Source organism: Bradyrhizobium sp. CSS354, from assembly GCF_029051725.1.
Taxonomy (GTDB): domain Bacteria; phylum Pseudomonadota; class Alphaproteobacteria; order Rhizobiales; family Xanthobacteraceae; genus Bradyrhizobium.
This window is the reverse complement of record NZ_JAACFU010000006.1, coordinates 172700-401206: the sequence shown is the minus strand read 5'-3', so window position 1 is coordinate 401206 and position 228507 is coordinate 172700. Positions and strand designations below refer to the sequence as shown.

Below are 228507 nucleotides of genomic sequence, written 5' to 3'. Positions count from 1 at the left end.
GCGTGGCCGGCGCAACCACGCTCACCCTGGAGCTGATGCCAATGGTGTTCTTGATGTGAGTAGAGATCCGGTCGGCATGATCGAGGAGACCCCGGCCGTCCCAACTCTCCGGCCGCGCCTCGGCAATGATGGTCAGCTCGTCCATTCGTCCTTCGCGGGTGAGTTCCAGAATGAAATGCCCGCCGCACCAGTCGGTGGCGAGCAGAACCTCCTCGATCTGGGTCGGGAACAGGTTGACGCCGCGCAGGATGATCATGTCGTCTGAGCGCCCCGTCACCTTCTCCATCCGCCGCATGCCCGGCCGCGCCGTGCCCGGCAACAGGCGCGTGAGATCGCGGGTGCGATAGCGGATCACCGGAAATGCTTCCTTGGTGAGCGAAGTAAAGACCAGTTCGCCCTTTTCCCCGTCGGGCAGCACCGCACCTGTGTCGGGGTCGATCACTTCAGGATAGAAATGGTCTTCCCAGATGTGCAGTCCGTCCTTGCTCTCGATGCATTCCTGGGCGACGCCGGGGCCGATCACTTCGGAGAGGCCATAGATGTCGGTCGCATCCATGTCGAAGGCATCCTCGATCTCGCCGCGCATCGCATTGGTCCAGGGCTCCGCGCCGAAAATGCCGACCTTGAGCGAGCACTGGCGCGGATCGAGCTTCTGGCGCTTGAACTCGTCGAGGATCGCAAGCATGTAGCTCGGCGTCACCGTGATGATGTCGGGCCGGAAATCGTTGATGAGCTGCACCTGCCGCTCGGTCATGCCTCCGGAGATCGGCACCACCGTGCAGCCGAGCTTTTCGGCGCCATAGTGCACCCCTAACCCGCCGGTGAAGAGGCCGTAGCCATAGGCATTGTGGATGATCATGCCGGTGCGACCCCCGGCGGCGCGGATCGAGCGCGCCATCACGTCCGACCATGTGTCGATGTCGCGTTGCGTATAGCCCACCACGATCGGCTTGCCCGTCGTGCCGGAGGACGCATGCACGCGCACCAGTTTTTCACGGGGCACGGCAAACATGTTGAAGGGATAATTGTCGCGCAAATCCGTCTTCACCGTGAACGGGAATTTCGCAAGATCCGAGAGCTCTCGAAATTGCGACGGATGCACGCCGGCCGCATTGAAGGCCTCGCGATAGTGAGCGACGTTGTCGTAGGCGTGCTTCAGCGACCAGGCCAGCCGCTGCACCTGCAGCGCTATGATTTCGTCGCGCGATGCGCGCTCGTGCGCATCCAGCTCGGCCTTATAGGTGTCGCCACCTTCCTTGAGCCTCGTCAGAGCCATCCTCGTTTCCCCGTATCATTGCTTTTCTTTATTGGTCCTGCGCCGGCAGCCAATTGCCGGAAATAACCCGCGAATGCCCGCGGAATTCGGCGATGACTGTATCGCCGGCAGTGACGCGCACGTCATAGATTCCGGAGCGGCCGCCGCGCGTGACCTCGCGCGCTTTTGCGACGAGGCGATCGCCGAGCTTGCCCGGCTTGATGAAAGTGATCTGGCCCTGCGCCGCCACGACGCGGTCGTTATGCGAGTTGCACGCGAAAGCGAAGGCGGAATCGGCCAGCGTGAAGATGAAGCCGCCATGGGCGATGCGCTGGCCGTTGACCATGTCCGGCCGCACATTCATCGCCAGCGTCGCATAGCCCGGCCCGATCTCGACGATCTCCATGCCGAGTCCTTTGGAGGCATCGTCCTCCGCCCACATCGCATCCGCGCAGGCGCGGGCAACATCCTCGGGCGACAAGGAGGCTTTGACGTTCACGCGCTTCTCCCGTCCGATTGTTTGCACACGATGTTCTGCTGCCTGGCTCAAGCTGTCAAACGTGGTCGTAATCGACCACGACCCGCTCCGACGATGGTTTCGCCTGACAGGTCAGGACAAAGCCGGCCTTCAGCTCCCAGGGTTCCAGCGAGTAGTTGATGTCCATCGGCGCCTCACCTTCCACCAGTTTGGCGCGGCAGGTCGAGCACATGCCGCCCTTGCAGGCGAAGGGTAGATCGACGCCGGCGCGCAGTGCGGCATCGAGGATCGCCTCGTCCTCGGCGACCGGCACGTCGCGGCGCTTGCCGTCGATGATCAGCGACGCGATCGCTTTCGGCGGCGCGTCCGGCGCAACGATCTTCTTCGGCCGCGGCTTGCCACCGAATTCGGAGACAAACCGTTCGACGTGGATACGTTCTTCCGCGATGCCGAGATCTCGGCAGGTCGCCTCGATGTCCTCGCTCATGCCAGACGGACCGCAGATGAAGACGTGATCGACGCTTTCCGCCGGTACCAGCGAGCGCAGCAGCACCCTCACCTTGTCGCCGTCGAGCCGGCCGTGCAGGATCGGAATGTCCTGTTCCTCGCCGGAGATGACGTGGAAGATCGAGAGGCGGTCGATGAAACGGTCCTTGAGCTCTTCAAGCGCCTCGAGGAACATGATGTTGTCGGTCGTGCGATTGCCGTAGAACAGGAAGAAGTGGCTATCCGGTTCGCGCGCAAGCGTACCCTTGACGATCGACAGGATCGGCGTGATGCCGGAGCCCGCGGCAAAGCCGACATGGATGCGGCCGGCGCCGGCCGGCGGGATCACGCCGAAGCGTCCCGTGGGCGTCATCACGTCCAGCGCATCGCCGCACTTCAGATCGTCCGCCGCCCAGCTCGAAAACGCGCCACCATCAACCTTCTTGACGGCGATGCGTATCTCGCCGTCGTCGGGGCCGGAGCAGATCGAATAGGAGCGGCGCACTTCCTCGCCATCGAGCATGGTGCGGAGCGTGAGGTATTGGCCGGGCGTGAAGGCGTAGTCGGTCGCTAGCTCCGTCGGGATGGCAAATGTCAGCGATATGGCGTCCGACGCCTCGCGGCGGAGGTCGTTGACGGCCAGGCGATGGAAGCGTGGTGCGGCTGCTGACATGATCAATGACACTTAAAATAATCGAAGGGTTCGCGGCAGGTCCTGCAGCGCCAGAGAGCCTTGCACGAGGTGGAGCCGAATTCGGACAACAACTCGGTATTCGCCGAGCCGCATTGCGGGCACGTAAGAGCCTGCTCGCCGAACAGCGCGCGGCGTGAATTCGAAGCCTGCGGCGGCGCGATGCCGTAGGCGTGAAGCTTCCGGCGGCCCTCTTCGCTCATCCAGTCGGTGGTCCAGGCCGGCGACAGCACGGTGCGGACCTTTGGCGTGCGGAAACCTGCGCGCTCCAGCGCGACCTCGATTTCCAACGCGATCATGTTCATGGCCGGGCAGCCCGAATAGGTCGGGGTGATCGCGACCTCGACGTGATCGCCGTCGAGCACGACATCACGGAGCACGCCGAGATCGGCGATGGTCAAAACCGGGATTTCGGGATCGACCACGCTCGCCGCGGCATCCCAGGCCCGTTGGCGCAGTTCGCTATGGGGCTCCAGCACCGTCACCATGTCTGCCCCGGGAAAGTGCGCTGCATCGACTGCAGCTCGGACAGAAGATGGCCAAGATGCTCGCTGTGCCGCCCGGAACGACCGCCTTGCTGCATCCAGCCGGTCTGCGGCAACTCGAGCGTGGCTTCACTGACGACACCCGAGAGCGTCGTCAGCCAGCGACCGCGCAAGCTTCCGGGATCGACGGCGATATCGGCATGGATCAGGGCGCGCTCGCCTTCATCGACGGCAAACATCTCACCGGTGAAGGCCCAGAGATGATCGATCGCGGCCTGCGCGCGGGCGTGGCTCTCATCCGTACCATCGCCCAGCCGGATGATCCACTCCGAGGCATGGCGAAGGTGATAGGCGCTCTCCTTCTCCGACTTGGCGGCAATCGCAGCGAGCGTCGTATCGCGCGAGATCATCATGGCGCGCCAGTAGAGATCGGCGAAGGCGGAATAGAAGAACTGCCGCACCAGCGTCTGGGCAAAGTCGCCGTTCGGCTGCTCGAGGAGCAGCAGATTGCGATACTGCCGGACATCGCGAAGGTAGGCGAGCTTGTCTTCGTCGTTGTCCTTGCCTTCGGCTTTGGCTGCGTAGGTGTAGAGTTCGCGGGCTTGGCCGATGAGGTCGAGCGCGATGTTGGAGAGCGCCATGTCCTCTTCCAGCATTGGCGCATGTCCGCACCATTCCGACAGCCTGTGTCCAAGGATCAGTGCGTCGTCGGCGCGGCGCAATGCGTAGAGCACCAGCGGCGTCTCTGAGACCTGGATGTTCGCGGCGGGCATCACATGTGCCCCACTTCGTCTGGCACTTCGTAAAACGTCGGATGCCGGTAGATCTTCGATTCCGCCGGCTCGAACATCATGCCCTTGTCCGCGGGATCGCTTGCGGTGATCGCCGTCGACGGCACGACCCAGATCGAAAGACCCTCGCCGCGACGGGTGTAGATATCGCGGGCGGCCTGCAAGGCCATCGTGGCGTCGCTCGCATGCAGCGAGCCGACATGCTTGTGCGCGAGTCCGTTACGGCTGCGAATAAAGACTTCCCACAGCGGCGTGTTCGGCGTGGCCATCGTGATTTCCCTAGTCTGCCGCTTGTGCAATTCGACGCTGCGCGCGCTTTGCGGCGTAGGCCTCGGCCGCCTCGCGTACCCAGGCGCCTTCGTCATGCGCCTTGCGGCGCGCAGCCATCCGGTCACGGTTGCACGGGCCGTTGCCGGCGAGCACCTGCTTGAACTCGGTCCAGTCGATCTCGCTGTAACGCCAGTGCCCGTCCGCATCCTGGATCATGCCGGGATCAGGAATGGTGAGGCCGAGATATTGCGCCTGCGGCACGGTGGCATCGACGAACTTCTGGCGCAGCTCGTCATTGGAGAAGCGCTTGATCTTCCATTTCGTCGAGGTGTCGCTGTGCTGGCTGGTGGCATCGGGCGGGCCGAACATCATCAGCACCGGCCACCACCACCTGTTCAAGGCATCCTGCGCCATCGCCTTCTGCTCGTCCGAGCCGCGGCACAGCGTCAGCATGATTTCATAGCCCTGGCGCTGGTGGAACGACTCCTCCTTGCAGACGCGGATCATCGCGCGCGCGTAAGGACCGTAGGAGCAGCGACACAGCGGGATCTGGTTCATGATCGCGGCGCCGTCGACCAGCCAGCCAACGGTGCCGATGTCGGCCCAGGTCAGCGTCGGGTAGTTGAAGATCGAGGAATATTTTGCCTTGCCCGCGAGCATGGCGTCGACCAGCTCTTCGCGCGAAGTGCCGAGCGTCTCGGCCGCGGCATAGAGATAAAGGCCGTGGCCGCACTCGTCCTGCACCTTGGCGAGCAGCGCGGCCTTGCGACGCAAGGACGACGCACGCGTGATCCAGTTGCCTTCGGGCAGCATGCCGACGATTTCGGAATGAGCGTGCTGGGAAATCTGGCGGGTCAGCGTCTTGCGATAGGCCGCCGGCATCCAGTCGTTCGGCTCGATGCGCTCTTCGGCATCGATGCGCGCCTGGAAATGCGCAGCTTTGGCCGCGTCCTCAAGACCGCGATCATCGGTCTCGGTCGTGTTCAGCGCCTGGGTATACATGCGCGTCCTCCCATTTTATTGAGAGGGAATATATAACAAGAATTATCTCATGCAAGATATTTCTGTAACATAATGATCAAGCCGCGAATCGCCTTTCCAGCAGCTTCCGCGCCGGCAGCAATGGCCCCTTCTCATTCGTTCCATGGCCATCAAGCCATTGTTCCGATGGGGCAAGCAGCGCGCGATAGATGTCGCCGCACAGAGCGCGGGCGGCCTTGCCCGGCCAGTTCGCCGGAAGCAGGCTTTCGGGCAGCAGCGGATCGCGCAGCACGACGCGGCGGTAATGGTGGATCAGGAGGATGCGCGCCGTGAAGGCGTCGGCCTCGGACAGCTCCGTGCCGCGCGCGATCGCGGTGCGCAGCGGCTCGAAGGTCTTCATGAACTTGAGGTAGGCGTCGGCGGTGCGGTCCAGCGGCCAGCTCGCACTGAGCAAGCGCCGACCACTGTCATCCTCGGCCGAGACTTCCAGACGGATGGCCCCCGCAGCTTCGGCCGGCACTGGCACGCCTGACGGGGCGACCCACACGCCCGGCAGCGGGCTGCCGAAGCCGGCATTGCGCAGCGCCTCGCGCGAGGCGTCGCGATCCTCGCCATTGCCGATCAGCAGCAGCTCGAAGCGGCCGGTCCAGTCGGACGGAGGCGGATCGTAGATATGGCGCGTCGCGGCCTCGAAGATCTGGCGGCCCTTGTCGGCTAAGCGGTAGAAACTATTGCGGCCGACCTTTTCGCGCGTCAGCCAGCCATCGGCGGCAAGCCGCGACATCGCGGTACGTACCACGCCGCTGTCGATGTCCAGGCTCTCGAAGAATTTCAGCAGCGTGCCGAGCCATACCGAACCGCCACGCGGCACGATGGCATCGCCGAACACGGTGATGACGATAGAGCCGGTGCGCGACGGCTCGCGCTTGAGCTGCTCGATGATGCGGGACAACGGATGCGCCATGCGCGAGGCATAGCGCGTTTGGTGCGGGCGCGACAATGGACGGGTGCGACGGTCTTCTCCCTCGCCCCGTTCTTACGAGGAGAGGGTCGGGGTGAAGAAAAGCCCTACCGATGAGGATCGGGATAGACCACGCTGCGCCAGCCGCGGCGGTCGAAGGGCCGCCACTGGCCTTCCTTCTGCGCGAGGCGGTCGGCGACGGCATAGACCGCAGCCGGGTGATGGCCCATGCCGCAATGGCTGCTCTCGATCTCGATGCTCTCGGTCTGCGCGCCCGACTTCTCCATGCAGCCCTGCCAGGCGCAGACGCCGTCGGTGCGGCTGAAGATCGCCGTGGTCGGCACCGGCGGCGGGACGGCGAGGTCGCCGCCGAACTGCGGATCGACCTCGTCGGACTTCCGGCCGCTCGCCCATTCATAGACGCGCCAGGCATTGGTCGAATGCGGATTGCCGGCAAAGGGGCTGCCGAGCGTGATCACCTGGCGTACGCGGTCGGGCATCATCTTGGCGAGCTGGCGCGCATAGAGACCGCCGAGGCTCCAGCCGACCAGGCTGATCTTGCGGCCGTGCCTGTCGCTGAGCTCCTGAACCAGATCCACCATCGCGTGCTGCACGCCTTCGCGCAGGCCATAGTTGCGGCCTTGGCGCCAGCCGCTCACCGCATAGCCCTTGCCGGACAGAAAGGTGCGCAGTGCACGCGTGGACCCGTCGGAGGCCACGAGGCCCGGCAGAACCAGCACCGGATGCCCATCGCCGCGCGGCGCAAGGCTGAGCAGCGGCAGCGCGCCGAGGAATGCGCCGAACTCGTGGATCGCTCGCCCTTCCAGGAACATCAGGGTACGAGATGGCGGGCTCAGCGTCTGGGCAGTAGCGGTCATCAATGGTCCCCTTGGGAAAATGGCTGAAAAGGCCACCGGGCACGTGCCGGCAAACGGGTATGGACTTCCAACACGCCGGCTTCTTGATCGTTCCGCAACGCAACATGAATCAGCTAGGCAGCGGGTTCCCGGCATTCAAGCGGGAGACACCTCGGGCCACAATAGGCCCGCGCGTAAATGCTGACGTCCGTGACGCAAAAGTCACAACAATCGAAGCAGGAATTCTACGGAGTACAGCGCAAGGCCTGCGAGCCCGCCGATCAGCGAGCCGTTGAAGCGGATGTACTGCAGGTCTCGGCCGATGTTGATTTCGATCAGCGAAATCAGCTGCGCCATATCCCACGATTTGACCTGGTCGGAGATGAAGGTCGAAACGCCGCTCTTCTGATCCGCGACGAAACTGCGCAGCACCGCTACCAGGCCCTTGTTGATCTCGCCGCGCAGCTCGGCATCGCCGGCGAGCGCTTCGCCCGCCGCGACACACATTCCGGCGAGATGATGCTGCAGCACCTGCGTCTCGCCGCTTGCGCTACGCTCGATGAAGGAGCGCGTGTTGGCCCAGACGGTGCGGGCGAGATCGGCAAGCTCGGGACGCGCGAGCAGATCGCGCTTCAAGCCGTCGATGCGGTCGATATAGGCCTGATCGGCGCCGAGCCGGTCGACGAAGCTCAGCACCATGCGATCGAACTCGCCGCGAAAAGGATGTTTGGGATCGCTGCGCACTTCATTGAAGAACGCGGTGGCGGAGGCCACGATCTTGTTCACCAGAAATTTGTCGGCCCGATAGAGCCTGAGCAAGGTCGGCAATTCCGCGCGCACCTTCTCGCGGATCATCGCCATCGTCTCGGTCTGGTTCAGCGTCTCGTGCATCACGCGCAGAAGATCGTCGAACAGGATCTGATGCCGCCCTTCCGCGACGAAACCGCGCAACGTGCCGGCCGCGAGCGGCGCCAGGTCGATCGCCTGAAGCTGCGAGGACATGCGGCGGATGATGAAGGTCATCAGACCGGAGCTCTCGGTGGCGGAGACAGCCTCCGGCAGCAGGCGCAGCGCAAAGCGCGCGAGGTCATCGCTGCGCTTGCGATCGCGCAGCCAGTCGGCGACGAAGGAGCCGAAATCGATCTCCTTCAGCTTGGCCTCGACGGGAGCAGCCTCGAGGAAATGCACCTGGATGAATTCGCCGAGCTTGTCGGCGATACGGGCCTGGTTGCTCTGGATGATCGCGGTGTGCGGGATCGGCAGGCCGAGCGGACGCTTGAACAGCGCCACCACCGCGTACCAGTCGGCGAGCCCGCCGATGGTCGCGGCTTCCGCGAAGGCCGCGATGAATCCGAACACGGGATGCACGGGCAGCAGCCATTTCGCAACGACGAACAGGACAAGCGTCGAGCCCAGCACTAGCGTCGCCAGCGCTTTCACGCGGCGAAGCTCGGCTGCGCGTTCGGCGTCGCCTGGGGTGTCGAAGGAGAAAGTTGCGGGTGGAGTCATCACAGCATCACCCTATCCGTCATTGCGAGCGAAGCGAAGCAATCCAGAGTCTTTCGAAGGAGGCAGACTGGATTGCTTCGCGGAGCCTGTCATCGGGCCGCGCTTCGCGCGGACCCGTTGGCTCGCAATGACGGCTGCGGCGCAAAAACAAGGCCCGCCGAAGCGGGCCTCAAATTCAGTTTCTCGTCTCAGGCAGATCAGGCGGTCTTGTTGTAGACCTTGGCAAAATTGTCCTGAGCGGACTTCGCACCGTTTGCGGCGAGCTTGCCGAAATAGTCGGTGGTCGCCTTGGCGCGCGAGACGAACGCTTCGCCGCGGGCGCGGAGCAGGCCGGACTGGATCTCGACAGCTTCGCTGAACGACTTGGCGGACGCGAGCTTGTCGATGCCCGCGAAGAATGCCTCGGCGTCCTCGTAGATCGCCTGCTGGATGTTGCGGCTGATCTTGCCGGCTTCGGTGACGGACTCGGTCACCGCGTTTTCGACGGCGGCGGTCACGCGCTCGGAGCCAGCGAACACCTCGGCAGCACGGTCCTTGGCGGTATTGGCGGACTTCTTGACGAACTCGCGGGCGGCCTCGGGAACTTCCAGGTTCTGGATGTTCTTGAACGCGTCCTTGAAGCCTTCGAAAGCGGTATTGGTTTCGGTGGTCATTGGGGTCTCTCCATCCTCATTGGGTTGAGCTATGGGCTCACCCCGTCCGGTTTCGGCCCGGGGCACGGCTTATATGGCATAGTTAATTGTGCGATGCAATATTTATATTGCAGTGCGATATCACGAAACCGTGAAAAGCCTTAATGTAGGGCAATTTGGCGCCTCCCTGACCATTCGGGTTCCCGAACACCCGTCCAGTGGTTCTCAAAGCTGGACGGCGCCCGGCAGCCCATAGGCCTCCATCTGGGCTTGAACCTGCGCGATGTTGTGCCCGAGCACGACGATGTCGTGGGTCTTGCCATCGACGTCCCGGACGTGGTCGCGCAGCAGCGCCTCGGCCTTGAAGCCGAGGCTCTCGAACAGCGTGATCGCCGCCTGCTGATCGACCGTCATCTGGACCGAGAGCTTCTCGAGGCCGGCGCCAAGCGCGAGTGCGAAGGTCTCCTGTGACAGCGTCCGTCCCACCCCCTTTCCGCGCACGTCGAGCGAAACCACCATCCGGATCTCGCCGACATGGGGCGACCAGGAGTGCGGATCGCGCACCAGCGTACCGCAGCCGACGACCGTGCCGCCCCTGACCGCGAGCAGGCTCGTGATCGCGCCGCGCTCGATCTCCTTGACCCAGGCGGAGAGCACCTTCGGCTCGCTGATGTTGCGCGGCAGGAACAACAGGTCGTGGGTCGGCAGGCCCTTGCCGAAGGCGAGCACCGCGGCTTCGTCCACGGGCGACATCAGGCGGATCTCGATATCGCCGGCGTCCGTCTTGATATGACGCGGATAGGAACGCTGCTCACTCATGTCGATCTCTTCCCCAGCCAGGAATCCAGTTTCGGCCATAGCCGCTTCACCGCATTGGCGCCGGCGACCAGCGAGACGTGACCGCCCTTCAGCATCACCTCCTCCTTGTCCTCCGATCCAATCTTGGCGATCAGGTGCTTTGCCGCCTCATACGGCACGATGTGGTCGTGTTCGGCGACCGCATGCAGGAACGGCACCTTGATGTCCTCGAGCTTCGCCGCACGGCCGCCGACCGACATGGTGTCGTTGAACAGCTTGTTGTCCCACATCAGGTCCTTGGTGATGGTGCGGAAATACTCGCCGGCCAGCGGCAGCGTGTCGGTCGCCCAGCGGTCTAACATCCGGTAGGATTTGACGAACTCGTCGTTCCAGATGTTTTCCCAGAGCTGAATCTGGCTGACGGTGCGCGAGGCCGGGCGCAGCATCTCGAACGACGACAGGATCATCTCGGGCGGCACGTTGCCGACGCTGTCGACGAGGCGATCGACGTCGAAATAGCGACGGTCAGAGAAGTTCGAGAACAGCTTCATCTCGCGAAAGTCGATCGGCGTGGTGAAGCAGATCAGATTCTTCATGGGCCCGTCTCTGTGGATCGAGCCGTAGAGCAGCGACAGCACGCCGCCGAAGCAATAGCCGATGACGGAGACGTCCTGTTCGCCGGAATCCTGCTGCACGCGGCGGATGCAGTCCGGGATGAAGTCGAGGACATAGTCCTCCATGCGGAGGCTCTTCTCCTCCGGCCGTGGCGCGCTCCAGTCGAGCATGTAGACGTCGTAGCCGCGCTTCAAGAGGAACTCGATGAAGCTCTGGCCGGGCACGAGGTCGAGAATGTAACCGCGATTGGTGGTCGCCATCACGATCAAGATCGGAATTCGATAGATCTCGTCGGACATCGGCCGATAATGGTAGAGGCTCATCGTGCCGCGCGAATGCAGCACGTCCTTAGGCGTCGAGCCCAGCATGGGACCGGACGTCGAGAAATATTCGACGCCCTTGATGCTGCGCTGGATGGCGCGCTGCACCTCGGACTGGATGCGCTCCGGGATCCCTGCGAAATCTAATCCGGCGGGTGCATTCATGCCTGCTCTCCGCCTTCAGATGGCGGCCGCTTGGTGCGCGGCGGGCGCAATGCGGTGTCGGGGCCCTGAGAAATGCCGGAACTTGCCGCCATCTGGCTCAGCATCGATTTGATCTCACCGATCTGTCCTTCGATGGATTGTAACCGTTCCGCAAGGCCGGTGACCTGGTCCCGACTCGGCAGATTCATGGAGACCAGATATTTCTCCATGAGCTCGCCGAGCTGCTTCTGAGCACCTGCAGCAACGCCGCCGGCCCGGTTCACGGCTTGCGAAAACTCGGGCGACGACATGGCCTGGTTGGCGAAGGAGTTGAACCCCTTTTCCATCTCGCCAACCATTTTTTGCCACACGGCAATGGGGTCGTTGCTCTTGTCGGTCATCGGCGTCCTCCTGAAATCGAGAGCTTCGATGCCCTTCCCTTTTTTCGCCATACCACACCGTTGCGCGGTGCCGGTCAACCGGCAAGCAGCGGGTTCGGTGTCGCGAACGCGGCTTCATTGCGAGGGGAAACCGTGCGATACAGCATCAATCAAAAGCCGAGGGAACGCACCCGTGAATGCCTATCAGCCGCCGCAAACCGTCCGCGCCAACGGCATCGACATCTGTTACGAGATTTTCGGCAACGACAACGCCGAGCCGCTGCTGCTGATCATGGGGTTGGGCGCCCAGATGATCCACTGGGATGATGCGTTCTGCGAGCAGCTCGCCGCGCACGGCTTTCGCGTCATCCGGTTCGACAATCGCGACATCGGCAAGTCGAGCCATCTCACAGGCGGCAAGCGTCTGACGCCGCTCGAGCTGTTGAAGCTCCGCTTCCTCAGGATTCCCGTGGCCGCAACCTACAAGCTGATCGACATGGCGAAAGACACTGTCGGGCTGATGGACGCACTCGGCATCAAGTCGGCGCATCTGGTCGGGGCGTCCATGGGCGGCATGATTGCGCAAGAAGTGACGTTGTCGTTTCCCGAGCGCGTGCGCTCACTGACATCGATCATGTCGACGACCGGCAATCCGCGCGTGCCGCCCCCGACACGTGAGGCCGCCGCGATGCTGATGGCGCCGCCGCCGCGCAGCAAGGAGGAGTTCATCGTCCGCTACGGCCAGACCTGGAACGTGTTGCGGGCCGGGTCCTTTCCGGAAGAAGAGGCGCTTGATCCCGGTCGTGCCGAACGCGTGTTCGCGCGCGGGCTCAATCCGGCCGGCGTCGGCCGGCAGCTCCGTGCGGTGCTCGCCTCAGGCAGCCGCAAGGAGCGACTGCATGGCGTCAAGACGCCGACACTCGTCATCCATGGCACCGTCGATCCGCTGGTCCGTCCCGAGGGCGGCAGGGATACGGCAGAGTCAATTCCGGGCGCCAAGCTGATGATGATCGACGGCATGGGCCATGCGCTGCCGATGCGCTTCTGGCCGGAGATCATCGGCGCCATCGCCAAGCATGCAAATGAAGCGGCAGCGCAGGCGGCCTAGACCGGCGCAGAAGGTCTCCTCGCGGTGACCATGTGAGCTGCCGGTTACTCTCTTAACGCGAGCCGGTGCGAAAGCTATACAGGTCTTCCTTCAACGGGCAGGAAGAGGCTGCAGCCTCTCGGAGTTCACATGCATCACATCGTCCGGTCAGCCGCGATCGTCGCTGCTTCAGTCATCACGCTGTCCCTCGCCAGCGGCGCCGCGATGGCGGGTAGCGCGCAAGAGGAAGCCAATCGCAAAACTGTCCTTGCCTTCTACGAAAAGGGGCTCAACCAAAAGGATGCCGATGCAGCCCTCGCCTATGTCGGCGACCGCTATGTCCAGCACAATCCAAACGCGGCCGATGGTCCAGACGGTTTCCGAAAGTTCATCGGCTTCCTCCGCGATAAATTCCCGAACTCGCATAGCGAGATCAAGCGCAGCTTCGTGGATGGCGACTACGTCATCCTGCACGTTCACGCGGTCCGCGAGCCCGGCAGCAGGGGCAACGCGATCATCGACATCTTCAAGCTGGAGAACGGCAAGGTCGTCGAACACTGGGACGTCGTTCAACCGATCCCGGAAAATCCAGCGAACAACAACACGATGTTCTGACGGATTGAACTGGTGTCTGCGCAGACGGCCTAACTCTTCCTGGCCAACCAGATCACGTGACGCGCGCCACCGCCTCTTCCGGTGGCGCGAATGTTGACTTCATTGACGTCGAAGCCGGCGCTTGCGAGCCGCTTGGTGAAGGCCGGGTTGGGTCCCGAGGACCAGACAGCGAGCACGCCCCCCGGCCGCAGCGCCGTCTTCGCAGCCTTCAATCCGCTCGCATCGTAGAGCGCATCATTGCCCTTCCGGGTCAGCCCCTCCGGCCCGTTGTCGACGTCGAGGAGAATGGCGTCGAAGGCCGACCGCTGCGTGCGGATGATTTCGCCGACGTCGCTTTCCCGGATGCTCACCCTGACATCATCAAGGCTGTCGCCGAACACCTGCGCCATCGGGCCCCGCGCCCAGGCGACTACCGCCGGCACGAGTTCGCAGACCACGATCTTGGCCTTGCTTCCGAGCACGGTGAGCGCCGCACGCAGAGTAAAACCCATGCCCAGGCCGCCGATGAGGACAACAGGCTTTGCGACCGTCTCGATCTGCTTCGCCGCCAGCGTGGCGAGCGCGGCTTCCGAGCCTGACAGGCGGTTGTTCATCAGCTCGTTGGTGCCGAGCTTGATGGAGAACTCCTTGCCTCGCCGCATCAGGCGAAGCTCTTCATCGGAGCCGGGGATTTTCGCGGTATCGATCTTTTCCCAGGGAATCATGCAAGAGCTTTAGCATGTCCCGGCCGCCGGCCTACCCTCCCGCCCACACGTCCAGCACATAGCGGTTCTTGGCGCCCATCTCCTCGATCCAGCGGGCGGCCGTGGCGGCATCGCTGCCGCTCTTCTCGCGATGGATCGCGACCAGCGCCGCCTTCACGTCGGGCTCCATCTTGCTGCCGTCGCCACAGACATAGACGATCGCGCCCCGCTCGATCAGCGGCCAGACCTTGTCCTTCTGCGCGGCGAGGGCGTGCTGCACATAGGTCTTCGCCCCCTCCGCGCGCGAGAACGCCGTGAACAGCTCGGTGATGCCGCTCGCCGCCAGCGCCTTCAGCTCGTCCGCGTAGAGAAAATCCTGATCGGGATGCCGGCAGCCGAAAAACAGCATGGCCGGACCGAGCGCGGCGCCCTTGGCCTTGCGCGCGGCGCGCTCCTGGAGGAAGCCGCGGAACGGCGCCAATCCCGTGCCCGGGCCGATCATGACGATCGGCACGGACGGATCGTCCGGAAGGCGGAAGCCGGCCTTGGTCTCACGCACGGTTGCATGGATCACGTCCCCCGCGCGCCGATTGGCGAGATAGTTCGAGCAGATACCCTTGTAGGTGCCGCGGCCGGAGGCGGCCGGTCCTTCAACCACGCCGACCGTGACGCTGCAACGAACCGGGTCGACCGACGGTGAAGACGAGATCGAATAATAACGCGGCGCCAGCAGCGAGAGCATTTCCAGATAGACGTGGAACGGCAATTCGCAGGCCGGATATTCGAGCAGCAGATCGAACACCGATTTCCGCCTGGCCAGAATCTCGCTGCGATAGCGCTCGAGTGTTTCAGGCTCCTCGCCCAGGAAGGCCAGCAGCTTCGGCTTGGTCACCGGGCAGCGGGTGTGCTCGGCCATGAGCTGGATCTGCTTCCGCGTCGCCACTTGCTGGAGCTCGACGAACTCGCTGAGCAGACGGCCGACCGACACGGCATCGCCGACTGGCAATTGCGCACGGCGGCCTTCGGCAACCTGAAGCCTGATCTGGTCGGCCGGCAGGAAGCCAAAGCGACGGGCGACCGAATCCACCAGCGTCGGATCGTTGCGCGGAACCACGCTCAGATGATCACCGACGCGGTAATTGATGTTGGACGGCAGTTGCACCTCGATGTGGCGCGTCGAACGCTCTGACGGATTGGATCCGGCCTTGTTCTGAAGCTCGTCGTTGACCAGCACCTTCATGGCCACCGCGCCGCCCTGGGCGACGATGGTGTTGACGGCCGTTACCGCGACCGGCTCGATCGCGTAAAGCGGATCGTCCTCCGCGGTACGGGTGAAATTCCAGTCGATGCCGAATTCCTTGGTCGCGACCTGGGCGGCCGCCGGGAACCATTTCTGAAACTGACCGTCGAGATCGCTGCGCGCATCGCCTTCGCCGCGCGGATAGACCGCGCGCGCACCATGCGCCGATAACTGTTCATCGATGAAGCGCGGCACCGATTGATAGGTCGCGGCCCAGTCGCTGTTGCCGCAGCCGAACACGGCGTATCGCACATTAACAAACGCATCCTTCGGCAGCTCGTCGCCGAGCCATTTGACAAATTGCGTCGCATTGTCCGGCGGCGCCCCGTTATAGGAGGCGCAGATGATCAGCACGCCGCCCTCCCGCGGCAGCTTGCCGACGTAATCGTCGAGCGGCCCCAGATGCACGGCAAAGCCGTTGATCTCGGCAAGGTCGGCCATGCGCGTCGCGAGCTCCTCGGCGGTGCCGAGATTGGAGCCGTAGAGTACCAGCATCGGCGTGTTGTGGCCGGGACGCGCGGTGGTTTGGCGCGGCGCCCTCGGCGCCGACGACACCGCCACAGGTCCGCCATATGCACCGCGCTCGCGATCGGCGCGCGGACGGACCTTGATCTTGAAGCCTTCCGGCTTCATCGTCAGCGTTTCCTTCAGATGCATCTGGTAGCGCTGGTGGTCGATCAGCTTGAAGCGCTGGAGGATCATGCCGAGCGCGAGCGCAGCCTCGTGCATGGCGAAGCCGCGGCCGATGCAGGCGCGCTGGCCGTTGCCGAACGGCTTCCAGGCATTGATCGGCCGTTTGGCTTCCGCCTCCCGGCTGAAATTCTCCGGATCGAACGCGTCCGGGTTCGGACCCCAGACCGAGGGATCACGATGCAGCGCGGTCACCAGGATGGTCGTGAACGTGCCTTTCCTGAGCTTGTACTTGCCGCCGCCGATGGTCTCGTCGTTCAGCGGCGAGATGCCATAGGCCGGCGCCGGCGGCCATAGCCGCAGCGCCTCCTTCAAGATCTGCGTGATGTAGGTGAGCTGCGTGACCTGTTGATAGGTCGGACGCACGTCGACATTGGGACCGAGGACGCGATCGACCTCGTCATAGGCTTTCTTGAGAATGTCGGGGTGCTTGAGCAGCGCATAGAGCGTGCAGGACAACAGGCCGCTGGTGGTCTCGTGGCCGGCGATCAGGAACGTGTTGATCTGATAGCGGATGTTGACGTCGTCGAGCTGCTCGCCGGTCGAACGATCGACGCCCGTCATCATCGCCGCGAGCATATCCTTCTTGTCGTCGGCCGCCTCGCCTCCCTTGCGGCGCTCCGCAATGATCTCGTCGACCATCTTGTTCATGAAGTCGACGTCTTCAGCCATGGTCTTGCGCCGCTTCTGCATCCAGAGCTGCTCGAACGGCAGGCCGCGCGTCATCATGATCGTTTCGAGCGAGCGCACCAGCGACTCGACGAAAGGATGGTAGTCGCGCCGGTAGAACGAATTGAAGCGATAGTCGAAGCCGCACAGTCCGATCGTATCCAGCGTCAGCGCCGTCATGTCGTGGACGACGTCGATCTCGTCGTCGGCGTTGAGCCGTTCCCATTTGCCGACGAGCTGCTCGGCAATGTCGACCATGCTCGGGTGATAGGACTGCATGGCGCGGTTGCCGAAGGGCTGGAGCAGGATGTTGTGCGCCTTGCTCCAGTTCGGCTCCCTGGTATCGGCCGTGAACAGGCCGTCGCCGCCGACCGCGCGCACCCGCCGCAGTGCACCGCGCACCGTCTTGTCGAAACGCTTCTCGTCCGACAGCTCGTCGACGAGGTCGTGGCCCGAGACGACCACGATCGGCGAACCCATCATGTCGAGCCAGAAGATCGGTCCCAGCTCCTTGGCGAGCCGGGTCAGATGCTGCACCGGTGCGGCCGAATCCAGCGACAGCATGTTGCCGACCACCGGCTTGGTCGGCGGCTGCGGGATCGGATCCAGTCGATTCTTGGATGACATCGAAATGTAGTCCCCCTGCTTCAATGTCGTCATTGCGAGCGAAGCGAAGCAATCCAGAAATATGTCCGCGGAGGCAGCCTGGATTGCTTCGTCGCTTCGCTCGTCGCATGACGAGTTCGCAATGATCAGCTAGCCAAACCGCCTTCTACGCCATTCGATCAGCTTGGCGCTGACGTCTTCCGGCTTCTCCTGCTGCGTCCAATGGCCGCTGTCCTTCACCAGATATTTCTCCAGATCAGATATCAGCGTCTCCATGCCGTCGGCCGCCGACGGCGGCAGCACGGCGTCGTTCTCGGCCATGATCATCAATGACGGCACATGCACGTGATGGTCCAGGCCTTTCGCGCGCTCCCAATTGCGGGTGAAGTTGCGATACCAGTTGATGCCGCCGGTGAAGCCGGTTTTCGTGAACGTATCGACGAACACCTTCTTCTCGTCGACCGACAGGATCGGTGCACGCGGATCGTGCTTTGCATCATAGGCCGCGATCATCTGCGGGAACGCGAGATTGGTCTTTGACGAGGCGCCGACACCAGCGATCGGCGGCTCCTCCGGTTTCGCCGCCGGCCGCGCCAGCGGCTTGCGCATGAACGCGTCGAACGTCTGCTCGACGCGGCTGCCGAAGATCCTGTCTGGCTCACGCGCGGGATCCTGGAATTGGACGATATACATCTGATCGCCGAAGCGTTGGCGGAACAGCGCGATCGGATCGATCGGCGCGCGGTCCCAATGCGGCGTGTTGACGCCGACCACACCGGCGACGCGCGAAGGATGCCGTAGCGGCATCTGCCAGACGACGAATCCGCCCCAGTCGTGGCCGACGAAGATCGCCTTGTCGACCCCGAGATGATCGAGCAGTCCGACCAGATCGCCGGTCAAATGCTCCATGTCGTAGTCCTCGACCGGTTCGGGCCGGTCGCTCGCGCCGTAGCCGCGCTGGTCCGGCGCAATCACGCGGATGCCGGCCTCGCTCAGCGCCTTGATCTGGTGGCGCCAGGAAAATGCGAGTTCAGGCCAGCCATGGCACAGCACGATCGGCGGCTTGTCCGTGACCGGGCCCGCTTCGTAGTAGCCCATGCGGATTCCGTTCGTCTGCGCGAACTTGAGCGGCGGCATTTCAATCATCGACACATTCCTACTCCGCGGCGCCCCTGATGTCGGCCGACGGCGGCGCATAGGCCGCCTCCAGCGCGGCGAATTCTTCCGGCAGCATGTCGCACATCACCTGTACGTGCGGAATGATGTTGGCGCCGACGATGAAGCCGAAATCGAGCTGGTCGCGATAGCTCTGCACGGTGATGTTGAGCGCCTGCCCGTGCGTCGAGATCGACACCGGGAAGATGTGCAACAGCTCCGCGCCCGCGGCGTAAAGCGTCTGCCGCGGCCCCGGCACGTTGGACACCGTGATGTTCGCAGCCGGCGGCAGCACATCCGACAAATCGGAGCGGCTGTAGAGCAGCGCCATGATCTGCACGACGATCGGCGCGCCCAGCATCGAGATATTGGATATCTGCGGCATCAGTGCCCGGAGCGGATGCGACATCTCCTTGGACTTGGTCGATTGCGCGATAATGGCTTCCAGGCGTGCCTTGGGATCGTCGATGTTGGTTGCGATCGAACAGATCATGCCGAACACCTGGTTGTTGGCCTCGGTGTTGCCCTCCTCGCGCAGCGAGATCGGCACGGCGGCGGTCAGGGACTTCGCCGGCAGCATTCCGTGTTGCTGGAGGTAGCGCCGGACCACGCCAGAGGCGAGCGCCAGCACGACGTCGTTGAGCTTGCCGCCGGCCTGCTTGGCCAGCGCCTTGGATCGCGACAGCGAGATCGAGACCCCGGCGAAGCTGCGCTCGGACGAGATCGATTTGTTGAGCATGGTCGGCGGCGACACCATGCTGGCGAGGCTCTCGCGCGATTTGGGATCGGATATCTTGCCGAGCACGTCCGAGACGCTCTTGACCATGGTCGGGATGTTGCCGGCAAAGCGCACCGCACTCTCGATCTGGTACATCGCATTGTCGAACAGGATCGAACCGATGTCGCTCTTGCCGGTGCGCGGCAGTTGCAGGTTCTTGGCGGCCGCCGATGCATCGAGCGGCTGGGTGAAGAGCTGCTGGTAGGAATCGACCAGGTTCGCAGCGATGTCGCGCGGCTCCTGCGCGGGCTTCGCTCCCGCGGTCGGCGGATCGACCTTCCGCGGGATCGGCGAGATATCGTAGATCATGTTGGTCAGCGCCGCACCGGCGCCGCCGTCGATGGCGGCATGATGCATCTTCGAATAAAGCCCGACCTCGTTGTCCTTCATGCCCTCGAACACGTAGAACTCCCAAAGCGGGCGGGCTCGGTTCAAGAGCTTGGCGTGCATCCAGCCCACGATGCGTTCGAGCGTGGCGCGGTCGCGCGGCTGCGGCAGGCTGGCGCGAAAGATGTGACGGTCGATGTCGAACTGATCGTCCTCGACCCAGGAGGGATGATCGATGTCGAGCGGCGCCTTCTCCAGCCGCGCCTTGAGGATCGGCGCGATGTGCAGGCGCGAGACGATCATCGCCTTGAAATCTTCGAAGAAGTCGCCCTTGTAGTCGTCCGGCAGGCGAAAGATCGCCATGCTCCCGACATGCATCGGCATTTCCGGCGTTTCCAGATAGAGAAACGACGCGTCCAGCGACGACAGCTTTTTACCGTCAGCCATAGTTCCCTCCCGAGTATTTGACGGGCGCCTTAGGCGGCGCTTCTCGTCAGGCCGATACTGCCTGTTCCGGCGGGGCATATGCAATGGCAAACGGCCCTGCCCGGTCAAATGGCCAGAACTCCCCCTCCGGTTGCGCAAGGCGGTCTGCCACGGCCCACAGCGCTGCGGGATTCACCCCAAGCCCGATATGGCTCGCCAGGTGCACTTCGATGTTCTCGGCACGGTCGGAGGGACGCAGCAGGCAGGTCCGCCAGTTCACGATGCCGTCCGCGCGCGAATAGATCGACGTCGCCGGCACCGGAAGATCGCCAGCGATCGCCGCGCGCAGCTCGGCGAAATCCTCGACACGCTCGCCGGACATCATCTCGTAGAGCCGCGTCGCATTGGTCGCCCGTACGTCATTGGCAAAAGGGCTGCCGAGCGTGATGACGTTGCGGACCATGTCGGGCGCCTGCAGCGCGAGATCGCGCGCATAGACGCCGCCGAGACTCCATCCGACCAGGCTGACCTTGCGTCCGCTCGCAGCATGGATTTCGGCGAGACGGGCGCGCAACGAATCCCGCATCCGTCCGAACCCGCCGAAATTACGGCCCATCCGCCAGGCATGTGCCTCATAGCCGAGCTCGCTGAGATAGCGCCGCATCGGCGCCATCGAGAGGTCGCTGGCGAGGAAGCCAGGCAGCGCCAGCACCGGATGGCCATCGCCTTTGGGCGCCCGCATCAGGACCGGCGACAGCAGCAGGCTGGCGTTGAGTTCGAGCAACCCACGGGATTCGGCAAGCAGCAAAGCAAGGCCCGGCGGACGAAGCCGGCCGGAGGTCTGCGGCCCGTCCGGACCGGGCGGCATTATTTCTTCTTATCGCCGCTGCGCGTGCCGCCGAGACCGGCCATGGTGACGAACATGTCCTGAAACCGCTCGGCAAGCTTTGGATCGAAGGTGAACCAGCTCTGGATCAGCGATTCCGGCGAGACCTTGTCGATGTTGCTCAAGACCTGCTGCTGCAGCTTGTCCATCACCGCCGTCTGCATCGGTGCCAGATCGGGCAATCCGATGAACTGGCGGGCTTCGAGGGGGGTGCAGTCGATTTCGATATTAACTTTCATGTCCCCTCCAGATGAGATTCGAGCGGCCTGCTGCAGTATCGCCGCGAGACGGTGTGCAACGCAAGCGACCTGAGGGCGGTGGCGGCCTCCGGCTTCCTCGATCGGCGGATATGGTCAATCAAAATTGCCCGCCCGCGCCCATCCATCCCTCAATGCCGGTCACCATTGCTGCACAGCGGTGCAACTTGGCGCGTTCCTTGCTGGAATGGCGCTTGCACGGGTCGAGAAGTCTGGGCAACATGGATTGGGACGCCCGCCGAACAATCAAAAATCACGGCGCGGCAGAGTTGAGAGGGTCAAGAATGTCAGTCGGTCGAACTCTGTTTGCGGCGACGCTCGCCGGTATGCTTGCGTTGACGATGTCGCCGGCGTCGAGCCAGACGCTGCGCTATGCCAACCAGGGCGACCTGAAGTCGCTTGATCCCTACTCCCTGAACGAGTCCACCACCCACGCCCATCTCGGTCACGTCTATCAGGGCCTCACCGCCCGCGACAAGGACCTCAAGATCATTCCGGCGCTGGCGGAGAGCTGGGAAACTCCGGAGCCGACCCGCTGGCGCTTCCATTTGCGCAAGGGCGTAAAATTCCACAACGGCGACCCCTTCACCGCCGACGACGTGCTGTTCTCCGCCGATCGCGTTCGAAACAAAAACTCGAACATGCAGACCCGCCTGGCGCCCAACGTCAAGGTCGTCAAGGTCGACGACTACACGGTCGACTTCGTGCTGCCTTCGCCCAATCCCATCCTGCATTCGGCATGGGACGTCTGGTACATCATGGACAAGAAGTGGGCCGAGGAGAACAAGGCGGTCGAGCCGACGCCGGTGTCAGCGACCTCGCCGAGCTACGCTTCGCTGCACGAAAACGGTACCGGTCCCTTCATCATCGAGAGCCATCAGCCCGGCGTGAAGACCGTGTTCAAGGCGAACCCCAATTATTGGGGCAAGATGGAAGGCAACCTGAAGGAGATCATCTTCACCCCGATCGCCTCCGACGCCACCCGAGTCGCTGCGCTGCTTTCGGGCGAGGTCGACGTGATCGAGCCGGTGCCGATTCAGGACATCTCCCGTGTCGATGCGAGCCCGAATGCCCAGGTGCTGAAGGCGCCGGAGCTACGCACCATCTTCATCGGATTCGACACGGTCCGCGATGAGTTGCTCTACTCCAACATCAAGGGCAAGAACCCGTTCAAGGACGTCAAGGTGCGGGAGGCCTTCTACAAGGCGATCGATATCGAGCTGATCAAGACGCGCGTGATGCGGGGACTGTCGACACCGTCGGCACTGATGATCGCGCCCGAACTGTTCGCACTGTCCAAGGAGTTCACGCGTCCCAAATTCGATCCTGACGGCGCCAAGAAGCTCCTGACCGAGGCCGGCTACCCCGACGGCTTCGAGGTCACCATGGATTGCCCGAACGACCGCTACGTCAATGACGCAGCGATTTGCCAGGCTGTGGTCGGCATGCTTGCGCGCATCGGCGTCAAGATCAACCTCCTGGCACAACCCAAGGCGCAGTACTTCGCCAAGGTTCTGAAGCAGGGTGGCTACCAGACCTCTTTCTTTATGCTGGGCTGGACGCCGAGCACGATGGACTCCCACAATGTGCTGAACGACATCATGGGGTGCCGTGACGACGCGAAATCCTCGCGGGGCGAAGCCAATCTTGGCGGCTATTGCAACAAGGAATTCGACGCCATCACCGACAAGGTGCTGGTCGAAACCGACACCGCCAAACGCAATCAGCTGATCAAGCAGGCGTATGAGATCAGCATCAAGGACTGGGCCTATATTCCGCTGCACCAGCAGGCGCTGGCCTGGGGCGTATCGAAAAAGGTCAACCTGCCGCAGCGCGCCGACAATCTGGTCATGTTCCACTGGGCGACCAAGAAGGAATAGCGTCAGTCGAATACGAGGTCCCGGCAGCGTCAGGCTTCCGGGACCTTTCCTTTTTCGGCTGACACAGACGTCCGCCAGACGCACACTCAAGGAAAGTGGAAGGCATGCTCGCTTTCACTCTTCGCCGGGCCGTTCAGGCCATCGGCGTCATGTTCGCCGTCGGCATCATCGCGTTCTCGATGTTCCGCTTCGCCGGCGACCCCATCAATCAGATCGTCTCGCTTGATACGCCGGCGGCCGAACGCGCCGCCGTGCGCAAGTCGCTGGGCCTCGATGATCCCGTGCCGGTGCAGTTCGTGCGCTATTTCGCCGATGCCGCGCAATTCAAGTTCGGCGTCTCCTATCAGTTCCGGCAGCCGGTCTCGACGCTGTTGATGGAGCGTATGCCCGCCACGCTGGAACTTGCGATCTGCGCGACCGTCTTTGCAATGGTGTCCGGCATCCTGATGGGCGTCTATTCGGCGCTCAGGCGCGACACCCTGCTCGCCAAATTATTCCAGGCGGTTTCGCTGATCGGCATCTCGCTGCCGACTTTCCTGATCGGCATCCTTCTGATCTATCTGTTCGCGGTGACATTGGGCTGGTTGCCGTCGTTCGGCCGCGGCGAGGTCGTCAAGCTCGGCTGGTGGACCACGGGCCTGCTCACATTGTCGGGCCTGAAGGCGCTGATCATGCCCTCGATCACGCTCGGGCTGTTCCAGATGACACTGATCATGCGGCTGGTGCGCGCGGAGATGCTGGAAGTGCTTCGGACCGACTATATCCGCTTTGCCCGCGCCCGCGGGCTGACGACCCGTGCCATTCATTTCGGGCACGCGCTGAAGAACACGCTGATTCCCGTGATCACGGTGGCGGGCCTGCAGTTTGGCTCGGTTATTGCATTTTCGATCATCACCGAAACTGTGTTCCAATGGCCCGGCATGGGACTTCTGTTCGTGCAGGCCGTGCAAAATGTCGATATCCCGATTATGGCCGCCTACCTGCTGATGGTCTCGCTGATTTTCGTCACCATCAATCTGGTGGTGGACATTCTCTACACCGTCGTCGATCCGCGCCTGCGCGCGACCGTCGGCCGCGCCACATAAGGCAGCCTGCATGTCCGAAGTGGTCGCCTCCAATCCCGACAAGCCGAGCACGCTGCCGACGCATGCCGCCCGTAGCTGGTTCAGCCGCGCACTCGACAGCGACATCTTCTATTCGTTTCGCCGATCCAAACTGACCATGGTGGCGGCAGCCATTACCGTGCTGTTCTTCCTGCTCGCGATCTTTGCCTCCGCGCTTGCGGTGCAGGACCCGTTCGATCCGGCACAGCTCCAATTGATGAATTCCAGGATCTCACCGCTCTGGACCGCCGAGGGCCAGAGCCCGTTCCTGCTCGGCACCGACGAGCAGGGCCGCGACGTGTTCTCCGCCATTCTCTACGGGCTGCGGATCTCGCTCGCCGTCGGCGTGGCCGGCGTGATCTTCGCTGGCGCGCTCGGCATCGCGCTTGGCCTGATCGCCGGCTATTTCGGCGGCGCGGTGGACGGCGTGATCATGCGGATCGCCGACGTGCAACTCACTTTCCCCGCCATCCTGATCGCGCTGCTGGTCAACGGCATCGCGAAATCCATCCTCGGCAACCGGCTGGATGCAACCAGCATGCTGGTCGTGCTGGTGATCTCGATCGGCCTGAGTTTCTGGGTGGGGTATGCGCGGACGGTACGCGGCTCCGTGATGGTCGAGAAGAACAAGGATTACGTGGCTGCCGCGCAACTGATCGGCCTTCCCGCGCCAAAGATCATGTTCCGCCATGTGCTGCCAAACACGATGGGCCCGATCCTGGTCATCGCCACGATCAACCTCGCGCTCGCCATCATCACCGAGGCGACGCTGTCCTTCCTCGGCGTCGGCCTGCCCGACACAATGCCCTCGCTCGGCACGTTGATCCGCATCGGCAACAACTACCTGTTCGCGGGCGAATGGTGGATCGTGGCCTTCCCTGGTATCGCGCTCGCCAGTTTGATCCTGTCGATCAACCTGCTCGGCGACTGGCTGCGCGACGCGCTCAACCCGAAGCTCCGATGAGCAGAACTTCGATGACCAAAATTTCGACGAGAGCGTCTCGCTCATGACCGACCCCATTCTCTCCGTGCGTAATCTTCAGGTCGAATTCGCCTCCCGTCGCGGCACGCTGCGCGCAATCGACGGCGTCTCCTTCGACATCGCCAAGGGCGAGGTCCTCGGCGTGGTCGGCGAATCCGGCGCCGGCAAGTCGGTCACGGGTCTGGCCGTGATCGGCCTGATCGATCCGCCCGGCCGCATCGCCGGCGGCGAGATTCGTCTTGCGGGCCTTCGCATCGACAATTTACCGCCGGAGGAGATGCGTCGTATCCGGGGAAAACGGATCGGCATGATCTTCCAGGATCCGCTCACCTCGCTCAATCCGCTCTATCGCGTCGGCGACCAGCTCATCGAGACGATCAGAACCCATCTGAACCTGTCCGAGACCGCCGCCCGTCGCCGCGCCATCGATCTGCTCGCCGAGGTCGGCATTCCCGCGCCCGAAAAGCGCATCGACGGCTATCCGCACGAATTCTCCGGTGGCATGCGCCAGCGCGTGGTGATTGCGCTCGCGATCTGCGCCGAACCCGAGCTGATCATCGCGGACGAGCCGACCACCGCGCTCGACGTCTCCGTACAGGCGCAAATCATCTCGCTCATCAAGCGACTCGGACGCGACCACGGCACCGCCGTGATGCTGGTGACGCACGACATGGGCGTCATCGCGGAGGCATCCGACCGTGTGGCGGTGATGTATGCCGGCCGCGTCGCCGAGATCGGTCCGGTGCAGGACGTCGTCAGGAACCCGCTGCACCCTTATGCCAAGGGCCTGATGGGCGCGATCCCGACCCTTGCCGGCGACGACAAGCGTCTGGTACAGATCCCCGGCTCCATGCCGCGCCTGTCGGCGATCCCGCGTGGCTGTTCGTTCAATCCGCGCTGCGCATTCGCCTTCGACCGATGCCGCGTGGAGAGACCGGAGCCGCTGCCGCGCGGCACGCAATCCGTCGCCTGCCACCTCTATGACAGCGTGCCGGCGGAGAGCGCGGCATGAGCACTTCCTTCGTCCAGGCCACAAATCTGCGGCGCGTCTTCGACGTCTCGAAACCCTGGCTCAACCGCGTCCTCGAGGGCGGCCATCTCGAATACCTCAAAGCTGTCGACGGCGTCACCTTCGACATCAGGAAGGGCGAGACTTTCGCGCTGGTCGGCGAGTCCGGCTCGGGCAAGACCACGGTGGCGCGGATGGTCGTCGGCCTGCTGCCGCCGAGCTCCGGCGACGTGCTGATCGACGGCGTCTCGATGACCGACCCACGGCAGGCACCGGCACGCCGAAAGCTACGCCGCCGCATCCAGATGATCTTTCAGGATCCCTATGCGAGCCTGAACCCACGCTTCCGGGTCGACGCCATCATCTCCGAGCCGATCCGTGCTTTCGACCTGATCGAGGGCGAGCGCGACATCCAGGCGCGCGTCGGAGAGCTTCTCACCCTGGTCGGCCTGCATCCCGACGACAGGTTGAAATTTCCGCACGAATTCTCGGGCGGCCAGCGTCAGCGCATCGCGATCGCGCGCGCGCTCGCCTCCGACGCAGAGTTCATCGTCTGCGACGAGCCAACCTCCGCGCTCGACGTCTCCGTGCAGGCGCAGATCCTGAACCTGATGCGCGACCTCCAGGACAAGTTCGGCCTGACCTACATGTTCATCAGCCACAACCTCGCCGTGGTCCGCCACATGGCGACCCGCGTCGGCGTGATGTATCTCGGCCGCATCGTCGAGATCGCGGAAGGACGCGAGCTGTTTGCCCGGCCGCGCATGCCCTACACCAAGATGCTGCTCGGCGCCGTGCCCGATCTTGCCATGAGCGGCCGCCAGCGCATTCCGGTCAAGGGCGAGATCCCGAACCCGATCAATCCGCCGCCCGGGTGCGCCTTCAATCCGCGCTGCCCGCTGGCATTCGATCTCTGCCGCAAGGAAGCACCTGAATTGATCGACGGCGTCGCCTGCCACGCAGTCAACACCGCGCCGGTACCGGCATGACGCGCGCGTGCCATGCAGCCTGCGCATTTGGCGGCGGCCTGGCCCTGTGATCAATTGCGCGCGCCGCAAATGAGGTAGTCCATGGCCAGCATCGTCAATCCCGATCCCTTCACGACACGCCCCGAGATCGAGGGCACCTTCGGGGTCGTCGCGACCACGCACTGGATCGCGACCGCTATCGGCATGGCTATCCTGGAAAAGGGCGGCAACGCCTTTGACGCCGGCGTCGCCACCGCTTTCACGCTCCAGGTGGTCGAGCCGCATCTGAACGGCCCCGGCGGCGACGTTCCGATCATCGTGCACGACGTGAAGTGCGGCCGCACCGAGGTGATCTGCGGCCAAGGTCCCGCCCCGGCCCGCGCCACCATCGCGCATTACAAGAACGAAGGCCTCGACATGGTGCCCGGCACCGGCCTGCTCGCGGCCTGCGTCCCCGGCACCTTCGAGTCCTGGATGATGCTGCTGCGTGACTACGGCACGATGCGCCTGCGCGACGTGCTGGAGCCCGCGATCTCCTATGCGCGCGACGGCTATCCGCTGGTCGAGCGCGCCTGCGCCACGATCCAGACCGTCGAGCAATTATTCCGCAAGCACTGGCCGACGTCAGCCGCCGTCTATCTCCCGAACGGCGAAGTGCCAAAGCCCGGCACGCTCTTCACCAACAAGACACTTGCAGCGACCTACGCACGAATCCTGAGCGAGGCCGAAAGCGGCGGCGGCGGCCGCGACGCCGAGATCGAGCGCGCACGCAAGGCGTGGTCGCAGGGCTTCGTCGCGGAAGCCATCGACAAATTCTGCCGGACGCAGGAGGTGATGGACGTCAGCGGTTCGCCGCATCGCGGTGTGCTGTCGGCCGATGACATGGCGCGCTGGCAGCCGACGGTCGAGGCCCCGCTCACCTACGATTATGGCCGCTACACTGTCTGCAAGGCAGGGGTCTGGAGCCAGGGACCGGTGACGCTGCAGCAGCTCGCGCTGCTGAAGGGTTTTGCGCTCGATGGGCTCGACCCGACCGGGCCGGAATTCATCCATCTCCAGATCGAATGCGCCAAGCTCGCCTTCGCCGACCGCGAAAAATTCTACGGCGACCCTGAGTTCAGCGAGATCCCGATCGGAACGCTGCTGTCGGATGCCTACAACAACGAGCGCCGCAAGCTCGTCACCGACAAGGCTTCGCTCGATCTCCGGCCTGGTGCGGTCGAGGGCTTCGGCGGCGTCGTCAAGTTGCGCCGCGCCGAAGGCCAACGCGAGGCCGTCGGCGCGCTCGGCGCCGGCGAACCAACCGTGGGGCGCTTCGGCGAGGTGCGCGGCGACACCGTGCATTTCGACATCATCGACAAGGCTGGCAACATGGTGTCGTCGACGCCGTCGGGAGGCTGGCTGCAATCCTCACCTGTCATTCCCGAGCTGGGTTTCTGCCTCGGCAGCCGCGCACAAATGTTCGATTTGGAGGAGAATCAACCGAGCTCGCTCGCGCCGGGCAAGCGGCCGCGCACCACGCTGTCCCCAACCATGGCATTGCGCGACGGCGAGCCTTATCTCGCCTGGGGCTCGCCCGGCGGCGACCAGCAGGATCAATGGATCACGCAGTTTTTCCTGCGGCACGTCCATTGCAACCTCAATCTCCAGGAGGCGATTGACGCCCCGGCCTGGCACTCCGAGCATTTCCCGATCTCGTTCTGGCCTCGAACCGCGCGCCCCGGCGTGCTCGTGGTCGAGAACCGTGTGCCGAAAGCGACGATCGACAATCTTCGCGAACGCGGACATATCGTCGAGGTCGGACCGGACTGGTCGGAAGGCCGCCTCACCGCGGCCTCGCGCGTCGGACCGCGCCGCCGCGCCGCCGCCAATCCGCGCGGCATGCAGGGCTACGCCGCAGGGCGCTAAAGGCAACACATGACCTGGTCGATCATCGCGCGCGATTCCGCTACCGGCCAGTTCGGCATCGCTGTTGCCACGCGCTTCTTCGCCGTCGGCGCGCGTGTCCCCTACATTGCGGCGGGCCTTGGTGCTATTGCGACGCAGGCCTTCGTCAACCCCTATTACGGCATCGACGGCCTCAAGCTGCTGCGTGAGGGTCTCAACGCCCACGACGTGCTTGCCGCCCTGCTCGCGACCGACGATGGCCGCGAGAGCCGCCAGATCCACATCATGGACGCCAGCGGCGCGATTGCCGCGCATACCGGGCGCGACTGCGTCGATTGGTGCGGGCACATTGCGGGCAGCGGCTTCTCGATCGCGGGCAACATGCTCGCGGGCGCCGATGTGCTCGACGAGACCACAAAAACCTATATCGCCAATGACAGCCTGCCCTTCCCACGCCGCCTGCTCGTCGCGATGCGCGGGGGCGAAGCCGCCGGCGGCGACAAGCGCGGCAAGCAGTCCGCCGCGCTCCTGATCCACGGCGAGGAGGAATGGCCGGCGCTGGACATCCGCGCCGACGATCATCCCGATCCGCTCGGCGAGCTCGAGCGGCTCGAACGCGTCAGCCAGGAGCTCTGGGTCCACTTCCGCGCCTCCATGCCGACGCGGCAGAACCCGGCCGGCAACACCGATCGCAGCGTCATCGACGCCAGCATTGCCGCAGCGCGCGCAAAACGATCATGAACCCGAGCCCCCTCATCGAGATCAGCGAACTGCGTATTCGTTTTCACGGCGACGACGGCCGCATCACCCACGCGGTCGACGGCGTCGATCTCAGCGTCGCCAATGGCGCGACGCTCGGCCTCGTCGGCGAATCCGGCTGCGGCAAGAGCGTGACGTCGCTGGCGATCATGGGCCTGCTGCCGAAACAGAGCGCGGAAATCTCCGGCGCGATCCGCTTCGACGGTTTCGACCTGCTCAAGACGTCGGACCAGACGCTGCGCGACCTCCGCGGCAACCGGCTCGCGATGATCTTTCAGGAGCCGATGACCTCGCTCAATCCGAGCTTCACCATCGGCGATCAGATCGTCGAGACGATTCTGCGCCACCGCGGCGGCTCGCGCAGGAGTGCGCGCGAGCGGACGATCGATCTGCTGCGTCGCGTCCACATCCCCTCGCCCGAGCGGCGGATCGACGAATATCCGCACAAGCTCTCCGGCGGCATGCGCCAGCGCGTCATGATCGCGATGGCGCTCGCCTGCGACCCGCGGCTGCTGATCGCGGACGAGCCGACCACCGCGCTCGATGTCACCCTTCAGGCCCAGATCCTGGAGCTGATGCGCGAGTTGAAGGCGGCGAGCGGCGCGGCCATCATCCTGATCACCCACGATCTCGGTGTCGTCGCCGAAGTCTGCGACGAGGTCGCGGTGATGTATGCTGGCGAGATCGTCGAGCGCGCGGCGGTGGACGAGCTGTTCTCGGCGCCGCAGCATCCCTACACCGTCGGCCTGCTCGGCTCGATCCCGCGGCTCGACCATCGCGCCGAACAGCTTGCCACGATCGAGGGCATGGTCCCGAACATGGCGCAGCCGCCCGCGGGATGCCGCTTCGCCGCACGCTGCCCTTTCGTGCTGGACGCCTGCACCAAGGCGCCGCCGCCGCTGGTCGAAGTCAGTCCCGGCCACCTCTCGCGCTGCATCCGCGCGCCGCTCGAACGTCTGGTGTCGTGATGGCGCTCCTCGAGGTCGATGGCCTGGTCAAGCATTTCGTCGCCGAGCGTTCGCTGTTCGGCCGGGCGCTGGCGCATGTCAAAGCCGTCGATGGCGTTTCCTTCTCGCTCGACGCCGGCAAGACGCTGGCGCTGGTCGGCGAATCCGGTTGCGGCAAATCCACCGTCAGCCGCCTCGTGCTGCGGCTGATCGAGCCGGATGCAGGCACGATCCGTTTCGAAGGCCGCGATCTGCTCGCCTTCGACGCCGGCGCGCTGCGCGCCTTTCGCCGCGAGGCCCAGATCATCTTTCAGGATCCCTACGCCTCGCTCAATCCGCGCATGACCGTCGGCCAGATCCTGACCGAGCCGCTGGCGCTGCACAATCTGGTGCCGCCCGCCCGACGGCGCGAACGCGTCGAGGAGATTCTGCGGCTGGTCGGGCTGGAGCCGCGGCTGGCGCGGCGTTACCCGCACGAGTTCTCCGGCGGCCAGCGTCAGCGCATCGCCATCGCCCGCGCCCTCGCGGTCGAGCCGAAACTGATCATCTGCGATGAGCCGGTCTCGGCGCTCGACGTCTCGATCCGCTCGCAGATCCTCAATCTGCTGCGCGAGCTCCAGCACCGGCTTGGGCTGGCCTACATTTTCGTCTCGCACGACCTCGCGGTGGTCAAGCACATCGCCGACCACGTGGCGGTGATGAATCTCGGCCAGATCGTCGAAACGGCGGCCGCGGACGCACTGTTCGCCGCGCCCCGCCATCCCTATAGCCGGGCGCTGTTGTCGGCGATCCCCGTGCCTAAACCGCGGGCAAAGCGCAGCCGGATTGTGCTGCAGGGAGAGATTCCCAGCGCGCTCAATCCGCCGCCGGGATGCCGCTTCCACACCCGCTGCCCCTACGTCGTCGACCGTTGCCGCAGCGAAATGCCTCAGCTCGTGCGGGATGGCATCGGACATGCAACGGCATGCCACCGAACGTCGGAACTGCCGTCGTCCGAGGCAATCGTCCCGACGGACGGCGGCTTCTCCCCGGTTCTCGAAAAATTGGTCGCCGCCTTCAGCGGCGGCCCGGAAGCAGTCCGCGGCAGCGGGGTTAGTTCATTGGGAACGAACCCGGCATAGCCGTAAAACAGAGGTTGAGAGCGATGAGTCCTATGCGTTTGGCACTCCTGGCGTCGGCATTGCTGACGTCGCTCATAGGCGCGGCCCAAGCCCAGGCCCAGGCCCAGACCACGCTTCGCATCGGCATCGCCGAGGATCCTGACATCCTCGATCCCAGCATCGGCCGCACCTATGTCGGCCGCATCGTGTTCTCCGCCTTCTGCGACAAGCTGTTCGACATCGACGAGAAGCTCAACATCGTGCCGCAGCTCGCGCTGTCTCATGAGACCTCGGCCGACGGCAAGGAGATGACGGTCAAGCTGCGGCCCAACGTGAAATTCCACGATGGCGAGCCGCTCGACGCGGAAGCGGCAAAGTTCTCGATCGAGCGTCACATGACGCTGCCGGGTTCGTTCCGCAAGTCCGAGCTTGCCAGCGTCGACCACGTCGAGGTCGTCGATCCCCTGACCATCAAGCTGGTACTCAAGACGCCTTACTCCCCGCTGATCGCCCAGCTGACCGACCGTTCCGGCATGATGGTGTCGCCGAAGGCCGCCAAGGAGGCCGGCGACAAGTTCGGCCTGCATCCGGTCTGCGCCGGTCCCTACAAATTCGTCGAGCGCGTGCAGCAGGACCGCATGGTGTTCGAGAGATTCGCCGACTACTGGAACAAGGACAACATCCATATCGACCGCGTCGTGTTCCTGCCGATCGTGGACGCCACGGTGCGCCTCGCCAACCTGAAGTCCGGTGGGCTCGATCTGATCGAGCGCGTGCTCGCCACCGACATCAAGGACGTGCGCGCGGATTCGCGGCTCGTGCTGTCGACGGCACCGGAGCTCGGCTATCTCGGCCTCACGGTCAATATTGGCAACGACAAGAGCAAGGGGCCGCTGAGCCAATCGGCGAAGGTCCGCCAGGCGCTCGATCTGTCGATCGATCGCGAGGCCCTCAACCAGGTCGTCTTCAACGGCGAGTTCACGCCGGGCAATCAATGGGTCAGCCCCACCCATCCCTACTACCAGAAAGCGTTTCCGGTTCGTGGCCGCGACATCGCGAAGGCCAAGGCGCTTCTGAAGGAAGCCGGCGTCACTTCGCCAGTGACAGTCGACTACATGATTCCCAAAGGCGCGGAGAATGAAGCCGTTGCCCAAGTCGTCCAGTCGATGGCCGCGGAAGCGGGCTTCGATATCAAGATCCGCGCGGTCGAATTCGCGACCACCTTCAAGCAGGCCCAGGCCGGCGAGTTCCAGATCTTCCAGATTAACTGGAGCGGCCGCATCGACCCAGACGGCAACTCCTATATCTTCATGCGCAGCAAGGCACCGCAGAACGATGGCGTCTATTCGAATCCGGAGACCGATAAGCTGCTGGAAGAAGGAAGGCTGACCGCCAATGTCGCGGAGCGCAAAGCGATCTACGAAAAGATGGCCAAGATCCTGCTCGACGATTTGCCGATCATCTACATCTACCACCGCACGCTTCTGATTGCGCACACGACCAGGCTCCAGGGTTATAGGCAGATGCCCGACGGGCTGGTGCGCGTGGTCGGGCTGAAGTTCAAGTGAGCACGGCGTCGCCTGACATGCGGCCGGCGCCATGCTGAATTTCCTCGCCCGCCGCATTGCGCAGATCGTGCCGACACTTTTCTTCGTGTCGGTGCTGATCTTCTCGCTGCAGCAATTGTTGCCGGGCGATCCGGCCCTGGTGATGGCCGGCGAGGAGCGCGATCCCGCCGTGATCGAGCAGATCCGCCAGCAATACCGGCTCGATCAGCCGATCCCCGTGCAGTACGTCTACTGGCTCAAGGGAGTCCTGACCGGCAATTTCGGAGAGTCGCTGCGCAACAAGATGCCGGTGCGCGAGCTGATCGCGCAGAAGCTGCCGGTGACGCTCCAGCTCGGCTCGATGGCAATGTTGATCGCGCTCCTGATTGGCATTCCCGCCGGCATCGTCTCCGCCGTGAAAAAGGGCACCGTCTGGGACTATGGCGCCAATTTATTCGCGCTGTGGGGCATCTCGACGCCGAATTTCTGGCTCGGCATCATGCTCATCTTCCTGTTCTCGATCGAACTCGGCTGGCTGCCGGCGTCCGGTTACGTACCGCTGACCGAGAACTGGCGTGCGAGCCTCGCCGCCACCATCATGCCGGCCTTCGTGCTCGGCAACGCGATTTCCGCGGTCCTGATGCGGCACACCCGGAGCGCCATGCTCCAGGTGCTGGAAAGCGACTACGTCCGCACCGCACGCGCCAAGGGATTGTCCGAACGCTCGGTCATCCTCAAGCACGCCATGCGCAACGCACTCACGCCGATCATCACGCTCGGCGCGCTCGAGCTCGGCACGCTGTTGTCGGGGGCGGTTCTGACCGAGCAGATCTTCTCCATTCCCGGCTTCGGCAAACTGATCGTGGATGCCGTGTTCAACCGCGACTACGCGGTGGTACAGGGCGTCGTGCTGGTGACGGCGACGGTCTACATCGCGCTGAACCTGGTTGCCGATGTCGCCTACATCCTCGTCAATCCGCGGCTGCGGGGCTAGACCATGACCGATGCCGCCCTGCCCGCCGCTCCCATCGCGCAAGCTGACGAGCTGGACAGCCCGGCGCGGCGCGCCCGGCGGCGCCTCTTCAAACGCAAGGCCGCAGTGTTCGGGCTTGTCATGGTCACGTTGTTCGTCGGCCTCGCGCTGCTCGCGCCGCTCGTCATGCCCTACGATCCCGTCGCGACGAGCTGGAGCCTGGTCCGGAAGCCGCCCACTGCGGCGCACTGGTTCGGCACCGACGAGCTCGGTCGCGACATTCTGAGCCGCGTCGTCTACGGCGCGCGCGCGTCGCTGCTCGCGGGCCTCATCTCGGTCGCGATCGCGCTGGGCGTTGGCGTTCCGCTCGGCCTGCTCGCCGGCTATCGCGGCGGCTTCGTCGATGCGCTGATCAGCCGGATGACCGACGCGATGCTGGCCTGCCCATTCCTGATCCTGGCGATCGCGCTCGCCGCATTCCTCGGTCCGAGCCTCGGCAACGCCATGATCGCGATCGGCATCTCGGCAACCCCGATCTTCATCCGCCTGACCCGCGGCCAGGTGTTGAACGTCAAGGCCGAGGACTATGTCGAGGCGGCGCGCGCACTCGGCAATCCGCCGTGGCGGATCGCGTTCTCACACATCCTGCCGAACATCCTGCCGGCGCTGCTGGTGCAGGCGACGCTGTCGATTGCGGCCGCCATCATCGCCGAAGCTGCGCTGTCCTTCCTTGGCCTGGGCCAGCAGCCGCCGGCGCCATCCTGGGGCAGCATGCTCAACGCAGCGCAGCGCTTCCTGACCCAGGCGCCCTGGATGGCGCTCTGGCCGGGCCTTGCGATGTTCCTCGTGGTGCTGTCGCTGAACCTGCTCGGCGACGGCCTGCGCGACGCGCTCGATCCGCGCCAGCGCTAGATCACGAACTCGCGCATCACGCGGCGGCAATCCATCTCGTATTCGAGATCGACCACCGGCGGCCGGGCATAGTGCCAGGTCAGGCCGGACCGTAACGCCCCGCGGCGGACCAGCTCGTCGACCAGTGCGTGGTGGAAGTCGTGCACGGAATACGCCTGCACGCCGGTCGTGTCCTTCCAGCCGAAGCCGAAGGCCGTCATCCTGTTTTCCATCTGCGATGTCGTCGTATAGCGCACCTTCTCGCGAAGGCCTTCCGGGCTGAGGTCGCGGTAGCGCACGGTGCGCTCGACATAGGTCCCACTGCCCTCGCGCGCCTCGGCGCCGCCGGCGATCACGAAGCTCGGCATCTTCGAGCCTGTCGGCCGCGTGAAGGAGAACGCATAGAACGACGGCTCGGCCGGCGGGTCGATCTCTGGACAGACATTGCTGCGCGCCACCGGATTGGTAGTGCCATCGAAGATGTCCCATTCGGACAGCGTCTTCACATAGTGCAGGTTGAACGCGCGAAAGCCTTCCTCGCTGAAGGCCGCGGGCGAGCGCAGCTCGCAGGCGCAGAACGCCGTCAGCGGCCGTCCCGCCTCCTGAATATACTTCGCGGCAAGCGCAAACCCTTCCGCGAGCGGCACCAGGCGGTCGAAGCGGACGCGCTCGATCTCGTAGCCGTCGTCCGCGGCCGCACCGGCCGAATACTGGAATACGGACGGAATGAAGCGGTAATTGCCGGCGGAGAATTCACCAATCATATCGGATTCCTATTCCAGTTGCATGCGAATGCCCTTGGCGCCATTAAGCAGGCGCTTCAGGTGAAAGCCGGCCAGCGTATCGTCGGCATGCATGCCGACCAGCGCGGCGAAGGCCGGCATGGCCGCGGCATCACCGGCCGCCATCTTGGCAAAAGCCTCGGAATACAGCGCCGTTTCCGGCGCAGCGAATTGGGCCGGCGTCAGCGGCTCGAACGCGCGCAACGGTTCGCTGCGTCCACGCAGCATCAGCTCCCCGACGGAACGACCCCGAAATTTCTCAGCCGCCTCGGCGATGCCGGCACTGACGCAAATCCGCGTGCCCAGATGCTTGTTCGCGGTTTCCAGTCGCGCCGCGATGTTGATGGAGTCGCCATACGCGGTGTAGTCGAAAAACCGGTTGCCGCCGAAATTTCCGACCAGCGCCGGCCCGGCGTGAATGCCGATGCGGGTGGTACCGAAATTCACGCCTCTCACCTTCCAGCGCGCGGAAAAATCCTCCGCCCAAGCGTCGAGATCGTGCGCACAGGCGACCGCGCGCGTCGCATAGTCCGGCTGATCCCCGGGCGCGTTGAAGAGCACCTGGATTGCATCGCCGATGATCTTGGCAACCGTCCCCTCATGCGCGAAGACGATCTCTGTCATCCCGCCGACATACTCGTTGAGAAGCGCGCCCAGCGTCTCCGGCGGCGCACTCTCGACCAGCGAGGTAAAGCCGGTAATATCAGTGAAAATGGTCGCGATATCGCGCCACTGTACTTCGATCCCCCTGCCTTCGCTCCCTGCCGCGAGACGCTTGGCGAGCTCGGGCGAGAAATGACGCGAGAGCGCGGCGTGAGCGCGCTCGGCTTCCGCCTGGCGGCCTCGCACCTCTCGCAGCATTTCGATGTGGCGGATAGTCTTCTGGATCGTCATCTCCAGGTCGGCGAAATCGATTGGTTTGGTCAGGAAGTCGAACGCACCGCGGTTCATTGCAGTGCGGATATTGCTCATGTCGCCATAGGCCGACACGATGATGGTGGACTTCTTGTCTTCGGCTTCCTGGAGCTTCGCCAGCAGCGACAACCCGTCCATCCTGGGCATGTTGATGTCGGAAACTACCATGTCGACATGCGGGTTCTGCTCGAGCGATTGCAGCGCTTCGAGGCCGTCGCGCGCGAACATGATCGTTACCGACCCATCGCGAATCTGCCTACGGAATTTTTGCAGGACCAACGCCTCGAGATCCGGCTCGTCGTCGACGAAGAGGATGGTCGCGGTCATGCGGCTTGCTCGAGCCTCGTGTCGATTTCCTGCCGCAGCAGCGCGAAATCGATCGGCTTGGTCAGAAGCCCGACTGCGCCACGCTCGATCGCCTTCCGACGCGTCTCGGCATCTCCATAGGCGGTGATCATGATGACGGGAACGTCAGGATGCGCATCACGTACCTTCGGCAGCATGTCGAGCCCGCTCATGCCGGGCATGTTGATGTCGGACAGAATCAGGATCAACGAGGGATCGCGAACCTCGGCGGCGAGCTTCAGCGCATCGGGCGCGGACGGCGCGAATTCCATCTGGAAGCGGCCGGTGCGCAAATCGCGCCGGAACTGCTGCCGGAACAGCGCCTCGACGTCGGGCTCGTCATCGACGACCAGAATATAAACGTTCAAGTCTTGCCTCCGGAAGTGTCGCCCGCCGCCATCATGCGCGGCAGGGTGATGATGAATTCGGTGAACACACCGGGCTCGGTGTTCACGTCGATGGTGCCGCCGTGCTGATTCACCACGATGTCATGGCTCATGGAAAGGCCGAGCCCGGTGCCCTCGCCGGCCGGCTTGGTGGTGAAGAAGGGATTGAACATCTTCTCCCTCACCTCCGACGGGATCCCGGTGCCATTGTCGCGAATACGGATCTCGAGCTTGTCGCCGAGAGTTTTGGTTGCCGCGCGCAACGTGGGCTCGAAGGCGTCTGCGGCGCTCTCCTTGCGCTTGACGGTGGCGTAGAAGCCGTTCGAGATCAGATTGAGGAAGACGCGCGTGATTTCCTGCGGATAAACATCGACCATGCCCGCGGCGGGGTCGAAGCCGCGCTCGATTGTGACGTTGAAGCCGGGCCTTTCGACACGTGCGCCGTGATAGGCGAGATTAAGGCTCTCCTCCAGGATCGCGTTGATATCGCTGGGGCGATGCTCGCCGGAGCCCTCGCGCGAATGCAGCAGCATGTTCCTGACGATAGAATCGGCGCGCTTGCCGTGCTGCACCACCTTTTCGAGGTTGCTCCTGAGCATGCCGGTCAGCTCGTCGACCTCCTCCTTTGTCTTGCCGTCGAGCGAGGCCCCTTGCAGCGCTTCGTTGAGCTCGTCGATCAGCTCCGTCGACACCGCCGAGAAATTGTTGACGAAATTGAGCGGGTTCTTGATCTCGTGCGCGATCCCCGCCGTGAGCTGGCCGAGGGACGCGAGCTTCTCGGTCTGGATCAGGCGGTCCTGCGCAGTGCGAAGATCGTCGAGGGATTGCCGGAGTTCTGCGGTCCGCTGCTCCACCTTGTTCTCGAGGTCTGCATACGATTCCTGCAGGCGCTCGCCCATGTGGTTGAACTGGTCTGCGAGACCCTCGAGCTCGTCACCGGTTCTGATCGAGATGCGCTGGGAGAAATCGCCGCTGCCGATGCGCTCGGCGCCGCTCCGCAGCGCCTGGATCGGCCCGACCATGCGGCGCGCGAGGAATATCCCGGCGAGCACCGCGAAGATCGACGCCGCGAGCAGCACGAATGCGAGCCGTTCCAACGCGGCATAGAGCGCCGCATAGGCCTCCTCGACCGGGAGCTCGACGAACATGGTCCAGTGCAGCGGCGCGATCGGGGCCGATGCGGTCAGCACCTTCTGTCCCTGGAGATTGCGCGCTTCGGAAAGCGCGTCGAGCGTGGCGCTGCCTCCGGCAAGCGCGGCGCGCACCTGGGTGAGACCAGACATGTCGGTGTTGCGCAGGACCAGGCTGATATCGGGGTGCGCGATCAGGCGTCCTTCCGGGCCGACCACGTAGGCGTGTCCGTGCTCGCCGACCTTGATCTGGGACACAACGTCCCAGATCAGCTTGAGATTGACCTCCGCGATACTGACGCCGGCATCCTTGCGCGACCCGGCCTGGGCCAGGGTCATGTACGGCTCGGACTCCCTGCGAAAATAGACCGGACCGTAAAAGACCTTGTGCGCGACCGCCTCGGTGAACTTCGGATCGTCCGACAGATCGATGCCGCTGTCGATCGCGTCCATGGCGAGCCGCGAGACCCGCAGCCGCTCCCTGCCGGTCGCATCGACCTGGGCGAGCTCGGTGACCGCGGGGACTTGGCGCAGCAGCCGCAGCGCATCGAACCGGCGCTGCTCGATCGAGCCCGCCGACCACGGCAGCTGCGTGGTCCAGCCGAGCTGGCTCTCGATCTCCTTGACGAACTGACCGATCTTGGCCGCGGCCGCCTCCGCCTGTTCATGCTGAACCCGGATCAGAGCGGACTTGTGCTCGCGATAATAGAAGAAGACCTCGAACAGCCCGTTCGCCAGCAGCGCGATCGCGACGACAGCCACGAACAGCGCGACATATTTGGTGAAGAGCCGGCTCTTGATCCCCTGCCCTGGCGTCGTGCCGGACGCGACGGCAACCGGCGCCGCGCTTGGCAGCGTCCTGGCTTGCGGGGTGTCGGGGTGGAGGGAAAGGCTCATCCCGCCGAACCTAGCAAGAAGACCGGACCTTGTCTCTCGCGAGCGGGAAAGGCTAGCCGACGCGCCGGAGGCAATAGAAAAGGGCGGCAGCGGATTGGCCGCTGCCGCCCTCGGGTTCCTTGATTTGCGGCCTCAGGTCGGCCGGAGCGCCTTGGAGCCGAGGTCCAGATCGTTGACCTGCTTGTTCCGCTCGGAATCGGCCGCCGCGCGATGGTCGGTCGCCAGCACCACATAGACCGCCGGCAGCACGAACAGCGTGAACAACGTGCCGATCGACATTCCGGCGACAACCACCAGACCGATCGAGAAGCGGCTGGCCGCGCCTGCGCCGGTCGCGGTCAGGAGCGGGATCAGGCCCGTCACCATCGCTGCCGTGGTCATCAGGATCGGTCTCAGACGAATGCGAGCCGACATTTCGATGGCGGAGCGGCGATCGAGCCGCTCGTTGATCTGGAGCTCGTTGGCGAACTCCACCATCAGGATGCCGTGCTTGGTGATCAGGCCCACCAAGGTCAGCAGACCGACCTGAGTGTAGATGTTCATGGTCGCCACGCCGAAGAATAGCGGGATCAGCGCGCCAACGATCGCCATTGGCACCGAGATCATGATCACCAGCGGATCGCGCAAGCTCTCGAACTGCGCCGCCAGCACCAGGAAGATGATGATCAACGCGAAGCCGAAGGTGATCGCGAGCTGGTTGCCTTCCTGCACATATTGCCTGCTGTCAGCCAGATAATCATGGCTGAAACCTTGCGGCAGGTTTTTGGCCTCGCTCTCGAGGAAGTCGACCGCCGCACCCACGGTCACGCCGGGCATCGGCACCGCCGAGAAGGTCGCCGAATTGAGCTGATTGTAATGTGTCAGCGAATTCGGCTCGGTCTTGGTCTCGATCGACACCACCGTCGAGAGCGGAAGCTGCTGGCCGGTGTTGGTGGTCACATAGTAGCCGGCAAGAGATTCCGGCGAGAGCCGCTGGCCGCGCGGCACCTGCGGGATGACCTGATAGGATCGGCCTTCGAGGTTGAAGCGGTTGATGTAGTTGCCGCCGAGCAGCACCGCCAGCGAGCTGCCGAGGTTCTGCATGCTGATGCCGAGATCCTGCGCCTTGGTGCGGTTGATCGTCACCTTCACGTTGGGCTGGTTGTAGGCGAGATCGCTGTCGGAAACGATGAACATTCCGCTCTTGCGGGCCGCAGCCTTCAGCTTCTCCATCTGCTCATAGACAGTCTGGAAACTGGCGGTGGAGTTGATCACCATCTGCACCGGGAGGCCGCCTGGGCCGCCTGGCAGCGGCGGCAGGTTGAATGCGAACGCCTGCACGCCCTCGATCTTGGAAAGCTCGGCCTGCACCAGCGACTTCAGCTGGATCGACGAACGCTTGCGCTCCTCCCACGGCTTCAGCAGCATGCCGGCGATACCGCCCTGCGGGCCGTTGATGCCGTTCAGCACGAAGCGCAGATCGGTCTCGGGGAATTTCTGGAATTCCTTGTCGAGCTTCTCGCCGTAAAAGTCGACGTAGTCGATGTTGGCGTATTTCGGCGCCTTGGTCACCGCGAACACGATGCCCTGGTCTTCCTCAGGCGCCAGCTCCTTCGACGTGTGCATGTAGAGGAAGCCGACGAGCCCGAGGATGGTTACCGCAAACAGGCCGGTGATGGCCTTGTAGTCGAGCGAGCGGTCGAGCCTGCGCCCGTACCAACGCGTCAGTGCGCCAAACACCTTGTTGACGAGCTTGGCGAAGCGACCCTCTTCTGTGTTCTTCAGCAGCACCGAGCACATCATCGGCGACAGCGTCAGCGCGATCACGCCGGACACGATCACCGAGCCCGCAAGCGTGAAGGCGAATTCGCGGAACAGCGAGCCGGTCAGGCCGCCGAGGAAACCGATCGGCGCGTACACGGCCGCGAGCGTGATGGTCATCGAGACGACGGGACCCACGATTTCGCGCGCGCCTTCCAGCGACGCCTGGACCGGCGTTTTCCCTTCCTCCAGATGACGATGGATGTTTTCCACCACGACGATGGCGTCGTCGACCACGAGGCCGATCGCGAGCACCATCGCGAGCAGGGTCAAGAGGTTGAAGCTGAAGCCCAGCGCCAGCATCAGCGTGCAGACGCCGATCATCGACAGCGGGATGGTGACGACGGGAATGATGACCGAACGGAACGACGCCAGGAACAGGAAGATCACCACGATCACGATGATCACGGCTTCACCCAGCGTCTTCTCGACCTCGTCGATCGAGGATTGGATGAACTTGGTCGAATCGTAGGCGACCTTCATCTTCATCGACGGCGGCAGATTGCGCTCCAACTCGGGGAATAGCGCCCGCACGCCCTTGACCAGCGTCAGCGGGTTGCCCTGCGGCGTTGCCTGCACACCGATAAAGATCGCGTGCTCGCCGTTGAAGGCGACGCTCGCGTCCGTGCTCTGGGCCGCAAGCTCGACGGTGGCGATGTCCTCCATCCGCACGAAGCCGCCGTCCTTGGCCTTGACGATCATCTTCTTGAACTGGTTGACGTCGGTCAGGCCGGTATTCGTCGAGACGTTCGAGACGATGAGATAGCCCTTGGTCTGTCCCGCCGCGGACTGGAAGTTGTTGGCGGTGATCGCGGTCGCAACATCCGCAGGCGACACGTTGCGGCCCGCCATCTTCAGGGGATCAAGCCACAACCGCATCGCAAAGGTCTGGCCGCCGAGAATGTCGGCGGAGGCCACGCCATCGACGGTCGACAGCACCGGTTGCACAACGCGCGTCAGATAGTCTGAGATCGCCGAGCCCGACAGCTCTTCGGACGAGAATCCGAGATACATCACGGCCGTGGTCTGGCCCGTGGTCTTGGTGACGATAGGGTCGTTGGATTCCTTCGGGATCAAATATTTGACCGAGTTCGTCTTGGCCAGAACCTCGGTCAGCGCCTGGTTCGGATCGAAATTCAGCTTGATGTAGACCTGGATCGTCGAAGTGCCGAGCACCGAGGACGAGGTGATGTAATCGACGCCTTCGGCGGAAGCGACCGCCTGCTCGATCGGGGTGGTGATGAAGCCCTGGATCAGGTCCGCGGACGCGCCCGGATAGACGGTCGTGATGTTGATGACCGTGTTCGACAGCTTCGGATATTGCCGAATCGGCAGCGTCGTCGCCGCGCGCAGGCCGATCAGCAGGATCAGCAGGCTGACGACGACCGACAGGACCGGGCGTTTGATGAAAATATCAGTAAAGCGCATCGCGGCGATCTCGATTTCTTTGACTTGCAAAGCGCATGACCCGGCCGTGCCGGATCATGCTGCAACGTGTACGATGTCAGTAGCGCGGCGGCTGCGCCGGGATCTGCGGAGCCGGGTCGGTCGAAATCGACACCGCCGCGCCCGATTGCAGCTTGAGCTGGCCGACGGCGACGACCTTATCGCCCGGCTTCACGCCCTTGACGATTTCGACGCGGCCTTCGACCCGGTTGCCGGTCTGCACGAAAGTGCGCACCGCGCTCAGGCTGGTCTTGCCGTCAGCTTCCTTCTTCTCGGTGATCACGAACACCGAGTCGCCGTAGAGCGTGTAGTCGACCGCTGTCTCCGGCACGGTGACCACGGCCGGCTTGTCCGGCAGCACCACCGTCGTGGTCACGAACATGCCGGGCTTCAGGATCTTCTCCGGATTGGAGATGGTCGCCTGCACGCGGATGTTGCGAGTGTCGGCCGAGATCTGCGGCTCGATCGTGGTGATCTTGGCGTCGAAGGTGCGGCCGGGATAGGCATCGACCTTCAGCCGGACTGGCTGACCGACCTTGAGATTGCCCGAGTCCTTTTCCGTCACCGTGAAGTTGGCCCACAGTTCCGACAGATCCGTCAGCGAGACGATGGCCGTGCCGGCGGTCAGATACTGGCCGACCTCGACCTTGCGGACGCCAAGATCGCCGGAGAACGGCGCGCGGACCAGCTTCTGCGAGATCAACGCTTCGGTCTTGGCGATACCCGCCAGCGCCTGATCGTACGCGGCCTGCGCGGTGTCGACGGTTGCCTGCGGGCCGAACTGGCGCGACGCCAGTTGCTTGGCGCGGTCGAGCGACAGCTGTGCGACGGTGGACTGCGCCTTGTAATTGGCAAGGTCGCCCTGCTCCGGTGCATCGAACATCTGCACCAGCGGCGTGCCGGCCTCGACATGCGTACCCGGCTCGAACTTGATCTCGGTGACGCGGCCGTTGACGTCGGCGCTGACGTCGACCTGGTGCACGGCGGACAGCCCGCCGACGGCGGTCAACAGATTCGGCACCACCTCGGACTTCGCCTCGGCGGCGCTGACCGCGACCGGCGGCGGCTTGTTGTTGGCGAAGAACTGCTTGATCATCTGGCCGCGGAAAAAATTGAACCAGACAAGGCCACCGACGAGCACGGCCAGAAGCGTGCCGACGATGATGAACCAGAGCACCGGCCGGACCGGACGCTTGGGAGCCTTGTTGTCGATGGGTTCGCCCGAAATCTTGTGTTCGGTGACGATGTTCATGTCATGCACTCTCTGCAATCGCCGTCTTGTCCGCACACGCGGCCTGATCGCGGCCCAAATGCGCAGCAATTGCGGCGTCGTTAAGTCCGATACCCCTCAGGAGAAACTCACAGAGCTGCCGCTCGAGGTCGTTCGCCTTGCCGTAAGCGAGACACGGCGTGGCCGGCAGCCTGGTCAGCGCAGCCGTCATCACAGTGTGATGCGCAAACCAGAACAGGTTGAGCGGTTCGCCGTTGTATGGCCGCGCGTCCCTCGCGGCAACCGCACGCTCGAGCGAGGCGACGAAGGCCGCCCCGATCAGCGTCTCGATCTTGGCATATAGCAAACGCGCGAATTCGCCATCATCCAAATGGCTCGTGGCCATCAATCGCAGCCGCTGGGCCTCTTCCTGGTCGGGCCCGTCGGCGATGTGCATGAAATGCCCGACCATGCCGCGGATCACTTCGACCAACGTAGCAGTCGACGGCTCGCGTTCGAGCAGCTCCATGAGCGCCGGGTCCGCCTCGCATTCGTCACTGAGAATTTCGGCGTAAAGCGCGGCCTTGGACGGGAAATGCTTGAACAGCAGCGCCTCGGAAATGGCAGCGGCGGCCGCCACGCTCTTGGTCGTGGTGCCGGTATAGCCGTGTCGGGCAAAGCAACGCTTTGCGGCGCCGAGGATCAATTGACGCCTCAGGTCGCTCGTCATACGCAATGAGCTCATGCTAGTGAGTAAGCACTCACCCACGCAAAAGTCAAGCACTATGCTGCATCGCAACCTGAGTGCGTTGTAATTTCAGTGGAAATTCGCCGCGCCCACACGGCCTCCGTGCAGGACGGAGGCGCCGGAAGGATCGCCTAGATCGGCTGGAAGCCGAGGTCGCCGCGAATCCGGTTGAGAATGTAAGTCCCATCCCGGCTCGGCAAAATCCGCTCCAGATTGGTGCTGTCGATCTTCACATTTGCAAGGCGCGGCCCGGCCGTGACGTCGTGGACGGCTTTGGCGAAGGCCTCGACCTCGGCCATGGTCGTGACAGACCGGCTATCCCCGATGCCGCAGGCCCGGGCGACGCCGACGAGGTCGGCAGCGACGGAGGTGTGGCTGGTCTGGCCGCCGGTCTCGCCATAGGCCTCGTTGTCGAGCACCGCGATCGAGAGGTTGGACGGCTTCTGGAGGCCGATGGTGGCAAGGCTGCCCAGGCCCATCAGCATCTCGCCGTCGCCGGTGATGACCAGCACCGGCAATTTCGGCTGCGCCAGGGCAAGCCCGAGGCCGATCATCGCCGCCCCGCCCATGCCGCCCCAGAGATAGAAATTCCGGGCATGGTCGCCGGCCGCGCACATATCGTTAGTGGAGGCGCCGAGGCCGCCGATCGCAACCACATCCTTGCGGTCCGCGAGAAGCGTGGTCACCACCTGACGCCGGTCGAGGAGATTGGCTTTGCTCATTTAGTGAAAACCTTGGCGCCGATCAGGCGCTGCGACAGCAGGACGGCGGTGGGCGTGAGCGCGTTATAGGCCTGCGCGGCCGCCGCCTCGAGCACGGCCGGCACCTCGGCTGCGGTCGAAGCGCGCAGCACCTTGACTCCCGAGAGTTCGAATACGCCCTGCGTGGTCGATCCCATCGGCACCTGCCACGGATTGAACTCGCCCCACTCACCACGCATGGTCACCAGCGTGAGGAAGGGAAAGCGCAGGATCGGGATCAGCGACAGCATGTTGATGCAATTGCCGACCCCGCTCGACTGCATCAACAGCACGCCTCGCTGCCCGCCGGCCCAGGCGCCCGCCAGCAGCGCTACGCCCTCCTCCTCCGTCGTCAGCGAAATGCCACGCATCGTCGACGAGGCCAGCACGCGCTGGATCAGCCTCGAATGGCCGGCGTCGGGCACGTAGGGCACCTGCCGGACGTCGAAGCGTTGCAAGGTCGCGAAAATATCGTCGGGCCAATGAGTGCTGGACTCGGCGGCCGTGTCGGCAGCGTCAGCGCGGGCGTGCATTTTCCTGTCCGGTCGGCTTGCAAATCACGATTCGACTGTAGACGGTGAACCGAGCCGCTCAAAAGAGCGAATACAGCATATCGGACTCAACCGGCGAGTATGGCGGCATGAACGCAAGTGCGAACGAACTGGCGGCCAGTTTCGATCTGGAGAAGCTGACGCCGGAATTCTACGACGATCCCTACCCGACCTATCGTGCACTGCGGGAGAACGAGCCGCTCAAGCGCCTGCGCAACGGCACCGTGTTCCTGACCCGCTATGACGATCTCGTCACGACCTACAAGAACACAAAATCGTTCAGCTCGGACAAGAAGCGCGAGTTCGCGCCGAAATACGGCGACACCCCGCTCTACGAGCACCACACCACGAGCCTCGTCTTCAACGACCCGCCGGCCCATACGCGCGTGCGGCGCCTGATCATGGGCGCGCTGTCGCCGCGCGCGATCGCGGGGATGGAGCCTGATATCATCAAGCTCGTCGACGGCCTGCTCGACGCCATCGCCGCCAAAGGTGATTGCGAGCTGATCGAGGACTTCGCCGCATCGATCCCCATCGAGGTGATCGGCAATCTGCTCGACGTGCCCCATGACGAGCGCGCGCCGCTGCGCGACTGGTCGCTCGCAATCCTCGGTGCCCTCGAACCGGTGGTGTCGCCTGAAGTCGCCGCCCGCGGCAACAGGGCCGTGACGGATTTTCTCGCCTATCTCGAAACGCTGGTCGCACGCCGACGAGCGAAGCCCGGCAACCCCGAACGCGACGTGCTGACGCGCCTGATCCAGGGCGAGGACAACGGCGAGCGGCTGACCGAGAAGGAGCTGCTGCACAACTGCATCTTCCTGCTCAATGCCGGCCACGAGACCACCACCAACCTGATCGGCAACGGCCTCGTAGCGCTCGACCGGAATCCGGATCAGAAGCGGCGGCTGATCGACCACCCCGAGCTGATCAAGACTGCGGTCGAAGAGATGCTGCGCTACGAGAGCTCGAACCAGCTCGGCAACCGCATGACCACGGAGCGGGTCGAACTCGGCGGCGTCATGCTCGATGCCGGCACGTCGATCACGCTGTGCATCGGCGCTGCCAACCGCGATCCCGCGCAGTTTCCGGACCCCGAGAGATTCGACATCGCGCGCACGCCGAACCGGCATCTCGCCTTCGCCACCGGCGCGCATCAATGCGCCGGCATGGCGCTGGCGCGGCTGGAAGGCGCCATCGCGGTCTCACGCTTCTTGGCGCGCTTCCCGAACTATGCCGTAAGCGGACGCCCGGTGCGGGGCGGACGGGTGCGGTTCCGCGGCTTTCTGAGCGTGCCTTGCGCGATCGGCTGAGGCCTCACAACAAAAAAACGCGAAAACAACCCCATGCACAGTAGAAGGTTACCGGCGCGGCATGCCCCGGTGATCCCGCGTAACCATTTGACGTCTCAGGCCATCGGCGCCGCTGCGCGCAACAAATTCCGGAAGGCCTAAACCACCGTCTTGTGCCGCGCGATGCAGGTTTGCAGCACCTCATCCATCGGTTTGCTCCACCAGTCGTTGGAGAAGATTTCGATCTCCGAATAGCCGGCAAAGCCCTGCGCCTCGACCGCTGCACGCACGGATTTGATATCGATCACGCCATCGCCCATCATGCCGCGGTCGTTGAGAATGTCCTTGGTCGGCACCAGCCAGTCGCATACATGGAAGGCGAGCAGGCGATCCTGCCCGGCGCGCGCGATCTGCCCCATCAGCTCCGGATCCCACCAGATGTGATAGACGTCGAGCGCGACGCCGAGCATGCCGCTGCGATCACGATCGAGCCGGTCGCAGATGTCGAGCGCCTGCTTCGCCGTGTTGACGCAGGCACGGTCCGCCGCATAGGCCGGATGCAGCGGCTCGATCGCCAGCGGCAGCTTGGCCTGTTTGGCATAATCGAGCATATCAGCGAGCGCTTCCTCGACCTGCGTCCGCGCGCCCGCGATGTCCTTCGACGCTTCGCTGCCCGGCCGCGAATATTGCGGCAAGCCGCCGACGACGAGCACAATGCAGGGTGCCCCCAGCGCCTTGGCTTCGTCCACACAGCGCCGGTTGTCGTCACGCACCTCGCCCCGCCGCGATGCATCCGACGTGAACATGCCGCCGCGGCAGTAGCCCGATAGATCGAGGCCGGCCTCGCGCACCGCGCGGGCGGCGCGGTCGAGGCCGACGGCTGCGACCTGGTCGCGCCAGGGGTCGATGGCACGGATGCCGTGCCTGGCACAGGCGTCGATGATTTCGACGAGGTCACCCCGCTTGCGGATCGTCGCCGTGTTCAGCGACAGCCAGCGATGATCGGACGAGAAATCACGCATCAGGATTCGATTCCGTGCGTTGAGAGCACCGCCTTCATCCGCCGCGTCGCCAACTCCGGATTGGCGAGCAGCCCGGCCTTGTCGGCCAGCCGGAACAGCTCGGCCAGATGCAGCATCGAGCGCGTGCTCTCCTGCCCGCCGACCATGGTGAAATGGTCCTGGTGGCCGTTGAGATAGGCCATGAACACAACGCCGGTCTTATAGAACCGCGTGGGCGCCTTGAAGATGTGCCGCGACAGCGGCACCGTCGGCCCCAGTACGTCGTGGAAGCCGGCTTCGTCACCCGCTGCCAGCCGCGATAAGGCGTAGGACGCCGCCGGCGCGATCGCATCGAAGATGCCGAGCAGCGCGTGCGAAAAGCCCTGTTCGTCGCCGGCGATCAGCTCCGCATAATTAAAATCGTCGCCGGTGTACATCTTGATACGCTTGTCGAGCCGCCTGCGCATGTCGATCTCGCGTTGCTTGTCCAGCAGCGAAACCTTGACACCGTCGACCTTGGCGGCGTTGCCGTTGATGATGGCGACCGCAATATCCATCGCCTTGTCGAGATCGCTGGTGCCCCAATATCCCGTCAGCGCCGGATCGAACATGTCGCCAAGCCAGTGGATGATCACGGGCTCGCGAACCTGCGACAGCACGCGGTCATAGACCTTTGCGTAATCGTCGGCGTTGCGGCCCAGCTTCGCCAACGCGCGCGACGCCATCAAAATGATGCGGCCACCGACCTTCTCGACCGCCGATATCTGCTCCTCATAGGCGCGGATCACGTCGTCGAGATTCCTGGCGTCCTCGACCGCGAGATGGTCCGTGCCTGCTCCGGAAAACACCAGCGCGTTGCGTCGCTTGGCCGCGTCGACCGAGCGCGTGATCAGCTCCAGCGAGGTCGGCCAGTCCAGCCCCATGCCGCGCTGCGCGGTGTCCATGGCTTCGGCGACACCGAGGCCGAGATCCCAGACGTGCTCGCGGAAGGCGATGGTCTTGTCCCAGTCGACGGCAGCGGACAGCCACGGGTCGTTGTCGGCGAAGGGATCGGTCACGGTGTGAACGGCCGAGAACGCGATGCGGTTCAGCGGGCCCTCGAGCTTTGCAGGAAAGGTGCGCGATGCAGCAAGCCGGTAGGTCTCGATCGAACGATCGGCCTTCGGCAGCTTGAGCGACAGAGACGACGTTGATGGGACGGGCTTGGGCTGGACGGGCTTGTTCATGATTTCAGACCTCTTCCCGTCATTGCGAGGAGCGAAGCGACGAAGCAATCCAGACTCTCGCCGCGGAGGCATTCTGGATTGCTTCGCTTCGCTCGCAATGACGGCTCAATAACATCGACACTTATCCAATAGACCTCAGACCTTGATCGGGGCGACGTCGATCCAGCGCCGCTCCTTCCAGCTCTTCAGCGCGCATTCGGCGAGCTGCACGCCCTTGACGCCTTCGAGCAGCGTGAACTTGTAGGGCGCATCCTCGTAGACGTGGCGGATGAACATCTCCCACTGCTCTTTGAAGCCGTTGTCGTAGCTGACGTTGTCTGGCAGCTTCTGCCAGTCGCCGTAGAAATCGTGCAGCCGCTTCTCGTCGGGATTCCACACCGGCCGGGGCGTCGCCTGCCGCGCCTGGATCATGCAGTCGGAAAGGCCTGCGACGGCCGAGCCGAGCGTGCCGTCGACCTGGAAGGTGACGAGATCGTCGCGATAGACGCGCGTCACCCAGGACATGTTGATGTGGGCGATGGCGCCGCCCTTGAGCTGGAACGTCGCATAGGCGGAGTCGTCGGCGGTCGCCTTGTACTTCTTGCCCTGCTCGTCGAAACGCTCGGGAATGTCGGTGTTGCCGATGCAGCTCACGCTCTCGACCTCGCCAAAGAGATTGTCGAGCACGTAGCGCCAGTGGCAAACCATGTCGAGAATGATGCCGCCGCCGTCCTCGTCGCGGTAATTCCATGACGGCCGCTGCGCCTCCTGCCAGCCGCCCTCGAACACCCAATAGCCGAACTCGCCGCGCACCGAGAGAATGCGGCCGAAGAAGCCGGAGTCGCGCAGGAAGGCAATCTTCTTCAGGCCGGGCAGGAACAGCTTGTCCTGCACCGTGCCGTGCTTGACGCCCTTGGAATTGGCGAGCTTGACGACCTCGAGCGCCTCCTCGAAATTGGTCGCGATCGGCTTCTCGCAATAGACGTGCTTGCCGGCATTGATCGCCTGGGTCAGCAGCCCGGGGCGCGCCTGCGTCGTCGCTGCGTCGAAGAACATGGTGTCGTTCTTGTCGGCGAGCGCGGCGTCTAGATCGGTGGTCCAGCGCGTGATGTTGTAGCGCTTGGCGAGCCCCTCCACCTTCTCGGCGCTGCGGCCGACCAGGATCGGATCGGGCATCACGCGGTCGCCGTTCTTCAAGCGGACGCCGCCCTGCTCCCGGATCGCGACGATCGAGCGGATCAGATGCTGGTTGAGGCCCATGCGGCCGGTGACGCCGTTCATGATGAGGCCGAGGCGTTGGGTGGTCATGCCGATTGCTCCTGAAGTGATTTTGGCTGTTCGAGCGAGCGCAGCGCCGACCAGTCCGGATGGACCGACGTCGCAAAGCCCGTTGTGTGAAGCGATCCCGTCAGGAGATCGCCGTTGTGAATGTTGAGGCGGACGCCCTGCCCGGCATCGGCATAGAGATCGGGGTGCGCGGCCGCGAACGCCTGGGCCTCCGCGGCGGGCGTGTCACCGAAGCCATCGACATAATGGTGGCCGTTGCGCTCGGCATGAGTGATGCCGATGAAGGCGCCGAGCGCGAGATCCTGCTGCACGGCAAGCCCGGCCTGGCAGGTCAGGTCCTCGCCGGTGACGAAGAACTTCTCGCCGCCCGCGCTCCATTTCGCCGCGCGCGTCGCGTTGACGATGGATTTGTAAAGCCCTTTGCAGGATTTCGAGGAGATGCCGTGATAGCCGAGCGCGCGTGCCGCGGGAAACGCGTCGTAGGAATCGTCGGCTTCGTCGATTATGAAGCCGCGCGCCGCGAGCGAGCCGAGCGGCGACTGCCTCGTGACATCGCGCGGCATCGGCTGCTCGACATAGAGCAGCCTGGATGAAATCGACCGCAGCGCGGGGTCATGGTCGAGCCGGTCCATCAGTTCCTGCAACGCCGCGAGATCGGCATATTGCTCGTTGGCATCGAGCGTCACCTCGTAGTCATGCTCCAGCGCATCGAGTTCCTTGCCAATGCGCGCCAGCCGCGCTGCATCGGCGACGGGATCACCCGACAGCTTCAGCTTGAAATATCTTGCACCGGAGTTCTCGTGGGCATCTGCAACTCCGCCCTCGCCCTCAACGGTGTCGTGGAGGCCGACGGTATGCCTGACGGCAACACGCGACAGCGGCTTCCGGCCGGATAGAAAAATCGTGAGATCGGTTTCCTTCAGGTCGGGCGAAAGCCGCGCATCGATGCCGGCGATGTTGCCGGCCATGCCGTCGAAAAAATTGGTCTCGGCGGCGCGGAGCAGCGCGTCGAGGATCGCCTTGTCGATTTCCGCGGGGCCGTAAGTCGCGGCAAGCGCCGGAATGTTCTTTTTCGCACAAGTTGCGACCTGGGCGCCGATGCAGGAGGCATGCAGATCGAATGCCCTCAAAAATCCGGTTCGCGCAAGATAAAGCCCCCGTGCGATCTCCAGCGAGCGGCGCAAATCATCGACGGTCTGGACCGGCGAAAGCTCCGGCCGCTTGTCGAACCATTTTGGCACCAGCAGCTCGGCGCTGGCGCCGACCGCCGATCCCCTGCCCTCGACCTCGATCTCGACCCGCACGTAGAGCTGCGGCGTCGCGTTGATCGTGATCGCGCCGAAGCGGAACGGCCGCGCGAAATGCACGGGTCGTTCGAAGAAGGTGATGTCTCGCAACTTCAGGCGCACCGGCATGGTCCTAGGACGGTCGTCATGCCCGGGCTTGTCCCGGGCATGCACGTTCTCTCTCGCGCGGGGCAAGGCGTGGATGGCCGGGACAAGCCCGGCCATGACGCTCCGGAATTCAGAGCTGATCCCATCGTCCCTAATCCAGCGCCCCTTGGGAAAAGAAATGCTTGCGGATGCGCTGCACCAGCTCGGTGAAAACAGGATCGGCCATCACGTCGAGCGAACGGGGGCGCGGCAGCGGCACGTCGTAGATCGCGGCGACCGCGCCGGGCCGCTCGGTCATGACCAGCACGCGGTCGGCGAGGAACACGGCCTCGGGGATCGAATGCGTGATCAGCAGAACCGTCTTCCGGGTTTCGCGCTGGATCCGCATCAGCTCGACATTCATGCGCTCGCGCGTCAGCGCATCGAGCGCGCCGAACGGCTCGTCCATCAGCATGATCCGGGGATCATGCACCAGGGCGCGGCAGATCGAGGCGCGCTGCTGCATGCCGCCGGAGAGCTGCCACGGCAGCTTCTTCTCGAATCCTTCGAGCCCGACCATCTTCAACAGCGCCTTGGCACGGTCGAGATATGTCTGGCGCGGCAGCCGCTTCATGTCGATCGGCAGCATCACGTTGGACAGGATGTTACGCCACGGCAGCAGCAGCGCGTTCTGGAACACGATGCCGACATTGCCGTGCGGCGCCGTCACCTTCTCGCCCTCGACCAGGATCTCGCCCGTCGTCGGCGGCAGCAGTCCCGAGATCAGCTTGAGCAGCGTGGACTTGCCGCAGCCGGATGGGCCGACCACGACGAAGAACTCGCCGTCGTTGATATGGAAGTCGAGCGGCCGCAATGACGGCACATCGCCGTCGCGCGTCCGATAGGTCTTCGACACGCCGGACAGTTTGATGCCCGACGCATCGCCGGCAGCCCGGTCGCTCACCAGTCTCAGATGCGCGGCTGGCTGCAGGGTTTCACTCATGTTCGCCGCAGCTTTCACGAGCCGCTCTTCGGCAGATAGTCGTTGGTGTAGAACGCCTTCGGGTTCTCCTTGGCCTTGGCATCCAGCCCGCCATATTCGACCATCAGGTTGACCGTATCAGTCATGTTCTGATCGGTGACCTGGAACGGCCGCTTGGTCTTGGTCTCCGCGGTGCGGTAGAGCGGAATGGTCAGCTCAAAACCCTGCGTCAGCGTATCGATCTTGCCGCCCTTCGGGTTGGCATCCAGGATCGACTGCGCTGCCGCCTTCGGCTCCTTCTCGGCAGCCTCGACCGCCTTGGTCGTCGCCGACATGAAGCGGCGGACGAGGTCGGCATTGGCTTTCACATAATCAGTGTTGGCGATGATGCCGGAGGAAACCATGTTGATGCCGTAGTCGGCGAACTTGATCGGGTAGACGTCCTTGCCGGTGGCGTCCTTGATCTTCATCGACTGGTCCATGACGTAGCCGAGCAAGAGATCGGCCTGGCCGTTGATGACCGCGTTGAGCTTGGTCTGGCCATCGCCGGCAACGGTCTGGAAGTCGCTCTCCTTGAGACCGGTCTTCTTCAGGAACAGCGGCCAGATCTGCGTCATGGAATCGGCCGGCGTGATCGCGACCGTCTTGCCCTTGATATCCTCGGGCTTCCTGATGTTCTTGTCGGCAAAACCCATCGCGGACATCGGGCTGGTCTGGAGCAGCACGCCGGTCGCAACCACCGGCGCGCCCTTGATCGCGGCGCGCATCATGGTGGGCACGTCGACATAGCCGAAATCGGCGGTCTTGGCGGCCACCGCCTGCGTGGTCGCCGCCGAGCCGCGGCCTTCCTGGATCTCGAGGTCGATGCCCTCGGCCGCGTAGATGCCCTTGGCCTTGCCGTAATAGAACGGCGCGTGCTCGCCATAGACATACCAGTTGAGCATCAGCACGACCTTGTCGGCCGCTTGCGCCGGCATGGCCGCAAACACCATCAGCGCCGCCGAGACAGCTCCTATCCATCGCTTCATCATCACTCTCCCTTGTCGCTGTTGCGTCGGCCGTTTGGCGGCCGCTCGTTGCTTTGGTTGTTGTTAAGAGGCGAAAATCACGTCCTCGCGCTGGCTGACATGCCAGGGAATGACCAGCTTCTCGATCCGGTCCACGATCCAGAACAGGATGACGCCGAGCAGCGCGAGGATCACGAGCGCTGCGAACATCGTCGGCAGGTCGAAGGTTCCGATTGAGCGTTGCATCACATAGCCGATGCCGGAATTGGAGCCGACGAACTCGCCGACGACGGCGCCGACCACGGCGAGCGTCACCGACACTTTGAGGCCGGAGAAGATGGCTGGTAGCGCATGCGGCAGGTTCACCGCACAAAACACCTGGAAGCGGCTGCCCTGCATGGCTCGGGCGAGATCGACCATATCCGGATCGACCGACTTGAAGCCCTGCACGGCGGAGACCACCACCGGAAAGAAGCCGAGCAGAAACGCCGAGATCACCTTGGGAATGATGCCGAAGCCGAACCACACCACGAACAGCGGCGCGATCGCAATCTTCGGCACGGATTGCGAGAACACCAGCAGCGGATAGACGTAGCTCTCTACTGTCTTGGAGCCCGCAATCAGCATCGCGATGGGGATACCAAAAAGCGCCGAGAGCGCGAAGCCGCAGACGGTCGCATAGGTCGTCGGCCAGGACTGGCGCAGCAGTTCCGGCCAATCGGTACGCAGCACCGCAATGACATCGCCCGGCGACGGGATCTGGTAGGCGGGAATCTTGAACAGCCGGATCGCGAGATCCCAGGCCACGACGATGAACACCAGGAACAAAAACGGCCGGATCCAGGCCGCGTTCAGCATCTTGGACACCGCACTCTGCGGCTTCAGCTCAGCCACGTCTCACTCCCGGCAGTCTTGTTCGTTGCCGAGAAATTAACCCGTTGGGTAAATACTGTCCAGCGGTTTTCCTGCGACGTTTTGTGCGGGGTTCCGGCTGGATTGAAGACCGGGCCCCCAGTGTCGTCCTGGCGAAAGCCAGGACCCATAACCACAGGGTCAAGTTTGGCGAAGGCTGGTCGTTCGGGACTGGCACCAGGCGAGATTGATAAATCACGCGGTATGGGTCCTGGCTTTCGCCAGGACGACGATGGAGAGATTATCCCGCCTCAACAGTTGTCATCGCGCGAAACGAAGCGACAGCCTTAAACCGCCTGAGCCACCACGACGCGCGACTTCGGCGCCTTCGCCGCATCTAGCAACGCTGCGGAGCGCCCCGTCAGCGCTGCCAGCACGAGGCCGACCATGTGGTCCAGCCGCTCGTCCTTGGCGTCCTTGGCCAGCAAATCGCGACCGAAGATCACGCTGAGCGTCGCCGAGTTCGAGAGATAGAAGAAGCAGAGTCCCGCGATCGAGATGTAGAGCTGGACAGGATCGACCGCGACCTTGAAGTCGCCGCCGGAGACACCGCGCCGCACCACGGTGCCGATCATCTCGACGAAGGGCGAGTGCATCGACTTGACCTTGGTCGAGCGCTTCAGGTGCTTTGCGCGCGCGAGATTCTCGGTCTGGAGCAACGACAGGAATTCGGGATTGCGCAGGAAGTAATTCCAGGTGAACTCGATCAGGCGGCGGATCGCTTCGGGCGGGTCGAGATGCTCGAGATCGAGCCCGCGCTCCTCGCTGCGGATCTTGTCGTAGGCGCCTTCGAGCACCGCGAGATAGAGCTCATCCTTGTTGCCGACGTGATAATAGAGCATCCGCTTGTTGGCGCCGGCGTTGGCCGCAATCCGGTCGACGCGCGCGCCGGCAAGCCCATGGGCAGAGAATTCCTGCTTGGCGGCTTCGAGAATGCGCAGCCGCATCCCCTCGGGATCGCGCTGCCATTTCAGAGTTCGCTTTGCCTTCGCCAAACCGGTTGCTCGCTGGGTGATGTCAGGACAGATGTAACACGCGCGCGGCCCGCCGCATAGTTTCGTCATTGCGAGCCAACGGGTCCGCGCAGAGCGCGGCCCGATGACAGGCTCCGCGAGGCAATCCAGACTGCCACCACGGAGACAGTCTGGATTGCTTTCGTCGCAAGAGCTCCTCGCAAGGACGCTGGGAGAGACTGAACTTCACTCCACCGGCTTCGGCGAGCGCTCCAGCAGGACCGTCTGGATGCCGCAGGTGCCGTTCCTGACCGTCATGATCCGCGTGCCCGGCTTGCGGCCGTTGCGCACTTCGCTGACCTCGAGACCGGCGGCGATCAGGCGCGCGCGCGTGGCGTCGATGTCGGTCACCCGCCAGCTGAGGCCCCAGAGGCGGTCATGCAGGGAATCGCCGCCCGCGACGGGGCGGCGCACCACCTCAACGACGAGATCGCCGCAGCGGAAGAACATCAGCTGGCCCCAATCCTGGTGCGAGCGGTCGAGCGCCAGATCGAGCCCGAGCCGCGCACCATAGAGCGCGGCGGCGCGATCGGAATCCTCGGTGGTGATCACGACGTGGTCGAGTGCATCGATCGGCCCGATATCGGTCGCCGGCGAGAGCGGACGCTCATCAGCCAGTTCGAGGAAGAACATGCGCACGCCGCGCGTGAGCTCCGTCGCGGCGCGCGTCCGCTTCCAGTGCAGGATCGCGCCGCTCTCCGCGTCGCTGCTTTCGACCTCCGCAACCGGATCCGGCTTGAGCGCCACCCGCTCCAGCCGTCGGTGCATCCTGCTCATGTCCGCGACACGAAAGCACAGGCTGGCGAGCACGCCTTCCTGGTCGCCGAGCAGCGCGCGCATGCGGTCGGCGGTCACGCTGAAGCCGTTCGGCGCCATCAATTCGATCGTCATGTTCGCAAGAGTGAACAGCACCCGGTCGGCGCCCTCGCCCGAGTTCTGCCAGGCCGGCGCGCGCCCGAGCAGCGTCTGATAGGCCGCCCTGGCCGCACCGATATCCCTGACCAGTGCGACGACGTGATCGAGGCCGGTGATCATGTTTCCCCCTGTTGATGGCCCGGAACCGTGGACCGAGAGACGGCGTTTGTCCGGACTTGGCATTGCCCGGTGATGGTCGTATTCCGGCCGCATGCCGACCTCAAGCGCTTCGAGCGGCGGTTTTGCGAATAATTTCAGCGGTCCCTCGGCGGAACCGGTGTTACAGTAAGCGCGCCGGCCGGGACCACAAAGCGCATCACGGACAAGCAATGCAGGCTCTCTTCATCGGACAGACCTATATCGACGTCGTCTTCATCACCGACCACATGCCGAGCGGCGACGAGAAGCACGTGGCCTCCGACTACGCGGTTTCCTTTGGCGGCAATGCGGTGACCGCGGCGTTCTGCTGCGCCAAGCTCGGCATCGTGCCCGATCTCATCGCCACCGCGGCCAATGACTGGCTCGGCCGCATGTTCATGGACATGTGCGCGAAATACGCGATCTCGCTGCATGGACGGAAGGTCAACCAGTCCTCGCTGTCCTTCATCATGCCAAAGGACGGCAAGCGCGCCATCGTCCGCTGCCGCGACGACGACCACATCCATCCATTCCCGATGCTCAATCTCGGCGGCTGCCGCGCGCTGCATGTCGACGGCCATCAGCCCGATGCCGCGATCCACTACGCAAAAGTCTGCCGCGAGGCCGGCATTCTGACCTCGCTCGACGGCGGCGGCCTGCGTACCAACACGCATGAGCTATTGGAATTCATCGACGTCGCCATCGTCGCCGAGCGCCTGTGCGAGCAGATGGATCTGACGCCTGAAAAGATGCTCGATTACCTTAAGAGCCGCGGCTGCAAGATCGGCGGCATCACCATGGGCGAAAAGGGCCTGCTCTGGTACGACGAGACCGGAACGGTGCAGGTGATGCCGGCGATGCCGATTCCGCGCGAGCGCGTGATCGACACCAACGGCGCCGGCGACGTCTTCCACGGCGCCTATGTCTATTCCTATCTCGCCCATCCCGGTAAAAGCTGGCGCGAGCATTTTGATTTTGCCCGCGCAGCCTCGACCTTCAAGATACAGCGTCTTGGCAACGAAGCCGGCCTGCCGACGCTTGTCGACATCGCCAAGGTCAGGCACGAGTTCGAGGTCAGGGTCTAGCGTTCGCCGAGGTCTCTCATGGGGCGCGTCTTCGTCGCCGGCAGCATCAACATGGATGTGGTGGCGACAGCCGATCGCCATCCGAAGATCGGCGAGACCGTCGCCGGCAAGCAGGTGCTGTATTTTCCGGGTGGCAAGGGCGCCAACCAGGCGGTCGCGGCGTCACGACTTGGCGCGCGGACCACGCTGATCGGCCGGCTGGGCAAGGATTCGTTCGGCGGTGAGCTGAGGACGTTCCTCGGCGCGCAAGGCATCGATCTCGGCTCCATCCGCGAGACGGCCGAGGCGCACACCGGCACGGCCATCATCACGGTGGCGGAGGCCGACAACACCATCGTCGTCATTCCCGGCAGCAATGCGCTGGTCGGCATCGACGATATCGCGGCCGTTCCGCTGGCGAAGGGCGATGTCGCGGTCAGCCAATTCGAGATCCCGCGGCCGACGATCGCCGCGTTCTTCCGGCGGGCTCGCGACGCGGGCGCCACGACGTTGCTCAATCCGGCCCCGGCACAAAACATGTCGAGCGAATTGCTCGCGCTGGTCGACATCCTCGTGCTGAACGAGACCGAGCTCGGCCTCCTGGCCGGCGTGGAGTTGTCCGACAGTGACGCGGCTGCCCGGATCCTCGACGTCGCGCGAAAACTTCAGATGCGCGAGGACCAGACCATCTGCGTGACCATTGGCAAGCGCGGCGTGCTCGCGCTCGTCGGACGCGAGGAGATTGCGGTGCAAGGCCGCGTGGTGAAGGCGATCGACACCACAGGCGCAGGCGATTGTTTTGTGGGAGCGCTCGCGGCGCAACTCGCCGACGGCGTCGACTTGCGCGCCGCACTCGCGTTCGCCAATGCCGCCGCCTCGATCTCCGTGCAGCGCATGGGCGCGGGGCCGTCGATGCCGACGGCCGGGGAAGTCGTCGCGGTCCTCAACGCCGGCTGATCACGCCAGCGCGCCCTTCAGGTCGAAACTTTCGTCGGCGGCCTGCGCCGGCGTGATCGAGCGATCCAGGCCGAACAGGCGGCGGCCGAACATGTGGTCGCCGGCACGGTTGATGGATTCGATGCCGAGCAGAGTGTCGCCCTTGTAGCAGAACGCCGAGAACGCCTTCTTGGCGGGGTCGCCGCGCAGCACGACGCGATCGTAGCCGGTGGTAAGGCCCGCGATCTGGAGCTTATCCTCGCCCTGGTCGCTCCAGAACCAGGGATGGCTGTCATAGGCCTTGCGGTCGCCGGTCAGGCGCGCCGCGAGGCAGCGCGCGTGATCGGTGGCATTCTGCACCGATTCCAGGCGCTGCGATCCGCCAAAGCGCGGACTCTTGAACAGCGCACAATCGCCGATCGCCGAGATATCAGGATCGGCCGTCGCGAGATATTCGTCGACGATGATACCGGCCGCGACCGGCAGCCCCGCCTCCGCCGCGAGCTCGATGTTCGGCAGCACGCCGACGCCGACCACGACGAGATCGGCCGGCAGATGCCTTCCGTCGCTCAGGGAGACGCCGGTGACCTTGCCGTCTTCCGCCTCGATGGACGTTGCCTGTACGCCGAGGTGAATGCGGATGCCGGCCTCGCGATGCCGCGCCTGAAAATACTCCGAGACCTCCGCCGTCACCGCGCGCGCCATCACGCGCGGGGCGAGTTCGAGCACGTCGACCTCGAGGCCCTTGATGCGCGCGGTGGACGCGAATTCGAGGCCGATGAAGCCGGCGCCGATCACCACCACCCGCGTCTTCGACGGGATGATCTTTCGCAGCGCCTCGCTCTCGTCGAGGATCCGCAAATACTTCACGTCGGAAAGGTTCGCGTTGGGCAGATCGAGCAGCCGGTTGCGCGCGCCGGTCGCCAGCACGAGGTGGCCGTAGGGCAGCGTCCCGCCCGAGGCGAGCAGCACCTTGCGCCCCGCGCGGTCGATCGACACGGCGCGGCCCGCGACCAGCTCGATGGTCTGGTCCTGGTAGAATTTCTCCGGCCGGAACATCAGGCTCTCCGGCCCGGACGAGCCCTTGATGTAGGCCTTGGACAGCGGCGGCCGCTGATAGGGCAGATGCGCCTCGTCATTGACCAGACTGATAGGAGCGGAAAATCCCGCCTGACGCAGCGATGCCGCGGCCTGGTAGCCGCCATGGCCGGCACCGATAATGACCACCGGACCATCCGTCATTGGACAGCCCATTTCCGCAAGACACGAGCGTCACCCATGTCGTCTCCTCTCTCGCTGATTTTGGCTTGCTTGCCCAGGAGGAGCCGGCGCTCGTGTCCGTCCCTTTGGCGAAGGCGGGCCCATTTGAGCCTATCGTTCCGGCTTGCGCAAGAGCACCAGGCGGGGATTGTCACCCCTCGCCTTCTGCGATTTAGTTCGAGCTCAGACCTCATGCCGGGGATTTTCCAATGACCGCTCCCGTCTCCCGACCCGACGATCCCGCTTTGCTGCGGATCGACGGCCCGATCGCGACCATCACGCTGAACCGGCCCGCCGCGTTCAATTCGATCAACCTCGCGATTGCGCAAAGGCTCGAACAGATCGCGGCTTACATCGAGGGCGCCGACGACGTCAGGGTCGTGGTCCTCGAAGGCGAAGGCCGCGCCTTCTCGGCTGGCGGCGATCTGCAGACGATCGGTGCGGCGGCTGAAGCCAATACGGTGACGCCTGTCGTCGGCGAGCTGTTGAAGCACTATCATGCCTTCATCGAGATCATCCGGCGTATGCCGAAGATCTCGCTGTCCAGCGTACACGGCTCGGCGGCTGGCGCAGGCATGGGTCTCGCCTTCGTCACCGATCTCTGCATCGCTGCGGAGGATGCCAAATTCACACCGGCCTATGCCAAGATCGGCGTGTCGCCGGATGGCGGATCCACGGTCGGCATCGTCAACACGGTCGGCTCCCGCCGTGCGCTCCAGATTTTCCTGGCCGAGGACAATTTCACCGCGCAGCAGGCCCATGAATGGGGCTTGGTTGCGAAGATCGTTCCCGCCGCCGAGCTGAAGGCGGCAACGCGAATTCTCGCCGAGCGGCTGGCGCAGAACCCGATCGCCGCGATTGCCGGCACCAAGTCGCTGGTCTACCAGGCCGCCACGACGCCGGTGAAGCAGCAGCTTGACGCGGAGGAGCACAAGATCATCATGGCGATGAACACGGAGGAGTTTCGCACCGCCGTCAAGAAATTCACCAGCAAGGGCAAGTAGCGTTCCCTCCAGCAGGCTTACTGCGGACAGATGTACCCCGTGCCCGCGGGCGACTTGAAGCAGCCGACCGATTCGGGGAGCACTTGCCGCGGCAGCCACAGCACCACGCTCGGGAAGTAGATCGCGAACGCGATCGTCCCGAGGAACACCAGATAGATCGGCAACGCGGCGCGTAGCGCCTTTGCGAAACTGACGCCGACGAATTTCGAGGCCATCAGCAGCACCAAGCCGTAAGGCGGCGTGATCAGGCCGAAGGCGAGCGTGGCGATCAGCACCACGCCCATATGCACGGCGTTGATGTCGCCGGCTTCCGTCAGCGTGTTGACCAGCGGCATGAAGATGATGATCGTCGGCACCGGCTCGATGAAATCGCCGACCACGGTGAACAGCAGCACCATCAGCAGCATGATCAGATGCGGATCGTTGCCGGCGAGCGACGTGATGACTTCGGCGATGTAGCTTGCACCGCGCAAATAGGCGAGCATCCAGCCGAACGCATTGGCGGCGCCGATCGTGATCAGCGGCAGCGAGAAGATCAGGCCTGCAAGGCAGAAATCGTAGGGAATCTTCCTGATGTGCCCGCGATTAAGCGCGGGGATCACGACCACGACAATCCAGACCACGGCAACGACGCCGGCTTCCGTCGGCGTGAACCAGCCGGTCAGAATGCCCCCTAACAGGATCACCGGGATCATCAGCGGTAGCGCCGCATCGCCGGCCGCGAACATCACCTGGCGCAGCGGCGCGCGCGGCTTGCGCAGGCCCGAGGGGCCGAAGAAATAGCAGTAGATCATCAACCCGAAGCCGATCATCAGGCCCGGCACGACGCCTGCCATGAACAGGCCGGCGATCGAGACGTTGCCGACCGCGCCATAGACCACCGCGGTGATGCTCGGCGGCACCAGCGCCGCAATCGTCGAGGCGGAAGCGATGATCGCGGCGATGAAGGCCGGCTCGTAGCCCTCGCGCTTCATCGGGCCGCCCAGGGCGCGGCTCATCACGGCGACATCGGCGGTGGTCGAACCCGACATTTCCGAGAAGAACATGCTGAAGACGACCACGACCTGCGACAGGCCACCTCTGATGTGGCCAACGAGGGACACCGAGAGATTGGCTATTCGAACCACCACATTGGCCGAGCTCATGAGCTCGCCGACCAGCAGGAAGAACGGGATCGCCAGCAGTGCCTCGGAATCGACGCCGTCAAACACCTTCTGGATGATTGCGGCGAGCGAGACGTCCGACAGCAGCGCGCCGATGAAGACGCCGGCCATCAGCGAGAACGGCACGGGCACGCCGAGATAGCCGAACGACAGGAAGCAGACCGTCATCAACGCCAGAACAATGGGTGCGCTCACGGCTGCGCCCTCATCTGTACGTCGGTGATGACAGGAGCCCCATCGTCCTCCTCCGGCGGCTCGGGATGGTCAAAGCCGTTGCGCAGACCGTTGACGAGCTGCTCGATGGTGAACAGGCCGACCAGCACGCCCGACAGCGGGATGATCGCGTAGAGCGAGGCGATCGGCGTGCCCGACGGCAGGCGAAAACTGCCGAAGCCGCGGAGATAGTTCTGATAGCCGTACAAGATCAGGCAGAATGCGACGCCGAGTACCACGATCCGGATGATGATCTCGACGATCAGACGCGGCGTGCCGTGCATCGCCTCGGAGATCGCGGTGAGATAGAGATGGTCGTTGCGCCGGGTCGCGGCCGCCGTCCCGACGAAGATGGCGTAGACGAACAACGTCGAGGTCACTTCCTGGAGCCACAACCAGGGATGGCCGATGGTGCGGGTGACGATGTCGGCGGTCACCGACAGCGAGAAGCCGAAGCAGAGCACGCCGCAGAGGATCATCAGCGCAAGCTCGAGCCAGTCAAGCCCGCGCCATTTGAGGTGACGTTGGCGCTGCACCAGCAGTTTGTCGGCGATGGTCATTAATGTCGTCCCGGCGAAGGCCGGGACCCATAGCCCCAGCTGCGTGTGGTCAAACCAAGCTGGCGGCTATCCTGCCCCAAGCTTCGCCGCGGCGTATGGGTCCCGGCTTTCGCCGGGACGACTCGTGGAGGCACGGACATTCCCGGGGGGCCTAATTAATCGAGCGGATCAAATCCTTGATCTTCTCGGCGTGCGGGCCGAGCTCCTTGGCGAGCTTGTCGAGATAGGGGTCGGCGACCGCCGTGAAGGTCTTCTTGTCGACGTTGTCGACGATCTTCACGCCCATCTTCTTCAGCTTCTCTGCCGCGGTGCGTTCGAGGTCGAAGGCCTTCTGCGGCTCCTTGGAGCCGACTTCGTTCCCCGCCGCCTGCACCCAGCCTTTCTGCTCGGCCGACAGGCTCTGCCAGAGCTTGTCGGAGATGAACACCAGCGCGTTGTTGGCCTCGTGCTCGGTGATGTTCAGGACCGGCGCGACCTCGTAGTGCTTATTGACGAGATAGACGTTGATGCTGTTCTCGGCGACGTCGACGACGCCGGTCTGCAAGCTCGTGTAGACGCTGCCGAACGGCATGTGCACGGTCTGGGCGCCGTAGGCCGGGAACATGGTGTCCTCGGTCGCGGTCGCCTGCACCCTGATCTTCAGGCCCTTGATGTCGCCGACATTGTGGATCTCCTTCTTGGAGTACATGTGGCGCACGCCCTGCGAGCCGGTCGCGATCACATGCAGGCCCTGCGTGGTCTCGTCGATCATGGTCTTGAGCGCCTCGAACACCTTTGGATCGGCCAGACCCTTGACCACGTGGTTCTCGTCGCGGAACAGGAAGTGCAACGACATCACGCCTGCTTGCGGCGAAATCGTCGCGGTGTTCGCCGAGGAGATGATCGCAAATTCGACGTCGCCCGCTTTCACGAGCTGGAGTACCTGCGGCTCCTGTCCGAGCTGCGCGCCCGGATATTGATCGATGATCATGGTGCCTTTGCTCAATTCCTTGAGCTTTTCGGCAAAGAGGTCGCCCGCGATGGAATAGCCGGTGTTGCGCGGCTGGTCGTAGGCAAAGCGATAATGCTTCACCTCCTGCGCCGATGCGCCCGTGACGAACAGGATCGCGGCCGTTGCCGCCAGCCCAAGCATGGATCGTGCAATCATCGTTTCCCCCTGTTTTAACGCCCGCCGCTTATGCGGTCTGGGCTACGCTTCCGGGTGATTGGTCACCCTCTCTTAGTTTTCTGCTCAGTCTTCTTCCCAGTTCTCTGCATGAAATCGAAATCGCAGCCCTCGTCGGCCTGCATGATGGTCTCGTTGAACAGCCAGGCATAGCCGCGCCGCGCCTCGTCCGGCGCAGCCGCGGGTTTCAATGCCGTACGCCGCCGTTCCAGCTCGGAAGCATCGACGAGAAGCTCGATGCTGCGCTGGGCGACGTCGAGCCGGATCATGTCGCCGTTCATCACCAGCGCCAGCGGCCCGCCGACGGCGGATTCCGGCGTGATGTGCAAAACGATGGTGCCGAACGCGGTGCCGCTCATGCGCGCATCCGAGATGCGCACCATGTCCTTGGTGCCGCCACGTGCGAGCTTTTTCGGGATCGGCAGATAGCCCGCCTCGGGCATGCCGGGCGCGCCCTTCGGCCCGGCATTGCGCAGCACCAGCACATCGTCGGCGGTGACGTCGAGATCGGGATCGTCAACCCGGAGCGTCATGTCCTCGACGGATTCGAACACCACCGCACGGCCCGTGTGTTGCAGCAGCTTTGGGCTCGCGGCGGATTGCTTGATGACCGCGCCGCGCGGAGCGAGGTTACCGTGCAGGACGGCGAGGCCGCCTTCCTTCTTGATCGGATTGTCGCGCGGGCGGATCGCGTCCTGGCCGGGCACGTCTTCCGCATTCGCCGCGACATCGCGCAGGCTCTCGCCCGTGATCGTCTTCGCATCGAGATCGATGAGATCGCCCAGCTGCGCCAGCAGTTTCGGCACGCCGCCAGCGTGATGGAAATGCTCCATGTAATGCTCGCCGGACGGCTTGAGATCGATCAGCACCGGCACCTCGCGGCCGATCTGGTCGAACACCCCGAGGTCGAGCCGGTGCGGCGAGCGATGTGCCATCGCGGTCAAATGAATCAGGCCGTTGGTCGAGCCGCCGATCGCCTGGAGCACGACCTGGGCATTTCTAAAAGATGCCGGCGTCAGCAATTCGCTCGGCTTCGGACCCTTGGTCTTGGCCATCTCGGCGGCCACCCTGCCGCTCGCTTCGGCAAGCCGAAAGCGTTCCGCATGCGGCGCGGGGATCGTCGCGCTCATCGGCAGCGACAGGCCCATGGCCTCGATCATGCAGGCCATGGTCGAGGCGGTACCCATCACCATGCAGGTGCCGACCGACGGCGCGAGACGGCCGTTGACCGCCTCGATCTCGACATCATCCATTTCGCCAGCGCGATACTTGCCCCAGAGACGGCGGCAATCGGTGCAGGCGCCGAGCACCTCGCCCTTGTGATGACCAACCACCATGGGGCCAACGGGAATGACCACCGTCGGCAGGTCGGCGCTGATTGCGGCCATCACCTGCGCCGGCAGCGTCTTGTCGCAGCCGCCGATCACGATCACCGAATCCATCGGCTGCGCGCGGATCATCTCCTCGGTATCCATCGCCATCAGATTGCGCAGATACATCGAGGTCGGATGCGCAAAGCTCTCCGCGATCGAGATCGTCGGGAACACGAACGGCATCGCGCCCGACAGCATCACGCCGCGCTTGGCGGCCTCGATGATCTGCGGGACGTTGCCGTGGCAAGGATTGTAGTCGCTGTAGGTGTTGGTGATACCGACGATCGGGCGCTCCAGCGCGTCATCGGAATAGCCCATGGCCTTGATGAACGCCTTGCGCAGGAACAGTGAGAAGCCGGCATCGCCATAGCTCGTCAGCCCTTTGCGCAACCCACTCGTCATCACACCACTCCCATGACCGGGTCATTGTCGTACATCCTGCCCCTTGATTGTCAATAAGGCAGACGCCAAACCTGCCATTTTCCGGACCGCCGCACTGGTAAAATGACCAGATTATTGACAATCCGAGCCTTCCCTGCTCCACAGGACGGACCGGCCAAGCGCCGGAAGGCCGAGGGCATGTCCGACACTCACACCGCAGACGCCATCACGATCCGGCGCGACGATCCGGACGACATCGTCGCGCGGCTCGAGGAGGACATCATCTTCGGCCGCCTCGCGCCCGGCGCGCGCCTGACCGAGGACGCGCTGATGTCGGCTTACGGCACCTCGCGGCACTTCGTGCGCCAGGCGCTGGTGGATGCGGAGCGCCGCGGCATCGTCCGCCGCGAGAAGAATGTCGGCGCCACCGTGCGTTTCTATTCGGCCGAAGAGGTGCGGCAGATCTACGAGGTGCGTGAGATGCTGACGCGACAGGCGGCGCTGATGATCCCCCTGCCCGCACAGCAAGGCCTGATCGACGAGCTCTCCGCGTTGCAACGGCAATATTGCGCGAGAGCGGATTTGCAGGACCTGCGCGGCATTCACGAAGCCAACGACGCCTTCCACCTCGCGCTGTTCTCAGCCTGCGGCAATCCCTATCTGGTGCGCTCGCTCCAGGACTACATGAACCTCACGCTGCCGATGCGCGCCAAGAACCTCGCCGACCGAGACGGCCTCGCGCAATCACGGCGCCAGCACGAGTTGATGATCGAGCTGTTGAAAGGCCGCGACAGCTGGGCGCTGGCGCAGCTCTGTGTCGACCATATGCGATTCAGCAAGATGGACTATCTGGCAAGGATCGCCGGTGAGGCTGAGCGCTAGCGCTCTTGTCCATCCGCCCGTGGCGGGTCAAGACGCGCGTTCAGTACCGCCTCAGCAGGCCGCGCTCCACGCCGGTATCGCCATAGGCAGCGCAGGCGCCTTTCGGGTCTCTGATCAGGTCCGCCCGGACACGCCTGAACGCTTTGACGGCCGCGTCGGACACCTCCAGGCGGAATTTGCCGGGATCGGAGGTCTCGCCATCGCGGGCCTTGATGGCCGCAGCATAGGCGTCGATCATCGCCATCGCGGCATCCGTGCTGCCGAGAAGTCGGGCGCCGAGCTGGACACTGCCGGCACCATTGACCTCGTAGCCAGTGCATCGTTGTTCGAGCACCGCGGACGCGGTGACAAGCTGGTCGAGAAACGTCGCCTCGGCGTCGCTGAGCATCGCGGCTCGCGCCGGGCCCGACATGATCAGCGTGAGCAGTACGACGGCTCGCAATTTGATTTTCATTGTCCTGACTCGCGCTGCCGCAATCGAACCGTAATCGAGGCACCGGTTGCCGAAATGCGATCGCGCTGATCGAGAAGCAAATGCCGAAGGCAAGGTTGACCTAGATCAATGGGCAGGGTGGCCAAGCCAAAGCTCAGCCCTTGCATGCGCTCGTTCTCAGTGAACCGAGGCACCGCGTCGAGATTGCCATCAAAACCTTTTGTCAACCCATCGAAATAGTGCGCCGTCGGAAATAGATAGGACCGGCGCCCAGCGGCGAATCGCACGTTCTTCCCCTATCCCCTCCCGACTGAAATGCCATGACCGAACAAACCCTCACCGAGCCGATCGTCGAGCCGCAGGAGCGATCCCGCGGCTTTTCGCGCTACCAGGCGATCCTCGTTGCGCTGCTGGCGCTGGTCCAGTTCACGATCATCATCGATTTCATGATCATGTCGCCGCTCGGCGCCATCATGATGCCGGCGCTCGATATATCGGCCGCTCAGTTTGGGGTGGCGGTCTCGGCCTATGCGTTCAGCGCGGGAATTTCCGGCATCCTGGCGGCCGGGTTTGCCGACCGGTTCGATCGCAAGCGGCTACTGTTGTTCTTCTATGCCGGCTTTACCCTTGGCACGGCGCTGTGCGCGATCGCGCCCAACTATCATCTGTTGCTGCTGGGGCGGATCGTGACCGGCCTGTTCGGCGGCGTGATCGGTTCGGTCGTGCTCGCCATCGTGACCGATCTGTTTACGCTGCAATTGCGCGGCCGCGTCATGGGTTTCGTGCAGACCGCCTTCGCCGCGAGCCAGGTGCTGGGCATCCCGGCGGGTCTTTTCCTCGCCAACCAGTGGAACTGGCACGTCGCGTTCGGCGCACTGGTCGGCCTGTCGGTGATCGGGATGGCCGCCGTGATGTTCCTGATGAAGCCGGTGAACGGCCATCTCGGGCTGAAGCAGGATAGAAATCCGTTCCGGCATCTGATCGCGACTGTCTCGCAGCCGCGTTATTGGATGGCGTTTTCGGTAACGACCCTGCTGGCGACCGGCGGCTACATGCTGATGCCGTTCGGCAGCGCCTACACCGTGCACAATCTCGGCATCGATACCGTGCATCTGCCGACGATCTATCTCGTCTCCGGCCTGTTCAGCATTGTCATCGGCCCGCTGGTGGGACGCGCGAGCGATGCCTTCGGCAAATACCCCACCTTCGTCTTCGGTAGCGCCATGTCCATCGTCATGGTGCTGATCTACACCCATCTCGGCGAGGTGAGCCTGACGGTCGCGATCCTGGTCAACGTCCTGATGTTCGTCGGCATCTTCTCCCGCATGATTCCGTCGCAGGCGCTGATTTCCGCAATCCCCGAGCCGGCGCAACGCGGCTCCTTCAGCGCGGTCGGCACGTCGCTGCAACAGCTCTCCGGCGGGCTCGGCTCCGTGCTCGCCGCCGCGCTCATCGCGCAGGACCCCGACGGTACGCTGCGGCATTTCGACCGGCTGGGATACGTCGTCGTGACGACGGCCGTGATTTCCCTGATCCTGATGTACTTCGTACAGAGGCCCATCGCGGCCCAGGCCGGCAAGCGCGTTGTCTAGGGCGTCGATTTCGACGCCCTAGATTTGCGAATGCGCTTCTACCGCTTATTCCAATCGATGATGCGACTTGTGTCGCCGTCGAACTCGTTGCTGCAGAACGCGCCGCCCTGATAGTAATCGCCGACCGGATCGGGCTTCAGCTTGGCCTGCTCCGCCATCGCATACGCCACGTGGTCCTCGGAGCGCCCCGTCGGGCGGTAGCCGAACTCGTAGGCGCGGTGGTTGTCCCACCAGGCACGCTCGTTCAGGGACACGCCGTAGAACACCTCGAAATGAATGTCGGGATGCTCGAGCCCGATCTGGCAGAGCTGCACCAGATCTTCCGGCTTGAGCCAGATCGAGATCCGGCGAAGGTCCAGCGGCACGTCGCCGAAATTGCCAATGCGAAGGCAAGTCACCTTGAGCCCATGCTTGTCGGCATAGAGCGCGCCGACCGCTTCGCCGAACACCTTGCTGACGCCATAGCGGCCGTCGGGGCGCGGGGTCACGTCGGTGCCGATCTTGTGGTGGCGGGGATAGAATCCGACGGCATGGTTCGAGGAGGCGAACACCACGCGCTTGACGCCCTTGCGGTACGCGGCCTCGAACAGATTGTAGCCGCCGATGATGTTGGCCTGGAGGATGTCGTTCCAGGGACCTTCGACCGAATAGCCGCCGAAATGGATGATGCCGTCGACGCCCTCGCAGATCGCCTCGCACTGCGCCAAGTCAGAGAGGTCCGCCGCCTTGAATTGCTCGTTGGGGCCGAGATCGGCCGGCGGGCGGATGTCGCTGAGCAGCAGGTCCGGATAGATCGGCGGCAACAGTTGTCGCAAACGCGTTCCAATCCCGCCCGAAGCTCCCGTCATCAAAATGCGCGGCATGTCTGTCCTCGTATGTAGCGACCGATTTGCGGCCGTAGATATCTGATGCTAGCAGACTTGGACAGAGGGAACGCAACAACGAGAATTGCACATGAACGATGCATCGTCCCAGAACCAAGGATCGCAGCAAGGCTGGCGGCCGGCGACCTATTACCCCGATCCAGCGATCCGCGCCCTCGACCCCCGCTTCGAAAAATACTGGCTGAAACTCTCGGCGGTGGAGCGGCTGACGACCGGCCTGCGCTGGGCCGAGGGTCCGGTGTGGTTCGGCGACGGGCGCTATCTCCTGTGCAGCGACATCCCCAACCAGCGCATTGTCAAATGGGAAGAGGAGACCGGCGCCGTCAGCGTGTTCCGCAAACCGTCCAATTTCGCCAACGGCAACACCAGGGATCGCCAAGGCCGGCTCGTCACCTGCGAGCATGGCGGGCGCCGCGTGACCCGCACCGAATACGACGGCGAGATCACCGTGCTGATGGACTCGTTCGGCGGCAAGAAGCTCAATTCGCCGAACGATGTCGTGGTGAAGTCCGACGGCGCGGTCTGGTTCACCGATCCCACCTTCGGCCTGCTCGGCAATTACGAGGGCTACAAGGCCGAGCCCGAGATCGAGCCGAACGTCTACCGGCTCGATCCCGCGACCGGCAAGGCGACCACCGTTGCCGAAGGCGTGCTCGGGCCGAACGGGCTGTGCTTCTCGCCGGACGAGAAAATCCTCTACGTCGTGGAATCACGCGGCGTGCCGAACCGCAAGATCCTCGCCTATGACGTCTCGGCGGACGGCACCACGATCTCGAACAAGCGAGTCTTCATCGACGCGGGCCCGGGCACGCCGGACGGCATGCGCTGCGACATCGACGGGAATCTCTGGTGCGGCTGGGGCATGGGCGATCCCGAGCTCGACGGGGTCGTGGTGTTCGCGCCCGACGGCCTCATGATCGGCCGCATCGCGCTGCCCGAGCGCTGCGCCAATCTCTGCTTCGGCGGCGTCAAGCGCAACCGCCTGTTCATGGCCGCGAGCCAGTCGATCTACGCGTTGTATGTGAACACGCAGGGCGCGGCGGGAGGATAGTTTCGCCGCCGTCACGCCTCTCGTCATTGCGAGCGAAGCGAAGCAATCCAGAATCTTTCCGCGGAGGCAGCCTGGATTGCTTCGTCGCTACGCTCCTCGCAATGACGAAAGATAGAACAAAAACGCCGGAGCGGTTTCCCGCTCCGGCGTCATGTTTACCAAGGCGCTAAAACCTACGCCGCGTTGAAGCCCGCAACCGCCTTCACTTCGAGGAAATCCTCGAGGCCGTACTTGCCCCACTCGCGGCCGTTGCCGGACTGCTTGTAGCCGCCGAACGGCGCAGAGCGGTCGTTGGGCACGCCCTGCAGATTGACGTTGCCGGCGCGGATCTGACGACCGACGCGCTTGGCGTCCTCGACGGACGCACCGGTGACGTAGCCGGCAAGCCCATAGGGCGTGTCGTTGGCGATGTGCACGGCCTCGGCTTCGTCCTTGGCGCCGATGATGGTCAGCACCGGTCCGAAGATCTCTTCACGCGCAATCGTCATGTCGGGGGTGACATCGGCGAAGATGGTCGGGCGGACATAGAAGCCCTTGTTGACGCCCTCGGGCAGGCCCGGGCCGCCCGACACGAGCGTTGCGCCCTCGTCGATGCCCTTCTTGATCAGGCCCTGGATCTTGTCCCACTGGCCGCGGTTGACCACGGGACCGATGGTGGTGCCTTCGGCGCGCGGATCGCCCGCCTTGGTCTTGTCGGCGACAGCCTTCGCGATCGCGGCGACTTCCTTCATCTTCGAGGCCGGCACGATCATGCGCGAGGGCGCGTTGCAGGACTGGCCGGAGTTGTTGAACATGTGCATGACGCCACCGGTCACCGCCTTCGTGAGGTCGGCGCCTTCGAGGATGACGTTCGGCGACTTGCCACCGAGCTCCTGGCTGACGCGCTTCACGGTCGGTGCCGCACGCTTGGCCACGTCGATACCGGCGCGGGTCGAGCCGGTGAACGAGATCATGTCGATGTCGGGATGCTCGCTCATGGCAGCGCCGACCTCGGGGCCGAGACCGTTGACGAGGTTGAACACGCCCTTCGGCACGCCGGCTTCATGGAGGATTTCCGCGAAGATCAGCGCCGAGGTCGGGGTGAACTCCGACGGCTTCAGGATCATGGTGCAGCCGGCGGCGAGCGCGGGCGCGACCTTGCAGGCGATCTGGTTGAGCGGCCAGTTCCAGGGCGTGATCATGCCGACCACACCAACCGGCTCACGCAGCACCATGGCGGTGCCGACCGGTTCCTCGAAATGATAGTTCTTGAGCACGTCGAGCGTGGTCATGAGGTGACCAAGGCCGGCGCCGGCCTGGAGCTTTTCGGCCATCGGCAGCGGCGCGCCCATCTCGTCGGAGACGGCGGCACCGATCTCCTTGAGACGGCCCTTGTAGATCTCGATGACTTTGGTGAGCAGCGCGACGCGCTCGTCACGGCTGGTCTGGGAGAACGTCACGAACGCGCGCTTGGCAGCGGCGACGGCTTTGTCAACGTCGGCCTTGGAGCCCAGCGCAACCTCGTACATCGCCTCTTCCGTCGCCGGATTGACCACGGCGGTGGACTTCTTGACGGCGGGATCGACCCAGGCGCCGTCGATGTAGAATTGCATGCGATTGACCATAGTGAACCTCTTCTTGGGGGCTTGGGGGGCGTTTCGGCAGGCATCCTTGCACGAAAGCGCCGGCAATTGAACCCGCCATATGCGGGGCCAGCATTGCGGCGGACGGAGGTTATATGAGCCGATGGCGGGAGCGAGGCAAGGTGGCCGTGGACGTCGTCTTGGCGAAAGCCAGGACCCATTACCACAGGGGCCAGTTAAGTTTGCTCTGCGTCTACCGCCTGCCGCCTGCAACAACTGCCGCGGCGTATGGGTCCTGGCCCCCCGTGCGCAATTGCGCACTAGGCCAGGACGACGACCGAGAACTAAACAGCCATCTTCCGATGCAGCACCGGCGCGCCGGTGGTGAGGCTTTCGGCCGCATCGATGATGGCGTTGGCGTCGATGCCGTGGTGGCGGTAGAGGTCGGCGATCGTGCCGGTCTGCCCGAACTGCTCGACGCCGAGCGCCTCGACGCGATGGCCGCGGACGCTGCCGAGCCAGCCGAGCGCCGCCGGATGGCCGTCGATCACGGTCACGATGCCGCAGTCGCGCGGCAGCGGCGCGAGCAGTCTTTCGATGTGGCTGAGATGCTGCACGCCTCTACGATCACGGCGCAATTTCCGTGCGGCGGTCCACCCCGCATGCAGACGATCCGCGGATGTGATCGCGAGCAGCCCGATGTCGCGCCGGCTCTCGCCGATGAAGCCGGTCGCCTCGATCGCTTCCGGCGCAACGGCGCCGGTATAGGCGATGACGGCTTCGGCGTTGGGGCCCGGCTTGCGCAGCCAATAGGCGCCGTCGGTAATGCCCTGTGCGAGCTCGGGCGTCATGATCCGCTGCGCCTGCTCGATGCTGCGCGTCGAGAGCCGCAAATAGACCGAGCCGCCCTCGCCCGGATCGCGCTGCATGTGGTTGAATCCCCACCCCATGATCACGGCGAGCTCGTCGACGAAGGCCGGCTCGAACGAGGCAAGGCCGTCCTGCGCCATGCCGATCAGAGGCGTTGCGATCGACTGATGCGCGCCGCCTTCGGGCGCCAGCGTGATCCCTGATGGGGTCGCCGCCACCATGAAGCGCGCATCCTGGTAGCAGGCATAGTTCAGCGCATCGAGACCGCGCTCGATGAAGGGATCGTAGAGCGTACCGACCGGCAGCAGCCGCTCGCCGTTGATCTGGTGCGACAGGCCGAGCGCCGAGAGCATGATGAACAGGTTCATCTCGGCGATGCCGAGTTCGAGATGCTGGCCCTTGGGCGAGAAGTCCCAGTTGAAGGTGGATGGAATTTTCTCGCTGCGGAATAAGTCCGCCTTCTCGCCGCGCGCGAACAGGCCGCGCCGGTTCACCCACGGACCGAGATTGGTCGAGACGGTGACGTCAGGCGACGTTGTCACGATGCGCCTGGCAAGCTCGCTGTCGCCGCGCGCGATCTCGTTCAGCACCAGCCCAAAACCCTGCTGGGTCGACATCTGCGGCGCCGGCTTGAAGGCGAGCTGCGACGGCACCTCGATCACAGGCGCGGTGAGCCGGCGGCCGTCCTGGTTGAACGGCACGCGCGCGAGGAAGGCGTCGAGCTCGGCGGCACTTTGCGCGAGGCCCTCGTATCTGTCCCATTCGTGTCCGGGCCGGATGTTCTGGCTGTCGCGATATTTCTCCATCTGCGCGACCGTCATCAGGCCGGCGTGATTGTCCTTGTGGCCCTGGAACGGCAGGCCGACGCCCTTGATGGTGTAGGCGATGAAGCAGACCGGACGATCGTGATCGATGGATTCGAAGGCGTCCAGCATGCTCGCCATGTCGTGGCCGCCGAGGTTCGACATCAGCGCGAGCAGCTCCTCGTCGCTGCGCTTGTCGATCAGCTTGGTGATGGGGCCCTGATCGCCGATCTCGTCATGAAGATGTTTTCGGAAGGCCGCGCCGCCCTGGAAACACAAGGCGGCGTAGAGCGCGTTCGGGCAATTGTCGATCCAACGCTTCAACGCCTCGCCGCCAGCTTCCGCAAAGGCCTCGCGCATCAGGCGACCGTACTTCACGATCACCACGTCCCAGCCGAAATTGCGGAACACGGTCTCGAACTTCTCCCAGAGGCCTTCGCGGACGACGGCGTCCAGCGACTGCCTGTTGTAGTCGACCACCCACCAGGTGTTGCGCAGGCCGTGCTTCCAGCCCTCCGCCAGCGCCTCGAAAATGTTGCCCTCGTCCATCTCGGCGTCGCCGACCAGCGCGATCATCCGACCCTCGCGGCGATCCTTCATCCAGCCATGCGCCTTGACGTAGTCCTGCACCAGCGAGGCGAACAGCGTCTGCGCGACGCCGAGGCCGACCGAGCCGGTGGAGAAATCGACGTCGTCGACGTCCTTGGTGCGCGAGGGATAGGACTGCGCGCCTTTGAAGCCACGAAAATTCTCCAGCTTCTCGCGGCTCTGCCGGCCGAACAGATACTGGATGGCGTGGAACACCGGGCTCGCATGCGGCTTCACCGCGACGCGATCTTCGGGTTTCAGGACGTGGAAATACAGCGCCGACATGATGGTGGCGAGCGAGGCCGACGAGGCCTGATGTCCGCCGACCTTGAGGCCGTCCGCATTCGAGCGGATGTGATTGGCGTGATGGATGGTCCATGACGACAGCCACAGCGCCTTACGGGCGAGCGCGGTCAATGTGTCGAGGCGGGCGGTATCAACGGGCATGGCAATGCTCCCGGAAAACAGGTGCCCGATGATACCCCTGCGGGAAGCGCCAAACTTCTCAATTTTTCGCGCAATACCAGCCAATATTGGGATACCTTACCAATCAGCCGCCAAAAACGACAGGTTCATCCCAATGGCCGATCTCGACGCCATCGACCGAAAAATCCTCGCTCTGCTCCAGACCGACAGCCGGCTGACCATGCAGGAACTCGCCGATAAGGTCGGGCTGTCGGTGTCGCCCTGCCATCGCCGGGTCAAGCTTTTGGAGGAACGCGGCGTCATCTCGCGCTACATCGCGACCGTCGACCAGAAGGCGCTGGGGCTGCATGTCAGCGTCTTCATCTCGATCAAGCTGGCGCGGCAGAAGGAGGAGGATCTCAACCGCTTCGCACGGGCGATCTCGAAATGGGACGAGGTGCTGGAATGCTATTTGATGACCGGCAACCGCGACTATCTCTTGCGCGTGGTCGCGGCCGACCTCGCCTCCTATGAGACTTTCCTGAAGACCAAGCTGACCCGGCTCGACGGCATCGCCTCGATCGAATCGAGCTTCGCACTGAGCCAGGTGAAGTATTCGATCGCGCTGCCGGTGTAAGGCATCATCGCCACGGCTGCACGATGATCTTGGTGTGGGCTTCAGGATTGGCGAGATCGGCGAAAGCCTTTGCGACGCCGTCGATGCCGACCTCGGCGGTTACCATCGCCGCCGCATCCACCTGCCCTTCCGCGATCAGGCGCAATGAGGCTGCGAATTCGTCCGGCGTATAGCCGAGCACATACTGCACGTTGAGCTCCTTCATGATGCCGAGCATGGGCTCGCTTGTGTCGGTCTCCATGCAGACGCCGACCACGACGATCCTCGCATCGCGCGGCGCGCCTTCGAACACCTGCTGCAACAGACCGGGCACGCCGACGCATTCGAAGATGATCGCGGGCTTCAGCGCGGGCAGCATCGCCTGCAACGGCGGGCGCGCCGCCTTCTCCGCATCCGACATCTGCGCATGCTCGGCCCAGGTCGCATAGGGCTGCGACACCCTGGGATCCACGACGATATCGGCACCGAGTTTTGCCGCAAGCGCGCGCCGCGCCGGCGAATAGTCGGCGGCGACGATCGGATGCAGGCCTTTGAGCTTCAGCGCCGCAATCACCGCGAGGCCGACCGGGCCGCAGCCGATCACGAGCGGCACCTCGCCGCCTCGGATGTTGGCCTTGGCGACCGCATGAACGCCGACCGCGAGCGGTTCGGTGAGCGCGGCATGCTCCGGCGCGAGACCGTTGGGCACCTCGAGCAGCAGCGCTTCGCTCAGCAGCATCGCCTCGGCGTAGCCGCCGACATTGTCGTTGGAATTGCCGATGCCCTCGATGCCTTGCGGCGTCACCAGCGCCGGCAGCGAGCAGACGCGCGTGCCCGGCTTGAGCTTGCGCGCAGTCCCCGGGCCGAAGTCGACGATCTCGCAGCAGAACTCGTGGCCGAACACGACGTCGCGGGCGAGGTCCATCGGCTTGCGCCCGGTCTTCCGCGCCATCTCCACCATGCGATGGGCGTGCTGGCGCGCGTGCAGGTCAGAACCGCAGATGCCGCAGGCGAGCGTCTTGACCAGGACTTGGCCGGGGCCGGGCTTTGGCTCGGCCATCCGATCGACAACAATCTCACCGTTCCTGAAAATCGCAGCGCGCATCCGGCTCCTCCCGTCTTGTTGGAGCCGTTGATAGCACGAAGCGGACGCGCGAACTTGCGTCAGGGGTTCGGGGAACGCTCTTCCATGATCAGGAGCTGGGCGCGGCGGATGCGCTCGCGATGGGCGATGTAGAGGCCGCTGGCGACGATGAAGGCCGCGCCGGTGACGGTCCAGATATCCGGCACTTCGCCGAACAGGAAGAAGCCGAGAATGCTGACCCACAGCAGTTGCGTATACGAGAACGGCGCCAGCACCGAGGCATCGCCGTAGCGATAGGCCAGGACGATGATCCACTGGCCGACGGTGGAGGCGACGCCGATCACGATGCCGAGCCCGATCGCGGTCCAGGTCGGCGTGACCCAGATGAACGGTACCATCAGAGAGAGGATCGCAACGCCTGTCAGCGCCGAATAGGCCATCGTGGTGAGGACGGCTTCACGCCCGCTCATCATGCGCGTCAGAATCAGCGCCGCGGCCCAGCAAAACGCCGAGACGATCGGGAAGAACGCGGCGGCGTGAAACGCGCTGGAGCCCGGGCGCAGGATGATCAGCACGCCGGTCAGACCGATCGCGGTCGCGATCCAGCGGCGCATACCGACCTTCTCGCTCAGGAAGACGATCGAGAGCGCGGTGACGAACAGCGGCGAGACGAAGCCGGTCGCGGACGCTTCTGCGATCGGCAGGAAGCTCAGGCCGGTGATGAAGAACAGCGAAGAGCCGAGCAATGCCGCGCCGCGCATCAACTGCAGGCCGAGGCGCTCGGTGCGCATGGCATGAAGCGGCGAGCCCGGCAGCATCACCGGCGTGAACATCAGCGCGAATGTCACGAAGCGAATCCAGGTGATCTCGATCGACGGCAGGCTCGACGAGAGATATTTCGCGGTGACATCGGAGCAACCGAGAAAGATCGTCGACAGCAGCACCAGCGCGATGCCCTTGAAGGGATGATCGACGCGCGCCGGCGCGCGGCGCGCCTGCGGCTTCTTTTCCGGCATGGACATGGGAATACTGTCGAGCCTTGCGGCTGCGGCGGGCGGCGTGGTCACGGCTGGAACCTAGAAATGCGAATCGGGAATGATCGTAAAAAACGATAATTGCGCCGCTTTCACAACTTCCGAAAACAGGATGCCGATATGCGCTCACGTCCGCGCGCGTCAAGACTCCATTAATAATAGGCGTTTGTGCACTACAGCATGGGCAGGCCGCGCGGCTTCGGACCGCGCGGAAACGCCGCATCGAGCGCCGCAATCTCGTCTTTCGTCAGCACGAGATCGCCGGCCGCGGCGTTTTCGCCGGCATGTTCCGCGGACGAGGCCTTCGGGATCGTGAACACCGTAGTCGCACGGGTGAGGAAGCTCAGCGCGACCTGACGCGGCGTCGCGCGACGCGCCTCAGCGATGCGCGCCAGCACCGCGCCGCCCTTGCTGTTGCTCGCGGGGAAATCGTCGTGGCCGAACGGCGAATAGGCGACCACGGCGACACCATGCTGTTCGCACCACGGGATCACCGCGTGCTCGATCGCGCGTTCCTTCAGATGATAGAGCACCTGATTGCAGGCGATGCGGCCTTCGCCGGCGGCGTCGAGCATCTCGTCGAGATCATCGGCATCGAAATTGGAGACGCCCCAGGATTTGATCTTGCCGGCCTTCACCAGTTCCTCGAACGCGGCGACGGTGTCCTCCAGCGGATACGAGCCGCGCCAGTGCAGCAGATAGCAATCGAGCCGATCAGTCTTCAGCCGCTTCAGCGAGCGCTCACAGGCGGTGATGGTTCCGCGGCGCGAGGCGTTGCTCGGCAGCACCTTTGACACGAGGAACACCTCGTCGCGTCGGCCCGCGATCGCATCGGCGATGACGAGCTCGGCATCGCCATACATCTCGGCGGTGTCGATGTGGGTCATGCCGAGATCGAGCCCGCGCTGCAGCGCCGCGACCGCGCGCTTGCGATCTCCGTGGTCGAGATACCAGGTGCCCTGCCCGATGACGGAGACGCTGGCGCCCGTTTTGCCCAAGGGTTTCGTGTTCATATTTGCTCCCGATACCGCTCGCTCGCTCAGGCAACCGCCATCGAGCTCAAGAGTTCAATACGCCGATGTCAGCGACCAATACGCTACCGGTTGCAGACTCCGTGATGTAGAGCCGATCTTTGTCCGCGCCTCCAATTGCGACATTGGTGCAATTCGGCCCTGCACACGACTTGACCCGCGCAACCAATTCGCCGTTGGGCGCGAACACGAAGACATGGCCGAGCGAGGCGTGACCGACGAACAGCCGGCCCTTGGCATCCATGGTCATGCCATCCGGGCCGCTGGTGCCGAACAGCGAGCAGAAGCGGCCGACCTTCGACACGCTGCCGTCCTTCATGAACGGCAACCGCCACACCGCGTTGTCGCGCGTCATCGCGACGAACAGCACGGTCTCGGTTGGATCGAGCACCAGACCATTCGGGCTGATACCGGTGTTAACAAGGCAATCGAGCCGGCCGCTTGGCGTCAGGCGATAGACGCGGCCGCTGGGGTCATGCAGGCCGGTCTGACCCTGGTCGGTGAAATAGATGTCGCCGTTGGAAGCGAGATGCAGGTCGTTGCAGCCGCGGAATGATTCCGAATTGCGTGCCGTCAGCACCGGCGCCATGCGCCCTGCCTTGGCGTCGAACTCCATGATGCCGTGCCTGTAGTCGGCGACCAGGATACGGCCGTCGGCCGCGATCTTCAGTCCGTTCGGCCAGCCCTCATATTCAATCGCCAGCGACCACTCGCCATCAGGCGCGATGCGGAAGATGCGGCCGAAGGGAATGTCGACGATGTAGAGATTGCCATCACTGTCGAATGACGGCCCTTCGATAAAGGAGTCCGTCGGCACACCCGGCCGGTTGGCGTCGGCCCAATCGGTGCGCTCGCCCTTGCGGCGGAATTTGTCTGGCATGGCGGAGAAGAGCCTGGTCTCGATCAGGCGCGGGGGCGTTTCCAGGTACATCATTGTTGTTTTGTCGTTGTTGATGGGAGAGCGCGGCACCATAGGGCACAATGGGACGTGCGTCGATTGGGCCGAGGCATAGCGCCCCGGCCTCGCTGTCATTCCCGCGACCCGGCTACGCCAAGGCTTCGCCGGGGTTGAGGTCCAGGGGCGCCGAAGCTTGAGCGTAGGCGTCAAGCGGGGAATCCAGTACGCCGTGGCCTCTCCGCTGGATCACAGGCGTCTCGGCGTACTGGATCGCCCGGTCATGCCGGGCGATGACGGCGGAGTATGCGGCGACGACCGAGAAAGTCGCGCCTACCCCGCCGCGCCAGCGAGCTTGGCCTGCTTTGCCGGTGCCAACTCCGTCGTCGCGATCAGGCGCTTCAGCTCGGGGATGCAGGAGCCGCAATTGGTGCCGGCCCTGAGCTTTGCGCCGATCTCGGCGGCTGTGCGCGCGCCTGCGGCGATGGTGTCGCAGATGGTGCCGCGGCCGACGCCGAAGCAGGCGCAGACGACAGGCCCGGTCGAGGCGGCGCCTTCGCTCGATTTGCCGGACAACAGCATGCGCCGCTGCTCGTCGGTGACATGGTCGGCCACGAACAGGCTCTTCACCACCTCCCAGTCGCCGGCATCATGCGCGGGGCCGACGAACAGACAGGTCTCGATGCGATCGCCATCAAACGAAGCCGCGCGGTAAACGCCGCCGAAGTCGCGATAGTCGGCGACGTCCTCGCCCGCAACGCCACCGAGCCAGGCCGGCCAGCGCGACAGGTCGGCATTGTCGGCGAAGAGATAGCCGAAGCCGCCGGCAACAGTGACGCGGGTCCACATCAGGTTCGGCGGCAGCTCCAGCTGCTTGCGCGACAACGCAAAGCCGCGGAAGACGTATTCATAAGGCGAAATCGCCGCCGGTGTCGCCTTGGACTCCGGCTGCCCCGAGAACGGATCGGTGAACGGTGCGACCAGCGCCCCGACGCGACCGTGCGAGGCGTTCATCGCACTCCAGTGGATCGGCGCGAACAGCGTGCCGCGCTGCTGGCGCTCACTGACGACGACCTTGAGGGTGCACTGGCCGTAGTCGGTGGTGATGCGGGCATAGCCGTCATGGACGATGTTGTATTTGTTGGCGTCATCGGGATGAATCTCGACGAACGGCTCAGGCACATGTGCGCCGAGCCGCTGGCTGAGGCCCGTGCGCGTCATGGTGTGCCACTGGTCGCGGATCCGCCCGGTGTTGAGCCGCAGCGGCCGCGATGGTCCGATCTCGCCACGCAGCGCCGGCACTTCCGGCGCGACGAAGCGGCCCTTGCCGTCGTTGGTGAAGAAGCCGCCGGCCGCGAAGAAGCGCTCGCCGGGCGCCCCGCCTTCACGTGCGGGCCACTGCACGGGCTTCAGGGCGTCGAAGGCGTCGTCGGAGAGCGAGGTCAGCGCGCCGATATCGAAGTCGCGGCTACCATCGTTCTCGAACGCCGAGAGCGCGGCGTGCTCGCGAAAGATGTCGGCTGCGGATTTGTAATTAAAACTGTCGCCGAAGCCGAGGCGTTTTGCGGTTTCGCTCAGGATCCACCAGTCCGGCCGCGCCTCGCCGGGCGCCGGCAGGAACGAGCGCTGGCGCGAGATGCGGCGCTCGGAATTGGTCACGGTGCCCGACTTCTCGCCCCAGGCGAGCGCGGGCAGCAGCACGTGCGGGCCGGCATCGACCGTGTCGTTGGAGAGCACATTCTCGGAGACCACGAACAGCTCGAGCTTCTTCAGCGCCTCGCGCACGAAATCCGCATCGGGCAGCGACACTGCGGGGTTGGTGCCCATCACCCACAGCGCCTTGACCTCGCCGCGATTGATGGCTTCGAACAGCTGCACCGCCTTCAACCCGTCATGGGTGGCAATGCGCGGCGCCTTCCAGAACCGCCTGACACGATCGATGTCCGGCGGCGTGAAGTTCATATGTGCGGCGAGCTGGTTAGCGAGGCCGCCGACCTCTCGGCCGCCCATCGCGTTGGGCTGGCCGGTGAGCGAGAACGGCGAAGCGCCGAGCTTGCCGATGCGTCCCGTGGCGAGATGGCAGTTCAGGATCGCATTGACCTTGTCGGTGCCCTGCGCCGACTGATTGACACCTTGCGAGTACAGCGTGACGACCCGGGGCGTGTCACGGAACATCTTGAAGAAGGTGGCAACGTCCTGCTCGGAAAGGCCCGTGGCGAGTGCGGTCGCGGTGACGCCGCCGGCGATGCTGCGTGCGCGCGCCAGCGCGTCGTCGAAGCCCGACGTGTTTTGCGCGACGTAGTCCTGATCCAAAGCACCATTGTCGGCAAGGTGAACGAACAGGCCGGAGAACAGCGCCGTGTCGGTGCCGGGCTTGAGGCCCAGGAACAGATCGACGTCGGTCGCGGTGTCGGTGCGGCGCGGATCGATCACGATCATGCGCGCGCCGCGCTCCCCACGGTTCTTCAACATGCGCTGGAACAGCACCGGATGGCACCAGGCGGCATTCGAGCCGACGAACACCAGAAGATCGGCCTGGTCGAGATCCTCGTAGCAACCGGGCACGGTGTCGGCGCCGAAGGCGCGGCGGTGACCGGCGACCGAGGACGACATGCAAAGCCGCGAATTGGTGTCGACATTCGCCGTCCCGACAAAGCCCTTCATCAGCTTGTTGGCGACGTAATAGTCCTCGGTCAGGAGCTGGCCGGAGAGATAGAATGCGACCGCGTCGGCGCCGTCGCGCGCGACGATGTGCTGCATCCGGTGGGCGACGTGATCGAGCGCATCGCTCCAGGCGACTCGTTCGAGCACGCCCTTGCAGCGGATCATCGGATAGAGCAGCCGGCTTTCCAGCCCGATGGTCTCGCCCAGCGCCGAGCCCTTGGAGCACAGCCGGCCGAAATTGGCTGGATGATCGGGATCGCCCGCGATCGCCGCGCCGCCCTTGCCGTCTGGCGTCGCCAGCACGCCGCAGCCGACGCCGCAATACGGACAGGTCGTCTTGGTGGCGCGGAGCGTGGGATCGATCGCCGTCATATCAAGCCGCCTCTATCAAGCCGCTTTGGAGGGACGCGCGACTGCGCGGCCGAACATCATGTCGGCGCGGATCGCCGCCACCTTTTCGCGGTTGCGGATCAGTTCGAGATACCAGAGCGCATCGACGGTATCGCCGATCAGCAGGGCACCGGTGAGCCGGCCCTCGGCGATGACGAGCTTCTTGTAAGTACCGCGCCTGCGGTCTGACAGCACGAGGCTCTCGCTGCCCTCCCCGCCCATGAAGTCGCCGGCGGAGAAGACGCTGACCCCCGACACTTTCAGATTGGTCGAGACCACGCTGCCCTGGTAGGCCGCGGGACGGCCGGAGAGATGCCGCGCCAGCACGCGCGCCTGCTCGTAGGCAGGTTCGACCAGGCCGTAGCAGGTGCCGCGATGCTCGGCGCATTCGCCGAGCGCGTAGATGTCGGGTGAAGCCGTCTGCATCTCGTCGTTGACGACGATGCCGCGGTTGACTGCGATGCCGGCGTCCTTTGCGAGCGCAATGTTGGGCCTGATGCCAGCGGCGAAGATCACGGCATCGGCCTCGATGCGGCTGCCGTCGGCAAGCTCGACCGCTTCGACATGGCCCCCGCCGAGGATGCGGGCTGTGGATGCATTGAGCAGGATGCGAATGCCCTTGCGCTCGACCAATGTCTTGAGCAGGTCGGCGGCCGGCGCATCGAGCTGGCGCTCCATCAGCCGGTCCATCAGGTGCAGCAGCGTCACGGGCGCTCCGGCCTTGGCGAGGCCGTACGCCGCTTCGAGACCAAGCAGACCACCGCCGACCACGACGACGCGCTTCCTGGCGGCCGCGAGCGTCAGCAGCAGGTCGACGTCTCGGGTGTCGCGGAAGGTGTGCACGCCCACGAGATCGGCGCCCGGTACGTTGAGCCGCAGCGGCGTCGAGCCGACGGCGAGCACGAGCTTGGAATATTCCATGCTCTCTTCGCCTTCGATCTTGAGCTCGCGTCGGCCGGTGTCGATCTCGGTGACGCGATAGCCGTAGCGCACCGTGACGCCGCGATGGCGCCACCAGTCGGCAGGCCGGAGCTCGATCTCGTGCGAGCCGGTCTCGCCCGCCAGCACCGAAGAGAGCAGAACGCGATTGTAAGCGAGCCGCGGCTCTTCGCCGATCACAGCGACGGCGTAGCGGCCGAGCGAGGTCTCGGCGAGTTCGTCGACCAGACGCGCGGCCGCCATACCGTTACCCACGATGACCAGCGGTTCACTCACAACGCATCTCCTATTCGGCGGCCTGCGGCTGTGCGCCGTAGGCCTCGGAAATCATGTAGCCGGACAACACGCCATAGGCGTCGATCCAGGCGGTCGCGAGTTCGGGCGTCCAGGCCTCGCCGAGCCCCTTCTCTAGGGTCCACAGCAAGGTCGCGCCGACCACGGGGTAGTGCTCGGCCTTGGCGCCGTATGCGACGTGACGCTTTGCAAGCGCCGAGGCCGCGGGAAGAATCGAGTCCAGGTTCGACAGACCGCCGACGACGGCGGCGAGCATGCCCATCAGCTTCTTGCGCTGCTCGGTCATGTCCTCGGGAAACATCGCGCGCACGGATGGCGCCACCTCGAACAGGCGATCGTAGAACAGCACCGCGGCCTGCGCGGAAATCGGCGCGACCTTGGCAAAGCTCTGTTGGACGAGGGTGATCTGTTCTGGCGTCATGATGTTCTCCTGCCTGTTGGGTTTGCCTTGGTGCGCGCCATTGCGAACCAGGTTCATTGTCAAACTGTCGGGCAATGCTTCTTCCCGCGTACGGGGAGAAGCGAGATTCGTACCAAGTCTCTATCCTTTGAGCATGATCTTGCCGGAAAACCGCTGCACACTTTTCCGGATCATGCTCTACACCCTTGCTCCGGCGAGGCTTGACGCGCCTTCGCCCTGCGGGCTGCGACGCAGATAGAACCACCAGGTCAGCGCGAGGCAGGAGGCGTAGAAGCCGAGATAGATCGCGAGCGCGAGCTGCGGCCCGCCGGTCAGCGCGATCGACTTGCCGAACCCGGTCGGGATCAGATAGCCGCCGACAGCGCCGACCGCGCCGATGAAGCCGACCGCAGCACCGCTCTCGATGCTCGCCGTCTTCAAGGCGACCGCGCGCTCCGCATCGCCCTTGCCGCGCACCCTGAACAAATTCTGCTCGCGGAAGATCGAGGGGATCATGCGGTAGGTCGAACCGTTGCCGATTCCCGTCGTCACGAACAGGACCAGGAACATCGACAGGAAGCCGATGAAATCCTTGTGTCCGACGAAATAGAGCACGCCGATCGTCGCGCCTGCCATCACGATGAAATTCCAGAACGTGATGACCGAGCCGCCGATCCTGTCGGCAAGCCAGCCGCCGAGCGGCCGCGACAGCGAACCGACCAGCGGTCCCAGGAACGCGATCGCAATGGTGACTTGCGGGAACTGGGTCTTGATCAAGAGCGGAAATGCAGCCGAGTAGCCGATGAAGGAGCCGAACGTGCCGATATAGAGATACGCCATGATCCAGGTGTGTTTGCGCTTGACCACGGCGAGCTGGTTCCTGATCGACGACTTGGCCGTGGTCAGGTTATTCATGAAGAACACTGCGCCGAACACCGCGATCGCGATCGGCAGCACCCACATCAGGCCGGCGTTTTGCAGGAAAACACCGTCAACAGGAGTTGCCTGGAACAGGTTGATGACGGCGAGCGTCATCAGGATCGGGGTCAACAGCTGCACGCTGGAGACGCCGATATTGCCGCCGGCCGCATTCAGTCCGAGCGCCCACCCCTTCATCCGGTCGGGGAAGAAGAACGAAATATTGGTCATGCTGGAAGCAAAATTTCCACCGCCGAGACCAGCGGTCGAGGCAATCAGCAGCATCAGCCAGAACGGCGTGTCCGGCTGGCCGACGAAATAGGCGAGCGAGAGCGTCGGAATGAACAGGATCGCCGCACTGAAGATGGTCCAGTTGCGACCGCCGAAGGTCGTCACCGCGAAGGTGTAGGGAAAGCGCATCAACGCGCCGATCAGCCCGGGCACCGCGACGAGCTGGAATAGCTGGTCGGTGGTGTAGTGGAAGCCCGCCTGCGGCAGCTTGGTGGTGACGATGCTCCAGATCAGCCAGACCGAGAAGCCGATATGTTCGGCCACGATCGACCAGATCAGGTTGCGTCGCGCGATAGTCTTGCCAGTCGCATTCCAGAACGCCTCATCTTCGGGGCGCCAGTCTGAAATCCAAGTCCGACTCTTGGTCATTGCAGAATCCCTTCCAGGCTCACCGCTGCGTCGTTGCAGGCTCAGCCTCCGGCCACGGAGGCGCGCTCCGAGGCTTCACCCCCGGTGGCGAGTTACGATGCTGATTGATGATGTTGAGGGACGTCGTCGTTGGCGTCGCGATTGGTGTTTCAATTTCCGTGCCAACTGCGCGCATTCCGGAAACGCAGGAAATTCAGAAGCTTGTTCGAAGTGCTCCGAATTTTCGCAGCACTATTTCGCACGCAAATTTTGCGATTCGCTCAATCCCTGTGCGCCGCACAAGGATTGAGCTTGATGATTCAAAATTAGGCGTTGCGTTAGCCGCCTGTCGGTGGCGCGTTTACGCGGCTTCGACGAAGCGATGACGCTCGTAGAGGAATTCGAGCACGCGCTGCCGGCACTTCAGATAAGTGGTGTTGGTCGCGAGCTCGAGCCGCTTGCGAGGACGCGCCAGCGGCACCTCCAGCACCTCGCCGATGCGCGCGCTCGGGCCGTTCGTCATCATGACGATGCGGTCGGACAACAGCACCGCCTCGTCGACGTCATGGGTGATCATCAAAATAGTGTTGCCGAGCTTCTGATGCAGCGCCATCACCGAATCCTGCAAATGCGCGCGGGTCAGTGCGTCGAGCGCGCCGAAAGGCTCGTCGAGCAGCAACACTTTCGGCTCCATGGCAAGCGCGCGGGCAATGCCGACGCGCTGCTTCATGCCGCCGGAGATTTCCGAAGGCCGCTTGTCTTTGGCATGGGCCATCTGCACGAGGTTGAGATTGTGCATGACCCAGGCGTCGCGTTCGGCGCGCTTCTTGGTTTTGGCAAAGACCTTGTCGACGCCGAGCCGGACGTTCTCGTACACGGTCAGCCACGGCAGCAGACTGTGGTTCTGGAACACCACCGCGCGGTCGGGTCCCGGCGAGTTCACCTCGCGGTTCTCCAGCAGCACGCCGCCGGTGGTGGCGTTGGTCAGGCCTGCGATGATGTTGAGCAGGGTCGACTTCCCGCAACCGGAATGGCCGATGATCGAGACGTATTCGCCCTTCTCGATGGTGAGATTGATATCCTTCAGCACCTCCGTGGAGGCCGCGCCGCGCGTAAAGATCTTGTCGATGTGGTCGAGCTTCAGATAAGCGGTCATGTGCTTCCCTTCAGTTCAGCGCGGTGCCGCGGGTGACGATCTTGCCGGCGCCCGCGATCAGGCGGTCGAGCACGAAGCCGATGATGCCGACATAAAACAGTGCCAGGATGATCTCGCTGATATGCGAGGAATTCCAGGCGTCCCAGATGAAGAAGCCGATGCCGACGCCGCCGATCAGCATTTCCGCGGCGACGATCGCAAGCCAGGACAGCCCGATGCCGATGCGAAGCCCCGTGAAGATGTAGGGCGCGGCCGCCGGGATCATGATCTTGGCGAAGAATTCGAGCGGGTTGAGCTGCACCACCGCGGCGACGTTGCGGTAGTCCTGCGGGATGTTGCGGACGCCGACCGCGGTGTTGATGATGATCGGCCAAATCGAGGTGATGAAGATCACGAAGATCGCCGACGGCTGGCCGTCGCGGAACGCGGCGAGCGACAGCGGCAGCCAGGCCAGCGGCGGGATCGTGCGCAAGACCTGGAACAGCGGATCGAGCCCGCGCATCGCCCAGACCGATTGCCCGACCAGCACGCCAAGCGCGATGCCGGCAATCGCCGAGAGCGAATAGCCGAAGGCGACGCGCTGGAGGCTGGCGGAGAGGTGCCAGAACAGCCCCTTGTCGATGCCGCCGTGATCGAAGAACGGATCGAGGATCAGCTCCTTGGTATCCTTGAAGACCTTCGACGGCGGCGGCAGTGCCGAGCCGGCGCGACGGCAGACCAGCTCCCACACCAGAAGCAAGAGCGCGATCACGACCAGCGGCGGGATGACGCGCACGGCGGTCTCCCGCGCCATCCGCGCGTAAGTCTCCGAACGCGGCGGTCGCTTCGGTGTCATCGCGACGACCGGCGCGGCAGCGCTCGCGGGCTTCGCCGTCTCAACCTCGATCTTCGTGGCGGGCATGTTCATCGCAATATCTCTCCGGCTGCAAAAGGCGATGCGGCCGCCCGGAGGCGGCCGCTAGCTCCATCAGACTTCGACGCGCTTGATCGCGAGCGACTTCAGATAGGCAGCCGGATTTTCCGGATCGAACACCTTGCCGTCGAAGAACGTCTCCTTGCCGCGCGAGGTGGAGGTCGGGATCTCCGCGCTTGCGATGCCGAGCGTCTTGGCCGCGTCGCGCCACATGTCTTCGCGGTTGACCTTGGCAATCAGCGCCTTGGTGTCGAAATTCGCCTCGTACTTGCCCCAGCGAATGTCCTCGGTGAGGAACCAGAGGTCGTGGCTCTGGAACGGATAGGAGGCGAAGTCGCGCCAGTACTTCATGATGTGCGGCGAATTCTCGACCACCTTGCCGGGAAGGCCGTAGTCGAACTTGCCGGCGGTGCGGTCGAGCACGTCTTCGACAGGGCAGTTCATCCACTGCCGCTTGCCCATGATGGCGGCAAGCTCGGCCTTGTTCTCGGCCTTGTCGGACCACTGCTGCGCTTCCATCACCGCCATCAGCAGCGCCTTGGCGGCCTTCGGATATTTGTCGACGAAGGCGGCGCGCATGCCGAAGGATTTTTCCGGGTGCTTGTTCCAGAGCTCGCCGGTCGTGATCGCGGTGTAGCCGATGTTCTGGTGGATCAGCTGCAGGTTCCAGGGCTCGCCGACGCAGAAGCAGTCCATCGTGCCGACCTTCATGTTGGCCACCATCTGCGCCGGCGGCACCACGATGGTCTCGATGTCCTTGTCCGGATCGATGCCGCCGGCGGCAAGCCAATAGCGGATCCAGAGGTCATGCGTGCCGCCGGGGAAGGTCATCGCGGCCTTCACGGCCTTGCCCGAGGCCTTCTTCTTCTCCAGCGCCGCCTTGAAGGGCGTGGCGTCGACGCCGAGCTTCAGGTCGGCATATTCACTGGCAACGGAGATGCACTGGCTGTCGAGATTGAGCCGCGCCAGGATGTACATCGGCGTCGGCTGGTTGTTCTGCGTCACCTTGCCGGCCGAGATCAGATACGGCATCGGGGTCAGGATATGCGCGCCGTCGATGCCGTTGCCTTCGGAGCCGAGCACGAGATTGTCGCGCGTGGTGCCCCAGGAGGCCTGCTTCTGCACGTCGGTGTCAGGCATGCCGTATTTGGCGAACAGGCCCTTGTCCTTGGCGACGAACAAGGGACCGGCATCGCTCAGCGCGATGAAGCCGAGCTTGGCGCCCTTGACCTCCGGGCCGGCGTCCTGCGCGAAGGCGCCGGCGGGGAAATTCAGTTTTACGGCGGCCAGGAGTGCGGCGGTCGAGCCAGCGGCCTTCAACAATTGACGGCGGCTAAGGCCAGTGTCCGACGGCCGGCGGGTGCGCTTGGTCATAGGCGGTATCGTCCTTTGCGTCGTTGCAGAATGATTGTGTCAGTGCACACGAGCAGCCCGTCCGTCCGGCGACGCCTGAAGCAGCGCATGCGAACGCGCGACGGGGAGACCCCCGTCTGGTGGCGTCGGCAATTCGGATGAGAAGTCTCGCGGGACGGCTTCAATGGCGTCGGCCTGGAACTATTCAAGCTTCATGCCAAGCGCCACAGCGCAGAAAACGACCCAACATCAGTGTGTTAGGAACGATGCGCCAGTCTGTCGCAGGCCTATTCCGCTCGCGAAATTTGCGGCTTGCCCAACAATTGTGCGACGCACAACAGTTGTGCAGCAGCTCAAGGAAAAGGCCGCGCCACGCGCAAAAGCCGGGCCAGCCAAAGCTCTATCAGATTGATATTGCTTGCATTTCAAGAGTCCAACACACGGCACGCAACTTGCATTCCGGTTTGGGTCAACGAAGACTGCGGCTTGCCGCACTGATGCAGGCGCTGGCGGCTGCATCCCGGAAGCTCAACTGCTTCGCGGCCCTCCTCGACTCGGTCGTCGTGACGCAATCCCAAGGCTTCCAAATCCCCCGGCCCACGCGCGGCAGACACCCCGCACGGCCAATAACTTTCAGCGGCGCACTCAGGGCGTCTCGATCTCTCTTACGAAGCAAAAGGAACATCGATGTCGTATCTCGCGCCTTCGGAATTCGTCACCAAGATGGTGGATGCGGGCGAGTCCAAAGTCTTCATGTCCACCCGGGATACCATCATCCGGGCCTATATGGCCGGCGCTATCCTGGCGCTGGCGGCATGGTTCGCCGTCACGATCAACGTGAACACGGGGCAGCCGCTGGTCGGCGCGCTGCTGTTCCCGGTCGGCTTTGTCATGCTGTATCTGCTGGGGTTCGACCTCCTGACCGGCGTGTTCGTGCTCTCCCCGCTCGCCCTGATCGACAAGCGCCCCGGCGTCACCTTCGGCGGCGTGCTGCGCAACTGGGGCCTCGTATTCGTCGGCAACTTCGCCGGCGCCTTCACCGTGGCCTTCATGATGGCCTTCGTCACGACCTTCGGCTTCACGCAAGATCCCGACAAGGTCGGTGCAGCCATCGGCAATATCGGCGAAGGCCGAACGCTGGGCTACGCCGCGCATGGTGCCGCCGGTATGGCGACGCTGTTCCTGCGCGGAATGCTCTGCAACTGGATGGTCTCGACCGGCGTCGTCGGCGCCATGATCTCGACCTCGGTCCCCGGCAAGGTCATCGCGATGTGGATGCCGATCCTGGTGTTCTTCTACATGGTGTTCGAGCATTCCGTCGTGAACATGTTCCTGTTCCCCTCCGGCCTGATGCTGCACGCGAAGTTCTCGATCATGGACTATTTGATCTGGAACGAGATCCCGACCGTGCTCGGCAACCTCGTCGGCGGCCTCGCCTTCACCGGCATGACCCTCTACGCCACGCACGTCATGACCAAGCCGAAGCGCCAGGCCGGCAAGGCCACGTCGCCCCGCGTCGCGGCCTGATACGTCTCGACAGGAGAGCCTCGCCCGATCAGGGTGAGGCTCCCCTTTGCCGGTGATGACGATGACCCGCGGACTTCAGATCTCGGTCGGCCAGCATTCCGACAAGGGTCGCAAGCCCATCAACCAGGATTTTCACGGCATCCTCGTTCCGGACGAGCCGATGCTCAGCCTGAAGGGCATTGCGGCCGTCCTCGCCGACGGCATCTCCAGCAGCACGGTGAGCCAGATCGCCAGCGAGTCGGCGGTTAAGAGCTTCCTGATGGACTATTACTGCACCTCGGAATCCTGGACGGTGAAGACGTCCGCCCGCCGCGTGCTGGATGCGACCAATTCCTGGCTGCACGCGCAGACGCGCAAGAGCCAATATGCCTACGACCGCGACAAGGGTTATGTCTGCACGCTGAGCGCCATGGTCATCAAGGCGACCACTGCGCACATCTTCCACGTCGGCGACTGTCGCATCTACCGCGTGGCGGGTAAGGCGCTCGAGCAGCTGACCGATGATCACCGGATCATCGTGTCCTCGGAGCAGACCTATCTCGGCCGTGCGCTCGGCATCAATCCGCAGCTCGAGATCGACTACCAGAGTTTCGAGATCGAGACTGGCGACACTTTCCTGCTGGCGACCGACGGCGCCTATGAATTCGTCGACGCGCGTTTCGTCACGAACGCGCTCAGCGAGCATGCAGCCGAGCTCGACGGGGTGGCGAAGGCGATCGTCGAGGAAGCCTACCGGCGCGGTAGCGACGACAACATCACGGTCCAGATCCTCCGCATCGATGCGGTGCCGCAGCGCGAGCCGGCCGGCATCTTCAACCAGACCTCCCAGCTGCCGCTTCCCCCGCTGCCGGAGCCGCGGGCCATCTTCGACGGCTACAGGATCGTCCGCGAAATCCACGCCAGCAGCCGCAGTCACATCTACCTTGCCGTCGACGCGGTGACCGAGGAGCCGGTCGCGCTGAAGCTGCCGTCGATCGATTTGCGCGACAATGCCGCCTATCTGAAGCGCTTCCTGATGGAAGAGTGGATCGCGCGCCGGATCGACAGCCCGCATGTGCTCAAACCGCTGTCACAGTCGAAACGGCGTAGCTATCTCTACGTCGCGACCGAATTCGTCGAAGGTCAGACCTTGCGGCAGTGGATGACGGACAATCCGCGCCCCGATCTCGAAACCGTCCGCGGACTGGTCGAGCAGATCGCCGCCGGCCTGCGCGCCTTCCACCGCATGGAAATGCTGCATCAGGACCTCAGGCCCGACAACATCCTGATCGACAAGACCGGCACCGCAAAGATCATCGACTTCGGATCGGTCAAGGTGGCGGGCGTCGCGGAGGCCGCCCCGCAGGATGAGACCGGCGAAATTCTGGGAACAGTCCAGTACACGGCGCCGGAATATTTTCTTGGGCAAGGCGGCACGCCGCGCTCCGACATGTTTTCACTCGCCGTGATCTGCTACCAGATGCTGACGGGAAAGCTTCCCTATGGCACCCAAATCGCCAGGATCCGGCGCAAGGCGGACGTGCGGAGGCTCAAATATCGCCCGGCCGACGACGACAGCAACGTGCCTGCCTGGGTCGACGGCGCGCTCAGACGTGCGCTCCATCCGGATCCCTACAAGCGGCACGAGGATCTGTCTGAATTCGTCTTCGAGCTTCGCACGCCCAATCCGGCCTATCTCGACACGCGGATCACGCCGCTCTTGGAGCGCAGCCCGCTGATGTTCTGGAAATTGACCACGGCGGCGCTCGCCTGCGTCGTCGTGGTCCTGCTTGCGATGTTGCACGCGCGCTGATCAAGCCACGCAAGGGTCACCACGTGATGAGCGGAGACTGATGCAGCCAGGTATCGGCGCGCACCTGATCGAGCACGAATGTCGCAACGTCTCCGCGCGCAATGCTGCCGCCATGGAAGCCCGAAAGATCTGTCAGCGCCCGGACCGAGCCGCGGCCGGGCTTATTGTTCAGGATCGAGGGGCGAACCAGGACCCAGTCCAGCCCGCTGTCTCTGACGATCGCTTCCTGCCGGTTCTTGTCGGCGTACACCTTCTTCAGGAGAAGCGGAAAGATCACATTGTCGGCGACAAAGCCGCCATGCCCGGCACTGTCGCCGGCGCCCATTCCCGTGATGCAAACCAGCCGCGAGACCTGCTCGGCCTTCATCGCGCTCACGAGCGCGCGCGTCGCGGTCGAGAGAAGCGTCACCTCGCGGAACGGGCTTACCGGCGTACCCAGCGCACTGACCACGGCATCACGGCCTTTGAGGGCTTCGCGCAGGGCTCTTTCATCGCGGGCGTCTCCGACGATGAGCTTCGCCCCCGTGATGTCACTCGCTTTGCCGGCGGACCGGACCAGCACGGTGACGTCGTAGCCTCGCGCCACCGCCTGGTTGACGATCAGGCGACCGGTGGCACCGGTCGCTCCAAGCACCAATATCTTCGTTGCGCCTTCCGGATCCGCCGGAGAAGTGGCGGTTGAAGAGATCATGATAGCATTCCTCGTTGTCGTGATGGGGACGTGCCGTGCCGTCAGGCAGAGGCCGCGATCTCGAAGACGAAGTCGCGATAGGAGCGCAGGGGGCGGCCCAGCAGCGCGGTCAGCCGCTCGGCGTCTCCGGCCTCGGGGATCATTCCCTCGGTGAGGAAACGCTCGCTCATCAGCCGCATGTCGTAAGCCATCCAGCTTGGCATGAACTGCCTGAGGTTCTTCTCGAAGCCGGCGGTATCGTCACCGGGATAGGCGATCGTGCGGCCCAGCACCTCCGACCAGGCGGCGGCGGCTTTCGCACCGGTCAGCGTATCAGGACCGACCAGATTGATGCGCGTGAGCGGAAGCGGTGTTGCGGCGCGCTCACGACGGATGAGCTCGAGGGCCGCGATCTCGCCGATGTCGCGTGCATCGATCATGGCGAGCCCCCTGCTCCCGATCGGCATCGGATAGATGCCGTATCCGGTCACCACGTCCTTGATCGTAACATCGTTGTTCATGAAGTACGCCGGGCGCAGGATGGTGGCGTTGAAGCCCATCTGCTCGATCATCCGCTCGACGCCGAACTTGCCGGCAAAGTGCGGGACGTTGACGTAACGATCGCTGTGAATCACCGAGAGGTAGACGACCCGCCCGACGCCGGCCTCGCGGGCCAGGTTGAGCGCGATCAGCGCTTGCGTGAATTCATCCGGCACCACCGCGTTGAGCAGGAACAGGGTCGAGACGCCCTTGAACGCGCTGCGGAGCGAGTCGACGTCGAGCAGGTCGCCCTGCACGACGGTGACGCCTGCCGGGAGGTTTGCCTTGGCAGGATCGCGGGCGAGAGCGCGGACATCGGCACCGCGCTTGACGAGCTGTTCGACGACTTGGCGGCCGATGGTGCCGGTTGCGCCAGTAACGAGGATGGTCATGGGGATCACTCCGGGTTGGGTCAGAAGACATCCGGGAAATTAGTGATCCACAAACGAACCGATAGCCGCTATATCTGGACAGACCGTCTCGCTGGTGGAACGATGGACCTGCTCGCACTCGCCGATTTCAATCTTGTCGCCCGGCACGGCGGGTTCGGACGGGCCGCACGGGCCGCCGGACGCCCGAAAGCCACCCTGTCCCGGCGGGTCGCCGAGCTCGAAGCGGCCCTCGACCTCCGTCTGTTCGAACGGGGAGCGCGCGCCTTGAAACTCACCCAGGAGGGACGCGCCCTTTACGAGCGGACAGGGGCCTTGCTCACCGAACTCGACGAGACGGCAACAGCGATCGCGTCGGGTGGGGACAGGCCGCGGGGGCGCTTGCGGATCAGCGCGCCTTTGCTGTTCTCGCAGACTGCAATGGGAAACCTCGCGGCCGGGTTCGCGCTCAAATATCCGGAGATCCGTCTTGAGGTCACGACGGAAGATCGCTCCGTCGACATGGTGGAGGAAGGGTATGATCTGGTGATCCGGGTCAATCCCGATCCGGATGACAGCCTGGTCGGACGAATCTTTCTGCGCGATCGGCTGGTGGTCGTGGCGAGCCCGGACCTGAAACGACCGCGGGGCAATCTCGCTGTGCCGGCAGTCATGCGCGGACCGGGCGACCGGAAAACAAGCTGGGACGTGACGGTGCCAGGCGGACAATCGCGCATCGCGATTGATCCGGTCCTTCGCCTGGCATCGCTCATCATGGTGCGCGACGCTGTCCGGGCCGGCGTCGGCGCCGCGCGCCTTCCGGTGTCACTGGTCAGTCACGACCTCGCTGCCGGCACGCTGGTGCTTTGGGGCGACATCGAGGGACCGGAGATCGCGTTGTGGACACTCTATCCTTCACGCCGGCTCCTAAGCGCGCGCGTATCCGCCTTCCTCGACTTCATGAAGGAAGCCTTTCCAACGGGGGCACCTGACGAACTGGCGGCCTTTATCGGGCGCTGACCCGTCCGCGATCTCTCAGGCCGGCTCCGCCGCCTTCACTCCGAGCGGTTTCGGCGCCATGCCGCCGCCGGGCTTGAGGTGGAATTCGTAGGTCATCAGGTGCCACTGCCCGTTCGCCTTGGTGCCGTTGGGCATCTCCGGGTCGCTGCGCGGTTCGACCTTGGCGACGAGGTCGTCCTTGACGCCGAACACCACGTCGGAATCCAGATATTTGTCGCCGTCCATGAAGACGTGGGTGATCAGCGGCTCGTAGCCCTTGGCATTGACCAGGAAGTGCACATGCGCCGGGCGCATCGGGTGGCGGTTGGTCTGCACGATCATCTCGCCGACTGGACCGTCGGTCGGGATCGGGTAGCTGCACGGCAAGATGGTGCGGAAGAAGAAGCGGCCATCGCTATCGGTGATGAAGCGCGCCCGTGCCGAGGCGCCGACCTCGTCATAGTTCGGCTTCTGCGAGTCGTAGAAGCCGTCATCGTCGGCATGCCAGACGTCGACGGGGACATTCGCGAGCGGCTTGCCCTTGAGATCGGTGACACGGCTCTGCACGAACATCCGTTCGCCGGTTTGATTGTTCGGTGAGATGTCGGTGCCGTGCGCCGTCACCTTGTGCTCGCCGACATAGAACGGCCCGAGCACGGTGGTCTGGGTGGCGCCCTCGCGCTCGCGGTGGTTGACCGCGTCGACCAGCATGGAAATGCCGAGCACGTCGGAGAGGAGGATGAATTCCTGGCGGGTGTCCGTGCATTTCTGGCCGGTGCGGGTCAGGAAATCGACGGCGTATTCCCACTCCTCGAAGGTGAGGCCGGTCTTGCTCACGTAATCGTGCAGCGACTTCACCAATTCCTGGAGCAGGAATTTCGCGCGGGGGTTTGGCGTATTGTCGAAACTCCGGACGACGGCTTCGGTGAGTTCGGTCTCGTTGAACTGGGTCATGGTGCGTTTGCCTGCGTTTTTCATTCGCCCGTCGGGGATCTTTTGGGCTGCTTGGAGGCGTTCCAAGGTGAAGCCTACACCAAACAACCGGCCGGCGTTAAGCGCGACCGGCTTGGAATGAGACCGCCATTTCGGCTATCAACGTCGGACAAAACTGCCCGGAGGAACTGATGCTCGCCCCCACCCCCGCCTCGCCCGAATCCGTCGGCATGTCCAAGGCCGCGCTCGACCGCGTCGATGCGCATCTGAAGAGCCGGTACATCGATGCCGGTCGCTTCCCGGGCACGCATCTCCTGGTCTATCGCCGTGGCAAGATCGCCCACAGCTCGGTGCAGGGTTTTGCCGACGTCGAGCGCAAGCTGCCGGTCAAGGACGACACCATCTACCGCATCTATTCCATGACCAAGCCGCTCACCAGCGTCGCCTTCATGATGCTGGTCGAGCAAGGCCTCGTCGCGATCGATGAGCCGGTCGCCAAGTACATTCCGGAATGGAAGGATCTCGGCGTGTTCGTCGCCGGCACCGCGCCGGCCTTCCTGACCCGTCCGCCCTCGCGGCCGATGCTGATCGTCGACCTCCTGCGCCACACCTCCGGGCTGACTTACGGCTTCCAGCAGCGCTCGAACGTCGATGCCGCCTACCGCGCTGAAAAGATCGGCGAGGTCGAGAAGTCAGGCACGCTGCAGACCATGATCGAGAGCCTCGCGAAAATCCCGCTGGAGTTCTCGCCGGGCGAGGCCTGGAACTACTCGGTTTCGACCGACGTGCTCGGCTACCTCATTGGCAAGATCTCCGGCATCCCCTTCGAGCAGTTCCTGAAGCAACGCATCCTCGATCCACTCGGCATGACCGACACTGATTTCCACGTGCCGGCTTCCAAGGCCCACCGGTTCGCCGCCTGTTACTCGGCCGACCCGGGTGGCGGCATGACCTTCCATGCCGGCCAGCGGCGCGAGGGACTGACATTGCAGGACGACCCCACGACGAGCTCGTTCCTGTCGCCGCCGTCCTTGATCTCGGGAGGCGGCGGGCTGTGCTCGACGATGGCCGACTATCTCACCTTCTGCCGTGCGCTTCTCAACGGCGGCGAGCTCGGCGGCGTCAGGTTGATCGGGCCGAAGACGCTGGCGCTGATGACGACCAACCACATTCCGGGCGGCCGCTCTCTCCCCGAGGTGTCGCGCTCGCTGTTCTCCGAAGCGACCTATAACGGCATCGGCTTCGGCCTCGGCTTCGCCGTGACCATGCGCCCGGCCGAAACGCTGGTCGCCGGCAGCCCCGGTGAATACAATTGGGGTGGCGCGGCCACGACGTCGTTCTGGATCGATCCGGCCGAGGAGCTGATCACCATCTTCATGACGCAGGTGCTGCCATCCAGCGCCTACCCGCTTCGGCGCGAGCTGCGCAGCATGGTCTACGCCGCGATCACCGAGAGCAATCTCTAGGCAAATGCCCTGATCCCGCGGCGTCAGAGCCGCGGGATCACGCCCCGCTCATTTCAACATCTCCGGCACGATCAGACGCGGCAGGAACAGCGACACGCTTGGCCAGACGATGACTGCCGCCAGCACGAGCAGCATCGGAATCAGCATGATCACCGTGTCCTTCAGGGCATAGCGCAGCCGTACGCCAGCGATCGAACAGGCGATCATCAGACATAAGCCATAGGGTGGGGTCACCAGCCCGAAGGCGAGCGATATGATGGAAATGATCGCGAACTGGACGGGATGGAGGTCTACGGACCTGGCGAGCGGCTCCAGCACAGTGCCGACGATGATGATCGCCGGAATAGCGTCGAGGAAACAGCCCACCACCAGAAAGCAGAGCGCGATGAAGAAGCCGGCCCCGATCGCGCCCATGCCCCAGGTCGAGACGTTGGCCAGCAGCTCCTGCGGAATCTTGTAGTAGGCCAGCAGCCAGCCGAACGCGCTTGCGGTGCCCACGCAGAACAGCGCGACGCCTGCCAGACGCCCGGTGTCGAGCAACGCCTTGTAGAGTTCGCGCGCGCCGGTTTCACGGTAGAAGAACGTCGACAGCGCAACGGAATAGAGCACCGCGACGCAGGCGGACTCCGTTGCGGTGAACCATCCGAGCAGAATGCCGCCGACAATGATGAACGGCGTCATCAGCGCCGGTATCGACCGCCAGATGGCGCAGCGCATCTCGACCCAGCTTGCTTTCGGATAGGTCGGATAACCGCGACGCGTCGCGTAGACATGCACGGTCGCCATCTGCGCGCCCGCGATCAGCAGACCCGGTACGATGCCGGCCAGGTACATCGCGGCGATCGAGGTCGAGATCAGCCCGCCCCAGACGATCATCAGGATCGAGGGCGGGATGATGACGGCGAGCACCGCCGAGACCGCGGTGATGGCGATGGAGAACGAGAGGTCGTAGCCCTCCTTGGTCTGGGCATCGATGAAGATCTTGGACTGGCTCGCCGCGTCCGCGGTGGAGGAGCCGGAGATGCCGGCAAAGAACACCGACAGCACGACGTTGATCTGCGCCAGCGACCCCGGCCAGTGCCCGACCATCGAGCGGGACAGCGCCACCAGCCGGTCGGTGATGCCGCCGATGCTCATCAAATTGGCGGTGAGCAGGAAGAACGGCACCGCCAGCAGGATGAATGAATTATAGGCGTTGAAGGTTTCCTGCGCGAGCGTCATCAGCGACAGATGCGGCTCGATCAGCAGGATCGGCACGCAGGCAAGGCCAAGCGCGAAGGCAACCGGTACGCGTATGATGAGCAGGCCAACGAAAGTACCGAACAGGACCATCGCGGCCTGTCCGGCAGAAAGAACATTGCCGCTCATTGATTTGCCCCAACCAGAATCCGCATCTCGTCGACAATCTGTTCACCGGCGAACACGATCCAGGTCACGCCGGCAACCGGCCAGGCGACGTGGATCAGCCAAAGCGGCAGATCGGCCAGCTCCGACGTTCTGTTCCAGGCAAAACGGGTAAACTCGAGTCCGGCGGATACGAACACCAGCGCCAGCGCCAGCACGCCGAGTCGCGCAAGAATCCGCACCATGGCCTCGCTTCGGCGTGACAGATTAGGCCAGACGTCGACTTCAAAATGCTGCGACTCTCTGATGCCGACCATCGCACCGATCATGATTGTCCAGATGAACATGAACCGCGCCATCTCCTCGGTCCAGATGTAGGACGGAATCAGTGGCGTGTAGCGCGAGATGATCTGCAACGTGACCGGAATGACCAGAATGCCGACCGAGGCGGCGAGCAGAATTTCCAGCAGTTTTGCATAGGCCGCCGTTGCTCGGCGCCATGGCGACGGGTTCGGCGGCATCGATATTTCAGTCATCATGTCTCCGGGGGATCACAATCACGCAATGGGGCAAGCCGTCCGGCTTGCCCCGACGTCCTGTCACGTGGGCGGCGACAGTTCTCAGACGACGTTGATCTTCTCGAAAATGCCTTCCGCGCCGATTTCCTTGGCGTAGGTGGCCATCACGGGATCGGCGAGCTTCTTCATGGCGTCCCGCTCTTCGAAAGGAACGCGCTTGAGCTTGCCGGCCTTCTCGAGCGTGTCGAGCTTGACGACCTCTTCGCTCGACTCCAGTTGCCGGCCGTAGTCGCCGGCCTCCTTGCCGGCCTTCATGATCGCGTCCTGCAACTCCTTCGGCAGGGTCTTCAATGTCTTCACCGAGAAACAGATCGGCCGGATCGACACGGCGTGCTGGGTCAGGTTGAGATGCGGGGCCACTTCGTAGAACTTCATCGCCTCGACGCCCGCCGCCTCGTTCTCGCCGGCCGATATCACGCCGTTCTGGATCGCGTTGTAGATCTCGTTATAGGCGATCACCGTCGGGCTCATGCCCACGGCGGCAAAGGTCTTCGACCAGATCGGCGCGCCTTGTACGCGCACCTTGAGGCTCTTGAGGTCGGCCAGGTTCTTGAGCGGCTTGTTGGCGAAAATGTTGCGGATGCCACCGCCGGAATAGCCGATCAGAACGACCTCGGCCTTGGCCGCGACTTCGTCGGCGATCGGCGCCAGGATATTGGCTTCGACGACCTTGTTCATGTGTTCGATGCCCTTGAACACGAAGGGCGCATCGATGAACGGGGCCGCCTTGGCGAAGGTCGACATGTGAGCCGGCGAGACGATGCCGTAATCGACGGCTTTGCCCTGCGACATGTACTCGAAATACTGCTTTTCGAGGCCGAGCGAGGAATTCCTGTGCAGCGTGAAGTTGACGGGCTTGCCGTAGTACTTCTTCACCAGCTCTTCGAACCGGAGCAGTGCCCGGTTGAAGGCGTGGTCGTCGTTGAACTGGACCGCGCCGTTCAGCGTGATCGGCGACTGCGCCCGGATGATCGACGGCATGCCAATCGCAGCCGCCGCAGTGGTCGCGCCGATCCCAGCGAGAAATGATCTTCGCTTCATCGTCTCCCCTCCTTTTGATGCTCCGGCCCTGTCGCCGGGCCGTGAGCGCAGCCGGTATGCGGCTTGCGAGTGGGAAGCGTATGAAAAACGTCGGCGCGACGGAAGTCATTTCGTGTGCGCGGGAGGTCCTCTTCGTCGCAGGGCCACCACTTTTCGCGAACTGTTGCACTGCAACTTGCGTCCAGCCGATGCCTTGGGAGGCTGAGGGGCGGCCTCCTCCGCAGACAGATGGCTTGCGGACCTGTGCGCTGCACGCACAGACCCGCTCGCCTTCCAGTGCGCTTTAATGCAAATGGCCGATCAGATAGATGCCGCCGCCGAGCACCAGCACGGCCGGCACGGCCCACAGAGTCAGAACTGGCATTTGTCATCCTCCTCAGTTCGACGTGCAGACCTTGACGGTCTTCATGCCGCTTTCAGCCTCGGTGCGCGACTTGTAGATCGTGCCTGACGGGCTGACGACGGTCATGGACGTGTCCGTCGGCTTCTTGTCGACGATCGTGCACTTCTTGGTCTTGACGTCCTGCACGACGTAGAACTCGTCGGCCGCGAACGCCGGCAGGGATATTGCCGCAACCATCAGTGCTGCAGTGGCAATTTTTAGCTTCATCTGTAGTCCTCCTCCAGAGCCCGAGCCGTTTCGCCCGGTCATCTACAAACGGGAAAAACCGGCAATTAGTTCCAGGGGCCGGGAACGCCGTCCGCGATGAGGGGTTGTTGCGGCGCATCTTCAAACGAGGAGAACGAGATGAAGAAGTTGTTCCTGCTTTCCGCCGCGGCGGCTCTGATTTCGACCGGTGCTTTCGCGCAATCCACCGTCGTGACCACGACCGGGACCGGCCATGCGGCAGCCGTTCAGATCGAGCCGCAGTACCGAACCAAGATCAAATCCTACGTCACCGAGCACCGTATCCGTCCGGTGACGACGAAGGAAAAGATCGTTGTCGGTGCGGCGGTGCCGAGCGACGTCGAGCTCGAGGCCGTTCCGGCCGACTGGGGCCCGTCCCTCACGAAATATCGCTACGTCTACTCCGGCGAACGCGTGATGCTCGTCGATCCCGGCTCGCGCACGGTCGTTCAGGAAATTGATTGATCCAGGTGTCGGGCGGCTGCCTTGAAGGCGGCCGCCCTCTCCGGGAGTTGAAGTTATGAAATCGCATCGTGAGGCCCGGATCGCCGGGCTCAGCCTGGCGGCCGTCTACGCCATGTGTCTACTACTGACCGCAGTCAGCATGAGCTGAGGCGCAGGCATCCCGACTGCGCTGTAAGTGTCGCCTCTAGACGGTTCGTCCAGCTGCGCAAAAAAATATGGCGCAGCGCAAATCCCGCCCCTATGGTCTCCCAAAATCATAAATCCGGCGCTCGCCTGCGCTGGAACCGGGACGCCTGCGTTTGTCAAAGCTCACTTTGCCGGTCCGGCTCGCTCTTCTGGTCACGGGAACGATGTTGCCGCTGATCGTCTTCGCGGTCGGTATTGCCGTCTACAATTACAAGCAGGACCGCAACGACGCGACCCGCCGCGTGCTGGAGAACGTGCGCAGCATGCGCCTCGTGCTGGACTCCGAGGTGCAGCGGATGACCGGCGGCCTGCAGGTGCTTGCGCTGACGAATTCGCTGCGCAATGACGACTTCCAGAATTTCCGCCGCATCGCGCTCGGCTTCGTCGATCAGTACGGCAAGGGCGGCCTCGTGTTGATTTCCGATCGCAAGGGCCGGCTGTTGTGTTCCTCCGCGACCGAGGACACCGCGAGCCTGCCGCCACGCGGTCATCTCGAGGTCATCGAGAAGGTGTTTGCGACCAGATCGCCGCAATATTCCGACCTGTTCACCGGCGCGATCAACGGCCGGCAGGTTCTTACGGTCGAGGTTCCGGTGCTCCGCGACGGCGAAGTGATCTACGACCTCTGCTTCAGCCCGCCCGTCAGCATCTTTCAGGACCTGGTCGAGAAGCAACGGCCCGACCGGGATTGGACGGTTTCCCTGCTCGACACCAAGGCCTTCGTATTCGCGCGCACGCCGAATCCGACGGAGACGTTCGGCAAACGGGCTACGGGCACACTGTATGAGAGTATGTTGCGCACGCCGGAAGCCGCACTCTCGACGGTTTCGCTCGACGGTGTTGCGTTGTCCACCGTCTATACGGGGTCACGGCTGACCGGCTGGACCATCGTGGCCGGCGTCGCCGAGAGCTCGCTGATCGCGCCGCTCTGGCGCAACATCGCGATCACCAGCCTGATCGGCGGCATCCTGCTGCTGACCGGCCTGACCTTCGCGGTCAGGATGGCAACCACGATCGCGCGCGGCGAGATGCTGCACAATCTCCTGATCGACGAGCTCAACCATCGCGTCAAGAACACGCTCGCCTTGATGCAGGCGATCGCAGTGCAGACTTTCCGCAGCGCCAGCCGGGACGAGCGGACGAAATTCGAGGGTCGGCTGGGCGCGCTGGCCGAAGCGCACAATTTGCTGAGCCAGGAGAAATGGGCGGGCTCCGAGCTGCGGGAGGTGATCACCCGCGCGCTACAGCCGTTCCTGCTGAACAATCCAGAGCGCATCCGCATGACTGGCCCCCCGGTGCCGCTGTCGCCGCGGCTCGCCGTGGTGCTGTCGATGATCGTGCACGAGATCGCCACCAATGCCGCGAAATACGGTGCGCTGTCCAACGAGACCGGCCGGGTGACGCTGGGGTGGGAGGTCCTTGCCGAGGCGCCAAAGCCGCGGCTGCGCCTGATCTGGACCGAGATCGGCGGACCGACGGTGACAGCGCCGGTGCAGCGCGGCTTCGGCTCACGCCTGATCGAGCGCAGTGCGCGCGACCAGCTCGGCGGCGAGGCAACGGTCGACTTCCTGCCCCGCGGCGTGGTCTGCACGGTGATTTGCACGCTGGACGAGGCGCGATGAACGGAGACATCGGCGATGAAGATTGCAAGCATTCACACGCACATCCTCGAAGCAAAGCTGTCGCAGCCCTTTGCCTATTCGCGCGCCTGGTACGACACACGCACCGCGATGCTTGTCGAGATCGAGACCGATAACGGCCTTGTCGGCTGGGGTGAATGCTATGGTCCGGCACGCATCACGGCGGCGGTGGTGCAAAGTATCGCGCCGTGGCTGATCGGCGAAGATCCGTTGCGCACGGACGTGCTGTGGCAGATGGTTTACGCGCGCTTGCGCGATCACGGCCAGAAGGGCGTCGTGATCCAGGGGATGAGCGGTATCGACATCGCGCTCTGGGACATCAAGGGCAAGCATTTTGGCGTACCCGTGCATCAGCTTCTTGGCGGCGCCGCGCGCAAGCAGGTTTCGGCCTATGCGACCGGTCTCTACCGACGCAGGTCAGGCGATCCGCTGACCTATCTGCCGGAGGAAGCGGCGGGTTATGCCGCCGAGGGATTCCGCGCCGTGAAGCTGAAAGTCGGTTTCGGCATCGCGGAGGATGCCGCGGTCACCCGCGCGGTGCGCGAAGCGATCGGCCCCGATGTCGCGCTGATGGTCGATGCGAACCACGCCTATGACGCGGTCGCGGCGATCCGGCTCGGCCGCCTGATCGAGCGCCATGACATCGGATGGTTTGAGGAGCCGGTGCCGCCGGAGGACCTCGCGGGCTATCGCGCAGTGAAATCCGCGCTCACGATTCCGGTCGCCGGCGGCGAGTGCGAATTCACGCGCTTCGGCTTTCGCGAGCTGTTCGTCTCGCACGCGCTTGACATCGCCCAGCCCGACACCTGCGCGGCAGGTGGATTGAGTGAATGCAAAAAGATTGCCGACATGAGCGAGGCGTTCGGCATCCGCTACAATCCGCACGTCTGGGGCACCGGCATCGCGATCGCCGCCTCGCTCCAGCTCCTCGCCGTGCTGCCCTCGCACACGCCGACTTCGCTGTCACCGCTCGAGCCGATGCTTGAATTCGACCGCACCGAACATCCGATCCGGCAGGCCATTTTGAAGGAGCCGATCGAGCACGCGAAGGGCATCGTGCGAGTCCCGGACGGCCCGGGACTTGGCATCGAGATCGATCGCGGGGCGTTTGCGCGATTTGCGGCGAATTAACGCATGGACTTGCCTCGCCGGCGCCGAACTGGGCCGCCTCGCGGCCCAGTTCGTGTGTCCGCCGGATCGCCAAACCTCTAGACGGTCGAGATGCCGTCGATCGGGCTGATGTCCCCGACAAAGCGCAGCAGGTCGGCCATCGTGAATTCGCCCGGCACTTTTGATGGAAGTGTTGGCTTCCAGCTCTTGCCCTTGAGCCAAAGGTACGATTGATGATCGCCATGGACGAGGCCGACAAAAACCTCGGCAAGAAGCGTCGCTCCAACCGGTCCGAGCCTTTCGCCGCCGCCCCGCTGCTCCGCCTCCTTGAGGATGTAGTACCAGAGCGGGGTGTGTTCGTGCAGACCATGCGTCTTCGCTACCGCACCGTCGGTCCCCTTCGAGATTTCGGCCGGCGTCAGAGGATTTTTGATTTTCATGGCCTTGGCGATGTCCTGCCCGGACGGCAATCCCAACAGCACCCCGCGCTTGAGATTTCGGAACGGCAGGCTGCTGCCGTCACCAGGCAAGGTGTGGAGTTGCGGCACGACAAAGGGGTCGATCTTGCGAGACGGATTGAATGCAACACCTGGCGGATTGGACGGCAGAATCTCGTGGAAGCGGCGCCAGTCAATAATCCAGTTGCTTGAGAGCACCGGAAGCGGGAGCGGCGGTTGAATCGGATTGGGCGCGAGATCTCCGATGATTCCTCCCGAAAGCCCTGTAAACTTGAACAGCAGATCGAGCGTCGCAGGAACGACGCCGCCAGGCGTGAAGATTCTGTTGTGGCTATAGACCTCGCGGACCATGCTGTGGCCGAGACGGTAGACCGCGGCGGAAAACTCAACAGGCATGTAGGGTGTCTTCTTGAAGCGGTAGAAGCGCCGTCCCTGCTCGAGGATCTTCGCCACCATGCCTTTTTCGGTGATCCGCTCCACAAAATCGTGCAAGACCATCCATTGATAGTGCCAGGTGACCATCCGGCGCGCTTCTTCGAAGATCTCGCCCTGCGGCTTGCCTGACGCAACGAGCTGATCGCAGACCTTGTTGTGAAACTTCAGCATCGCAAGGTGAGTTTGCGCAACCAGCAGATTCTCGTCATTGCGATGGTCGCCGATCAGGGCAAACCCTTCGGGACTGCGCGGAAGGTCGTTACGATGATCTCCCGTGATGTTACCGGCACCGACGTTGACGGTTTTGCCGATCAGCAGCTTGGGACCCGGGCTCTTGCCATTGTCGCTCGCCGAATTGCGCGCGTACAAATGGCGACTTCCGTCCGGTCCCAGACCGTAGACGCTGTCGAGATCGAGCGCCGGTGTACGAAAATTCTCGACGGCCGTTGGATCGGCCTCCTTGTCGCCAAAGGAGGTCAGATCCAGTGTGATGTCATGATCGATGAATTGCCCGAGATAGGTAAAGCCGGCAGGTACGTTGGCACTGTTTCCCGTGGGATCGCCTGGGGTGGGATCCTTCATCGCATCGGCGAGTGCATGGAGCGGACCGTCGTCGACGGCCAGCGGTTCGAGAGTCGGAAACATCCGACCAAACATGCCCGGATCTTCGTGTCCGGAAAGCGTATCCAGAAATTGCCGCGTCGGGTGACGTCCGGCTTTGCCATGACCGGGTTGAACGTTGACTTCGGTTCCCATCGATTGCTCCTGCGCAAAATGCTGTGAGGAAGAGGGGCGCCGGGATTGTCGATTGGTCAAAAATTCTCGTTTCAGTATACGCTTTTGAAATTTGCCCCTCTGGGTGCAGTAGAATGAAATATTACCTCAGATTGCATCCGAAGTGTGTCCTTGCGGGCGAGGCGTTTTGCCCCACCCGGACCCGCTCAGTTGATCGCCTAGCGCTTCGCGGCGAACCGCGCCCAGATCTCGGCGTCGGTGTAGAAGTCGACGCCGCCATCCAGATCTCTCACGAGCCACTCGCCGAGATAAACAATTTGAGCGCCGCTGCGCCGCTCGTGCCGGAGCTCGAACTTTCCTTCGGCATCCCTTTGGAGCGAGCAGGTTGACTGGACCCAATTCGGCCACTCCGGCAACGGTTGACCTACAAATTGCCAAGCAACCAAAGCGACGTTGTTCGACAAGGATTCTAAGAGCAGTGTCTTGGTCACGAGATCTCCACCATGCGGTTTCCGCTCCTCCAACGTCTCGGGATGGAAAAGGTTTGATTTCGTTGGGCTCCGCAGTGCGAGCATGGCCGGAGGTCCTCAACGGTTCCTTTCAGGTTTCATCCGTGAAAACCCGGTCTCCCGCTGGTGCCTCCGCTGCGCCCTAACCGAACGTCTGCAACGCCGGAAACGTCTCCAGCAGCCAGATGCTCACATTCGAGACCGCGCCGGTGAGAAATCCAATGCCGGTGATCACCATCAGGACGCCCATGGCGCGCTCGACATTGACGAGATGGCCCTTCATGCGCGCGAACAGGGTGGAAAACTGCTCGATCATCAGGGCGGCGATCAGGAAGGGAATGCCGAGGCCGGCCGAATAGACCGCGAGCAGGCCGGCGCCCTTCGTCACCGTCGCTTCGGCCGCGGCGACCGAGAGGATCGCGGCGAGGATCGGGCCGATGCAGGGCGTCCAGCCGAAGGCAAAGGCGAGCCCCATCACATAAGCGCCCCAGAGGCCGACGGGCTTGGGCGCGGTCAAGCGTCCCTCGCGCATCAACAGACCGATTCGCGTCAGGCCCAGGAAGTGCAGGCCCATGACGATGATGACGATGCCGGCGAGGATCGAGAGTTCGGCCGACCAGGCGCGGATCAGCCCGCCGATCAGCGAGGCGCTGGCGCCGAGCGCCACGAACACCGTGGAGAAGCCGAGCACGAACAGGAGCGCCGACATCATGATCGCGCGTTTGGAGACTGATGCGGGCTCGTCGCTTTCGACATGCTCGATCGTCGCGCCCGTCAAATAGATCAGGTAGGGCGGGACCAGCGGCAGGACGCAAGGGGAGAGGAAGCTGACGAGGCCGGCAATCAGCGCCGCCGGGATCGAAACATTTTGCATGATGCAGTCGGAGCCATCTCAGGCGCCGATGCGGCGCGCGGGGAATGCGCGCGGCCCGGAGCCGAACCGGCTCTGGTGTAGCCGATGCCAGCGAATGCGCAACTGAGGCGCTCAAAACCAGGGCTCCTCCCGATGCCGTCTGTGATCACAGATGCGGCATCGGGACACGCACAAATCTCGCCAAAAAGCGAGGCTCGGCGGCGCGGCTACTTCACCACGCGGAGCAGCGGACGCCGGGGCTGGTCCTGCGTCTGCTTGGAGGGGGGCTGCGGTTCGCTGGTCGCGCTCCGCAACATTTCGTCGCACAGTGCCTTGAGATCGGCACTGTCAATTCCTTTGAGTTTCATCCGCACGTCCAGGATGACAATGGACAGCAGCTCGGCCGACTCGCGGCTGTTGCTCTCGTTGAGCACCCGGCGGCACTCTTCGAGCGTTTCCAGCACCGACTGCAATTGTTCGTCTGAATGCGACACCGGCGTTCTTTCCGCTAATTCGGCCTGTGAGACGTGGTTGTGACGACCGCTTTGGCCCCCATGGAGCGTCGAGGATAACACGAGGCCACTGCGCCCCCGAACATGATTTCAGTGTGTTTCTGCCTTGAAACCGCGGTTCCGGCGCGTGCCGCTTCGCCCCGCCGGCCGTCGTCGAAGCGCTCAGTCGTCGAACGCTCGATGGTAAAACACTCGGTGGTAAAACGCTCGGTGGTAAAACGCTTGGCGTACTGCAATTGATCCATCTCGGAAGGCGTCACCGGCTCGCGCGCAAGGACGTTCATTGCGGACAGCGCCGACGATCCCGCAGCCATGTCACGGCTCACAACGGAACTCACGCCACACCCCTCATACGGGCGATGGTTTGCCCGATTTCCAGCCCTTGTTCCCAGTCCTGGCAGCACCAGAATACCACTGCGGCGCAGTAAGGATGACGTTCAAAACTCGTCGTTCCCCAACCCGCCGTGGTTGTGGTTTGCCCAAGATTCTGCCAGTTTAGCGACCCGAAGGGACTTGTATGCACTCCTTGGCGGAAAGGGGCGTTCCACTGGAGGAACGCCCAAAGACAAACATCAGCGGCCTGTCGGACTGGGATGCGGCGCGCATTTTCCTGGAAGTCGTCCGATGCGGAAGTTTCCGCTCGGCGGCCGAGCGCCTGTCGCTGTCGATCAACGCCGTCCGCCGCCGGATCGATGATTTCGAACGCCAGACCGGCACCACCCTGTTCACCCGCGACGTCCACGGCACCCGTCTGACCGACGAAGGCGCGCTGGTGGTCTCCGCCGTCGAGAAAATGGAGGCGGCTGCCTTCGACGTGCTGCGCACCAGCGATTCGACAGCGAACGCCCTGTCCGGCGAAGTCCGCGTCGCAGTCACCGAGGGACTTGGCACATTCTGGCTCGCCCCGCGACTGGTCGAATTCCAGCAGGCCTATCCGAAGATCCTGGTCGACCTGCACTGCGCGATGCGCTCGGCCGACGTCTCCCGCCACGAGGCCGACGTCGCCATTCACCTGTCGCGGCCTTCCGCGCTCGACGTCAAGCTGGTGCGGCTCGGCCGCATGCATCTGATGTTCTGGGCCTCCGAGAAATACATTTCAAAACATGGCGCGCCGCGCTCGGCGATGGAGTTGATCAAGCACCGCCTGGTGCTGCAGTTCGCCGACCAGCTCGACGCCAAGCAAACTTTCGAGAGCTTCTTCCCCGGCGTTCCGGAGCGTGACCTTCTGGTCATGAAGACCAACGTCTCGAGCGCCAATTACTGGGCGGTCGCGAATGGCGCCGGAATCGGCGTATTCCCGAGCTACGCCGTTGCGCTTGGCGGGAAGTTGATTCCACTGGAGATCGAGCTGAACAGATCGCTGGATATCTGGTTGTCCTACCACCCTGGTAGCGGCCGGATTCCGCGCGTGCGGCACATGATTGACTGGCTGATCGAAGCCTTCAATCCGGCGCGTTTCCCGTGGTTTAAGGAAGAGTTCGTGCACCCGCATGAATTCAAGGACGAGTATATGGGCGAACCCCTGACCCAGCTCTTCGGGGGGTTTTCAACCGAAGACCGATGAGAAAAAAGATGAAGACAGCGGCGAAGAGAATGAAGCAGCGCAGTGCCGGCAAGCCGGACATTGAGCTGGGCAAGCGGATCCGTCTGCGGCGCGTCGAGATGAAGGTCTCGCAGGCCGAGCTCGGCGAGAAGCTCGGCGTCAGTTTCCAGCAGGTCCAGAAGTACGAGAAGGGCGTCAATCGCGTCGGCGCAGCTCGGCTTCAGCAGATCGCCACCGCCCTCGATGTGCCCGTGACCTTCTTCTATGACGGCGACAACAAGGCGCGCGAAGTCGAGAGCCTGCTCTTCCTGGACTCGGCCTTCAGCCTCCGCCTGCTGCGCGCCTATAGCAAGATCAAGGACCAGACGGTGCAGCGTCAGCTCGTCTCGCTGATGGAATCGATCGCAGCGAACGAAGCCTGAGCCGATCGGCGCCCGCGCCTTTCCGCCCGATGTTCAATCCGCCGCGTCACGGGGCGCGGCTGGATTGGACGAGACCCGGACGAGATCTATCCGGCCCGCGTGCTTGCGCGGACTTCTCGGGGCGGCATGACCGCCCCTTTTTGTTGACCATTTTTCCCGCCGTCGCCCGCAGTTTGCGCGAACCCATTCCGGCCCTGTCGCGACCCAATCCAGACACCGCCGTCCGACGTGCGGAGCTCGCGATGCGCCGTGCTTAAGGGAGCCGCAACTGGGAGGCGCTAGCCTCCCGCCGATTTCTCGAATCAGCGCGACGACCGGGAATTGCCGATGCGAGCGCCCATCCGGGCCTCGTTCTCATGGGGAAGATGGGACACATGTCGAAACGCCATGCGATGATCATTGCCGTCGGCATGCTTGCGAGCGCCTCCGCGCTTGCTCAGACCGAGACCATTGGACAGGCTGGGCCCAAGCCGGCGACTGCGGCTGGCACGGTGCCGGCCACCGCCAATCCGGCCCACGCAGCCGCACCGAAAACTGCCGCGCCGGCGTCCGCTTCGACGGCAGAGAGCCGCTCGGCCGCCGCGCTCGCGCTGACCCACGAGCCGACCTATGACGAGGGCTCCGCCCAGCGCATCAAGGATGCAGCGCTGAGCTATTCTGATCTCGCCGTGCGCGGCGGCTGGCCGGCGATCCCGGCAGACGCCAAATTCGCGCCCGGCGTCCAGGGCGCCCATGACGATCTCCTGCGCAAGCGGCTGATCGTCTCCGGCGATCTTGCCGCCGACAAGGCGAGCGGCGCCTTCGACCAGGATCTCGCCGACGCCGTGAAACGCTTCCAGGCCCGCCACGGCCTCGCGCCGACCGGAACGATGACGCCCCGCACGATCGCGGCGATGAACGTGCCGGTGCAGAAGCGCATCCGACAGCTGGAGGCTTCGCTGCAGCGGCTCGAGAACATGAATTTCGGCTTCGGCCAGCGCTATGTCGTCGTCAACATCCCCGCCGCCTTCGCCGAAGCGATCGAGAACGACGTCGTGGTGAGGCGCTATCGCGTGATCGTCGGCAAGACCGAAAAGCCCTCGCCGACGCTGACGACCCAGATCAGCAGCGTCGTTCTCAATCCGACCTGGACGGTGCCCGCCTCGATCGCCAAGACCGAGATCTCCGCGCATATGCGTAAGGACCCCACCTATCTGTCGCGCATGCACATGGAGGTGCTCGACGCCCACGACAATCCGATCGACCCAAATTCGGTCGACTGGTCGGGCACGCATACGCCGAATTTCACCGTGCGCCAGCACAACGGCACGTTCAACGCGCTCGGCGCGGTCAAGATCGACATGCCGAATTCCTATTCGGTCTACATGCACGACACCAACCAGCGCAATCTGTTCAGCGACGATTACCGCTTCGATTCTCATGGCTGCTCGCGCGTCGACAATGTGCGCGATCTCGCCGCCTGGCTCTTGAAGGACCAGCCGAAATGGAGCCGCGCCGCGATCGACGCGGGCATCGCCAGCGGCCAGCATCTCGAGGTCGCTATGGCGAAGAAAGTGCCGGTGGCCTGGATCTACCTCACGGCGTGGATGACCAAAGACCAGACCGTCCAGTTCCGCAACGACGTCTATCACCAGGACGAGCAGCTGCTGGAGGCCACCGCCGAAGAGGCGGCATTCTTCAGCAGTGCCGGCAGCCATCCGTTAACGGCGCACATGACGAGATAGACCGCGCCATGCAATCGCGGCACAGGCGGCTGCAAAGCCACCTCCGTTGCCGCGGTTGACGCTGGCCTCGCCCCGGCCGAACATTGCGCCTCGCCAACGAAAGCGAGCGCGATGTCCGACATATCAAGCACGACCGAAATTCCCTACGCCGACGGCAAGATCCTCAAGCACACAGCCGGTGGCGTCGGCGTGATCACCTTCAACAATCCCGACAAGCGCAACGCGATGTCGCTGGAGATGTGGGAGGGATTTGGCGAGGCGCTGACAGCCTTGCGCGACAACGCTGCCGTGCGGGTCGTGATCCTGCGCGGCGCCGGTGGCAAGGCCTTCGTGTCGGGCGCCGACATCAGCCAGTTCGAGAAGACGCGCCACAACGCAGCTGCCTCCGAGGAATACGCAAAACGCAGCGCCGTCCAGCGCGCGCTGCTTGCCGATTATCCCAAGCCGACGATTGCCTGTATCCAGGGCTTCTGTCTGGGCGGCGGCATGCAGGTGGCGATGCTCGCCGACATCCGCATCGCCTCCCATGGAAGCCAGTTCGGCATTCCCGCGGCGAAACTCGGTATCGCCTACGGTTATGATGGCTTGAAGCACCTGGTGTCGCTGGTCGGACCGTCCTGGGCCCGGCTCCTGATGTACACGGGCATGCGCATCGATTCCACCGAAGCGCTGCGCATCGGGCTGGTCGAGCGCGTGGTTCCGGAGGATCAGCTCTGGGGCGAGACCATGGGCATCGCCGAGACGATCTCGCAAAATGCGCCGCTCGCGATCAAGGCCGCCAAGCTCACCATCGCGCAAGTGCTAAAGGATGAAAGCGCGCGCGACATGGAGGCGATCAGGGCGGTCGGCAACGCCTGCATGGACAGTGGCGATTTTCGCGAGGGCCGGCAGGCCTTCATGGAAAAGCGCAAGCCGCAGTTCCAGGGACGGTGACTCCGTCGTCAGCGAGCAAAATGAAACAATCCAGAGTGCCTCTGTCTGCTCGTCCCCTGGCTCGTCGCAGTGACGGCAGGCAACGTGAACATGCATTCAGGAAGATTAAATTCCCACGCCCCTGCAACACCATAGCAACCAGCTGATTTGCCGGAAGTTCTCTCGCCATCAAACGAGGGAGATTGCGATGAAACTCAAATTTGCTGTTGTTGGTCTGGCCGCCCTGGGCGGCGCCGCGCTCGCATCAGGACAGGCACTCGCGGCAATGCCGAACGGCATTCCGCAGGCTGACCGTATCGCGAGCGGCCCGGCAGCCGAAGTCGATCAGGTTCGTTGGGTGTGTAACCCGTGGGGCCGCTGCTTCTGGCGTCCGAATTATTACGGCGCCTACGGCTATTACGGCGGCCCGCGACGCTTCTACGGCGGGCGTCCCTGGGGCTGGGGCGGCCACCGCCACTGGCGTCGCTGGTGAACCACGAGGGGCCGAGAGGCCCCTCTTCTTCGACTACAGAGCCCCGAGCACCGCCTTCGTGATGTCGGCGGTGCCGTTGCTGCCGCCGAACTCCATCGGCTTGAGGCCGCCGGCGTAGATCTCATCAACGGCGCGCTCAATTTGCTCGCCGGCCTCGGCCGCACCCTCGACGCCGTGCTTGTCGGCGAGCCAGTCCAGCATCATTGCAGCCGACAGGATCATCCCGGTGGGATTGGCCTTGCCCTGCCCCATGATGTCGGGCGCGGTGCCGTGGCACGGCTGGAACACGGCATATTTGTCCCCGATGTCGGCCGACGGCGCCATGCCGAGGCCGCCGATCAGGCTCGCGGTGATGTCGGAGACGATGTCGCCGAACATGTTCTCCATCACCATCACGTCGAAGTCCCAGGGGCGCTTCACCAGCATCGCCGAGCAGGCATCGACATAGAGCCGATCGGTCTTCACCTCCGGATGACGCTTGGCGATCTCGTCGAAAATGCCGCGGAAGAACGCAAAGGCCTTGAACACGTTCGCCTTGTCGACGCAAGCCAGCATCCCCGGCTTGCCGCGCGCCTTGCGCCGCTCGGCGAGGCGAAACGAGAACTCGAACAGGCGCTCGGACGTCTTGCGCGTGATCACCATGGTTTCGCGCGCGTCCTCGTGGGTGACGACGCCCTTGCCCATCGAGGCGAACAGGCCCTCGGTGGACTCCCTGATCACGACGAGATCGATTCCACGCTGGTCGGCGCCGACGATCGGGCTCGGCACGCCCGGAATGAGCCGCGCCGGGCGCACACCGGCATAGAGATCGAAGATGAAGCGCAGCTCGATCTGCGGCGCGATCTCAGTGTTATCAGGATAGCGCACCGACGGCAGGCCGCATGCGCCGAGCAGGATCGCGTCCGCCTCCTCGCACAGCTTGATCGTGGTGTCGGGCATCGATTTGCCGGTGGCAAGATAGTTGGTGGCACCCGCCGGCGCCTCGGTGAAGCGGAAGCTCAGGCCGGATTTCGTCTCGATCTTGCGCAGGACTTCGATGGCCGGCGCCATGACTTCGGGACCGATGCCGTCACCGGCGAGCACGGCAATGTGGAAGGCGTTATTTGCGGACATGGGAAGCCTCAGGAGGAGCGAGCTAAGTCGTCATTGCGAGTGAAGCGAAGCAATCCAGAACTGCATCTGCGGAGACAATCTGGATTGCTTCGTCGCTTCGCTCCTCGCAATGACGGAGGATGGAGCGTTGGTTACGGCGTCAGCACCGTGCGGCCGACCACCGCGCCCTGCTGCAACTGCACCAGCGCGTCGTTGGCCTTGGCGAGCGGCTGCCGCGTCACGGGAATCGGCGCTATGTTCTTCGCTCGCACGAGGTCGAGCAGCTCCTGCGTCTCGCGTAGATTGCCGACGTAGCTGCCCTGGATCGTCACCGCCTTGATCGGAATCAGCGGCAGCGCCCAGGTCGCCCCGCCGCCGAACAGGCCGACGATGACGAGCTTGCCGCCCTTGGTCAGGCAGTCGAAGCCGAGTTGCGTGGTGGCGGCGTTGCCGACGAGATCGAGCACGGCGCGGATGGGACCACCGGCTTTCTTCGCAAGCTGCTCCAGCGCGTCGGGCGCCTTGGGATCGACGGTCGCGAGCGCGCCGGCCTTCTCCGCAGCTTCGCGTTTCTTCGCGTCGATATCGACCATGATCGCGCCCTTGCCGCCCATCGCCTTCAGCAGCGACAGTGCCATCAGGCCGAGTCCGCCGGCGCCGAACATCACAATTGGCGTGTCGAAGTGCTGCTCGAGCTTCTTCAGCGCGCTGTAGGTCGTGACGCCCGAGCAGGCGTAGGGCGCAGCCGACGCGGGATCGAGGCCTCTAAGATTGAGCAGATAGCGCGGGTGCGGCACCAGCATGTGGTCGGAATAGCCACCGTCGCAATAGACGCCGAGCGAGCGTGGCGTCAGGCACATGTTCTCGTCGCCGCCGAGACAGGTCGCGCATTTGCCGCAACCGATCCAGGGATAGACCAGCCCGACATCGCCGATCTTCACATCGCCCTGGTCCGACGACTTCACGTCCGGGCCGAAGGCAAGGACCTCGCCGACGGTCTCGTGCCCCATGGTCAGCGGCAGGTTGATGCCGCGGTCCTTCAGCGACAGCGGCTTGCGACCGTGGCCGAGATCGTAGCCGCCTTCCCAGATGTGGAGGTCGCTGTGGCAGACGCCGGCGGCCTTGACCTTGATCAGCACCTGCGTGCCGGACGGCTGCGGCGTCGCCTCGTCGAACTCCTGCAGCGGTGCCTTGAAATCGGCGACCTTGAAACTTTTCATCGGTGTCCTCCCGGATACTTTTCTTGTCGCCGCCACCATCGCATGGGCGGCAGAACGAGACAAACTCGGACCTGTCTAGTTTAGGCCGACGAATGATGGCAAGCCGACCACACGCAAAGCCGCATTGCTTGCTGCACGAAGCTGTCCGTCAGCTTTGCGCGGCTGTTTTGCCTGACGGAATTGGTCCATCGTCGGGGAGCCCGATCTCCGCGCGCAGCCGGTCCGTGTGCTCGCCAAGCACGGCCATCGTCTTGCCCGGTGCCGTGTCGGCACCGGTCATCCGGAACGGCAGATTGAGGACCTGGAACGAGCCGCCTCCGTCTTCTACAGACGAGAGCGCCTCACGATGCGCGAGTTGCGGATCGGCCAGCGCCTCGGACACGGTGCGGTAGGCCGAAGCCGGCACGCCCGCCGCACCTAGCGCGACAAGACAGGCCTCGGTCGAGAGCTGCCGCGACCAGGCCTCGACACCGTCCATCAAGTCGGCCCAATGGTCGCGACGCGCGGCGTAGGTGGCGAAGCGCGGATCGGAGATCCATTCGGGGCGGCCGATCACCCCCATCAGTCCCTGAAACGTCTTCTCGCTGGCAACCGTGATCATGACATAACCGCTCGCGGTCTCAGTCGGCCCAAACATCGGGCGCGGCGGCGGCTTCACGGTGAACTGCGAGTTCTGCAACTCGATCACCGTCAGCGTCAGCATCGATTCGAGCATGGAAACGTCGATGTGCTGGCCGAGCCCGGTGACCGTTCGCTGGTAGAGCGCCGACGCGATCGCGCCGAACCCGTAGGTGCCGGTGACGACGTCGGCATGGTAGATGCCGCAATAATCCGGGCGGCTGCGGCCGGGCTGGTAGGCGAGATGCGCCATGTCGTACCCGGAGGCTGCATGGATCACCGGCGCATAGGCCGGCAGTTCGGCCGACGGGCCGCTCTGGCCGTAGCCGGAGATCGAGCAGTAGATCAGCTTCGGGTTGATGGCGCGCATTCTGTCGTAGTCGAGCCGCAGCCGGTGCATCACGCCGGGGCGGAAGTTCTCGACCAGGATGTCGGCGGTCGCGGCCAGCCGGCGGACCGCCTCCTTGCCGTCCTCGGACTTGAGGTCGAGCACGACGCTCTTCTTGCCGACATTGAGCTGGCCGAACACGGTGCTGCAGCCCTTGCGCAGCGGCGGCCGGGTCCGCATCGTCTCGCCGCCGTCGGTCTCGATCTTGATGACCTCGGCGCCCATGTCGGCGAGCATGCGCGCACAGTGGGGACCGGCGATGGTGGTCGAAAAATCCAGGACCCTGAGGCCGGCAAAGGCCTTTGTCGTCGTCCCCTCATGCTTATCTGATAGCTGCATGCCTGCTTGCGCCCTCGGGTCACTAGGAACTTATCGAAGTTCTCTGTTGTTGGTGCGCCGACCCTAGAGGGCGGCGCCTGAGTAGGAAAGTCTTTACCGAAGAGACACGTCTCACGGGCGGGCTTGGGAAATCCGGGGCAACTGGACCCTTTCTTGCATAGCAGCAATCGGGCTCCGGCAGAGGGCAGCAGTTCTTGAGGGTCTTGTTCGTTACAACGGAGATGGACGACTTTGTCCGCGTTGGCGGACTCGGAGCCGTTTCCGCTGCACTCCCCCGAGCCCTTCGTCCCTTCGCCGACATCCGGGTCATGCTGCCCGGCTATCGCGACATCATCGAACAACTCACGCATATTCAGATCGTTGGCCGCTGTCCGGCGTTCGCGGAGATGCCGGCCTGCTCGCTCGGCCGCGCCGCGACCAAGGACGGCCTGCCGGTCTATGTGCTGCTGTGCTCGCAACTTTACGACCGGCCCGGCAACCCCTATGGCGACGAGTCCGGGCGCGACTGGCCCGACAACGACATCCGTTTCGCGCGCTTTGCCTCGGCCGCCGCTGAGCTCGCGATGGGCACGCTGGACAAGGATTGGGCAGCAGACCTGATCCATGCCAATGACTGGCAGGCTTCGCTCGTGCCGGCCTACCTGGCCTGGCGCGGCTCCAAGCTGCCGTCGATCCTGACCATTCACAACCTCGCCTATCAGGGCCTCTTCCCGAAGGACTCGCTGCGGCGGATCGGCGCACCGGAGAGCTCCTTCCACATCGACGGCGTCGAGTTCTACGACCAGCTCTCCTTCCTCAAGGCCGGGCTGGTCTACGCCTCGCATCTCACCACCGTCAGCGGCACCTATGCGCGGGAGATCACCACGGATGAATTCGGCTGCGGGCTCGAAGGCCTGCTTCGAGTCCGCTCCGACGCGGCCGAGCTCACCGGCATCCTCAACGGCATCGACGAGAGCTGGGACCCCCGCTCCTGCGCTCAGCTTGCCCAGCAGTTCGGCGCCGGCGACTGGATCGGCAAGAAGGCCAACGCGGACTATGTTCGCAAGCAGTTCGGGCTTGCGGTGTCGCGCGGCCCGATGTTCGGCATCGTCGCCCGGCTGGTGCACCAGAAGGGTATCGACCTCGTGCTGGCGGCAGCCGACGAGATCGTCGATGCCGGCGGGCAGATCGTGGTCACCGGCTCCGGCGAGCCGGCGCTCGAACAGGCGCTGATCGACGCGCATCGCCGACGCCCTGACGCGATCGGGGTCGTGATCGGCTTCAACGACGCCCAGGCGCGCCGCATCTTCGCCGGCAGCGACTTCACATTGATGCCGTCGCGCTTCGAGCCCTGCGGGCTCAGCCAGATGTACGCCCAGCGCTTCGGCTCGCTGCCGATCGGCCATCAGACCGGCGGCCTCGCCGAGACCATTACCGACGGCGAAACCGGCTTCCTGTTCTCAAAACCTTCGCACGAATCCTTCCTCGGGGGCGTCCGCCGCGCGTTCTCCGCCTTCATGGCGCAGGACCAGCTCGACACCATGCGTCGCAGTGCGATGGGACGCTCGTTCTCCTGGAGCATCCCGGCCGGCAGCTACAACGCACTGTACCGGAAGTTGGCGGCGGTGTGAGAAGCGGGGTGTTTCCTCGTCATTGCGAGCGTAGCGAAGCAATCCAGACTGTTTCCATGGCAGCAGCCTGGATTGCTTCGTCGCAAGGGCTCCTCGCAATGACAGTGGTTTGTGGCAGCCGCGGAGGACTTCACCCCTTCCCGCGCTGATCCATTTGCGACCGTCCGATCCAGACTCTGTTGAGGCACCGTGTCATCCAGTCCGGCTGCGGCTCGCCGCGCAACCGCGCTTGCGCTTCCTGGTAGGGACCGACATAGCGCAACCGGTCTGGCAATTTGGGGTAGACGCGCCGTATCCATCGGAGCGCATTTTCGGCTGCCCTCTCATCGCGCTCATCAAGTTCGAACCGAAACCCAACACGCAGGCGTTCCGGCAGCAGGCTTGCCGTGAGCGCGCGATACCAGCGCGGCGGACGCAACCACGGGCGCGCGCCACCAAAGATCTGCGCGGCGATCTCGCGCGCGGCCGGGCTGGCGGTCAGCGTGTCTGACTGCGCCATCGCCGCCGTATAGGCCGCAAAGTCAGCCCAGTCCGCCGCCAGATCATCGCCGGTCAATCCGAACAACGCGCCGAACGTCCGACTCTCGGTCCAATAGCGTTCGCGATTCTCCGCCGAGAGCGGCGGCAAAACCAGATCATGCGCCATCAGCGCGGTCTCGACCAGCGTGGCATGAACCCAGCGCAGCGACGGGATGTCGTTGGCACAGTAGCGCGAGCCTGCCGCGAACGGACCGACAGTCTCCGGCATCTCGCCGACGATCATGCTGTGGCGCCGGTGCAATTGCCGCGACGACAACAGCGCGCGGTCAAGCGAGCCGAACACCATGGCAAAGACAATATCGAAGGTGCGATGGAAGCGGCCAATCGGATCAGCCAAGGTTTTCGAATGCTCGGCGATGGCGGCGGCGACCCAGGGATGCGCGAGTTGAAGGAGCAGCGCCCGCCCCGCGCCGAGGAAGATCACGGCCTCGCGGTCGATCTGCCAGGTCACCGTATCAGGACCGAACACGCCGGCAACCGGTCCCGCCATATCAGCACGGACGTGATCAAGCGCCAGTTCCAGATCGCTTCCCGACACCACTTACATGGCCTTTCAGCTGCGGACGAAGATCGACGATCCGCAAGGCCTGTGGCATTTCGATGATGGCGGACGATCGCTTGCGGCCCTACTCCGCCGCCATCGGCATCTCGTCCATATGCTCGTGCAGCACCACGCCGGCAAGCGGATCGAATTCGCCGATCCACGGTTTTCGCGCGAGCACCGACCTCGTGTGGGCATAGCCGGCATGCCAGCGCCGCGTGATCCCCGACGGGCTGAAGTCGATATCCTTGGTGTGGGTCTCGCGATCGAGTTGCGGCGCCAGCAGCCGCACGACATGCATACGGGTCGGACAGCCGTAGCTCATCAGCTCCCTCACCGCGGCATCGCCGCGCTCGCTCTCAGGCAGGCGTTCCGCAAGCTGGTTGATGACATGGCGCAGGCGATGGGCCTGCTGCTGGCGTTCGATCTGGCTCGCGATCCGACTCGAATACATCACATCCTTGTGCCGGTTCAGCACCTCCGCCATCGTGGTCGGCTCGGCGCCGACGGGATTCCACAGATGCACGGAGAAGATCAGCGAATTCTTGCGCGGATTGTCGTCGAACACCGCTTCCGTCGGCGTATTCGAGAGGATGCCTCCGTCCCAATAGAGTTCGCCATCGATCCGCACTGCCGGGAATGCCGGGGGCAATGCGCCCGAAGCCATGACATGCTTCACCGTCAGCTCACCGTCGCGGCTGTCGAAATAGCGCATCTGGCTGGTGCCGACATGCGCCGCACCCACCGTCAGCCGCGGCGCGCAGCGATTGGCCAGATCGAAATCGACCAGCTCGCGCAGCGTCTCCTCGAGAGGCCCAGTGGAATAGAATCCGGCGTGATCGGCGCCGAGCGGATAGGAATCGCCGGCATGCGCCAGCGGATTGGGCCGGAAGAACCCTGGAATGCCGTGGGTCACGGCCGACCAATAGGCAAGCTTCTCGTTGAAGCCGGGAAATGAGGTGGGCCACTCCCAGACCGGCTTCTGTTCCATCCGCTTCCAGAACTCCCTCAAGCGCGCGAGCCGGTGCTCCGGCGCATTACCCGCAATAAGACTGGCATTGATGGCACCGATCGAGGTGCCGATGATCCAGTCCGGCTCGATGCCGGCCTCGTGCAGCGCCTGGTAGACGCCCGCCTGGTAGGAGCCTAACGCACCGCCGCCTTGAAGCACGAGGACGACCTGCCCGGGCAGGTCCTTGCGCTGAATGTTATTCTGCGTGCCGTTCATGGTTCGCTCCTGATCAGCCTGCACTGCTCCGAGATTCGCTGCCGGCCGCGACTTGTTACGCCGGCTCATGTTAATGCGCGGTCCAGCCGCCGTCGACCGGCAGCGCGACGCCGGTGATCGAAACCGCCGCGTCAGTCGAGAGGAATACCGCGAGCGCGCCGAGCTCCTCGACCGTGGCAAAGCGCTTGTTGGGCTGTTGGGCCAGCAGCACGTCGCGGATCACCTGGTCGCGCGAGATTCCGTGCGCCTTGGCCTGCCCATCGATCTGCGCCTCGACCAGGGGCGTATAGACGTAGCCGGGACAGATCGCGTTGCAGGTAATGCCCTCTTCTGCCGTCTCCAGCGCGGTCACCTTGGTGAGCCCGACGATGCCGTGCTTGGCGGCGACGTAGGCCGCCTTGAACGGCGAGCCGACGAGACCATGAGCGGAAGCAATGTTGATAATCCGGCCGAACCCGTTCTGTCGCATTGCGGGCAGCGCGAGCCGCGTGGTGTGGAAGGCCGACGACAGATTGATCGCGAGGATCTGGTCCCATTTCTCGACCGGAAACTGCTCCAGCGGCGCAACGTGCTGGATACCGGCATTATTGATCAAGATATCCAGGCGGCCGGCCTGCGCAACCGTCGCCGCGATCATCTCGGCGATCGAATTCGGCCTGGTCATGTCGGCCGGCGAAAATCTTGCTTTGACGCCGAACTCCGCCGCGATCTGCTCGGGCGTCCTGTCGAGCTCGGCCGCCACACCAAGGCCGTTCAGCACGATGTCGGCGCCGGCCGCGGCAAGTGCCCGCGCGATACCGAGGCCGATGCCACTGGTTGAGCCCGTGACCAGCGCAACCTTGCCCGCGAGCGCCCGGGCGGCGGACGTCTGCGGCTTGACGGACATACTCACTGGCAAAATCCTCCGACATGACGACTGCCCGTGCGCTATTGCGGCCGGGATGTCATTCCCCGCCCCGATCGGCTAGATTCCGGCTGGTCTTGCCAGGAGCCGATCCATGGAAATGCACCAGGTCCGCTATTTCCTCGCGGTGGCGCAGCTCTTGAACTTCACGCGTGCCGCCGAGGACTGCAACGTGACGCAGCCTTCGCTGACCCGCGCGATCAAGCAGCTCGAGGCCGAGCTCGGCGGCGATCTGTTTCGCCGCGAACGGCCCGCAGCGCAATTGACCGAGCTTGGCCAGCGCATGCATCCGCTGCTGAAGCAGTGTTTTGATGCAGCCACCGGCGCACGCTCGCTGGCCTCCTCGTTCCGCAGCGGCGAAATCGGCGCGCTCCGCGTCGCCCTGACGCATTCAATTGATCTTTCGCTCCTCATCCCGCATCTCAACCAGATCAAACGGCAGTTCAACCGGCTCGAATTCCGCTTCCTGCGCGGCTCGAGTCGTGAAGTGGCCGACTTGCTGAAGAAGGGCGAGGCCGAGCTTGGAATTGCCGCTGACATCGACGAGGCCTGGGAGCGGCTCGATGTCTGGCCGCTGTTCACCGAAAGCTTCGAGCTCGTGGTCAGCGACGGACACCGCCTGGCCGGCCGCAGCAGCATCGAACTGGACGATTTGCGCGCAGAGCAGCTGTTGAGCCGGACGTTCTGCGAGCACTCCCGCAGCATCTCCGCAAGCCTGCGCGAGCACGGCATCGCGGTCGAACAGGGTCACGAGATCTCGAACGAGCGCGATTTGATCGAGCTGGTCGAGGCAGACATCGGCGTCGCCATGGTGCCGCACACCTCGCCCGTTCCGGAGACGCTGACGCGCGCTGCGGTCGCCGGGCTGGACGCCCGTCGCACCGTCAGCCTCTACGGGGTGGCCGGCCGACAGCGCACGGCAGTGGCCAATGCCGTGATGCGCATGCTGCGCGGTGCGGATTGGCGGGAGATTGCAGGCTAGCAGCCACGCTCGCTGCTAACCCTTTTTGGCCTCCCTGCTCGCGCCTTCCAGCGCTTCAAGCAGATCATCGATCTCCATTCGCTTGCGGAAATCCGGATCGACGAAGCGCGCTTTCACGAGACCGTCGCGACCGACGACAAACACGGCCGGGATCGGCAGCATCCAGCCATCATTGCCGTGGAATTTCGCCATGTCCTGGTAGGACAACAGGCTCTGGATCTCGGCACCGAGCCAGATCGCGAGATTGAGCGACAACGCATAGCCGTTGTCGAGGTCGGTCAGGATCGGAAATGGCGCATCAGATTCCGCTTTGAGCTGCTGGGTGTATTCCTGCGTCTCCGGCATGACCGCGACGATGCGCGCGCCCATGGACTCGATGCGATCCAGCGCCTGGACCACCGCACGGACATTGAGCCGACAATAAGGGCACCAATGGCCGCGGAAAAACATCACGGCGACAGGGCCGCTCTCCAACAATGAGGACAGCGCGACGAGACGCCCGCTCTCGTCCGGCAACATGAACGGCGGCATCGCCTCGCCCGGGCGCGGCGCGGTCTCGCCGCCGCCGTTTCCATTCAATCTGATCACCAGATGATCGACGGCCTCGCCATAGGCCGGGAACACGTCGCGGCTGGCGTCGGCATAGGCGCGGAGCTGCTCGTTCAGCGTGCCATCCATGTCACGGCAGCGCTGGAAGGCGAGTTTGAGCCGCTCGGCATCGGCCGACGAGAGAGAGGTCATCTTGCGCTCCAGCGTTCAGAGGACGAATATTAGGTGCCCGATCCGGCCGCCCGCAAGGGGCGGACGTCATGCGCGCGCGATCAGTTCACGTAGAAATTGCCGGTCGGATCCAGCCGCCCGAGGTGGAATACAGCGATCCGTTGTCCATGAAGAAGACGGTGTTGTCGGGGACCTTCTTGGCGCCCTTCATCATGGCCTCGTGGTTCTTCTCCGCCGGCGCCATGGCCATCGCCGACATCTTGCCGGGTCCGCCATACATGTAGGCCATGCCGGCCTTGAAGTCCCATGTCGCCCCCGAGAAGGCCGATGTGGCGATGACCGCGAACGCAGCCGTGGCAATCAAAGTCTTGGACAATTTCGTCATGAGAGGCTCCTCCGGATTGGCGTGAACGCCCGCCAATTGGGCGCCCTGCCATCCAACGCCAATCGCGCGGGAAGCGGAAATGCCGATCCCCAATCGGTTCGATAGCGAGCGCGTATCGGGGCCGATAGCGCCGGTCTATCGCAGCGAGAGCGAAAGAGCATTTCAGAACGAGCGCCCTCTCGACGAAAGTCCCGACACAGCCGGCGACCGTTGCGGTTGCGGCCAACACAGGAGACGTCCCGATGTTCAAGCATCACACATTGTCGCGCGCGGTCTGGCCCGGCCTTGCCATCCTCGGCGTATTGACACTCTCGGCACAGCCAGTCTTCGCCGGCGAATGCCCGGCCGACAAGATCAAGCCAAACGCGCACCAGATGGTCGATTACAAGCCGGTCGGCGTCACCGACGTCACGCTCGGCGCCATCGACCTCGGCAAGCAGCCGGCACACATTGAAGGCCGCGAGCTGCGCTTCCGCAAGCTCACCATCGAGCCCGGCGGCATCGTGCCCTGGCACAGCCATGACGACCGCCCTGCTTTGATCTTCGTGCAGCAAGGCGAGATCGTCGAACACGCTTCCAACTGTGTCGATCCGATCGTGCACAAGGCCGGCGACATCCGCCCGGAGGTATCCGGCACCTCGCATTGGTGGAAGAACCTCGGCAACGAAACGGTCATCCTCTACGTCGGCGACGTCCGCAAGGACCCGCGCGACCACAACATGTAACGGGCGCCCCGGCCCCAGCCTGATCGTTGCCGATGTGGCACCCGGATCCTCATGCCGCCAGCATGCCGGGCGCCACATCTTTCACAGGAGACGCGACGCCATGACCGATCTTTCCGCGCCGATCAAGCCGAGCGCGATGGCAACGGATGAGCATTCCGCGCGACCCATACTCCGCACGCTCGTCATTGGATTGATCGCATTCCTGACCGTCGTCGATCTCTTCGCGACACAGGCAATCCTGCCCTCGCTGACGCGCCACTACGGCGTCACGCCAGCGGCGATGAGCTTGGCCGTCAACGCCAGCACGTTCGGCATGGCCGTCGCAGGTCTCGTCGTCGGCTTTCTCAGCCCGCACATCGACAGGCGGACCGGCATCCTGCTCAGCCTGACCCTGCTCGCGATTCCGACGAGCCTGCTGGCGACTGCGCCCAATCTTGCCGTCTTCACGGGCCTGCGGGTGGCACAGGGCCTCTGCATGGCATCCGCCTTCGCGTTGACGTTGGCTCATCTCGGCGAGCAATGCAGCGCAACGGATTCCGGCGGCGCCTTTGCCGCTTACATCACGGGAAACGTCGCCAGTAATCTCGTGGGCCGTCTGGTCTCGGCCGCGATCGCCGATAGCCTTGGCCTGGCATGGAATTTCTACTTCTTCGCAGCCCTCAATCTGGCCGGCGCCGCATTGGTCTATTTCACCATTGCGCGCGTACAGCCGATGCGTGCAACGACGCCGACGGCATCAGCGTTTGCCGCGACGATCGCGCAGTGGCGGGATCCACGGCTGCGAGCCGCCTATGGCATCGGCTTCTGCATCCTGTTCGCATTCATCGGCACCTTCACATTCGTCAATTTCGTTCTGGTTCGACCACCGCTGTCGCTGGGCATGATGGACCTCGGCCTCGTTTACTTCGTCTTCCTGCCGTCGGTGGTCACGACGCTGCTGGCGGGCAGAGTGGCATCGCGCCTCGGAACGCGTCCGACGATCTGGGGCTCGCTGGCCATCGCCGGGATCGGCCTGCCGTTGATGCTGGCCGCACACCTCGGCGCGGTCCTCGCCGGGATGGTTCTGGTCGGCATCGGCACCTTTTCCGCGCAAGCCGCTGCGACAGGATTCGTAGGACAGGCTGCGGGTGAAAACCGTGGCATCGCCAGCGGCACCTATCTCGCCTGCTATTTCTGCGGCGGGCTCATCGGCACCGCCGTCCTCGGCCGGCTGTTCGACGCGTATGGATGGCATGTCTGCGTGGCCGGGGTGGGTCTGGCGCTCGCGGTCGCGGCCCTGCTGACGCTCGCCTTGAAGCGCTAGCGCTTGGCCGGTGCCTCCTGCGGCGGCTCGTCGTCGGCGATGGCGCGCCAGGCGGCGCCGTCAAGATCGTCGTACTGGCCGCTCCGGAGCGACCAGAGGAAGGCGGCGAGACCGGCGAGACCGAGCATCAGCGCCAGCGGCACCAGGATGACCAGGATTTCCATCACACGATCTCCCGCGAGGCGCCGCGCGCACGCAGCGAATTCAGCATCACCAGAATCGACGATCCGCTCATGGCGGCAGCCGCGATCAGGGGTGTCACGACGCCGCTGATCGCGACCGGCACTGCGAGGACATTGTAGCCGATCGCAAGCCAGAGATTTTGCCGCATCAAGCGCAACGCCTTGCGTGAAGCGTCGATGGCGGCGACGACCGGGGCCAGCGGCCGGCCGAGGAAGACGAGATCGGCGGTCGCCTGGCTCAGATGCGCGGCCGAGATCGGCGACATCGAGACGTGGGCCGCCGCCAGCGACGGCGCATCGTTCATGCCGTCGCCGACCATCAGGACCTTCATGCCCCGCTGCTTCAAGACCTCGATCCGCGCGATCTTGTCGGCCGGCGTCACCCCGGCCCGCCATTCGGAGATGCTCAGCGCATGGGCCGCGGCGATCACCGCCGGTTCACGGTCGCCGGAGAGAATCTCGATGCCGATATTGCGCGCCTTGAGCGCCGCGATCACAGCCTGCGCATCGGGACGGAGGCCCTGGCGCACAGAGAGGATGAATCTTTCGCTGCCCTTGCTGAAAGCCACGACGGAAGCTTCGGGATCGAGATTTGTCACGTCGGAAACCAGCGTCTCGGCGCCGCAGAAGGACGGACGGCCGAGGCGAATCTCGATGCCATCGACCACAGCGCGCACGCCCTGGCCGGCCTCCTCGATCGCGCCGACGATCGGCGATGTGGCGTCGGAGGCCTGCGCGACCGCGGCGGCGACCGGATGATGGCTCGACAGCGCGAGCCGCCCGGCAAGCTCGAAGACATCAGCAGGGATATCGGCCGCATTCATCACTTCGAGATCGGGCAGCGTCAGCGTGCCGGTCTTGTCGAAGATGACGTGATCAGCTTCCGCGAGACGCTCGATGGCATCGCCGGAATTCAGCAGGACACCCGCCTTGAACATCGCGCCCGAGGCCACCGTCTGCACCGTCGGGATGGCGAGCCCGAGCGCGCAGGGACAGGTGATGATCAGCACCGCGACGCCGGTCACGATCGCATCATGCCAGCCGGCGCCCGCAATGACCCAGCCGAGGATAGTGATGAGCGCGGTGGCATGCACCACGGGCGCATAGAGTCGCGAGGCGCGGTCTGCGAGCCGCATGTAGCGCGAGCGCGCCTGCAGCGCATTGTCGAGCAGCCGCGTGATCTCGGCGAGCAGCGTCGCCTCGGAGGCCGCCGAGACCCGCACCCGCAAGCTGCCCGAGATGTTCATCGATCCCGCATAGACCGGCGTGCCCTGCTCGGCCGTGACATAGAGCGTCTCGCCGGTGATCAGGCTCTGGTCGATCTCGGAACGGCCCTCGATCACGGTGCCGTCGACCGCGCAGCGCTCGCCGGGTCGCAGCAGGACGATGTCGCCGGGATAGATCGCGGCCACCGGCACTTGAGATATCTCGCCAGGCCCGACGAACTTCGCCGCGGTCTCCGCCTTGAGCGCGGCGAGATTGCCCGCGACCGCGCGGGTCCGCCGCCGCATGTTCTGGTCGAGGAAGCGGCCGACCAGGAGGAAAGTGAGCAGCATGATCGCCGCGTCGAAATAGGCGTGCTCGGCGTGGTTGATGGTCTCGACCACGGACATGCCCAGCGCCAGCGTCACGCCGATCGAGATCGGCACGTCCATGTTGGTGGTCCTGGCCGACAGCGCGCGCCAGGCCGAGCGGAAGAACGGCTGGCCGGCATAGGCCGCCGCCGGCAGCGCGATCAGCGCCGACAGCCAGTGGAAGAAATCGCGCTGCTCCGGCAGCATGTCCGAGACGTTGCCGGACCACACCGGGATCGACAGCATCATCACGTTCATGGTGGCGAATGCGGCGATGCCGAGGCAGCGCAGCAGGAAGCGCGATTCGGCGACCTCGGTCGCTTCCGCGCTCTCGGTCTCGTAAGGATAGGCTTTGTAGCCGAGCTCTTCGAGGCGATCGATGAAGCGGGCCGGATCGAGCGTGCCCGCCTTCCATTCCAGCGCAACGCGCCGGTCGGTGAGGTTCACGCGGGCCAGCGTGACGTCCGGAATCGCGGACAGACCGCGCTCGATCTTGGCCATGCAGCCGGCACAGTGAACGCCCTCGACCGCGAGGTCGATGTGCTGGACGCCCTCGCCCGCAGTCCGGACGTAATGCGAAAAATCCCGCGAGACGTGCATGGCAAATCCTTCAGTTCAGGATCACGCGGTTGCGCGACATGAACACGCGCGTTCCCCGCGCCTCGCCCTCGATCACCAGGTCCCACTGGCCCGGCGCGACCGATGCGGCATTGCCGCGATAGAGGCCGATGCCGATCTCCGAGAGCTCGACGGCGAGATCGGCGCGCTTGTCGGTCGGCCGCTCCAGGCGGCCGCCGAATTTCAGTCCCGCGATCGGTTGGCCGCTCGCGTCGCGCGCCTCGACCTGAAGCACGGCGCCGCCATCCGTGCGGCGCTCGACATGGGCGTTGACCTTCCATTTGCGCGCGGCCTGGTCCTGCGCCGCCGAAATTTCGCGATCATAGGTGAGCCCAGCGGCATAGGGGCTGTCGGCGTCCGTCCCGGGCAGCGTCGCGATCGCGAGCTTCATCATGGTCACGTTGACGCCGATCACGACGCCGAAGAAGGCGACCAGCATCAGAAACACCTTGGTTCCGGTCAGCGGCTTGGTTGCCATGGCGAACTCCTGATCCTAGGGCGCGACGAAATTGTCGGTGGCGCTGGCGGCTTCGCCGAGGCCGATATCGGTGACGTGAAAGCGAATCGGGATCGACTTTTCCGGATTGCCCTCCACCGGCGCGGTCACGAGCACCCGCAGCTCGCTGGTGGAGTCGCGCGGAACCACGATCATCGGCCGGTCCTGCGTCACTGAATCGATCCCAATGACATGGATCGTAGCATTCACCGGACCGGTAGCGTCGATCGCAATGACGCGGTCGTAACCGCTCTTGTTGAGCAGACGCACCGTGTAGGCGTTGCGGATCGAGCCGTCGCTGAGCCTGACCGCGACCGGGTTGCGGTCGTGCAGCACGTTGACGTCGAGCAGGCTGCGGGTCGCCAGCGTATAGACCATGATGCCGCCGACGGCCGCGATGATCGCGCTGTAGGCGACGGTGCGAGCCCGGACGATACGGTAGATCGGCGCCTTGCCTTCCTGGCGGCGCTGGATGTTGACGTCGTTGTCATAGCCGATCAGCCGCTTCGGCCGGCCGATCTTCGTCATCACGTTGTCGCAGGCGTCGATGCAGAGCCCGCATTGGATGCATTCGAGCTGCGGTCCATTGCGGATGTCGATGCCGGTCGGGCACACGGCAACGCATTGATAGCAGTCGACGCAATCGCCGACTTGCTCGCCGAGCGCGCGCAGCTCGGCCGCCTTCTTCACCGACGTACGCTTCTCGCCCCGATCGTAACGATAGGTGACGTTGAGCGCCCATTCGTCGGTGAGCGCGGCCTGGATCCGCGGCCACGGGCACATATAGGTGCAGACCTGCTCGCGCATGAAGCCGGCGAGCACATAGGTCGTAGCAGTCAGGATGCCGATCCAGATATAGGCGATCATCGGCGCCTGGAAGGTGACGAGTTCCCTAACCAGCGTCGGTGCGTCGTTGAAATAGAGCACCCAGGCGCCGCCGGTCCACCACCCGATCAGCAGCCAGATCGAATGCTTGAGCACGATCTCAGAGATACGCTCCAGCTTCATCGGATCCGACGATTTGTCCTTCTTCATCCGCTCGCGCCGGTCGCCCTCGATCAGACGCTCGACCGCATAGAACAGGTCGGTCCACACTGTCTGCGGACAGAGATAGCCGCACCAGATGCGGCCGCCGACCGAGTTCATCAGGAACAGCGCCACCGCGGCGACGATCAGCAGGCCGGTGAAGTAGTAGACTTCCTGCGGCCACAGCTCGATGAAGAAGAAATAGAAGCGGCTGTTGGGAAGATCGATCAGCACCGCCTGGCTCGGGGCACCGAGGCCGCGGTTCCAGCGCACGAACGGCAGGAAGTAGTAAACCCCGAGGCAGAACGCCATCAGGCCCCATTTGATCCGGCGGAAGGTGCCGGAGATGCTCTGGGGATAGACTTTCTTCTGGGCCACATAGAGCGGCCCGTTGTCATCGTCTAATGGGAGGGCTTTTGGGTTCACGGGCCTGTTCATCGCCTGCAGCTTTTCGAGAGGTGCGATTGAACCTAAACCCGACGCCGCCGCGTCAGTTGATCCAGCGCAAGCGGGGGCACTTTTGTTCGCCCCCGTTTGCTGCCGGTTGGCTATTTTCCGCCGCCCAGCGAGTGGACGTAAACTGCCATCGCCTTGATGGTGGCGGGATCGAGCCGTCCCTCCCAGGCCGGCATCACGCCAGCGCGGCCCTGGCTGATGGTCTCGATCAGCGACGCCTCGTCCGAACCATAGAGCCAGATCTTGTCGGTCAGGTTGGGGGCGCCCATCTCCGGGTTGCCCTTGCCGCCGTCGCCATGGCAGGCGACGCAATTCTCCGCGAAGATCTTCTCGCCCTTGGCCGCGTCATAGCCCTTGCGGGTCGGAAGGCCCGACAATGCACGGACATAGTTGGCGGCCGTGACGATCTCGTCCGGCTTCAGCACGCCGTCCTTGCCGAATGCGAGCATCTGGCCTTCATGCGTCTTGGCGTGCCCGGAACGTGCGCCGAACTGGATGGTCTGCATGATCTGGTCGAGCGATCCGCCCCACAGCCAGTCGTCGTCGTTCAGGTTCGGATAGCCCTTGGCACCGGCGCCGCCTGAGCCGTGACATGGCGCGCAATTGTCGCCGAACACGGTCTTGCCCTTGGCGCGCGCGAGCGCCAGCAGCGCCGGGTCCTTCTCGATGTCGGCGAGCGAGGCCGCGCCCAGCGCAACCATCTTGGCTCCGCGGATCTTCTCGAGGTTGGCGAGCTCGACCGCGACGTCGGCGCGCGTCGAGTAGCCGAACAGGCCCGTGGTATTGCCCGAGATCAGCGGCCAGGCCGGATACACGATCCAGTAGCCGATCGCCCAGACGATGGTGAGGTAGAACGTGATTACCCACCAGCGCGGCAGCGGCGTGTTGAGCTCCTTGATGCCGTCCCACTCGTGTCCGGTCGTGGTCCTCCCGGAGACGGGATCGATGTCGCTATGATGATCGGTCATGATCTCTTACTCCTCCCGCAACGGCAGGTGTGCCGCTTCGTCGAAAGCTGCCTTGTTACGGGGCCAGAATGCGTAGGCGATGATCGCGAGAAAGATCGCGACGAACACCGGCGTCCAGATCGTGGTCACGAGACCGGACGCGAGATTGTCGAGTGTCAGGATGGCTTTCATCGTGGGGGCCTTCTCAGCGAAGATTGGCTTTCTCGTTGTAGATCTTGAAGTCGACCAGCGTGCCGAGCATCTGGAGATAGGCGATCAGCGCGTCCATCTCGGTCGGCGTGCCGGTCTTGCCGTCGAAGTTGCGCACCACGGCCTTGGCGTAGCGCTTGGTGAAAGCGTCGGAGCCGGCATTGTCAGGATCGGCCTGGGCCTTCATGTCATCGCCCGCGTTGGCGATCTGGTCGTCGGTGTAGGGCGTGCCGACGGTCCGCAGCGTGCGCATGTGGTCGGCGATCGTGTCCGGATCGACCTCGGTCTTGCTGAGGAACGGATAGCCGGGCATCACCGACTGCGGCACGATTGCGCGCGGGTTGGTCAGATGGGTGACGTGCCAGTCGTCGGAATATTTGGCGCCGACGCGGGCAAGATCGGGACCGGTGCGCTTCGAGCCCCACTGGAACGGATGGTCGTACATGCTCTCGGCGGCCAGCGAGAAATGACCGTAGCGCTCGACCTCGTCGCGCAAGGGGCGGATCATCTGCGAATGGCAGAGATAGCAGCCTTCGCGGATGTAGACGTTGCGCCCGGCGAGCTCCAGCGGCGTATACGGCCTGATCCCGTCGACCGCCTCGATCGTGCTCTTGAGGTAGAACAGCGGGGTGATCTCGACGAGACCGCCGATGGCGATCACCAGCAGGATGCCGACGATCAGGATGATCGAGTTCTTTTCGAAGATTTGGTGGCGTGTCCAGAACGACATGGAAAACTCCTCATTCCGCCGGCTGAAGAGCGACGGGCATCTGGACTTCCTGTTCGCCGACGCGAACCGTCATCCAGAGATTATAGGCCATGATCAGCGCGCCGATCAGGAACAGCCCGCCGCCGGCAGCGCGGATGATGTAGAAGGGATGCATCGCCTCGACGGTCTCGATGAAGGAATATTCGAGGAAGCCGAGCGAGGTGTAGGCGCGCCACATCAGGCCCTGGAGGATGCCGGACACCCACATCGCCGAGATGTAGAGGACGATGCCGAGCGTCGCGATCCAGAAGTGCCAGTTGACGAGCTTGAGGCTGTAGAGGCCCTTGCGATTCCAGATCCAGGGTACCAGGCAGTAGAGCGCGCCAAAGGAGACGAAACCGACCCAGCCGAGCGCGCCGGAGTGCACGTGGCCGATGGTCCAGTCGGTGTAGTGGCTAAGCGAGTTGACCACCTTGATCGACATCATCGGGCCTTCGAAGGTCGACATGCCGTAGAATGCGACGGAGACGACGAGCATGCGCAGCACGGGATCGGTGCGCAGCTTGTCCCAGGCGCCCGACAGCGTCATCAGGCCGTTGATCATGCCGCCCCAGGACGGCATCCACAGCATGATCGAGAAGGTCATGCCGAGCGTCTGGGTCCAGTCCGGCAGCGCCGTGTAGTGCAGATGGTGCGGGCCGGCCCAGATGTAGAGGAAGATCAGCGCCCAGAAGTGGATGATCGAGAGGCGGTAGGAGTAGATCGGCCGCTCGGCGCGCTTCGGAATGAAGTAGTACATGATGGCGAGGAAGCCGGCAGTGAGGAAGAAGCCGACCGCGTTGTGGCCATACCACCACTGGAACATGGCGTCCTGGATGCCGCCCCAGGCGATGTAGGACTTCGAGCCGAACACCGAAACCGGCAGCGCCGGGTTGTTGCCGAGATGCAGAACCGCAATCGTCACGATGAAGGCGAGATAGAACCAGTTCGCGACGAAGATGTGCGGCTCCTTGCGCTTGATGATCGTGGCAAGGAAGACCAGCAGATAGGTGACCCAGACGATGGTCAGCCACAGGTCGGAGTACCATTCCGGCTCGGCATATTCCTTCGACTGGGTGACGCCGAGCAGATAGCCGGTGCCGGCGATCAGGATGAAGAAGTTGTAGCCGACGACGACGAACCAGGGCGCGAGATCGCCGGCAAGGCGAACGCGGCAGCTCTTCTGGACGACGTAGAAGGAGGTCGCGATCAGGACGTTGCCGCCGAAGGCGAAAATCACCGCGGACGTGTGCAGCGGACGCAGGCGGCCAAAGCTGGTCCAGGGCAGATCGAAGTTCAGCGCCGGCCACGCCAGTTGCGAGGCGATGATGAGGCCGACGAGAAAGCCGGCAATGCCCCAGAACATCGCCATGACGGAGGAGAACTTGATCGGCCCCATGTTGTAATTGGGCCGGCCATTGATCTCCGCAGGCGGCAGCGCCGCCGGCCGGTCGAGGTAGCGATTGATGATGCAGAAGACCGCGGCCAGGCTCGCCGCCGCGCTCAGCGCGGCGTGGAAGGCAAAAGGCGCATCGAGCGCCTTGGCCGAGGCAATCACGCAGAGGAAGGCGGTGACCGCGAACACGACAGCCAGGCCGCTTTCACCTGACGTCATGGACTTGGAGATGGAGGGCTGGCTCATGCGGATTCTCTCTGAAAGAACACAGGGCCAGAAACCACATTCACCCTCGCGGGGAATTGATTGAAATCAAGCTATGTGGATTTCTGTTAATGTGGGTCATGCGGCGCCAGTTGCAGTGCCCTCTCCCCTTGCGGGAGAGGGCAGCGAGGAGGGCGCGGCAATCTCATTTGGGTGAGGGGTTGGCGCCGCATCAAAAGTTTTTCCGCGGATAGAACCCCTCATCCGGCGCTTCGCGCCACCTTCTCCCGCAAGGGGAGAAGGGAAGAAAAAGAATCTTCCGTAAAATCACGCAGCCGCCTTCTCACTCCCGTGCCGTCGCCTTGAGCGCCGCGATGACGTCCTCGCGAGCGACGATTCCGACCAGCTTCTGCGCGCCATTGAGCACGATGATGCTCCTGATGCGGTGCTCGACCATGATCTGGAGCACGCGCGTCAGCCGCGTGTCGGGGCTGACATAGATAAAGTCGGGCGTCATGACGTCGCCGATTTTACGGCTCATCAGGTCGTGATAGCGCGGCAGCATCTGGCTCGGCGTGAAGGCGAAGCACTTCAGGATGTCGAACTTGGTGACGATGCCGACGACCTGCCCGTCGTCCTCGACGGGATAGGAATTGAAATCGTCGCGTTCGAACATCTCGCTGAGCGCGAGCAGGTCGAGGTCGCGCCTCACCGTCTTGACGTCGTGCGTCATGTGGCCGTCGACGGTCTGTTCAAGGAATCTGTACACGGCGCGTCCTCTTTGATTCGTCTCCAGGTCAGTGCGACAGCAGCACGCAGCGGGCAGATTGAGTGACCAGATATTGGGTGACGCCGCCGAGGATCAGTTCGCGGAAGCGCGAATGGCCGTAGGCACCGGCGACGATCAGGCTGGCGCCGACATCGCCGGCAATTTTCTCCAGTTGCCCGGCGACGGTTTCGTTCCGGGCCGCTTCGGAAACGCGCGCGATCGCGGTCACGCCATGACGGGCAAGCCACGCCGTCACGTCGGTCACGCCAGCGACCGCGGCAGGGCGGTCGTCGTCGCCTTCGGGAATTGCGAGGACGGTGACATCCCTGGCCTTGCGCAGTATCGGCAGCGCATCGGCCAGCGCCCGCCGGGCTTCCGGCGTATCCTTCCACGCCACCAGGACGCTGCGCAGATCGAGCCAGTTGACCCCGTCAGGCACGACCAGGATCGGCCGGCCGGCTTGCATCACCAGATCCTTTGGGCTCGCGAGCGCGAAGGCGTCGGAAAAGGCCGGGCTCTGCCCGCCGGTGACGACGATGTCGGCGCAACGCGCCTGGGCGAACGTAAAGCGCGCCGGGAAATCCATGGCGCTGCGCCATTCCACATGCCCGCCGCGATTCCTGATCGCGGCGCGGAATTGCGCCTCGAGCTCGCCCAGACGTCGCTTGACCGAGGCTTCTCCCTCATCGATCAATCCCTGCGCTGCGGCGCCATCGCTGAAATAGAGCGGCGGGGCGAACTGCGCCGCAGCAACGCCGATGATGGACGCTTCAAATCGTTCGGCAAGCTCGCCCGCGACCTGAAGACGCGCCTTGTTGGGCTGATCGAGCGCCAGGCTGACCATCACGGTCGCGTATGTCATCGGGATTCTCCGGGCAATGAGCTGCTATCCGATCGTAAGCCCGCCGCCGCCTGGCAGGATGAGATAGATCAAACCTTGGACCACCGCGCCGGAGGGGAATCTGCCAATGGTATAAGACATCGGAACTTGCCTCCGGCCCCTCCTTGGGTACATTGCCGACGGTAACGCTGTGCGGTTCCCCGCATCAGAATGGGAGTGATCGTTTGGCGCCGACCCGTGTGATTCATCCGCAAGATGACGGCCGGGGCGAACATTTCCGCGTTCGAATCGAAGGATTTGGCGTCGGGACCTGGGATCTCGATCTCAACACACTGGAATTGGAGTGGTCGGAGACGGCCAGAATCCTGTTCGGGATCGAACCTGACCAAACGGTGAGTTACACGCTGTTCCTGTCCCGACTGGAGCCGAACGACCGCGGGCGGATCGAGAGTGCGATCCGACACGTCTCCGAACGGGGCGGCAGCTTCGACGTGTCGTTCAAGGTCGCGAGCGCGTCGGGCAGAGCGCAGTGGATCCGCGCCCGCGCGGGCCTGATTCGGGACGAAGCCGGCGCCGCCCGACATCTCAGCGGCATCTTTCTCGATGTCGACGAGGAGAAGCAGGTCGAGGAGGCCCTTCGCACCCGCGAGAATCACCTCCGCTCGATCCTGCAGACAATTCCCGACGCCATGATCGTCATCGACGGCCACGGCATCATCCAGCTGTTCAGCTCGGCGGCCGAGCGCCTGTTCGGCTGGGCCGAGCCGGAGGTGATCGGCCAGAACGTGCGCATCCTGATGCCGGAGCCCGACAGCTCCCGTCACGACGGCTACATCGCGCGCTACCGCACCACCAGCGACCCGCACATCATCGGCATCGGCCGCATCGTGACCGGAAAGCGTCGCGACAGCACGACCTTCCCGATGCACCTGTCGATCGGCGAGATGCAGTCGGGCGGCGAGCCCTATTTCACCGGTTTCGTCCGCGATCTTACCGAGCATCAGAAAACCCAGGCGCGGCTCCAGGAGCTGCAGTCCGAGCTCGTCCACGTCTCGCGGTTGAGCGCGATGGGCGAAATGGCGTCCGCGCTCGCTCACGAACTCAACCAGCCGCTGGCAGCGATCAGCAACTACATGAAGGGGTCGCGGCGGCTGCTCGCCGGAAGCCAGGATCCGAATACGCCGAAGATCGAGAGCGCGCTGGACCGCGCCGCCGAGCAGGCGCTGCGCGCCGGCCAGATCATCCGCCGCTTGCGCGACTTTGTCTCCCGCGGCGAATCCGAGAAAAGGGTCGAGAGCCTGTCCAAGCTGATCGAGGAGGCTGGCGCGCTCGGGCTCGCCGGCGCGCGCGAGCAGAACGTACAGCTCCGTTTCGGCCTCAATCCAAATGCCGATCTCGTGCTCGCCGACCGGGTGCAAATCCAGCAGGTGCTGGTCAACCTCTTCCGCAACGCGCTGGAAGCGATGGCGCAGTCGCCACGGCGCGAGCTCGTCGTCACCAACACCCGCGTCGCCGACGACATGATCGAGATCGAGGTCTCCGATACCGGCTCCGGCTTCCAGGACGACGTCATGCCAAACCTGTTTCAGACTTTTTTCACCACCAAGGACACCGGCATGGGGGTGGGACTGTCCATCAGCCGCTCGATCGTCGAGGCTCACGGCGGCCGGATGTGGGCCGAGAGCAACGCATCGGGTGGGGCGACATTCCGCTTCACGTTGCCGGCAGCCGACGAGAACTGATCCATGACGACCAAGGGAATCATCTACGTCATTGACGACGACGAGGCGATGCGGGATTCGCTGAATTTCCTGCTGGATTCAGCCGGCTTCGGCGTCACACTGTTCGACAACGCGCAGAGTTTTCTCGACGCCCTGCCCGGCCTCGCCTTCGGCTGCGTCGTCTCCGATGTGCGGATGCCCGGCATCGATGGGATCGAGCTTCTCAAGCGCCTGAAGGCGCAGCGCAGCCGGTTTCCAATCCTGATCATGACCGGCCATGGCGACGTGCCGCTCGCGGTCGAGGCGATGAAACTCGGTGCCATGGATTTCCTGGAAAAGCCGTTCGAAGATGACCGCCTCATCGCCATGATCGAATCCGCGATCCGCGAGGGCGAGCCGGCGGCCAGGAACGAGGCCATGGCCCAGGACGTCGCCGCTCGCGTCGCTTCCCTGAGCCCCAGGGAACGCCAGGTCATGGAAGGGCTGATCGCGGGCCTATCCAACAAGCTGATCGCCCGCGAGTACGACATCAGCCCGCGCACCATCGAGGTCTACCGGGCCAATGTGATGACCAAGATGCAGGCCAACAGCCTGTCGGAACTGGTGCGGCTGGCCATGCGGGCCGGAATGCTCAACGATTGAAGTCACCAGGATTGAGGCAAGTCAAAACCGGTCGCTCGCCCTGTGCTACCAGATCGGAATGATTGCGATCAGCTCCCATCCTGAGCGGCTCCCGATGTCGTCACCCGCAAAGCCAAGCATCTATGTGGTCGACGACGATGCCGCTGTGCTCGGCTCGCTGAGGTTTTTGCTGGAAACCGACGGTTTTGCCGTGCGGACCTTCAGGAACGCCACGGCGCTGCTCAATGCGGCGAGCCCGTCCGGTGCAGACTGTTACGTGATCGACTACAAAATGCCCGACATCAACGGCATCGAGCTGGCCGGGCGACTGCGCCAGTCCGAGGGCGATACCCCGGTGATCCTGATCACCGGCTATCCCGACCCGAATATCTCGGCCCGGGCGGCGGCCGCAGGCGTAAATGAAGTGATTCTGAAGCCGCTTCTGGACGAAAACCTGGTCAAGCGCATTCGCCACGCCATCCAGAACCGGGTCCATAGCTGACCTACGGGATTCTACGTAAGGCAACCTCCTTAAGATATCTCGCGAAATTTTCGAGGCACCCGATACCGCGTACCAAAGCGTCATCACAACGGAGATGGCGCAGATGCTGACCCAGACCTTCAACACCCCGGCGATTACCACCCAGATCGGTGGCAAGATCGCACCCGCCCATCCCGTCTCAGACCAGTTCGGCGCGATTGCCGGCCATGTCGGCCTCGTTGCCACTGAGTTCTCCTACCGCAAGGAAGAGGAGATCTATGGTGAGGACGAGCCGGCCGAGTATGTCTATCAGGTCGTCACCGGCGCGGTGCGCAGCTACAAGCTTCTCTCCGACGGCCGCCGCCAGATCGGCTCCTTCCACCTTCCCGGCGACGTATTCGGCCTCGAATCCGGCACCACCCACCGCCTTGCTGCTGAAGCTATCATCGACACCACGGTGCGCCTCGTGAAGCGCGCGAGCCTCGAGAAGGCCGCAGCCACCGACGTCCAGGTCGCCCGCAAGCTCTGGGCCATGACCGCTGGCGAGCTTCGCCACGCCGAAGACCACATGCTGCTGCTGGGCCGCAAGACCGCGATGGAGCGCGTCGCAACCTTCCTGCTCGAAATGGACCGCCGCCTCGCGGTTGCCGGCATGATGGCGCTGCCGATGTGCCGCCGCGACATCGGCGACTATCTCGGTCTCACGCTCGAGACCGTCTCGCGCGCGCTGTCGCAGCTTCATGCCCAGGGCATTCTCGGCTTCTCGGGCGCCCGCCAGATCGTGCTGCGCAACCGGGCACGCCTGCACAATCTCGACGCCTGATCTCCCCTCTTCCACCCGCTCATGGCCGGCTGAATTAGCCGGCCATTTCTTTTGCTGCGATCATGCCCTTGCGCCGCGTCTCCGGCATCACAAGCAGAATAAGCAGAAGTCCCGTCGCGGCGACGCCAGATAGCCCCATGAACGCCGTGGCATTGCCGAACTTGTCGCTGACATAGCCGCCAAGCGCGGTGCTCAGCGACGCGCCGATGCCCATCGCCGTGCCGACGATGCCCTGCGCGAGGTTGAAATGGCCGCTGCCGAAGGCGACGTCGGCCACGATCAGCGGGATCATCACCGCGAACACCGCCGCGGTGAGACCGTCGAACACCTGCACCAGCACCAGCAGATACGGATCGCGCACGGTCGCGAACAGCAGACCGCGAATCGTCAGCGCCGCGAATCCGATCAGCAGCAGCGGCCTGCGGCCCCACGCTTGCGCCTTGCGCCCGACGCTCGGCGACAGCAGCGCCACGATCGCCTGCGGCACGACGATGCAAAAAGCGACGAGCACCGTCGCCCACTCGCTCGATCGCGCCGTCACCGCGCTTGCCATCAGCGGCATCATCGAGGCGTTCGCGAGCTGCAACAAGAGCACGCTGAGCGCAAAGACAATGAGCGGCCGCTGCCGGATCAGATGCCAGATATTGGTGTCGCCGCGTTCCTTCGCCTCGCGCGGCATCTCGCCGTGACAGCGGGCGATGTCGACCTCATGCTCCCGGATGCGAGAGAGTGCGATCAAAGTCGGAATCGCGAGCAGAAAGGTGACCAGGAATACCGAGCGGCTCGACAGCAGATAGCCGGCCGTTCCCATCACCGCAGCCGCAACGCCGTTGCCAAGCGAAGCGAAGCGCGCGTTCCGGCCGAGACGCTCGCCTATCGCGAGCGGGCCGACCAGACCGAGGCTGATCGCCGCGATCGCCGGTCCGAGCACGCAGCTTGCTGCCGCGTGCAAGGTGGCCGCAGCCACCACCACGGGGAAGATCGGCATTGCCGCATAGGCAAGCGCGCAGCAGCCGATGGTGGCGATCGCGAGGCCTGCGACCAGCCGCTCGGATTTCGCGGCATCGATGATGGCGCCGCCCGGCATCTGGCCGATCAGGGCAACGATGCCGCCGATCGACAGCACGAGGCCGATCTCGACCTGGGTCCATTTCTGGGTCGTCAGATAAACTGCGATGAACGGCCCGAATCCGGTCTGCACGTCGGCGAGGAAGAAGATGAACCAGTCGAGGCCGCGCAGGCTCTGGCGCGACGGCGCCGGGATGCCGGCAGGCGACGGCACCGAGAATTTGTCCTGCTCAACGCGGCCCTCGCGATCCGCATGATTCGGCTTTCTCGACAACAGCACCGGCGGCCATTCCTCCCCGCGCCTCACTGAACAGCTTGCAGTGGCTGCAGGCTGCCGGACGCGCCGAGCACCACCATCGGCGTGTCCTCCTTGTATTCCGGCGCGGCTGCGACCTGTGCCTTGGTCAATTCCAGCGTGATGCTGTCCTTCTTGTTGACGATCTTGCCGAACCGCATCGCGTTCCAGTCCACCACGATCTTGCGGCTGCCGACGCCGAGGAAGCCGCCGAAATCGATCACGGCAGCGCGCACGTGCCCACTCCGATCGACGATGACGTCGACGATGCGGCCCATGTCCTCGTTCGCCGCGCTGAGCACGTCACGTCCAAGCACACCGTGCGCGTCGCTCGCGCCGATGATCGTGACCGACGGCGGTGGCGCGGCATTCTTTGGCGTGACGGGGACGGATGACGCCGGCGGCTGCACCGTCGGCGGTGCATTCGCTTCAGTCGCGGGTGCGGGCGCCTGCTCCGCGGCGCGTGACACGGCGAGCGTCATCCCGACGACCATAACGACGCCCAGGGCCAACCATCCGGCGGTACGCATGCACCCTCCTCCTGGCGCGCCGCTAGCGCGCCAGCACGATCGAGACTTGAATCTGGCCACGCGTGCGCAGCACCTCCAGCGCCACGTCGTCGCCATGGCGGCTGACGCGCAGGTCCACGCTGGACTCGCCCAGACGCAGATCGCGCAAGATCACCTCGTGCAGAAACGCCGGCAGATGCGGATTGCGCAGCCGGATCTCACCGCGCGCCACGTCGAACTCAATGCCCAGCGCCGCCTCCAGCAGCGTGAACGCCGTGGCGCTGGCCCAGGCCTGCGGCGCGCAGGCGACCGGATAGAGCGTCGGTCCGCGCCGCTTCTCGCGCCGGAAACCGCAGAACAATTCGGGCAACCGGCGCAGGTCCATGTAGGTCGCGGCGTCGAACAGTCCCTTGAAGACATGCGCGACCGAATGCTTGAGCCCGTAGCGCGCGAGCCCGAGCGCGATCAGCGCATTGTCGTGCGGCCAGATCGACCCGTCATGATAGGACATCGGGTTGTATCGCACCTCGCCGACAGCGACGGTGCGGATGCCCCACCCCGAAAAGAAATGCGGCCGCATCAAATCGGCGGCGACGAGCCGCGCGCGATCCTCGCGGATCATGCCGCTGAACAGGATCTGGCCGGCGTTCGAGGTCCGCACCTTGCACGGCCGCTTCTTGCCGTCGAGCGCAAGCGCATAGGTGCCGAGCTCCTCGCACCAGAACGCGGCCTCGAAACGCTCGGCCAGCGTCTTGGCCTCGGCCTCGAGCTTCCTGGCGAGATCAGGCTTGCCGAGCCGAAGCGCGCAACGCGCGGCGAGCCGCTTGGCGGCAAAGACGTAACCTTGCACCTCGGCGAGCGCGAGATTGCCTTCCGCAAGCTGGCCATCGGCATGGAAGATCGCGTCGTAGGAATCCTTCCAGCCCTGGTTGGCGAGGCCCTTTTCCGTGGCGCGCTGATATTCGACGAAGCCGTCCTTGTCGGGATCACCGGGGCCGTCGATCCAGGCCAACCCCGCTTCGATGGCCGGCCACAGCTCTGTCAAGGTCTTCTCGTCGCCGGTGCGCTCGAAATAGCTTCCTGCCAGCAGGACGAACAAGGCCGTGGAATCGACGCTGCCGTAATATTGCGCGAACGGGACCTCGCGCAGCGCCGCCATCTCGCCGCCGCGCATCTCATGCAGAATCTTGCCGGGCGCGGCATCGGCGAGCGGATCGACCGCTTTGGCCTGGAAATGGGCGAGCCGCCGCAGCACGCCCTTGGCGATCCGCGGATCGACCCACAGCATCTGCAGCGCGGTGATCAGCCCGTCGCGGCCGAACGTCGTCGAGTACCAGGGAATCCCCGCATAGGGATAGCGGCCCTGCGGCGTCTCCGTCATCAGCATGTTGAGGTCGGCCATGGCCTGGCACAGCACCTCGTTGAAGATGTTGTTGGAGGTCTCGATGCTGGCGGCCCCCATCGTCGATCGGCGCATCTCGCGGCGGTGGGCGAGCAGGCTTCTGAAAAAGCGCGCCGGCTTCTCCGCGATCGGCCGATTGCAGGACACGGCCACGAACAGGGATTTCGACTCATGCGGGTCGAGTTCGAGCTGCCAGGTCGCGGCATTCACCGACAACTTCGTCGGGCGCGGATCGAAATGCAGGCTGGTGGAGCGCTCGGCGTCATCGAGACCGCGGTAGTCGAACAGCACGTCGGTCGGTCCCAACAGCCGGCTCGAGCCGATTCCGCGGCGCGGGCGCCGCTCGCCGCGGACTTCGAACAGATCGGCGAAGTCGTTGTCGAACAGCAGTGTCAGCGCGAAGCTGGCCGGGCGGTCGCCGTGGTTTTGCACGCCGATGCGCTGATAGGCGGTGCCGCGCCACAGGAAGATCGTGCGCACGATGTGCAGCAGGTCCTTTTGCAGCACGAGGCTGCCCTGCCGGTAGATGTCCGGATTGGTGAGATCGACGGTCAGGGCCGAATTGTCGTCGCGCAGGTTCGAGCCCAGCAGCAGCGGCTGGAGATCGTCGAGCACGAGCTCGAGCCTGGCAAGATAGCGCGTGTCGTGATGGAACAGGCCATCGGGCCCGCCGGCCGACGCGCCGATGTCGCCATGGCTGTCGAGCACGATAAAGGTGTCGTCGTGCTTGAGCGAACGCCGCGGCCGCGCCGACGGTCCCGTCATCGGAATATAGAAAGGCTGTTCCGCGACCTGGTCCACGGTCCGCGTCACGGAGACGAATTGGGTAACGGCTTCAGCCGACATCAGCAGCTCCCCTGCGCTTGTTTCGACACGCAACCGACTCGAACGCGACTGTTGGTTTACGCGGCGGCTTGGGCGAGCCGGCTCATTTCCTGCGTGACCAGCTCACGATAGGGCCCGTGGCCCTGCATCAGACGCTCGGGCGACCCGTCCTCGATGATCTTACCACCCCTCAACACGACCACGCGATCGAAATTGCGCAGGGTCGCGAGACGATGGGCGATCGCGATGACCGTGCGGCCGCGCATCAGCCGCGACAACGCCTCGCGGATCGCCTCTTCGGATTCGCTGTCGAGCGCGGCGGTCGCCTCGTCCAGCAGCAGGATCGGCGCGTCCTTCAGGAAGGCGCGCGCGATCGCGATGCGCTGGCGCTGACCGCCGGACATCTTGACGCCGCGGTCGCCGACCATGGTGTCGAGACCACCAGGCAGGCTTTCGACGAAATCGCAGCGCGCCGCAATCGCCGCACGCAGCACCTCGTCGTCGGTCGCGTTCGGGCGACCATAGCGGATGTTTTCGCGAATCGAGCGGTGGAACAGCGAGATGTCCTGCGGCACGACAGAGATCGCCTCGCGCAGGCTCAGCTGCGTCACCTTGGAAATGTCCTGACCGTCGATGGTGATGCTGCCCTCGTCGGTATCGTAGAAGCGCTGCAGCAGCGTGAACAGCGTCGACTTGCCGCCGCCGGACTGGCCGACCAAGCCGACTCGCTGGCCGGGTTGCAGGCGCAGGCTGAAGCGCTCGAAGATCTTCGCAGCCCCGGGATAGCCGAAAGTGACATTGTTGAACGCGATCGCGGCGCCGCTCTTCACCAGTGGCTCGGCCTCGGGGTGGTCGCGCAATTCATGCGGCACCAGCAGCGTGGCGATCGCCTCGGTCAGCCGCGCAACGTGCTGGGTGACGTCGACCAGCGCCACCGCGAGATCGCGCGTCGCGTTCAGAATGGAGAGACCGAGGGTGCAGACCAGCACGACGTCACCCGTGGTCGCCCTGCCATCCTGCCAGAGCATGATCGCCCAGGCCATCAGGGCGATCGTGAGCACGACAGTGACGCCGGCATGAATAAGCCGCAGCTTCTCCAGATAGCGCAGGCTGCGGCCGCGCGCGGTGAGCTCCCGGTTCACGGTCGCGTCGAACCGCTCATGCTCGTGCCCGATGCCGCAGAAGGCGCGCACCAGCGGCATGTTGCTGATGACGTCGATCATCTCGCCGTCGACGACGGCGGCCTTGTCGGCGAAGTCGTCATGCAGCGGCTTTCCCGCGGCGGCGAGGCGGAACATCGCAAGCACCATACCGCCGGCAATCACCATGAGGCCGAGTGCCATGTAAGGGCTGACGGTTCCAATCAGCGCGATTGCCGCAACGGTTGCGATGCACGGCGGCAACACATTCCACACAAACATGTTTTCGACCGTGAACACCGCATTCGACGTCGCCGTGATGCGGCTCGTCAGCATGCCGGGCATGCGATCGGAGAAGTAGCTCGGCGCGTGGCCGGTCAGATGACGAAATATGTCACGGCGTAAATCACCCGTGACACGGACGAAGGTGAAGCTGGCCGTCCAGCTCGCGATCCGCCAAAGGAAATTGTCGGCGGCGATCAGCGTCATGAGGAAAATGAATGCCAGCCATACGTTCCCACCATGCGAAGCGCCGGCAGACAAGCTGTCGACGAGGGACTTGACGCCATACTGCGTGCCTACGGAGCAGGCAACTGCCGCCACCACAGCGGTCAGGATCACGAGATGCGACGCAAGGCGACGCCGAAGATAGCGCAAAACAAAGGCAAACGGCCGGTGCGCGTATCCAGAAAGATGATCCATGTGACTATCGACCCCGTCGTGATGATTCAAACTTTTGTTGTTAGCCGACTGAACATCGGCCACTTGCCTCGGTTCCCGGGCACACTCATCACGACATGCGGATGCGGGCGTTCTGCGAAGATGTGATGGCAGCATCGCGACGAGCATCCGACGTGTCGAATAAGTAACGTTCTGAAGAAGGAACTTCGCAAGTGCGGGAACGTTCCCTTGACTGGCGTGCCGGTGCTGAACAGGCGGGGGCTTTCTACAATCATGATCGCACAGAGGAGATGGTGAGATGCGCATCGCGCAGGTAGCTCCGTTGACGGAGGCTGTTCCACCCAAGCTGTATGGCGGCACCGAGCGGGTGGTGCATTGGTTGACGGAAGAGCTGGTGGCCCTTGGGCACGATGTGACGCTGTTCGCGAGCGGCGACTCGCAAACCTCGGCAAAGCTGGATGCGCTGTGGCCGCGGGCACTCCGTCTCGACGGTTCCGTGCGCGATCCCAATGCGCTGCATATGGTGATGCTGGAGCGGGTGCGGCAGAAATGTGACGACGAGGAGTTCGACTTCCTCCACTTCCACCTCGATTATTATCCGTGGTCGCTGTTCTACCGGCAGCCGACACCGTTCCTGACCACGCTGCACGGCCGGCTCGACCTGCCGGAGCATCAACCGGTCTTCAACACCTTCTCGAAGGTCCCCGTCATCTCGATCTCGAACGCGCAGCGCCGGCCGGTGCCGCAGGCAAACTGGGTGAGGACGATTCACCACGGCCTGCCGGAGAACCTGCTGACGCCGAAGCCGGCGAAACAGGAATATCTCGCCGTGCTCGGCCGCATCGCGCCGGAAAAGGGCGTCGACCGCGCCATCAAGATCGCGACGCATTGCGGCATTCCGCTCAAGATCGCCGCCAAGGTCGATCGGGCCGACCAGGATTACTATGACGAGCTGATCCGGCCGATGATCGAGAACAATCCGCTGGTGGAATTCATCGGCGAGATCAGCGATCACGAGAAGTCGGACTTCCTGAGCGGCGCACTTGGCCTCTTGTTGCCGATCGACTGGCCCGAGCCGTTTGGCCTGGTGATGATCGAAGCCATGGCCTGCGGCACGCCGGTCATCGCCTTCAACCGCGGCTCGGTGCCCGAGATCATCGACGATGGCCTCACTGGCTTCGTCGTCGAGGACGTCCTCAGCGCGGCCGGCGTCGTCGGTCGCCTGCCGCAACTCGACCGCTCCCTCATCCGCAAGCAGTTCGAGACGCGCTTCACGGCGCGGCGCATGGCGCTGGATTATCTCGCGGCCTATCGCAGCCTCGGCGAGGAACAGGCGCCGCGGATCAAGCTGGTGAGCAGCGCGGAGTAGCCACTGTCATGCCCCGCGCAGGCGGGCATCCAGTACGCCGCGGCAGCAGTTTGCTGACGCAACTCCCGCCGCGGCGTACTGGATCGTCCGGTCAAGCCGGACGATGACCGTGAGAGGGCGGTGGCGGCTATCTATCTCACCACCGCCCGCTTCGGCTCGACGATCTCGAACATGCGCGGGAATTCGTCCATCAGGCCCATCAGCTCGGCGAGGCGCATCGGGTTGCCGGCGAACTTGACCTTGCCGGCAGCCACTGCCTCCGGGAAGCTGGTCAGTTTTGCGATCACCTCATCGAGCGTCGACCGCGCGAGCGTGAAGCTGGCATCTGCATTGTCCGCCTGCATGACCGCTGTGTAGGTGAGCGCGCAGTTCTCCAGATTGAGCACGAAGGTCTCGCCGGTGTCGGAAAAGCTCCAGTTCAGCACGATGTGCTTTCCTTCCGCCTTCGGTCCATTGAGGCGGATGCCGAGCACGTCCCAGAGCTGTGAGGTGCGCAACGCCGCCAGCGTCTCGCGCGGCATCGGCGGGCGTGCCGGCACCTTCGGCATGCCCTGGCGCAATTCCTGCGCGCCGAACAGATAGGCATTGCGCCAGGTCGCGCTTTCAGCGGCGTAGCCGAGCTGCTCCAGCGTATCCGCCAGCAACGCACGCGCCGCCTGATTGTCCGGCTCGGCAAAGACGAGATGGCCGAGCGCCTGCGCCACGAAGCGGAATTCGCCCTTTTCGAAATCGACCCGCGCCCGCGCGAGGATGGCGCCGGCGCCACCCATGTACTCGACATATTTCTTGCCCGACTCCACCGGCGGCAGCGGGTCGAGATTGACCGGATTGGCGTCGTACCAGCCCAGATACTTTTGATAGATCGCCTTCACATTGTGCCGGATGTGGCCGTAATAGCCGCGGCCGTGCCAGGCGCCCTCCAGGCTCCTGGGCAGCTGGATCGTTTCGGCGATCTCGGCCGCGGTGAGGCCATGATTCATCAGGCGGATGGTCTGGTCATGCGCGAATTTATAGAGATCGCGCTGCTGCCGGATCATGGTGCCGATGCGTTCGCGTCCCCACACCGGCCAGTGATGCTGGCCGCACATCGCCTCCGCCTTGCCGTCCCAGAGCTGCAGGGCCTCGCCCAGATATTTCGACCAGGCCAGCGCGTCGCGCACGTCGGCGCCGCGGAACGGTAGCAGATTGTGGAAATTGTGGGTGCAGTTCTCGGCCAGGTTCAACAGCTTGTAACGCGGGATGAAGAAATGCATCTCCGCCGGCGCTTCGCTGTTCGGCGCCATCTGGAATTCGAACTCGACGCCGTCGATCACGCGCCGGTCGCCGGTCGCCATGATCAAATCGGTCGGCCGCAGCAGCGCAACTGATCCTGCCGCCATCGACTTGCCGAGGCCGCAATCGACCTGCCCGCGCGCACCCTTGGCGAGGAGCGGCCCGAACTGGTACTGCGCCCGGCGCAGCATCGCAGGTCCCGCGATGATGTTCTCGGAGACGGCATGCTCCATGAACAAGTTCGGCGCGATGATCGGCACGCGGCCGGTCGCGAGTGCATTCTCCTCCAGCACGCCGCGCGCGCCGCCCCAATGGTCGGTGTGGGTATGGGTGAAGATCACGGCCGCGACCGGTCGCTGGCCGCGATGCTTGTAGTAGAGATCGAGCGCGGCGCGCGCGCCCTCGATCGAGGTCAGGGTGTCGACGACGATGACGCCACTATCGCCTTCGATCAGCGTCATGTTGGCGATGTCGAGCCCACGCACCTGGTAGATTCCGGGCACGACCTCGAACAGGCCGTGCTGCATGTTGAGCCGCGACTGGCGCCACAGGCTCGGATTGACCGTGGCCGGCGCCTGCTCGGCGGCGAGAAAGCCGTAGGGCTCGAGGCTCCAGACCGTCCGCCCTTGCGGATTTGTGATCTCCGCGTTCTCGATGGTGCCGAGAAAGCCGCGCGCGGCGTCGTCGAAATCCCGCGTGTCGGAAAACGGCAACGCTTTCAACATCGCCTTTTGCTGCGCGATGACGGACGGGGTTGCGCCCTTCGGCTCGTTGCTGGACGTGTCCATCATCTCGATCTCCTTCCCGCCTGTCGCGCGGCATCTAACCGCATCTCGCGGCCGATTGCCATGGCGGGAGGAGGCAGCAATGCGTAGCCCCGCGCCCACAGGTGGAGAGAAGCAGCGTGTTCGCAGTTACATCCCCAGCAGCCTCGGCAACCACAGCGACAGGCCCGGCCAATATGTCACGACCACGAGGAATGCCAGCATGGTCAGGAGCCATGGCCACACCGCGACCGTGAGCTCGGTGATGCCCATCTTGGCAATGCCCGAGGCGACGTAGAGATTGAGGCCGACCGGCGGATGGCAGAGCCCGACCTCCATGTTGACCGTCATCAGGATGCCGAAATGGATCGGATCGATGCCGAGCTTGATCGCAACCGGAAACAGGATTGGCGCCATGATCAGGATGATCGAGGACGGCTCCATCACGTTGCCCGCCACCAGCAGCAGGAGATTGACGAGGAGCAAGAATCCAATCCAGCCGAGGCCCTGGTCGATCATCCATTGCGCCAGCGCTTGCGGCACGTTCTCGTAGGTCATCAGGAACGAGAACAAGACTGCGTTGGTGATGATGTAGAGCAGCATCGCCGAAAGATTTGCCGACGACAGCAGCACGCGCGGCACGTCTCGCAGCTTCAGATCCTTGTAGATGAACACTGCGACGATGAAGGCGTACACCGCACTGACGGCAGCGGCTTCGGTCGGTGTGAACAGGCCACTGTAGATGCCGCCGATCACGATCACGATCAGCAGGATACCCCAGATCGACTTGCGGAACGCATCGAAGCGTTCGTAGAAGGTTGCTTTCGGCATCCTCGGATAGTCGTTACGCCAGGCCCGATAGAACGTCGTGGCGCCGAGCAGCATGGCGAGCACGAGCCCCGGCACGATGCCGGCGATGAACAGCTTGCCGACGGAGGTGTTGGTAGAGACGGCAAAAAGCACCATCGGAATCGAGGGTGGAATGAGAATTCCCAGCGAGCCCGAGGTCGTGATTACGCCCGCCCCGAACCTCTTCGGGAATCCCTGCGCGACCATCGCGGGCAGGATCACCGATCCGATCGCCACCACGGTGGCTGGCGACGAGCCGGAAATCGCGGCGAACAGCGCGCAGGCGACCACGCCCGAGAGCGCGAGGCCGCCGTACCAATGCCCGACCAGCGAAGTCGCGAACGCGATCATCCGGCGTGCCACGCCGCCATGGGTCAGGAAGTTGCCGGCAAGGATGAAGAACGGGATCGCCATGATCTCGAAGCTCTCGATGCCGGTGAACAGCTTCAGCGCCACCGATTCCGTTCGCACGTCGGTCAGCGTGAACATGAAGCTGAGCACGGTCAGGCCGAGCGCGATCGAGATCGGCATGCCTGTGAGCATCAACGACAGCAGAAGGCCGAAAACCACGGCGACACGCAGGCCCTGCGGCAGCGTGATCACGTGCGCGGAGTGGGCGAAGCACACGGCCACGATCAGGACCGGCAACAACATCAGGACCCAGCCGAGCGGGCTGCGTTCGTCGCGGATGACCTGACTGCGCGTGACCGGAGCCGGATGGACCGGGTCAACTTCCACGCCCTCGACGCCGGCCACGTCGTGATGCGGCAGCTCGCCGGTGTGATAGAACGACCAGGCAACCTGCAGGAAGCGGAAGCACATCAGCCCAGAGCCGAGCGGGATGGTGAGATACACCAGCCACATCGGCGCTTCGAGATCGTTGGATTGCTGGCCAGTCTGCCACATCTGGCCGACGAACGCGGCCCCGAAATAGCAAACGATCGCGGTGAAAAGGGCGCCGCACATCAGGCCGAACGTGATGACGCGGCGGCGCGATCCGCCGGGGAGGACATTGACCAGGACGTCGACGCCGACATGGATGCCGGTGCGAACCCCGTAGGCCGCACCGAACTTCGCCATCCAGATGAACATGTAGATGCAGAGTTCCTGCGCCCAGGACAGGTCGAGAGCGGCAAGCCAGACGAACGCGGCTCGCGCGGGGACGGACAGGAAGGCCAGGTTGCGCGCCTCTGCCCATTTGGCGATGTCGATAGACAGTCCGGCGCCATATCGGTGCAGCACGGCAACGAAGATGAGCGACGTCGCGGCCGCGATCATCGTCGCGATCAGCCATTCCTCGATATGATTGAGCACACGATTCAATGCACGCAGCAATTTGGTCCCCTCAGCTTGGCTCATCATTCAAGAGCAACGGCCGGGAGTGCGATCACTCCCGACCGTTCATGGTTGTTCTCAAAGCGCGCCGGCGTCAGTTCATCTTGACGTCGAGTTCCTTGGCGACGAGATCGAGCACTTCCTGCCCGACCCGCCCCTTTGCCCATTTGTAGGTCGGCTGCATTGCTTCCTGCCACGCCTTGCGATCGGCGTCAGTCAGATAATGCAGCGTGGTCTTGCCCGTCTTCTTGATCTCGGCCAGCGCATCCTCGTTTTCCTGGTGCGCGATCTGGTTGGTGTAGTCGGTCGCCTCGTTCATCGCCTTCTCGAGCTGGGCGCGGATATCGGGCGGCAGGCCGGACCAGAATTTCGAATTGACGATGACGGCATATTGCAGGTGCGCGTGATAGGACACGGTGATGTCCTTCTGCACCTCGTAAAACTTCTGCGTCAGGTAGTTGGACGCGGTGTTCTCGCAGCCGTCGACCACGCCCGTCTGCAAGGCCTGGTAGACTTCGGAAAACGCCATGATCTGGGGGATCGAGCCCACGATCCGCAGATATTGGTCGGCGACCTTCGATCCGGAGATGCGGAATTTGAGCCCCTGGAAATCGGTCGGCTTCATCAGGGCACGGTTGGCGGAGAGCATGTGGAAGCCGTTGTCCCAATAAGCGAGCCCGGTGATGCCCTTGGTCTCGAGCTTCTCGAACAGCCACTTGCCAATCTTGCCCTTCATCGCGTTGGAATAGGTCTGGTCGTCCTTGAACAGCCAGGGCAGGTCGAGCGCCTCGAATTCCTTGATACCGAGCGGTGCGAACTTGGCGGTCGAGGGCGCGAGCATCTGCACCGAGCCGAGCTGCAGCGCCTCGATCTCCTCCTTGTCCTTGTACAGCGTGGAGTTCGGGTAGATTTCAATCTTGACCTTGCCGTCGGTGTACTTCTCCGCGAGCTCCTTGAACTTCAGCGCGCCCTTGCCCTTGGGAGTGTCGTTGGCGACGACGTGGCTGAATTTGATGACGATGGGGCTCTGGGCCTGGGCCAAGACGGGTGACAAGACAGGAGACAAGGCAGGCGCCACGAAAAGTGCTGCGGCGGCGACCGCAAGAAGCAGCTTGCGCATGAAGGTACCTCCCAACAACCTCTAAAACCGGGTCTTTTTTGTTTTCCGGTTTCAGTAGTGGCAGCAATCCGCGACCCGAACAACTAGACCTAAGCCCAATTTGCCGCAGCCAAGCTATCTTGCGCAACCCGGCACCCGCTGCCGTTCCCGGAAGCGAGCGCTTATGTCGCATTGCGGCAGTGCGATCAGCCGCTGCGCTGGGCGACCATGAACAGACGCCGGAACGGAAACAGCGTCTGTCCCGCGGCGTTCTTCGGATAGGCTTTCGCGACCCGCATCCCATAGGCGGCTTCGAACGCGGCCTTCTCGTCGCCCTGCAAGATGTCGAGATAGCGCGTCAGCCAGGTGCCCTTGGTCCACTCCTTCACGGGATTCTCGCCTTCCAGCACCTGCAGATATTCCGTCTCCCAGATGTCGATATTGGCAGACATCGGAGCAAGAAGACCGTGATAATAGGCCGGCCCCTCGACCGGCGGCGGCGTGACGAGATGCTCCACCTTGGACCGCCAGGGACCGTCCAGCGCGGTCTCGCCGATCAGCACATGCGAGGGCGCCAGAAAGTTGCGCGGCATCTGCACAGCAAGCATTCCGCCGGGCGTTACCTTCTCCATGATAGATGGAAACAGTGCCGCATGATTGGGCAGCCAGTGCAGCGCGGCATTGGAATAGACCACGTCATATTGTTTCGTCGGGCGCCAGTGGCCGAGGTCCTCGTGGGACCATTCCACGTCCGGCGCCGCCTTGCGGCCGGCGGCAACCATCTCGGCCGAGCCCTCGACACCGGTCACCGTCGCGTCCGGCCAACGCTCCTTAATCAGCTTGGTGACGTTGCCGGCGCCGGCGCCGAGATCGGCGACCGCACGCGGGGCGAAATCCGGAATCCGCATCAACAGATCGATGGCGGGCCGAAGCCGGTGACCGGAGAACTTTAGATATTGCTGCGGGTCCCAGACCATTGCCGACGCCTTTTCTTTTTCGTGTTTCCTTCACCGTTGCTCTTGGTTACCACTGCTCGTCCCGCTCAGGCAATTCGCAAGCCGGGCGGACGGGGCAGGAAACGAACAGCAAGAAGCGAAAAGCTAACAAGAGAGCGTGTGACCATGGACCTCGGGCTCAAATCGAAAACCGCCGTCGTCACCGGAGCGAGCGTCGGCATTGGCCGCGCCATCGCCAAGGGCTTGGCTGCCGAAGGCGTGCGCGTCGTCGGCGTGGCACGGCGCACCGACCTGCTCGCCGAGCTGGTGACGGAAGTCGGCTCCGGCCTGATCACCCCGTTCGAGCAGGACGTGATGGCCAAGGACGCGGCGGAGAACATTTCGGCCTTCGCCGTGAGCGAGCTCGGCCATGTCGACATTCTCATCAACAATGCCGGCGGCAGTCGCCCGCTGCCGGTCGATGCGCCCGACAGCCAATGGGACGAGGCGATCGCGCTGAATTTCACCAGCTACCGCCGCATCGCGCATGCGCTGCTGCCGCAGATGATCGAACGCAAATGGGGCCGCATCGTCAACATCACCGGCAAGTCCGAACCCGAAGGCCTCAACGCTGCCTTTGCCGCCAAAGCCGCCGTGCACGCCTGGGCCAAGGGCCTGTCGCGCGAGATCGGCCAGCACGGCATCACCATCAACTGCATCCCGCCCGGCCGCATCATGAGCGAACAGATCCGCCGCAACTACGCGCCTGATTATCGCGAGCGGTTCGCGGAAGAAGAGATTCCCGTCGGCTATTGGGGCGAGCCGGAAGACCTCGCCGCGCTCGCGGTGTTTCTGGCGTCACCCGTGGCGCGGTACATCACGGGCACGGTGATCCCGGTGGATGGGGGGTTGCGGAGGTATCAGTTTTAGGGGCGTGCGCTCAGCCTCTCGCCCTTTCTAACTGACAAGCGATCGGAGGGATGAAAGTGCACGGGTACGCATCCCGCCCTCCCTTTCAAGGAACCATGGGCCTGATCCCTACGTTGCTCCAGCGTCACTGGAGGAAAATTCATGTCCAAGAAATCACTCGCCGAAATCGCGAATGAAATGGCCGGCATCGACATTGCCATTCTTTCGACCCACACCGAGAATGGCGAGATCGCCAACCGTCCCATGAGCAACAATGGGGACGTCGCCTATGACGGCACGTCGTACTACTTCAGCTATGAAAAGGCTCGGGCCGTATCGGATATTCAACGCAATCCGAAAGTAGCGCTCGGATATTCATCAGAAGCGGGCCTTCTTTCGCAGGGGATCTACGTTGCCGTTGAAGGCACTGCCGAACTGATCCGGGATAAGAAGACTTTCCAACAGCATTGGACGAGTGATCTCGACAAGTGGTTCGATGAGGGCGTCGATACGCCAGGCATCGTGCTGATCAAGGTGAAAGCCAACCGCGTAACCTATTGGAAGGGGCGTGAAGAGGGAGAGGTCGAGCTCGACTAGGTGATCGTGCGGCGATTTTTGCAGTGGTTCTTCCGCAACCGCGAAACCGGTGCCATCACGATCGCTCAGTGGCCCAACCTTGTACTGTGGATCGTGATCGTTGCCGGCGTGCTGCTTTGGATCTGGCCTTCCGCGGGCAAAGTCAGCGTCGGTTTGACAATCGTGGTAAAGGGCGGGCTCATCATCTGGGCCGCCGACGAGATTGTCCGCGGCGTGAACCCCTGGCGGCGCTGTCTCGGTATTACCGTGATCGCCTATGAGTTCTTGACTCTTCTGCTGTGAAGCCGTGCCAGTTTCTTGAGGCGGCGGAATAGCCGGCTCACAAACGTAGGAGCGGACTTCGCCGAGCCATGCGCGGCCTGCGCATGGCGTGGCTGTTACCGACATTGAGCGAGCCGCCGAGGCCGAGGCTGCTGCAGAGATCGCCGCTGTTATTCGATCACGTCGTCCGCGCGCACCAGCAACGACGAGGTATCTCCACGCCGAGCGCCTTTGCGGTCTTGTGGTTGATGACGGTCTTGAACTGCGTCGGCTGCTCGATGGGAATCTCCGCGGGGCTGGCACCCTTCAATATCTTGTCGACGAAAACAGCGGCGTGGCGGAACATTGCGGTGAAATCGACACCGTAACCCATCAGGGCCGCCCCCCCGGGAGGCGACGATGGGTGCGGCAACCGATGGCACGCGGCACTTGTCCACAATCGCGGCCACCATGGACGTGTTGGTGACAAACGCGTTTGCGTCCGTGATCACGAGGCCGTCCATAGAATTAGAACCGACGAGTGACAGCGCGCTTTCGAGATCGCCGGGGACGTCGACCTCGATAGGTAGTAGCTCCATCTTCAATGCCTGCGCTGCGTTCCTCATGGTGCTCATGATAGCGTTGTTCAGTGGATTTCCTCGCTGCATGAGCCCCCCTACGCGTCTGGTCGAGGGAGCCAAGCCTGCGAGGATCTCCAAGCGCTTTGCAGCTAGTTCCGTCAGGAAAAAGGTCTGTCCCGTGATGTTGCCGCCAGGATGAGCCATGCTGGCTGCAAGCCCTATGGTCACCAGATCGGGGCCCACGATCATCACGGTCGGAATTCTTGTCGTTGCGTTGTGAGCGGCAAGAATCCCGGGAAATGTGGCTGTGACGAGAACGTCAACATCAAGAGCGACGAGTTCATTCGCAAGCGCCGGCAGCCTGCCGTCGTCGCCACCGGTGTCGCGATATTCGACATGAACGTTCATGCCGTTAACCCAACCGAGATCGCTGAGCCCCTTGATGAATGCGTCGACTTCCAGATTCCGCGGTGGAGGGAGGAGAAGGCCAATTCGGGGCACTCGCTTTGCTTGCTGTGCTCGCGCTGCCAGAGGCAACGCAGACGCCACAGCAACCAAAGTCAGGAATTCTCGTCATTTCATTACCAATCCAATCTCATACACCCCGGCTGAGAACAGCCATTGTTCTACGTTGGTCCAAGCGAACTGATGACCGGGTCGGGTCAGAGGCGGAAGTCTGCACCGGAGGCGATGACTTCTGCTCGAGCCAGACTCCGGACCTGCCGATGCCCTACGCCAACCGACGATAAGGGCCAACGAGCGACGTCATCCCCCGCAGCAGCGGCTCGGATCATGGCGAGAGCGACGCCACGTAGGCAGCCAGCGCGATCATGTCGTTTTGCGACAGCTTTTCGACAGTCTGTTGCATCAGGGAGCTTGCGCTTGCCACGCGCCCCCCGCTTTGGAATTCATGCAGCTGGCGCACGATGTAGGTCGGCGAGCGCCCGGCAATTGGCGGAATATCACCGACGCCTTTCAACTCCGGACCGTGGCAGCTACCGCAGGCAACGGTGATTCCCGATCCACCCGTCTTGGCGAGTGTTTCTCCCCTCGCCAGGCTTCCAACCGGCACATAGGCTGTGAAGCTCGCCCGGGAGTCTCGAAGCTCGAACTGATCCACATCGTCCGGTACCTCGACGATGCGCGGGCCGAGGATTTCGGAGCCGCCCTCCGGGCTTTTGACGTAGAACAAGCGGGATGGCCCTGTCTTTGGAATGCTTTCGCTTTCGACGACCTTGATGATCTGCTTGGGCTTCTGCGCAGAGAAATACGCTGCCGCAGCGCGCGCCTCGGCGTCGGTCATGGCTTTGACTGACGCCATCATCAATTGTGTGGCAGGCCTCTCCGGTCCCGACATCTTTCGCGCGCCGCTTTTGAAATCAGCGAGCTGCTGAACGAGATAGCTCTCCGGCAGGCCCGCGAGACTCGCATTTTCAGGACCGCCGGTGCCCTCGACGCGATGGCAGGATCCGCAAGCGCGGACATCCGGCTTTCGTCCGTTGGCAACGATCTCCGGCATGGCTGGATGGTCATCCGGATGCCAATCGGGCGCAAAGAAAAGGTCGCGCGCCTGCTTCCAGCTGAATGCGGCACTACTGCCGGCGAGTTGATTGGGCTTGTCGTCAGCCGGGGGCACCTTGACGGTCGGGTCCCACAAGAACGCCCAAGCCGGAAGCCCATTCTGCGCCAAGGCGGCAGTCGCTGTGAGGATCACGGTTGCCCACAAAATCGGCACAGACATCTTCATGGCAATACACCTCTGCAAATGCATCGAGTAAATTCAGCGATAAAAGAAAAAAAATTTAGCACTTTGAAAGCGGAATGCCGGAGCTGCACGCCTAGATCTGCTTCACCACAGGAAGCGCACATCGCTCCTTCATCGGAAGCACCCGATGGTCTTTTGCCGATCGGTGCAATCCTGGCATCCTGCCAGTGTTTTGCCCGACGCGTCAACGTCAGGGCCGCCGCGAATGTCATCGCTGCGCGTTTCGGAAATCCCTTATTAATCAAGGGGCCTTCTACTGTGCATGGGGTTGTTTTCGCGTTTTTTGCTTTGAGCCCTTAAAAAAAAACATGCACATGACCACTCACCCGGCCTGCAAGATCTCCGCGATCGCCGCCCCCGCCGCGATCGTGCCGAGCTTGCCGCCGACGTCGCGCGTCGCCCTGCCCTCGCCGATCGCTTTCGCCACCGCCGCCTCGATCGCACGTGCGGCTTCCTCGTACCGCACCGCGCCGCTGTTCTCGCCGTGCCATCCGAGCAGCAGGGCCGTCGACAGGATCAGGGAGACCGGATTGGCAACGTCCTGGCCTGCGATGTCGGGCGCCGAGCCGTGCGCGGCCTGCGCCATGGCGTGGCTGTGACCGACATTGAGCGAGCCGCCGAGGCCGAGGCTGCCGGAGAGCTCGGCGGTGAGATCGGACAGGATATCGCCGAACATGTTGGTGGCGACGATGACGTCGAAGCGGTCGGGGTTGCGCACCACATGCGCCATCATGGCGTCGACGAGGATGTCGTCGACGGCGAGGCCAGGATAGTCTTTCGCCGCCGCGCGGCAGATCTCGAGGAACATGCCGTCGCCGAGCTTGAGCACATTGGCCTTGTGCACGATGGTGAGATGCTTGCGCCGCTTCATCGCCAGCCGGCACGCCGCATGCGCGATGCGCTCGCAGCAATGACGCGTGATCCGACGCAGCGAGATCACGACATCCGATGTGACCAGCATCTCGCCATTGCCCTGCTCCATGTTGCGGTCGGCGTAAAACCCTTCCGTGTTCTCGCGCACCACGACGAGGTCGAAACCGCCAACCCGGCCGGACAGCCCCGCATAGGTGCGTGCGGGTCTGACATTGGCGTAGAGATCGAGGTTCTTGCGAAAATGCCGCGAGGGATTGATCTCGCCATGGGCCTCGTCCTTGAAGTCGAAGGTCGCGGTCGGCCCGAGGATCAGCCCGTCGGCGGCGCGGACGATCTCCAGCAGCTCGGGACGCACCGTCGTACCAAATTGCTTGAGACTCGCATGGCCGACTGCGTGCTCCTCCAGTCGCAGATTGAGCTGGAAGCGTTCGGAGGCCGCGCGCAGCACGCCTGATGTCGCGGTCGTGATCTCGGGCCCGATGCCGTCACCGGGCAAAACGACGATGTGCATGGCGCTCCCCTGACATTGCATCAGTTCGCGTGATCATACGCCGGCGCCCGGAATCATCGCCCAGCCTTCGCGCATACACTGCATGCAAGCATATGCCTGTGGAAGGCGGCCGCGCCGTAGTACATGCCAAGTCCCTTGGAGCCGGCCGCCGGAGCAACGCGCGAACGAAATGACAATCACGTTACCCGCCGGCGCGCGCGAGCCCGACCACACCATTTCCGATGGCCTTCCGGCCGCACAGCGGCGGTGGGCCATTGCCGCGATCTTCACCGCGCTGGCGATGGCCTCGCTCGACACCGCGATCGCCAACATCGCGCTGCCCGCCATTGCCGGCGACCTGCATGTCAGCCCGGAGCAATCGGTCTGGGTGGTCAACGTCTACCAGATCGCGCTGGTGGCGACGCTGCTGCCGTTGGGGGCGCTCGGCGAGATCGTCGGGCACCAGCGCATCTATCTCGGTGGCCTGATCCTGTTCACCATCGCCTCGCTGTTCTGCGCGGTGGCCTGGTCGCTGGAGAGCCTGCTGGTTGCGCGCACGCTGCAAGGGCTGGGTGCGAGCGGCATCATGAGCGTCAACACGGCGCTGGTACGTTTCGTCTATCCTGGCCGGATGCTCGGCCGCGGCTTCGGCCACAATGCGCTGGTGGTCGCGACCGCCTTCACCTTCGGTCCCTCGATCGCCTCCGCCATCCTCGCGGTCGGCCCGTGGCCATGGCTGTTCGCCGTCAACATCCCGTTCGGTCTCGTCGCGATCGGCATCGGATTTGCGATGCTGCCAAAGACGCCGCGCGCCGATCACGGCTTTGACTTTCTCGGCGCGGCCCTCGCATCGGCCTGTCTCGGCTTGTTCATCACGGGCATCGGCAGTGCTGCGCATAATCTCTCACCGGTGGTCGTGGGCATCGAGCTGGTCACGGCCTTGGTGCTCGGCTTCATCCTGACGCGCCGCCACGCCGACCATCCGGCGCCGATGCTGCCGATCGACCTGTTCAGTCGACCGATGTTCGCGCTGTCGGCGGCGACCGCGGTGTGCTCGTTCGCGGTGCAGGGCCTCGCCTTCGTCTCGCTGCCGTTCTATTTCGAGGACGTGCTGGGGCGTTCGCAGGTCGAGACCGGCTTCTTCATGACGCCGTGGCCGCTGGTGGTTGGCATCATGGCGCCTATCGCCGGACGCCTCTCTGACCGGCATGCAGTAGGGTTACTGGGCGGCATCGGGCTCGTGCTGCTCGGCCTTGGCATGGCGCTGCTCGCGATGCTGCCGGCCAATCCTGCGATTCCCGACATCATCTGGCGGATGGTGATCTGCGGTATGGGGTTCGGCTTCTTCCAGGCGCCGAACATGAAGGCGGTGATGTCGAGCGCGCCGCCACATCGCAGCGGCAGCGCCTCGGGCATCGTCGCCACCGCGCGCCTGACGGGGCAGACGATGGGGGCGGCGCTCGCCGCCCTCTGCTTCTCGCTGGCCGGTCACGATGGCGCAGTCGTGGCATTGGCACTTGGCGCGGGCTTTGCCGCGCTCGGCAGTGTGATGAGCTTTTTGCGGCTGGCGGTGAAGTAGACCGTCAGGCCAGATGTCGGGCCGCCGGCACCTCGACAGCCGCGACCGGAATGACGGTCTCCTCGTCGAGTGCGGCGAGACGCTCATCGATGGCAGCGATGACCTTGCGCGAGAACGGCCCGAGATGCGCATAGGCCGCGATCATCTGCACGGCAATCCGCGCCGATGTGGTGTCGCGCTTGGCGCAGTTCATGAAGGTCTGCCACAGCGGACCGCGCGCCTCGGGAAGGGCTGTGACCACCTTGTGCACCGTTTCCATCGCGCCGATCCGGGCGCGGATATCGCCTTCCGCGAGCTCCTGGCGCTGGCGAGAGCGGTCGAGCAGCGTCATCAGACGGTCGATGCGCCTTGCATAGGCCTCCGGGCTGTAGATGTGCTCCAGCACGCGCTTGTAGTCCGTCAGGATGTCGCGCAGCGGGCGCACCGGATCGAAGTTGATCCCGGCGGTGCACTGATCGGCGCCGATGGTCGGCGCCAAATCGTGGCCCGGATGCAACCGGCCTTCGCGCTCCAGGCGGCGCGTCAGCTGCGTGTTCGGCAAGGCATAGAGCAGGCCGACCATGCTGACCGGGATCGCCGCCTCTTCGATGAAGTCGATCATGGCATCCGCCATCGAGAGCTTCTCATTGTCGAAGCCGACGATGAAACCCGCGGTGACGAGCATGCCCGCGGCGTAGATCTTGTGGATGCTCTCGGCGATGTTGCGCCGCGTGTTCTGCTTCTTCCGCATCGCGACAAGCGTCGCCGGATCCGGACTTTCAATGCCGACGAAGATGGCGAAGAAATTCGCCTGGCCCATCAGGTCCAATAGCTCGGGATCGTCGGCCAGATTGACCGAGGCTTCCGTCGACAATTCGAAGGGATAGCCGTGAGCACGCTGCCATTCGGCAAGCTGCGGCAGGAACAGCCGCAGCGACTTCTTGTTGCCGATGAAGTTGTCGTCGACGAAGTCGAGATGGCCGCGGTAGCCCATGGCGTAGAGCCTGTCGAGCTCGACCAGCATTTGCTCATTCGTCTTGGTTCGCGGCACCCGGCCATAGAGCTCGATGATGTCGCAGAATTCGCAGGTGAACGGGCAGCCGCGGGAATACTGCACGCCGAGATAAAGGTAGTCCTCGAACTTCAGCAGGTCGAAACGCGGCACCGGCGTCTTGGTGACGTCGGCCTGGAATTTCGGCGCGATGAAGACGCCGGATCGTGCGCCACTGTCCCAGGCCGCGACGAATTCGTGGAGAACGCTTTCGGCCTCGCCGAGCACCTGGAAGTCGGCCCTCTCATAGATGTGGGGGCTCGAGGTGGGATCGGGACCGCCGACGACCACCGGCTTGCCCGCGGCACGGCAAATTTCGATCAGGCGCAGCGTGTCGGCCTGCTGCGGCATCATTCCGCCGGTGAAGACGACGTCGGCCCAGGAAAGATCCTCTTCGCTGAAGGATTCCGTGTTGCAATCGATCAGCCGGACCGTCCAGCTCTCGGGCAACATCGCGGCAACCGTGATCAGCCCCAAAGGGGCCGCGGGCCGCTTCACGCCCAACACTTTGCAGGATTCGCCAAAGCTCCAGAAGGACTCTGCCGAGAACAGCGGATAGAGCATCAGGACTTTGCAAGGCTGCGGTACGTTCATGGAACCTCTTTTTGGCTGATTCCACTGTAGCAGAGCATCGTCGACTTGCACCCCGGCAAAAGGGACAAACTGTCGCTCTCGGTTCCAGGGGCGCGACGGCGCGGGAGCCGGTAGACGTCGCCCCAACCCGTGCCGCGAGCCGCCCAGGGGGGAATCTCCGGCGGTTACCCCTCGGACTATTGATTTGAACCTTTCCAATTTGCCGGACACATTGCGCCCCTGCGTCCAATCGGTGGATTGGGCCAATCAGGGGACTGCGATGGCAAACCTAACAATCAACGGAAAAACCTTCACGCTCGACGTCGAGCCGGACACGCCGCTGCTGTGGGCAATCCGCGAGAATGCCGGCCTGACCGGCACGAAATACGGCTGCGGCATTGCACAATGCGGCGCCTGCACCGTTCACATCGACGGCGTCGCCACCCGCTCCTGCGGCGTTTCGGTCAGCGAGGCCGCAGGCAAGAAGATCACGACCATCGAAGGGCTCGCCTCCGGCAACGCACTGCACAAGGTGCAGGAAGCCTGGATTGCCCAGGATGTTCCGCAATGCGGCTATTGCCAGAGCGGCATGATCATGGCGGTCGCGGCGCTGCTGAGCGAGAAGCCGAAGCCGACCGACGCCGACATCGACGAGGCCATCACCAATATCTGCCGCTGCGGCACCTTCCAGCAGGTGCGCGAAGCGATCCACACGATCGCAAGCGCGTAAGGAGCCGCCACATGAACAAGCATGTCTCTCCCAGGATGAACCGCCGTGCCTTCGTCATCGGCACCGCCGCGGTCGGCGCGGGTCTCGCAATCGGCCTCGATATCCCCTTCGGTGGCCCCGCCGTGGTCCGCGCCGCCGACGGCTCCCCCGAGATCGGCGCCTGGGTCGTGGTCAGGCCCGACGACACCGTCGTCATCCGCATCGCCCGCTCCGAAATGGGCCAGGGCTCGCTGACCGGCCTCGCCCAGCTCGTCGCCGAGGAACTCGAATGCGACTGGTCGAAGGTCTCGACCGAATATCCGACACCGGGCCAGAGCGTCGCCCGCAAGCGCGTCTGGGGCGATTTCTCGACCGGCGGCAGCCGCGGCATCCGCTCTTCGCAAGACTATGTCCGCAAGGGCGGTGCCACCGCACGCGTGATGCTGATCCAGGCCGCCGCCGAGGCGTGGAAAGTGCCGGCGTCCGAATGCACCGCCGCCAACAGCGTCATCACCCACACGCCGTCCGGCAAGACCACGACCTACGGCAAGGTCGCCGAGGCCGCGGCCAAGCTTGCGCCGCCGGCCGACGTCAAGCTGAAGGATCCCAAGGACTGGAAGCTGATCGGCAAGGGCGTGAAGCGGCTGGACACCGCCGAGAAGACCACCGGCGCCATGATCTACGGCATCGACGTCAAGCTGCCGGGCATGCTGAACGCCGCGATCAAGGATTGCCCGGTGTTCGGCGGCAAGCTGAAGAGCTATGACGAAGCCAAGATCACCGGCATGAAGGGCGTCAAGAAGGTCGTCAAGGTCGGCGATACCGCGGTCGCGGTCGTTGCCGACACCTGGTGGCAGGCCAAGACCGCGCTGGAGGCGCTGCCGATCGTCTGGGACGAGGGCGACAACGCCAAGGTCTCCAGCGAGTCGATCGCGAAATGGCTGACCGAGGGTCTCGACAACGCGCAGCCGGCCTATGTCGGCAACAAGAACGGCGACGCGAAGGCGGCGATTGCCGGTGCCGCCAAGAAGATCGAGGCGGTCTACAGCTATCCCTACCAGAACCACGCCACCATGGAGCCGATGAACGCCACGGCGGTCTACACGGCGGAGAAGTGCGAGGTCTGGTGCGGCACGCAGAATGGCGAGGCGGCCTTCGCGGCCACCTTGGAAGCGTCGGGCCTGCCGGCGGAGAAGTGCGACGTGCACAAGGTGATGCCGGGCGGCGGCTTCGGCCGGCGCGGCCAGACCGACTATGTCCGTCAGGCCGTCCTGATCGCCAAGCAGATGCCGGGCACGCCGATCAAGCTGTTATGGTCGCGCGAAGAGGACATGGCGCACGGCAGATATCACCCGATCACCCAGTGCAAGATGACCGGCGCATTCGATGCCGACAACAATCTGGTCGCGCTGCACTACCGCCTGTCCGGGCAATCGATCCTGTTCTCGCTCCGCCCGGAAGCGCTGCAGAACGGCATGGATCCGGCCGCATTCCAGGGCGTCGCCCAGTCCGGCGAAGCCGCGTTCGGTTACTCCGTGCCAAACCTCCTGGTCGAGCATGCGATGCGCAACCCGCATGTTCCGCCGGGCTTCTGGCGCGGCGTCAACGTCAATCACAACGCGATCTACATGGAATGCTTCATGGACGAACTGGCCCAGGCCGCAGGCCAGGACCCGCTCGAATTCCGCCGCAAGCTGATGGGCAATCACCCCAAGCATCTGGCGGTGCTCAACGCCGTGGCCGAGAAGATCGGCTGGAGCACCCCGGCGCCGAAGGGCATCTATCGCGGCATCGCGCAGGTGATGGGCTATGGCAGCTATGTCGCCGGCGCCGCCGAAATCTCGGTGACCGACGGCAACAAGATCAAGGTGCATCGTATCGTCGCCTCCACCGATCCCGGCTACGTCGTCAATCCGGCGCAGGTGGAGCGGCAGATCGCGGGGTCCTTTGTCTATGGCCTCTCCGCGCTGTTCTACGGCGGCTGCACCGTCAAGGACGGCAAGATCGAGCAGACCAACTTCGATACCTACAATTCGATGCGCATCAACGAGATGCCGAAGGTCGAATCGGTGATGGTGCCGAGCGGCGGGTTCTGGGGCGGCGTCGGCGAGCCGACCATCGGCGTCGCGGCGCCGGCGGTGCTCAATGCGTACTTCGCCGCGACGGGCAAGCGCATCCGTTCGGTGCCGTTGCGCGACCAGAACATCACCTTCGCCTGAGAAACGCCGCGGCGGCCGTAACGGTCGCCGCGGCACACTTCCCGGACAAGACTCATGAATGCGTCGGTGACACGGCGGGATGCCCTCCTTGGCATCGCCGCCGCGGCCACATCATTCGCCGTCCCTTCGATCCTGCGGGCGCAATCGGCGGGCCGCGTCGTCGTGGTCGGCGGCGGCTTTGGCGGCGCGGCGTGCGCCCGCGCGCTGAAGCGCGCGCAGGTAAACTTGCAAGTCATCCTGATCGAACCCAATGCGGTCTTCACCTCCTGCCCGTTCAGCAACGAGGTGATTGCCGGCCTGCGCGAGATCGAAGCGCAGCAGTTTGGCTATGACAACATCGCCGCCGAGGGCGTCACCGTGATCAGCCAGGCCGTAACCACAATCGAGCCGCAGCTCCGCAGCGTCGTGACGGCCGATGGCGTTGCGCTGCCCTATGATCGTCTCGTGCTGTCTCCCGGCATCGACTTCCATTTCGAGACCCTGCCCGGCTATGACGATGTGGCATCAGAAAAGATGCCGCATGCCTGGAAGGCCGGCGCGCAGACGCTGCTGCTGCGCCGGCAGCTGGAGGCCATGCCGGACGGCGGCACTGTCGCCATTGCGATCCCCGCCAATCCCTCGCGCTGTCCGCCGGCGCCTTACGAGCGCGCCAGCCTGATCGCGCATTACTTGAAAACGAACAAGCCGCGCTCGAAAGTCTTGATCCTAGATGCCAAGGACAATTTCTCCCAGCAGCGGCTGTTCGAGAGCGCGTGGAAGGAGCTTTACGGGGACATGATCGAACGCATCGGGCTGTCGCAAGGCGGCCGCGTGACCTCGGTCGAGCCTGCGACCAGGACCATCGTCACCGAATTCGGTAACTACACGCCTGATGTCGCCAACGTCATCCCGCCGCAGCGTGCCGGACACATCGCTGAGGTCGCGGGCGCTGCGGATGCGACCGGCTGGTGCCCAATCGATCCCGTCACCTTCGAATCGAAACTTGTCCAGAACATCCACGTCATCGGCGACGCCTGCCTCGGCGGGGGCATTCCCAAATCGGCATCCGCGGCAAGCGCACAGGGCAAGGCCTGTGCTGCCGCGATCGCGAACCTCCTTGCCGGCCGCGCACCAGAAACGCAGCGACTGACAGGCGTCTGCTACAACATCGTCGCACCCGGCTACGGCTTTTCACTCGCGGGCAATTACCAGCCCAAGGGCGACATCTTCGCCGAGGTCGAGGGCGGCGCGACCAGCCCGGTCGATGCGCCGCGCGAATTGCGCGCCCGCGAGGCGGCTGAAGCCGAGCGCTGGTTTCAAACCATCACGGCGGACACCTTTGGCTAGAACATCGGTCCATATCGCAGCGCTGATCGCCGCCAGTGTCGCCTTCGCCTGCCATGCGGGAGCCGAGGAGCTCCTGCCCTACAACATCGCCGGCGACGGCATTGCGGAATCGCTCACCGGCGCGCCCGGCGATGCCGCGCGCGGACGCGCGCTCGTGCTCGCGCGCACCACCACCTGCATCCTCTGCCATTCCGGTCCCTTCCCGGAGACCCGGTTCCAGGGCGACCTCGCGCCTGACCTCTCGGGTGCAGGGAACCGCTGGACGGTGAGCCAGTTGCGGCTTCGACTGATCGATGCAGCGCGCTTCAACCCTGAAACCATCATGCCATCCTATTATCGCAACGGCCACCTCGTGCGGGTCGGGCGCAATTTCGCCGGCAAACCGATCTTGTCCGCCGCCGAGATCGAGGACATCGTGGCTTTTCTTGCAACGCTTCGGGACTAGGACTGTTCATGCCGACCACGCGACGACAATTCCTAAATCTCGCCGGAAGCGCGACGGTCGCCGGGACGATCCCGATCGTCACGCTGCGGCCGATCGAGGCGACACCGGCGATGCTCAGCGCCGCGATCCGCAACGTCGTCGGCGAAGCACCTGTCCGCACCGGCAAGGTGAAGCTCGACATTCCGCCGCTGGTCGAGAACGGCAACACGGTGCCGCTGACCGTGAGCGTCGCGAGCCCGATGACGGCGGCCGACTACGTCAAGAGCATACACGTCTTCAACGAGAAGAACCCGCAGCCGAACATCGGCAACTTCCATCTCGGCCCCTCCTCTGGCCGCGCCCAGGTCTCGACCCGGATCCGGCTCGCCGACACCCAGAAGGTGGTGGCGATCGCGCGTCTTTCCGACGACACGTTCTGGCAGGTCACGACCGAAATCGTCGTGACGCTGGCCGCCTGCACCGAGGAGATGAATTGATGGCCGCGCTCATCAACGTTCCGGCGAAAGCCAGGCGCGGCGAAATCATCGAGATCCGCACCTTGACCTCGCACATCATGGAGACCGGCTTCCGCCATACCGCGGACGGCGCGCTGGTGCCGCGCGACATCATCACGAGCTTTACGTGCCGCTACAACGGCACCGAGATTTTTCGCGCCGATCTCTTTCCGGCGATCGCGGCCAATCCCTATCTGTCGTTCTTCACGGTCGCGAAGGAGAGCGGCAAGTTCGAGTTCGAATGGATCGGCGACAACGGCTATTCGTCCAGTGCATCGGCGTCGATCACGGTCGAATGAGTTTTTGGCGCGCGATAGCGGTCGCGGCGCTCCTCGCCACCGGCCCTGCCCTGCTCGCCGGCGAGATTCCGCCGGACGCCCGCCGCTCCGGCTATTCGTTCATGGGGCCCGACACGCGCGCGATGCAGGATGACGACAGCTCAAATCCCGGCATGCTGTTCGTGCTCGACGGCGAGGCGTTGTGGACGAAGAGGACCGGCAGCGCCGATAAAGCCTGTGCGGATTGCCATGGCGATGCACGCGGCAGCATGAAAGGCGTCGCCGCACGCTATCCGGCCTTCGACAAGGCGCTGGCGCGCCCGGTCACGCTCGACCAACGCATCAATTTGTGCCGCAGCAATCATCAGCAGGCAACGCCGCTCCCCTACGAGAGCCGCGATTTACTGGCGCTGTCCGCCTTCGTCGCGCACCAATCGCGCGGCATCGCGATCACGGCCGGCGACGATCCGCAACTGAAGCCATTCGTCGAACAGGGCCGCGACCTCTTCATGCAGCGCGAGGGCCAGCTCAACCTTGCCTGCACTAATTGCCACGACGACAATTTCAACAAGCGACTTGCCGGCGCGCCGATCACGCAGGGACAGCCGACCGGCTATCCGCTTTATCGGCTGGAATGGCAGACGCTGGGATCGCTGGAGCGCCGGCTACGCAGTTGCATGACGGGTGTGCGCGCCCAGGCCTATGATTTCGGCGCGCCCGAGCTGGTCGCGCTCGAACTCTATCTGATGTCGCGGGCGCATGGCCTGACGATGGAGACGCCGGCCGTGCGCCCCTGAATTCCACAGATTAGGGCTAGGCAGGCGCAGAACGGCCGCTAGTATCCGCCCAAATTGAGTCACAGGGAGGGACCTAAAGTGGTCAACCACAAAATCTCGCGTCGTACGCTTTTGACCGGCACTGCCGCAGCTGGCGCGCTCAGCCTGACGGGATTGCCGGCGCGCGCCGAGGTGAACTGGAAGAAATACGCCGGGACCAAGCTTGAGGTGATCCTCGCCAAGGGGCCCCGCGGCGACAACCTGCAAAAATACGTCAAGGAGTTCACCGAGCTCACCGGCATCCAGGTTGAAGCGGAGCAGATTCCCGAGCAGCAGCAGCGCCAGAAGGTGGTGATCGAGTTCACCTCGGGCCGTCCGAGCTTCGACGTCGTCCATCTCAGCTATCACGTGCAGAAGCGGCAGTTCGAGAAGGCCGGCTGGCTCGCCGACTTGACGCCCTTCATGAAAGACCCGGCGCTCACCGCTCCCGATCTCGTCGAGAGCGACTTCTCGGCCGCGGGCCTGCAATACGCCAGGAACGACAAGGGCCAGATGCTGTCGTTGCCGTGGTCGGTCGATTATTTCATCCTCTATTACAACAAGGAGCTGTTCGCGAAGAAGGGCGTCGCCGTCCCCAAGACCCTCGACGAGATGGCTGCGGCCGCCGAGAAGCTCACCGATGCCAAGGAAGGCATCTACGGCTTTGTCGGGCGGGGCTTGCGCAACGCCAACATGGCGATGTGGAGCAACTTCTTCCTCAACTATGGCGGTGAATTCCTCGACGCCAAGGGCAACATCCTGACCGACGGTCCGGAAGCCATTGCCGCGACCAAGCTGTATCAGACGCTCCTGACGAAATCGGCACCTCCAGGCGTCGCCGGCTTCAACTGGATGGAGTCGATGGCCTCGTTCACGCAAGGCCGCTCCGCGATGTGGATCGATGGCGTCGGCTGGGCGCCGCCGCTGGAAGATCCGGCCGCCTCGCGCGTTGTCGGCAAGGTCGGCTACACCGTCGTACCCGCCGGCCCCAAGGGACAATATTCCTCGACCTATGGCGACGGCATCGGCATCGCCGCTGCGAGCAAGAACAAGGAAGCCGCTTATCTGCTCTGCCAATGGGTGGTCTCGAAAACCCAGGGAGCGCGGCTGCTACAGGCCGGCGGCGGCGTGCCGTTCCGCAACTCCATCCTTGGCGATCCCGAGGTCCAGAAGGGCGTCAAGACCAAGGAGTGGCTGCAGTCGGTGATCGATTCTGGCAAGATCAGCAAGCTGGGCCTGCCCGTCGTGATTCCGGTCGCCGAATTCCGCGACATCGTCGGCGCCGCGGTCACTGCGACCTTGTCCGGCGCCGATCCTGCCGCCGAGCTGAAGAAGGCCAACGATCAGTACCGGCCGATCCTGGAGCGTAGCGAAAAGGCGTGAGTGGGTTGACACAATCGACTCCGGGCGCGGCACAGTCTGATGCCGCGCCGGAGAAGGAGTTGCGGCCGCCGTCCTACTGGCCGTTCGTGGTGCCGGCGCTGGTCGTCGTGATCGCGATCATCATCTTTCCGTGGGTCTTCACGATTTGGATGAGCCTGAACGAGTGGAAGGTCGGCTCGTCGACCACCTTCGTTGGATTCTCCAATTATCTGCGGCTGACGAGCGATCCCCGCTTCATCGAGGCGATCGAACATACACTGGTCTACACCATACTGTCCGTGCTGCTGCCGCTCGTGCTCGGCACGTTTGCGGCCGTGGTGTTTCACCAGAAATTCCCCGGCCGCGGCTTTCTGCGCGGCGTTTTCATCATGCCGATGATGGCGACGCCGGTGGCGATCGCGCTGGTCTGGACCATGATGTTCCACCCGCAGCTCGGCGTGCTGAACTATCTGCTGTCACTGGTTGGGATCCCAGCGCAGCTCTGGGTATTCCATCCCGCGACCGTCATTCCCTCGCTGGTGCTGGTCGAGACCTGGCAGTGGACGCCGCTGGTCATGCTGATCGTGCTCGGCGGCCTCGCTGCGATCCCAACCGAGCCTTATGAAAGTGCACAGATCGATGGCGCCAGCATCTGGCAGGTGTTCCGCTACATCACCCTGCCGCTAATCACGCCGTTCCTGTTCATCGCCGGCATGATCCGCATGATCGACGCCGTGAAGAGCTTCGACATCATTTTCGCGATCACCCAGGGCGGACCGGGATCGGCGTCGGAGACGATCAACATCTATCTCTACAGCGTCGCCTTCTCCTATTACGACCTCGGCTACGGCTCGGCGATCGCGGTCGTGTTCTTCCTGCTGATCGTTCTGCTTGCGGCGGTGATGCTCTACGCGCGCCAGCGGATGCTGTGGACCGAGATCGCGAGCGACACATGACTCCAAGGCAAATCATCGGCAAGATCGGCCTGTGGTTTTCGGTGTTCGTCATCGTGTCCCCGGCAATCCTGTTCTTCCTCTGGATGCTGTCGGTGTCGCTCAAATTCGAGATCGACAATGCCGCCTATCCGCCGGTGTTCATTCCCGAGCATGTCGCCTGGAAAAACTATGCCGACGTGCTCGCTTCCAACCGCTTCCTGACCTATTTCATCAACAGCCTAATCGTGACCGGCAGCGCGACGTTGCTTGCGCTACTCGTCGGTGTCCCCGCCGGCTACGGCATCGCCCGGATGGCCGCGCACAAATCTGCGATCGTGATCCTGATCGCCCGCATCACGCCGGGCCTGTCCTATCTGATCCCGCTGTTTCTCATGTTCCAGTGGCTGGGGCTGCTCGGCACGCTGGTGCCGCAGATCATCATCCACCTCGTGGTCACGGTGCCGATCGTGATCTGGATCATGATCGGCTATTTCGAGACGACGCCGATGGAGCTGGAAGAAGCAGCCCTCATCGACGGCGCTACGCGCTGGCAGGTCTTTCGCCATGTCGCGCTGCCGATCGCCAAGCCCGGCATCGCGGTCGCCTTCATCCTGGCCGTGATCTTCTCCTGGAACAATTTTGTGTTCGGCATCGTGTTGGCCGGACGCGAGACACGGACCCTGCCGGTCGCTGTCTACAACATGATCTCGTTCGACCAGTTGAGCTGGGGGCCGCTCGCGGCCGCCGCTCTGATCGTCACCCTCCCGGTGCTGCTGCTCACGGTGTTCGCCCAGCGACAGATCGTCGCCGGGCTCACCGCTGGTGCCGTCAAGGGCGGGTAGCTACTCCGCCGGTGCCGCATGCATGTCCGCATGCGGCATGTAGGGCTCGCTCGCGCCGAGCTTGCTGGCCGCGAACAGACCGGCGGCCATCACGGCATAGGCGAACGCGACCGCGGGCGTGACGCCAAAGCCGCCACCGATGCCGACGGCCTCGCCGTGCATGAAGCCGAAGTAGGTCAGGACCGCACCAACCAGCGCAAACGCCGAGGCCTTCTCGAAGTCACGCTCGATGATGAAGACGCCGATCGCACCCAGGATCAGGCCGCCGAGGATGGAGCCGCCGCCCATCACTTCGAGTCCGTGATAGAACACGCCCTGCTGCGGCAGCGCGGCGATCGCGGCAGCCTTGACCGCGTCGGCCTTGTCGGCGGCCATTCCGCCGACGCTCGCAGCCGCGTTCATGGTCGAGCCCAGCATCGTGTCGATCTGGAGCTTGGCCCACGCCGCCAGATGCGGGGTCAGCGCCAGCACGATCGCGGGCGCGTGCTTGACCGGCGTGGTCTGGAACGCCTGCGCGCCAATGAGCATGCCGATATAGAGCAGGATCGGCGAGATCGCGACCACCGGCACAAGCGCCAGCAGCACCGAGATGATGCCGAACCAGGCCAGCACGACCACCATGATGCCGGTCGCGGCCGAGTAACCGATGCGCCCGCCCATCGCCTTCCAGCCGGGATGGCCGATATAGACGGCGTTGATGAAGGGATTTCCCATCAGGCAGCCGATCAGGCTGACGACGCCATCGGCGGTGAGCACGCGCGTGGTTGGATATTCGTCGCCGGCCGCTTCCGCGCTCTCGACATTGTCCATGGCCTCGACCAGATCATAGATGCCGAACGGAATGGCGGTGACCAGGATGATTCCGAGGAATTCGAAACCGGAGAAGACATAGCCTACCGCCGGGATCGGCACCGAGAAGCCGAAGTTTGCGAAGGCATCGCCGACGCCCTTGACACTCAGCCCGCCGAGACCGAGGCCGAACAGGTTCGAACCCCAGGCGATGACCATGCCGACCGCGATCGCAACGAGGCCGGCGGGAATACCGCGCCAATATTTCACGCCACCGAACCAGCTCACCAGGATGATGGCGAAGCAGACCAGGCCGATCTGTGGCGTCATGTACATTTCGAGCGCCGGCCGCATCGAGATGAAGGTGACGGAGACGCCGGCGAGCGTGCCAAGCAGCGCCGCGCGCGGCGTGATCTTTCGAATGAACGGTGCGATGAAGCCGCCGATCATCAGGATGAAGCTCTGGAAGAACACCCAGACCAGGCCCGCCGACCAGCCCTTGAGCGGATCGCCGGTCTTGATCGTGATCGGCAGCATGATCACGAAGGTGACAATGAACATGTGCGGCACGCTGACGCCCGAAGGCAGCGCACAGACGTCGTTGCGGCCGGTCTTCTGCGCCAGCCGATAGGCGAGGTATGCGTAGTAGAAGGTGGAGAGACACATCATCAACCCGAGCGCGGGCAGGATACGGCCGAACACGAGACTGTCAGGCATCTTCAACACGAAGCGCAACAGGCCCGTGAGCACCAGCATGTTGACGAGGATGTTGGTGCCGAAGCCGAAAAACGCGTTCCAGTCGCCCGGTGTCCATAGTGCCGGCTTGAACTCGGAGGTGCCGGCCGTCCCCGTCGTGCCTGTGCTCATCGTGATGCCCCTACGCTGATGTGGAAATCTTCATCGCCTCCAGAACCGCGGCTGAGCTTGCGACCCAGCCGAAGATGCCGCCCTGGGCCTTGATCATCTTCAGGCCCATCTCGTGAAACTCAGGAAAGTAGGAGGCGCAGCCGTCCGAGATGACGACGCAGCGATAGCCGCGGTCGTTGGCCTCGCGCACGGTGGTGTTGACGCACACTTCGGTGGTGACGCCGCACACCAGCAGATTCTCGATGCCGTATTTCTCCAGCACGTCGGTGAGCTCGGTGGCGTAGAACGCGCCCTTGCCGGGCTTGTCGATCACGATCTCGCTGTCGAGCGGATAGAGCTCCGGGATGATGTCGTGGCCGGCCTCGCCGCGAATGAGAATGCGTCCCATCGGACCGGGGTCGCCGATGCGCAAGGATGGCGCGCCGCGCTCGACTTTCGCCGGCGGCGCGTCGGAGAGATCGGGCAGATGGCCCTCGCGCGTGTGGATCACCAGCATGCCGGTATCCCGCGCGGCCTTCAGCACCGCACCGATCGGCTTCACCGCGCGCGCGAGCTGGCTGACGTCGTTGCCGAGGGTCTCGCCGAAGCCGCCGGGCTCCATGAAGTCGCGCTGCATGTCGATGATGAGAAGCGCAGTGGCGGGCCAGTCGAGCTTGACCGGCTCCGGCTCGGCGCTGATGACACCCAGTGTCGGCTTGGTTGAGTTCAACATGACTCAAGGCCCCCGCGAGAACTCTCTGTTCAGGAGTTCTGCAAGCGCCATGCCATTGTGTACAATTGGAGTTGAGCCGACGTCGCAGGAAAATTTGCTGCGCTCTCAGAACGTTATTGGAAAAGCCGGGGTCTGCTTATTCGCTGTGCGGCGGCTTTGCGACGTGCATTTGCCCAAAGGATGAGCGCTCTCCGTCGTCATTCCGGGGCGACGCGTAAGCGTCGAACCCGGAATCCATCGGGCAGCTAAACACGTGGTGAAATGGATTCCGGGCTCGCGCTAAGCGCGCCCCGGAGTGACGGACGTGGCGTCAGCAACCGCTCCATACAGCCGCCGATACTCCTCCCCGAGGCGCGCAAGAGGCCTTCAGCGTCGCCATGTAAAGCGACCTTCTGGTCTTGAGGATCACGGGGTCGACCAGCGGCTTGAGTTCGCGAAGACGTCTGTCGAGGGCTGTCGGCGCACCAACGATATCGGCCGTGTCGCGCAATACCTCTGCGTGGAGTATCTGGCGCGGGTGACGCCATGGCCCGATCAGCGCCTCGACCGTCTCCATGATCTCGGTATTGAACGCGCTTGCAGCCATCGTGTTCTCCGCGAGCAAGCCATGACCAGCAGGAGCGCCACGGATGCGGTGAGCGATATTGACTTCGTCTGCGCATGCCTTTGACTGTCACAATTCGCGTCGCGCAGCCGCTCCTTCCTCCCGCAGCGCAAACCCCAAGTCGAATAAGAGCCGAAACAAAAGACGAGGACTTCTGAAATGACGCTGATGCAGGTCGAGCTGGACGACAAATACCGGCTCGAATCGAAGCGGATCTTCCTGTCCGGCACGCAGGCCCTGGTCCGGTTGCCCATGTTGCAGCGCGAACGCGACCGGCTTCAGGGCCTCAACACCGGCGGTTTCATTTCGGGCTATCGCGGTTCCCCGCTCGGCATGTACGACCACGCGCTGTGGCGCGCGAAGTCACACCTCCAGCAGCACGACATCGCCTTCATCCCCGGTCTGAACGAGGACCTTGCGGCGACCGCCGTCTGGGGCAGCCAGCAGGTCGGCCTGTTTCCCGGCGCCAAGGTCGATGGCGTGTTCGGCATCTGGTACGGCAAGGGGCCCGGCGTCGATCGCTCGGTCGACGCGCTCAAGCATGCGAATGCCGCCGGCACCTCGCTCAACGGCGGCGTGCTCGCGCTTGCCGGCGACGACCACGGCTGCCAATCCTCCACCCTGGCGCACCAGAGCGAGCAGGTATTCGCGGCGGCGCTGATCCCTGTCATCAATCCGGCGACGCTCCAGGACTATCTCGATCTCGGCCTCTACGGCTTTGCGCTGTCGCGCTTCTCCGGCTGCTGGGTCGGCTTCAAGGCGATCAGCGAGACGGTGGAGAGTTCGGCCTCGATCTACAGCGATCCCGAACGCATCCAGATCAAGCTCCCCGACGATTTCGAGATGCCGCCCGGCGGCCTCAACATCCGCTGGCCCGATCCGCCGCTGGACGCGGAGAGGCGCCTGTTCGGCCCGAAGATGGCGGCGGTGCAGGCCTTCGCGCGCGCCAACCAGCTCGATCGCATTGTGCTCGACTCCAGGCCGGCACGGCTCGGCATCGTCGCGACCGGCAAGGCTTATCTCGATCTGCGGCAGGCGCTCGCAGACTTGGGCATCACCGACAAGGACGCGCAGGATTTGGGCTTGCGCATCTACAAGGTCGCACTGACCTGGCCGCTGGAGGAAAGCGGAGCCAAGCGCTTCGCCGAAGGACTTCAGGACGTGCTGGTCGTCGAGGAGAAGCGCGGCTTCATCGAAGACCAGCTGATGCGCATCCTCTACAATATCGATGCGTCCAGGCGCCCAACCGTTACCGGCAAACGCGACGAGCGCGGCGCGCCGCTATTGCCGAGCGAGGGCGAACTGACGCCGACCCTCGTTGCATCCGCGCTGGTGGCGCGGCTGCGCAAGCTCGGTCACCACAGCCCTGTGCTTGAGCAGCGCCTCGCGCGGCTCGAGGCGTTCGACACTCCTGTTCCGGCCTCCGCGCAAATCAAGCTCGCGCGCACGCCGTTCTTCTGCTCGGGTTGCCCGCACAACACCTCGACGCGCGTGCCCGAAGGAAGCCGCGCCATGGCCGGCATCGGTTGCCACGGCATGGCCCTGAGCATGCCGACCCGCCGTACCGATCTGATCTCGCATATGGGCGCCGAGGGCGTGAACTGGATCGGACAAGCGCCCTTCACCACCGAGCAGCACATCTTCCAGAACCTCGGCGACGGCACCTACACCCATTCCGGACTGCTTGCCCTTCGCGCGGCATCGGCCGCCGGCATCAGCATCACCTACAAGATCCTCTACAACGACGCCGTCGCGATGACCGGCGGTCAGCCGGCCGAGGGCGCCTTCAACGTCGCCCAGATCGCGCATCAGGTCTGGGCCGAGGGCGTCAAGCGCCTCGCGATCGTCTCCGACGATCCCACCAAATACCCTGACACCAACTACTTCCCGCAAGGCGCGACCGTCCATCACCGCCGCGAGCTCGACGCCGTTCAGCGCGAGCTGCGCGACATCAAGGGCCTTACGGTCATCGTCTACGACCAGACCTGCGCCGCGGAAAAGCGCCGCCGCCGCAAGCGTGGGCTGTATCCGGATCCCGCCAAGCGCGCCTTCATCAACGAGCTGGTCTGCGAAGGCTGCGGCGACTGCTCGCAAGCGTCCAACTGCGTCTCGGTGCAGCCGCTGGAGACCGAGTTCGGCCGCAAGCGCCAGATCGACCAATCAAACTGCAACAAGGACTTCTCCTGCGTCGAGGGTTTTTGCCCGAGCTTCGTCACCGTGCATGGCGGCACGCTCAAGCGGATCAAGACCTCGGCGGTGGATTCAGGCCAGTTGTTTGCCGACCTGCCGCTGCCCCCCGCGCGTGAGCTGGACGCCCCCTACAACATCCTCGTCACCGGCATCGGCGGCACCGGTGTCATCACCATCGGCGCGCTGCTCGGCATGGCCGCCCATGTCGACGGCCGCGGCTGCTCGGCGCTGGATTTCACCGGCCTGTCGCAGAAGAACGGCGCTGTGATGAGCCATGTCCGTATCGCCGCGAAGCCGGAAGACATCTCCGCGGTCCGGATCACCACCGGCGGCGCCGACGTCATCCTCGGCTGCGACATGATCGTCTCGGCAGGTCCCTCCGCGCTCAGCCGCGCCGAGCGCGGAACGACGAAAGCGTATATCAACGCCGACCTGCAGCCGACTGCAAGCTTCGTGCAAAACCCCGATCTCGATTTCGAGATGGGCGCGATGCAGACGGTGCTGCGCGATGCCGTCGGCGACAAGAACCTCGACATCATCGACGCCACCGGTATTGCCTCCGCGCTGATGGGCGATTCGATTGCGACAAATCCCTTCATGCTCGGCTTTGCCTTCCAGAAGGGCGCGATCCCGCTATCGCTGGACGCGCTGCTCCGCGCCATCGAGATCAACGGCGCCGCGATCGAAATGAACAAGCTGGCCTTCACCTGGGGACGCCTCGCCGCCCACGACATGTCGCGGGTGCGCAGCGTGTTGCAATTCCTGAGCCGGGCCGCCGCGCCGACGAAGTCGCTCGACGACATCATCGCGACGCGCGCGGAGTTTCTGACCAGCTATCAGGACAAGGACTACGCCGACCGTTACCTCGCCGCCGTCGCCAAGGTGCGCAAGGCGGAAGCAGCTGCCTCGCCCGCGTCCACGGAGCTGGCCGAGGCCGTCGCGAAAAATCTGTTCAAGCTGATGTCCTACAAGGACGAGTACGAGGTCGCGCGGCTCTATACCGATGGCAGCTTCTCCAAGAAGGTCTCGGAGAAATTCGACGGCGACTTCAAGCTGAAGTTCTATCTGGCCCCGCCGATCTTCGCCCAACGCGACAAGACCACCGGACATCTCCAGAAGAAGGAATTCGGCGGCTGGATGATCCACGCCTTCCGCGTGCTCGCCAGGCTGAAATTCCTGCGCGGCGGCGCGTTCGATCCGTTCGGCCGTACCGAGGAGCGTCGGACCGAGCGGAAGCTGGTCGCGGATTATCTCGGCATGATCGATCAGCGGATCTCCGGGCTGAAGGCGGAGCAGATCCCGCTGCTGACGAGGCTCGCACGGCTGCCGGAGACGATCCGCGGCTTCGGGCATATCAAGGCGGCCAACATCAAGCTGGCGGCGGCGGAGAAGGCGCGGCTGGAAGCGGAACTGGAGAACAGCCGGTTTGCAGCGGCAGCGGAGTAGCTGTCGGAGGTGCAAGCTCTCTCCGCGTCATTGCGAGGAGCCCTTGCGACGAAGCAATCCAGAATTTTCCGCAGAGACAGTCTGGATTGCTTCGCTGCGCTCGCAATGACGGGGATGCAGGGGGACCCGATCAGACGGATGCCTTCGCGGCGCCGAGTGTCGTCGCCAAACTCCCCTCGGCCAGATGCCTTCCTGCGATGTACCCGAATGTCAGTGCCGGCCCTAACGCGATCCCCGGCCCGGGACAATTGCCGTTCATGATCGAGCCCATGTCGTTGCCACAGGCGTAGAGCCCCGCAACCGGCGTGCCGTCCTCGCGCAACACGCGCGCCTGGGCATCCACCTTCATGCCGATCGCCGTGCCGAGATCCGCCGGATAAATCCGCATCGCAAAGAACGGCGCGCAGAGGATGGGCGCGACGCAGGGGTTCGGCTTGTGGCTGATATCACCGAGATGTCGCTGATAGATGGTGCTGCCGCGACCGAATTCCGGATCACCGCCCTCCTTCGCATCGGAATTGTAGCTCGCGATCGTCGCCGCGAGTGTAGACGGCTTGATGCCGATCTTCGCTGCGAGCTGCGCGATATCAGCGGCCTCGACCAACTCGCCGCTTGCCGTGTAGCGCCGGATATTGCGCGTGAACGGCTTGATGCGGCCGAGGCCGTAGCTCCACAGGCACTGGCGGTCGCAGATCAGATAGAACGGCCGGTCCGGTTCGCCGTCCCCATCGCGCAGCATCGCGAGCACGAACTCATGGTAGGAAAGCGCCTCGTTGACGAAGCGCCGGCCGGCCGCATTGACCGCGATCACGCCGGGCTTGGCGCGGTCGGTCACAATGTGCGGGAAAACGCCACGACTTCCATCAGCGCGCCGGAACAGCGAGGCCGGAACCCAATAGGCCGGGCTCGTCGCATCCGCATTGAGCGCTGCGCCGGTTGCAGTTGCAAGGCGGAGCCCGTCGCCCGTAGCGGACGTGTGGGTCGCCGAGATGAATCCGGCCGCGGGTGGGAAGAAGCGTTTGCGCAAGGTCGCGTCGTGCGAAAAGCCGCCGGTCGCCAGCACCACACCGCGTCGCGCGGCAATCAGCCGATCGCGTGCGCCATGACGGATGACCACGCCGCCGACGCGCTCGCCCTGCATCGACAAATCCTCGACGTCCGCGCTGAAGAGGATCTCGATCTGCCGGGCCAGCAGCGAGGCATACAGCCGTGCGGCGAGCGCATTGCCGAGATACAACGTCGTGCCGCGCGGGCTGCGCAGCCGTTGCCACGCATACTCCGAAACCAGCCGCGCCGCACGAACAGTCGAGCGCAGCGATCTTCCGGCCCGGCGCAGATGCGGAATGTCGAGGCGGTTGACCATCATTGCGCCGAACCGCGTGAACTCCGGCAGCGGCGCGCGCAGTCGCGCGAAATGCGCGCCCAGCCGCGTGCCGTCGAAGACGACCGGCTCGAGCACGCGCCCGCCCGGCGTCGCGCCCAATCGCTCCGGATAATAGTCCGGACAGGCCTTCACCGGCTGGAGGCGCACTTGCGTGTTGGCTTCGAGATAGGCGACCGCCTCCGGTCCGCGCGCGAGGAAAGCGGCTCGCAGGCCCGCATTGGCGGGCTTGGGCACCGTGTTCGACAAATATTGCACGGCGTCCGTGACGCTATCGAACAGCCCCGCCTCTTTCATCTTGGCATTGGCGGGGATCCAGACCATGCCGTCGGACCATGCGGTGGTGCCGCCGACGAAAGCGGTCTTCTCGATCACCAGCACGCGCAGGCCTTCAGCGGCGGCGACGGCCGCGGCCGTCATGCCACCGGCGCCGGCGCCGACGACGATGACATCGTAGGTCTCATGCGCCGGCATCATGCGGCGGGGTTCCCAAAGCGAGGCATGACACCGTCATACCTCGCCTGGGCGCCCACGCGCTAGCGCGCCGGCTTGCGCTCGACCGGGTCGATATCGATCGCCCGCAGGCGGCCGAGCCGCAGCACGTCCATGGCCAGCCGCCGGCCGATCCGGTCGCGGTCGAGCACGCGGATCAGATCGTCCACGCCGTTGATCTCGACGCCATCGAGGCTGATCACGACATCGCCGGACAACAGGCCCGCCTTCGCCGCCGGTCCGTCCGGCTCGATCTGCGCCAGCAGCGCGCCCATCTTGTTCTCGACGCCGGCCAGCACCGCGTGTCGCCGCGGGATCGGCGCGGTCTGGCCGGCCACGCCGATATAGGCGCGGCGGACATAGCCGTGGCGGATGATCTCCGACAGCACGAATTGCGCGGTGTTGCTGGCGACCGCAAAGCAGATCCCTTGCGCGCCATTGATGATCGCCGTGTTGATGCCGATCACCTCGGCATTCGACGATACCAGCGGGCCGCCGGAATTGCCGGGGTTGAGCGCAGCATCGGTCTGGATCACGTCCTCGATGGTACGGCCGCTGACCGAGCGGATCGAGCGCCCGAGCGCCGAGACCACGCCGGCGGTGACGGTCGATTCAAAGCCGAGCGGATTGCCGATCGCGATCACGAGCTGGCCGCGCCGCAAGGTCTTGGAATTGCCGAGCGCCGCATAGGGCAAGTCCCGCACACCGTTGGCGCGCAGCAGCGCAAGGTCAGTATCGGGATCGACGCCGAGCACCCGGGCGTCGCCGACATGGCCCTCGACGTCGCGCAGCCGGATCTCCTTTGAGGAGCCGACCACGTGGCTGTTGGTGAGCACGAGCCCGTCCGGCGAGATCACGATGCCCGAGCCGAGCCCGCCGCGCTCGCGGCCGTTCGGCACCTTCGGTCCGGTCTCGACGCGCACGACGGCAGGACCGACGCGGTCGGTCACGTCGATCACGGCATTGGAATAGGCGTCCAGCAGGGCCCGGTCATTGTCCGGGACAGCCGCCGCCGTTCGCGATGACGGTGCGTCATCGACGATCTCTGAAGTTAAATCCAACATGGCAAGAGTCCTTGAGGCTCACACAGATGGTGGCCTGCTCCGTGAGGCGCAAGGGACCCGTCCGGGGCGCAAGGCTGGACTGCCCAGGTGGTTAGGGCGCCCGTCGCAGCGTGCCTGCCCTTGCCTTGACCGGATCGAGCAGCGACCAGTCTCCCTCCGGGAGCACATAGCCCTTCGGAAATGGCGCGCGCAGTTCGAGACCGAGCGAGCGCAGCACCCGATCGTCGCGGTAATAGCATTGCAGCACCACGCGAACGAGCGTGGCCGCAGCCGCACCGCCGGAACTGCGAAACTCCTGCGCCACCGCATCGCGCCGGGCAGCATCGAGCTCGGCGAACGGTCGGCCCGCGAGCCGCGCCAGATGGTCCAGCGCCGCCGCCACCAATTTGGCGTCACGCCCGAGCGTCGCCAGCATGTCGGCCTGGATCGCGGGATCGTCGGCGCCCGGCACCTTGTACTCGTCGCTGGCGGGAACGATCATCGCGGCGATGGTGCGGAGGTCGTCGCGCTGGGCGCGTGTCAGTTGATTGTCTGCGGACATCTCGGCCTCAATCGAACAAATTGGAGAGGCGCTGCTTCATCTGGTCGGCGATGTAGAGCGCGAGGGCCTGGATGGTGGACGTCGGGTTCACGCCGCCCGAGGTGACGAAGATGCTGCCGTCGACGATGAACAGGTTCTTCACGTCGTGCGAGCGGCCCCATTCGTTGACGACGGAGCGTTCCGGGTCGGTGCCCATGCGTGCCGTGCCGAGCAAGTGCCAGCCGCCCCACGGGATCGGCGAGTTGACGCAGATGTCGCTCGCCCCCGCGGTCTCGAGAATCTCCCGCCCGCGCGCCAGCGCATGCTCCATCATCTTCCGGCTGTTCTCGCTGATCGTGTAGTCGATCCTCGGCGCGGGAATGCCGTGGCCGTCCTTCAAGACCGGATCGAGCGTGACCCGGTTATGCTCCTCTGGCAGGTCCTCGCAGATCGCGGAAAACCCGAGCCGGTGGCCGTTGAGCTTGCGGAAGATGCGGTGATGATCGGCGCCCCACGGCAGGATCCCCTTCTGCTCGCTGACGACAGCCTCGAACACCGGCCCGGCGCCGCGCACGAACTGGACGCCGTAGCCGCGCACGAAGCCGCGCGACAGGTCCGTGTCATACCATTCCTTGCTCCATAGGCAGGTCGGCGGCGCGCGGTTGCTGTCGGTCGGCTCCTTCACATAGCCGTAGATCTGCGCATAGGGATGGAACATCAGGTTCTTGCCGACGAGGCCGGACGAATTGGCAAGCCCGTTCGGAAAGCGGTTCGACGCTGAGTTCAGCAGCAGCCGCGGCGTGCCGACGCCATTGCAGGCGATGATGACGACATGCGCCGGCTGGAACTGCTCGACGCCGTCCTTGTCGTAATAGACCACGCCGCTGGCCATGCCGTTCTCGTCGGTGGTGATCTCGCGCACCCGGCAGTGCGTACGCAGTTCGACGCCGGCGCGGACCGCATGCGGCCAATAGGTGATGTCGGTCGAGGACTTCGCACCCTGCGCGCAGGCCGGCGTGCAATGGCCGAGATTGATGCAGCGCGCGCGGCCCTCGTAGTCCATGGTCGCGACCGTCGTATCCGACGGCCACCAGTGCCAGCCGAGCTTGTTCATGGCCTTGCCGATGATCGCACCCGACAATCCCATCGGCTGTGGCGGCATCGGCGGATGCGTCAGCGGCGAGAGCGGGTCACCCGAGAGGCCGGACGTGCCCATCATCCGGTCGTTCTCTTCGAAGAACGGGGTCAGCGCGTCGTAGTCGATCGGCCAGTCTTCAGCGACGCCGTCGAGCGTCCTCACCTTGAAATCGGAAGGATGCAACCGCGGCCAGTGCGCGGTGTACATCACCGTCGAGCCGCCGACCGCATTGTAGTTGACGACCTTGATCGGCGAATTGTCGTCGTTGATCGGATAGTCCTCGGGTCGGCCGCGGACGTTGGGGCTGGACGACCACTCGGCGTAGAACTTGGCCTCCCAGTCCCGGCCCGTGCTGGGATATTCCGCCGGGTTCATCCAGCCGCCCTGCTCCAGGCAGAGAATATGCATTTTGGTCTCGGCCAGCGACCACGCCACCGCCGCTCCTGAAGCGCCGGCGCCGATGATCAGGACGTCCACGGGGTCTTTCATCGCGAAATTTCCCTCCCTTCGCCGCTTCCCGGGCGATTCGGCCTCCGCTCCGCAAGGCCGACGAACGATAGGATCAGAGCTACGGCCGAGTAAAGCCACGAGGCCGGAATGTCGCACTTCGCGGGGCGCAGACCATTGGTATCGCCACATCCGGATGCTAGGAACAAGGCGCACGAGCCATCGATAGCGAGACCTTATGTCCTTCCGAAAATCCTTTGCCAGCGCCCGCGCTTTTGCGCTCGTCTCCTTTCTTGCCCTGTCCGGAATTCTGGGCACCTCCGGCCCCGCCTCCGCGCTGACCGCGGCCGCGACGGTCCGCGACGGCAACGCCATCCAGCTCGGCGACGTCACCTACCGCCTCGACGGCGTCGATGCGCCCGAACTGGACCAGGTCTGCATCGACGATCACGCCGATCCCTGGACTTGCGGCATCGAGGCCCGCGACCAGCTCGCCAAGCTGATCGGCAAGCGATCGGTGCGTTGCGACGATGTCGGCCCCGAAAAGAGTTTTGGCAAACGACACCGCGCGATTTGCACGGCCGAGGGCGACAAGACCAGCTTGAACGAGCAGCTGGTCAAGCTCGGCTATGCCATTGCCCGCGAGCCGGTCAAGGCGAACGTCAAGTCGGCCGCGGCCGACGCGAAATCAACCTCGGCCGGAATCTGGAAGGGGTGCTTTGTTGCACCGCAGGAATTCCGCACCGGCAAGAAGGACGGCGCGCTCCTGGGCGCCGCCTGCCGCGCCGATCGCGACAAGGAGATTCGCGCGGTGTTGTTTCCCGAGGATCTGACGATGCCGCCGAGCTGTGGCATCAAGGGCAAGCTTGCGGTGCGCGCGCGCGTCACCGGCAATATCGGCATCTATCATTTGCGGGGCTGCCCGAGCTACCCCGCGACCACCAAGCCGGACCGCTGGTTCTGCTCGGAGGACGACGCCCAGGCTGCGGGCTTCCGCAAGGCCTACAATTGCCGACGGCCGAAATAATCAAGCCCATCACGCAGCCGTGAGCGGCAGCCGGAGACAGTATTCATCCGGAATTGAACTCTATCGGGAGTTGCTGCATTTGTAAGCGTACGCAAGCGCTTTGCGCGAGCGTTTCCTTGGCGGCAATCCGGCTCCGGCCCGATTGCTTTGCTCGGGCGTTTCCTCCCTAGACTTGGGCCGCTTGTCACAACAAGCGGCTCTTCTTTTTTGTGCGCTCCTAGCGGCGCATCGGCATGATCTGATCCATGGCCGGCATGTTCGCATTCAGATGCGCCATGATCCAGACGGTGCCGCCGACCACCAGGAACACGACCAGCAGCCCGAAAGCCAGCGCCAGCACGTTATTGGTGTTGTCGGGGCCGGTGGTGATGTGCAGGAAGAACACGAGGTGCACACCCATCTGCGCGATCGCCAGGACGATCAGCGCGACGGGAATGGAAGGCTGCCAGACCAGATCGGTGCCGGCGATGAAGAACGAGGTCGCCGTGAGCAGCAGCGCAAGCACGAGGCCGACCACATAGCCGAGGATCCTGGTGCCGACACTGTGTTGTTCTTCCTCGCCCGGCGCGAGGTCGTGTTCGGCCCGCATATGTGCCTGATCACTCATACGCCACTCCCAAGCAAATAGACGACGGAGAAGACTCCGACCCAGACGATGTCAAGCGCATGCCAGAACAACGCAAAGCACATCATCCGGCGCAGCACGTCGGCACGAAAACCCTTTGCGAAGACCTGGGCCATCATGGTGAGGAGCCACAAGATGCCGGCAGAAACGTGCAGGCCGTGGCAGCCGACGAGGGAGAAGAAGGCAGTCAGGAACGCGCTGCGCGATGGGCCATAGCCTCGCGCCACGAGATCGGCGAACTCGCGAAACTCAATGACCAGGAAGATGAGGCCGAGCAAACACGTCACCGCCATTCCAAGATAGAACCAGAACCGGTTGCGCACATCGGCCGCGATGCTGGCCATGCCACAGGTGAAGCTCGACAGCAGCAGACAGACCGTCTCGATCGCAACGTTTCGCTGCTCGAATATCTCCGAACCCTTCGGGCCGCCGGCGGTCTGATCAGCCAGCACCGCATAGGCTGCAAAGAAGCAGGAGAACATGACGATGTCGGAGAGCAGGAAGATCCAGAAGCCATAGGCGGTCACGATGCGCTTCGGCGCCGGGCCGGGATGCTCGATGACGAGCCCGATGTGATGGGGATCGGCGTGTGCACGGCCGGCGGTCGCGGTCATTGACATCAGACTGTCCCCGCCATGCTGACAAGATTGCGCCGCTCCTCGAGATTGACGCGGTCTATTGCAGCGACTTCGTCGGCCGGAATGACGTATTCGTCATGGTCGCGCCAGGCGAACACGACGAAGGTCGCGAACGCTCCGATGCCGCCCAAAATCACCATCCACCAGATGTGCCAGATCAGCGCAAAGCCCATGACGGTGGCGAAGAACGCGCAGACGAACCCGGTCGGCGAGTTCCTGGGCATCTCGATGTCCTGATACTCGGGCGTATCATGATCGAGCGATTGCTGCTTGGCATGAGCCTTCATGTCCCAATAGGCATCCTCGCCGCGCACATCGGGATTGAAAGCGAAGTTGAAAACCGGAGGCGGCGACGACGTCGCCCATTCCAGCGAGCGGCCGTCCCAGGGATCGCCGGTGCGGTCCCGCAGGGCCTCGCGGTTGCGGATGCTGACCACGATCTGCACGATCTGGCAGATCACGCCAATCGTCAGCACGGCCATGCCGACGGCTGCAACCAGCATCCAGGGCCGCCACGCCGCGACGTCATAGTGCTGCATGCGCCGTGTCATGCCCAGCATGCCGGCGACGTAGAGCGGGATGAAGGTGACGTAGAAGCCGAGGAAAGTGAACCAGAACGCGAGCTTGCCCCAGCGGTCGTTGAGGCGAAAGCCGAACGCTTTCGGGAACCAGTACTCGAAACCGGCGAAGGCGCCGAACAGCACGCCGCCGATGATGACGTTGTGGAAGTGCGCGACCAGAAACATGCTGTTGTGGAGGATGAAATCGGCCGGCGGCACCGCGACCAGCACGCCCGTCAATCCGCCGATGATGAAGGTGACCATGAAGCCTATCGACCACAGCATCGGCGTCTCGAAGCGGATGCGGCCGCCATACATCGTGAACAGCCAGTTGTAGATCTTCACCCCGGTCGGAATCGCGATGATCATGCTGGCGATGCCGAAGATGGCGTTGACGTCGGGGCCCGCGCCCATCGTGAAGAAGTGATGCAGCCAGACCATGAAGGAGATGACGCAGATCGCCATGGTCGCCAGCACCATCGAGCGATAGCCGAATAGCGCCTTGCCCGAGAAGGTCGAGACCACCTCGGAGAAGATGCCGAAGGCCGGCAGCACCAGGATGTAAACCTCGGGATGCCCCCAGGCCCAGATCAGGTTCATGAACATCATGACATTGCCGCCGGCCTCGTTGGTGAAGAAGTGGAAGCCGAGATAGCGGTCGAGCAGCAGCATCGCGAGGGTGGCGGTCAGAATCGGGAAGGCCGCAACGATGAGGAGGTTCGAAGCCAGCGTGGTCCAGCAGAACATCGGCATGCGCAGATAGTTCATGCCCTTGGTGCGCAGCTTCAGCACCGTCGTCACGAGATTGATGCCGGCCACCAGCGTGCCGACGCCGGAGATCTGCAGCGACCACGCGTAATAGTCGACACCGACACCCGGCGAGTAGGACAGCTCCGACAGCGGCGGAAACGCGAGCCAGCCGGTGCGGGCGAACTCGCCGATCACGAGCGAGAGATTGACCAGCAGCGCACCGGTCGCGGTCAGCCAGAAGCCGACCGAATTGAGCGTCGGGAAAGCGACATCTCGCACGCCAAGCTGGAGCGGTACGATGAGATTCATCAGCCCGATGACGAACGGCATCGCCACGAAGAAGATCATGATGGTGCCGTGCGCGGAGAATATCTGGTTGTAGTGCTCCGGCGGCAGATAGCCCTGGGACTGATAGGCGACCGCCTGCTGGATCCGCATCATGATGGCGTCGCTGCCGCCACGCAGCAGCATCACCGACGCCAGCAGGATGTACATCACGCCGATCCGCTTGTGGTCGACGCTTGTGATCCATTCGTGCCAGAGATAGGGCAGATGCCCCTTCACCACGACCCAGGCCAGCACGGCGAGAATCCCGACCAACACCACGCCGCCTGCGATCAGCGGTATCGGCTGGTCGAACGGAATGGCCGACCAATCGAGCTTACCGAGCATCATGGCCTCCACTGTGCGACCGGCCTGCTTCGGATGCGAGCTCCGGACCCGGTCCTGGCGGAATGTGCTGGGTCGCGATCAGGTCGAACAGCCGGGGATCGTCGAGCCGGTAGGTCGGCCTGCCCTTTTCGATGCCCTGCTGCATCAACTTCTTGTAGCTGTCCTCATTGAGGACAGCATCGCTCTTCGCCGTGGTCGCGACCCATTCCGGAAAGGCGAGCGGCGAGACCACGTTGACGTCGAACATCATGTCCGGAAACCCGTCGCCGGAGAAATGCGCCGACAGGCCCTGCAGCTTGCCTTCGTTGTCGGCGCGCAGGTTCAGCTTCGTCACCATGCCGTTCATGGTGTAGATCATGCTGCCGAGTTGCGGGATGAAGAACGTGTTCATCACGCTCGACGACGTCAGCTGGAAATTCAGTTCGGCGCCGGCCGGCACCGTCAGCGTATTGACGGTGGCAATGCGCTGGTCCGGATAGATGAACAGCCATTTCCAGTCGAGCGAGACGGCCTGAATGCGGACCGGGCTGCCGGTGCCGGGCACCGGCGCTGCGGGATCGAGCTGGTGCGAGCCGATCCAGGCGACGCCACCGAGCAGGATCACGGTGAGCGCGGGGATCGCCCACACCACCATCTCCACCCGCCCGGAATAAACGAAGTCGGGCTGAAATTTTGCTTTGGGATTGGAGGCGCGAAACCAGAACGCGAAGGCCAGGATGGCGATGATGGTCGGTACCACGATCGCGAGCATGATGAAGACGGAATCGACCAGGATGGTGCTGTTGGCCGCAGCCACAGGCCCTTGTGGATCGAGCAGATTCATCGGCAAGCCACTGGCGGTTGGGAAGCCCCGGGACAGAGCCTAGCGTGGGAAAGGCTCCGCAACAAACGCGATCGTGCGAGGTCGGTTCCTGCGCAGCAGCAAGCCATTGGCGTGCATGTGCTTTCGCGCTGACGACGCAGCCATGCATGTTCGGCGGGACAGAGTGCATCCGATGCGACCATCAGGCGGCATGATCGGCCTTTGACCGCTGACAGCCCGTGCTATCGTAATGGAAAAGCAGGGAGAAAAACGTCATGCGTCTGAACGACAAGGTCGCCATCGTGGTCGGGGCCGGGCAAAGCCCCGGCGAAGGCATGGGCAACGGCCGCGCCACTGCGCTGACCTTCGCGCGCGAGGGCGCCAAGGTGTTGTGCGTCGATCATCATCTGGAATCGGCGCAGGAAACCGTCAGCCTGATCGCCGAGAAAAACGGCACCGCCGCGGCGTTCAAGGCCGACGTGACCAAGATCGCCGATATCAAGGCGATGGTCGCGGAGGCGCAAGCGCGCTGGGGCCGGATCGACGTGCTGCACAACAATGTCGGCGTCAGCCTGGCCGGCGGCGACGCCGAGCTGCTGCAAATCACCGAGGAGGCCTTCGACCGCGTCGTCGCCATCAATCTGAAGAGCTGCATTTGGGCGGCGAAAGAGGTGATCCCGATCATGCGCGCGCAAGGAAGCGGCGCGATCATCAACATCTCCTCGATGGCGGCGATCACCACCTATCCCTACGTCGCTTACAAGGCGACGAAATCCGCGATGATCGCCTTCACCGAACAGCTCGCCTACCAGAACGCCGAATACGGCATCTGCGCCAACGTGATCCTGCCGGGCCTGATGAACACGCCGATGGCTGTCGACACCCGCGCCCGCGAATGGCACAAGACCCGCGCCGAAGTTGAAGCCGAACGCGACAGCAAGGTGCCGCTGCGCAAGAAGATGGGCACGGGTTGGGACGTCGCGAATGCCGCGCTGTTCCTGGCATCGGACGAGGCGAATTTCATCACCGGTGTGACGTTGCCGGTGGATGGCGGAGCGAGCGTGCGGAGGGGGTAGACATCTCAAGCACGCTGCTCTTCCTTCTCCCCTTGCGGGAGAAGGTGGCGCGAAGCGCCGGATGAGGGGTTTCTCTCCGCACACGCATAGAGGAGTTCTCCGATAGAACCCCTCACCCGTCTCGCCGCTGCGCGGCGAGCCACCCTCTCCCGCAAGGGGCGAGGGTGCACCTTCATCGTGGCACGCCTGTCACCCGCCAGATCGTGCCGTTGCCATCCTCCGACACCAGCAGCGATCCATCCTTCGCCACCGCAACTCCGACCGGCCGCCCCCACACCTCGGTGTCGCTGACCACGAATCCCGTGACGAAATCCTCGTACTCGCCGGTCGGCTTGCCGTCCTTCATCCGGATCCGGATCACCTTGTAGCCGGTGCGCTTCGACCTGTTCCAGGAGCCGTGCTCGGCCGCGAAAGCATCGCCCTGGTATTCGGATGGAAACTGCGTGCCCTGATAAAAAGTCATGCCGAGCGAGGCCGAGTGCGGCTGCACCAACACGTCCGGCACAGTCACCTTGTCCTTGAGGTCCGGCCGCGCGCCGGCGTGGCGGGGGTCTTCGTTGCCGCCGATATAGAACCACGGCCAACCGTAGAACGCGCCTTCCTTCACGCTCGTGACGTAGTCAGGCACAAGATCGTCGCCGAGGCCGTCGCGCTCGTTGGTCGAGCACCAGGGCAGCGCGGTCTGCGGCTGGATCGCAAGACCGACGCAGTTGCGGATGCCGGTGGCGTAGATCTTCCGCTCCTTGCCCTCGGGTGTAAAGGCGAGCACGGTGGCGCGTTCGGTCTCGCTCGCCCAGGTCGCACCGAGCGGTTGCGCTTTCGACCAGGCTTCCACGCCACCCGGCGGCGAGCCCATGCCCTCGGCGACATTGCTGAGCGAGCCGACCGATACCAGCATGCGCTTGTTGTCCGGCGTGAACACGATGTCGCGGGTGGAATGACCGCCGTCATGCGGCAGGCTTGCGACGACCGTCTCAGCCTTGCCACGCGCCTTGAGATCGCCGGCCTGATAGGGAAAGCGGACGACGCTGTCGGTGTTGGCGACGTAGACCCACTGCGGATTGTCGCCGTTCGGGAAAAAGGCGATGCCGAACGGCTGCCGCAGTCCGGCAGCGAACACCTCGTTGGTCGCGACCTTGCCGCCTTCGCCGGCGCGCAACACGCGGACGTTGCCCGCGCGCGTCTCGGCGACGAAGACATCGCCGTTCGGCGCCACGCGCACGATGCGCGGGGCGCGCAGCCCCTCGGCGAACAGCTCGATCTTGAAGCCGGTCGGCACCTGAAGCGCTCCCTCCGGCGGGCGCGGCACCACGCGCGACGAACTCGCAACCGACCGCGAGGCCCCGGGCCTGACCAGATCCTGCGGTCGGATCAGCCTGACCGTGCCGGGCTTGTCGGCCTGCCAATCGCCGTAGGCGTCCTTACCTTGCAGCACCGGCTCCGCCTGTGCGCAGGTCGCGACAGCAACCAGCCACCCCGCGGACATCGCCACGAACGAAATCCTGTTCTTCACGTCGTTTCCTCCCGGCCGTTACGTCTGGCGCATCAACGCCGATCGACACGCAAACGTTCTGCGACAGGTCAAATGCCTGCCGAATCCCACGTCAGCTTATGCCCGCACGATGTGCATCAGCCGCAGCCCATCGTACTGGAAAATGCGGCTGATCGGTGCGACACATTGTAAGGGCGGGACCGCCGGTCGCGGTCATCAAGCTGCGGCATTGGTGTCGCATCTGTTGGGGTGATCATGTGGGGATCCATCATATCGGAATGGGCGAGCCTGCTGCTCCGCTGGCTGCACGTGGTCGCCGCGATCGCCTGGATCGGCAGTTCCTTCTATTTCATCGCCCTCGATCTCAGCCTTAAGCCCAGGAGCGATCTGCCGGACGGCGTGCAGGGCGAGGCCTGGCAGGTCCATGGCGGCGGGTTCTACCGGATCATGAAATATCTGGTCGCGCCCGCCCAGATGCCGGATGAGCTGACCTGGTTCAAATGGGAGGCCTACACCACCTGGCTGTCCGGCTTCGCGCTGATGGTGGTGGTATATTATCTCGAGGCCGATCTGTTCCTGGTCGACAAGTCGATCCTCGACCTCACGCCATTCCAGGCCGGCTTGTTCAGCCTCTGCAGCCTCGCACTGGCATGGCTGCTCTATGAAGGCGCCTGCCGCACCGGGCTGGCGCAGCGCGAACTGCCCTTCGCCATCGGCGGCTATCTGTTCCTGATCGCACTGACCTATGCTTTCACCCACGTGCTGAGCGGCCGCGGCGCGTTCAACCAGATCGGGGCAATCATCGGCACCATCATGGTCGCCAACGTCTTCACGCTGATCATCCCGAACCAGAAGAAGATCGTAGCCAGCCTTCTCGCAGGGCAGGCGCCCGATCCAAAGCTCGGCAAGACCAGCAAGGAGCGCTCGGTCCACAACAACTATCTGACGCTGCCTGTCGTCGTGCTGATGATCAGCAACCACTATCCCCTGCTCTACGCCACCCGCTTCAACTGGATCATCGTCGCCATCATCCTGGCGCTCGGCCCCGTGATCCGCCACTTCTTCAACGAGGGGCATGCCGGGCGCAAATCGCCGTGGTGGGTGTGGGGCATCGCAGCGGCGGGCGTGATCGCAATTCTCTTCCTCTCCGCGGCCGGCCCGCGCGAAGTCAAGACAAGCGCGCTGTCGGCGCAGCCGACGCTTGCCAATGTCGAGGAGATCGTGATGTCCCGCTGCAGCATGTGCCACGCGGCAGAGCCGGTCTGGGCCGGCATCGTGACCGCGCCGAAGAGCATCTTGCTCGACGCGCCCGAGCACATCCATCGCAACATCCGCCTGATCGGCCGCGTCGCCGCCTGGTCCAATGCGATGCCGCCCGGCAACATCACCGAGATGACCAACGAGGAGCGCGCCATCCTCGCCGCCTATATCGAGCAGGCGCGCTGACGCCATCGCGCGTCGATATCGCCTTTCGCGGAATGAAATTTCCGCATGTCCCGCCGATTTGAAAATGACTTGGCCGCCTATCCGGCGTAGACAGGACTTGCGGTCGCCGACGGCGGTCCAGTCAGCTTGCATTCGGGGAAAGAACAGTGGCTCTCAAGAACGTCATCGGTATCGACCACGCCGTGGTCATGGTTCAGGACCTCGACAAAGCCGCCGAAAATTACCGGCAGCTCGGCTTCACCATCTCGCCGCGCGGCACCCACAGCGCGCATATGGGCACCGGCAACTACACCATCATGTTCGACCCGGATTATATGGAGCTGCTCGGCGTGCTCGCGGCGACCGAGCACAACGCGCCGGCGCGTGCCTTCCTCGACAAGCGCGGCGAAGGCATCGAGCGCATCGCCTTCACCGCGGTCGACTCCACCGCCGGCGCGGAGGAAATCCGCGCACGTGGCCTGGAGCCGATCGGCCCGACCGATTTCGAAAGGCCCGTGACGCTGCCTGATGGCACGATCTCGGCGGCGAAATTCCGCACCTTCATGTGGCCGACCGCGGAAGCCCCCGGCGGCGTGCGCATTTTCGCCTGCCAGCACAAGACGCGCGAGACGGTGTGGATTCCCGAGCTGATGAAGCACGCCAATGCGGCCAAGCGCATCAAGCAGACATTGATCGCGACGCCCGAGCCCGCGAAGGAAGCCGGGCATCTGGGACGGCTGATCGACCGCGAGCCAAAGGCTGATGCCGACGGCGCAGTGACCGTGGCGTCCGGTGGCAATCGTGCCGATTTCGTTTACTTGACGCTGGAGCAACTCGGCAAACGCTATCCCGGGGTGCCGCTCGCGGGTCTTTCCGAACGCGGTGGCGCTGCCCTGGTGCTCGTGAGTGGCGATCTTGCGGCCACCGAGAAGGCGCTTGGTTCGGCAGCGGTGCGCAGCGGGTCTGCGATCTGCGTGCCGCCGGCCAAGGCGAACGGTACCCTGCTCGCCTTTGTTGCCGGCTGATTTGAACTAATTCTTTAACAAGCGTTTACCGGGCCGCCCTAGGCTTCTGGGTTACCCGCGCCTTCAGGGGCCAAGCGCATGTTCAAAGAGAAATCGCCGATCGCCTATGACGCGCCGGCCGAACTGAAGAAGTGGCCGTCGCTCAAAGGCGAGAGGCAGAAGGATCGAGGTCCGCCCTATCTCGTCTACAACGGCACGCTCGCCGACTGCGTCCGCGAGCTCATGGGCAAGCCGATCAAGGGCATCTCGCTCTACGATATCATGACGAGGCCGCAAGCAGCGTTCGATCAGACCGTGCTGTCGCCCGGCGATGCCGCCGAGATCGCGATGCGCAAGGACTTTCCCAAAGACTAATTCGAGGCGCGCCTGCCGCCGGACTTCCCCTGCTGCCTGGACGAGGAGTCCGTCGGCGCATCCAGGAAGACCACCGGCGTGCCGCGCTTGACGTGTTCGCCCAGCGCGCGCACGTCCCAATTGGTCAGCCTGACGCAGCCATGCGAGGCGGACTTGCTGACCCTGTCGGGCTCGGCCGTTCCGTGGATGCCGTAACCCTGCGCGGACAAGCCGATCCAGTATGCTCCCACCGGATTGTTCGGGCCCGGCTGAACATCGAACGGCTGTTTCGATTTGACGCTTTTGAACTTGTAGTCAGGGTTGTAGTGATAGACCGGATTCTCGTGGGTGCTGGTGACCTTGAGCGTACCGCTCGGCGTCGGACGATCCGGACTTCCGATCGACGCGGGAAAGAATGCAATCAGGGTGCCGCCCCCGTCGAGTGCTTTCAACGTGCCGTTCTTCTTGTCGACGTCGAGCCGCGCGATCTGCGGCAGCTCTCGCCGCGCCGGAACGTTTGCAACGACGATGGTCTCTCCGACCTTGTCGAAGGCCTTGTCCGGGTTGAGCGCCCTGAGCAGATCGGCGCTCATGTGGAATTTCTCGGCAAGGCCTTCGAGCGGACTGATGTAGCTCAGCGCCTTCAGCGGCTTCATGTCGTCGAGCTTGCCGGGCAGCTCCTTCAGAAACGGGCCCTTCACATCCGCGGCCGTGATCTTGTATTCGACGAGGACAGGGCCTTCGCTCGCGGCATTCAACTTGTCCCAAAGCTCCGGTACGATCGTTTTGTCGGATGCAACGCCGTTCTGCTCGGCGAATGCCTTGAGCGCCTTCTGCGCATTCTCGCCGAGCTTGCCGTCGATCTCCCCGGGCGAGAACCGCGCACGGTCGAGCAGAATTTGAAGCTTCACGATCGCGGCGTTGAGCTTGTCGCTGGCAATTTGCTTTGCGGGACGCGAAGCATCGTTCACCGCTGCTGCATCGAGATTGCCCGCAAGCACCGGAGAAATCACCGACAGCGAAATCACCGCGCCAAGCATCCACCGCATCATCTCGCTCGTCCAATTCGCAATGCCCGCAAAATCGCGGAGAGAAGTGTTTCCCGGCGGGAACACCGTAGTAACACCTGCGGAACCTGCGAGACCGCAGCTTTGCCGCAATCGCAGGGTTAAGAACTCCTTATCGCCGGCGCACCGCTGGCCGTTCACCCACAGTTCGAGGTTGCTCCAGCAATGCGATTTGTCGTCGCGGCTTGCGCCGCGTTCATGATTCTGATGTGCGACTTCGATCCGTCGGCGTCCCGCCAAACATCAGCTTTCGACCGTGCCGTTCTTCAAAACACTCAGGCCTCGCCACTTGTTCCCGTGGTCGAGCTGTTCCTTGCAAGCGTGCAGGCCCTCGAGCTCGCCAATGCACGCGCGTCCCATGAGGAGACACCCGAGCCGCCGCGCGCGGTTGAACCCGTCGCGCAGGCGCCGGCTTCGCCGACGGAGCGCTTCTGCCACGCGCTCCGTGGAGCCGCCGAAGCCAGCGGCATTCCGGTGCCGTTCTTCGCGCGCCTGATCTGGCAGGAGAGCCGCTTCAAGTCGAACGAAGTGAGCCAGGCCGGCGCGCAAGGCGTCGCACAGTTCATGCCGGAAACGGCAGCGGAGGTCGGGCTGGATGATCCGTTCGATGCGATGAAGGCGCTGCCGGCGTCGGCGAAATTCCTGCGCAAGCTGCGCGACGATTTCGGCAATCTCGGCCTTGCCGCGGCTGCCTACAATGCAGGTCCCGGCCGGATCCAGAAATGGCTCGCCAAAGAGAGCGAGCTGCCGCGTGAGACACGCGACTATGTCCGCATCATCACCGGCACCAAGCCCGAGGACTGGACCGAGCGCGCGGAAGCCCTCGCGATCCGGATCGACCTGCCGCGCGAGGCGCCCTGCGAGGGCATCGGCAGCCTGTCCAAGACGAAAGATGTCGCCTGGGTTCCGGTGAACCTGACGCCCTCTGTCACGACCATCATTCGCAAGGCCGAGCAGCTGGCGGCGCGATTGACGACCAATCGTGCACGCAAGCGGCTCGCGTCCCTGATCCGAAAGAGCACCCAAGGCAAGGCACGCAGCATGATCGCCGCGCGCGCGGCGGGAAAGAGCGCTAAGGCCCGCGCCATCCGTTTTGCGGCGCGCGAGCGATCTTCCGGCTGATGCGCAAATCCGGAAGCTGCGCGATGGAGCGGCTTCCGGTGGTCCGCGATCTAGTCGATACGATGGGTTTCGCTTCCGCTCTACCCATCCGCCGAACTACGAACGCGACGAGGTAGACGAGGTATAAGTCAAAAAGATCAGCGCGCCGATGCCAAGCATGGCTGCCATGAACAGCAGCACCGCCGGCAGTCCCGCGACCGACGCCACCGCGCCGGTGATCGACTGCATCAGCGCCGCGCCGAGGAAGAAGGCGAGGTTGATCGCCGCGAGCGCCTTGCCTGCCACTTGTGCGTCGACCAGCTGCCGCGACATGCCGAACAGCAGCGGCTGCGCCGAGGTCGCCAGGCCAATGAGCACGAACAGCACGAGGTCGTATGGCGGCGGCATCACGGGAAGGCCGAGCAGCATCGAGACGGCATAGTGCGGCGCCCCTAACGCCATCAGCGCCAGCAGCAATGCGCCGGCCAGGTGCGTTCCCGCCACCAGCGCGCGGCGGCGGCCGATCCCGCGGTCGATCATGCCGATGACAAGCGGACCTGCGATCATCGCCAGCGTGAACGCGCCGAGCTGGTTGCCGGCCTCGACCCGCGACAATCCCTTGACCTGCATCAGCCACGGCCCGCCCCACAGGCCGCGTAGCACCAGCGAGGTCGCAAGCGACACCAGCGCCAGCGCGATCAGGCCGCGCAAAGGCCGCGACAGTCCGAGCCTGAGCACCTCGATCATCTGCGACAGCGGCGAGGATTCGTCCTTGTGCTCGGCCGGCTGGCTCGGCACCAGCAGGAACACCGCGAGCGCCACGGCGACGCCGCCGAGCGCCGAGATCCAGAACCCGGCGCGCCAGCCGTAGGTGTCGACCACGAAGGCGAGCGGGCTCGACGACAACAGCATGCCGATATTGCCGATCGAGAGGATCGCGCCCGACCACAGCCCGAACCGCGCGGCCGACAATTGCTTGGCCGCCAAGGTCATCGGGCACATCAGCATGCCGGAGGTGGCGACGCCCAGCAGCACCTGTCCCACCGCGAAGCTTTCGGGTCCCGTCGCGAACGCGGACGCGATGGCGCCGACCACGGTTCCCGCGAGCAGGCTCAGCGACACCGGCCGCACGCCAAAGCGGTCCATCGCCGCACCGACCGGGATCTGCGCGGCCGCAAACGCGAATGGATAGACCGAGGTAAGGCTCGCCAGCGCCTGTGGCTCGATGCCGAAATCCGCCGCCATCAGATCGAGGCTGACCGCCGGAATGGTGCGCAGCAAGGTCGAGAGCATGTGCCCGCAGGCGAGCGCGAGCAACGCAAGGATCAGCGCGCGGGTGGCTCCCGCGTCGTTGGTGGCGGCGGTGGTCATGGGCGTTGCGTCCCGGCAAGGTTTCGGGTGGGGTTACATGATTGGCGGGTGCATGCCAACATCGGAACGCCATGCCCGCAATGTCATGGACGCACAAGGCAAGAGGCATCATGTATCTCGGCATCGACCTCGGCACCTCTGCCGTCAAAATCGTTCTGGTCGACGACGCGCAGCGCGTGGTGGCGAGCCGCAGCCGGTCGCTGACGGTCTCTTCGCCACGTCCCGGCCATTGCGAGCAGGACCCGGCGCAGTGGATCGAAGCTACATTCGCGACGCTGGACGCGCTGAAGGCGGATCACGCGCGCGAACTGGCCGAGGTCGAGGGCATCGGCCTGTCCGGCCAGATGCACGGCGCGACGCTGCTCGATGCCGGTCACACGCCGTTGCGGCCCTGCATTCTCTGGAATGACGGACGGTCCTTTGCGGAATGCGCCGAGCTGGAGCGGCGCTGGCCCGCGTTGCGGACGACAACAGGCAACAAGGCGATGCAGGGATTCACGGCGCCAAAACTGCTGTGGGTTGTCAGGCACGAGCCGGAGATCTTCGCGGCGACAAAACTCGTGCTGCAACCGAAGGCCTATCTGCGCCTGGTGCTGACGGGTGAGGCGATTGAGGATGTCTCGGACGCCTCGGGTTCGCTGTGGCTCGATGTCAGCAGCCGCGATTGGTCGGATGAGGGGCTCGCCGCGACTTCTCTCTCGCGCCGGCAGATGCCGCGTCTGGTCGAGGGCTGCGCGCCGGCGGCACGGCTGCGGAGCGAGATGGCGCAGCGCTGGGGCATGACCGGGCGACCGATGATCGCCGGTGGGGCCGGCGACAATCCGGCAGGAGCCGTCGGCATCGGCGCCATGAATCCCGGCGCAGCCTTCATTTCGCTCGGAACCTCCGGCGCATTGCTGGTGCCGACCGAGACGATCGCGGCCAACCCGGAGCGGGCCGTGCACACGTTCTGTCACGCCGTCCCCGACAGGTGGATTCAAGCCGGCGCGATCCTCTCGGCGGCATCGTGCCTGGCCTGGATCGCGCGGCTGTTGGGGACATCCGAGGCCGACCTGCTGGCGCCGCTGGGGTTGCGCCCGATGGCGCCGTCGCCGGTCAGCTTCCTGCCGTACCTCTCCGGCGAACGCACCCCGCACGATGATCCGGATGTGCGCGGCATGCTGGATGGCCTCAGTCATGCCACCAATCGCGACGCGATCGTGCAAGCCGTGCTGGAAGGCGTCGCCTTCGCGCTCGCGGATTGCCGTGACGTCCTTGCCGAGACCGGACTTATGATCGCGGAGGCGGATGTCATCGGCGGCGGCTCGCGGTCGCGGTTCTGGCTTGCGGTGCTGGCCAATGTCCTGAACATCCCCATGCATCGCTTTGCCGACGGCGAGACCGGCGCGGCGTTTGGCGCGGCGCGGCTCGGCCGCCTCGCCGTCACCGGTGAGGCAATCGAGACCGTCTGCACCGCGCCACGGCGCGTCGAGACGTTCGAGCCTGAGCCGGCGCTCGCGCAAGCCTATGCCGAGCGGCTTCAGCAATGGCGCCGCCTGTACCGGCCGCGGCGCTGATCGCGATACGCGATGATGTGGCGAAGAAAAGGCATCGCACGCGAGATCGGTTCCGCCTGCAAAAGATAAAAGCAGCGCCGGAGCGTTCGTCCGCATGCGGGAGGTATTGCCTCGCGCCACAACCTTTTGTTTAATGCGCGCACCCGCGCCAGGGACCAACGAGACGCGGGTGAGATTGCGATGCCGCTATCGGCGCGTCGGGGAGGTGTGATGAGCGAGCCCATCCTCGAGATGCGCCGGGTCTCCAAATCATTCTTCAGCATCAAGGCGCTGCGCGACGTCGACCTCACCGTCTACGCGGGCGAGATCCACGCCTTGATGGGCGAGAACGGCGCCGGCAAATCCACCCTGATGAAGATCTTGTCGGGCGCCTACCGGCCGGACCCAGGCAGCGAAATCCGCATCGACGGTCAACCCGTGCAGATCAGCGGCCCGCTCGGCGGCCGCGCGGCCGGCATCGCGATCATCTATCAGGAACTCTCGCTCGCCCCCAATCTGAGCGTTGCGGAGAACATCTATCTCGGTCGCGAGCTCTCCCGCGGCGGCTTGCTGGCGCGCGAGGCGATGCAGGCCGGCGTCGGGCCGATCCTGGCGCGGCTCGGCGCGGATTTTACGCCGCAGACGCAGGTGGCCAATCTCTCGATGGGCCAGCGCCAGCTGGTCGAGATCGCGCGCGCGCTGCACGCCCGCTCCAGGATCCTGATCATGGACGAGCCGACCACCGCGCTGTCGGCCGGTGAGAGCGAAAGGCTGTTCGCGCTGATCCGCCAGCTGCGCGCCGAAGGTCTCGCCATCATCTACATCTCGCATCGCATGGACGAGGTCTACGCGCTCGGCGACCGCGTCACCGTGCTGCGCGACGGCACGCTGGTCGGTTCGCTGGACAAGGGCGACATCCGCGCAGACACAATCGTCCGGATGATGGTGGGACGCGACGTCTCCTCCTTCTACAAGAAGGAGCATGATCCCAGGAACGATCCCAACGCGCGGTCGGGCGCTCCCGTGCTTGCGGCCATCGACATCGCCGACGGCAGGCGCGTCAAGGGATGTTCGCTGACGGTGCATGCGGGCGAGGTCGTCGGCCTTGCCGGCCTGGTCGGCGCCGGCCGCACCGAGCTTGCGCATCTCATCATCGGCGCCGCGCCGATAGTCTCGGGTCATGTCGAGATCGAGGGGCGCGCGGTCTCCATCCGCACGCCCGGTGAGGCGCTGGACGCCGGCATTGCCTATCTCACCGAGGACAGGAAGGCGCTCGGCCTGTTTCTCGACATGTCCTGCCTCGACAACATCAATCTCGCGGTGCTGGGCCGGGATGCGAAATTCGGCGGCATCCTCGATCGCGACAAGGCCCGCGACCGCGCCAAGCGCGCGTTCGCGGGCCTCGGCATCCGCGCTGCCAATGTCGGTGTTCCCGCCGGCGGGCTCTCCGGCGGCAACCAGCAGAAAGTGCTGCTGTCGCGGCTGCTCGCGATCGGCCCGAAAATCTTGATCCTCGACGAGCCGACGCGCGGCGTCGATGTCGGCGCCAAGTCCGAGATCTATTCGATCATCGACAATCTCGCGAAGTCGGGCACCGCGGTTCTCGTCATTTCGTCCGACCTGCCCGAGATCATCGGCATCTGCGACCGTGTCATCGTGATGCGCGCAGGACATATCGCCGGGCAGATCCGGCGCGGCCCGACATCGCCGCTCAGTCAGGAGGAGATCATGGCCCTCGCCACCGGAACGGAGCAGCTCGATGCCTGAGAACGGCGCCTCCTCCAGCACCGCCCCCGTCGCGCCCGGTCTTGCCGCCGCGCAGGAGACGAAGCGGCAGCGGACGCGGATGATCATTCGCGCGGTCGGCATGCTGCCGGTGCTGCTGTTGCTGTGCATCGGCTTTCACGTGCTGTCGGACGGCCGCTTCTTCACCGGCCAGAACATCGGCATCGTGGTGCAGCAGTCCGCGGTCAATACCGTGCTGGCCGCGGGCATGACCTTCGTCATCCTCACGGGCGGCATTGACCTCTCGGTCGGCTCGATCCTGGCGGCGTCGGCGATGGCCGGGCTGATCATCTCCAAATTCCCGGATCTCGGGGTGCTGTGGTTGCCGGCCGCGGTGCTTACCGGCGCCGTCTTCGGCATTCTCAATGGCGGCTTGATTGCGCTGTTGCGCCTGCCGCCCTTCATCGTCACGCTGGGGTCGTTGACGGCCGTGCGCGGCGCCGCGCGCCTGCTCGGCGCCGACACCACGGTGTTCAATCCGTCGATCCCCTATGCCTTCATCGGCAACGGCGCCTTGACCCTCATTCCCGGCGTATTGTCGATTCCCTGGCTTTGGGTGATCGCGTTGCTGGTCATCCTGGTGTCGTGGCTGGTGCTCAAGCGCACCGTGCTCGGGGTCCACATCTACGCGGTCGGCGGCAACGAGAGCGCGGCGCGGCTCGCCGGCATCAATGTCTGGGCCGTGCTGATCTTCGTCTATGGCGTGTCCGGCCTGCTCGCGGGCCTCGGCGGCGCGATGCAGGCGGCGCGCCTATATGCGGCCAATGGCCTGCAGCTCGGCCAGTCCTACGAGCTCGACGCCATCACCGCCGTGATCCTGGGCGGCACCTCCTTTGTCGGCGGCATCGGCTCGATCTGGGGAACGCTGGTCGGCGCGCTGATCATTGCGGTGTTGTCGAACGGCCTGATCCTGATCGGCGTGTCCGACGTCTGGCAATATGTGATCAAGGGTCTGGTGATCATCGGCGCGGTGGCGCTGGACCGTTATCGGCTGCAGGGCTCGGCCCGGACCTGAGATCAAAAAAATGCAGCCGGCGCTGCGCCGTCATGTTCATTCCGTCACGGCAACTGGTCGCCGCGCCGGAGCTTCAAACAGACCAGGGAGGAAGCCAATGTTGAAGTCGATCTCGTTTGCCGGCGCCGCGATGGCGCTCGTCCTGAGCTCCGCGCCATGCTTCGCCAAGGAGCTCAAGTCGATCGGCGTTTCCTTGGGCTCGCTCGGCAATCCTTTCTTCGTCGCGTTGTCGAAGGGCGCCGAGTTCGAGGCCAAGAAGACCAACCCCAACGTCAAGATCACCACCGTCGGCTTCGAATATGATCTCGGCAAGCAGGTCACCCAGATCGACAATTTCATCGCCGCTGGCGTCGACCTGATCCTGCTCAACCCCGGCGATCCCAAGGCGGTCGGACCGGCGATCAAGAAGGCGCAGGCCGCCGGCATCGTCGTCGTTGCCGTCGACACCGCGGCCGAAGGCGCCGACGCCACGGTGACCACCAACAACGTCCAGGCCGGCGAGATCTCCTGCCAGTACATCGTCGACAAGCTCGGCGGCAAGGGCGACGTGATCATCGAGAACGGCCCGCAGGTCTCCGCGGTGATCGATCGCGTCGTCGGCTGCAAGAACGTGTTCGGCAAGAACCCCGGCATCAAGGTCCTGTCCAACGACCAGGACGGCAAGGGCTCGCGCGAAGGCGGCCTCACGGTGGCGCAGGGCTATCTGACCCGCTTCGCCAAAATCGACGCCATCTTCGCCATCAACGATCCTCAGGCGATCGGCACCGACCTTGCGGCGCGCCAGCAGCAGCGCACCGGCATTATCATTACCGCGGTCGATGGTGCACCCGACATCGAAGCAGCCCTCAAGGACCCGCAGTCGCAGCAGATCCAGGCCTCCGCCTCGCAGGACCCGTTCTTCATGGCCCGCCGCGCCGTGCAGGTCGGCGTCAACATTCTCAACGGCCAGAAGCCGGCGTCCACAGTCGAGCTGCTGCCGTCGAAACTCGTGACGCGCGACAATGTCGGCGAGTACAAGGGCTGGACCTCGGACCGCTCGCAGTAGCAGGCGGAAGACGGCCGGTGCCGGGTGCGGCGCTGGTCGGGCTCGCGTGGCGCAGTGTTAGCTGGTCATGCAGCGGTTGACCGGGTCGGCCGCGCTCTCGTTAAGCTCATGATCTTGAGGTCACAGGTTCAATCTCGTCTCTCATCATATGCGCAGGCTTGGACCAGCCGACGTCCGCTTTTCGACACCAAGCGGACCCCTGAGTTTCAATGCAAGAGTTTAGCTTGTGACCCCAAGCGGACCTTGGCCCTCCACGAAACGCGGGATTAACTTGCAGGTGTTTTGAGTGATCGGCACCAAGCCGTAGACGTTCACGCCTTAATATCCTCTAGAAGGAGAACACCATGATCCTTTTTGTGTGGGGCACAATACTCATGGTCACCTTCATTCCGGGCGCCATTGTTGGCTGGCTGGTTGGGAAAATTCCGTGTCCCACAGGGGTGTGCGGAGCATTGTTGGTTGCTGGATCAGCCCTTCTGGGGTTTGCGGCCTCCGAGATAATCGCTCCAAATCAGTCGGCCAGGTTTCATGCAGAAGAATTGCTGATGAACTCCCCACCGATTTTGGTCGCGATGTTGCTCGGACTATGGATCAGCCGCGTAAAAAAGAGGCCTCCGGCTCGCCCGTGGTATCTGCCCCAGAGAAAGCGGAGTAAGGCCATCTCTCGGTTGGGTGACCTCATTTTTCTTCAGGGCGGCTATTGGCCCGTTTGAGACGTGCCCGCCTATTCTGAGAATGTCCGTTCACCGGGGTAGACCGGAAGTCGCCATGATCCGGCTAACCGACGCGAATGACCCAACGACGACATTTCTTCTGCGGGGCTGGCGGACAACGGCCAGCGCGCCTTTCCCGGCCTTCGGGCCCGTGTTGAGCCAGATCAATGCCGATCCCGCGACGAGGCCGAATTTCCGCCGTCGCACTCAGTATGGATAGGGCGCCCGCTATGAAACCCCTGCTCAAGCAAATCCTGCACAGCCCGCTGCTCTGGATGCTGATCTTCGTTCCGGCCGTGCTGGTGGCGGAAGCGGTTGCACCGCATTCCCATACGCTGCTCTTCGTGCTTTCGGTACTCGCCATCGTGCCGCTAGCCGCCCTGCTCAGCCACGCGACCGAAGCGGTCGCCGCCAAGACCGGCGATGCAGTCGGCGGGCTGCTCAATGCGACGCTGGGAAACTTAACGGAGCTGATCATTGCGATCACCGCGCTTCAGGCCGGCCAGTATATGCTCGTGAAAGCGTCGATTGCCGGCGCGATTGTCACCAACGCCCTGTTTATGCTAGGTGCCTGTCTATTGCTCGGCGGCCTGCGCTATCACGTCCAGGAATATAATCGTGCCGGCGCGCGGCTCTACTCCGGTCTCTTGCTGATGGCCACCGTCGCCCTGCTCGCCCCGTCGGCGGTCGCCGACCTCGATCTCGTACAAGGCGACGCGGTCATGCGGAAGCTCAGCGTCGGTCTCGCCATACTGCTCATCATCGCTTACGCGCTCGGCCTGCTGTTCTCACTGAAGACCCACAAGGAATTGTTCGCAAGTGCCGACCATAGCGAGGGTGAGGAACATTGGCCGATTGGCCTTGCGGTCGGCACGCTGCTCGTCGTCACTTTGTTGGTTGCACTAGTGAGTGAGATTTTTGTCGAGTCCGTACAGAAGGCGGCGGAAACGTTTGGAATGAGCCCAGCCTTTGTCGGCTTTATCATCGTCTCAATGGTCGGCGCCGCCGCCGAGTTTGCCGTGGCATTTTCTGCGGCGCGCAAGGACCGCCTCGACATGAGCGTCAGCATCGCGCTCGGCAGCGCTTCCCAGATCGCGCTGTTCGTCGCACCCGCACTGGTGCTGCTCAGCTATGTCGTCGGGCCGTCGCCAATGAGCCTGCAGTTCTGGCCGGGCGCCGTCACCATGGTTATGATTGCGACCGTGACCGCGAGCTTCATTACGAGCAGCGGGCGCTCGGCCTGGTTCGTCGGCGCCCTGCTTATCTTCATCTACGCGGTCTTTGCGCTGACGCTGTACGTGGTCCCGCCAGCGAGCCAGGGGATTGGGTAACGCCAACGCCTCCTTTTCCTCACCATCCGTCGGCGCCGTGCCGTTTGTGAGTGAGTCCGTTGTTGCACAGAATTGCGGTCGGACAATTCCAGCGGGTTGCGCAGCGGCATCGTGTGTTGGTGGGTTGCGCCGCCGCGTCAATGCGTTACCACGATGAAATCCGTGTCTTTTCCCGTCTCCTGGCTAATTCCGTTGTCGGAAACAATCAACGAAGAGGCCGGCGTCAGGAGTTCAGAGATCTTCTCAACCGTATCCCGGGGCATTTCGATACGGTTGAGCGCAGCGTTGGCTTTGTCGGGTAACGGTCCCGGCACGGTTTGCTTCGCGGGCGCATCTCGCCGTTTCGTGGCAGCTTCGGACATACGGGGCAATTCCTCTGGAATCGACACGACGCTCCAGCGAATAGCCGTCCCCTCGTTCTGGAATTCCATTGCGGTAAACACGTGCGTTCCCAGCGGCTCCTCCGGATTTTCGATCTTGACCGGGACATCAAACAACGGCGTGAAACCCTGACGCACGAACAGCTTGCTCAACTTACGACTGACGAAGACGGAGATCGGGACGATCTTCTTAGGCACGCTTGCAGCGGGAGCCGAGCCCGGCTCCTGGAGACTGGCGGCTTCTGGAGTCTCGGCGTTTGACACCAGTGATCCCTGCTTTGCCGCGGCTGCACCGATGCTCTTGGTTGCGGCGGTGGCACTCCGGAATTCGGACGAACCGGACGCGGCTTTCGGTTGAAAAAGCTGCGGATTGGCTATCTCGACCGGCTGGACATCACCATGCGCAATGATCACGCGCGTGCCGCGCTTCGTGAGATGCCAGAGTCGAACGGCAAAATCATTCTTCAAACGAATGCAGCCGTGTGACGCTGGATGCCCGGGCACGACACCGGCGTGCAACGCTATCCCTGACCAGGTGATGCGTTGCATGTAGGGCATGGGGGCGGCGCTATAAATATTTGAACGGTGCCATCGTTCTTTGCTGATGACGCTGAACACGCCGAGGGGCGTCGGATGCCCCTCCATTCCCGTGGACACCGAAGAGCGTGCAATCAGGGCCCCGTTGTCAAAAAGCGAGATCCGTTGGTCTGCGATCGAGATGATGATCTGGAGCGGGCCCTTCGGAAGGGGCTCGGGCCGAACGCTCTTCGCCGTTTCAGAGTTTGTCTGCCGGTGGTGGTGCTTGTCTTTGTACGGAGCGTATTGGCTTCGCCAGAACGTGTGTTGGGGTCCAAGCAGAAATTGAGCGTGTGCGATCCCCGCAGGGAACATGAAAATGGCGAATACAGCGGTTGTTATCGCGCGCTGCATTGCTGGCAATTCCTTAACGAACATCGCCCGGTCCCCGTAGGCGCCATTCCATCGTTTCGAGACGATGCGCGAAGCCGAAGCCTGATGCGTCATCCTGACGGCGCACCAAGCCTCTCCTCCAAATCTGGTCGCAGTGGGTCGAAAATTGGACCGTACTCACAATTGCCGTGGGAGTTGCCGCTGAGACGGGCGCGATTGCTTGTGATCGACGCGTTGCAATCGGGCAACACGTTTTAGAAAAATTGACGAGCGGCCGTTCGCGCCATTGCGCGACCCACATTGAACCCAAGAATGAGCCTCTTCGCATGCTTGGCTTTTCTACACGGCTCCGGTGGAGCCTATGGAGGGACGGCATCATGAACCCGCGGCGATTTACGATAGTGGTGCCGACGTTTTGCGGAACGGTCGTTCTCGCGGGGTGGATCGCTGGCTGGCTGGCTGGCTTCGGTCCGGCCGGCACCGAGAACGCCCGCGCAGTGACAATCCAGGAGCGCGCAGCATCTCTCGCCGCCAACGCGAGGCTCGCGGATGAACCGCAGGCAATCGCAATGGGCAACACCGGACCCGCGAACGCCGCTGTCGCTAGCGCCGAAGTAGCGACGGCCGCTGAGCCCGCGGCGGGGACGGCCACCGACACGACGGCGGCCTCGGATAAATCGGAATCGATCGTCGTGGCCGCGTTGCCCGATCCGTCGCAAACGCTGTCGGCCGATTTACCGCCTGCGCAGGACTCGGTGGACTTGGGCCACCACGATGTCGCCCAGTTGGCGCCGACCACGTGCGGTGCATCCGGCGGTGCCTCCAGCACGGGGCCGCAGGATTTCCGGTATCTCATTTGTTATGTCTGGTCCGAACTGCCGCCTGCCGAGAAGCCGGCTGCGATCGTCTTGCGTTCGTTCAAGGACATCCCGGTCGGAACGCCGGTGGAAGAGATCAAGCGCGCGTCCGACGCTTTCGGTCTGGATTTCGCTTTCATGAAGGCGGTGGCCAAGGTCGAGTCCGGGTTCGACCCCAAGCAACGCACCGGGTCGTATATCGGGTTGTTCCAGCTGAGCAAATACGAGTTCAGAAAATTCGGCTCCGGAGACATTCTTAATCCCCGCAATAATGCCGTTGCGGCGGCCTACAAGGTCATCACGGAAGGCATTCTGTTCCAGTGGGTGACGCACAGGAAGCCGGACTTGAACGATCTTTACCTGATCCATCAGCAGGGCTGGGAAGGCGCCGCGGAGCACCTCAGCCAACCCAATCGCATCGCCTGGAAATCGATGTGCGCCACAAGCGAAGGCAGGGAGAAGGGCGAAAAATGGTGCAGGCGCGCGATCTGGGGCAATACGCTTCCGGCCGTCAAAGAGGCCTGGAAATCCGTGGAGAAGCTGACGTCGGAGGCGTTCGTCGGAATGTGGCGCGAGCGGGTTGCTCATTTCCAATCGAAATACATGGGCACCGCGACCGCCGAAGCCGAGCGGGCGCAGGCACCAGTGAATTCCCGTTGAGTGGTTAGCAGGAGTTGCCGCACCCGCGGGCGAGCGGGGCTTCACCGTCGCTGGTCGCGCGGATGCGCTTTATATCGTCAACGACGCGCTCGGGTCGTTCCTGCTGCTAGCGAGGCGATCGATCAGGTGCCGATGTCTGCTTGTGGCCCGAAGGCGAAGTGTCCGGCACGCCGGCAGCTAGGGCCATAGCGGACATCGAGAATACGCGGGCAGATCGACGCGAATGACCCGAAGCGGAGCACCTTGAAAGTGAAGTCAAATCATGATGCCAGGCATGAAGCATCGGACGCGCGGATGGCCGTCTATGTAATGCCTCCAGACCATTGTACGGCCGAAGCGGTTTGGTTCTGTGACAACCGCACCGTCGGGTACGAGCACCCATTCGCCGTCAATGAGGACGCGGTAACGGCCCCGACTGGACTCCCAATCGGCATCGGACACTATGTATCCATCGGCATCGGTACAGCACTTTCCAAATTCGCTCTGCAAGCTTTCAAACCACGACTTCAGCGGAGAGTGGTCGTATCGGCCATCATCGCGTGCAAGTACCGGCGTCAGTAGCAACGCTGAACCCAGCAACGATACCGCAAGTTTCGCTGGAAACATCTGTTTGCCTCCGCGAGATTCGCCGGCCGATCCGCTGGCTTTGTGCGGCTTAGGCTGGCAACCCGGAAACTAGGTCCGTTGCAACTGCCGCTGACGAGTGACGATCGCTACAATCGCTCGATGCTGTGATGGGACAGATCATTGCCATCGCCCACTGACGTGAGTCCGGCAATTCGAGCGAAGGTTCAAACAGGACAACACTTCAACTAAAGGTCAGTGCAGCTGCTTCTTTGCCCTAGCCTGCCCTTAGCCGATCTCCAGGCTGGTGCAGAGCTTGTCAGCTCATGACGGCGTAGCCGACCAAAGCCCTCACAGACTTCCGTGCTCCGCCGTGCATGAGCGGGATTTGCCGTGCACTGCGGGTGAGAAGACAGCTATTTTGATCTCGCTTCCAGTGCGAGCAACGCAAGGATCAGCGCGCGGGCACCGCCCGCGTCGTTGGTGGCGGCGGTCCCCATCAACCTCCCGTCCCGATCAGTTTTTCGGTGGCGTTACACGATCGGACGGCCCGTGCGCAAATGGCGCGCCGACAGACCATCGTTGCAGATGGCGAACGGGTCAGATCACAGCGTGGAAAATCATGTACAGCAGGCCGGCGATCAGCATGGCCGCGGGCAATGTCAGAACCCATGCCAATACGATGTTCCTGATCGTCCCCGTCTGCAGCCCCGAGCCGTTAGCCGCCATGGTGCCGGCGACGCCGCTGGACAAGATATGCGTGGTCGACACCGGCATGCCGTAAAACTCAGCGCCGAGGATGGTGCCGGCCGCTACCAGCTCGGCCGAAGCACCTTGCGCGTAGGTCAGGTGCTGCTTTCCGATACGCTCGCCGACCGTCACGACGATCCTGCGCCAGCCGACCATGGTGCCGAGGCCAAGCGCGATCGCGACCGAGACCTTGACCCAGGTGGGAATGAAGCGCGTGCCGTCTTCCAGGCTGGTGCGATAGCTTTTCAGGACAGCGGCGTCGCCCGGCTCGAGCTTGGCGCCCGCGTCGGGCAGCAGACGGATGGCGTCGGCCGCCAGGTACATGTCGTTGCGCATGTTGGGCGTCGCCGCCGCCGGAACCCGGCTGATCGATCCGTAGCTCTTCACGCCATTGGCGACCTCGTCGGACAGGCTCGCGAGCGCTGCGAACACGTCCGGCCGGTTCAGGTCCCGGGTCTTGAGCGCGGTCCCAATCAGGCCTCGTGCATCGTTCGGACTGACCTGCTGAGCGCCTTGTGCACGCGCCGCGAACACCGACTTCGCCTTGCTGGTGATGTCGACGAACGCCGGCGTGCTCGAATCCGGCATGGTCCGGTTCAGAGCGTAGGCGGTCGGCGCCACGCCGATCAGGATCAGCATGATGAGGCCCATGCCCTTCTGCCCGTCATTGCCGCCATGCGCAAAGGACACGCCGGTGCAGGTCAGGATCAGGATGCCGCGGATCCACCACGGCGTCTTGCCCTTGGGCTCCTGGTACAGCTTCGGCACGGGAACGACGGCCTTCAGCAACAGCAGCAGCAAGGCCGACAACGCGAAGCCAACGACCGGACTGAACAGCAGCGCCTTGCCCACGCTCATGGCCTGGGTCCAGTCGACCCCCGACGTGGCTTGCCCGGTGGGGGCGAGAAGCTCGTTGGTAAGCCCGACGCCCATGATCGATCCGATCAGGCAGTGCGACGAGCTGTTCGGGATGCCCATCGACCAGGTCGCGAGATTCCAGATGATTGCCGCGATCAGCAGGGCGAAGATCATGGCGTAGCCGGCGGTGCTGCCGACCTGGAGGATCAGGTCGACCGGCAACAGCGTGATCACGCTGTAGGCCACCGCGCCGGTGGAAACCAGCACGCCGAGGAAGTTGAACACGCCCGACCAAATCACCGCGGTCAGCGGCGGCAGACTGTGGGTGTAGATGACGGTTGCGACCGCGTTGGCGGTGTCATGGAAGCCGTTCACGAATTCGAAGCCGAGTGCGATCATGAGGGCAACGCCGAGGAGCAGCAGCGCACTGATCGCGAGCGGCTCGCCGACGCTTTGCGTATCGGTGAAGATGCCGTAGGCAGCATAGCCGATGCCGCTGACGAGGAAGAGCAGGAAGACCGCCACCATGCTGACATGGGGTTTCTTGTGGAGGTCGGGTTTGGCGGCGGCTTGCGCGACCGGACGTGCATCGTTGAGTGCGAGATCGGACATGGGGATTGCTCGGCGGTCAGTCTGTCAGCGATGATCCCGGCGGATCAGGAAATCCATGGGAGCCTCAGCTCAGCCGCTGGGCACGGCGCGCAGCCGGCGCAACCGGTGCAGCTCCTTTGCCGCGTCCTTCATCAGCCCATCGGCGGCCTCGCGTTCCTGGCCGACGATGACCCCCGATGTGAAAGCCTGGGCGCGGCGGTGCGCAGGCGGCGCCGTCAGCGCAGCCTCGGTCGCCAGTTTGCGGTGTGTCATGAAGTCGTTCAGCGATCCCAGGGCCGATTGAATCTGCTTCAGCCGACCGGAAAGAGCTGCAAGCTCCCTCCGGCCGCGATCGCCGTAAAGGCTGCTGAAGAAGTCGGTTGCATAGCGAACCTTCTTGATCTTGATCCGCAGCTTGTGGCGTTGCACCGGATCGAGATCATTCAGTCGCTTGCCTTGCTTCCGCGCCTTCCTGATGCGCCGATCCAGCACCTCCGCGGCGTAGGCGGCGATCGAGCGGTCGTCATCGACGCGAGGCCGTCCGGCTTCGATCCACTCGATCGTATCGATCAGCAGGCGGCGGTAACGCGCCGCCGCGACCGCGTCGCGGGCGCGCTTGAAAGCCGCCATCCTTTGCCTTGAGAACCTCTCGCGGATCGCCCGTGCCCCGCGTGCCGGGACGCCATGCCTGGTGATCGGCTGTATGCTCTCCTTCAGAAACACGTCGATTTCACGCGCAGGCGCCAGTTCGTCGGTGAGCCATTTCAGCTCGGCCTTGATCCGCGCCGTGCTCGCTCGCGGCAGGATGTCGCCGAACAGCGAAATCGCCGCGCGCAGGCGCCGCAGCCCAACGCGCATCTGATGAACGCCCTCGGCATCGAGGTCACGCACCGGATCGGCGTTCGCCGTGATGTGACGCAGCGTCGAATGCGCGATCACGCGGAATGCCTCGTGGGGCGATTGCTCGGGAATGAGTTCGATCGCCTCGGCATGTTGCGCGCCGCCGCCGCTGTCCGCGACGAGCTGGTAACCGCGCTCGGCCTTGGAGCGCAGATCAAGCTCGGCCCCCGTTCGGCGTTCGAGATCGCGCGCGAGGCGGAACAGGTCCGCGACATGTCCGGATTTTAGTTCCAGCTCCAGTTCGGCAACGGGCCGTGACCGCCGCCCGGCGCTGATGCGGCCCCGGTCGACGGCGAGTTCGATCTGGCTCTTTCGTACGCGGCGGGCCTGCGCCATCCGACGGATGTCGGTCTGGAATACCGGCTTCAGCTTGCGGGGAAGTTTCCCCGTCGCAAGGCGCCGGAGCGGTGTATGGCTGGTCTTGGCAAGATCGGGATTTGCGCCGGAGACCTCGTGCTCCCATTCTCCGCGCCTTACGCCGCCCGCGCCGCCTGCTTTGACGGTTTGCACGTAGCGGTCCTCGATCTTGCGAACGCGCAGCGTCAGGCCGTGGCGCCTGAGCTTGTACCTGTTCGTATCGTAGTAGGTCGACACCAGCGTCTGCTCGGATTTGTCGCGGCGCTGGCCCGCCGCGCCGCTCCGCAACACCGACGACAGTTTTTGCGGTGAAATCCGGAATTTCAGTTCCGTTTCTGCATTCATGGCTGGATCTTTCAGTTGCCCATTCAAAGTGGCGCCCCCGCGGGAAGTTCCCATGCTGCGAGGATTTCAACGCGGCCGGCGATTAAGGGCGCCGCAAGTCATGGAAACTTCACGGAACAGGCGCCAGCGTGCTCGATTGAGTAGCAGCACCACGATTGAAGGATGGGCCCGGGCGGATACCGCCGAGAGCCAGGCTTGCCGCAGCGATTGATCGGAGAGCAAATACGTCGATGTCCGGAACAGCGACCACCGTTCGAGAGCTCACGGCCAGGGTGCTTGCCATTGTCCATGCGCATCCTGGCTGCGAGCTCGTGAAGGAGATCGCGATCACGCCGGTTGAGATCACCGGCGCCGGAATGACTTGGCACGCGAATCTCGTCGACAGCGGCGGTGCCGATGCGCAGCGCGCGGCCAGCGTCTTGAGGCAGGCGAGAGATGATCTCGAGCCGATGTTTGAATTGGTTGACGAACCCCCACCGAAAGACGAGCCATGAAAAAGCCCGCGATCCATCCAGATGACTTCCCGGTTGAGACCAGCAAAACGACCGTCAAGACCAACAAGGGCGAACCGCTTGCGGACGCCGAAAGCGAGCCGGTGGCGGAGGAGATCGCCGAGCGTCTCAACGAGCATGCCTATCGCGAGGAGCACGATCGATGGTCGCCGTGACCTCCGGATATCCATGGTCGCGATCGACGCTACGCGCAACAGCCGTCCGCTGTCATTCCACCGACGGACTGGGGCGGCTTAGTTCGTGAAGCAGTTCGCCTGCCTGATCCAGCAGCGTCCGAACGTTGTTCCGCTCCGCGACCGCTTCCCCCGTGAACATCCCATGCTTCCGCGCATTGCGGTTGCCGGGCGGCGCGCCCGTCCTTGCGGCGCCGCCATGCATGCGACATCGACTCTTGCCGCGCATCGCCGGCGCGCAACAGGGGGTACCACTACGAGCCCTTGCGCCGCAGCGGCGGCTCGCTTGCATCGGGCTGGTATTGCGAACGTGATCGCTGCTCATGCGATGGCGCCGTCCTCTACGTCAACGTTCGGCTCCGCGACGATCATGCTCGCATGCTGGGTCACGTTACCCACGATCGCCCTGCCGCCATCCTGCACCGACAAATTCCGGACCGTGATCGCGCGCTCGCCGTTGTTGCGGTGGCGGCTGAGTGCCTCGATCTGGCTTGCGAAGGTGCGGGCCAGCCGGGCCAGTGCGCGTGTGAGGCTCTCCTGCTGCGGAATGTCATCGGTGAGAGCGAGGCGGCAGGCAGAGCGCATCGCTGCGGCGTGAACGGACACCATCTGCACCGCGAGCATGGCCTCGATCGAGTCCTTCGGCGCGATGCTCTTCACCAGCGAGATCAGGAAGGCGAGATTGGCTTCATCGGGTTTCCGTCCGGTCATGCTGGCCTTCACCAATTGCTTGAGAAGACCATGCAGCGCGTCGCGGTCGGCGGCGCCGAGCGCCTCGGCCAGCAGCCGTTCGCCGGCTTGCGGGTCGGCATGGAGGATCGCAATCCCCCGCTTGTAGAGCTTGACGCGCGGACTTGCGGCGCGGCCGCTGCGATCGTTTGCCGCAAGCGGCGGTGTACTGTGGCGTTTCGCAGATGTCGTCATGTGCTGTGTCCTTTGCCCGCGCGGGCGCATTGCGCGCGAGATCGATCGCTCGCTGCGCGCCTGCGGGATTTTCGAGATGTTGATGAGGGGCTTACGCGCAATCGCCGCGCGGCGCCCGTGGTCGGGCGGCGTGGACGCTGGCGATTTGTGCGATGATGGCATTCTGCCGGTGTTTTGCCCGACGAGTCAAACGAAGATTGCGAAGCGCGCAATCCTCGTTCGTGCAAGTCCTTGTCCGCGCAAGTCCTTGTTCTTACAGCTACCGGCTACTGTGCATGGGGTTGTTTTCGCGTTTTTTGTTTCGAAGCGGCTCCGACCTGCCGCGCGACGGAATGCCGGGCTGCAAACGCGATTGCGAAATCCGGCGCGGCCGCTCATCATGATTCCCAAATGCGCCGCGTCATGCAAAAGCGCCTGCGATGCGTCTGGGGAGAGAACCAATGCAAAGAACACTTCGCCTGCTGGCGATCATCGCCGGATTGTGCGCGACGACCGGGGCCCTCGCGCAAAAATATCCGGTGCGGCCGGTCAAGATCATGGTCGGCTTCAGCGCGGGCGGCCCGGTCGACGTCGTCGCGCGCATCGTCGCCGATCGGCTGAGCAACAAGCTCGGGCAAGCCTTCGTGGTCGAGAACCGCGCCGGCGCCAACGGCATGATCGCCGCCGAAGGCGTGGCGCGTGCGGAAGGCGACGGCTACACGATGCTGGCCTGCAACTCCTCCACGATCACGCTCAACAAGACGCTGTTCAAGGATATCCGCTACGATCCGGAAAAAGACTTCGCGCCGCTCACCACCGTCGTGTCGGCGCCGCTCGTGCTGGTGGTCAACCCGGAGAATCCCAAGACGGCCAACATCAAGACCGTCGCCGATCTCGTCGCCGCGGCGAAGGCTGCGCCCGGCGCGCTTGCCTACGGCTCGGGCGGCAACGGCAACCTCGCCCATCTCGCCATGGAGCTGCTGAGCCAGAAGGCCGGCGTCAAGATGATCCACGTGCCCTATCGCGGCGGTGCTGCCTCCGAGGTCGGCATTCTCGCGCAGGAGGTCCTGGCGGTGTTCGATCCCTTGTCCGCCGTGCCGCTGGTGAAGGCCGGCAAGCTGCGCGCGCTCGCGGTATCCTCGGCCGAGCGGCTGCCGGCGCTGCCTGATGTGCCGACCGTTGCGGAAGCCGGCTATCCCGGTTTCGATATCTCGTTCTGGGTCGGCTTCTTCATGCCCAAGGCAACGCCCGCGCCGACGCTCGATATGCTGCACCGGGAGATCGTCGCCGCCGCCAATGATCCGGCGTTACGGGAGCGGCTGGAGACGCAGGGCGTCGTGAATGTGCTCAGTCCGGCTGAGTATGCCGCCAAGATCGCGAAGGAGACCGGGGAACTCGCCGAAGTCGTGGCGGCCGCGAACATCAAGGCGGAGTAGGAGCGCAACTTGCCGGACATGCCCTAGTCGGCCCGAGCGCAGCGAAACCCATCGCTACTTGCGAAGATGACGATGATGGGTTTTGCTGCGCTCTACTCATCCTACAAGAAGAAAATAGAGGGAGGCTGCATGCCGCGCATTTCGACCATCGAGACCGGATTCTGCCGGATCCCCCTTCCCGTCACGCTGTCGGACTCGATGCATGGCGACATGGCGGCATTCGAGCTGATCACTTGCCGGGTGCGCGATGTCGATGGCGCCGAGGGCGTCGGCTATACCTACACGGTGGGCCGCAATGGCGGCGCCGTCGCCGACATCCTCAAGCGCGAGATCCCGCCGCTGGTCGAAGGACGCGAGGCTGATGATACCGAAGCGATCTGGCATCACGTCTGGTGGGGCCTGCATTATGGCGGCCGCGGCGGGCCGGCGGTGCTGGCGCTCTCGGCCCTCGATATCGCGCTGTGGGATTTGAAGGCGCGGCGCGCGAAATTGCCGCTGTATCGATTGCTCGGCGGCTTTGATGCGCGCGTGCCCTGCTACGCCGGCGGCATCGACCTCGATCTCTCCGTCGAGGCGCTGCTGAAGCAGACCGACGGCAATCTCGCCAAGGGCTTTCGCGCCATCAAGATGAAGGCCGGCCGCCCCGATCTCAAATCCGACGTCGCGCGGGTCGCGGCGATGCGACAGCATCTCGGCGACGGCTTTCCGCTGATGGTGGATGCCAACATGAAATGGACGATCGAGGAAGCGATCCGCGCCGCCCGCGCGTTCCAACCCTACGACCTCACCTGGCTCGAGGAACCGATCATTCCCGATGATATCGCGGGCCACACCCGCATCATGCAGGCCGGCGGCGTGCCGATCGCGGCGGGCGAGAATTTGCGTTCGCTGTGGGAGTTCAAGAACTACATCGTCGCCGGCGCGGTGTCCTATCCCGAGCCCGACGTCACCAATTGCGGCGGCGTCTCCGCCTTTATGAAGATCGCGCGGCTGGCGGAGGCGTTCAACCTGCCCGTCACCAGCCATGGCGCGCACGACATCACCGTGCACCTGCTCGCGGCCTGCCCGAACCGGTCGTATCTGGAGGCGCACGGTTTCGGGCTCGACAAATATATCGAGCATCCGCTGGTGCTGCAGGACGGGCTTGCGCTCGCGCCGGACCGGATCGGCCACGGCATCAGCTTCGATTGGGACGGGCTGGCGAAGCTGTCGCCGTAGACGCAACGCGTTGCTGCACGCGAGGCATTCGCTGACGCTTGATGCAAGCTGCGGTTATTCGGCTATGGTGTCGACGCCGACACACAATCCGAGAGAGTCCCGCCTTGACCCCCGAGCTGCACCAGAAACTGACCGCGTGGCGCCGGCATTTGCATGCGTATCCCGAACTGTCCCTCCAGGAGAAAGCCACCGCCGCTTTCGTGCAGGACAAGCTCAACGAACTAGGCATTCCCTTCGTGTCAGGCATCGGCGGTCACGGCATCGTCGCGACCCTGACGCGCGGCCACGCCCAGGGCCGCGTCGGCCTGCGCGCCGACATGGATGCGCTGCCGATCACCGAAGATACAGGGCTGGCTTACGCTTCGCAAAATCCCGGTGTGATGCATGCCTGCGGTCATGACGGGCATACCGCTTCGCTGCTCGGCGCCGCCGCGCTGCTCGCCGCCGATACCAGCTGGAGCGGGACGGTCGATTTCATCTTCCAGCCGGCCGAGGAAGGTTTTGGCGGCTCGCGCGCGATGGTCGCGGCCGGGCTGTTCGAGCGCTTTCCGATGCAGCGGGTGTTCGGCTTTCACAACTGGCCGGGACTTTCCGCCGGCACCATCGCGGTCCATGACGGCGTCGTCATGGCCTCCGGCGGGCGCGTCAGCATCACCATCGACGGCCACGCCGGGCACGCCGGCATGCCGCATCTGACGCGCGATCCCGTGATGGCGGCCGGCCATCTGATCGTGGCGCTGCAATCGATCGTGTCGCGCAGCGTTGATCCGCTCGACACCGCCGTGCTCTCGCTCTGCACGCTCGAAGCCGGCACGGCACGCAACCAAATCGCCGGACGCGTCTCGATCGGCGGCACGCTGCGTTACCATCGTGACGCGGTGAAGGACACCGTCGTGGCGCGGATCGAACAGATCTGCGCCGGGATTGCCACGAGCTTCGGCGTCAAGGTGACGCCCGAGATCGTCATTGGCGTCGGCGTCGTGATCAACACGCCGGCCGAGGCAGATCTCGCGCGCCTCGCCGCGGACAAGGTGCGGGCCGAGTTGCGGCGCGACCTCGCGCCCAGCATGGCCGGTGAGGATTTCGCCCACTTTCTCTCGCGCCGCCCCGGCGCCTTCGTCTGGATCGGCAATGGCGAATTGCGTGACGGCGCCGAGCTGCACGGCCCGCGCTATGATTTCAACGACGCGATCCTGCCGGTAGCGGCGAGCTGGATGGCGGAAGTCGCCAAGGCGGCGCTGGCCTCGAACTAGAGTGTGTATCCATGAATGACACTGCACTTGATGCCCGCCATGCTTCCGACGGGTCAAAGGCGGCGGTCTGCACCGGGCAATGACTTCTGCCCTACCCCGACTCCACACCTGCCGCTGCAATGCGCCAACCGACGGTGATGAGCGACTTCAGACTTCAGCGCCGCCTCCGGCCGCGCCAGCAGCCTCATTCTAGATCGTGAAGGTCCTTGCCGAGCGGCGCCGTCATCCGAAACTCCGAAAAAGCCACTTCCAACCCGGCCCGCTCCGGCGTGCAAGCCATCGGTCCAACAAGATAGGAGGGGTTCTTAGCAAACGGCGCAAGCCTCATGAGAGGCCAAACCTTGCCATCGTTCGAAGCTTGCACACGAAGAACGCCATGAGCAACGGTTACCCGCAATCGGAAATCACGTGCGTCGTGCTCATAGGGTGCCGTTGCCCAGTCCGACCGCCCATCCGTCAATACGCTCGAAAGCATGGCCCGTCCGTCGGCAAATTCGATTCCGGCCTTAAGCCAGCGATTAGCGTCTACGCGCACCATGATGCCGGCTTGATCGTAGAGCGCTTGGAAGTTACCGCGCACCCGCAACTCGGCCGTGAAGGCATCCCCGGCCTTAAACCCGAGAAAATGTCCGTTGTCGCGGATAAAGCCGTAGTGAGTCTCGCGCCAGAAGTCGGTGGCATTGTCAGTGACCACTTCAAGGCTGTTGCCCTTCTCGGTCCATTGTTTCGGCTCATTCAGCCAAATGCCGTCAGATCTGCCAAGGATCATTTTAACCTCGATGCAAACCATGTGATGGTCTCGACGAGCTTTGGGGTTTCGGCCCGACATCGCGATAGCGGCATCCAAGAACTGAACCTGAGCAAATCCAATCCGTCATGCCTCGCTGAACGGGCCTCAACGAGGTGCGCCACTTACTTCGTCGACGGACCAATTTCGAAAGTCGGCGATCAGCCACCGCGGCGGATCATCTTGAGGCCCGACCGTCTTGCCGTGCTTCAAGCGATAACGAACTCGCCGGGTCTTGCGCATTCATCCGGCTAAGCCTGGCTGCCCGTAGTAAGCCCACCGCCCTGCGAACACGGGCCCGCTCAAGAGATCTCGCGCGGCAGCTTCCAGCCGGGCTTCGGCTCGAACGTCTCCTCGACCTGGGCGACGTGATAGCCGGCGGGCAGCAGTCGGCCGCCCTCCTCGTCCGCGACCGGCACGTCGGTCACCAGCCCCTCGATCAAGGCGGCTTCCCACACCTCCTTCTCGGAGGGAAAGGGGTCGCCGATCTGCTTGTTGCCTTCGAACAGCGCGTACATCGGTTCCGGTCCTGCGTTGATCAAGCTCACGAGCAACGTATCGGCCGCACGGACGTTCCCATCCGGCAAATCGCAGCGGATGGACACCTCAAATATGGCGCGCGTTCTGATCGGAACTTCCGGCTGGCATTACGCCTCCTGGCGAGGCCCGTTCTTTCCCGAGGGCGTGACGCTGAAGCAGCAGCTGAGCTACTACGCCGGGCAGTTCGACACCACCGAGCTGAACGGAGTGTTCTACCGCACCCCCACGCCCGAGGCCGTCAAGTCCTGGCGGGCGCAGACCGGCCGCGACTTCGTCTTTGCCTGGAAGGCCTCGAAATTCATCACGCATTGGAAGCGCCTGTCGGACCGTTCGGTGAACAGCCTCGAGCTGCTCGAGGATCGTATCTCACGGCTCGGCGGCAAGGCCGGCCCGATCCTGTTCCAGCTGCCGCCGCAATTCGAGGCCGACGCGGACCGGCTCGCCGGCTTCTTCAAGCTGTTGTCGCGGAAGCGGCGTTACAGTTTCGAATTCCGTCATCCGAGCTGGTATCAGCCGCGCATCTTGCGGATGCTCGCCGACGAGAACATCTCGCTGTGCCTGTCCGATCATCACGACGCGCCCGCGCCATGGAAGCGCACGGCGGATTTCGTCTATGTGCGCGGACACGGGCCAAGCGGTCGCTATCACGGGCACTATACCAAACCCACGCTGGCGCAATGGGCGCGGCGCATCAAGTCCTGGAAGCGGCAGGGCTGCGACGTCTACGTCTATTTCGACAACGACCAGAAGAGCGCGGCGCCGGCCGATGCACAGGCGTTGAAGCAATTGCTGTAGCGCCCGGACAGGGGCCGGCGACGCGCCGTCATGTCGCCGTGCAGGCGCCGTTGTTCATCGCTAGACGATGCCGCCTTGCCGGAGCGCCGCGATCGCGGCGTTGTCGTAGCCGAGCTCGCTCAGGATGAGATCGGTATGCTCGCCGAGGGTGGGCGGGCGCGTCGCGATCTCGCCGGGCGTTTCCGACAGGCGGACGGCGGCGCGCGCCACCGGCGCGGGCTTCGGCAGACCGGGATAGTCGACGTCCTGCATGAAGCCGGCGGCGCGTATGTGCGGATGATCCAGCGCCTGCTGCGGGCTCAGCACTGGGCCGGTCGGAATCATGGCCTTGCCCAGGGTGTCGACGGCCTCCTGCGTGGTGCGCTCGGCGCACCAGCGCGCCATCCGCTCGCTGATGACGGGGCCGTTGTTGCCGCGGCTGATGTCGTCGGCAAAGCGCGGATCGTTCAGCCAGACCTCCTCCTCGCCCATCAGTTTCGCCCAGCGCTTGAAAAGCGGATGCCCCGTGACCTGGCACAGCACCCAGCCGTCCCTGGTGCGGTAGATGTCGGCGGGCGCCGCGGTCTGGCCGAGATTGCCTGTCGGCACCCGATTGACGTTGATGACGGCCTGCTCGATCAGCGTGGCATTGGTGAAGGACAAGGCGGTTGCGAGCAATGCGCCCTCGACGATCTGCCCACGCCCGGATTTGCCGCGCTCGATCAGCGCGGCGAGCGTGCCGAACGCGCAATGCAGCGCGGTCCCGAAGTCGACCCAGTTGACCGCGGCCCGGTAGGGCGGATCGCCGGCGCCCGTCATGTAGACCGAGCCCGACATGACCTGGCCGACGCCGTCGAAGCCGACGCGGTCGGACCATGGCCCCGGCCCGCCGAACGCGGTCGCCGTCGTCAGGATGATGTCCGGCTTGATCGCCTTGAGCGATTCGTAGTCGAGCTTCATCGCGCGCAAGGTCTGCGGCGGCAAATTGGCGACGACCACGTCCGCGGTCGCAATCAGGCGGCGCATCACCTCCTGCCCTTCCGGCTTCATCGGATCGAGCGTGAGGCACTTCTTGTTACGGTTGACCTGAAGGAACAGGGCGCCTTCGCCATTTTCGCCGACCGGCGCCACGAAGCGATCCTCGCTGCCGTCGCGCTTTTCCACGCGAATGACCTCGGCGCCGAATTCCGCCAGCAAGGTCGCGCAATAGGGCCCCGCGATATAGCGCCCGAAGTCGAGAACCCGGACGCCGTCCAGAACCCCTCCCATTGATCTCTTTCCTTTGTGCTTTTTGTCAGCTTACAGGGATTGGCGTTTGCGGCAAGGTCGCGATGGACGCCATGCCCCGCCCCTGAGATGTGGTCCGCGAATCATTTCGACTGGCGGAAAATGTGCTCTAGTATGGATCTGTCCCTCCTCCATCAGAGCCCCGTCCATGCCGCAACAATTCGATCGATCCAAAGAAGATCTCGGCAACGGGATCCATTTCGAGCACGTCAACATCCAGGTCCCGGACCAGCGGCTTGCTACGCTGTTTTATGTCGCAGGCCTTGGGCTCACCCGCGATCCCTTTCTGATGGTGTCCGACACCAACATGTGGATCAACGCCGGACGGAGCCAGTTTCATTTGCCGAGCGGCAGGCCGCAGGTGCTGCGCGGTCATATCGGACTGGTCATCGCGGGCCGCGAGGCGCTGTTGGCGCGATTGGGCTCGGTCGCGAAGAAGCTCGAGGGCACCGCGTTCGCCTTCGCCGAGCACAACGACCATGTCGAGGCGATTTGTCCGTGGGGCAACCGTTTGCGATGCTACGAGCCCGACGCCGCGCGCTTCGGCCGCGTCGCGCTCGGCATTCCCTATGTCGAATTCGACGTGCCGGTAGGATCCGCCGCGCGCATCTGCGCCTTCTATCCCGAGATCATGGGCATGCCATCGGAGCTGTGGAACGGCGACGGCACGGTCGCCGCCGTGAAGACGGGGCGCGACCAGCATCTGTTATTCCGCGAGACCGATCGACCGCAAGGCGACTATGACGGCCACCACGTGCAGATGTACATCACCGATTTCTCCGGCCCCTATCGCAAGCTGCTGGCGCGCGATTTGGTCTCGCGCGAGGACAATCAGTACCAGTACCGCTTCTGCGACATCGTCGATCTCGACAGCGGCAAGCCGCTGTTCACGGTCGAGCACGAGGTGCGCAGCGCCACCCATCCGATGTTCATGCGGCCCATGATCAATCGCAATCCGGCGCTGAACAATCGCAACTACGCATCCGGCCACGATCAATCGCTTTGGGCCATGGGGCCGGATCAGTATGAGGGATAGGGGACCGGAAATCGCCCCTAGGCGGAACAATAGTTTAAAGGCCGTCGCCATCTACAACGCCTGGCCCCGAAGTGCATCCCCTGACTAGAGGACTGGTGCATCAAGGCGGGGCGCTGAAGCGATGGCTTGGCTCAGTCGCGAAGGCTCAATCCCGAACATTTCGCGGAAGCTGGCACTGAAGTGAGCCGAGGAAGAAAAACCTGTTCCGAGCGCGGCATCCGTAAGCCTTGCGCCAGCTTGCATCATTCGTATGGCAGCCCCCATCGAAACCCACATGCGATATCGGCGAAATGGGATCCCGACGTCGCGCTTGAAGACGTGCATGAGACGTGACTCGGACATTTCGAGTTTCTTTGCGATGGACGCCAAGGGCGTCCGGGCGGCAGGCTCGGCGTGAAGTTGTTTAATCAACTCTGCGATCCGACAATCAATCCCGCCCGGCGCGGGGGCGTTGAGGTGCTCAACGAGCTCGCCGCGCGCCTTCTTCCAATCGATCACCCCATCCGATAGCCGAGTGGACAATTCGATCAGCTCATTTTCGATGCTCAGGTGGAATGAGGCTCTTGGTGTTTGTTCGGCTGCAAGCGTTTGCAGGTGCTCCAGGTCGCGGCTGCGCGCATCCACATAAAGGAAAGCAACCCGGCCTCGCCCAATTTGGAAATGATGCAACATATTCGGCGGGATCAACGCAGTCCGGCAACTGCGATAAGCGGAGTTTTGCATCTTCGGATTGCTGGCAACGCCGAATGGTCGATCGACGCCAATTGCCAGCACGGCTACGGCGTTCCGATGAGGGCTCAGCCGAAAACTCGGGCCGACGTAGAAGGCACGTGCTCCCCAGGAAAAGAGCAGCCCGGACGCAGCAGGTTTTTGAAAGCGACTGTTCTCCATGTCGGGCATCATACCTCGATGATCGATTTGACGCTCTATCACAATCTCGCTTCCGCATCGTCGCAGAAGGTCCGCCTGACTTTGGCGGAAAAGAAGCTGGACTTTCAAAGCGTGGAAATATCGCTGGGAGGCGAGCAGCACGCGCCGGGTTACCGTGCCGTCAACCCAGCCGGCGTCGTGCCGACGCTGGTGCACAGGGGCGACCGGATGCTCGAAACGGCCGCCATTCTCGAGTATCTAGATGAGGTGTTTCCATCTCCGCCGTTGAGCCCTTCCGACCCGGTCCTGCGGCAGCGGATGCGCGCTCACATCTGCCGGCTCAATGAAGTCAACCATCCGGCCAATGGTATGATGCACTATGCGATACTCGCGCGGCCGGCTCTTCTCCACTTGCCTTCCGACCGGCTAGAGGCGTTGCTGGCAGCGATGCCCAACGAGCGAGACCGGAAATTGCGCCGAGCGGCCGTGAGCCAGGGCCTAAAGGCAATGGAGTTCGCCGATGCCGTGCGCACTCAAGAGCAGATGCTCGACACACTAGAGCAAATGCTGGGCCGCACCTCGTACCTGATCAACGATGACGTGACCCTGCTCGATCTCACGGCGCTGCCTTACGTCGCCCGGCTCGACCAGATGGGGCTGATTGAGTTGATCACGAACTGTGATCGGCCTCATCTTGCGGCCTGGTACGCGCGCATGAAGCTGCGCCCCTCGTGGGAGGCCAGCTTCGTCTTTCTCGCGGCCGGGCCCTTCAAGGATTGGCCGACGATGGGTCGCGCGGCAATGCCAAGCATCCGGCCGCTGCTGCGCAGACCGCCGAAGAACCATTGAGCCCGCCGACAGCCTCGTGTCGGAAGGCTGTCCTGAAATCAACTATGGAGTTCGGCATGACCGATACCATGATGCCATCAGAGCAGGAACAATCGCCCGCCATTGCTGCTCCGAAAGACGCACGGCCCGTCATTGTGACTCTCGACATGACCGCTCGCAATGCGGAGGCCTTAAAGCAGCACCTGCTGACGGTCATACCATCAGTGACACGGAAGGCCGCGGGGCAACGGTTCAGCTGGTCGACTCAGGATCCGGAAAACGCCGCCCGTTTCACCCTGATCCAGGAATGGGATAGCCTCGCGCAGCAGCAGGGTTACATCGCGTGGCGGACACAAAGGGGTGATCTTACAACTCTTCTGGATATGCTTGAGGCTCCTCCACGCATTGAAATACGAGAAGTCTTCGATCGTTGAGAGGGAACATGCATCCACTCCATCGAGCAAAGGAGACTCGACATTTTCATCTGCAACCCCGGTATCGTCGATGGGGAGGACCTTCGCCGGCTGTTGCCGACCACTGCAAGCTGCAGCCGGCGGGACCTGATCGAACGCCAAAGAAAGGGCAGGATAGACGAGCGTTATCAAGTGGCTGGGGCGGGAGGGTCCCCAGCTAGACGGCAGCCCCGTGGCCTCCACAACTACGTGCCTGAAAAGTCTGAAGAAAATCCGGGCGACACCAAGGTGTGTAGCACCCAAGTGCAGCATCATCAAGGATACGGGTGTCTGCACTCCATTCGGATCGACCGCGATCAACGCTCCTTCTGAAACGCGCTCCGCCAAGTTGGGGCCGCGGAACCAACAGAAGTCGCGCTCAAAGCGCAGGATCTATTTGGTCGTGACCTCCCTCGTCGGCCTCTTTCGGGCTGAACGATGACTTCGCAAGTGTCCGCGGTCGCCATACCAAGCAGGCGGAGCAGTTCGCGGGCCCGGCCGTATGCCGTGCTCTCGGCGTGGCAAGCAGCCTTCAACGCGTCACCACCGGCCAGCGGAGCCCACGACCTAAACAACGCATTGCTCGACGCACCAATACCGCAAAGGATCAAATTCCCGGCGTTAGAAGTCCCGCTCTAGAACCCCAGAGGGCGCAGGGAAGGCCAGATGCCAGCCGTCGGCTGCACGGCACAGCCGGTGAGTGCACCCGCTACCTTGCTTGCCTCACGGTTTGACGGCAAACGTCGGCCCAGCGAGAGCTGAATTTGTTTGGCCTCTCGACAGAGGTATTGAGCGCCGTGCTCATCCGAAAGAATGGCCTTCGGTTCGAAAGCTTGATCGTCCCTGCATGACTATCCCCGCGTCGCGCGCCGGTAACGCCCAGTTCGGAGTCTTGTCACGCACAGATGCGACTTTTGTAACGCGCAGTTCGTTGGAACGGGGCGTTACCTTTTGCAGAACAGGGCGTTACTTTCTTCAAACTGCACGTTTCTTTTCTGGGGTAGTAACGGGGGGCGTCCGCGGCTTTCCCGCCTACACGCTTCGGCACTTGCACACTCACGCCGGCCGGGAACGCGATTTTTCAAGGTTTTCTGCGCGAAGAAAGTGGCGGATAGAATTGGAAAACTGGCGAAGAGGGAGGGATTCAAACCCCCGTTAACTCGCCACACCTTCGCAAATCGCAGTCCGCACCTCGCCTTTCAAGGATTTGAATCTAGGATGGTAACGGGCAAAGCCGGCTCCGGTAACGTCGAAGCCGAAATCGTGTAACGCACAATCCGAGACTCGTAATGTCCCCGATCGTAGGATTCGACGATTTCAGATTGGGCGTTACATTTGCAGACTTGCGCGTTACATTTCTTGGGTAGTAACGGGGGGCGTCGGCAAAAAACCGCCTACTCACCTCCCTACGACACTCTTCCTCCGGACTGGCCTTCACGGGCCCATGGAGGGGGCCCTAGCGTAGGCGAAGGGTCAAGGCGTCACCCCTAGGTTGGGGCGCCTAATTTATTATTAATGACCTGCTAAGGTCGGTCTCAGAACACTGCACGAAAGCGATTGAAAAATTGAACTCGCGTTAAACGGGTCTCAGTAGATTACCCCTCTTTGAAATTGAGTGAGTGTTTTCTAGTGCGTAACGTTGTCCCATTTCCGAAATCCGCTTCCAAACACGCGGTCGAGACCGCTCACCATGCTCGCCGCGCGATCCTTCTGCTCGATCTCTGCCTGCAGCACACCCGTGCGCTGATCCAGGACTGCCCTCCGAGCGACAATAAACACAAACTAGAGCATCAGCTTGAAGAGGCGCGAATGCTACTCGATATGCTGCGAGCTTCGGCGGAGACGATGTTTCCAGACATAGACCTGCATCAGGATTGACATGCTCCGCCTCCGCGCAATCCGCCCTGACCATTTCATGGTGTTTGGAGACGGCCAGCTGATCGGGGGGATCCGGCTTGCCCATGAGCGCGCGCCCGCAGTTTGGCTTTGGAACGTCACCGTCACAATTCCCGCCCGCCGTTCGGCGACGCAGCGACGCTGGATCAGGCGAAGGGACGCTTCAGCGTCGCATGGGACGCGTTGAAGGCGAAGCACGGCCCGGAGAAGCTGGCAAACGAATTTTTGAAGAAACTGATTGGGCGAATCGGCCGGGAAGGTATGGGCGGTGAGCTTCATTCCAGCATGCCAACCGCAGATTCCGCAGTGTGCCGCTGGCGATAGAGCTTCACCTCTTTGAGGCCAGCGATGATGAGTGCCCGCACCATCACCGGCGGCGCAGGAAATTGCCGAAGGTTATCCATCACATCCTTCGGTTGCACGCAGTGCCCCTTATCGTCTTACCCGAGCTATAGGTCGGACCTTCCTTTGCCGGCCGCACTTGCCAGTCTCGCTCAGTGCAGATCGGAAGCAGCCGGCCGACACTCCGAAGGGCGCTCATAACCCGAAGGCGAAGTCGCCGCTGTCCATTTGCATGTCCATTAATGGGGAGCTGACCTCGCGGCGAGTCTTTCCATTGATGAGTGCGGCCCATCGCCTAGGTTGCGGTACCCCCTATGAGCCGACCACCCGGTACGCTGCCTAGACTTCGCATTGGGGCCATAAGCCGACTTTGCTTGCGACAATGGCCCCAAGCTTTTTGACTACTCCTGTTAGTGGGAAGAGAGGAGAGCCGCGAAGCTAAACGCCAAAAGGCAGGCGGCAGCCAATGACCAAAACGCTATTGCGATTTCTTTGGGCATGTCGCGCCAACGCAAGAATGCGCATTGAGTTCCTGCGGCGCGGTCTGCAGGGAGCGGATTACTGCCGCGTAATGGTGCGTAGCTCGGCTGCCAGCTCAGCTTTCAGTTCGTCCTCAAGCTCCCGGAGATGCTTCGCAGTTAGCCCGTCCGGAAACTCTTTTATGAGCTGGCGACAGTGCGCCAGCTTCCGCTGTAGCGCTAAGACGTCCTGATGATTTTCCATCTGGAGAAAATCCTCTGCCCTTAGGTCTTGTAAAGCAGTATCCCTTTTCGCGAGCTTGCCGACGCACCGAGCCGACGCGGCGCCCCAGTACCTTGGCCGCCTTGGCTGCGGTGGCCCGTCCTTTGGCGAGCAGAATTAGTCGGTCCAATTCGTGCTGCGTCCAAAAGGGGCTTCAGCTTGGGCGAATCCTCGATGCTATCCATGCCGCAAGGTGGCGCCTCATGGTTAACAAAATTAAAACTATGCACTCCGCACTTCCACGGACACCAAGTCCGGGCCGAAATTCGTAACGCTTACCAGCGGCGATGGTGCCGCCAACCGTAGTGATGGCCTCGGCGTCTGCCCCAACCGTAGTGATGACCACGCCCCGCCGCGATGACCCGACCCGTGGCCACCGCCATGTCCGTGGCCGCCCTTAACCTCAAGAGGGGCAGTCTGAACCCACCCAGTGCGTCCAGCTTGGCAGCTGGCATTGCCGACGCAGACGGTGCAGGCGTTAGAGCAACGGCTCCGGCCACCAGGCGGACCAAGCAAATCCACTTACTGCAAGCGCTCTCCGGAAAATAACGAGACCATTAGTAAGCCAGCGGCGGACATAAGCCGCGGGTTCGCTCCGGTTCGTCAACAATGAAGGCGGGAAAAGTTGCAATGAGAGCTGACGATGCTCAACATATTTGCTTGGTTGCACAGCCACGCTAGAAACTTTCCTGACCGCGAGCGATAGCAGCGCGTCACCCGAAGACGACAACAGGCATTCTTGCCGCCGGCCCGCTAGCTACCAGGTCCTGCACCGATGCCAGACTGAGGCCGGATCCTGCGGCGCGATCTCTCATTCGCGAGATCGATAGCGGGCAATGGGGCCTGCCCGTCCCCTGGGATCTCGCCGCCGACATACGGCCTTCAAACAGACAAGTCACAAGCAGCGGACGGCCTTCTATTTCGTTACACCTTGCGCGGCAGTGCGAATTAGCCGGCTTCCTGAACTCCCACGCCCACATTATGGCAACGGAACAAAAGGGACCCCGCTGATCTTAGTTAGTCAGGAGACCTGCTCATGCTGTGCTCAAGACCTCCACGGCCTGTTCGCACGACGCTCGATCTCGCCAACGCACAGCAGGTAAAGTCAGTGCGAAAGCGGCTTCGCATCACCCATGCCGATTTGGTCAAAATCGTCGACAAGATCGGCAATTCCTTATCGGCCATCGAAAAGGAAGTTGAGCTCGAAAAATTAACGGCGGTTCAGCCGCGCAATGAGAAAAGTGGGCCTGCGACCTTCGAATAATATTCGTTCACCGAGCCAGAAGGATACTTGTGATGAACGGCCTGATTTACATCATAGGACTGATAGTTGTAATTGCGGCCATTCTCTCGTTTTTCGGCTTGCGATGACTTCGCTCTCCGGGGATGCGGCCGCCGATCCGATAAAGCAGTTCGCATTTTCGAGTGACGTAAAATGATTGATTCCCACCAGGTGAATATAATCATCTCCACGACGATTTGCGCGTTTTTTGCACATCACCCAGACGCAAAAATTGGAATTGAAGAAGCCAAGCTGCTCGCGAAGCAAATTGCGGAGGCTCTCAACAGCGCGGGACTGCAGATTGCTGCCGCCGATCCGGCGAGGGCGACTGACTAGTATGCCGCTGGCGGATCGTCCAGCGCTCTTGTGCGCCACTCTTGCTGACCGGAGATCGGCTGTCGTCCAGCTGGTTCGTCTGGCGCTCGGCCCAGTTGGGTCCTCACTCGCAGCTCCGCTATCGCTTGCCACGACCGAGGCGCCGCGTAATTCGTCGGCACCACATTGAGCTGCATATGACGATTTCGGGGTGCGGACCCGGATCTCTCCCCGTGACGGTCGACGCCCGGGCCGCACAGCAGAACAGAGCATGCAGCCGACTGCGCCGGTCGGCCGATATCTACTCCCGTCTGAGCTGCCGCTAACACCTCCTGAGTTGTATTGCAGTCTCGCGTTTGGCGACGATCAGATCACGCTCTCGCCCCGTGCCAAGTGCGCTCCGTCAATGGAATGCACCGCCGCGGAGCGGGTCACTAGGAACAATTCAAAAAACCGTGAGTTCGATTGAAAGAAATCCGAAAAGCGGGAGAGGGTGATGCGATGACGCGGTCCGTGGAAGAATTAAGGCGTGAGTCCGAGCGAAGTCGCGCTGAGTTGGCCGCTACGGTCGATCGGCTGAAAGAGCAGGTCTCGGAGACGGCCGAGGACATCCGCCACAAGATGTCGCCGCAGCACATCAAGTCGGAAATATCGGACTACGTCAGCCACACGACAAAAAATTGGGTCGACGGA

The 228507-nt window shown here is 63.7% G+C and carries 209 protein-coding genes and 3 pseudogenes (2 of these 212 only partly in view); 84 read left to right on the top strand and 128 right to left on the bottom strand.

The window, feature by feature from the left end:
- The 14 genes from paaK to GWG67_RS17485 all read right to left on the bottom strand — a co-directional run.
- Positions 1-1276, bottom strand: the 5' portion of a protein-coding gene (paaK, locus tag GWG67_RS17550; RefSeq protein WP_275170514.1) for a phenylacetate--CoA ligase PaaK. 56 nt of this gene lie to the left of the window's left edge; the window shows 1276 of its 1332 coding nt (coding positions 1-1276); its start codon is at positions 1274-1276; the stop codon falls past the left edge of the window.
- 28 nt (positions 1277-1304) lie between these two features.
- Entirely contained in the window at positions 1305-1754 is a 450-nt protein-coding gene (paaI, locus tag GWG67_RS17545) for a hydroxyphenylacetyl-CoA thioesterase PaaI (RefSeq protein WP_275170513.1), read from the bottom strand.
- 55 nt (positions 1755-1809) lie between these two features.
- A complete protein-coding gene (gene paaE / locus GWG67_RS17540) occupies positions 1810-2892 on the bottom strand; it encodes a 1,2-phenylacetyl-CoA epoxidase subunit PaaE (protein WP_275170512.1) in 1083 nt (360 codons plus the stop codon).
- Between the two features lie 2 nt (positions 2893-2894).
- On the bottom strand, positions 2895-3398 hold the full coding sequence (gene paaD / locus GWG67_RS17535) for a 1,2-phenylacetyl-CoA epoxidase subunit PaaD (protein ID WP_275170511.1): 504 nt from the start codon (positions 3396-3398) through the stop codon (positions 2895-2897).
- A complete protein-coding gene (gene paaC / locus GWG67_RS17530; protein ID WP_275170510.1) occupies positions 3392-4168 on the bottom strand; it encodes a 1,2-phenylacetyl-CoA epoxidase subunit PaaC in 777 nt (258 codons plus the stop codon). Before paaC ends, paaD begins: the two co-directional genes overlap by 7 nt.
- Entirely contained in the window at positions 4168-4455 is a 288-nt protein-coding gene (gene paaB / locus GWG67_RS17525; RefSeq protein WP_211396968.1) for a 1,2-phenylacetyl-CoA epoxidase subunit PaaB, read from the bottom strand. Before paaB ends, paaC begins: the two co-directional genes overlap by 1 nt.
- Before the next feature lie 10 nt (positions 4456-4465).
- Positions 4466-5458 carry a 1,2-phenylacetyl-CoA epoxidase subunit PaaA gene (gene paaA / locus GWG67_RS17520; protein ID WP_275170509.1) on the bottom strand — a complete coding sequence of 331 codons (993 nt, stop codon included), beginning with the start codon at positions 5456-5458 and terminating at the stop codon, positions 4466-4468.
- Between the two features lie 76 nt (positions 5459-5534).
- Positions 5535-6401 (bottom strand): phenylacetic acid degradation operon negative regulatory protein PaaX, encoded by an 867-nt coding sequence (gene paaX / locus GWG67_RS17515; RefSeq protein WP_275170508.1) that lies wholly within the window; start codon positions 6399-6401, stop codon positions 5535-5537.
- 104 nt (positions 6402-6505) lie between these two features.
- Positions 6506-7276 (bottom strand): alpha/beta fold hydrolase, encoded by a 771-nt coding sequence (locus GWG67_RS17510; protein ID WP_275170507.1) that lies wholly within the window; start codon positions 7274-7276, stop codon positions 6506-6508.
- Positions 7277-7477: 201 nt separating this feature from the next.
- Complete coding sequence (locus GWG67_RS17505) at positions 7478-8764, bottom strand: DUF445 domain-containing protein (RefSeq protein WP_275170506.1); 1287 nt, start codon at positions 8762-8764, stop codon at positions 7478-7480.
- A 197-nt stretch (positions 8765-8961) separates the two neighbouring features.
- Entirely contained in the window at positions 8962-9417 is a 456-nt protein-coding gene (locus tag GWG67_RS17500) for a phasin (RefSeq protein ID WP_027568907.1), read from the bottom strand.
- Positions 9418-9621: 204 nt separating this feature from the next.
- Complete coding sequence (locus GWG67_RS17495) at positions 9622-10215, bottom strand: GNAT family N-acetyltransferase (RefSeq protein WP_275170505.1); 594 nt, start codon at positions 10213-10215, stop codon at positions 9622-9624.
- On the bottom strand, positions 10212-11294 hold the full coding sequence (locus GWG67_RS17490) for an alpha/beta fold hydrolase (protein ID WP_275170504.1): 1083 nt from the start codon (positions 11292-11294) through the stop codon (positions 10212-10214). The genes GWG67_RS17495 and GWG67_RS17490 overlap by 4 nt, the downstream gene beginning before the upstream one ends.
- Positions 11291-11674, bottom strand: coding sequence for a hypothetical protein (locus tag GWG67_RS17485; protein WP_275170503.1), 384 nt, complete (start codon positions 11672-11674; stop codon positions 11291-11293). Before GWG67_RS17485 ends, GWG67_RS17490 begins: the two co-directional genes overlap by 4 nt.
- Positions 11675-11846: 172 nt before the next feature.
- Here GWG67_RS17485 and GWG67_RS17480 point away from each other — a divergent pair, with 172 nt between their 5' ends.
- The gene (locus tag GWG67_RS17480) at positions 11847-12761 is read left to right on the top strand and encodes an alpha/beta fold hydrolase (RefSeq protein WP_275170502.1); all 915 of its coding nucleotides are present in this window, start codon (positions 11847-11849) and stop codon (positions 12759-12761) included.
- Positions 12762-12890: 129 nt separating this feature from the next.
- Positions 12891-13355 carry a nuclear transport factor 2 family protein gene (locus GWG67_RS17475; RefSeq protein ID WP_275170501.1) on the top strand — a complete coding sequence of 155 codons (465 nt, stop codon included), beginning with the start codon at positions 12891-12893 and terminating at the stop codon, positions 13353-13355.
- A gap of 29 nt (positions 13356-13384) precedes the next feature.
- On the opposite strand, the gene GWG67_RS17470 is transcribed toward GWG67_RS17475, so the two are convergent.
- The 6 genes from GWG67_RS17470 to GWG67_RS17445 form a co-directional block, all read right to left on the bottom strand.
- Positions 13385-14059, bottom strand: a complete 675-nt coding sequence (locus GWG67_RS17470; RefSeq protein WP_275170500.1) for a spermidine synthase — start codon at positions 14057-14059, stop codon at positions 13385-13387.
- Between the two features lie 31 nt (positions 14060-14090).
- Complete coding sequence (locus GWG67_RS17465) at positions 14091-17324, bottom strand: bifunctional cytochrome P450/NADPH--P450 reductase (protein ID WP_275170499.1); 3234 nt, start codon at positions 17322-17324, stop codon at positions 14091-14093.
- Between the two features lie 129 nt (positions 17325-17453).
- Entirely contained in the window at positions 17454-18449 is a 996-nt protein-coding gene (locus tag GWG67_RS17460; RefSeq protein ID WP_275170693.1) for an alpha/beta fold hydrolase, read from the bottom strand.
- 10 nt (positions 18450-18459) lie between these two features.
- Positions 18460-20010 (bottom strand): wax ester/triacylglycerol synthase family O-acyltransferase, encoded by a 1551-nt coding sequence (locus GWG67_RS17455; RefSeq protein WP_275170498.1) that lies wholly within the window; start codon positions 20008-20010, stop codon positions 18460-18462.
- Positions 20011-20056: 46 nt separating this feature from the next.
- Entirely contained in the window at positions 20057-20857 is an 801-nt protein-coding gene (locus GWG67_RS17450) for an alpha/beta fold hydrolase (protein ID WP_275170497.1), read from the bottom strand.
- A complete protein-coding gene (locus GWG67_RS17445; RefSeq protein ID WP_007593837.1) occupies positions 20857-21114 on the bottom strand; it encodes a DUF6489 family protein in 258 nt (85 codons plus the stop codon). The genes GWG67_RS17450 and GWG67_RS17445 overlap by 1 nt, the downstream gene beginning before the upstream one ends.
- Positions 21115-21416: 302 nt before the next feature.
- Between GWG67_RS17445 and GWG67_RS17440 the strand changes: the two genes are divergently transcribed.
- The 12 genes from GWG67_RS17440 to GWG67_RS17385 all read left to right on the top strand — a co-directional run bounded on the left by GWG67_RS17440 (position 21417) and on the right by GWG67_RS17385 (position 35199).
- The gene (locus tag GWG67_RS17440) at positions 21417-23012 is read left to right on the top strand and encodes an ABC transporter substrate-binding protein (protein ID WP_275170496.1); all 1596 of its coding nucleotides are present in this window, start codon (positions 21417-21419) and stop codon (positions 23010-23012) included.
- Positions 23013-23116: 104 nt separating this feature from the next.
- The gene (locus GWG67_RS17435; RefSeq protein ID WP_007607877.1) at positions 23117-24097 is read left to right on the top strand and encodes an ABC transporter permease; all 981 of its coding nucleotides are present in this window, start codon (positions 23117-23119) and stop codon (positions 24095-24097) included.
- A gap of 10 nt (positions 24098-24107) precedes the next feature.
- Entirely contained in the window at positions 24108-25079 is a 972-nt protein-coding gene (locus GWG67_RS17430; protein WP_275170495.1) for an ABC transporter permease, read from the top strand.
- Between the two features lie 43 nt (positions 25080-25122).
- Positions 25123-26109 carry an ABC transporter ATP-binding protein gene (locus tag GWG67_RS17425; RefSeq protein WP_275170494.1) on the top strand — a complete coding sequence of 329 codons (987 nt, stop codon included), beginning with the start codon at positions 25123-25125 and terminating at the stop codon, positions 26107-26109.
- The gene (locus tag GWG67_RS17420; protein ID WP_275170493.1) at positions 26106-27095 is read left to right on the top strand and encodes an ABC transporter ATP-binding protein; all 990 of its coding nucleotides are present in this window, start codon (positions 26106-26108) and stop codon (positions 27093-27095) included. The genes GWG67_RS17425 and GWG67_RS17420 overlap by 4 nt, the downstream gene beginning before the upstream one ends.
- Positions 27096-27176: 81 nt before the next feature.
- Positions 27177-28982: a gamma-glutamyltransferase family protein gene (locus tag GWG67_RS17415; RefSeq protein ID WP_275170492.1), complete on the top strand. Its 1806-nt coding sequence runs from the start codon at positions 27177-27179 to the stop codon at positions 28980-28982.
- Between the two features lie 9 nt (positions 28983-28991).
- Positions 28992-29702: a DUF1028 domain-containing protein gene (locus GWG67_RS17410; RefSeq protein WP_275170491.1), complete on the top strand. Its 711-nt coding sequence runs from the start codon at positions 28992-28994 to the stop codon at positions 29700-29702.
- Positions 29699-30688 carry an ABC transporter ATP-binding protein gene (locus GWG67_RS17405; RefSeq protein WP_275170490.1) on the top strand — a complete coding sequence of 330 codons (990 nt, stop codon included), beginning with the start codon at positions 29699-29701 and terminating at the stop codon, positions 30686-30688. The genes GWG67_RS17410 and GWG67_RS17405 overlap by 4 nt, the downstream gene beginning before the upstream one ends.
- Complete coding sequence (locus GWG67_RS17400; protein WP_275170489.1) at positions 30688-31788, top strand: ABC transporter ATP-binding protein; 1101 nt, start codon at positions 30688-30690, stop codon at positions 31786-31788. The genes GWG67_RS17405 and GWG67_RS17400 overlap by 1 nt, the downstream gene beginning before the upstream one ends.
- Before the next feature lie 23 nt (positions 31789-31811).
- A complete protein-coding gene (locus GWG67_RS17395) occupies positions 31812-33335 on the top strand; it encodes an ABC transporter substrate-binding protein (protein WP_275170488.1) in 1524 nt (507 codons plus the stop codon).
- A gap of 31 nt (positions 33336-33366) precedes the next feature.
- Positions 33367-34308, top strand: a complete 942-nt coding sequence (locus tag GWG67_RS17390) for an ABC transporter permease (protein WP_275170487.1) — start codon at positions 33367-33369, stop codon at positions 34306-34308.
- Between the two features lie 3 nt (positions 34309-34311).
- Positions 34312-35199 carry an ABC transporter permease gene (locus GWG67_RS17385; RefSeq protein ID WP_275170486.1) on the top strand — a complete coding sequence of 296 codons (888 nt, stop codon included), beginning with the start codon at positions 34312-34314 and terminating at the stop codon, positions 35197-35199.
- On the opposite strand, the gene GWG67_RS17380 is transcribed toward GWG67_RS17385, so the two are convergent.
- The 9 genes from GWG67_RS17380 to GWG67_RS17340 all read right to left on the bottom strand — a co-directional run bounded on the left by GWG67_RS17380 (position 35196) and on the right by GWG67_RS17340 (position 46110).
- Complete coding sequence (locus tag GWG67_RS17380) at positions 35196-35942, bottom strand: hypothetical protein (RefSeq protein ID WP_275170485.1); 747 nt, start codon at positions 35940-35942, stop codon at positions 35196-35198. The genes GWG67_RS17385 and GWG67_RS17380 overlap by 4 nt on opposite strands.
- A gap of 9 nt (positions 35943-35951) precedes the next feature.
- Entirely contained in the window at positions 35952-37202 is a 1251-nt protein-coding gene (locus GWG67_RS17375) for an adenylate/guanylate cyclase domain-containing protein (RefSeq protein ID WP_275170484.1), read from the bottom strand.
- Positions 37199-37588, bottom strand: a complete 390-nt coding sequence (locus GWG67_RS17370) for a response regulator (protein WP_275170483.1) — start codon at positions 37586-37588, stop codon at positions 37199-37201. The genes GWG67_RS17375 and GWG67_RS17370 overlap by 4 nt, the downstream gene beginning before the upstream one ends.
- Entirely contained in the window at positions 37585-39633 is a 2049-nt protein-coding gene (locus GWG67_RS17365; protein ID WP_275170482.1) for an ATP-binding protein, read from the bottom strand. Before GWG67_RS17365 ends, GWG67_RS17370 begins: the two co-directional genes overlap by 4 nt.
- Before the next feature lie 132 nt (positions 39634-39765).
- Positions 39766-42861, bottom strand: a complete 3096-nt coding sequence (locus tag GWG67_RS17360) for a MexW/MexI family multidrug efflux RND transporter permease subunit (protein WP_275170691.1) — start codon at positions 42859-42861, stop codon at positions 39766-39768.
- Positions 42862-42937: 76 nt separating this feature from the next.
- Complete coding sequence (locus tag GWG67_RS17355) at positions 42938-44131, bottom strand: efflux RND transporter periplasmic adaptor subunit (protein ID WP_275170481.1); 1194 nt, start codon at positions 44129-44131, stop codon at positions 42938-42940.
- 1 nt (position 44132) lies between these two features.
- Positions 44133-44834 carry a TetR/AcrR family transcriptional regulator gene (locus GWG67_RS17350; protein WP_275170480.1) on the bottom strand — a complete coding sequence of 234 codons (702 nt, stop codon included), beginning with the start codon at positions 44832-44834 and terminating at the stop codon, positions 44133-44135.
- Between the two features lie 134 nt (positions 44835-44968).
- Positions 44969-45559: a thiamine pyrophosphate-dependent enzyme gene (locus tag GWG67_RS17345; RefSeq protein ID WP_275170479.1), complete on the bottom strand. Its 591-nt coding sequence runs from the start codon at positions 45557-45559 to the stop codon at positions 44969-44971.
- Positions 45556-46110, bottom strand: coding sequence for a phosphonopyruvate decarboxylase (locus tag GWG67_RS17340; RefSeq protein WP_275170478.1), 555 nt, complete (start codon positions 46108-46110; stop codon positions 45556-45558). The genes GWG67_RS17345 and GWG67_RS17340 overlap by 4 nt, the downstream gene beginning before the upstream one ends.
- Before the next feature lie 107 nt (positions 46111-46217).
- On the opposite strand from GWG67_RS17340, the gene GWG67_RS17335 reads away from it, so the two are divergent.
- The gene (locus GWG67_RS17335) at positions 46218-47438 is read left to right on the top strand and encodes a cytochrome P450 (protein ID WP_275170477.1); all 1221 of its coding nucleotides are present in this window, start codon (positions 46218-46220) and stop codon (positions 47436-47438) included.
- Between the two features lie 137 nt (positions 47439-47575).
- On the opposite strand, the gene GWG67_RS17330 is transcribed toward GWG67_RS17335, so the two are convergent.
- From GWG67_RS17330 to GWG67_RS17290, 9 genes are all read right to left on the bottom strand, one after another.
- Positions 47576-48439 (bottom strand): sugar phosphate isomerase/epimerase, encoded by an 864-nt coding sequence (locus GWG67_RS17330; protein ID WP_275170476.1) that lies wholly within the window; start codon positions 48437-48439, stop codon positions 47576-47578.
- Entirely contained in the window at positions 48439-49644 is a 1206-nt protein-coding gene (locus GWG67_RS17325) for a dihydrodipicolinate synthase family protein (RefSeq protein WP_275170475.1), read from the bottom strand. The genes GWG67_RS17330 and GWG67_RS17325 overlap by 1 nt, the downstream gene beginning before the upstream one ends.
- A 135-nt stretch (positions 49645-49779) precedes the next feature.
- Entirely contained in the window at positions 49780-50931 is a 1152-nt protein-coding gene (locus GWG67_RS17320; RefSeq protein ID WP_275170474.1) for a Gfo/Idh/MocA family protein, read from the bottom strand.
- Complete coding sequence (locus tag GWG67_RS17315; protein WP_275170689.1) at positions 50928-52325, bottom strand: hypothetical protein; 1398 nt, start codon at positions 52323-52325, stop codon at positions 50928-50930. Before GWG67_RS17315 ends, GWG67_RS17320 begins: the two co-directional genes overlap by 4 nt.
- Positions 52326-52455: 130 nt before the next feature.
- Positions 52456-53286 (bottom strand): ABC transporter ATP-binding protein, encoded by an 831-nt coding sequence (locus tag GWG67_RS17310; protein ID WP_275170473.1) that lies wholly within the window; start codon positions 53284-53286, stop codon positions 52456-52458.
- Between the two features lie 14 nt (positions 53287-53300).
- On the bottom strand, positions 53301-54293 hold the full coding sequence (locus GWG67_RS17305; protein ID WP_275170472.1) for an ABC transporter substrate-binding protein: 993 nt from the start codon (positions 54291-54293) through the stop codon (positions 53301-53303).
- Between the two features lie 63 nt (positions 54294-54356).
- Complete coding sequence (locus GWG67_RS17300) at positions 54357-55166, bottom strand: ABC transporter permease (protein ID WP_007593901.1); 810 nt, start codon at positions 55164-55166, stop codon at positions 54357-54359.
- Between the two features lie 305 nt (positions 55167-55471).
- Complete coding sequence (locus GWG67_RS17295) at positions 55472-56179, bottom strand: TetR/AcrR family transcriptional regulator (protein ID WP_275170471.1); 708 nt, start codon at positions 56177-56179, stop codon at positions 55472-55474.
- 204 nt (positions 56180-56383) lie between these two features.
- Entirely contained in the window at positions 56384-57232 is an 849-nt protein-coding gene (locus GWG67_RS17290) for a VOC family protein (RefSeq protein ID WP_275170470.1), read from the bottom strand.
- 209 nt (positions 57233-57441) lie between these two features.
- Here GWG67_RS17290 and GWG67_RS17285 point away from each other — a divergent pair, with 209 nt between their 5' ends.
- Entirely contained in the window at positions 57442-58335 is an 894-nt protein-coding gene (locus GWG67_RS17285) for a sugar kinase (RefSeq protein WP_275170469.1), read from the top strand.
- A gap of 18 nt (positions 58336-58353) precedes the next feature.
- Complete coding sequence (locus GWG67_RS17280; RefSeq protein WP_275170468.1) at positions 58354-59271, top strand: ribokinase; 918 nt, start codon at positions 58354-58356, stop codon at positions 59269-59271.
- Here GWG67_RS17280 and GWG67_RS17275 read toward each other — a convergent pair whose 3' ends face one another.
- Positions 59272-60492 carry an NAD(P)/FAD-dependent oxidoreductase gene (locus GWG67_RS17275; protein ID WP_275170467.1) on the bottom strand — a complete coding sequence of 407 codons (1221 nt, stop codon included), beginning with the start codon at positions 60490-60492 and terminating at the stop codon, positions 59272-59274.
- A gap of 227 nt (positions 60493-60719) precedes the next feature.
- Between GWG67_RS17275 and GWG67_RS17270 the strand changes: the two genes are divergently transcribed.
- Entirely contained in the window at positions 60720-61514 is a 795-nt protein-coding gene (locus GWG67_RS17270; protein ID WP_275170466.1) for an enoyl-CoA hydratase/isomerase family protein, read from the top strand.
- Between the two features lie 17 nt (positions 61515-61531).
- Here GWG67_RS17270 and GWG67_RS17265 read toward each other — a convergent pair whose 3' ends face one another.
- The 4 genes from GWG67_RS17265 to GWG67_RS17250 all read right to left on the bottom strand — a co-directional run bounded on the left by GWG67_RS17265 (position 61532) and on the right by GWG67_RS17250 (position 66390).
- Positions 61532-62872 carry a TRAP transporter large permease gene (locus tag GWG67_RS17265; protein ID WP_275170465.1) on the bottom strand — a complete coding sequence of 447 codons (1341 nt, stop codon included), beginning with the start codon at positions 62870-62872 and terminating at the stop codon, positions 61532-61534.
- Positions 62869-63450: a TRAP transporter small permease gene (locus GWG67_RS17260; protein WP_275170464.1), complete on the bottom strand. Its 582-nt coding sequence runs from the start codon at positions 63448-63450 to the stop codon at positions 62869-62871. The genes GWG67_RS17265 and GWG67_RS17260 overlap by 4 nt, the downstream gene beginning before the upstream one ends.
- A 151-nt stretch (positions 63451-63601) precedes the next feature.
- The gene (locus tag GWG67_RS17255) at positions 63602-64597 is read right to left on the bottom strand and encodes a TRAP transporter substrate-binding protein (protein WP_275170463.1); all 996 of its coding nucleotides are present in this window, start codon (positions 64595-64597) and stop codon (positions 63602-63604) included.
- Between the two features lie 62 nt (positions 64598-64659).
- The gene (locus GWG67_RS17250) at positions 64660-66390 is read right to left on the bottom strand and encodes an IlvD/Edd family dehydratase (protein WP_275170462.1); all 1731 of its coding nucleotides are present in this window, start codon (positions 66388-66390) and stop codon (positions 64660-64662) included.
- A gap of 177 nt (positions 66391-66567) precedes the next feature.
- Here GWG67_RS17250 and GWG67_RS17245 point away from each other — a divergent pair, with 177 nt between their 5' ends.
- On the top strand, positions 66568-67251 hold the full coding sequence (locus GWG67_RS17245) for a GntR family transcriptional regulator (protein ID WP_275170461.1): 684 nt from the start codon (positions 66568-66570) through the stop codon (positions 67249-67251).
- Positions 67252-67291: 40 nt separating this feature from the next.
- Here the strand turns inward: GWG67_RS17245 and GWG67_RS17240 are convergent, their stop codons facing one another.
- Both GWG67_RS17240 and GWG67_RS17235 read right to left on the bottom strand, forming a co-directional pair.
- Positions 67292-67705: a hypothetical protein gene (locus GWG67_RS17240; protein WP_275170460.1), complete on the bottom strand. Its 414-nt coding sequence runs from the start codon at positions 67703-67705 to the stop codon at positions 67292-67294.
- A complete protein-coding gene (locus GWG67_RS17235; RefSeq protein WP_275170459.1) occupies positions 67702-67971 on the bottom strand; it encodes a hypothetical protein in 270 nt (89 codons plus the stop codon). The genes GWG67_RS17240 and GWG67_RS17235 overlap by 4 nt, the downstream gene beginning before the upstream one ends.
- Before the next feature lie 33 nt (positions 67972-68004).
- Here GWG67_RS17235 and GWG67_RS17230 point away from each other — a divergent pair, with 33 nt between their 5' ends.
- Positions 68005-69276, top strand: a complete 1272-nt coding sequence (locus GWG67_RS17230; protein WP_275170458.1) for an MFS transporter — start codon at positions 68005-68007, stop codon at positions 69274-69276.
- 38 nt (positions 69277-69314) lie between these two features.
- Here the strand turns inward: GWG67_RS17230 and GWG67_RS17225 are convergent, their stop codons facing one another.
- Complete coding sequence (locus GWG67_RS17225; protein ID WP_275170457.1) at positions 69315-70139, bottom strand: NAD(P)-dependent oxidoreductase; 825 nt, start codon at positions 70137-70139, stop codon at positions 69315-69317.
- 91 nt (positions 70140-70230) lie between these two features.
- On the opposite strand from GWG67_RS17225, the gene GWG67_RS17220 reads away from it, so the two are divergent.
- Positions 70231-71211, top strand: a complete 981-nt coding sequence (locus tag GWG67_RS17220) for an SMP-30/gluconolactonase/LRE family protein (protein ID WP_275170456.1) — start codon at positions 70231-70233, stop codon at positions 71209-71211.
- 173 nt (positions 71212-71384) lie between these two features.
- On the opposite strand, the gene GWG67_RS17215 is transcribed toward GWG67_RS17220, so the two are convergent.
- Positions 71385-72815 (bottom strand): aldehyde dehydrogenase family protein, encoded by a 1431-nt coding sequence (locus GWG67_RS17215; RefSeq protein ID WP_018457078.1) that lies wholly within the window; start codon positions 72813-72815, stop codon positions 71385-71387.
- A 302-nt stretch (positions 72816-73117) separates the two neighbouring features.
- Positions 73118-75481 carry a transketolase gene (locus GWG67_RS17210; protein WP_275170455.1) on the bottom strand — a complete coding sequence of 788 codons (2364 nt, stop codon included), beginning with the start codon at positions 75479-75481 and terminating at the stop codon, positions 73118-73120.
- Between the two features lie 133 nt (positions 75482-75614).
- Between GWG67_RS17210 and GWG67_RS17205 the strand changes: the two genes are divergently transcribed.
- The gene (locus GWG67_RS17205; RefSeq protein ID WP_275170454.1) at positions 75615-76076 is read left to right on the top strand and encodes an Lrp/AsnC family transcriptional regulator; all 462 of its coding nucleotides are present in this window, start codon (positions 75615-75617) and stop codon (positions 76074-76076) included.
- Positions 76077-76080: 4 nt separating this feature from the next.
- On the opposite strand, the gene GWG67_RS17200 is transcribed toward GWG67_RS17205, so the two are convergent.
- The 11 genes from GWG67_RS17200 to GWG67_RS17150 form a co-directional block, all read right to left on the bottom strand.
- Positions 76081-77160, bottom strand: coding sequence for a zinc-binding dehydrogenase (locus GWG67_RS17200; RefSeq protein WP_275170453.1), 1080 nt, complete (start codon positions 77158-77160; stop codon positions 76081-76083).
- Between the two features lie 59 nt (positions 77161-77219).
- On the bottom strand, positions 77220-78161 hold the full coding sequence (locus GWG67_RS17195) for a DMT family transporter (RefSeq protein ID WP_275170687.1): 942 nt from the start codon (positions 78159-78161) through the stop codon (positions 77220-77222).
- A gap of 185 nt (positions 78162-78346) precedes the next feature.
- Positions 78347-79186: an aldo/keto reductase gene (locus GWG67_RS17190; protein ID WP_275170452.1), complete on the bottom strand. Its 840-nt coding sequence runs from the start codon at positions 79184-79186 to the stop codon at positions 78347-78349.
- A 46-nt stretch (positions 79187-79232) separates the two neighbouring features.
- Entirely contained in the window at positions 79233-80135 is a 903-nt protein-coding gene (locus GWG67_RS17185) for an SMP-30/gluconolactonase/LRE family protein (RefSeq protein ID WP_275170685.1), read from the bottom strand.
- Between the two features lie 297 nt (positions 80136-80432).
- Positions 80433-83135 (bottom strand): nitrate reductase, encoded by a 2703-nt coding sequence (locus GWG67_RS17180; RefSeq protein ID WP_275170451.1) that lies wholly within the window; start codon positions 83133-83135, stop codon positions 80433-80435.
- Positions 83136-83150: 15 nt separating this feature from the next.
- On the bottom strand, positions 83151-84368 hold the full coding sequence (locus tag GWG67_RS17175; RefSeq protein WP_275170450.1) for an NAD(P)/FAD-dependent oxidoreductase: 1218 nt from the start codon (positions 84366-84368) through the stop codon (positions 83151-83153).
- 10 nt (positions 84369-84378) lie between these two features.
- Positions 84379-84807 carry a globin family protein gene (locus GWG67_RS17170; RefSeq protein ID WP_275170449.1) on the bottom strand — a complete coding sequence of 143 codons (429 nt, stop codon included), beginning with the start codon at positions 84805-84807 and terminating at the stop codon, positions 84379-84381.
- A 177-nt stretch (positions 84808-84984) separates the two neighbouring features.
- Positions 84985-86364, bottom strand: coding sequence for an MFS transporter (locus GWG67_RS17165; RefSeq protein WP_275170448.1), 1380 nt, complete (start codon positions 86362-86364; stop codon positions 84985-84987).
- Positions 86365-86704: 340 nt separating this feature from the next.
- The gene (locus GWG67_RS17160) at positions 86705-87499 is read right to left on the bottom strand and encodes an ABC transporter ATP-binding protein (protein ID WP_007593952.1); all 795 of its coding nucleotides are present in this window, start codon (positions 87497-87499) and stop codon (positions 86705-86707) included.
- Between the two features lie 10 nt (positions 87500-87509).
- Positions 87510-88406 (bottom strand): nitrate ABC transporter permease, encoded by an 897-nt coding sequence (gene ntrB / locus GWG67_RS17155; protein ID WP_275170447.1) that lies wholly within the window; start codon positions 88404-88406, stop codon positions 87510-87512.
- Between the two features lie 60 nt (positions 88407-88466).
- On the bottom strand, positions 88467-89786 hold the full coding sequence (locus tag GWG67_RS17150) for a CmpA/NrtA family ABC transporter substrate-binding protein (RefSeq protein ID WP_275170446.1): 1320 nt from the start codon (positions 89784-89786) through the stop codon (positions 88467-88469).
- A gap of 666 nt (positions 89787-90452) precedes the next feature.
- Between GWG67_RS17150 and GWG67_RS17145 the strand changes: the two genes are divergently transcribed.
- Together GWG67_RS17145 and GWG67_RS17140 are read left to right on the top strand one after the other, a co-directional pair.
- The gene (locus GWG67_RS17145; RefSeq protein WP_275170445.1) at positions 90453-91292 is read left to right on the top strand and encodes a formate/nitrite transporter family protein; all 840 of its coding nucleotides are present in this window, start codon (positions 90453-90455) and stop codon (positions 91290-91292) included.
- Positions 91293-91347: 55 nt separating this feature from the next.
- Complete coding sequence (locus GWG67_RS17140; protein WP_275170444.1) at positions 91348-93084, top strand: bifunctional protein-serine/threonine kinase/phosphatase; 1737 nt, start codon at positions 91348-91350, stop codon at positions 93082-93084.
- Positions 93085-93100: 16 nt separating this feature from the next.
- On the opposite strand, the gene GWG67_RS17135 is transcribed toward GWG67_RS17140, so the two are convergent.
- Both GWG67_RS17135 and GWG67_RS17130 read right to left on the bottom strand, forming a co-directional pair.
- Positions 93101-93775 carry an NAD(P)-dependent oxidoreductase gene (locus tag GWG67_RS17135; protein ID WP_275170443.1) on the bottom strand — a complete coding sequence of 225 codons (675 nt, stop codon included), beginning with the start codon at positions 93773-93775 and terminating at the stop codon, positions 93101-93103.
- Between the two features lie 41 nt (positions 93776-93816).
- Positions 93817-94686 (bottom strand): SDR family oxidoreductase, encoded by an 870-nt coding sequence (locus GWG67_RS17130; RefSeq protein WP_275170442.1) that lies wholly within the window; start codon positions 94684-94686, stop codon positions 93817-93819.
- Positions 94687-94788: 102 nt separating this feature from the next.
- On the opposite strand from GWG67_RS17130, the gene GWG67_RS17125 reads away from it, so the two are divergent.
- A complete protein-coding gene (locus GWG67_RS17125) occupies positions 94789-95682 on the top strand; it encodes a LysR family transcriptional regulator (protein WP_275170441.1) in 894 nt (297 codons plus the stop codon).
- A gap of 15 nt (positions 95683-95697) precedes the next feature.
- On the opposite strand, the gene GWG67_RS17120 is transcribed toward GWG67_RS17125, so the two are convergent.
- On the bottom strand, positions 95698-96615 hold the full coding sequence (locus GWG67_RS17120; protein WP_275170684.1) for an intradiol ring-cleavage dioxygenase: 918 nt from the start codon (positions 96613-96615) through the stop codon (positions 95698-95700).
- Positions 96616-96785: 170 nt separating this feature from the next.
- Here GWG67_RS17120 and GWG67_RS17115 point away from each other — a divergent pair, with 170 nt between their 5' ends.
- Complete coding sequence (locus GWG67_RS17115) at positions 96786-98060, top strand: serine hydrolase (RefSeq protein ID WP_275170440.1); 1275 nt, start codon at positions 96786-96788, stop codon at positions 98058-98060.
- A gap of 48 nt (positions 98061-98108) precedes the next feature.
- Here GWG67_RS17115 and GWG67_RS17110 read toward each other — a convergent pair whose 3' ends face one another.
- The 4 genes from GWG67_RS17110 to GWG67_RS17095 all read right to left on the bottom strand — a co-directional run bounded on the left by GWG67_RS17110 (position 98109) and on the right by GWG67_RS17095 (position 101633).
- Positions 98109-99428: a TRAP transporter large permease gene (locus GWG67_RS17110; protein WP_275170439.1), complete on the bottom strand. Its 1320-nt coding sequence runs from the start codon at positions 99426-99428 to the stop codon at positions 98109-98111.
- Positions 99425-99940: a TRAP transporter small permease gene (locus GWG67_RS17105; protein ID WP_275170682.1), complete on the bottom strand. Its 516-nt coding sequence runs from the start codon at positions 99938-99940 to the stop codon at positions 99425-99427. The genes GWG67_RS17110 and GWG67_RS17105 overlap by 4 nt, the downstream gene beginning before the upstream one ends.
- 84 nt (positions 99941-100024) lie before the next feature.
- A complete protein-coding gene (locus GWG67_RS17100) occupies positions 100025-101023 on the bottom strand; it encodes a TRAP transporter substrate-binding protein (protein WP_275170438.1) in 999 nt (332 codons plus the stop codon).
- Between the two features lie 376 nt (positions 101024-101399).
- Positions 101400-101633 (bottom strand): hypothetical protein, encoded by a 234-nt coding sequence (locus GWG67_RS17095; protein ID WP_275170437.1) that lies wholly within the window; start codon positions 101631-101633, stop codon positions 101400-101402.
- 138 nt (positions 101634-101771) lie between these two features.
- Here GWG67_RS17095 and GWG67_RS17090 point away from each other — a divergent pair, with 138 nt between their 5' ends.
- The 3 genes from GWG67_RS17090 to GWG67_RS17080 all read left to right on the top strand — a co-directional run bounded on the left by GWG67_RS17090 (position 101772) and on the right by GWG67_RS17080 (position 105073).
- Positions 101772-102116 carry a DUF1236 domain-containing protein gene (locus GWG67_RS17090; protein WP_275170436.1) on the top strand — a complete coding sequence of 115 codons (345 nt, stop codon included), beginning with the start codon at positions 101772-101774 and terminating at the stop codon, positions 102114-102116.
- A gap of 350 nt (positions 102117-102466) precedes the next feature.
- Positions 102467-103924 (top strand): sensor histidine kinase, encoded by a 1458-nt coding sequence (locus GWG67_RS17085; protein ID WP_275170681.1) that lies wholly within the window; start codon positions 102467-102469, stop codon positions 103922-103924.
- Positions 103925-103939: 15 nt separating this feature from the next.
- Entirely contained in the window at positions 103940-105073 is a 1134-nt protein-coding gene (locus tag GWG67_RS17080; RefSeq protein ID WP_275170435.1) for a mandelate racemase/muconate lactonizing enzyme family protein, read from the top strand.
- 77 nt (positions 105074-105150) lie between these two features.
- On the opposite strand, the gene GWG67_RS17075 is transcribed toward GWG67_RS17080, so the two are convergent.
- From GWG67_RS17075 to GWG67_RS17055, 5 genes are all read right to left on the bottom strand, one after another.
- Positions 105151-106701, bottom strand: a complete 1551-nt coding sequence (locus GWG67_RS17075; RefSeq protein WP_275170434.1) for a heme peroxidase family protein — start codon at positions 106699-106701, stop codon at positions 105151-105153.
- A 197-nt stretch (positions 106702-106898) separates the two neighbouring features.
- A complete protein-coding gene (locus GWG67_RS17070; protein ID WP_275170433.1) occupies positions 106899-107171 on the bottom strand; it encodes a hypothetical protein in 273 nt (90 codons plus the stop codon).
- A gap of 160 nt (positions 107172-107331) precedes the next feature.
- Positions 107332-108063: a cytochrome c biogenesis CcdA family protein gene (locus GWG67_RS17065; RefSeq protein ID WP_275170432.1), complete on the bottom strand. Its 732-nt coding sequence runs from the start codon at positions 108061-108063 to the stop codon at positions 107332-107334.
- A gap of 206 nt (positions 108064-108269) precedes the next feature.
- Positions 108270-108536 carry a hypothetical protein gene (locus GWG67_RS17060; RefSeq protein ID WP_106942703.1) on the bottom strand — a complete coding sequence of 89 codons (267 nt, stop codon included), beginning with the start codon at positions 108534-108536 and terminating at the stop codon, positions 108270-108272.
- Positions 108537-108550: 14 nt separating this feature from the next.
- On the bottom strand, positions 108551-108868 hold the full coding sequence (locus GWG67_RS17055) for a hypothetical protein (protein ID WP_275170431.1): 318 nt from the start codon (positions 108866-108868) through the stop codon (positions 108551-108553).
- Positions 108869-109071: 203 nt separating this feature from the next.
- Between GWG67_RS17055 and GWG67_RS17050 the strand changes: the two genes are divergently transcribed.
- The 5 genes from GWG67_RS17050 (at position 109072) to GWG67_RS17030 (ending at position 113648) form a co-directional block, all read left to right on the top strand.
- Positions 109072-110118, top strand: coding sequence for a LysR family transcriptional regulator (locus tag GWG67_RS17050; protein WP_275170430.1), 1047 nt, complete (start codon positions 109072-109074; stop codon positions 110116-110118).
- A 29-nt stretch (positions 110119-110147) separates the two neighbouring features.
- Positions 110148-110519 (top strand): helix-turn-helix domain-containing protein, encoded by a 372-nt coding sequence (locus GWG67_RS17045; protein WP_026233304.1) that lies wholly within the window; start codon positions 110148-110150, stop codon positions 110517-110519.
- Positions 110520-110893: 374 nt separating this feature from the next.
- Positions 110894-112243, top strand: coding sequence for a murein L,D-transpeptidase (locus GWG67_RS17040; RefSeq protein WP_275170429.1), 1350 nt, complete (start codon positions 110894-110896; stop codon positions 112241-112243).
- Positions 112244-112354: 111 nt separating this feature from the next.
- On the top strand, positions 112355-113176 hold the full coding sequence (locus GWG67_RS17035) for an enoyl-CoA hydratase (protein ID WP_275170428.1): 822 nt from the start codon (positions 112355-112357) through the stop codon (positions 113174-113176).
- A 187-nt stretch (positions 113177-113363) separates the two neighbouring features.
- The gene (locus tag GWG67_RS17030; protein ID WP_275170427.1) at positions 113364-113648 is read left to right on the top strand and encodes a hypothetical protein; all 285 of its coding nucleotides are present in this window, start codon (positions 113364-113366) and stop codon (positions 113646-113648) included.
- A gap of 33 nt (positions 113649-113681) precedes the next feature.
- Here the strand turns inward: GWG67_RS17030 and GWG67_RS17025 are convergent, their stop codons facing one another.
- From GWG67_RS17025 to GWG67_RS17015, 3 genes are all read right to left on the bottom strand, one after another.
- Positions 113682-114761 carry an isocitrate/isopropylmalate dehydrogenase family protein gene (locus tag GWG67_RS17025; protein WP_275170426.1) on the bottom strand — a complete coding sequence of 360 codons (1080 nt, stop codon included), beginning with the start codon at positions 114759-114761 and terminating at the stop codon, positions 113682-113684.
- Positions 114762-114892: 131 nt separating this feature from the next.
- Positions 114893-115960, bottom strand: a complete 1068-nt coding sequence (locus GWG67_RS17020; protein ID WP_275170425.1) for an alcohol dehydrogenase — start codon at positions 115958-115960, stop codon at positions 114893-114895.
- Between the two features lie 148 nt (positions 115961-116108).
- A complete protein-coding gene (locus GWG67_RS17015; protein ID WP_275170424.1) occupies positions 116109-117305 on the bottom strand; it encodes a CaiB/BaiF CoA-transferase family protein in 1197 nt (398 codons plus the stop codon).
- Positions 117306-117499: 194 nt separating this feature from the next.
- Between GWG67_RS17015 and glgA the strand changes: the two genes are divergently transcribed.
- Positions 117500-118915, top strand: coding sequence for a glycogen synthase GlgA (gene glgA / locus GWG67_RS17010; protein ID WP_275170423.1), 1416 nt, complete (start codon positions 117500-117502; stop codon positions 118913-118915).
- A gap of 130 nt (positions 118916-119045) precedes the next feature.
- Here glgA and GWG67_RS17005 read toward each other — a convergent pair whose 3' ends face one another.
- From GWG67_RS17005 to GWG67_RS16995, 3 genes are all read right to left on the bottom strand, one after another.
- Positions 119046-119996: an oxygenase MpaB family protein gene (locus GWG67_RS17005; protein WP_275170422.1), complete on the bottom strand. Its 951-nt coding sequence runs from the start codon at positions 119994-119996 to the stop codon at positions 119046-119048.
- Positions 119997-120081: 85 nt separating this feature from the next.
- Positions 120082-121224 (bottom strand): patatin-like phospholipase family protein, encoded by a 1143-nt coding sequence (locus GWG67_RS17000; protein ID WP_275170421.1) that lies wholly within the window; start codon positions 121222-121224, stop codon positions 120082-120084.
- Between the two features lie 70 nt (positions 121225-121294).
- On the bottom strand, positions 121295-122110 hold the full coding sequence (locus tag GWG67_RS16995) for a 3-hydroxybutyrate dehydrogenase (protein ID WP_275170680.1): 816 nt from the start codon (positions 122108-122110) through the stop codon (positions 121295-121297).
- 112 nt (positions 122111-122222) lie between these two features.
- Here GWG67_RS16995 and GWG67_RS16990 point away from each other — a divergent pair, with 112 nt between their 5' ends.
- Positions 122223-123110, top strand: coding sequence for a LysR family transcriptional regulator (locus tag GWG67_RS16990; RefSeq protein ID WP_275170420.1), 888 nt, complete (start codon positions 122223-122225; stop codon positions 123108-123110).
- Positions 123111-123125: 15 nt separating this feature from the next.
- Here GWG67_RS16990 and GWG67_RS16985 read toward each other — a convergent pair whose 3' ends face one another.
- Positions 123126-123851: a peroxiredoxin-like family protein gene (locus GWG67_RS16985; RefSeq protein ID WP_275170419.1), complete on the bottom strand. Its 726-nt coding sequence runs from the start codon at positions 123849-123851 to the stop codon at positions 123126-123128.
- Between the two features lie 80 nt (positions 123852-123931).
- A pseudogene (locus GWG67_RS16980) lies at positions 123932-124215 on the bottom strand (hypothetical protein).
- Positions 124216-124457: 242 nt separating this feature from the next.
- On the opposite strand from GWG67_RS16980, the gene GWG67_RS16975 reads away from it, so the two are divergent.
- Together GWG67_RS16975 and GWG67_RS16970 are read left to right on the top strand one after the other, a co-directional pair.
- A complete protein-coding gene (locus GWG67_RS16975) occupies positions 124458-124940 on the top strand; it encodes a cupin domain-containing protein (RefSeq protein WP_275170417.1) in 483 nt (160 codons plus the stop codon).
- Between the two features lie 100 nt (positions 124941-125040).
- Complete coding sequence (locus GWG67_RS16970; protein ID WP_275170416.1) at positions 125041-126243, top strand: MFS transporter; 1203 nt, start codon at positions 125041-125043, stop codon at positions 126241-126243.
- Here GWG67_RS16970 and ccoS read toward each other — a convergent pair.
- From ccoS to GWG67_RS16920, 10 genes are all read right to left on the bottom strand, one after another.
- Complete coding sequence (ccoS, locus tag GWG67_RS16965; RefSeq protein WP_007594007.1) at positions 126240-126407, bottom strand: cbb3-type cytochrome oxidase assembly protein CcoS; 168 nt, start codon at positions 126405-126407, stop codon at positions 126240-126242. The genes GWG67_RS16970 and ccoS overlap by 4 nt on opposite strands.
- Complete coding sequence (locus GWG67_RS16960; protein ID WP_275170415.1) at positions 126407-128599, bottom strand: cation-translocating P-type ATPase; 2193 nt, start codon at positions 128597-128599, stop codon at positions 126407-126409. The genes ccoS and GWG67_RS16960 overlap by 1 nt, the downstream gene beginning before the upstream one ends.
- 10 nt (positions 128600-128609) lie before the next feature.
- Positions 128610-129095, bottom strand: a complete 486-nt coding sequence (locus tag GWG67_RS16955) for a FixH family protein (protein WP_275170414.1) — start codon at positions 129093-129095, stop codon at positions 128610-128612.
- A gap of 15 nt (positions 129096-129110) precedes the next feature.
- Positions 129111-130577, bottom strand: a complete 1467-nt coding sequence (ccoG, locus tag GWG67_RS16950) for a cytochrome c oxidase accessory protein CcoG (RefSeq protein ID WP_275170413.1) — start codon at positions 130575-130577, stop codon at positions 129111-129113.
- 110 nt (positions 130578-130687) lie between these two features.
- Entirely contained in the window at positions 130688-131563 is an 876-nt protein-coding gene (ccoP, locus tag GWG67_RS16945; protein WP_275170412.1) for a cytochrome-c oxidase, cbb3-type subunit III, read from the bottom strand.
- Positions 131564-131569: 6 nt separating this feature from the next.
- Positions 131570-131734, bottom strand: a complete 165-nt coding sequence (locus tag GWG67_RS16940) for a CcoQ/FixQ family Cbb3-type cytochrome c oxidase assembly chaperone (protein WP_015687703.1) — start codon at positions 131732-131734, stop codon at positions 131570-131572.
- 13 nt (positions 131735-131747) lie between these two features.
- Positions 131748-132482 carry a cytochrome-c oxidase, cbb3-type subunit II gene (ccoO, locus tag GWG67_RS16935; RefSeq protein ID WP_275170411.1) on the bottom strand — a complete coding sequence of 245 codons (735 nt, stop codon included), beginning with the start codon at positions 132480-132482 and terminating at the stop codon, positions 131748-131750.
- Positions 132483-132492: 10 nt separating this feature from the next.
- The gene (gene ccoN / locus GWG67_RS16930; protein WP_275170410.1) at positions 132493-134142 is read right to left on the bottom strand and encodes a cytochrome-c oxidase, cbb3-type subunit I; all 1650 of its coding nucleotides are present in this window, start codon (positions 134140-134142) and stop codon (positions 132493-132495) included.
- 301 nt (positions 134143-134443) lie between these two features.
- Complete coding sequence (locus GWG67_RS16925; RefSeq protein ID WP_275170409.1) at positions 134444-134869, bottom strand: HPP family protein; 426 nt, start codon at positions 134867-134869, stop codon at positions 134444-134446.
- A 28-nt stretch (positions 134870-134897) separates the two neighbouring features.
- The gene (locus GWG67_RS16920; protein WP_275170408.1) at positions 134898-135731 is read right to left on the bottom strand and encodes a universal stress protein; all 834 of its coding nucleotides are present in this window, start codon (positions 135729-135731) and stop codon (positions 134898-134900) included.
- Positions 135732-135934: 203 nt separating this feature from the next.
- Here GWG67_RS16920 and fixL point away from each other — a divergent pair, with 203 nt between their 5' ends.
- From fixL to GWG67_RS16900, 4 genes are all read left to right on the top strand, one after another.
- The gene (gene fixL, locus GWG67_RS16915) at positions 135935-137452 is read left to right on the top strand and encodes a sensor protein FixL (RefSeq protein WP_275170407.1); all 1518 of its coding nucleotides are present in this window, start codon (positions 135935-135937) and stop codon (positions 137450-137452) included.
- 3 nt (positions 137453-137455) lie between these two features.
- A complete protein-coding gene (gene fixJ, locus GWG67_RS16910) occupies positions 137456-138073 on the top strand; it encodes a response regulator FixJ (protein WP_275170406.1) in 618 nt (205 codons plus the stop codon).
- Between the two features lie 58 nt (positions 138074-138131).
- The gene (locus GWG67_RS16905) at positions 138132-138554 is read left to right on the top strand and encodes a response regulator (protein WP_275170405.1); all 423 of its coding nucleotides are present in this window, start codon (positions 138132-138134) and stop codon (positions 138552-138554) included.
- 103 nt (positions 138555-138657) lie between these two features.
- Entirely contained in the window at positions 138658-139356 is a 699-nt protein-coding gene (locus GWG67_RS16900) for a helix-turn-helix domain-containing protein (RefSeq protein ID WP_275170404.1), read from the top strand.
- 34 nt (positions 139357-139390) lie between these two features.
- Here the strand turns inward: GWG67_RS16900 and GWG67_RS16895 are convergent, their stop codons facing one another.
- The 4 genes from GWG67_RS16895 to GWG67_RS16880 are packed head-to-tail and all read right to left on the bottom strand — an operon-like array spanning position 139391 to position 145296.
- Positions 139391-140704, bottom strand: a complete 1314-nt coding sequence (locus GWG67_RS16895; RefSeq protein ID WP_275170403.1) for an MFS transporter — start codon at positions 140702-140704, stop codon at positions 139391-139393.
- Between the two features lie 23 nt (positions 140705-140727).
- Positions 140728-141249 carry a PRC-barrel domain-containing protein gene (locus GWG67_RS16890; RefSeq protein ID WP_275170402.1) on the bottom strand — a complete coding sequence of 174 codons (522 nt, stop codon included), beginning with the start codon at positions 141247-141249 and terminating at the stop codon, positions 140728-140730.
- 22 nt (positions 141250-141271) lie between these two features.
- Complete coding sequence (locus tag GWG67_RS16885) at positions 141272-143476, bottom strand: amylo-alpha-1,6-glucosidase (RefSeq protein WP_275170401.1); 2205 nt, start codon at positions 143474-143476, stop codon at positions 141272-141274.
- 56 nt (positions 143477-143532) lie between these two features.
- A complete protein-coding gene (locus GWG67_RS16880; protein WP_275170400.1) occupies positions 143533-145296 on the bottom strand; it encodes an ABC transporter ATP-binding protein in 1764 nt (587 codons plus the stop codon).
- A gap of 277 nt (positions 145297-145573) precedes the next feature.
- Here GWG67_RS16880 and GWG67_RS16875 point away from each other — a divergent pair, with 277 nt between their 5' ends.
- Positions 145574-146644: a glycosyltransferase family 4 protein gene (locus GWG67_RS16875; protein ID WP_275170399.1), complete on the top strand. Its 1071-nt coding sequence runs from the start codon at positions 145574-145576 to the stop codon at positions 146642-146644.
- 131 nt (positions 146645-146775) lie between these two features.
- Here the strand turns inward: GWG67_RS16875 and GWG67_RS16870 are convergent, their stop codons facing one another.
- The 5 genes and pseudogenes from GWG67_RS16870 to GWG67_RS16855 form a co-directional block, all read right to left on the bottom strand.
- A complete protein-coding gene (locus GWG67_RS16870) occupies positions 146776-148707 on the bottom strand; it encodes an alkyl/aryl-sulfatase (protein WP_275170398.1) in 1932 nt (643 codons plus the stop codon).
- A gap of 123 nt (positions 148708-148830) precedes the next feature.
- The gene (locus GWG67_RS38965; protein ID WP_342761046.1) at positions 148831-150111 is read right to left on the bottom strand and encodes a TRAP transporter large permease subunit; all 1281 of its coding nucleotides are present in this window, start codon (positions 150109-150111) and stop codon (positions 148831-148833) included.
- A 222-nt stretch (positions 150112-150333) separates the two neighbouring features.
- A pseudogene (locus tag GWG67_RS38960) lies at positions 150334-150807 on the bottom strand (TRAP transporter small permease); the annotation flags it as partial.
- 151 nt (positions 150808-150958) lie between these two features.
- Positions 150959-151984, bottom strand: coding sequence for a DctP family TRAP transporter solute-binding subunit (locus GWG67_RS16860; RefSeq protein WP_275170396.1), 1026 nt, complete (start codon positions 151982-151984; stop codon positions 150959-150961).
- A 185-nt stretch (positions 151985-152169) separates the two neighbouring features.
- The gene (locus GWG67_RS16855) at positions 152170-152940 is read right to left on the bottom strand and encodes a methyltransferase domain-containing protein (protein ID WP_275170395.1); all 771 of its coding nucleotides are present in this window, start codon (positions 152938-152940) and stop codon (positions 152170-152172) included.
- Positions 152941-153084: 144 nt separating this feature from the next.
- On the opposite strand from GWG67_RS16855, the gene GWG67_RS16850 reads away from it, so the two are divergent.
- From GWG67_RS16850 to GWG67_RS16840, 3 genes are all read left to right on the top strand, one after another.
- Complete coding sequence (locus tag GWG67_RS16850; protein WP_275170679.1) at positions 153085-153828, top strand: SDR family NAD(P)-dependent oxidoreductase; 744 nt, start codon at positions 153085-153087, stop codon at positions 153826-153828.
- A 141-nt stretch (positions 153829-153969) separates the two neighbouring features.
- Complete coding sequence (locus GWG67_RS16845; protein WP_275170394.1) at positions 153970-154404, top strand: pyridoxamine 5'-phosphate oxidase family protein; 435 nt, start codon at positions 153970-153972, stop codon at positions 154402-154404.
- A gap of 6 nt (positions 154405-154410) precedes the next feature.
- Entirely contained in the window at positions 154411-154686 is a 276-nt protein-coding gene (locus GWG67_RS16840) for a hypothetical protein (protein ID WP_275170678.1), read from the top strand.
- A gap of 157 nt (positions 154687-154843) precedes the next feature.
- On the opposite strand, the gene GWG67_RS16835 is transcribed toward GWG67_RS16840, so the two are convergent.
- The 4 genes and pseudogenes from GWG67_RS16835 to GWG67_RS16820 all read right to left on the bottom strand — a co-directional run bounded on the left by GWG67_RS16835 (position 154844) and on the right by GWG67_RS16820 (position 158374).
- Positions 154844-155011, bottom strand: coding sequence for an ABC transporter substrate binding protein (locus GWG67_RS16835; protein WP_275170676.1), 168 nt, complete (start codon positions 155009-155011; stop codon positions 154844-154846).
- A 70-nt stretch (positions 155012-155081) separates the two neighbouring features.
- Positions 155082-155726: pseudogene (locus tag GWG67_RS16830) on the bottom strand (ABC transporter substrate-binding protein); the annotation flags it as partial.
- A 289-nt stretch (positions 155727-156015) separates the two neighbouring features.
- Positions 156016-156915, bottom strand: coding sequence for a c-type cytochrome (locus GWG67_RS16825; protein ID WP_275170393.1), 900 nt, complete (start codon positions 156913-156915; stop codon positions 156016-156018).
- Positions 156916-157312: 397 nt separating this feature from the next.
- Entirely contained in the window at positions 157313-158374 is a 1062-nt protein-coding gene (locus GWG67_RS16820) for an isocitrate/isopropylmalate dehydrogenase family protein (protein WP_275170392.1), read from the bottom strand.
- Between the two features lie 169 nt (positions 158375-158543).
- Here GWG67_RS16820 and GWG67_RS16815 point away from each other — a divergent pair, with 169 nt between their 5' ends.
- Positions 158544-159932 carry an MFS transporter gene (locus GWG67_RS16815; protein ID WP_275170391.1) on the top strand — a complete coding sequence of 463 codons (1389 nt, stop codon included), beginning with the start codon at positions 158544-158546 and terminating at the stop codon, positions 159930-159932.
- Positions 159933-159936: 4 nt separating this feature from the next.
- Here GWG67_RS16815 and GWG67_RS16810 read toward each other — a convergent pair whose 3' ends face one another.
- Positions 159937-161556, bottom strand: coding sequence for a B12-binding domain-containing radical SAM protein (locus tag GWG67_RS16810; protein WP_275170390.1), 1620 nt, complete (start codon positions 161554-161556; stop codon positions 159937-159939).
- Between the two features lie 259 nt (positions 161557-161815).
- On the opposite strand from GWG67_RS16810, the gene GWG67_RS16805 reads away from it, so the two are divergent.
- From GWG67_RS16805 to GWG67_RS16760, 10 genes are all read left to right on the top strand, one after another.
- Complete coding sequence (locus GWG67_RS16805; protein ID WP_247360071.1) at positions 161816-162265, top strand: (2Fe-2S)-binding protein; 450 nt, start codon at positions 161816-161818, stop codon at positions 162263-162265.
- An 11-nt stretch (positions 162266-162276) separates the two neighbouring features.
- On the top strand, positions 162277-164463 hold the full coding sequence (locus GWG67_RS16800) for a molybdopterin cofactor-binding domain-containing protein (RefSeq protein ID WP_275170389.1): 2187 nt from the start codon (positions 162277-162279) through the stop codon (positions 164461-164463).
- Between the two features lie 54 nt (positions 164464-164517).
- Positions 164518-165789, top strand: a complete 1272-nt coding sequence (locus GWG67_RS16795; RefSeq protein ID WP_275170388.1) for an NAD(P)/FAD-dependent oxidoreductase — start codon at positions 164518-164520, stop codon at positions 165787-165789.
- Positions 165782-166234, top strand: coding sequence for a sulfur oxidation c-type cytochrome SoxX (gene soxX / locus GWG67_RS16790; RefSeq protein WP_275170387.1), 453 nt, complete (start codon positions 165782-165784; stop codon positions 166232-166234). The genes GWG67_RS16795 and soxX overlap by 8 nt, the downstream gene beginning before the upstream one ends.
- A gap of 8 nt (positions 166235-166242) precedes the next feature.
- On the top strand, positions 166243-166710 hold the full coding sequence (locus GWG67_RS16785; RefSeq protein ID WP_275170386.1) for a SoxY-related AACIE arm protein: 468 nt from the start codon (positions 166243-166245) through the stop codon (positions 166708-166710).
- Entirely contained in the window at positions 166710-167027 is a 318-nt protein-coding gene (soxZ, locus tag GWG67_RS16780; protein ID WP_106942743.1) for a thiosulfate oxidation carrier complex protein SoxZ, read from the top strand. The genes GWG67_RS16785 and soxZ overlap by 1 nt, the downstream gene beginning before the upstream one ends.
- Positions 167024-167803, top strand: a complete 780-nt coding sequence (gene soxA / locus GWG67_RS16775; RefSeq protein ID WP_275170385.1) for a sulfur oxidation c-type cytochrome SoxA — start codon at positions 167024-167026, stop codon at positions 167801-167803. Before soxZ ends, soxA begins: the two co-directional genes overlap by 4 nt.
- Before the next feature lie 78 nt (positions 167804-167881).
- The gene (locus tag GWG67_RS16770; RefSeq protein WP_275170384.1) at positions 167882-169204 is read left to right on the top strand and encodes an ABC transporter substrate-binding protein; all 1323 of its coding nucleotides are present in this window, start codon (positions 167882-167884) and stop codon (positions 169202-169204) included.
- The gene (locus GWG67_RS16765) at positions 169201-170139 is read left to right on the top strand and encodes a carbohydrate ABC transporter permease (RefSeq protein ID WP_275170383.1); all 939 of its coding nucleotides are present in this window, start codon (positions 169201-169203) and stop codon (positions 170137-170139) included. The genes GWG67_RS16770 and GWG67_RS16765 overlap by 4 nt, the downstream gene beginning before the upstream one ends.
- Positions 170136-170960: a carbohydrate ABC transporter permease gene (locus GWG67_RS16760; RefSeq protein ID WP_275170382.1), complete on the top strand. Its 825-nt coding sequence runs from the start codon at positions 170136-170138 to the stop codon at positions 170958-170960. The genes GWG67_RS16765 and GWG67_RS16760 overlap by 4 nt, the downstream gene beginning before the upstream one ends.
- On the opposite strand, the gene GWG67_RS16755 is transcribed toward GWG67_RS16760, so the two are convergent.
- From GWG67_RS16755 to GWG67_RS16745, 3 genes are all read right to left on the bottom strand, one after another.
- Positions 170961-172616, bottom strand: a complete 1656-nt coding sequence (locus tag GWG67_RS16755) for a regulator (RefSeq protein ID WP_275170381.1) — start codon at positions 172614-172616, stop codon at positions 170961-170963.
- Between the two features lie 10 nt (positions 172617-172626).
- Positions 172627-173328, bottom strand: a complete 702-nt coding sequence (locus GWG67_RS16750) for a cysteine hydrolase family protein (RefSeq protein ID WP_007594065.1) — start codon at positions 173326-173328, stop codon at positions 172627-172629.
- 310 nt (positions 173329-173638) lie between these two features.
- Positions 173639-173914: a hypothetical protein gene (locus GWG67_RS16745; RefSeq protein ID WP_275170380.1), complete on the bottom strand. Its 276-nt coding sequence runs from the start codon at positions 173912-173914 to the stop codon at positions 173639-173641.
- Positions 173915-174091: 177 nt separating this feature from the next.
- Here GWG67_RS16745 and GWG67_RS16740 point away from each other — a divergent pair, with 177 nt between their 5' ends.
- Positions 174092-177568 carry an indolepyruvate ferredoxin oxidoreductase family protein gene (locus GWG67_RS16740; protein ID WP_275170379.1) on the top strand — a complete coding sequence of 1159 codons (3477 nt, stop codon included), beginning with the start codon at positions 174092-174094 and terminating at the stop codon, positions 177566-177568.
- Positions 177569-177698: 130 nt separating this feature from the next.
- On the opposite strand, the gene GWG67_RS16735 is transcribed toward GWG67_RS16740, so the two are convergent.
- The 4 genes from GWG67_RS16735 to GWG67_RS16720 all read right to left on the bottom strand — a co-directional run bounded on the left by GWG67_RS16735 (position 177699) and on the right by GWG67_RS16720 (position 182652).
- Positions 177699-179426, bottom strand: coding sequence for an FAD-dependent oxidoreductase (locus GWG67_RS16735; RefSeq protein ID WP_275170378.1), 1728 nt, complete (start codon positions 179424-179426; stop codon positions 177699-177701).
- A gap of 59 nt (positions 179427-179485) precedes the next feature.
- A complete protein-coding gene (locus tag GWG67_RS16730) occupies positions 179486-180505 on the bottom strand; it encodes a S1C family serine protease (RefSeq protein WP_275170377.1) in 1020 nt (339 codons plus the stop codon).
- Between the two features lie 91 nt (positions 180506-180596).
- Complete coding sequence (locus GWG67_RS16725) at positions 180597-181046, bottom strand: hypothetical protein (RefSeq protein ID WP_275170376.1); 450 nt, start codon at positions 181044-181046, stop codon at positions 180597-180599.
- A 7-nt stretch (positions 181047-181053) separates the two neighbouring features.
- Positions 181054-182652 (bottom strand): GMC family oxidoreductase, encoded by a 1599-nt coding sequence (locus GWG67_RS16720; protein WP_275170375.1) that lies wholly within the window; start codon positions 182650-182652, stop codon positions 181054-181056.
- A 196-nt stretch (positions 182653-182848) separates the two neighbouring features.
- Here GWG67_RS16720 and GWG67_RS16715 point away from each other — a divergent pair, with 196 nt between their 5' ends.
- Positions 182849-183637 (top strand): thermonuclease family protein, encoded by a 789-nt coding sequence (locus tag GWG67_RS16715; RefSeq protein ID WP_275170374.1) that lies wholly within the window; start codon positions 182849-182851, stop codon positions 183635-183637.
- Between the two features lie 217 nt (positions 183638-183854).
- Here GWG67_RS16715 and cyoD read toward each other — a convergent pair whose 3' ends face one another.
- Genes cyoD through GWG67_RS16695 form a run of 4 tightly spaced genes read right to left on the bottom strand, consistent with a single transcriptional unit; the run spans position 183855 to position 187705 of the window.
- Complete coding sequence (cyoD, locus tag GWG67_RS16710; protein ID WP_275170373.1) at positions 183855-184244, bottom strand: cytochrome o ubiquinol oxidase subunit IV; 390 nt, start codon at positions 184242-184244, stop codon at positions 183855-183857.
- Positions 184241-184882 carry a cytochrome (ubi)quinol oxidase subunit III gene (locus tag GWG67_RS16705; RefSeq protein WP_275170372.1) on the bottom strand — a complete coding sequence of 214 codons (642 nt, stop codon included), beginning with the start codon at positions 184880-184882 and terminating at the stop codon, positions 184241-184243. Before GWG67_RS16705 ends, cyoD begins: the two co-directional genes overlap by 4 nt.
- A complete protein-coding gene (gene cyoB / locus GWG67_RS16700; RefSeq protein ID WP_275170675.1) occupies positions 184882-186882 on the bottom strand; it encodes a cytochrome o ubiquinol oxidase subunit I in 2001 nt (666 codons plus the stop codon). The genes GWG67_RS16705 and cyoB overlap by 1 nt, the downstream gene beginning before the upstream one ends.
- A complete protein-coding gene (locus tag GWG67_RS16695) occupies positions 186872-187705 on the bottom strand; it encodes a cytochrome ubiquinol oxidase subunit II (protein ID WP_275170371.1) in 834 nt (277 codons plus the stop codon). The genes cyoB and GWG67_RS16695 overlap by 11 nt, the downstream gene beginning before the upstream one ends.
- Before the next feature lie 254 nt (positions 187706-187959).
- On the opposite strand from GWG67_RS16695, the gene GWG67_RS16690 reads away from it, so the two are divergent.
- Entirely contained in the window at positions 187960-188760 is an 801-nt protein-coding gene (locus GWG67_RS16690; RefSeq protein WP_275170370.1) for an SDR family NAD(P)-dependent oxidoreductase, read from the top strand.
- Positions 188761-188932: 172 nt separating this feature from the next.
- Here GWG67_RS16690 and GWG67_RS16685 read toward each other — a convergent pair whose 3' ends face one another.
- Entirely contained in the window at positions 188933-190273 is a 1341-nt protein-coding gene (locus GWG67_RS16685) for a sorbosone dehydrogenase family protein (RefSeq protein WP_275170369.1), read from the bottom strand.
- Positions 190274-190507: 234 nt separating this feature from the next.
- On the opposite strand from GWG67_RS16685, the gene GWG67_RS16680 reads away from it, so the two are divergent.
- The 3 genes from GWG67_RS16680 to GWG67_RS16670 all read left to right on the top strand — a co-directional run bounded on the left by GWG67_RS16680 (position 190508) and on the right by GWG67_RS16670 (position 193056).
- A complete protein-coding gene (locus tag GWG67_RS16680; protein WP_275170368.1) occupies positions 190508-191698 on the top strand; it encodes a urate hydroxylase PuuD in 1191 nt (396 codons plus the stop codon).
- A 146-nt stretch (positions 191699-191844) separates the two neighbouring features.
- The gene (locus tag GWG67_RS16675) at positions 191845-192702 is read left to right on the top strand and encodes a VOC family protein (protein ID WP_275170367.1); all 858 of its coding nucleotides are present in this window, start codon (positions 191845-191847) and stop codon (positions 192700-192702) included.
- A gap of 78 nt (positions 192703-192780) precedes the next feature.
- Positions 192781-193056 carry a hypothetical protein gene (locus GWG67_RS16670; protein WP_027516602.1) on the top strand — a complete coding sequence of 92 codons (276 nt, stop codon included), beginning with the start codon at positions 192781-192783 and terminating at the stop codon, positions 193054-193056.
- On the opposite strand, the gene GWG67_RS16665 is transcribed toward GWG67_RS16670, so the two are convergent.
- Positions 193053-194087, bottom strand: a complete 1035-nt coding sequence (locus GWG67_RS16665; RefSeq protein WP_275170366.1) for a L,D-transpeptidase family protein — start codon at positions 194085-194087, stop codon at positions 193053-193055. The genes GWG67_RS16670 and GWG67_RS16665 overlap by 4 nt on opposite strands.
- A 180-nt stretch (positions 194088-194267) precedes the next feature.
- Between GWG67_RS16665 and GWG67_RS16660 the strand changes: the two genes are divergently transcribed.
- Complete coding sequence (locus GWG67_RS16660; RefSeq protein WP_275170365.1) at positions 194268-195224, top strand: lytic transglycosylase domain-containing protein; 957 nt, start codon at positions 194268-194270, stop codon at positions 195222-195224.
- 96 nt (positions 195225-195320) lie between these two features.
- On the opposite strand, the gene GWG67_RS16655 is transcribed toward GWG67_RS16660, so the two are convergent.
- Positions 195321-196574, bottom strand: a complete 1254-nt coding sequence (locus GWG67_RS16655) for an MFS transporter (protein WP_275170364.1) — start codon at positions 196572-196574, stop codon at positions 195321-195323.
- A gap of 110 nt (positions 196575-196684) precedes the next feature.
- Here GWG67_RS16655 and xylB point away from each other — a divergent pair, with 110 nt between their 5' ends.
- The 6 genes from xylB to cax all read left to right on the top strand — a co-directional run bounded on the left by xylB (position 196685) and on the right by cax (position 203998).
- The gene (xylB, locus tag GWG67_RS16650; RefSeq protein WP_275170674.1) at positions 196685-198130 is read left to right on the top strand and encodes a xylulokinase; all 1446 of its coding nucleotides are present in this window, start codon (positions 196685-196687) and stop codon (positions 198128-198130) included.
- A gap of 210 nt (positions 198131-198340) precedes the next feature.
- Entirely contained in the window at positions 198341-199876 is a 1536-nt protein-coding gene (locus tag GWG67_RS16645; RefSeq protein ID WP_275170363.1) for a sugar ABC transporter ATP-binding protein, read from the top strand.
- Positions 199869-200909, top strand: a complete 1041-nt coding sequence (locus tag GWG67_RS16640; protein WP_275170362.1) for a ribose ABC transporter permease — start codon at positions 199869-199871, stop codon at positions 200907-200909. Before GWG67_RS16645 ends, GWG67_RS16640 begins: the two co-directional genes overlap by 8 nt.
- A 97-nt stretch (positions 200910-201006) precedes the next feature.
- Positions 201007-201954 (top strand): ABC transporter substrate-binding protein, encoded by a 948-nt coding sequence (locus tag GWG67_RS16635; protein WP_275170361.1) that lies wholly within the window; start codon positions 201007-201009, stop codon positions 201952-201954.
- A gap of 344 nt (positions 201955-202298) precedes the next feature.
- Positions 202299-202667, top strand: a complete 369-nt coding sequence (locus GWG67_RS16630) for a hypothetical protein (protein ID WP_275170360.1) — start codon at positions 202299-202301, stop codon at positions 202665-202667.
- 230 nt (positions 202668-202897) lie between these two features.
- Positions 202898-203998 (top strand): calcium/proton exchanger, encoded by a 1101-nt coding sequence (gene cax / locus GWG67_RS16625; RefSeq protein WP_275170359.1) that lies wholly within the window; start codon positions 202898-202900, stop codon positions 203996-203998.
- Positions 203999-204135: 137 nt separating this feature from the next.
- Here the strand turns inward: cax and GWG67_RS16620 are convergent, their stop codons facing one another.
- Entirely contained in the window at positions 204136-205332 is a 1197-nt protein-coding gene (locus GWG67_RS16620; protein WP_275170358.1) for a L,D-transpeptidase, read from the bottom strand.
- Between the two features lie 524 nt (positions 205333-205856).
- Here GWG67_RS16620 and GWG67_RS16615 point away from each other — a divergent pair.
- A complete protein-coding gene (locus tag GWG67_RS16615; RefSeq protein WP_275170357.1) occupies positions 205857-206804 on the top strand; it encodes a transglycosylase SLT domain-containing protein in 948 nt (315 codons plus the stop codon).
- 255 nt (positions 206805-207059) lie between these two features.
- On the opposite strand, the gene GWG67_RS16610 is transcribed toward GWG67_RS16615, so the two are convergent.
- From GWG67_RS16610 to GWG67_RS16600, 3 genes are all read right to left on the bottom strand, one after another.
- Positions 207060-207410: a hypothetical protein gene (locus GWG67_RS16610; RefSeq protein ID WP_275170356.1), complete on the bottom strand. Its 351-nt coding sequence runs from the start codon at positions 207408-207410 to the stop codon at positions 207060-207062.
- Positions 207411-207968: 558 nt separating this feature from the next.
- Complete coding sequence (locus tag GWG67_RS16605) at positions 207969-209588, bottom strand: inorganic phosphate transporter (protein WP_275170355.1); 1620 nt, start codon at positions 209586-209588, stop codon at positions 207969-207971.
- Positions 209589-209657: 69 nt separating this feature from the next.
- Positions 209658-211169: a CYTH and CHAD domain-containing protein gene (locus tag GWG67_RS16600; protein WP_275170354.1), complete on the bottom strand. Its 1512-nt coding sequence runs from the start codon at positions 211167-211169 to the stop codon at positions 209658-209660.
- 230 nt (positions 211170-211399) lie between these two features.
- Between GWG67_RS16600 and GWG67_RS16595 the strand changes: the two genes are divergently transcribed.
- Together GWG67_RS16595 and GWG67_RS16590 are read left to right on the top strand one after the other, a co-directional pair.
- On the top strand, positions 211400-211663 hold the full coding sequence (locus tag GWG67_RS16595) for a hypothetical protein (protein ID WP_275170353.1): 264 nt from the start codon (positions 211400-211402) through the stop codon (positions 211661-211663).
- Positions 211660-211836: a hypothetical protein gene (locus tag GWG67_RS16590; RefSeq protein ID WP_275170352.1), complete on the top strand. Its 177-nt coding sequence runs from the start codon at positions 211660-211662 to the stop codon at positions 211834-211836. Before GWG67_RS16595 ends, GWG67_RS16590 begins: the two co-directional genes overlap by 4 nt.
- 52 nt (positions 211837-211888) lie before the next feature.
- On the opposite strand, the gene GWG67_RS16585 is transcribed toward GWG67_RS16590, so the two are convergent.
- Both GWG67_RS16585 and GWG67_RS16580 read right to left on the bottom strand, forming a co-directional pair.
- Positions 211889-212146 carry an HGGxSTG domain-containing protein gene (locus tag GWG67_RS16585; protein WP_275170673.1) on the bottom strand — a complete coding sequence of 86 codons (258 nt, stop codon included), beginning with the start codon at positions 212144-212146 and terminating at the stop codon, positions 211889-211891.
- Between the two features lie 29 nt (positions 212147-212175).
- Positions 212176-212778 carry a hypothetical protein gene (locus tag GWG67_RS16580; RefSeq protein ID WP_275170351.1) on the bottom strand — a complete coding sequence of 201 codons (603 nt, stop codon included), beginning with the start codon at positions 212776-212778 and terminating at the stop codon, positions 212176-212178.
- 440 nt (positions 212779-213218) lie between these two features.
- On the opposite strand from GWG67_RS16580, the gene GWG67_RS16575 reads away from it, so the two are divergent.
- The 3 genes from GWG67_RS16575 to GWG67_RS16565 all read left to right on the top strand — a co-directional run bounded on the left by GWG67_RS16575 (position 213219) and on the right by GWG67_RS16565 (position 216664).
- On the top strand, positions 213219-214193 hold the full coding sequence (locus tag GWG67_RS16575) for a tripartite tricarboxylate transporter substrate binding protein (RefSeq protein WP_275170350.1): 975 nt from the start codon (positions 213219-213221) through the stop codon (positions 214191-214193).
- A 129-nt stretch (positions 214194-214322) separates the two neighbouring features.
- Positions 214323-215411 (top strand): mandelate racemase/muconate lactonizing enzyme family protein, encoded by a 1089-nt coding sequence (locus tag GWG67_RS16570; RefSeq protein ID WP_275170672.1) that lies wholly within the window; start codon positions 214323-214325, stop codon positions 215409-215411.
- A 104-nt stretch (positions 215412-215515) separates the two neighbouring features.
- Positions 215516-216664: an amidohydrolase gene (locus GWG67_RS16565; RefSeq protein ID WP_275170349.1), complete on the top strand. Its 1149-nt coding sequence runs from the start codon at positions 215516-215518 to the stop codon at positions 216662-216664.
- A gap of 184 nt (positions 216665-216848) precedes the next feature.
- Here the strand turns inward: GWG67_RS16565 and GWG67_RS16560 are convergent, their stop codons facing one another.
- Together GWG67_RS16560 and GWG67_RS16555 are read right to left on the bottom strand one after the other, a co-directional pair.
- Positions 216849-217433 carry a DUF1349 domain-containing protein gene (locus tag GWG67_RS16560; protein ID WP_275170670.1) on the bottom strand — a complete coding sequence of 195 codons (585 nt, stop codon included), beginning with the start codon at positions 217431-217433 and terminating at the stop codon, positions 216849-216851.
- 320 nt (positions 217434-217753) lie between these two features.
- Positions 217754-217969, bottom strand: a complete 216-nt coding sequence (locus GWG67_RS16555) for a hypothetical protein (RefSeq protein WP_007607539.1) — start codon at positions 217967-217969, stop codon at positions 217754-217756.
- Between the two features lie 94 nt (positions 217970-218063).
- Here GWG67_RS16555 and GWG67_RS16550 point away from each other — a divergent pair, with 94 nt between their 5' ends.
- On the top strand, positions 218064-218786 hold the full coding sequence (locus tag GWG67_RS16550; RefSeq protein ID WP_275170348.1) for a DUF72 domain-containing protein: 723 nt from the start codon (positions 218064-218066) through the stop codon (positions 218784-218786).
- Positions 218787-218846: 60 nt separating this feature from the next.
- Here the strand turns inward: GWG67_RS16550 and GWG67_RS16545 are convergent, their stop codons facing one another.
- Complete coding sequence (locus GWG67_RS16545) at positions 218847-220034, bottom strand: CaiB/BaiF CoA-transferase family protein (RefSeq protein WP_275170347.1); 1188 nt, start codon at positions 220032-220034, stop codon at positions 218847-218849.
- Between the two features lie 166 nt (positions 220035-220200).
- On the opposite strand from GWG67_RS16545, the gene GWG67_RS16540 reads away from it, so the two are divergent.
- The gene (locus GWG67_RS16540) at positions 220201-221088 is read left to right on the top strand and encodes a VOC family protein (RefSeq protein ID WP_275170346.1); all 888 of its coding nucleotides are present in this window, start codon (positions 220201-220203) and stop codon (positions 221086-221088) included.
- An 84-nt stretch (positions 221089-221172) separates the two neighbouring features.
- Here the strand turns inward: GWG67_RS16540 and GWG67_RS16535 are convergent, their stop codons facing one another.
- Positions 221173-221979 carry an AraC family transcriptional regulator gene (locus GWG67_RS16535; protein WP_275170345.1) on the bottom strand — a complete coding sequence of 269 codons (807 nt, stop codon included), beginning with the start codon at positions 221977-221979 and terminating at the stop codon, positions 221173-221175.
- Between the two features lie 18 nt (positions 221980-221997).
- Here GWG67_RS16535 and GWG67_RS16530 point away from each other — a divergent pair, with 18 nt between their 5' ends.
- The 3 genes from GWG67_RS16530 to GWG67_RS16520 all read left to right on the top strand — a co-directional run bounded on the left by GWG67_RS16530 (position 221998) and on the right by GWG67_RS16520 (position 225116).
- Complete coding sequence (locus GWG67_RS16530) at positions 221998-222807, top strand: glutathione S-transferase family protein (protein WP_275170344.1); 810 nt, start codon at positions 221998-222000, stop codon at positions 222805-222807.
- Between the two features lie 56 nt (positions 222808-222863).
- Positions 222864-223220 (top strand): putative quinol monooxygenase, encoded by a 357-nt coding sequence (locus GWG67_RS16525; RefSeq protein ID WP_275170343.1) that lies wholly within the window; start codon positions 222864-222866, stop codon positions 223218-223220.
- Between the two features lie 1647 nt (positions 223221-224867).
- On the top strand, positions 224868-225116 hold the full coding sequence (locus GWG67_RS16520; RefSeq protein ID WP_275170342.1) for a hypothetical protein: 249 nt from the start codon (positions 224868-224870) through the stop codon (positions 225114-225116).
- Between the two features lie 293 nt (positions 225117-225409).
- Here GWG67_RS16520 and GWG67_RS16515 read toward each other — a convergent pair whose 3' ends face one another.
- Positions 225410-225556, bottom strand: coding sequence for a hypothetical protein (locus GWG67_RS16515; protein WP_275170341.1), 147 nt, complete (start codon positions 225554-225556; stop codon positions 225410-225412).
- 1697 nt (positions 225557-227253) lie between these two features.
- On the opposite strand from GWG67_RS16515, the gene GWG67_RS16510 reads away from it, so the two are divergent.
- The 3 genes from GWG67_RS16510 to GWG67_RS16500 all read left to right on the top strand — a co-directional run.
- A complete protein-coding gene (locus tag GWG67_RS16510; RefSeq protein ID WP_275170340.1) occupies positions 227254-227481 on the top strand; it encodes a hypothetical protein in 228 nt (75 codons plus the stop codon).
- 171 nt (positions 227482-227652) lie between these two features.
- Positions 227653-227835 (top strand): hypothetical protein, encoded by a 183-nt coding sequence (locus GWG67_RS16505; protein WP_275170339.1) that lies wholly within the window; start codon positions 227653-227655, stop codon positions 227833-227835.
- Positions 227836-228315: 480 nt separating this feature from the next.
- Positions 228316-228507: the beginning of a DUF3618 domain-containing protein gene (locus GWG67_RS16500; RefSeq protein ID WP_275170669.1), read on the top strand. Its footprint extends 792 nt past the window's final position; 192 of the gene's 984 nt are visible here — the first part of the coding sequence; its start codon is at positions 228316-228318; the stop codon falls past the right edge of the window.

Excerpts from the sequence above, each read along its gene's own strand:
- GWG67_RS17485 (WP_275170503.1), bottom strand. The coding sequence starts at position 11,674 with ATGACCGACAAGAGCAACGACCCCATTGCCGTGTGGCAAAAAATGGTT.
- GWG67_RS17195 (WP_275170687.1), bottom strand. The coding sequence starts at position 78,161 with ATGTCCATGCCGGAAAAGAAGCCGCAGGCGCGCCGCGCGCCGGCGCGC.
- GWG67_RS17240 (WP_275170460.1), bottom strand. The coding sequence starts at position 67,705 with ATGAAAATCAAATTGCGAGCCGTCGTACTGCTCACGCTGATCATGTCG.
- GWG67_RS16540 (WP_275170346.1), top strand. The coding sequence starts at position 220,201 with ATGCCGCAACAATTCGATCGATCCAAAGAAGATCTCGGCAACGGGATC.
- GWG67_RS16640 (WP_275170362.1), top strand. The coding sequence starts at position 199,869 with ATGCCTGAGAACGGCGCCTCCTCCAGCACCGCCCCCGTCGCGCCCGGT.
- GWG67_RS17445 (WP_007593837.1), bottom strand. The coding sequence starts at position 21,114 with ATGAAAGTTAATATCGAAATCGACTGCACCCCCCTCGAAGCCCGCCAG.
- GWG67_RS16630 (WP_275170360.1), top strand. The coding sequence starts at position 202,299 with ATGATCCTTTTTGTGTGGGGCACAATACTCATGGTCACCTTCATTCCG.
- GWG67_RS17015 (WP_275170424.1), bottom strand. The coding sequence starts at position 117,305 with ATGCAGCTATCAGATAAGCATGAGGGGACGACGACAAAGGCCTTTGCC.
- GWG67_RS17505 (WP_275170506.1), bottom strand. The coding sequence starts at position 8,764 with ATGACTCCACCCGCAACTTTCTCCTTCGACACCCCAGGCGACGCCGAA.
- ccoO (WP_275170411.1), bottom strand. The coding sequence starts at position 132,482 with ATGTCGTTCTGGACACGCCACCAAATCTTCGAAAAGAACTCGATCATC.
- GWG67_RS16535 (WP_275170345.1), bottom strand. The coding sequence starts at position 221,979 with ATGGAGAACAGTCGCTTTCAAAAACCTGCTGCGTCCGGGCTGCTCTTT.
- GWG67_RS17185 (WP_275170685.1), bottom strand. The coding sequence starts at position 80,135 with ATGTACCTGGAAACGCCCCCGCGCCTGATCGAGACCAGGCTCTTCTCC.
- GWG67_RS16720 (WP_275170375.1), bottom strand. The coding sequence starts at position 182,652 with ATGAAAGACCCCGTGGACGTCCTGATCATCGGCGCCGGCGCTTCAGGA.
- GWG67_RS16725 (WP_275170376.1), bottom strand. The coding sequence starts at position 181,046 with ATGTCCGCAGACAATCAACTGACACGCGCCCAGCGCGACGACCTCCGC.
- GWG67_RS16635 (WP_275170361.1), top strand. The coding sequence starts at position 201,007 with ATGTTGAAGTCGATCTCGTTTGCCGGCGCCGCGATGGCGCTCGTCCTG.
- GWG67_RS17025 (WP_275170426.1), bottom strand. The coding sequence starts at position 114,761 with ATGTCCGCAAATAACGCCTTCCACATTGCCGTGCTCGCCGGTGACGGC.
- GWG67_RS17040 (WP_275170429.1), top strand. The coding sequence starts at position 110,894 with ATGTCGAAACGCCATGCGATGATCATTGCCGTCGGCATGCTTGCGAGC.
- GWG67_RS17110 (WP_275170439.1), bottom strand. The coding sequence starts at position 99,428 with ATGAGCGGCAATGTTCTTTCTGCCGGACAGGCCGCGATGGTCCTGTTC.
- GWG67_RS17085 (WP_275170681.1), top strand. The coding sequence starts at position 102,467 with ATGTTGCCGCTGATCGTCTTCGCGGTCGGTATTGCCGTCTACAATTAC.
- GWG67_RS17410 (WP_275170491.1), top strand. The coding sequence starts at position 28,992 with ATGACCTGGTCGATCATCGCGCGCGATTCCGCTACCGGCCAGTTCGGC.
- GWG67_RS17105 (WP_275170682.1), bottom strand. The coding sequence starts at position 99,940 with ATGACTGAAATATCGATGCCGCCGAACCCGTCGCCATGGCGCCGAGCA.
- GWG67_RS16730 (WP_275170377.1), bottom strand. The coding sequence starts at position 180,505 with ATGTTGGATTTAACTTCAGAGATCGTCGATGACGCACCGTCATCGCGA.
- GWG67_RS17065 (WP_275170432.1), bottom strand. The coding sequence starts at position 108,063 with ATGCAAAATGTTTCGATCCCGGCGGCGCTGATTGCCGGCCTCGTCAGC.
- GWG67_RS17405 (WP_275170490.1), top strand. The coding sequence starts at position 29,699 with ATGAACCCGAGCCCCCTCATCGAGATCAGCGAACTGCGTATTCGTTTT.
- ccoG (WP_275170413.1), bottom strand. The coding sequence starts at position 130,577 with ATGAACAGGCCCGTGAACCCAAAAGCCCTCCCATTAGACGATGACAAC.
- GWG67_RS16870 (WP_275170398.1), bottom strand. The coding sequence starts at position 148,707 with ATGATGGACACGTCCAGCAACGAGCCGAAGGGCGCAACCCCGTCCGTC.
- GWG67_RS17310 (WP_275170473.1), bottom strand. The coding sequence starts at position 53,286 with ATGAGTGAAACCCTGCAGCCAGCCGCGCATCTGAGACTGGTGAGCGAC.
- GWG67_RS17140 (WP_275170444.1), top strand. The coding sequence starts at position 91,348 with ATGACGATGACCCGCGGACTTCAGATCTCGGTCGGCCAGCATTCCGAC.
- GWG67_RS17055 (WP_275170431.1), bottom strand. The coding sequence starts at position 108,868 with ATGGCTGCGGGATCGTCGGCGCTGTCCGCAATGAACGTCCTTGCGCGC.
- GWG67_RS16885 (WP_275170401.1), bottom strand. The coding sequence starts at position 143,476 with ATGTCGGCTGAAGCCGTTACCCAATTCGTCTCCGTGACGCGGACCGTG.
- GWG67_RS16735 (WP_275170378.1), bottom strand. The coding sequence starts at position 179,426 with ATGATGCCGGCGCATGAGACCTACGATGTCATCGTCGTCGGCGCCGGC.
- GWG67_RS17400 (WP_275170489.1), top strand. The coding sequence starts at position 30,688 with ATGGCGCTCCTCGAGGTCGATGGCCTGGTCAAGCATTTCGTCGCCGAG.
- GWG67_RS16510 (WP_275170340.1), top strand. The coding sequence starts at position 227,254 with ATGCTGTGCTCAAGACCTCCACGGCCTGTTCGCACGACGCTCGATCTC.
- GWG67_RS17305 (WP_275170472.1), bottom strand. The coding sequence starts at position 54,293 with ATGAAGCGATGGATAGGAGCTGTCTCGGCGGCGCTGATGGTGTTTGCG.
- GWG67_RS17120 (WP_275170684.1), bottom strand. The coding sequence starts at position 96,615 with ATGACCCAGTTCAACGAGACCGAACTCACCGAAGCCGTCGTCCGGAGT.
- GWG67_RS17380 (WP_275170485.1), bottom strand. The coding sequence starts at position 35,942 with ATGATTGGTGAATTCTCCGCCGGCAATTACCGCTTCATTCCGTCCGTA.
- GWG67_RS16900 (WP_275170404.1), top strand. The coding sequence starts at position 138,658 with ATGCTGACCCAGACCTTCAACACCCCGGCGATTACCACCCAGATCGGT.
- cyoB (WP_275170675.1), bottom strand. The coding sequence starts at position 186,882 with ATGCTCGGTAAGCTCGATTGGTCGGCCATTCCGTTCGACCAGCCGATA.
- GWG67_RS16750 (WP_007594065.1), bottom strand. The coding sequence starts at position 173,328 with ATGTTGAACTCAACCAAGCCGACACTGGGTGTCATCAGCGCCGAGCCG.
- GWG67_RS16800 (WP_275170389.1), top strand. The coding sequence starts at position 162,277 with ATGAACAAGCATGTCTCTCCCAGGATGAACCGCCGTGCCTTCGTCATC.
- GWG67_RS17510 (WP_275170507.1), bottom strand. The coding sequence starts at position 7,276 with ATGACCGCTACTGCCCAGACGCTGAGCCCGCCATCTCGTACCCTGATG.
- GWG67_RS16670 (WP_027516602.1), top strand. The coding sequence starts at position 192,781 with ATGTTCAAAGAGAAATCGCCGATCGCCTATGACGCGCCGGCCGAACTG.
- fixJ (WP_275170406.1), top strand. The coding sequence starts at position 137,456 with ATGACGACCAAGGGAATCATCTACGTCATTGACGACGACGAGGCGATG.
- GWG67_RS17340 (WP_275170478.1), bottom strand. The coding sequence starts at position 46,110 with ATGCACGCCCGCGCTGACGCTGCCGACACGGCCGCCGAGTCCAGCACT.
- GWG67_RS16920 (WP_275170408.1), bottom strand. The coding sequence starts at position 135,731 with ATGACATACGCGACCGTGATGGTCAGCCTGGCGCTCGATCAGCCCAAC.
- GWG67_RS17345 (WP_275170479.1), bottom strand. The coding sequence starts at position 45,559 with ATGAGCAAAGCCAATCTCCTCGACCGGCGTCAGGTGGTGACCACGCTT.
- soxA (WP_275170385.1), top strand. The coding sequence starts at position 167,024 with ATGAGTTTTTGGCGCGCGATAGCGGTCGCGGCGCTCCTCGCCACCGGC.
- GWG67_RS16990 (WP_275170420.1), top strand. The coding sequence starts at position 122,223 with ATGGAAATGCACCAGGTCCGCTATTTCCTCGCGGTGGCGCAGCTCTTG.
- GWG67_RS16680 (WP_275170368.1), top strand. The coding sequence starts at position 190,508 with ATGTGGGGATCCATCATATCGGAATGGGCGAGCCTGCTGCTCCGCTGG.
- GWG67_RS16530 (WP_275170344.1), top strand. The coding sequence starts at position 221,998 with ATGATCGATTTGACGCTCTATCACAATCTCGCTTCCGCATCGTCGCAG.
- paaD (WP_275170511.1), bottom strand. The coding sequence starts at position 3,398 with ATGGTGACGGTGCTGGAGCCCCATAGCGAACTGCGCCAACGGGCCTGG.
- paaA (WP_275170509.1), bottom strand. The coding sequence starts at position 5,458 with ATGTATACCCAGGCGCTGAACACGACCGAGACCGATGATCGCGGTCTT.
- GWG67_RS16805 (WP_247360071.1), top strand. The coding sequence starts at position 161,816 with ATGGCAAACCTAACAATCAACGGAAAAACCTTCACGCTCGACGTCGAG.
- GWG67_RS17275 (WP_275170467.1), bottom strand. The coding sequence starts at position 60,492 with ATGACGGATGGTCCGGTGGTCATTATCGGTGCCGGCCATGGCGGCTAC.
- GWG67_RS16855 (WP_275170395.1), bottom strand. The coding sequence starts at position 152,940 with ATGGTCTGGGACCCGCAGCAATATCTAAAGTTCTCCGGTCACCGGCTT.
- GWG67_RS16755 (WP_275170381.1), bottom strand. The coding sequence starts at position 172,616 with ATGAGCACAGGCACGACGGGGACGGCCGGCACCTCCGAGTTCAAGCCG.
- GWG67_RS17205 (WP_275170454.1), top strand. The coding sequence starts at position 75,615 with ATGGCCGATCTCGACGCCATCGACCGAAAAATCCTCGCTCTGCTCCAG.
- GWG67_RS16970 (WP_275170416.1), top strand. The coding sequence starts at position 125,041 with ATGACCGATCTTTCCGCGCCGATCAAGCCGAGCGCGATGGCAACGGAT.
- GWG67_RS17415 (WP_275170492.1), top strand. The coding sequence starts at position 27,177 with ATGGCCAGCATCGTCAATCCCGATCCCTTCACGACACGCCCCGAGATC.
- GWG67_RS17100 (WP_275170438.1), bottom strand. The coding sequence starts at position 101,023 with ATGAAGCGAAGATCATTTCTCGCTGGGATCGGCGCGACCACTGCGGCG.
- GWG67_RS17145 (WP_275170445.1), top strand. The coding sequence starts at position 90,453 with ATGTCGTATCTCGCGCCTTCGGAATTCGTCACCAAGATGGTGGATGCG.
- GWG67_RS16605 (WP_275170355.1), bottom strand. The coding sequence starts at position 209,588 with ATGTCCGATCTCGCACTCAACGATGCACGTCCGGTCGCGCAAGCCGCC.
- GWG67_RS16785 (WP_275170386.1), top strand. The coding sequence starts at position 166,243 with ATGCCGACCACGCGACGACAATTCCTAAATCTCGCCGGAAGCGCGACG.
- GWG67_RS16620 (WP_275170358.1), bottom strand. The coding sequence starts at position 205,332 with ATGTTCGTTAAGGAATTGCCAGCAATGCAGCGCGCGATAACAACCGCT.
- GWG67_RS17030 (WP_275170427.1), top strand. The coding sequence starts at position 113,364 with ATGAAACTCAAATTTGCTGTTGTTGGTCTGGCCGCCCTGGGCGGCGCC.
- GWG67_RS17090 (WP_275170436.1), top strand. The coding sequence starts at position 101,772 with ATGAAGAAGTTGTTCCTGCTTTCCGCCGCGGCGGCTCTGATTTCGACC.
- GWG67_RS16585 (WP_275170673.1), bottom strand. The coding sequence starts at position 212,146 with ATGCAAGCGAGCCGCCGCTGCGGCGCAAGGGCTCGTAGTGGTACCCCC.
- GWG67_RS17375 (WP_275170484.1), bottom strand. The coding sequence starts at position 37,202 with ATGACCGCGACCATCCTCTTCGTCGACGACGAGCCGGATCTCGAGGCG.
- GWG67_RS16745 (WP_275170380.1), bottom strand. The coding sequence starts at position 173,914 with ATGGCTGCAAGCGCGTTCAATACCGAGATCATGGAGACGGTCGAGGCG.
- GWG67_RS16880 (WP_275170400.1), bottom strand. The coding sequence starts at position 145,296 with ATGGATCATCTTTCTGGATACGCGCACCGGCCGTTTGCCTTTGTTTTG.
- GWG67_RS17365 (WP_275170482.1), bottom strand. The coding sequence starts at position 39,633 with ATGAGCCTTTCCCTCCACCCCGACACCCCGCAAGCCAGGACGCTGCCA.
- ccoP (WP_275170412.1), bottom strand. The coding sequence starts at position 131,563 with ATGACCGATCATCATAGCGACATCGATCCCGTCTCCGGGAGGACCACG.
- GWG67_RS16690 (WP_275170370.1), top strand. The coding sequence starts at position 187,960 with ATGCGTCTGAACGACAAGGTCGCCATCGTGGTCGGGGCCGGGCAAAGC.
- GWG67_RS16655 (WP_275170364.1), bottom strand. The coding sequence starts at position 196,574 with ATGACCACCGCCGCCACCAACGACGCGGGAGCCACCCGCGCGCTGATC.
- GWG67_RS17395 (WP_275170488.1), top strand. The coding sequence starts at position 31,812 with ATGAGTCCTATGCGTTTGGCACTCCTGGCGTCGGCATTGCTGACGTCG.
- GWG67_RS17335 (WP_275170477.1), top strand. The coding sequence starts at position 46,218 with ATGAACGCAAGTGCGAACGAACTGGCGGCCAGTTTCGATCTGGAGAAG.
- paaC (WP_275170510.1), bottom strand. The coding sequence starts at position 4,168 with ATGCCCGCCGCGAACATCCAGGTCTCAGAGACGCCGCTGGTGCTCTAC.
- GWG67_RS17250 (WP_275170462.1), bottom strand. The coding sequence starts at position 66,390 with ATGACGAGTGGGTTGCGCAAAGGGCTGACGAGCTATGGCGATGCCGGC.
- GWG67_RS17285 (WP_275170469.1), top strand. The coding sequence starts at position 57,442 with ATGCAGGCTCTCTTCATCGGACAGACCTATATCGACGTCGTCTTCATC.
- GWG67_RS17050 (WP_275170430.1), top strand. The coding sequence starts at position 109,072 with ATGCACTCCTTGGCGGAAAGGGGCGTTCCACTGGAGGAACGCCCAAAG.
- paaB (WP_211396968.1), bottom strand. The coding sequence starts at position 4,455 with ATGGCCACGCCGAACACGCCGCTGTGGGAAGTCTTTATTCGCAGCCGT.
- GWG67_RS17435 (WP_007607877.1), top strand. The coding sequence starts at position 23,117 with ATGCTCGCTTTCACTCTTCGCCGGGCCGTTCAGGCCATCGGCGTCATG.
- paaE (WP_275170512.1), bottom strand. The coding sequence starts at position 2,892 with ATGTCAGCAGCCGCACCACGCTTCCATCGCCTGGCCGTCAACGACCTC.
- GWG67_RS16505 (WP_275170339.1), top strand. The coding sequence starts at position 227,653 with ATGATTGATTCCCACCAGGTGAATATAATCATCTCCACGACGATTTGC.
- GWG67_RS17425 (WP_275170494.1), top strand. The coding sequence starts at position 25,123 with ATGACCGACCCCATTCTCTCCGTGCGTAATCTTCAGGTCGAATTCGCC.
- GWG67_RS17320 (WP_275170474.1), bottom strand. The coding sequence starts at position 50,931 with ATGACCACCCAACGCCTCGGCCTCATCATGAACGGCGTCACCGGCCGC.
- GWG67_RS16610 (WP_275170356.1), bottom strand. The coding sequence starts at position 207,410 with ATGTTTCCAGCGAAACTTGCGGTATCGTTGCTGGGTTCAGCGTTGCTA.
- GWG67_RS17360 (WP_275170691.1), bottom strand. The coding sequence starts at position 42,861 with ATGCGCTTTACTGATATTTTCATCAAACGCCCGGTCCTGTCGGTCGTC.
- GWG67_RS16740 (WP_275170379.1), top strand. The coding sequence starts at position 174,092 with ATGACGCTGATGCAGGTCGAGCTGGACGACAAATACCGGCTCGAATCG.
- GWG67_RS17245 (WP_275170461.1), top strand. The coding sequence starts at position 66,568 with ATGTCCGACACTCACACCGCAGACGCCATCACGATCCGGCGCGACGAT.
- GWG67_RS17160 (WP_007593952.1), bottom strand. The coding sequence starts at position 87,499 with ATGACCGCTTATCTGAAGCTCGACCACATCGACAAGATCTTTACGCGC.
- GWG67_RS17165 (WP_275170448.1), bottom strand. The coding sequence starts at position 86,364 with ATGACCAAGAGTCGGACTTGGATTTCAGACTGGCGCCCCGAAGATGAG.
- GWG67_RS17390 (WP_275170487.1), top strand. The coding sequence starts at position 33,367 with ATGCTGAATTTCCTCGCCCGCCGCATTGCGCAGATCGTGCCGACACTT.
- GWG67_RS17280 (WP_275170468.1), top strand. The coding sequence starts at position 58,354 with ATGGGGCGCGTCTTCGTCGCCGGCAGCATCAACATGGATGTGGTGGCG.
- GWG67_RS17290 (WP_275170470.1), bottom strand. The coding sequence starts at position 57,232 with ATGATCACCGGCCTCGATCACGTCGTCGCACTGGTCAGGGATATCGGT.
- GWG67_RS17135 (WP_275170443.1), bottom strand. The coding sequence starts at position 93,775 with ATGATCTCTTCAACCGCCACTTCTCCGGCGGATCCGGAAGGCGCAACG.
- soxZ (WP_106942743.1), top strand. The coding sequence starts at position 166,710 with ATGGCCGCGCTCATCAACGTTCCGGCGAAAGCCAGGCGCGGCGAAATC.
- GWG67_RS17035 (WP_275170428.1), top strand. The coding sequence starts at position 112,355 with ATGTCCGACATATCAAGCACGACCGAAATTCCCTACGCCGACGGCAAG.
- GWG67_RS16660 (WP_275170365.1), top strand. The coding sequence starts at position 194,268 with ATGCGATTTGTCGTCGCGGCTTGCGCCGCGTTCATGATTCTGATGTGC.
- GWG67_RS17460 (WP_275170693.1), bottom strand. The coding sequence starts at position 18,449 with ATGATTGAAATGCCGCCGCTCAAGTTCGCGCAGACGAACGGAATCCGC.
- GWG67_RS17495 (WP_275170505.1), bottom strand. The coding sequence starts at position 10,215 with ATGAGTGAGCAGCGTTCCTATCCGCGTCATATCAAGACGGACGCCGGC.
- GWG67_RS17355 (WP_275170481.1), bottom strand. The coding sequence starts at position 44,131 with ATGAACATCGTCACCGAACACAAGATTTCGGGCGAACCCATCGACAAC.
- GWG67_RS17330 (WP_275170476.1), bottom strand. The coding sequence starts at position 48,439 with ATGCGTGATTTCTCGTCCGATCATCGCTGGCTGTCGCTGAACACGGCG.
- GWG67_RS16940 (WP_015687703.1), bottom strand. The coding sequence starts at position 131,734 with ATGAAAGCCATCCTGACACTCGACAATCTCGCGTCCGGTCTCGTGACC.
- GWG67_RS16995 (WP_275170680.1), bottom strand. The coding sequence starts at position 122,110 with ATGTCCGTCAAGCCGCAGACGTCCGCCGCCCGGGCGCTCGCGGGCAAG.
- GWG67_RS17450 (WP_275170497.1), bottom strand. The coding sequence starts at position 20,857 with ATGCCGCCCGGTCCGGACGGGCCGCAGACCTCCGGCCGGCTTCGTCCG.
- GWG67_RS16580 (WP_275170351.1), bottom strand. The coding sequence starts at position 212,778 with ATGACGACATCTGCGAAACGCCACAGTACACCGCCGCTTGCGGCAAAC.
- GWG67_RS16715 (WP_275170374.1), top strand. The coding sequence starts at position 182,849 with ATGTCCTTCCGAAAATCCTTTGCCAGCGCCCGCGCTTTTGCGCTCGTC.
- GWG67_RS17190 (WP_275170452.1), bottom strand. The coding sequence starts at position 79,186 with ATGAACACGAAACCCTTGGGCAAAACGGGCGCCAGCGTCTCCGTCATC.
- GWG67_RS17490 (WP_275170504.1), bottom strand. The coding sequence starts at position 11,294 with ATGAATGCACCCGCCGGATTAGATTTCGCAGGGATCCCGGAGCGCATC.
- GWG67_RS16760 (WP_275170382.1), top strand. The coding sequence starts at position 170,136 with ATGACTCCAAGGCAAATCATCGGCAAGATCGGCCTGTGGTTTTCGGTG.
- GWG67_RS17440 (WP_275170496.1), top strand. The coding sequence starts at position 21,417 with ATGTCAGTCGGTCGAACTCTGTTTGCGGCGACGCTCGCCGGTATGCTT.
- GWG67_RS16815 (WP_275170391.1), top strand. The coding sequence starts at position 158,544 with ATGACAATCACGTTACCCGCCGGCGCGCGCGAGCCCGACCACACCATT.
- GWG67_RS16695 (WP_275170371.1), bottom strand. The coding sequence starts at position 187,705 with ATGAATCTGCTCGATCCACAAGGGCCTGTGGCTGCGGCCAACAGCACC.
- GWG67_RS16845 (WP_275170394.1), top strand. The coding sequence starts at position 153,970 with ATGTCCAAGAAATCACTCGCCGAAATCGCGAATGAAATGGCCGGCATC.
- GWG67_RS17315 (WP_275170689.1), bottom strand. The coding sequence starts at position 52,325 with ATGCCGGTGCGCCTGAAGTTGCGAGACATCACCTTCTTCGAACGACCC.
- GWG67_RS16835 (WP_275170676.1), bottom strand. The coding sequence starts at position 155,011 with ATGTTCCGCCACGCCGCTGTTTTCGTCGACAAGATATTGAAGGGTGCC.
- GWG67_RS17230 (WP_275170458.1), top strand. The coding sequence starts at position 68,005 with ATGACCGAACAAACCCTCACCGAGCCGATCGTCGAGCCGCAGGAGCGA.
- GWG67_RS16890 (WP_275170402.1), bottom strand. The coding sequence starts at position 141,249 with ATGCGTACCGCCGGATGGTTGGCCCTGGGCGTCGTTATGGTCGTCGGG.
- GWG67_RS16575 (WP_275170350.1), top strand. The coding sequence starts at position 213,219 with ATGCAAAGAACACTTCGCCTGCTGGCGATCATCGCCGGATTGTGCGCG.
- GWG67_RS16850 (WP_275170679.1), top strand. The coding sequence starts at position 153,085 with ATGGACCTCGGGCTCAAATCGAAAACCGCCGTCGTCACCGGAGCGAGC.
- GWG67_RS16550 (WP_275170348.1), top strand. The coding sequence starts at position 218,064 with ATGGCGCGCGTTCTGATCGGAACTTCCGGCTGGCATTACGCCTCCTGG.
- cyoD (WP_275170373.1), bottom strand. The coding sequence starts at position 184,244 with ATGAGTGATCAGGCACATATGCGGGCCGAACACGACCTCGCGCCGGGC.
- GWG67_RS17385 (WP_275170486.1), top strand. The coding sequence starts at position 34,312 with ATGACCGATGCCGCCCTGCCCGCCGCTCCCATCGCGCAAGCTGACGAG.
- GWG67_RS16600 (WP_275170354.1), bottom strand. The coding sequence starts at position 211,169 with ATGAATGCAGAAACGGAACTGAAATTCCGGATTTCACCGCAAAAACTG.
- paaX (WP_275170508.1), bottom strand. The coding sequence starts at position 6,401 with ATGGCGCATCCGTTGTCCCGCATCATCGAGCAGCTCAAGCGCGAGCCG.
- GWG67_RS17455 (WP_275170498.1), bottom strand. The coding sequence starts at position 20,010 with ATGGCTGACGGTAAAAAGCTGTCGTCGCTGGACGCGTCGTTTCTCTAT.
- GWG67_RS16665 (WP_275170366.1), bottom strand. The coding sequence starts at position 194,087 with ATGATGCGGTGGATGCTTGGCGCGGTGATTTCGCTGTCGGTGATTTCT.
- GWG67_RS17075 (WP_275170434.1), bottom strand. The coding sequence starts at position 106,701 with ATGGGAACCGAAGTCAACGTTCAACCCGGTCATGGCAAAGCCGGACGT.
- GWG67_RS17270 (WP_275170466.1), top strand. The coding sequence starts at position 60,720 with ATGACCGCTCCCGTCTCCCGACCCGACGATCCCGCTTTGCTGCGGATC.
- GWG67_RS17470 (WP_275170500.1), bottom strand. The coding sequence starts at position 14,059 with ATGATTCCCTGGGAAAAGATCGATACCGCGAAAATCCCCGGCTCCGAT.
- GWG67_RS17500 (WP_027568907.1), bottom strand. The coding sequence starts at position 9,417 with ATGACCACCGAAACCAATACCGCTTTCGAAGGCTTCAAGGACGCGTTC.
- GWG67_RS16560 (WP_275170670.1), bottom strand. The coding sequence starts at position 217,433 with ATGATCCTTGGCAGATCTGACGGCATTTGGCTGAATGAGCCGAAACAA.
- GWG67_RS16570 (WP_275170672.1), top strand. The coding sequence starts at position 214,323 with ATGCCGCGCATTTCGACCATCGAGACCGGATTCTGCCGGATCCCCCTT.
- GWG67_RS16820 (WP_275170392.1), bottom strand. The coding sequence starts at position 158,374 with ATGCACATCGTCGTTTTGCCCGGTGACGGCATCGGGCCCGAGATCACG.
- GWG67_RS16645 (WP_275170363.1), top strand. The coding sequence starts at position 198,341 with ATGAGCGAGCCCATCCTCGAGATGCGCCGGGTCTCCAAATCATTCTTC.
- ntrB (WP_275170447.1), bottom strand. The coding sequence starts at position 88,406 with ATGAACATGCCCGCCACGAAGATCGAGGTTGAGACGGCGAAGCCCGCG.
- GWG67_RS16590 (WP_275170352.1), top strand. The coding sequence starts at position 211,660 with ATGAAAAAGCCCGCGATCCATCCAGATGACTTCCCGGTTGAGACCAGC.
- GWG67_RS16795 (WP_275170388.1), top strand. The coding sequence starts at position 164,518 with ATGAATGCGTCGGTGACACGGCGGGATGCCCTCCTTGGCATCGCCGCC.
- GWG67_RS17255 (WP_275170463.1), bottom strand. The coding sequence starts at position 64,597 with ATGATTGCACGATCCATGCTTGGGCTGGCGGCAACGGCCGCGATCCTG.
- GWG67_RS17225 (WP_275170457.1), bottom strand. The coding sequence starts at position 70,139 with ATGCCGCGCATTTTGATGACGGGAGCTTCGGGCGGGATTGGAACGCGT.
- GWG67_RS16595 (WP_275170353.1), top strand. The coding sequence starts at position 211,400 with ATGTCCGGAACAGCGACCACCGTTCGAGAGCTCACGGCCAGGGTGCTT.
- GWG67_RS17215 (WP_018457078.1), bottom strand. The coding sequence starts at position 72,815 with ATGGTCAATCGCATGCAATTCTACATCGACGGCGCCTGGGTCGATCCC.
- GWG67_RS17475 (WP_275170501.1), top strand. The coding sequence starts at position 12,891 with ATGCATCACATCGTCCGGTCAGCCGCGATCGTCGCTGCTTCAGTCATC.
- xylB (WP_275170674.1), top strand. The coding sequence starts at position 196,685 with ATGTATCTCGGCATCGACCTCGGCACCTCTGCCGTCAAAATCGTTCTG.
- cax (WP_275170359.1), top strand. The coding sequence starts at position 202,898 with ATGAAACCCCTGCTCAAGCAAATCCTGCACAGCCCGCTGCTCTGGATG.
- GWG67_RS17045 (WP_026233304.1), top strand. The coding sequence starts at position 110,148 with ATGAAGCAGCGCAGTGCCGGCAAGCCGGACATTGAGCTGGGCAAGCGG.
- GWG67_RS17420 (WP_275170493.1), top strand. The coding sequence starts at position 26,106 with ATGAGCACTTCCTTCGTCCAGGCCACAAATCTGCGGCGCGTCTTCGAC.
- GWG67_RS17095 (WP_275170437.1), bottom strand. The coding sequence starts at position 101,633 with ATGAAGCTAAAAATTGCCACTGCAGCACTGATGGTTGCGGCAATATCC.
- GWG67_RS17115 (WP_275170440.1), top strand. The coding sequence starts at position 96,786 with ATGCTCGCCCCCACCCCCGCCTCGCCCGAATCCGTCGGCATGTCCAAG.
- GWG67_RS17465 (WP_275170499.1), bottom strand. The coding sequence starts at position 17,324 with ATGTCATCCAAGAATCGACTGGATCCGATCCCGCAGCCGCCGACCAAG.
- GWG67_RS16960 (WP_275170415.1), bottom strand. The coding sequence starts at position 128,599 with ATGCACGTCTCGCGGGATTTTTCGCATTACGTCCGGACTGCGGGCGAG.
- GWG67_RS17130 (WP_275170442.1), bottom strand. The coding sequence starts at position 94,686 with ATGACCATCCTCGTTACTGGCGCAACCGGCACCATCGGCCGCCAAGTC.
- GWG67_RS16525 (WP_275170343.1), top strand. The coding sequence starts at position 222,864 with ATGACCGATACCATGATGCCATCAGAGCAGGAACAATCGCCCGCCATT.
- GWG67_RS16955 (WP_275170414.1), bottom strand. The coding sequence starts at position 129,095 with ATGGCAACCAAGCCGCTGACCGGAACCAAGGTGTTTCTGATGCTGGTC.
- GWG67_RS16555 (WP_007607539.1), bottom strand. The coding sequence starts at position 217,969 with ATGTACGCGCTGTTCGAAGGCAACAAGCAGATCGGCGACCCCTTTCCC.
- GWG67_RS17020 (WP_275170425.1), bottom strand. The coding sequence starts at position 115,960 with ATGAAAAGTTTCAAGGTCGCCGATTTCAAGGCACCGCTGCAGGAGTTC.
- GWG67_RS16875 (WP_275170399.1), top strand. The coding sequence starts at position 145,574 with ATGCGCATCGCGCAGGTAGCTCCGTTGACGGAGGCTGTTCCACCCAAG.
- GWG67_RS17350 (WP_275170480.1), bottom strand. The coding sequence starts at position 44,834 with ATGAGCTCATTGCGTATGACGAGCGACCTGAGGCGTCAATTGATCCTC.
- GWG67_RS16985 (WP_275170419.1), bottom strand. The coding sequence starts at position 123,851 with ATGACCTCTCTCTCGTCGGCCGATGCCGAGCGGCTCAAACTCGCCTTC.
- GWG67_RS17125 (WP_275170441.1), top strand. The coding sequence starts at position 94,789 with ATGGACCTGCTCGCACTCGCCGATTTCAATCTTGTCGCCCGGCACGGC.
- GWG67_RS16905 (WP_275170405.1), top strand. The coding sequence starts at position 138,132 with ATGATTGCGATCAGCTCCCATCCTGAGCGGCTCCCGATGTCGTCACCC.
- GWG67_RS17200 (WP_275170453.1), bottom strand. The coding sequence starts at position 77,160 with ATGCGCGCTGCGATTTTCAGGAACGGTGAGATTGTTGTCGATCGGATG.
- GWG67_RS17220 (WP_275170456.1), top strand. The coding sequence starts at position 70,231 with ATGAACGATGCATCGTCCCAGAACCAAGGATCGCAGCAAGGCTGGCGG.
- GWG67_RS17325 (WP_275170475.1), bottom strand. The coding sequence starts at position 49,644 with ATGAACAAGCCCGTCCAGCCCAAGCCCGTCCCATCAACGTCGTCTCTG.
- ccoS (WP_007594007.1), bottom strand. The coding sequence starts at position 126,407 with ATGGAAATCCTGGTCATCCTGGTGCCGCTGGCGCTGATGCTCGGTCTC.
- GWG67_RS17000 (WP_275170421.1), bottom strand. The coding sequence starts at position 121,224 with ATGAACGGCACGCAGAATAACATTCAGCGCAAGGACCTGCCCGGGCAG.
- GWG67_RS17210 (WP_275170455.1), bottom strand. The coding sequence starts at position 75,481 with ATGCCCGTTGATACCGCCCGCCTCGACACATTGACCGCGCTCGCCCGT.
- GWG67_RS16860 (WP_275170396.1), bottom strand. The coding sequence starts at position 151,984 with ATGCGCAAGCTGCTTCTTGCGGTCGCCGCCGCAGCACTTTTCGTGGCG.
- GWG67_RS16705 (WP_275170372.1), bottom strand. The coding sequence starts at position 184,882 with ATGTCAATGACCGCGACCGCCGGCCGTGCACACGCCGATCCCCATCAC.
- GWG67_RS17170 (WP_275170449.1), bottom strand. The coding sequence starts at position 84,807 with ATGACGCCAGAACAGATCACCCTCGTCCAACAGAGCTTTGCCAAGGTC.
- ccoN (WP_275170410.1), bottom strand. The coding sequence starts at position 134,142 with ATGAGCCAGCCCTCCATCTCCAAGTCCATGACGTCAGGTGAAAGCGGC.
- GWG67_RS16975 (WP_275170417.1), top strand. The coding sequence starts at position 124,458 with ATGTTCAAGCATCACACATTGTCGCGCGCGGTCTGGCCCGGCCTTGCC.
- GWG67_RS16615 (WP_275170357.1), top strand. The coding sequence starts at position 205,857 with ATGGGCAACACCGGACCCGCGAACGCCGCTGTCGCTAGCGCCGAAGTA.
- GWG67_RS17260 (WP_275170464.1), bottom strand. The coding sequence starts at position 63,450 with ATGACCATCGCCGACAAACTGCTGGTGCAGCGCCAACGTCACCTCAAA.
- GWG67_RS16545 (WP_275170347.1), bottom strand. The coding sequence starts at position 220,034 with ATGGGAGGGGTTCTGGACGGCGTCCGGGTTCTCGACTTCGGGCGCTAT.
- GWG67_RS16810 (WP_275170390.1), bottom strand. The coding sequence starts at position 161,556 with ATGAACGTACCGCAGCCTTGCAAAGTCCTGATGCTCTATCCGCTGTTC.
- GWG67_RS17430 (WP_275170495.1), top strand. The coding sequence starts at position 24,108 with ATGTCCGAAGTGGTCGCCTCCAATCCCGACAAGCCGAGCACGCTGCCG.
- GWG67_RS17150 (WP_275170446.1), bottom strand. The coding sequence starts at position 89,786 with ATGACCAAGCGCACCCGCCGGCCGTCGGACACTGGCCTTAGCCGCCGT.
- GWG67_RS17080 (WP_275170435.1), top strand. The coding sequence starts at position 103,940 with ATGAAGATTGCAAGCATTCACACGCACATCCTCGAAGCAAAGCTGTCG.
- GWG67_RS17180 (WP_275170451.1), bottom strand. The coding sequence starts at position 83,135 with ATGACGGCGATCGATCCCACGCTCCGCGCCACCAAGACGACCTGTCCG.